The following is a 222,993-nucleotide window of genomic DNA, read 5'->3' on the forward strand; positions in this document are numbered from 1 at the left end:
GCGGTCGCCGATGGGCGGGGCGCGAAGTCATCGGCGCTGACCGGGGCCAGGGTCACAGTGATCTGCGACAGCGCCGCGCGCGACCGTTGGCCCGCGCTGTTGATGCGGTAAGGGCCGGGCAGTTCTACGACCACGCGCGACCAGCCGGGCTTGTATGGACCCCAGCGGATGGCAGGGGCCAGATCGGCGCCGAACAGATCCTGCGGCCGCGACAGGCCAAGATCGGCGCCCTTCAGATCCAGGATCAGGCGCGGCGGGCCATCCACCAGATAGGTGCGATAAGGCACCGCCTTGGTCAGCGACAAGCGCAGTTCCAGCGGCTTTGGCCCGCCCCAGCCGCGCCCGGTCGTCACAAGCGCCGACCCGCCCAGATCCAGCCGCGCCGGTTCGTTCGCGAAAGCCGGCAGCGCCAGAAGCAGCGACAGGATCAGCGCCAGCCATTTCATCGCGCGGCCATGAACTCCGTCAGACGGCGCAGGCCCTCGGCGATGTCGGCGGTGGCGCGGGCATAGGAAAAGCGCAGGGTCCGCGTCCCGCGATCAGGGTCGAAATCCAGCCCCGGGGTGACCGCGACACCTGCCTTTTCAAGAATTTCCGCCGCGAAGTTCACCGAATTTTCGGTCAGGTGCGACACGTCGGCATAGATATAGAAGGCCCCCTCCGGCGGGGCGATGCGGTCGAAGCCCGCCTTGGGCAGGCCTTCCAGCATCAGCCGGCGGTTTTCGGCATAGACGGCCAGGTTCGTGTCCGCGTCCTCTGTGCAGTCAAGTGCCGCAAGCGCCGCGACCTGGCTGGCATGGGGCGGGCAGATGAACATATTCTGGGCCAGCCGTTCGACCGTGCGGATGTGATCCTCGGGCACGACCATCCAGCCGACGCGCCAGCCGGTCATGGAAAAATACTTGCTGAAAGAGTTGATGACGAAAACGTCGTCCGTCACTTCCAAAGCGGAATGGCAGCGGTCGCCATAGGACAGCCCGTGGTAAATCTCGTCCGAGATCAGCGCCATGCCCCGCGTCCGCGCGGCATCCGACAACGCCCGCAATTCATCCGTGCGCAGCACCGTGCCAGAGGGGTTTCCGGGCGAGGCGAGGATCAGCCCCGCGCAGCCATCGGGCAGATCTTGGGGCCGCGGCTGATAGCGATCCTCGGGCCGGGTGGGAATGCCTATGGGTTCCAAAGACATAGCCCGCAGGATCTGGCGATAGCTGGGATAGCCGGGATAACCCATCGCCACCTTGTCCCCGGCATCGAACAGCGCCGAGAAAGCCAGGATGAACGCCCCGCTGCTGCCCGGCGTCACGACCACGCGGGCCGGATCCAGATCGACGCCGTACCAGCGGCGATACAGATCCGCGATCCCCTGGCGCAACGCGGGCAGGCCAAGCGCCACGGTATATCCAAGCGGCTGTTCCAGGGCCGCCGCCAAGGCACGGCGCGCGCCAAGGGGTGCGGGCGTGCTGGGCTGGCCCACCTCCATATGGATGATGTGGCGGCCTGCGGCCTCGGCCTGGGCGGCGGCTTCCATCACGTCCATGACGATGAACGGATCGACCTGACCGCGTGCGGATTTCCTCATGCTGCTCATCTTTGGGCCTTTTGTCTTTTTCCCTTGTCTTACGCCTACGGCGCGCGCGCGGAAAGCCCCCGGTCACGCAGCTTTGTCAGCGGCTTTCTTGCCAAGACCGTCTGCACGGGCCAAGGTTGCAAGAAGCCTTTTTCCCCGAGGATCCCGATGAAACGCCTGATCGCCGCCCTTCTGCTGACCGCGACCCCTGCCCTGGCCTTCGACATTTCCGCCATGACGGATGCGGAAAAGGCGGCCTTCGGAGATGCCGTGCGCGAATACCTGATGGCCAATCCCGAGGTTCTGGTCGAGTCCATCAACGTGCTGGAAGAACGCCGCGCGGCGTCCGAGGTGGAAAACGACGGCGCATTGGTCGCCGCGAACCGGGACGCGATCTTCGACGACGGGCACAGCTGGGTCGGCGGCAACCCGGACGGCGACGTGACGATCGTGGAATTCGTCGATTATCGCTGCGGTTATTGCCGCAAGTTCAACGACCAGATCCATGACATTGTCGAGGATGACGGCAATATCCGGTTCATCCTGAAAGAATTTCCGATCCTTGGCCCCGAAAGCGAAACCTCGGCCCGGTTCGCGGTTGCCGCCAAGCAGATCGGCGGGAACGAGGCCTATGTTCAGGCCCATGACGCGCTGATGGCGCTGCGCGGCGAACCCTCGCCCGAGGCCCTGCAGAAGATTGCCGCAGAAATCGGCATCGACGGAGAGGAGGTTCTGAACACCATGAACACTGAATCCGTGTCGGCGGTGCTGCGCGACAACCGGCAGCTGGCCGAACGTATGGCGATCATGGGCACGCCGACCTTCGTGATCGGCGATACGATGCTGCGCGGGATGCCTGCGGACGGACTGGAAGCAACCGTGGCCGCCGCGCGCGAAGGGAACGGCTGACGCGCCTTGTGGCACGGGCAGCAGCCTCCGGCGGGGATATTTAAGTGAAGAAGAAGCGGCTATTCGGCGGCCATGCGGTCGGTGTCTGATCGCATGGCGCGACCCAGGATGTGATCGGCAGCCTTTTCCCCCACCATGATCGAGGGGGCGTTCAGGTTCCCGTTGGTGATGCGCGGAAAGGTCGAGCTGTCGGCGACGCGCAGCCCCTCGACCCCGATGACCTTCAGGTCGGGATCGACCACCGCCATGGGGTCGGTGATTGCACCCATGCGGGCCGTTCCGCAAGGGTGATAGGCCGATTCGGCGTGATCGCGGATAAAGGCGTCGATTTGGTCGTCCGTCTGGACCCCCGCCCCCGGCTGGATTTCGTCGCCCCGGTATTCCGTGAACGCGGGCTGGTTGAAGATCTGGCGGGTCAACTGGACGCAGGCGCGGAATTCGGCCCAGTCGTCGGGATGGGACATATAGTTGAAGCGGATTTCCGGGGCGGCGGCCGGATCGCCTGACGCCAGCCGCACCGTGCCGCGCGATTTTGACCGCATCGGGCCGACATGGGCCTGGAAACCATGTCCCTGCGCGGCAGCCTTGCCGTCGTAACGGACGGCCAGCGGAAGGAAGTGATACTGGATGTCGGGATAATCCACCGCATCGGAGGACCGGACAAATCCGCAGCTTTCGAACTGGTTTGACGCGCCAAGCCCGGTCTTTTGCAGCAGCCATTCCACGCCGACCCGGCTTTTGCCCAGCAGGTTATAGTATGTATAAAGCGTGACCGGTTTCAGCGCCTTGTATTGCATATAGATTTCAAGATGGTCCTGCAGGTTCGCACCGACCCCCGGCCGGTCGGCCAAGGGCGTGATGCCGTGCTGGCGCAGGTGATCGGCAGGCCCGATGCCCGACAGCATCAGGAGTTTTGGCGTGTTGATCGAACTGGCCGAAACGATCACCTCTCGTTTGGCGCGGATTGCCTCGATCCGGCCTTGCCGTTCGATTTCAACGCCATGGGCGCGCTTGTCCTGAAACAGGATACGGCGGGCAAGGGCGCGGATCAGGGTCAGGCGGCCCGTCTTCAACGCGGGACGCAGATAGGCGTTGGCGGCGGACCAGCGGCGGCCCTTCCAGATCGTCGCCTCCATCGGGCCGAAGCCTTCCTGCTGTTCGCCGTTGTAATCGGGAGTATAGGGCCAACCGGCCTGCTGGCCGGCCTCGACAAAGGCGTTGAACAGGGGGTTCTTGCGCTTGCCCCGTGTCACGTGCAGCGGGCCGTCGGTGCCGCGAAGGGGGGACCGGCCGCCGTGCCAGGTTTCCATCCGCTTGAAATAGGGCAGCACGTCGTCGTAACCCCAGCCCGCCGCGCCGCTGTCGCGCCAATGGTCGTAATCCTTGCGGTGGCCGCGCACGAAAACCATGCCGTTGATGGACGACGACCCGCCCAGCACCTTGCCGCGCGGCGTGGCAAGCTTGCGCCCGCCCAGATGCGGCTCGGCCTGGGTTGCAAATCCCCAGTCGTATCGAGGCATATTCATCGGGTATGACAGCGCGCCGGGCATCTGGATAAAGATGCCGATATCGCTGCCGCCATATTCGATCAGGGTGACGGAATGCCCCGCCTCGGTTAGGCGATAGGCAAGCGCGCAGCCGGCGGAACCGGCGCCGACGATGACGTAATCAGCGGTCACGGCTGGTCCCCCTTAATATGGTGCCTCGACGGCGCCCATGCCGACATAGACGGTCTTGAGTTGCGAATAGTGCTCGATCGCGGCGGTGCCGTTCTCGCGGCCCAGGCCGGACATCTTGACGCCGCCGAAGGGCATTTCCACAGGCGTCAGGTTATAGGCGTTGATCCAGCAGGTGCCTGCCTCCAGCGCGGCGACGACGCGGTGCGCGCGGGTAATGTCCTGTGTGAAAACGCCTGCCGCAAGGCCAAAGCCGGTGGCGTTGGCGCGGGTCACGGCCTCGGCTTCATCCGTGAAGGTCAGGGTGGTCATCACCGGGCCGAAGATCTCATCGCTGGTGATCGCCATGGCGTCGGTGGCGTCGGCAAAGACGGTGGGCGGGATGAACGCCCCCTCTCCTGCGCCGCCGCAGACCAGCCGGGCGCCTGCGTCCCGGCCCGCCGCGATGGCCGCGCGGATCTTGCCTGCCTGCGTGGGGTTGATGATCGGGCCGAATTGCGTGTCGGGGTCCAGAGGGTCGCCGATGCGGACCTGCGCCAGCCGTTCGGCCAGCCGGTCCAGGAACCGCGCGGCGATCCCCCGTTGCAGGAACACCCGCGTGCCATTGGAACAGATCTGCCCCGAGGAATAGAAGTTCGCCAGGATCGCAGCACCCACGGCATCGTCAAGGCTGGCGTCGTCAAAGACGATCAGGGGCGACTTGCCGCCCAACTCCATGGTGACATGGCGCATCCCCTCGGCGGCGGCGGCATAAACGCGGCGGCCCGTGGGCACGGATCCGGTCAGCGACACCTTGGCGACGCGGGGATCGGTGACAAGCGCGGCGCCGACCTGCCCGCGCCCTTGGACGACGTTGAAGATGCCCGGCGGGGCACCGGCCTCGACCAGGATCTCGGCCAGTTTCAGGGCGCCCAGCGGCGTTTCCTCGGACGGCTTGAAGACCATCGCATTGCCCATCGCCAAGGCTGGCGCGGCCTTCCAGCAGGCGATCTGGCTGGGATAGTTCCAGGCGCCGATGCCCGCGCAGACGCCAAGCGCCTCGCGCCGGGTATAGGCCCAGGCCCGGCCCAGCGGGATCATCTGGCCGGTCACGGTTGCAGCCAGGCCGCCGAAATATTCCAGGGCGGCGGCACCGGATGCCCAGTCGGCCACAATCGTTTCCTGGATCGGCTTGCCGGTATCCAGCGTTTCCAGCCGGGAAAGATCCTCGTTGCGGTCGCGGATGATGGCGGCGGCGCGGGACAGCACGCGGCCCCGATCGGCGGGCGTCATCGCCGCCCATTCGGGCTGCGCGCGGGCGGCGGACTGGCAGGCCAGGGCCACCTGATTCGCCGAAGCCTCGCGCAGGGACGCGATTTCCTCGCCTGTATAGGGGTAAAGGACGGGCAGCGCCGCACCCTCTCCTTCGACGAAACGACCGTCGATGAACAGGCTGGCCGAAGGTTGGGCATTATGGGTCACGACAGGGCCTCGTCCAGGTAATCGAAGATCATCTTTTCGGCGGCCTCGGCCTCGATCCCGCCGGGAGTCAGGACCGCGCGCAGGTAAACCCCGTCGATCAGGGCGCCGACGGTGTCGGCCACCCGCGCCGGATCCTTGGTCAGAGGCCGCAGCGCCAGCACCAGATTCGACCGCAACCGGCGGTGATACACACGCAAAAGGCGCCCGGCCTCGGGGTTGATCAGGGCCAATGCATAGAAATTGATCCAGGCGCTGACGGTTTCGCGCTGGAAATTCTGGGGCGCGAAACTGGCCCCGACGATGGCGTTCAGCCGACCCCGCGCCCCATGCCCCGGCAGGCGTTCGGCGACCGACCGGCCATAGACGCGCAGGATGTAACGCATTGCGGACAGGAAGATTTGCTCCTTGGAGCCAAAGTAATGATGCGCCAGGGCGGGCGACATGCCCGCGCGCCGGGCGATCTGCGCCACGGTGACATCCAGCGACCCCGCCCGCCCGATCTCGAAGATCGTGGCGTTGATTAACGCGGCTTTTCGGATAGGCTCGGCCCCAATCTTGGGCAATGTGGCACCTGTTCAAAGAAACTGTTGCTATTCGAAGCCTGTGTAACTTTAATTGAGCGACCAATCAAGAACAGGGAGCCTCGCATGATCCGCAATAGCCTGACCCTTTCCGTGGTGATCGGCGCCGCGCTTGCCGGACCCGTCTTCGCGGCAGAGCCGGACGATTGCCGCCAGGTCGTCCTGTCCGATGTGGGCTGGACCGATATCACCGCCACGACCGCGCTTGCCTCGACCGTGTTGCAGGCCTTGGGCTATGAAACGGAAACCAAGCTGCTGTCGGTGCCCGTCACCTATACGGCGCTGTCCACCGACGATGTGGACATCTTCCTGGGCAACTGGATGCCCACGATGGAGGCCGACATCGCCCCTTATCGCGACGCGGGAACCGTGGACACGGTACGCACTAACCTGACGGGCGCGAAATACACGCTGGCCACGAACAAGGCGGGCGCCGATCTGGGCATTACCGATTTCAGCAAGATCGCGGAACACAAGGACGCCTTGTCAGGCCAGATCTATGGCATCGAACCGGGCAATGACGGCAACCGCCTGCTGCTGGAGATGGTGGCCGAGGACAAGTTCGGCCTGGGCACCTTCGAGGTGGTCGAATCCAGCGAACAGGGGATGCTGTCCCAGGTCGCGCGCGCCGATGCGGCAAGCCAGCCGGTGGTCTTTCTGGGTTGGGAACCCCATCCGATGAACGCCCAGTTCGCCATGACCTATCTGACCGGCGGGGACGAGGTTTTCGGTCCCGACCTGGGCGGGGCCGAGGTGCGCACCAACACCCGTCACGGCTATGTCGCGGAATGCCCAAATGTGGGCAAGTTCCTGCAAAACCTGGAATTCACCCTGCCCATGGAAAACGAGGTCATGGGCATGATCCTGAACGACGGGCAGGATCCGATGGACGCCGCCAAAGAATGGCTGACGGCCAATCCCGACGCCGCAATGCCCTGGCTGGACGGCGTGACGACATTCGACGGCAACGATGCGGCATCCGCCCTGACCGAGGCGCTGTCCGGCTGACCCTCCGGCGCGCCCGCTTTTCCAATTCAGCAAGGAACCGCGCATGGAGCAGTTGACGGCTTGGGTGACGGACAACAAAATTCCCGTGGGACGCACCGCCAAGGCGATCTTCGACTGGCTGAACGCCAATGCCGCGGGGCTGTTCAACACGATAGCAGGGGTGTTGGAATGGCTGATCGGCGGCATCCTTGCCGGGCTGGAGGCCCCGCATCCGCTGCTGTTCATCCTGCTGGCCGCAGCGCTGACCTGGGCCTTGCAGCGCAGTTGGAAGACCTGCCTGCTGGTCGTGGCGGGCCTGCTGTTCGTCCTGAACCAAGGATACTGGGACGAGATGATGCAGTCCCTGACCTTGGTGCTGGCAGCCTGCCTTGTCTGCATGGCGGTGGGCGTGCCGGTGGGGATTGCCGCGGCGCACCGCCCACGGCTCTATGCCTGGATGCGGCCGGTGCTGGATCTGATGCAGACGCTGCCGACCTTTGTTTACCTGATCCCCGCGATCGTCTTTTTCGGCATCGGCATGGTGCCGGGCCTGCTGGCGACCGTGATCTTCGTGCTGCCCGCGCCGATCCGGCTGACGCAGCTTGGCATCGCATCCACCCCGCCTGCCCTGGTCGAAGCCGCGACGGCCTTTGGCGCCACGCCGCGCCAGTTGTTGTGGAAGGTCGAACTGCCAAGCGCGCTGCCGCAAATCATGGCCGGGCTGAACCAGACGATCATGCTGTCGCTGTCCATGGTCGTGATCGCCGCGCTTGTCGGCGCGTCGGGACTGGGGGTGCCGGTCGTGCGGGCGCTGAACAGCGTCAACACCTCGCTGGGGTTCGAATCGGGCTTCGTGATCGTGGTCGTGGCCATCCTGCTGGACCGGATGCTGCGGATGGAGGGCCGGAAATGAACGACCACCCCAATGCCGTGGAATTCGACAGGGTCAGCATCGTCTTTGGCGACCGGCCCGAAACAGCCCTGCCCCTGATGGACCAGGGCAAGGAACGCGGCGAGATCCGCACCGCCACGGGTCAGGTCCTGGGGGTCCACGACTGTTCCCTGAACGTGCGCCAGGGCGAGATCCTGGTGCTGATGGGCCTGTCCGGTTCCGGCAAATCCACGCTGCTGCGCGCGGTCAATGCGTTGAACCATGTCTGCCGGGGCGAGGTCCGCGTGTGGGACGGCAATGGCATGATTACCGTCAGCGGGGCCGGGCGGCGGGCGCTGCGCGATATCCGCCTGCGCCATGTCGCCATGGTGTTCCAGCAATTCGGCCTACTGCCTTGGCGCAGCGTGCGTGAAAACGTGGGCCTGGGGCTGGAACTGGCTGGGATGCCTGTCGCGGAACGCCGCGCCCAGGTCGATCAGCAGCTGGAAACCGTGGGCCTGGCCGAATGGGCGGAACGCAAGGTGGGCGATCTGTCGGGCGGGATGCAGCAGCGCGTGGGCCTGGCCCGCGCCTTTGCCACCCAGGCGCCGATCCTGCTGATGGACGAACCCTTCAGCGCCCTGGACCCGCTGATTCGCGCCCGCCTGCAGGACGAGTTGCTGGAACTGCAGGCCAAGACGCGCCGCACCATCATCTTCGTCAGCCACGACCTGGACGAGGCCTTCAAGCTGGGCAACCGCATCGCCCTGATGGAGGGCGGGCGCATCGTCCAGATCGGCAAAGCACGGGAAATCATCGCCAACCCCGTCAGCGCCTATGTCGCCGATTTCGTGGCCCACATGAACCCGCTGGGGGTGCTGACGGCCGCCGACGTGGTTCAGCCGGGCGATGCGCCGGGCGATCCCGTCCCCCGCGATATGCCCGTGCGCCAGGTGATGGGGTTGCTGTCCGACCGCACCGCCCTGCCCGTCCAGGGCGGCGGCTGCATCACCCGCGACGCGGTGCTGGCCCGTCTGATCGACCCGCGGGGCTGACAGGCGGGCGATTGCGACGGTCCCGTGTCACCGCCATGGCGGCACTGGCATCCGCGAGATTGCCCCTTTAAAAGGCGCCGAAACGCGGTCCTATAAAGGCAGGTTCATGAAGATCATCGTTCTGGGCGGAGACGGTTTCTGCGGCTGGCCGACGGCGCTGCATCTTTCGGCGCGCGGCCATGACGTGGTGATCGTGGACAACCTGTCGCGCCGCAAGATCGACGTGGAACTGGAAGTCAGCAGCCTGACCCCGATCCGCCCCTTGGGCGAACGCGTCCGCGCCTGGCACGAACTGACCAACCACACCATCCGGGTCGAGAACTTTACGGTGGGCAAGCATTACCATCGCCTGCTGACCATGCTGCGCGACGAACAGCCCGACGCGGTGATCCATTTCGCCGAACAGCGCGCCGCGCCCTATTCGATGAAATCCAGCTGGCACAAGCGCTACACCGTCAACAACAACCTGAACTCTACCAATGACGTGCTGGCGGCCATTGTCGAAAGCGGCCAGGACATCCACCTGGTCCACCTGGGCACGATGGGCGTCTATGGTTACGGCACGGCCGGGATGAAGATCCCCGAAGGCTATCTGGACGTCCTGGTCGAGACCGAGAACGGTCCCCATCGGCAGGAAATCCTGTATCCCGCCAATCCGGGGTCGATCTATCACATGACCAAGACCCAGGATCAGCTGTTCTTCTTTTACTACAACAAGAACGACGGCGTGCGGATCACCGACCTGCACCAGGGCATCGTCTGGGGCACCCAGACCGAGGAAACGCGCCTGGACGACCGGCTGATCAACCGCTTCGATTACGACGGCGATTATGGCACGGTGCTGAACCGCTTCCTGATGCAGGCAGCGATCGGCTATCCGCTGACGGTGCATGGCACGGGGGGGCAAACGCGTGCCTTCATCCACATCCAGGACACCTGCCGCTGCATCGAGCTGGCGCTGACGAACCCGCCAGCGCGCGGCGACCGGGTCAATATCCTGAACCAGATGACCGAAACCCACCGCGTCCGCGACCTGGCCCGGATGATCGCCGACCAGACCGGGGTCGAGGTCGCGTTCCTCAAGAACCCCCGCAACGAGGCGGACGAAAACGACCTGCACGTCGCCAACGACCGCTTCCTGGGCCTTGGCCTCGATCCCATCAAGCTGGAGGACGGGTTGCTGGCCGAGGTGCAGGAAATCGCCCGCAAATACGCCGACCGCTGCGACCGGGAGAAGATTCCCTGCGTGTCGCAATGGCGCACGGCCTGAGGGTGGATGCCGCCGCGCCCGAACGGCGGCGCGGCGTCTGGTTCATCAATCCTGGTCAAGGCTACCCTTGAAGGCAACCGGGAAGGCGCAGGAATACGGGTTCGGCCGCGCGCCCTACTGCACCCGCGCCCAAGTCTGGCTTTTGCAGATCAGCCCGCCCGCGACGCAGCCCGACAGGCTCATCCGGTCGCCCTGGACGCTGGCCTTGCCGTTGTAGATCTTGTCGTTGGCCGGGCGCCAAACCTTGCCGGCATAATTCCCGCCGCCCTGCGGGGCCATGTCGATGACGATCTGGCGGCCGACATTGGGCGACTGGTATTCGGCCTGGTCCTTGAAAGCGCGGGTGATCGTACCGCAAAAGGCTCCGCCGCAGGGGACGATCGTGACATGGGCGAATGCGCCCTCGTCCGGCTGGGTCTGCCAGACCCCCTCGATCGGGTCGGCCGTGGCGGCGGTGCCCGCCAGGACAAGAATAGCGGCGGCGATGATGTGGCGCATGGGGTTCCCTCCTCGTGATGGCGGGATGCTGCGCAGGCGCCACAAGTCTGGCAAGCATGACGTGAGGTCGCGGCACCCTTCCGTTCCGTTCGCCCCCGTGGCAAAGGATGCGCGACCGCAATGCCCGGAGACGCGCCATGATCCTCTATCCAGCCATCGACCTGAAGGACGGCAACTGCGTCCGCCTGCTGCGCGGGGAAATGGAAGCGGCGACCGTCTTCGGCACCGCCCCGGCAGCGCAGGCACGGGCCTTTCAGGATGCGGGCGCGGAATGGCTGCACCTGGTGGACCTGAATGGTGCCTTTGCAGGCCGTCCCGTCAATGCGGCGGCGGTCGAGGCGATCCTGGCCGCCACCCAAATCCCCGCCCAGCTTGGCGGCGGGATCCGCGACATGGCGACGATCGAAAACTGGCTGTCCAAGGGCCTGTCGCGCGTGATCCTGGGAACGGTTGCGGTGGAAGACCCGGACCTTGTTCGTCAGGCTGCGACAGCCTTTCCCGGCCAGATCGCGGTCGGCATCGACGCACGCGGGGGCCGCGTCGCGACCCGTGGCTGGGCGACCGAGACAAATGTCATGGCCACCGACCTGGCGCGGCAGTTCGAGGACGCGGGCGTCGCCGCCATCATCTATACCGACATCGACCGCGACGGCGCCATGGGCGGCCCGAACATCGCCGCGACGGAAGCACTGGCCCGCGCCGTCAACATTCCGGTCATCGCATCCGGCGGAGTGTCGTCGCTGGACGACCTGCGGGCCTTGGCGCAAACGCAGGTGATCGCCGGGGCGATTTCGGGTCGGGCGCTTTACGATGGAGCGATCGACCTTGGCCAGGCCTTGGCGCTGCTGAAATAGCCGGTCAGATCTGGCGTTCGGGCATCTGCACGACCAGCCCGTCCAGGGCGTCCGTCACCTTGATCTGGCAGGTCAGGCGGGACCGTTCCGGGTCGGGCTGATAGGCAAAGTCCAGCATATCCTCCTCCATCGGGTCGCGGGGGGGAAGCTGGTCGATCCAAGCCGGATCCACGTAAACATGGCAGGTCGAACAGGCGCAGGCACCGCCGCAATCGGCGTCGATGCCTGGCACGCCATTGTCGCGCGCGCCTTCCATCACCGTCATGCCGGGCTTCACGTCAACCTCGTGGCGGGTTCCGTTATGCTCGATATAGGTGATGCGGGCCATAGCTGTGTCCTTTGCTGTGCAGGGGGCAGATAGGCTATCGCTCCTGCAATGAAAAGGGGCGTGGCCCGTCAGGCGGTGCCGAACCCATCGGCGGGGCCGTCAAACAGGAACTGGCCCGCCCTGTCCCATGGCCCGCCGCGATAATGCCACAACAGGAACCCGGTGGCCTGGAACGCAAAGGGCTGAAACCCGGCGCCCAGGTCGTCGAACAGCCTGCGGGCCTGGGGTGGGGCGACCTTGTTCTGGATCGTCACATGAGACCTGATCCGCTGGCTGTCCTGCGGGGTCAGCACATCGGCAAAGACGCCCGACAGCGCCGCCCGCATCCGTTCGAGTTCGGGGCAATCGAGGTCATAGGCCACGCCCTTGCCAAGATGGCGCAGGCCCGTCACCCGGCCTGCCAGGACTGGCGTGGTGCGGGCCACCCGGTCCAGTTCCTGCGCGATCCAGCCGATGCGTGCCCCCGGAAGGTGATGAAACAACGTCAGATGCGCGGGAATGTGGTTGCGCGCGGGTGGGAAATGCCGCTGCCGCAAAGCCTGGAAATGGGCAAAGCTGGCATCGTCGAACCGGACCGTCACGATCAGAGGCGCGTCGTCCTTCATCAGCCGATTCCCTTCGTTCCCCATTTGCAACTTCATGCGCTGCCATGAAAAGGGGCGGCCCGCGCCTGCGAACCGCCCGTTGCCGTCATGCCTGGCAGGATCGCCCCTAGGCTTGTGCCCTTAGCCTTTGTCGACCGGCAGGGCCACGAAGCGCGGCTCTCCGTCGCGGCGCACCAGGACCAGCAGCGACTTGCGGCCCGCCTCGCGCGCCTCGTCGATGCGGGCGTTCAGGTCGCCCACCGATGCAACGGGTTGCTGGCCCGCCTCGGTGATGATGTCGCCGGGGGCCAAACCCTTTTCGGCGGCTTCGCTGGCGGGATCGACCTCTTGCACAAGCAAGCCCTGCGCATCGTTCGGCAGCCCCATGTCCGCGGCCATTTCCGGCGTCAGGACAGACAGCGACATTCCCAGGACGTTCTGCTGGCGGGGACTGTTGTCCGAACTGCCAGGCGTCTCTCCGGTGCCTTCGGCGGTTTCGCGGCGACCCAGCGTCACGGACAGCGTGACCGGACCGTCGGTGCGCTGCACCACGACATCCACCGGTTCCCCGGCAGGCGCCTCGGCCACGCGGCGGACCAGGCCGCGCGTATCGGCGACCTCGGACCCGGCAAAGCTGGTGATCACGTCGCCCGCACGCATCCCGGCCTCTTTCGCGGGGCCTTCGGGAACATCCGTGACCATGGCGCCCGATTCGGCGGCCAGGCCAAGCGCCTCGGCCATGTCGGGGGTCACGTCCTGGATCTTGACACCCAGCCAACCACGGCGGGTTTCCCCGAATTCACGAAGCTGATCGACCACGGTGGACACAACGTTGGACGCCATCGAAAAGCCGATGCCGATGGAGCCGCCATTGGGCGACAGGATCGCGGTGTTCACGCCCACGACCTCGCCCTTGAGATTGAACAGCGGGCCGCCGGAATTGCCCCGGTTGATGGCCGCGTCGGTTTGCAGGTAATCGTCATAGGTTCCCGACAATTCGCGGTTGCGGGCCGACACGATCCCCGAACTGGCCGAAAAGCCCTGGCCCAGCGGGTTGCCAAGCGCCAGCACCCAGTCGCCCACGCGGGCCTCGTCCGAATCGCCGAATTCCACAAAGGGCAGCGGATCGGGGCTTTTGACCTTTAGCACGGCCACATCGGTGTTGGGATCGGTGCCGACCACTTCGGCGGGCAGGGTTTCGCCGGAATAGAACTCGATCTCGATCTCGTCCGCGCCTTCGATGACGTGGTTGTTGGTGACGATGAAACCATCAGCCGAAATCACGAACCCGGACCCGAGCGCGTTTGACCGCTGGGGCATACGGGGACCGCCCCGACCCTCCTGCCCCGGCGCTCCGGGAAAGCCGAAGTCGCGGAACAGGTCGGAAAACGGGCTGCCTTCGGGAAGCATCGGGCCGCCCTCGCCGCCGGTGGGCTGGGCCACGACGGCGGTGGTGGTGATGTTGACCACGGCAGGGGCGACCTGCTGGACCAGATCGGCAAAGCTGTCGGGCATGACCTGCGACGAGGCCGTTTCCGGCGCCGACAAAGGTTCATTGTTCTTCGCCGCCTCTTGCGCCTGCTGGCTGGCCTCGGGCGAGATATCGGGCTGCGCGTCCTGCGCGGCCGCAAAGCCAAGCCCGACGGTCAAGGCCAGTGCCGAGGCGGTCAGAAGGTGCCGAGGAGAAAGCGTCTTCATGCGGATGTCCTCATCTTTCGCGTGCTTCGGTCCTGACAGGGGCCGGGGACCGCCGGTGATATGAAGAAGAAATAGGGCGGCGTTGCAAATAAACCACGCTCTCGGACGGTGAACTGATCGTGATTTTTATTGCAGAAAGGGCGGATGGTCTGCCATCCGCCCTTTTTCGTTTCTTATTCCTGCACCGGCGCGGCCTGGTCGGCCCCGTCGCCTTGGTCAGGCGCCGGCTCGGCGGCTGTTCCTTCGGACGCCGGCTCTGCCGCCGCCTCATCTGCCGCGGGCGAAAGGTCGTCGGACTGCGGCGCAGCAGGAGCGGCGGTGTCCTCGCCTTGCGTGGCAGGGGCCACCACGCCTTCGGTTTCCTGCGGCGGCGTGGTCAGCATTTCCGGCACGGGGGTCAAGGTAACGCCTGCGCTTTCGCCAAGGCGGTTCCCGTCGCGGTCGGTCACGGTGGGCGTGACCAGGCCTTCCTCCTCCTCGGGGGCGTCGGGGGCCAGGGCCGCGCCTGCCGAATTGCCCGCAGGCACCGGCGTGGGCGAGGGGTTCGCGCGGCTGGATCCGTCGTCGCGCAGATAGCTGAAGAATTCACCATCCGGCTGCAACACCATGGTGCTGTTTTCACCCCGGATCGCGCGCTCATAGGATGTCATCGACCGCGTGAAGGCAAAGAACTCCGGGTCGCGGCCAAAGGCGTCGGCATAGATGGCGTTACGCTGCGCATCGGCCTCGCCTCGGGCGATCTCGGCCCGCTTTTGCGCCTCCGAGGTCAGTTCCGTGACGGTCCGGTCGGCGGCGGCGCGAACGCGCTGCGCGGCCTCGCCCCCCCGTGCGATCTCGTCCGCGGCTTCGCGCTGGCGTTCGGCGCGCATCCGGGCATAGGTCGCGTTCAGGTTCTGCTCGGGCAGGTCGGTGCGGGTCAGGCGCACGTCAATGATCTCGACCCCCAGCCCTTCGGAGTTTTTGCGCGCCTCGTCCCGGATCTGGTTCATCAGCGCGGTCCGGTCGTCAGACAGCACGCTGGTCGATGGCACGGTGCCCAGCACCTCGCGGATGGCATTGCGCACGATGGGTTCCAGACGGCCCTGCGCGCCTTGGATCCCGCCCGCGCCAACGGCCTGGCGGAAGCGGACCACATCGGTGATGCGCCAGCGGGCGAATGCATCCACAATCAGGCGGCGGTCATCCAGCGGCGTGACCTCCAACGGGACGGTGGGAAGGCCCAGGATGCGGCTGTCGTATTTCTCGACATTGTCCAGGAACGGCACCTTGAAGCCCAGGCCCGGGTCTTCCTTGACATCGACCACGCGGCCCAGGCGCAGGACCAGGCCTTGTTCGCGTTCATCCACGATGAACAGGGACGAGGCGACCAGCACGGCCACCGCGATCAGGGCGGGAATGGCCAGCGTCGCGGCCGTTATTCTGCGAGCGGCGGCCATCAGTTGGTCCCCCCGATATTGGTGTTGCCCTGGACCTGGTTCTGACCTTGGGACTGGTTCTGGCCTTGGCCTTGGCTTTGGCCTTGGCGCTGACCTTGGCCCTGGCCCGGGTCACTGCGGCGCAACTGGTCCAGCGGCAGATAGGGCACGACGCCCGATCCCTGCCCCTCGACCCCGTCGCCCAGGATCACCTTGTCCACGCCACCCAGAACATTCTCCATGGTTTCCAAATACATCCGGCGGCGGGTCACCTCGGGCGCCTTCACATATTCCTCGTAGATCGAATTGAACCGCGCGGCTTCACCTTGGGCGGTGTTGACGGCCTGGGCGCGGTAAGCCTCGGCCTGTTCCAGGGCTTGGGCGGCGTCACCACGGGCTTGTGCCAGCACGCGGTTGGCATAGGCGTCAGCCTCTTTTTCCAGCCGGTCGCGTTCCTGCTGGGCGGCCTGCACCTCGCGGAAGGCGTCGATCACCTCGGCGGGCGGGTCTGCGCGGTCAAGGTTGACGCGGACCACGTTAATCCCCGACTGGTAGGCGTCCAGCGTTTCCTGGACCGAGGTTTGCAGGTCGTTGGCGATGGTGCCCCGGTCGCGGTTCAGGATAGGCGCCAGTTCGCTGCGCGCGATGATGTCGCGCATCGAGGATTCGGCGACGGCGCGCATGGTGTCGGCCGGATCGGCCAGGTTGAACAGGAATTTCTCGGGGTCGGAAATGTTCCAGACGACCTGGTATTCCATGTCCACGATGTTCTGGTCGCGCGTCAGCATCAGCCCGTTGTCCATTTCGCCCTGACGCCCGGTGCCGATTTCCGTCACGCGTTCGTTGGTGACGGGAATGACCTCGGCGGTGACGACCGGCCAAGGGGCGAAGTTCAGGCCTTCGGTTCCCACAGCCACGGCGCGGCCGAACAGGAACTCGACGCTGCGTTCGTTGGTCTGCACGCGATAGAAGCTGGCGAATGCCCACAAGGCCAGCAGGATCAGCCCGCCGATGGTCAGGGTGGACCGGTTCAACTGGAATCCCGGCGCCTGAGGCCGACGCGGACCGCCGCCGTTCGGTCCAGGGCCGCTGCCGCGCCCGCCCATCAGCACGCGCAGGCGTTCCTGGCCCTTCTTCATCAGTTCCTCGATCTCGGGCATCTGCTGCGGACCGCCGGGGCGCTGCGGCCCTTTCGGCGGTTGCTGCTGTCCCCAGGGGCGGTTCGTGGGACGCTTGTCGCGATCCTCGTCATCTCCTCCGCCGTTCCCGCCGCCCCATGGGCCATGACTTGCCATCAGTGGTCCTTCTTTCTTCTTCGGAATTCCGTTGCTTGAAAACTGGTGCCATGGGGGGAAATGTCAACCCGGACAACCCCCGCCCGCGCCCATCTGTCGCAATTGTCAGGCGGTTGCAGCCCGTGCAGGAACAGCCAGCCGGTGCTGCCGCGCAGGCTGGCGCATCGTCACCAGTTCCTCGGCAGCGGTGGGATGGACCGCCATGGTCGCGTCGAAATCGGCCTTGGTCGCGCCCATGGTGATGGGGATCGCGGCAAGCTGGATCATCTCGCCCGCGTCGGGACCGAAGATGTGACATCCCAGCACAAGGTCGGTTTCGGGATCGACCAGCAGCTTCATCATGATCTTGGCATTGCTGCCCGCGAACATCGACCGCATCGGGCGGAAGGTGGTGGCATAGACATCCACGTCGCCCCGGGCGCAGGCCTGTTCCTCGGTCAGGCCAATGGATGCGGCCTCGTGGGGGCGCAGATAAACGGCGCTGGCGATATTGGAATGGGCGACCTTGCGCGCCCGGCCGCCGAAAACGGTGTCGGCAAAGGCATGGCCTTCGCGGATCGCCACGGGGGTCAGGTTCACCCGGTCGGTCACGTCGCCCACCGCAAAGATCGAGGGGACCGAGGTCTGGGACCATTCGTCCACCTGGATCGCGCCGTTGGGCCGCAGGTGGACGCCGGTCTTGTCCAGCCCCAGGCCGCCGGTATAGGCATCGCGCCCGGTGGCCCAGAACACCGCATCGAAATCGTCATGGCTGTTGTCGGTAAAGGTCACGCGGGTCCGGTCGCCTTCGCGTTCCAGCCCGGTCGGGTTGACGTTCAACCGCAGGTCGATGCCCACTCCGCTAAGCTGCAGGGTCGCCAGATCGCGCACCTGCCGGTCGAAGCCGCGCAGCACCGCATCGCCGCGATAGACCTGCACCGTTTCGCAACCCAGGCCCGCAAGAATGGTCGCGAATTCGCAGGCGATATAACCGCCGCCCACCACAAGCACCCGGCGCGGCAGGCTGTCCAGCAGGAACAGGTCGTCCGAGATCAGGCCCAGTTCCTCGCCGGGAATACCCGGCAGCGCGGGACGCCCGCCCACGGCGATCAGGATGTGCTTGGCGGTCTTTTGCGTCCCATCCGCCAGGGCGACGGTGTGGTCGTCGACGATGGTGGCCCGCTGGTGAAAGATCCGGACCCCGGCTTTTTCCAGGTTCGCGGTATAGATCAGTTCCAGCCGGGTCAGTTCGGCATCCAGCTTGTGCCTGAACACCGGCCAGTCAAATCGCCCCGCCTGGGCGCCTTCCCAGCCATAGCCGCGCATCTCCTCGGCCATCAGACCGGCCTGGGACGCGAAGATCATCAGCTTTTTCGGCACGCAACCGCGAATGACGCAGGTGCCGCCCATGCGGCTTTCCTCGGCCAGGGCCACGCGCGCGCCATGTTCCCCCGCCGCGATCCGCGCCGCCCGAACGCCGCCCGAGCCGCCGCCGATCACGAACAGGTCAAAGTCGAAAGTCACGGTTCAATCTCCTTCGCCGGCCAGCATGTCGGCGTCTATATCGGCATTGCGGTCCAGGCGGACAACCGTGCCGTCCGGCTTGCCGATGATGGCCAGGTGGCACATCCCCAGGAACAGGCCGTGTTCCACGACCCCTGGAATGGCCGACAAGGCGCGGGCTAGGGCGACCGGATCGGGGATCGCACCCAGATGCAGATCCAGGATCCAGTTGCCCTCGTCCGTAACCCAGGGATCGCTGCCCTTCAGGCGATGCAGCACGTCGCACTCGGCCAGGTCCAGATCGTCAAGGGCGCGGCGGACCAGGGTGCGGGTGGTCTCGAACCCGAACTGCACCACCTCGACCGGCAGCGGAAAGACGCCCAGTTGCTCTACCACCTTGGCGGGATCGGCGATCACCACCATCCGGTGGCTGGCCGCTGCCACGATCTTTTCGCGCAGATGCGCGCCGCCACCGCCCTTGATCAGGTGCAGGTCGGGATCGACCTCGTCGGCGCCGTCGATGGTCATGTCCAGCCAGCCTATCTGGTCCAGGCTTTCGATGGTCAGTCCCAGGCTTTCCGCCAGGTCGCAGGTCGCCTTCGAGGTGGCGGCGCAGCGCAGCGACAGCCCCTCGGCCCGTGCGCGCGCGGCCAGTTCGCGCACCATGACGCTGGCAGTCGATCCGGTGCCCAGGCCCAGCTTCATGCCGTCCCGGACCAGGGCCACCGCGGCTCGCGCGGCGGCCAGCTTGGCGGGATCGGGTTGGGGGTTCTGGGTCATGGCGGCCTCCGGTCCAAAGCGTTGCAAAGGTTATAGGCCAGCGGCGTGCTGCCCGCCACCGGCAAAACCCTCAGCCCCGGCTGGCGCTTTCGGGCAGGATCACCGTGAACGTGCTGCCCTGGCCGCGCGTGCTGTCGATGCGCAGGCGGCCGCGGTGGCGGTTGACGATATGCTTGACGATGGCCAGGCCAAGCCCGGTTCCGCCCTGCGCGCGGGACCGGTGCGTATCGACCCGGTAAAAGCGTTCGGTCAGGCGCGGCAGGTGCATCCCCTCGATCCCCTCGCCCCGGTCGCGGATCTCGACGGCCCAGGCCGGGCCGCGCAGAAGGGGTTCGTGGTCGATCCGGCGCATGAGGACGCCCAGGTATCCGCCGTAGCCCCCGTATTTCAGGGCGTTCTCGATCAGGTTCTGGAAGATCTGGACAAGCTGGTCGGGATCGCCCGGCACCATCTGGCTGCCGCCAAGGCCCTGGGTTTCCACCGTGACGCCCGCCGCCTGGGCTGCACGGTCCATGGTTGCCAAGACGCCTCGCAGCAGCAGGGGCAGGTCGACCTGGTCCGAAGGGCGGCGCCGTTCCTCGGCCTGGACGCGGCTCAAGGACAAAAGGTCGCTGACCAGGCGGTTCATGCGTGCGGCCTCGCGTTCCATGATGTCCAGGAAACGGTCTCGGGCGCGGGCATCGTCGCGGGCCGGGCCGCGCAGGGTTTCGATGAATCCGATCATCGCTGTCAGCGGCGTCTTCAATTCGTGGCTGACATTGGCGACGAAATCGCGGCGCATCTGCTCGGCTTCCTCGGTCACGGACCGATCGATCACCGCAATCGTCGCCCCCCGCCCAAGGGGCGAAGGCAGCCGCGCCACGGTGATATCGGCCGCGATGTCGCGCCCGTCGGCCACGATCGCCGCGTTCAGCCGTGCCACGCCATCGATGGGCGGGAGTGCCGAGGGGTCGGGCGCAGGGGCGGGATGGCGGTCGGGATCCAGCACCCAGTCCACCGCCGCGACGACGCCGGGATGGCGCACCACCGTGACAAAGGGCCGGTTCAGCAGATCGCCGCCGCCGAACAGGGCCACGGCCGCCCGGTTGGCACCGATGGTGCGGGCCTTGTCATCGACGGCCAGCATCGGGACCGGCACGCCCTCCAGCAGATCCGAGGCCCGGCGGTGGCCGTCCTGCATCACCCGACCTGCCGCAAGCCCGCGCGAAAGCGCGCGGCATTGGCGCGGTATCGTGCGGCGGACTGGCGAAGGCCGGCCTGCGCCGCGTCGTCCAGCACCCGCACGACCTTGCCGGGCGCGCCCATGACCAAGGCACCGGCCGGAATTTCCTTGTTCTCGGCGACCAGGGCGCCCGCGCCGATCAAAGCCCCTGCCCCGATCCGGGCGCCGTTCAGGATCGTCGCGCCCATGCCGATCAAGGCGCCCTCGCCGATGGTGCAGCCGTGCAGGATCGCGCGGTGGCCGATGGTGCAATCCGCGCCGATCACCAGCGGACAGCCGGGATCGGTGTGCAGAACGCAGAGATCCTGGATGTTGCTGCCCCGACCTACGCGGATTTCCTCGTTATCGCCGCGCAGGACCGCGCCCCACCAGACCGATGCGCCGTCCTCCAGCACGACCCGGCCTATCAATTGTGCGTCGGGCGCGACCCAGGCATCCGCCGCAAGCTGCGGGGCGATGCCGTCCAGTTCCCAGATCATGCGTGTTCCTCCATCAGATCCTTGACGAAGCGGCCCAGGCCCCCCTGCCGGTCGCGGCGCAGGCGTTCGGCGGTCAGGATGGCGCGCAGGTTGTGTTCGGTCTGGTCCAGATCGTCGTTGACCAGGACGTAATCGTATTCCGCCCAATGGCTGATCTCGGCCCGGCTTTTCGCCATCCGGCCCGCGATCACCCCGTCGCTGTCCTGCCCGCGTGCGCGAAGGCGGCGTTCCAGTTCCGGCAAGGACGGCGGCAGAACGAAGATCGACACGACATGGCCGCCCAGGGCCGATGCGCGGATCTGCTGGCCGCCCTGCCAGTCCACGTCGAACAGCGTGTCGCGCCCGTCGCGCATCGCGGCCTCGACGGGCGCGCGGGGGCTGCCGTACAGGTTCCCGAAGACCTCGGCGTATTCCAGCATCTGCCCCTGCTCGACCATTTCGTGAAAGGCCCCGGGCGAGGTGAAGACGTAATGCTGCCCGTCCACCTCGCCCGCGCGGGGGGGACGGGTGGTGGCGGATACCGAAAAGCGCAGCGAGGGATCCCAATCCATCAGCCGCCGGGCCAGCGTGGATTTCCCTGCGCCCGAAGGCGATGACAGGATGATCAGCAGGCCGGTTCTGTCCATGGGGCGTCTTTCTTTTGGCTTTGGGCGCGGGATGGACCAGCGATGCGGGACGGTCAAGACCCCGGCCCCCCTTGCCATCTTAACCATTCGTTAGGAAAACGACTCGGCATGGGGCGAAGTTATGTTTATCATGCCGTTGGAGAGTATAGCGTGTCCGCGTTCCTGGACGCGCGGCAGTGACGAGGGTTCAACAGTGTCGGAATGGCAGGACGACAAGGCGTCGCATCCGCCCCGGGCGGATGGCACGGGACAGATTTTGCAACTTGCGGATTTCAACCCGGCGCAACCTGCCCGAATTCTGGCAGATATGCGCGCCTATTGGGACAGCCTGCGGCGCGGCCGGGCCGTGCCCGCACGGTCCGACATCCAGCCCCAGGGCATTCACCGCGCCCTTGATCACGCCTTTATCCTGGAACGAATCGCCCCCGGCGCCGCGCGCTTTCGCCTTGCGGGCCAGCACCTGATCGACCTGATGGGGATGGAGGTGCGGGGCATGGCCTTTTGTTCGCTGGCCAATCCCAGTTCGCGCGGCCGCTGGTCGGACGTGCTGGAATCGGTCTTCCGCGCCCCGCAACTGGCGCAGATGACGCTGCACGCCAAGGCGGAATATGCCCGCCCCGAACTGTCTGCGCGGCTGCTGCTGCTGCCCTTGTCCTCGGACCTGGGCGACGTGACCCGCGCGCTTGGCTGCATCATCGCCGAAGGCCAGATCGGCATCGCGCCGCGCCGCTTCGACCTGGTTTCCGACGAGGTCATGCCGATTATCGAGGGGGGCAAGACCCTCGCGCCCTCGGCTTCGGATTTCGGCCGCGACTGGCGCGGGGCCGGGCCGGGCAAGGCCCTTGACCTGCAACCTTCCGAACGCCCGGCGAAACGGGCGGACAGCGCGGAATCGCGGCGGGCCAAGTTCCGGGTGATCACCCCGAACCCCGCCACGCCGTCGCTGCCCTCGGGTGCGACCAGAAGCTAGGCGGACTGGCGGGGCGGACGGCCAGGAACGCCGCCGCCCGTCCTTATCCCACCGGCACGACGCGCACTGCGCCGCCCTTGGCCGACAGCGCGATTTCCCCTGCCGCCAGGCGCAATGCATCCTGGCCGAACACCTCGGCCCGCCAGCCTTTCAGCGCGGGCAGATCGCGGTCGCCCTGGGCGATGGCGTCCAGTTCCGAGGACGAGGCGATCAGCTTGGGCGCCACGCCCGACGCGTCGGCCTTGGCCTTGAGCAGCACGCGCAAAAGGTCGGACAATGCGGCATTGCCGGGCTTGCCCGGTTCGTCGGCCTTGGGCTGGGGCAGATCCTTGGATTCGATCCCCGCCTTGACGGCGGCCAGGATGCCATTGGCGATATCGCCCTTGCGCGCTTCCCGCAGCAGCAGGCGGGACCGGCCCAGGTCGGCCTCGGTCAGGGGTTTGGTCGAGGCGACCTCGATCATCGCGTCGTCCTTCAGCACGCGGGTCCGGGGAATGTCGCGTTCCTGGGCATAGGTTTCGCGGAACCGGGCCAGTTCGCGCAGGATCGCCAGGAAGCGCGGCGAGTTGGTGCGGGTCCGAATCTTTTGCCAGGCTTCCTCGGGACGGGTGATATAGGTTTCGGGGTCTTCCAGGACCGCGATTTCCTCGGCCAGCCAGCTTTCGCGGCCGTTCTTGCGCAGCTCGGCCGACAGAAATTCATAGATGACCCGCAGATGCGTCACATCGGCCAGGGCATAGGCGGCCTGAGCGTCCGACAAGGGACGGCGCGACCAGTCGGTAAAGCGCGACGACTTGTCCAGGTTCGCCCGCGCGATCCGGCGCACCAGGGTTTCATAGCCTGCCTGTTCGCCGAACCCGCAGACCATCGCGGCCACCTGGGTGTCGAACAAGGGTTGCGGGAACAGGCCCGCGTCGTGAAAGAAGATCTCCAGATCCTGGCGGGCGGCGTGGAACACCTTGACCGTACCGGTGTGGCGGAACAGGTCATAAAGCGGCTCCAGTGACAGGCCTTCGGCCAGGGGATCGACCAGAACCGCCTCTCCTCCCGGGGTGCCGGGAGTCGATGCGGGCGGAAGCGCAAGCTGGATCAGGCACAGCTTGGACCAATAGGTCCGCTCGCGCAGGAATTCGGTATCGACCGTGACATAGGGGGCGGTTTTTGCGATCTCGCAGAAACGCGCCAGGTCTTCGGTCCGGGTGATGGTGGTGATGTCGTCGCTCATGTGGGTCTTTCGCGCGGGGCGGTTCGTCCGCCAATTGGGAACGGATAAGGCGAAGCTTCCCTGATGGAAAGCGTTTTTGGTCAGCCGGGCTGACGGATCACAGAGCGTCGATGTCGCCTTGCGCCCGGACCGCATGAAAATCGGCCACAAACGCGTCCAGCCGCCCTTCGGCAATGGCGCCGCGCAGGCCCGCCATCAGTTCCTGGAAATAATGCAGGTTGTGCCAGGTCAGCAGCATCCCACTGATCATTTCGCCTGCACGAAAGACGTGGTGCAGATAGGCGCGGCTGTATCCGGTGCAGGCCGGGCAGGTGCAGTCCGCGTCCAGCGGGCGCGGATCGTCGGCATGGCGGGCATTCTTGATGTTGACCTGGCCCCGCCGCGTCCAGGCCTGTCCGGTCCGCCCGGACCGGGACGGCAGCACGCAATCCATCATGTCAACGCCCCGCTGCACCGCACCCACGATGTCATCGGGCTTGCCCACCCCCATCAGGTATCGCGGCTTGTCGGCGGGCAGGAAACCCGGCGCGTAATCCAGGACGCCGAACATCGCCTCCTGTCCCTCGCCCACGGCAAGGCCGCCGATGGCATAGCCATCAAAGCCGATGGCCTTCAGGGCCTCGGCGGATTCCTCGCGCAGGTCAGGCGTGACGCCGCCCTGCATGATGCCGAACAGCGCATGGCCCGGCCTGTCGCCAAAGGCGTCGCGCGACCGCTGCGCCCAGCGCATCGACAGGCGCATGGACTGGGCCACGGCGTCGTCGGTCGCCGGCAGCGCGGGGCATTCGTCAAAGCACATCACGATGTCGCTGCCCAGCAGGCGCTGGATTTCCATGCTGGTTTCGGGCGACAGCATATGCTTGGACCCGTCGATATGGGATGAAAAGGTGACGCCGTTTTCGGTCAGCTTGCGAAGGGCGGCCAGCGACATGACCTGGAAGCCGCCGGAATCCGTCAGGATCGGCCGGTCCCAGTTCATGAAACGGTGCAATCCGCCCAGCCGCGCGATCCGGTCCGCGCCAGGGCGCAGCATCAGGTGATAGGTGTTGCCCAGCAGGATGTCCGCGCCCGTGGCACGCACCGATTCCGGCAGCATCGCCTTGACCGTGGCCGCGGTGCCCACCGGCATGAAGGCGGGCGTGCGGATCTCGCCCCGCGGCGTGTGGATGGTGCCGGTGCGCGCAGGGCCGTCGGTTGCGTGAAGGGTAAAGGAAAAACGCTCGCTCATCGGGGGGCCTGTCGCTGGAACCGGGCGTGTTTATCCAATGCAGAGGGGGATCGCAATGCGCCCCCTCTCTGGACCTGGGGAGACGGGGTGCCTATATGAAAGCAAATTCGACAGGAACACGCCATGACCGAACCGCAGGAAGGCGCCCCGCTGATCGCGCCCTCGACCACCGACCATCCACTGTATGACAGCATCGTCGAGGCCTGCAAGACTGTTTATGACCCGGAAATCCCGGTCAACATCTTCGATCTGGGGCTGATCTATACCATCCAGGTCAACCCGGAAAACGAGGTGCGGGTCATCATGACCCTGACCGCGCCGGGCTGCCCCGTCGCGGGCGAGATGCCGGGCTGGGTCGCGGACGCGGTGGAACCCTTGCCGGGCGTCAAGCAGGTCGATGTGGAAATGACCTTTCAACCGCAATGGGGCATGGACATGATGTCCGACGAAGCGCGGCTGGAACTGGGCTTCATGTAGGAAGACGGGGGGCTGTCTGCCCCCCCGACCCCCGAGGATATTTGGACCAAGGCAAAACAGCCACGTCTTGATGGGCGTGGGTTGCGGGATTATCTTTGGGGTGAACAGAAGGAACGCGCCATGTTTGCCATTCCCGGATCCGTGCCGGTCACGATCACGCCCGCCGCCGAACGCCAGATTGCGCGGCTGATGACGGGCAAGAACGCCTTTGGCCTGCGCATCGGGCTGAAAAAGGGCGGTTGCGCAGGCATGGAATACACCATGGACCTGGTCGAGGCGGCAGAGCCGCACGAGGAAGTCGTGCAACAGGGTGCGGCCCGCGTATTGATCGCGCCGCGGGCGCAGATGTTCCTGTTCGGCACCGAGATCGACTATGAAACCGGGCTGCTGGAATCGGGCTTCAAGTTCCGCAATCCCAATGTGACCGATGCCTGCGGGTGCGGGGAATCCGTGCGGTTCGAGCCGCTGGACGGAAGCCGCGCCGCCGGGTGACCGGCTTTCCGTCGCAGTTGCGGCGCTATCATGATTGCGAACCGGGCGTCATGGTCCTAAGCCGTTTCAAACGCTTGGAGGGATGGCATGGCACCGCGCAAACTGGCAGCCGGAAACTGGAAGATGAACGGCGATCTTGCCGCCCTGGCCGAGATCGACGCATTGACGGCAGCCCAGGCGGCGCCGGGCTGCGACGTCCTGATCTGCCCGCCTGCTGTCCTGATCCATGCGATGAAGGCGCGGATCGGCGCGGGCGCTATCGCGGTCGGCGGGCAGGATTGCCATGCGACATCCTCGGGCGCCCATACGGGCGATATCTCGGCTGCGCAGTTAAGGGATGCGGGTGCGTCCCATGTGATCCTGGGCCATTCCGAACGCCGCGCCGATCATGGCGAAACCGATGCAATGGTGGCGGCCAAGGCCGCGGCCGCCCATGCCGCCGGTTTGACCGCGATCATCTGCGTGGGCGAGACCGAGAGGCAGCGCGATGCCGGGGAAACCCTGGCGGTGATCGCCTCGCAACTGGATGGATCCATCCCCAAAGGCGCGACGGCGGCCAATACCGTCATCGCCTATGAGCCGGTCTGGGCCATCGGCACCGGACGCACGCCGACCCTTGACCAGATCGCCGAGGTTCATGCGCTGATGCGCGAGCGCCTGGAGGACCGGGTCGCAGATGCGGCGCAGGTCCGGCTGCTTTACGGCGGCAGCGTCAAGCCCGCCAATGCGGCCGCGATCTTTGCCATTCCCCATGTGGACGGCGCCCTTGTCGGCGGGGCCAGCCTCAAGGCGGCTGATTTCGGCCCGATCATCGCGGCCCTGGCGGCAGTTTAGCGGGCAGAGGCGACCTGAAGCCCATGACCGCCCGTTCCCCCTGGCTTGTGCTGGCCATCGTGTCCAGTGCGCTGTTCCTGATCGTGATCGACATGACGGCGCTTTACACCGCGTTGCCGACGCTGACGCGCGACCTGGAAGCCTCGGCCACGGAAAAGCTGTGGATCGTCAATGCCTATTCCCTGGTCGTGGCGGGGCTGCTGCCGGGCGCGGGCGCGCTTGGCGACCGTTACGGGCACCGGCGGATGTTCACGATCGGCCTGGCGATCTTTGGCGCGGCATCATTGGCGGCCGGCTTTGCGCCCACATCCGCCACCCTGATCGCGGCGCGTGCGGGCCTGGCCGTGGGCGCTGCGGCCATGATGCCCGCCACGCTGTCGATCATCCGCCACACATTCGAGGATCCGGACGACCGCGCCCTTGCCATTGGCATCTGGGCCGCCGTCGCATCGGGCGGCGCGGCGCTTGGCCCGGTGATCGGCGGCGCGCTGCTGGAACATTTCCATTGGGGCGCGGTGTTCCTGATCAACCTGCCGGTGGTGCTGGCGGCGCTTGCCCTGACGGCCGCCTTTGTGCCTCGGGGCCAAGGTCATGGACACCATCCCTTTGATCCTGTCGGATCGCTGCTGGTCCTGGTCGGGCTGGTCGGCGTGACGCTGGCCATCAAGGAAATCGCCAAGCCGGACCCGTCGCTGACGGTGCTGCTGTTGTCCGCCCTGGCGGGCCTTGCCGCCCTGGCGCTGTTCTTTCGCCGCCTGCGCCGCAGCGCCAATCCGATGATCGACCTGACGCTGTTCCACGGCCCCCGATTTGCAGGGGGCGTAATTGGCGCCCTTGTCTCGGCTGCGGCCCTGCTGGGGGTTCAGCTTGCCATCACACAGCGCCTGCAACTGGTTCAGGGGCTGTCGCCGCTGCAAGCGGGGCTTTTCGTCCTGCCGATCCCGCTGGCGTCGTTCCTAGCCGGGCCGGTCGCCGGCATGATGCTGGGCCGGGTTGGCGCAGGCCGCCTGCTGGCGGCGACGCTTGTTGTCAGCGGGGCGGGCATCCTGGTTTACTGGGCAGGCGTAGGCCACCAGGGGATCGAACTGGCAAGCTTTGCCATCATGGGCGCGGGCATCGGGGCTGCGATGACGGCGGCCTCGTCCACCATCATGCTAAGCGCGCCCGCCGACCGGGCGGGCATGGCGGCATCGGTCGAGGAAGTGTCCTATGAACTGGGCGGCGCGCTTGGCATTGCCATCCTGGGCAGCCTGATGGCCGGAATTTACAGTGCTTCGTCCAGTGCAGCAGGCTTGGGAAAAAAGGCCTCGGATTCGCTGGATGGCGCCCTGGCCCTGGCCGCGACCTTGCCCGCGCCCCAGGCTGATCGCCTGCTGTCCATCGCCAATGACGCCTTCGACCAGGCCACGGGGGCGGTGGCCCTTGCGGCAGGCCTGGCGCTCTTGGCGGCAGGCGCTTGGGTGGGCCGCATCAACCGCATGGATGGCCGCGTCCAGCAGGGCGCTTGACGCCCGACCGGGCGCGGGGCAAGCAATCGCCATGATCGACCTTCGCCCCGTGGCCCATCCGATCGGCAAGATCATCGTGACCCTGGGGGTTTCGATGCTGGCGCCCATGGGGGTGGACTGGTGGCACGGCGATCCGCACTGGGCGGTCTTTCTGCAATCCGCCGCGCTGACGATGGTCGTGGGCACGCTGGTGTCGGTCGCGACTTGGGGCAATTACCGCAACCTTTCGATCCAGCAGGCCTTCCTGCTGACTTCGGGGCTGTGGGCGGTCTTGCCGCTGTTCGGCGCCCTGCCCTTCATGCTGGGCCAGCCAGACGCCCGCTTCGTCGACGCCTATTTCGAGGCGATGTCGGGCGTCACCACCACCGGCACCACGGTCTTTCCCCAACTGGACGGCTTGCCCCGGGGCACGCATCTGTGGCGCGCGATCCTGCACTGGATCGGCGGGTTGGGGATCGTGGTGGTCGCCATGGTGTTCCTGCCGATCATGAAGGTCGGCGGAATGCAGTTCTTCCGGTCCGAGGGTTTCGACACCCTGGGCAAGATCATGCCCCGCGCAGGAGAGATCGCGGCCGAGATGACGCGCATCTATGTCATGCTGACGGGATTCTGCACGATCACCTATCTGTTGCTGGGCATGAACGGGTTCGACGCCATCGTGCAGGCCTTCGGCACGGTCTCTACCGGGGGGTTTTCCAATTACGACGCCAGCTTCGGGGCATTCCTGGGGCCGATCGAATGGGCTGCGTCGTTCTTCATGATCCTGGCCTCGATCCCGTTCATCCGGCTGGTGCAGGGGATGCGGGGGGAGTTCACGCCGATCTGGCGGGACTTGCAGATCCGCGCCTATCTTCGCTGGATCTTCTATGCCTGCGCCATCATCATCGCCTATCGCGTGGTCTTCCTGCAGCATCAGGGCAATGTCTTCGACATCACGCGGGAAACCGTGTTCAACACCGTCTCCACCTTTTCGGGAACGGGGTTCTTTTCGACCGACGTGATGACCTGGGGCCACCTGCCGCTGGCGATCCTGATCATCTGCGGGCTGATCGGCGGCTGCACCGGATCGACCGCCTGTTCGGTCAAGGTGTTCCGATACCTGGTTCTGTTCCAGGCCGTGCGCGCGCAGTTGCGCCGGATGCATTCGCCGCACCGGGTCTATGCCCTCCGCTACGAGGGCCGTCCCCTGGACAAGGACGTGATCGATTCCGTCATGGCCTTCTTCACGCTGTTCATGCTGACCTTTGGGCTGCTGATCGTGGGCCTGTCCCTGACCGGCCTGCACCCGCGCACCGCGCTGACCGGCGCCTGGACCGCCATTGCCAATATTGGCCCGATCTGGGGACCGGAAATCACCGCAAACGGTTCCATCGCCGAATTTCCCGACAGCGCCAAATGGCTGATGACGCTGGGGATGTATCTGGGCCGGCTGGAGCTGGTTTCCGTGCTGGTCCTGCTGCTGCCGCGCTTCTGGCGGGGCTAGGGGTTGCCCATGGCCGGTGCGGCGGCTTGGGCAGGCGCATCATTCGCCGCTGGCCCCTTGCGCGCAAAGCTGTCCGACATTTCTGCCGCGATCCGCGCCTGGCCCTGTGCGTCGGCGGCGGGCCAGATGAGGACAAAGCCCTCGGCCCGGCCGTCGCGGACCCAGCCTTCGGCGCGGCCGATATGGGCATCATTGGCACCCTCCAGCAGGACATGGCTGGGCTTGATGGTCCGGGTCGGCTGCGGCACCCAGCCAAGCGCCGTTACCAGCCCGGACAGATCCAGCAATTCCTGCTGACCGCCGGGCTGGCTGAACAGGATCAGCGCAGCCCCCGACCCGTCCCTGGGACCATAGATCGACAGCGCCCGTTCCGTCCGGTCAAAGGCCAGCCGGTCCATCGGCGCCATGACCGACAGACCCGTGGCCTCGTCGTCCAGCATCGTCAACCCGACCTCGGATCGCCATGCGTCGCGGCGGGCGATCAGTTCGGCCATCGCGGTGCCGGGATCGGTGGACAGGCGTTCGGCCAGGATCTCGGCCTGGATGGCGTCGCGGGTCCGGGGGCCGGACTTGCCGTCGATGTCCCCGTCGTAAACGCCCGCCCACCGCAACGCGCGCTGCACCTGGTCCAGGGGCGGCATGGTGGCGGCGGTGGCGGGCGGCGCCGGCAGGTCGGGGGACTTTCCCGCCTGAACCACCGCGCCCAGTTCGGATGCGTCCGACACAAAGGCGTCGTCCGGCACCACGTCGCCATCCTTGAAGAGCCGCAGCCATGCATCGGCAGCAGCCCGGTCGACCGGACCCAGCACCACCCCGAACCAGCCGTTCGGCAACTGCGCCAGCCCGGCATCGGGGAAGGTTTGGCGCCATTCTGTCAGGGCCGCATCGGCATCTGCCCGCGACTGCACCGATTGCAGGCGGATATAAGCGCCCGGCGCAGGCAGGTCCGGCTGCGGGGCGGGCTGCGCCGCTTGGGCCACGGGGACGGCGTCGCCCACCGAGGTCAGCACCACGTCATTGCCCGGCACGGTGACAAAGCTGTCGGGCGGGATCCGGCGCGCGTCCTTCAACTGGCCGATCCGTTCGCCCGCTTCCCGGGGTGTCAGCGGGCCTATGGCAATCGCGGTCCAGCCGCCCGGTAGCGCGAATGTCACCACCTCGCCCAGCTGGCTGGCCCAGCGGGCGGCGGCTTCTGCCACGTCGTCGCCCCGCTTGGCCTCGATGCGGATCACCGCGTCCTGCGCGAAAGCCATCACGGGCAGCCCAGCCGCCAATACCACCCATGCCAAGCGCCGCATCCCCGTTCCCCTTCGCTGGCCGTTCTTGCGGCCTTTATTGACCCTGTTCCCCGCCCCGCCTAGAAGGCGCGCAAGCTTGTGCTGATCTATGCAAAGGACGGCCCCGATGACCAGCCCCAACCGACCCCGTTGCTTTCAGGAAATCATCCTGCGGTTGCAGAATTACTGGGCGGCACAGGGCTGCGCCGTCCTGCAACCCTATGACATGGAGGTTGGCGCGGGCACCTTTCACCCGGCAACCACCCTGCGCGCGCTTGGCGGGCGGTCTTGGGCCGCGGCCTATGTCCAGCCTTCGCGCCGCCCGACGGATGGCCGCTATGGCGAGAACCCGAACCGCCTGCAGCATTATTACCAGTATCAGGTCATCATCAAGCCAAGCCCCGCGAACCTGCAGGATCTGTATCTGGGCAGCCTGCGCGCCATCGGCCTGGACCCCCTTGTCCACGATGTTCGCTTCGTGGAGGACGACTGGGAATCCCCGACCCTGGGCGCCTGGGGCTTGGGATGGGAGGTCTGGTGCGACGGGATGGAGGTCAGCCAGTTCACCTATTTCCAGCAGGTCGGCGGCCACGACTGCCGCCCGGTATCGGGCGAGCTGACCTATGGCCTGGAACGGCTGGCGATGTATGTCCTGGGCGTGGAACATGTCATGGACATGCCCTTCAACGATCCAGACGCCCCGATCCCCCTGACCTATGGCGACATCTTCCGCCAGACCGAACGCGAATATTCCCGCTGGAACTTCGATCAGGCCGACACGGATACGCTGTTCCAGCATTTCAAGGACGCCGAGACCGAATGCGCCCGGATCCTGGCCGCCGATCCGGTGGACGCTGCCGGCCGCACCATCCCCATGGCGCATCCGGCCTATGACCAGGCGATCAAGGCCAGCCATATCTTCAACCTGCTGGACGCGCGCGGCGTAATCTCGGTCACCGAACGGCAGGCCTATATCGGTCGCGTCCGTGCCTTGGCAAAAGCCTGCGCCGACCTGTTCGTCACAACCGAGGCCGCCCAGGCCCCCGCCGCATCATGAACGGCAAGATCGTCGGCATCGGGCTGCTGGCCATTGGCGCGGTCGCGGGCGGCGGGATGTGGTATTTGCAGGAATACTATTTCTACGACAGGATCCCCGCTGCCGATGCGATCACCGTGCAGACTGCCGCTGGCCCGATCGCGGTACCGGCCAGCGATTTCCAAGGCATCGACGGCGACAGCTCGCCCCTGAAATGGCGGGTCTGCGCGGTGCTGGCCGAACAGCCCGCCGACCCCGTGCCGTTCAAGGGCGCGACGCCCATCGGCGCGCCCCGCTGGTTCGACTGCTTCGACCACGGCCAGATCACGACCGACCTGGAATCCGGTGCGGCCCAGGCCGTGCTGGGCCAGGCCGAAATCCGCCCCGACGTGGACCGCGTGCTGGCGATCTATCCCGATGGCCGCGTCTATGGCTGGCACCAATACAACGACAAGACCCCGGAACGCGGAGTGATGGACTGATGCCCGACCTGTTGATCGAACTTTTTTCCGAGGAAATCCCCGCCCGGATGCAGGCCCGGGCCCGCGAGGATCTGAAGAAGCTGGTGACGGACGGACTGGTCAACGCCGGGCTGACCTATGCCAGCGCCGGTGCCTTTTCCACGCCCCGCCGCCTGACCCTGGCGGTCGAAGGCCTGACCCCCAACAGCCCAACCACGCGCGAGGAACGCAAGGGCCCCCGCACCGACGCCCCCGAGGCCGCACTTGAAGGCTTCCTCCGCTCCACCGGCCTGACCCGCGACCAACTGGTCGCGCGTGACGACAAGAAAGGCCAGGTCTGGTTCGCCACCATCGAAAAGCCCGGCCGCCCCGCATCCGAGATCGTGGCCGAGGTGCTGGACGCCACCATCCGCAACTTCCCCTGGCCCAAGTCGATGCGCTGGGGCGCGGGTTCGCTGCGGTGGGTCCGCCCGCTGCATTCGATCATCTGCCTGCTGTCCGACGAATCCGGCGCCACCATGGTCCCCCTGACGGTCGAGGGCATCACCGCTGGAAACACCACGCGCGGCCACCGCTTCCTGTCGCCCGATGCCTTCACCGTCACGGGCTTTGACGACTATGCCGCCAAACTCCGCCGCGCCCATGTGATCCTCGACAGCCATGAACGCGACGAAGCGATCCGGCAGCACGCCGCTAATCTCGCCTTCGCGCGGGGGTGGGAAATCGTGCCCGACGACGCCCTTTTGTCCGAGGTCGCGGGCCTTGTCGAATGGCCCGTTCCCCTGATGGGCGTGATCGAGGAGCGTTTCCTGGACCTGCCGCCCGAGGTTCTGCAAACCTCGATGAAGGAACACCAGAAGTTCTTCTCGGCCCGCAATCCCAAGACCGGCCGGATCGAGGGCTTTGTCACCGTCGCCAACATCGAGACTCCCGACGACGGCGCCACGATCCTGGCTGGAAACCAGCGGGTGCTGGCGGCGCGGCTGTCCGATGCGGCGTTCTTCTGGGAAAATGACCTGCGAGAGGCCAAGGCGGGGATGAGCGCCTGGGCCGAGGGGCTGAAGTCGGTCACGTTCCATAACAAGCTGGGCAGCCAGGCCGACCGCATCGACCGCATCGCCGCCCTCGCCCGCGAAATCGCCCCGCTGGTCTGCGCCGACGCGGATCAGGCCGAACAGGCAGCGCGGCTGGCAAAGTTAGACCTACGCAGCGCCATGGTCGGCGAGTTCCCCGAATTGCAAGGCACCATGGGCCGCTACTACGCTCGCGCAGCAGGTGAGCCCGATGCGGTGGCCGACGCCGCTCGCGATCACTATTCACCGCTCGGGCCGTCTGATGAGGTGCCGACTGCCCCGGTATCGGTGGCTGTGGCGCTTGCGGACAAGATGGACACGCTGGCCGGGTTCTGGGCGATTGATGGGAAGCCGACAGGTTCAAAAGATCCTTATGCGCTGCGCCGGGCAGCGTTGGGAGTGATCCGACTACTTACTTCCTCTATGCACCGAGCAAATCTGCTTCCGTTATTGAAGATTGCAGTCGAACGGCAGCCTGATCTACCGTTGCTTGAAGCCACGCTCGCGACGGATGTCGAGGCTCGCGCTGAGATCGCTCAAAGGCTCAGTGATCCCTCTTATACCGGAACTATTCTCACGGGCACGCGAGAAGAATTAGAGGCTCAACTGAACAAGCTCGATGCTGACATTGCTTCGTTTAGTCGCGTAGTAGAGAAGTATCGTGCATTGTGCAGCGGCGCTCCCTCCGACCTCCTCTCCTTCCTCCATGACCGCCTCAAGATCTATCTCCGCGACCAAGGCATCCGCCACGACATCATTGATGCCGTGCTGGCGCAGCCCGGCAACGACGACCTTGTGCTGGTGGTCAACCGCGCCACGGCGTTAAATGCGATGATGCAAACGGAAGACGGCAAGAACCTGACCCAGGGCCTCAAGCGCGCGGGCAACATCCTGGCCCAGGCCGAGGAAAAGGACGGCGTCGAATACAGCTTCGGCGCCGACGTGAAGTTCGCCGAAACCGATCAGGAACGCGCCCTCTTCGCCGCCCTCGACACCGCGGAACCGGCGATCAAGGCCGCGATCAAGGCCGAGGATTTCCCCGCCGCCATGACCGCCATCGCCGCCCTGCGCGCGCCCATCGACGCCTTCTTCGAGGCGGTGCAGGTCAATACCGATCACCAGATCGTCCGCCGCAACCGCCTGAACCTGCTGCACCGCATCCGCGCCGCAGGCCAGCAGATCGCGGATTTCACCAAGGTCGAAGGCTGACGAAATACCTCGCCGCACCATGAAAAAGGGCCGGAGGATGAACCTCTGGCCCTTTCTTCTTCACGCAAATATCCCGCGGGGGTCCGGGGGCGCGAAGCCCCCGGCTGTCGCGGGACGCGGATCACACCATCCGGTCGACCATCATGTGCTTGATCGACGCAATCGCCTTGGCGGGGTTCAGCCCCTTGGGGCAGGTATTGGTGCAGTTCATTATCGTGTGGCAGCGGTACAGCTTGAAGGGATCCTCCAGCTCGTCCAGCCGCTCGCCCGTCGCCTCGTCACGGCTGTCGATGATCCAGCGATAGGCGTGCAACAGCGCGGCCGGGCCAAGATACCGGTCGCCGTTCCACCAATAGGACGGGCAGGCGGTCGAACAGGACGCGCACAGGATGCATTCATACAACCCGTCCAGCTTCTTGCGATCCTCGATCGACTGCTTCCATTCCTTGCCGGGGGTGGGCGACTTGGTGATCAGGTAAGGGTTCACCGAGGCGTGCTGGGCATAGAAATGGGTCAGGTCGGGAACCAGATCCTTGACCACCGGCATATGCGGCAGCGGATAGATGGAAATGTCGCCCTTCACCTCGTCGATGCCATAGATGCAGGCCAGGTGGTTGCCGCCGTCGATGGTCATCGCGCAGGATCCGCAGATCCCCTCGCGGCAGGACCGGCGGAACGACAGGGTCGGGTCGATGTCGTTCTTGATCTTGATCAGCGCGTCCAGGATCATCGGCCCGCATTTGTCGGTATCGACGAAATAGGTGTCCAGCCGCGGGTTCTCGCCCGTATTGGGATCCCAGCGATAGATCGTGAACTTGCGGACATTGGTCGCGCCCTCGGGCCGGGGCCAGGTCTTGCCGACGCGGATCTGGCTGTTCTTGGGCAGGGTGAACTGGACCATTGGGTGCTCCTTTACGAAGTGCCTTGCGGCGCATCCGCCGCGAAAAGATGCTCGGTGCGCGCGACCAGATCGACGATCCGGCCATGTGCGTGGGGGTTCAGCGACAGGCCGTTCAGCCTGCGCAGGAATTCGGTGGCGCCGTCGTTCAGGCGGCTGTTGGTCGGCCCGTCCAAGGGATCAAGCGAGTCGATCAGGGCGTCGTCCAGCCCCGCATGGCACAGCAACTGGCGGCCGGGGCGCAGCAGGTCATCCTCGTCCTCCAGCTTGAAGCGGGTGACGCGCCCGCCGGTCTCGGCGTTCAGGCGACGGATCAGGTCGCCCCAGCCAGGAAGATCGGCAGTCTCGGCCTCGAATTCAACTAGGCTGCGCTCATAACCGTCGGTCCGCACCGCCTGCGCCCAGACCGAGGGCCGCCAGGTCTTCTGCTTGCGGGTATAGACCACGAAATCCACCGCGAAATCCCGCGCCTCGGCCACCAGCAGCGCGGCGATCCGCGGCAGGGCCGGGTAAAGCCGAACCTCGCCGCCATTGCCCGGCATGGCGCCTGCCAGGTTTTCATGGCTGATCAGCACCGGCACATCTGTCTGGGGAAGCCCGTCCAGCACCTCGCGGAAGGCCAGCTTCAACGCCTGTTCACGATCCTTGTCGGGGGCCAGGCTGAACCCGACCGCCGCCCGGCCCAGGGGCCGCATGGGCGACCCTTCCTCGGGCGTGCGGACCACCAAATCCCCTGCCAGCGCATCCTCGTTGCGCCGCAGGTGCCGCTGGATCGAGGTGCTACCGGTTTTCTGAACGCCCATATGGACGATCAGGCGCCGCGCCTTTCCCGCATCCTGTTTCCCTGGCATCAGGACAGCCTTTCCTGCTGCAGATCGGCTGCCACCGCACTGCGGTCCAAGGTTTTCAGGCGGACCTGCGAAAGGATCCGATGCACCTGCAAGGTGACGGCCTCGGTGGACAATCGTGAAAGGGCCGCGTCATGGGCCGCGTCCGCCATGCGGTTTCGCGCATCCGGGTCCGCGATCAGGCGGCATATCGCATCCGCCCATGTCTTGCGATCATTGCTGACGATCCCCGATCCTGCGGCAAAGAACAGATCATGGTCCGCTTCATCGCTGCAGATCACCGGCACGCGTGCGTCGATATATCCCAGGATCTTCCCGAACGACTTGCCCAGGCTGAAGTTGCGGCCCGCCAGGGGCGACAGGCCGATGGACACGTCCCGAAGGGACACAAGAAACTGGGCGTAATCCATGAAGGGCAATATTTGCAGGCGGACACCCGCCGTGGCCATTTCCCTCAGGATCGGGTGGTTCTCTTGTCCGACGCAGCGATAAAGGCGGAAATCGACCGGGCCTATCCGTGACACGACATCCAGCATGACATCGCGGCAAAACCGCATTTCATCGGGATAGCCAAGCGGGTCGGCCTGCGCCCAGGTAATGATCGGCTGGCGTGCGTGATGATCGGGCCTAGGCGCGGTCGACAAGGGCGTTCCCGTCCAGACAATCGACACGTCGTCGTTGAACTGCACCGCCCAGTCGTGCAGGAAGCGGCTTCCCGCCATGACCGCCCTGGCTTGCCTGGCAACATCTTCAAGCACGGATGACAGGGTTGGATCCAGGAAATCGGCGTCGTCAATGTCCAGGACGAGCGGCCAGTCCTTCAGGTATTCCGCCCGGCTGAACGGATTGCGGCATTTCTGCAAGACCACCACGTCCGGCCTGAATTGCCGCAGGATACGATTGTGCCGGGCAAGGCCGAGGCCTGGGTCGAGGACAATCGATGTCCACCCGTGCCCAGTCAAGCCATCTGCAATCTTATGGGCGCGAAGCAATCCCGACATCGCTTTTCCGTTGCTGGTCAGGAAAGCGACCCGGGGCCGCGAGCCTGCACGGAAAATGGCCTGATACAATCGCATTTCCCGGATGACCGGACCCAGCAACCGTTTTGTCGAAGACAGAAGACGCGCCGCCGCCATGTCTCAGCCCGTCCAGCCCGGCTGGTCGGTCAAGGGGCGGCGCGGGGGCTGGCCGGATCGCCGCTGGACGCAGCGGTCATAAACCAGCGAGGGATCGCGCCCCATCAGGTAATCGCCCGACAGATCGACCGAGACGCTGCCAAAGCCGCGCGTGTCCCCGTCAAAGCCGGTGCCGACGCCCACGGCGACATTGGTGCGCGGGCGCACAGCCAGTTCGGCGTCACGCAGGCAGGTCAGTTCGGCCTGCTCGACCGGAACCGGGCCGCAGGCGGCCATGGTTCCGACGAAAGCCAAGGCCAGATGTCCCGCCCGCGCGCCCATCAGGTCACGCCGTGCGCGCCGCCGCAGCGATGCACTGCGTGGTCGCGGGGCGCGAAACGATCGCCGCCACGCTGTCGGCCGTTCCCGTCACACCGGCGCGGGATGCCTGGGCAATGTCGATTAGTTCCGCCGTGGTGGCGTTGTTGACGACGCAATCGGTATAGGGCGCGACATTGGCGCCGGGCAGGCGCTTTTCCATTTCCGCGTTGATGACCGTGCGGGCCACCTGGCGCGAGGCCGCGTCAAGCACGGTGGGCGTGGTGATCACGGATGGCGCCGTGGTGACGGTCGTGGCGGGCGGCATCGGGGCGACGCAGCCGGCCAGCGTGGCGGCGGCAAGTCCAAGAACGGCGAAAGTCTGGAAACGCATCAGTAAACCCTCTTTTTCGGAGCAATCTTCTTCAGGTCGATCCCGCCATCTTCTTCTTTTGTCAAAGGGTCCAGATGGACGGGGCGGTAATCCAGTTTAACCGCGTTTCCATCCACCCATGCAAGCGAGTGCTTGCGCCAGTTGGCGTCGTCCCGCTCGGGCCAGTCTTCATGCGCATGGGCGCCCCGGCTTTCCTTGCGCGCCTCGGCGGCGACGATGGTCGCAAGCGCGTTGGGCATCAGGTTGGTCAGCTCCAGCGTTTCCATCAGATCCGTGTTCCAGATCAGGCCCCGGTCCGTGACGCGGATGTCGTCCATCTTGGTGGCGATGGCGGTCATCTTTTCGGCGCCCTCGGCCAGGGTCTTGTCGGTGCGGAACACCGCCGCGTCGGCCTGCATGGTGCGCTGCATCTCTAGGCGCAGGTCTGCGGTGGGCGTGCCGCCATTGGCGTGGCGCAACGCGTCAAAGCGCGCCAGAGCCTTGTCCACCTGTGCCTGGTTCGTCGCAGGGATATGACCTTCCCGGTCAACCACCTGCCCCGCGCGGATCGCAGCGGCGCGGCCAAAGACCACAAGGTCGATCAGGCTGTTCGATCCCAGGCGGTTCGCGCCATGCACGGACGCGCAGCCCGCCTCACCCACGGCCATCAAGCCGGGGAAGATGGCGTCGGGGTTGTCGGCGGTCGGGTTCAGAACCTCGCCCCAGTAATTCGTCGGGATGCCGCCCATGTTGTAATGGACTGTCGGTAGGATCGGGATCGGCTGCTTGGTGACATCGACGCCCGCGAAAATCTTGGCCGATTCACTGATGCCGGGCAGCCGTTCGGCCAGGGCCTCGGGCGGCAGGTGCATCAGGTTCAGGTGCATGTGGTCCTTGTCGGGACCGACGCCCCGGCCTTCGCGAATCTCGATGGTGATGCAGCGGGAAACCACGTCCCGCGACGCCAGATCCTTGTAGGTCGGCGCATAGCGTTCCATGAAACGCTCGCCTTCGGAGTTGGTCAGGTATCCGCCCTCGCCCCGCGCGCCTTCGGTGATGAGGCAGCCGGACCCATAGATGCCGGTCGGGTGGAACTGCACGAATTCCATGTCCTGCAAGGGCAGGCCCGCGCGCGCCACCATGCCGCCGCCGTCACCGGTGCAGGTATGGGCGGATGTCGCGCTGAAATAGGCGCGGCCATAGCCGCCGGTGGCCAGCACGACCATCTTGGCATTGAAGACGTGGATGGTGCCGTCGTCCAGCTTCCAGCAGACCACGCCCGTGCAGGCGCCGTCTGTGACGATCAGGTCGATGGCGAAATATTCGATGAAGAATTCCGCGTTGTTCTTCAGCGACTGGCCATAAAGCGTGTGCAGGATCGCGTGGCCGGTGCGGTCGGCTGCGGCACAGGTCCGCTGAACCGGGGGGCCTTCGCCGTATTCGGTGGTGTGGCCGCCGAAGGGACGCTGATAGATCTTGCCCTCCTCGGTCCTGGAAAACGGCACGCCGTAATGTTCAAGTTCATAGACGGCCTTGGGCGCCTCGCGCGCGAGGTATTCCATCGCGTCGGTGTCGCCCAGCCAGTCCGACCCCTTGACGGTGTCGTACATATGCCATTGCCAGCTGTCCGGCCCCATGTTCGACAGCGACGCGGCAATGCCGCCCTGGGCCGCGACGGTATGGGACCGCGTGGGGAAGACCTTGGTCACGCAGGCCGTGCGCAGGCCCTGTTCGGCCATGCCCAGCGTCGCGCGCAGGCCAGCCCCGCCCGCGCCCACCACGACCACGTCGTAATCATGCGTATGGATATCGTAAGCTGCCATGTTGCCCTCAGATCGCGACGGTGATCAGCGTCATCTTGGCCAGCGCAAAGACCGCCGCCGCGATGACCGCCCAGGAAAAGACCACCGAGACGATGATCGCCACCTTGCGCGCCGTGTGTTGGAAATAATCGTCGATCATGATCCGGGTGCCCTTGATGAAATGCACCATGCCCACGACGATGAACAGCGCCGTGATCAGCGCCGGATAGGGGCGGCCGAAATAGGCCACCAGTTCGGGATGTGGCAGGCCGATGGCATTGCCGATGACCAGCATGAAGGCCGGGACCAGCAGCACCAGGGCGCAGGAGGTGACGGTCATGAACCAGTGGTCGGCCGTGCCGCTGTGGGCGGAACCCAGGCCCATGGCCGCCTTGCGGGGGGTGATATAGCGCATGGTTCGCGTTCCCTCAGGCAAAGAAGAACAGGATCAGGGACAAAATCGTCAGCACGACCGATCCGATGATGATGGCCCAGCTTGCACGCTCGGCCTCCTCGATGCGCAGCAACTGGCCCGCGTCATAGAATAGGTGCCGGATGCCCGACAGCGTGTGGAACCACAGCGCCCAGGCCGACCCTGTCAGCACGATGAAACCGATCCAGGACCGCACCACCCAATCGGCGGCGGCGAATGCGCGGGGGCCGCTGACGGCGGCAGTCAGCCACCAGACCAGCAAAAGGATGCCCGCGACAAGCGCGTGCCCGGTGATCCGCGTCATGATCGAGGTGATCGCAGCCATGGGCATGCGATAAACCTGCATATGGGGGGAAAGCGGCCGGTTGCCCCGGTTCACATCGGCCATGATGCGGCGCTCCTTTAAACGGTTGACCCGTCCCGTCGCAGGCAAGGCTGGCCTCGCGGGCTGGCGATTGGCGTGTGTTTGTCGGCATTTCTGGCATCTGTCACCCGCAGATACCAGAGGCGTCTGTGATTTTCCGCGCTTTCCGGACTTTGTGATCACGACCTACGGGCGTGTGATCACAACGGATGCTGCGGATGCGAGATGACCCGAGTCGCCCGGCCGTCAAACCGGCATCAGTGCCCAGTAATCCAGGTCCAGCAGAACTTCGGGACGATAACGCCCGTCGCCATCCTTCAATGCGAATGCACCGCTGTCGCCTTTGGTCGCGACCAGCCGCAGCCGGATCGCACCGACGCCGAGCGCATCGGTTTCGGCCTTGTCCAGCACCTCGGACCATGCGCGCAGGGTATCGCCGGCGAAACAGGGGTTGGCATGGGCGCCGCCGTTCAGCGCCACGATCATCTGCGCATTGGCAAGCCCGTTGAAGGACAATGCGCGGGCCATGCTGATGACATGGCCGCCATAGACCAGCCGCTTGCCATCCTTGCGATTGGTGGCGTCGAAATGGACCTTGGCGGTGTTCTGCCACAGGCGGGTGGCCAGCATATGCTCGGCCTCCTCGATGGTGACGCCGTCCACATGGTCGATCTTTTCGCCGATGTCATAGTCACCCCAGCGATGCGGTTCGCCCGCAAGCTCGAAATCATAGCCGGTGAAGTCCAATCCTTCGGGGATCACCAGATCCTCGGGCGCCACCACCGGCGGCAGGTTGGGCGTCACCGTTTCCGGCGCGGGGGCTGCCGCGTCGCGCTTGCGCACCATCACCCAGCGGACGTATTCCAGTACGGGTTCGTCCATCTGGTTCAGGCCGCGCGTCCGCACCCAGACCACGCCCGACGTGCCGTTCGAGTTCTGCTTCAGCCCGATCACCTGCGACTCCGACCGCAGCGTGTCGCCTGGCCAGACCGGCGCCAGCCAGCGGCCCTGGGCATAGCCCAGGTTTGCCACCGCGTTCAGGCTGACATCGGGAACGGTCTTGCCAAAAACGATGTGAAAGGCCAGCAGGTCGTCCAGGGGACTGCTTTCCAACCCGCAATTCGACGCGAATTCGTCGCTGGAATACAGCGCATGGCGCGCGGGATAAAGCGCGTGGTACAGCGCCCGTTCCCCTTCCGCCACGGTGCGCGGAACGGCGTGGCGGATCACCTGGCCCAGGCGGTAATCCTCGAAGAAGCGGCCCGGATTGGTCTTGGTCATTGCTGCCCCAGCTTCATGTCGGGATGGTATTCGGCCTGGACCTGCTTGGTGACGGCCTGGCCCATGCGCATGACGCCCTTGACCGGATCAAAGGCCATCGAGGGGCTGCCATGCAGCGACCACCCCTTGGACAGCGCCTCGCTGACGCGGTGGCAGAACTGGACGGTGTCGTCCTCGGTGATGCAGCGGTAAAGGGTGGTCACGTCAGCCTCCGAATGGCCAGGGTCCGATCCAGCCGTGGATCAGGCCCACGACCAGCATGACGACGACCGCGCCCACGGCCGCCATGATTTCCTTGCGCGCGGGGAACGGCCCCGTGCGGCGCTTCCAGGCACCCGCCCGGTTCAGCAACATAATTTCGACAAGCGCCCAGACCAGCAGCCCGCCGAACAGGACAAACGAAGCCAGATCGCCGTTCACCAGCAGATGCGCGACCGCCCAGAGCGAGAAGCCCGTCAGTTGCGGATGACGGATCCAGGCGGTGACGCGCGTTCCCATCCCGTCCGCTGCGTAAAGATAAAAGGCCAGCAGCATCAGCAGGTTGTTAATGCCCGTCGTTGCAGGCGACCTGCCCCACCAGACCGGGCCCTCTGCCTGCCCATAGCCCCGCGCCATCATGAAAACCGACAGCACCAGCAGGACCGCGACCAGCCCCTTGCCTTTGTCGCCCAGGGCGGCGCGGCGTTCGGGGGCGACGCGCTTGAACAGATGCGCCGCCCACCAGAGCACAACGCCCGAAATCAGCAGAACCATCTGGCTTTCCCCTCGCTGGATATGTTGGCGGCCACCCTGCCCTTATCCGGCCACCGCCGCAATCGCCTTGGCCCGATCCAGCGTCTTGCGCGCGGTTTCCGCGTGCAGGTTTTCCACGATCTTGCCATCGACAACGGCCACGCCCTTGCCTTCGGCAGCGGCGGCGCTGAAGGCTTCGATCTGGCGCCGGGCCAGGTCGATCTCGGCATCCGTTGGGGCGAAGGATCCGTTGGCGACGGCAAGCTGGGCGGGATGGATCAGCGTCTTGCCGTCAAAGCCCATGTCCCGGCCCTGCTCGCATTCGGCGCGCAGCCCGTCCTCGTCCTTGAAGGCGTTGAAGACCCCGTCCACGATCACCTTGCCGTGGGCCTTGGCGGCCAGCAGGCATAGGCCCAAGCCCGCCTGCATCGGCAGCCGGTCGGGACGAAAGCGGCTGTTGAGTTCCTTGGCCAAATCGTTGGTGCCCATCACCATCCCCTCCAACCGGGGATGGGCGGCGATTTCCGCGGCGTTCAGCATCCCCAGCGGTGTTTCCATCATCGCCCAAAGGGGCGTGTCGGGGATAAGGGCGGCCACGCGGTCCAGATCGGCGGCGCTGTCCACCTTGGGGATCAGCACCGCATCCGCCGCAAGGGTCGCGCAGAACCGCGCGTCGTCCACACCCCATTCCGTCGCTAGCCCGTTGATCCGCACGATCCGGGCGCGGGGACCATAATCATTGCCCAAGGCCGCAGCCAGGGCATCGCGTGCGGCAGGCTTTTCACCGGGCGCCACCGCATCCTCCAGATCGAAGATGATGGCATCGGCGGGCAGCGTCTGCGCCTTTTCCATCGCCCGCGCATTGGCGGCGGGGATATACAGAACCGAACGATAGGGACGCGCCATCAGATCCTCCTCGCAACAATCTTGCGTGACGCTGCATTGCGGCGCCAGTTTTGGCAAGCGGATTTTTGCTGCGCTGCGGCGTCAGGCAAGCGCCTGCCAGACAAGCCGCAGCGACACCGCCAGCAAGCCCCAGGTGATCAGCTTGTAGAACAGCGCCTCGGGGATGATCTTGACCAGCCGCAGCCCGACCCAGACCGCCACAAGGGCCGCAGGCATCAGCACCGCAGCGGCCTTGAGGTTCGCCGTAGACAACTGTCCCAATGCGGCATAGGGGATCAGCTTGATCCAGTTGCAGACGGCAAAGAACCAGGTAGTCGTCCCTGCATAGACCAGCGCGGGCAGGCGCAACGGCTGGACATAAACCTGCCAGGGCGGCGCGCCCGCATGGCTGATGAAACTGGTATAGCCCGACAAAAGCCCCCATCCCGTGCCCCGGCCCAAGGACGGCAGGCGCGGCTTGCCCGACAGTTGGGGCCGGACCAGCGCGTTCAGCGCAAAGATCAATCCGATCGCCCCCACGATGAAGGTCACACCATCCACCGGAACCACATGGGCCCCGGCCCAGCCGATGCCGATCCCAGCAATGGCGCCGGGCAACGCGGTTGCCAGCACCCGCAGGTCGAAATTGCGGCGAAAGGCGATCAGGCCGCCGATGTCCGACACGACATAGATGGGCAGCATCAGCCCCGCCGCCTGCACCGGCGACATGACCAGCGACAGCACCGGGACCGAGATCATGCCCACCATCGCCAGCCCGCCCTTGGCCAGGCCCACCGAGATCGCGGCAATGAAGGCCAGCACCCAGCCTCCGGTCGTCAGATCCAGCATTTCCGCCCCCTTTACGTCGGCAGCCATGCGTCCAGGCGCGAGGAATGGCAAGTGTCAGCGCCAACAGTGGCTTGCGATTTCATGCGCGACCCCGTAACCACCCGGCAACATCATTCCATTGATCGGAGGTTATCCATGGCCCGACCCAAAATCGCACTGATCGGTGCGGGGCAGATCGGCGGTACGCTGGCGCATCTGGCCGCGATGAAGGAACTGGGCGACGTTGTCCTGTTCGACATCGCCGAGGGCACGCCCCAGGGCAAGGCTCTGGACATCGCGCAGTCGGGTCCGTCCGAGGGTTTCGACGCCGACATGAAGGGCGCCAACGATTACGCCGACATTGCGGGCGCCGATGTCTGCATCGTCACCGCCGGCGTGCCGCGCAAGCCGGGAATGAGCCGCGACGACCTGCTGGGCATCAACCTCAAGGTCATGAAGTCGGTGGGCGAGGGCATCGCCAAGCACGCGCCCGACGCCTTCGTGATCTGCATCACCAACCCGCTGGACGCGATGGTCTGGGCGCTGCGCGAGTTTTCGGGCCTGCCGCACGAGAAAGTCTGCGGCATGGCGGGCGTGCTGGATTCGGCGCGCTTCCGCCACTTCCTGAGCCTCGAATTTGGCGTGTCGATGCGCGACGTGACGGCTTTTGTGCTGGGCGGGCATGGCGACACGATGGTTCCACTGACCCGCTACTCGACCGTTGCAGGGATTCCGCTGCCGGATCTGGTCAAGATGGGCTGGACCACGCAGGACAAGCTGGACTCGATCGTGCAGCGCACCCGCGATGGCGGCGCCGAGATCGTCGGCCTACTCAAGACCGGCAGCGCCTTCTATGCGCCCGCAACAAGCGCGATCGAGATGGCAGAAGCTTATCTCAAGGATCAAAAGCGCGTGCTGCCCTGCGCGGCCTATGTGGACGGCGCCTACGGCCTGAACGGAATGTATGTGGGCGTGCCCACCGTGATCGGCGCGGGCGGCGTGGAAAAGGTCATCGACATCACGCTGGACGGCGATGAACAGGCGATGTTCACCAAGTCGGTCGATGCGGTGAAGGGCTTGGTTGAGGCGTGCAAGGGCATCGACGGCTCGCTGGCCTGATCGGCTCCGCACAAGTCTGGCAAGGCGCGTCCCCGGGGGCGCGCCTTTGCATTTGATGATGTTCATCTTTCCGGTTCCGATGTAGCATTCGCAGGGTAGTTGAACCGGAGGCGACAATGACCCGAACCGTCCTGCCTGCTGCCCTTCTGTCTGCCCTTCTGATCGGTGCCTGCTCGGCGCCCCCCACCAGCCCGCGCCCGACCGACCAGTTGCCCTTCATGGGCACATGGGACTGCGGAACCACGGTGATGACCTTCACCCCGGATAGTTATCAGCCGTCGAACACCACGCTGCCGATCAAGATCAGCAAGTTCTCGACCCAGAACCGGGTCACCACCATGACGCTGGCGGACGGGGCGGTGATCCAGGTGCAGTGGCAGAACGACAACCGCATCAACTGGATGTCCGAAAGCACCGGCGACAGCCTTAGCTGTTCCCGGGTCGCAGGGTAAATCGTTAAGCGAATCCTGACTTCTGGACCTTTGTGATCACGGCTTTTCCGGCTGTGATCACAATAAGCGACTTCTTGCCCCTTTCCGGGCTTTTCCTGCAAAATCGTTTCCTGACCTGCCCTTGATATGGCAAGACCCCGGCAAATCTGTCGAACCGAAAAAGGGGGTCAGGATGAATATCCACGAATACCAGGCCAAGGCGCTGCTGCGTCAATACGGCGCACCGGTCAGCGACGGCCGGATCGTGATGAAGGCCGACGAGGCCAAGACCTGCGCCAGCGAGATGGACGGCCCCCTGTGGGTCGTGAAGGCCCAGATCCACGCGGGCGGCCGCGGCAAGGGCAGCTTCAAGGAAGCCGAGGCCGGTGAAAAGGGCGGCGTCCGCCTGGCCAAGTCGGTCGAGGAAGCCGAGGAACTGACCCGCCAGATGCTGGGCCGCACCCTTGTGACCCATCAGACCGGACCGGTCGGCAAGCAGGTTAACCGCATCTATATCGAGGACGGTTCCGACATTGCGCGTGAACTGTATCTGGCGCTGCTGGTGGATCGCCAGACGTCCCGCGTCAGCTTTGTCGCATCGACCGAAGGCGGCATGGACATCGAGGAAGTGGCTGCCCACACGCCCGAAAAGATCGTCAGCTTCAGCGTCGATCCGGCGTCGGGCCTGTCGGACTTCCACGGCCGACGCGTGGCCTTTGCCCTGGGCCTGGAAGGCGCGCAGGTCAAGCAATGCGTGGCCCTGGTGAAAAACCTGTATCGCATGTTCATCGAGAAGGACATGGAGATGCTGGAGATCAACCCGTTGATCGTCACCCCCGAAGGCCAGATCAAGTGTCTGGACGCGAAGATGGGCTTCGACAACAACGCGCTGTATCGCCAGTCCGACATCATGGCGCTGCGCGACGAGACCGAGGAAGATCCCAAGGAACTGGCCGCGTCGAAATTCGACCTGAACTATATCGCCCTTGAAGGCGAGATCGGCTGCATGGTGAACGGCGCGGGCCTGGCGATGGCCACGATGGACATCATCAAGCTGTATGGCGCCGAACCCGCGAACTTCCTGGACGTGGGCGGCGGCGCGACCAAGGAGAAGGTGACGGAAGCCTTCAAGATCATCACCTCGGATCCGAACGTCAAAGGCATCCTGGTCAACATCTTCGGCGGCATCATGCGCTGCGACATCATCGCGGAAGGCATCATCGCTGCCGTGAAAGAGGTGGGCCTCCAGGTTCCGCTGGTCGTGCGGCTGGAAGGCACGAACGTCGACCTGGGCAAGGAAATCATCGCCAAGTCCGGCCTGAACGTGATCGCTGCCGACGACCTGTCGGATGCGGCCGAGAAGATCGTGAAAGCCGTCAAAGGTTGAACCGCAGGGTGCGTGGTTTCACGCACCTTCCCCTGAGCATTGGTGCGTGAAACCACGCACCCTACGTCAAGGAAAGCCTTCAATGGCCGTTCTCGTTAACAAAGACACCAAAGTCATCTGCCAGGGGATCACCGGGTCCCAGGGCACCTTCCACACCGAACAGGCGATCGCCTATGGCACGCAGATGGTCGGCGGCGTGACGCCCGGCAAGGGCGGCAGCGAACACCTGGGCTTGCCGGTCTTCAACTCGGTCCACGAGGCCGTGGCGAAAACCGGCGCCACCGCGTCGGCAATCTATGTCCCGCCCCCCTTCGCGGCGGATTCGATCCTGGAAGCCATCGACGCGGAAATCCCGCTGATCGTCTGCATCACCGAAGGCATCCCGGTGCTGGACATGATGCGCGTCAAGCGCGCCCTCCAGGGGTCGCAGTCGCGCCTGATCGGGCCGAACTGCCCCGGCATCATGACGCCGGACGAATGCAAGATCGGCATCATGCCGGGTTCCATCTTCCGCCGCGGCAGCGTCGGCGTCGTGTCGCGTTCGGGCACCCTGACCTATGAAGCCGTCAAGCAGACCTCGGACGTGGGCTTGGGCCAGTCGAGCGCGGTTGGCATCGGCGGCGATCCCATCAAGGGGATGGAACATATCGACGTGCTGCGGATGTTCCTGGACGACGACGAGACCACCTCGATCATCATGATCGGAGAGATAGGCGGTTCGGCCGAGGAAGAAGCGGCCGAGTTCCTGGCCGAGCAGAAGAAAAAGGGCCGCTGGAAGCCGACCGCAGGCTTCATCGCAGGCCGCACCGCGCCTCCGGGCCGTCGCATGGGCCATGCCGGCGCGATCGTGTCGGGCGGCAAGGGCGATGCGGAGTCCAAGATCGAGGCGATGAAGCGCGCAGGCATCGTCGTGGCCGACAGCCCGGCAGGCCTGGGCGAGGCCGTGCTGAAGGCCATCAAGGCCTGACGCAACCCCCGGCGCGGCGCGCGCGTTCCCCCCAGAGAGAGCAACCGCTCTGTAACCACAGGAGAATCAAGATGAAGATGCTTTCCGCGACCATCATCGCCTCGACTGTCGTTCTGGGGGCCTGCGCGCCCGAGCCGATCACGCGCGTCGAAACGACCGTGACGGTGGATTCGGTCCCGAGCGCCGCGCTTGGCGCGGCGACGGGCCTGCCTGCGGACGCCGTCGTCGCCGCCTCGCGCACGGGCAACCAGTACACGGTGTTCTATCGCGGGGACGCGGTGACCGCCGACCAGGTGGCCGCCGCGCCCGCGATCATCTGTTCGAACACGGCCTCGCAGGTCTTTTCCGCCGAGGCGGTGGATACCTCTGCCCCGCAGTTCGGCGGTGGCGTGCAAAGGATGACCGTCACCTGTGCGTGACGCGGTTTGAAAGCCGGTGCCTCCGACATAGGTATGGGGCACCGGAAACCAGGGGGATGATGTGGACGACCAGCCGCAGCGTGCAGCAGCCAGACCTTTGGACGGGGCACCGGCCCGGACCGGCGGCTGCATGGCGCCCTTGTCGCTGGCCGCCCTTCTGGCGCTGACCGCCTGCGGTCGCGCGCCCACCGACGACATCCTGCGCGGCGGCATCCCCGCCATGACGAACCTGCACCAGGCCAGCACCCTGCCCCTGGACTCCGTGCGCACCGTGGCACGGCGCGATTTCGGCTGGCGGCTGATCTATCACCCTGCCCGCGCGCCCGCTGGCGCCGACCAGGGCGCGGCCCGCGCGCTGTGCGGGCTGGAACGCCGCGCAGTGGCGCGGATCGAACGCATCCCGCGCGTGGATCCCTATGCCGATCCCGGCGCGGCCATCATCGACGTTTATTGTGCCTGAGGCGGTCATGACATCCAGAATTCCAGCGGCCAGTTTCCGCAACCTGCCCCGGCTTTCCGCCCTTCTTGCGGTTTGTGCCCTGACGGCCTGCATGGCACCGGCCGAGGGGCCGGCCCCGGCTCCCACCCCGGCGGCCCCCGCCGCCCCTGCCCTGCCGCGCGCCATGGCGCCCGCTGCACCCGTCGCCCCGCCTGTCGCGGCACCGGCGGCGCCCGCCGCCGTGCCCACCGGCCCCGTGGATGGCCGCACCGGGTTGCACCAGGCCTCGGTGATTGCAGTCAGCGGCGACGCGGACAGCCGCTTCACCGTGCTGTTCCGCCCCGCCCAGACAGACGTCTCCAAGGTCGAGGCCGCGCCCGCGCAGCTTTGCCGCAGCGCCGGGCGCGACCTGGACAGCAGCCGCACCAACAAGCCGGGCGCGGGCAGCGCGATGCCCGGCGTCCAGATGATGATCGTCACCTGCACTGCCGCGTGATGCGGCCCCAACCCGTTCCCCCATTGCGTCAAGGACGCGAGACACAATGACCGACCAACCCAACAACGCCGATTTCCACGATTCGTCCTTCCTTCAAGGACACAACGCGGCCTATATCGAACAGCTTTACGGCCAGTGGGCGCAGAATCCGGGTGCCTTCGACGCCGCCTGGGACGCATTCTTCCGCAGCCTGGGCGATACCGGAGAGGATGCCGCGCGCGAGGCCAGCGGCGCCAGCTGGAAGCGCGCCGACTGGCCGCCGGTGCCGTCGGATGAAACCACCGCAGCCTTGACCGGCGAATGGGCGATGGCCTCCAAGGTCGAGGCCACCGCCGCGATGAAGAAGATCGCCGCCGTGGCCGAGGAAAAGGGCGTTCGCCTGACCGAGGACCAGATGCGCCAGGCGGTGCTGGATTCGATCCGCGCCCTGATGCTGATCCGGGCCTTCCGCATCCGCGGCCACCTGCACGCCAACCTGGATCCGCTGGGCCTTCGCGACGTGCCCGACCATGGGGAACTGAACCCCGCCACCTATGGCTTCGGCCCCGGCGATCTGGACCGGCCGATCTTCATCGACAACGTGCTGGGCCTGGAAATCGCATCCATCCGCCAGATCACCGAATTGATGCAGCGGACCTATTGCGGCACCTTCGCGATCCAGTTCATGCACATTTCCAACCCCGACGAAGCCGCCTGGCTGAAGGAACGGATCGAGGGTTACGGCAAGGAAATCCAGTTCACCCAGGAAGGCCGCCGCGCCATCCTGAACAAGCTGGTCGAAGCTGAGGGCTTCGAGAAGTTCCTGCACGTGAAATACATGGGCACCAAGCGTTTCGGCCTTGACGGGGGCGAGGCGCTGATCCCGGCGATGGAACAGATCATCAAGCGCGGCGGTGCCTTGGGGATCCGGGAAATCGTCGTGGGGATGCCGCACCGGGGCCGCTTGTCGGTGCTGGCCAACGTGCTGTCGAAACCCTATCGCGCGATCTTCCACGAATTCCAGGGCGGCAGCTTCAAGCCCGAGGACGTGGACGGTTCGGGCGACGTGAAATACCACCTGGGCGCGTCCAGCGACCGGGAATTCGACGGCAATACGGTTCACCTGTCGCTGACTGCCAACCCGTCCCACCTGGAGGCCGTGAACCCCGTCGTGCTGGGCAAGGCGCGGGCCAAGGGCGACCAGCTGGGCGACACGCATGATCGCACCGCGGTCCTGCCGATCCTGCTGCATGGCGACGCGGCCTTTGCGGGCCAGGGCGTGGTGGCCGAATGCCTGCAATTGTCGGGCATCAAGGGCCACCGCACCGGGGGCTGCATCCATATCGTGGTGAACAACCAGATCGGTTTCACCACCGCGCCGCATTTCAGCCGCACCTCGCCCTATCCCACCGACATCGCCCTGATGGTCGAGGCGCCGATCTTCCACGTGAATGGCGACGACCCCGAGGCCGTGGTCCATGCCGCCAAGGTCGCGACCGAGTTCCGCCAGAAGTTCCAGAAGGACGTGGTGCTGGACATCTTCTGCTATCGCCGCTTCGGTCACAACGAAGGCGACGAGCCGATGTTCACCAACCCGGCGATGTACACCAAGATCAAGGGCCACAAGACGACGCTGCAGCTTTACACCGAACGCCTGGTCGCAGACGGCCTGATCCCCGAGGGCGAGATCGAGGACATGAAGGCCGCGTTCCAGAACCACCTGAACGAGGAGTTCGAGGTGGGCAAGGCCTTCAAGCCGAACAAGGCCGACTGGCTGGACGGCAAGTGGTCGGGCCTGGACCGCGAGGGCGCCGAATACGTTTCGGGCGAAACCGGGATCGAGCCGTCCACCATGGCCCAGATCGGCCGTGCGCTGACCACGGTTCCCGAAGGCCACAGCCTGCACAAGACGGTGGGCCGCCTTCTGGACGCCAAGCGCCAGATGTTCGAAACCGGCGAAGGTTTCGACTGGGCCACGGGCGAGGCGCTGGCCTTCGGATCGCTGCTGGTGGAAGGCAAGACCGTGCGTCTGGCCGGCCAGGACAGCACGCGCGGCACCTTCAGCCAGCGTCATTCGGCATTCATCGACCAGAAGTCCGAGGATCGTTACTATCCGCTGAACCACATCGCCGACGGCCAGGCGCATTACGAGGTCATCGATTCGATGCTGTCGGAATATGCGGTCCTGGGCTTTGAATACGGGTATTCGCTGGCCGAACCGAACGCGCTTGTGTTGTGGGAAGCCCAGTTCGGCGATTTCGCCAACGGCGCGCAGATCATGTTCGACCAGTTCATCTCGTCCGGCGAGAAGAAATGGCTGCGTATGTCCGGGCTGGTGATGTTGCTGCCCCACGGCTTCGAGGGCCAGGGACCGGAACATTCCTCCGCCCGCCTGGAACGGTTCCTGCAGATGTGCGCCGAGGATAACTGGATCGTCGCCAACTGCACGACGCCGGCCAACTATTTCCACATCCTGCGCCGCCAGATGCACCGCCGGTTCCGCAAGCCGCTGGTGCTGATGACGCCGAAATCGCTGCTGCGCCATCCCAAGGCCACCAGCCGGGCCGCGGATTTCCAGACCGGATCCACCTTCCACCGCGTGCTGTGGGACGACGCGCAGCAGGGCAGCTCCGACATCACGCTGGTGCCCGATCACCGCATCCGCCGCGTGGTGATCTGTTCGGGCAAGGTCTATTACGACCTGCTGAAGGCGCGGGACGAGGCCGGGATCGACGACATCTATCTGTTGCGCCTGGAACAGTTCTATCCCTTCCCCGCGCAGTCGATGGTCAAGGAACTGGCCCGCTTCAAGGACGCCGAGATCATCTGGTGCCAGGAAGAGCCCAAGAACCAGGGAGGGTGGAGCTTCGTGGAGCCCTACCTGGAATGGTCGCTGGACCGGCTTGGCGCGCGACACAACCGCGCGCGCTATGTCGGGCGCAACGCCGCCGCATCGGTCGCCACGGGCCTTGGGTCGCGCCACAAGGCCGAGCAAGAGGCCCTGGTGTCCGAGGCGCTGTCGCTTGAAGGATGATCTGATGCCCACTCAAGTCCGCGTGCCCGCACTGGGCGAATCCGTCACCGAGGCGACCGTCGCCACCTGGTTCAAGAAACCGGGTGACGCGGTCGCGGTGGACGAGATGCTGTGCGAGTTGGAAACCGACAAGGTGACGGTCGAGGTGCCCAGCCCGGCTGCGGGCATTCTGGCCGAAATCGTCGCGGCGGAAGGCGAAACCGTTGGTCCCGACGCGCTGCTGGCCCAGATCTCTGACGCCGGCAGCGACATCCCCCAAGAACAACCGAAGGCCGAGACGGCCCAGAAGACCCCGGAAGGACAAAAGATGAGCGGCAAATCCGTGGACGTGATGGTCCCCGCGCTTGGCGAAAGCGTGACCGAGGCGACCGTGGCCACCTGGTTCAAGAAGCCCGGCGATACTGTCGCCGTGGACGAGATGCTGTGCGAACTGGAAACCGACAAGGTCTCGGTCGAGGTGCCCAGCCCCGCCGCCGGTGTCCTGGCGGACATCCTGGCCGAGGAAGGCGCGACCGTGGACGCCAAGGCGCGCCTGGCGATCATCACCGAAGGCGCGGCGGGTGCAGCGCCCCGTCCGGCCGAACGGCCCGCCAGCGGATCCGCCGACAACAAGGGCGCCTATGGCAATGCCGCGCCCCCGGTCGGGTCCGCATCGGGCGGCGAGGACGGGACCACGGCAGGCGAGGTCGGATCGCCCGGCGCCGGCCCCGAACAGATGCAGCCCCGTTCCGATGTTGAGGACGCGCCCTCGGCCAAGAAAGCCATGGCCGAAAAGGGTGTCAGCCGCGACCAGGTGACGGGTTCGGGCCGCGATGGCCGGATCATGAAGGAAGACGTGGCCAAGGCCCAACCCGCGGCCAAACCGGCCGCCCCTGCCCCGGCGGCCCCCCGCCCGGCCGAGGATGCCGCGCGCGAGGAACGGGTGAAAATGACCCGCCTGCGCCAGACCATCGCGCGCCGCCTGAAGGACGCGCAGAACACCGCGGCGATGCTGACGACCTATAACGAGGCCGACATGAGCGGCATCATGGGGCTTCGCAACGAATACAAGGACGCCTTCGAGAAGAAGCACAAGGTCAAGCTGGGCTTCATGTCCTTCTTCGTGAAGGCCTGCTGCCACGCCCTGAAGGAAGTCCCCGAGGTCAACGCGGAAATCGACGGCACCGACGTGGTTTACAAGAACTATGTCAACATGGGCGTGGCCGTGGGCACCCCCTCGGGTCTGGTTGTCCCCGTGGTCCGCGACGCCGATCAAAAGGGCTTTGCCGCGATCGAGAAGGAAATCGCGGAACTGGGCTCCAAGGGCCGCGACGGCAAGCTGACCATGCAGGAAATGCAGGGCGGCACCTTCACCATCTCGAACGGGGGGGTTTACGGCTCGCTGATGTCCTCGCCCATCCTGAATCCGCCGCAGTCGGGGATCCTGGGAATGCACAAGATCCAGGACCGCCCGGTCGTGGTGGGCGGGCAGATCGTCATCCGTCCGATGATGTATCTGGCGCTGTCCTATGACCACCGGGTCGTGGACGGCAAGGGCGCCGTGACCTTCCTGGTGCGCGTCAAGGAAGCGCTGGAGGATCCGCGCCGCCTGCTGATGGATCTGTAACACCACAGGGCACCTCCGCACGCGCGGCGGTGCCTTTTTGCGAAAGGCCAGGCCATGCAACTGATCGCCCATTACACCCTCGTCGATTATGCGGCCTTCCGTGCCGCCTTTGACGCCGATGCCGAGGATCGCGGCCATAACGGGCTGTCGCTGCTGCAATTGTGGCGCGAGGATGGCGGCAATGCCTGGGCGTTGTATCAGGTGAACGACGCCAAGGCCGCGCGGGCCTATCTGTCCGGGGGCGCCGCTGCCTTCAATGCGCAGGCAGGCGTCAGCGCGACCGATTTCCACTTCCTGGAAACCGCCTGACATGATGACCCCCGAACTGACCGTTCTGGCCCTTGCGGGCCTCGTGCAGGCCATCCAGTTTGCCGCCTTTTCGATCACCGCGAATCTTCAGGTCGGCCCCAAGGTCGCCATGGGACCGCGCGACAATGCTCCGGCCCTGAAGGGAACGGCCGGGCGCCTGCAACGTGCGCTGAACAACCATTTCGAAGGGTTGATCCTGTTCACTTTGGCAGTGGTCGTGGTCACGCTTGGCGGGCAGTCGTCCGGCGTCACCGCAACCTGCGCATGGATTTATCTTGCCGCGCGAATCCTTTATGTCCCCGCCTATGTTCTTGGCTGGGTGCCTTGGCGCTCGGCCATCTGGGCCGTGGGGTTCGCGGCAACGATGTTGATGATATTGGCCGCGCTGTTCTAGGCAGCGGCCGTGAGGGACAAGAAGGAACAAGCCATGTCCACCTATGATCTGATCGTGATCGGCGCCGGGCCGGGCGGTTATGTCTGCGCCATCCGCGCAGCCCAGCTTGGTCTGAAGGTCGCCTGCGTCGAGGGGCGCGACACCCTGGGCGGCACCTGCCTGAACGTGGGCTGCATCCCGTCCAAGGCCCTGCTGCACGCCAGCCACATGGCGCATGAAGCCCATGAGAACTTCGAAAAGATGGGCCTGAACGTGGGCAACGTCGAGGTCGATTGGCAGAAGATGCAGGGCTACAAGGCCGACACGGTCGCGGGCAACACCAAGGGCATCGAGTTCCTGTTCAAGAAGAACAAGATCGACTGGCTGAAAGGCTGGGCAGAGATCCCGGCGCCGGGCAAGGTCAAGGTCGGCGACACCACGCACGAGGCCAGGAACATCGTGATCGCCACCGGATCGGTCCCGTCGGCGCTGAAGGGGGTGACGGTGGACAACGACGCGGGCATCGTGGTGGATTCCACCGGCGTTCTGACCTTGCCGAAGATCCCCGGGTCCATGGTCGTGATCGGCGCGGGCGTGATCGGGCTGGAACTGGGTTCGGTCTATGCCCGCTTGGGGACACAGGTGACCGTGGTCGAATACCTGGACGCCATCACCCCCGGCATGGACGCCGAGGTGCAAAAGCAGTTCCAGAAGATCCTGACCAAGCAGGGCCTAAAATTCGTCATGGGCGCTGCTGTGTCGGGGGTCGAGGCTGCCGAAGGCGGGGCCAAGGTCAACTATGCCTTGCGCAAGGACGACAGCCAGCACAGCCTGGACGCCGAGGTCGTGCTGGTCGCCACCGGCCGCCGCCCCTATGCCGACGGCTTGGGCCTTGACGCCCTGGGCATCCAGGTGACCGACCGGGGCTATGTCAAGGTGGACGGCCATTGGCAAACCTCGGTTCCCGGCATTTATGCCATCGGCGACGCGGCCCCCGGCCCGATGCTGGCCCACAAGGCCGAGGACGAGGGCATGGCCGTGGCCGAGGTGATCGCGGGCAAGCATGGCCATGTGAATTATGACGTGATCCCCGGCGTGATCTATACCATGCCCGAGGTCGCGGCAGTCGGCCTGACCGAGGAAGCCGCCAAGGCTGACGGTCGCAAGATCAAGGTGGGCAAGTTCCCCTTCATGGGCAATGCGCGCGCCAAGGCGGTGATGCAGGCGGACGGGTTCGTCAAGCTGATCGCCGATGCGGAAACCGACCGGATCCTCGGCTGTCACATCATCGGCCCGAATGCCGGAGAGATGATCCACGAGGTCTGCGTGGCGATGGAATTCGGCGCGGCCGCGCAGGATCTGGCGCTGACCTGCCATGCGCATCCGACCACCTCGGAAGCCGTACGCGAAGCGGCGCTGGCCTGCGGCGACGGCGCGATCCATGTTTGATCTTGGCCGGCGCGGGCTGATCCTGGCGACGCTTGCCCTTGCCGCCTGCGGCGGGGGCGGTGCCCCGATGCCGGGGGGCCTGGGCCGCAACGGGCTTTACCCGAACGAGACGCCGGAACTGCGCGCGCGCATCAATTACTGGTCGCGCCAGTATCAGGTGCCGTCCGCCATGGTGCAACGGATCATCCTGCGGGAATCGCAGCATCGGCCCGGTGCGCGCAACGGTTCGTATTACGGGCTGATGCAGCTGAGTCCGCAAACCGCCCGCACCATGGGCCATCGCGGATCGCCGGCCAGCCTGCTGGATGCGGATACGAACCTGCGCTATGGCGTCAAATACCTGCGCGGCGCCTGGATGGTGGCGGACGGCAACCCCGACAAGACGGTCATGTGGTATTCGCGCGGCTATTACTACGAAGCCAAGCGCAAGGGCCTGTTGAAGCAAACCGGCCTGCGGGGCTGAGGCTTCTTCTTCACGCAAATATCCTCGGGGGTGAATTGCGCCCCGGGCGCAAGAGGGGGCGCGAGCGCCCCCTTTCTTCGTCAACCGTGCCGCGCCGCCTTCAGCGCCGCGACGCCAGGCAGTTCCTTGCCCTCCATCCATTCCAGGAAGGCACCCCCTGCGGTCGAGATAAATGTAAAGTCCCCGGCCACGCCCGCCTTGTTCAGCGCAGCCACCGTATCGCCGCCCCCTGCGACCGAAATCAGCCTTCCGTCCCGCGTCAGCCCGGCCGCCGCTTGCGCCGCCGCATTGGTGGCGCGGTCGAACGGCTCGATCTCGAAGGCGCCAAGGGGGCCGTTCCAGATCAGCGTCTTGCACCGCGCCATCGCCTCGCGCAGCGCATCGACGGTCGCGGGACCGGCATCCAGGATCATCGCATCCGCCGGGCAGTCCTCGACCGGCAGCACCTGGGATTCGGCGCCCGCCTTGAACTCGCGCGCCACGACGATGTCCAGCGGCAGGTGGATCACGCAGCCCCCCTGGTCGGCCTTTTCCAGGATCTGGCGCGCGGTGTCGGCCATGTCGCGTTCGGCCAGGGACGTGCCCACCTCGACCCCCTTGGCCACCAGGAAGGTGTTCGCCATGCCGCCCCCGATCACCAGGTGGTCGACCTTGTCCACCAGGTTCATCAGCAGATCCAGCTTGGTCGAAACCTTGGCTCCGCCAACAACCGCCATCACCGGCCGCTGCGGCGTTCCAAGGGCCGCGTCAAGCGCCTTCAGCTCCGCCTCCATCAGGCGCCCCGCACCCGACGGCAACAGCCGTGCCAGCCCCTCGGTCGATCCATGTGCCCGGTGCGCGGCGGAAAAGGCGTCGTTCACGTAAGCCCCGCCTAAGGCCGCCAGCGATGCGGCAAAGGTGGGGTCGTTCGCCTCCTCGCCTTCATGAAAGCGCGTGTTTTCCAACAACGCCACGTCGCCCGGCTTCAGCCCGGCGACCACCCGCTTGGCAGGCCCCCCGATGCAATCGTCGGCAAAGACCACCGTTTGCCCAAGCGCCGCTTCCAGCGCGGGCAGGATCTGCTTCAGGCTCATGGCATCGACGCGCTTGCCCTTGGGGCGGTCGAAATGCGCCAGCAGGACCGGAATGCCGCCCCGTGCCTGGATGTCCTTGACGGTCGGCACGATCTTTTCGATCCGTGTCGCATCCGTCACCCGGCCGTCTTCCACGGGCACGTTCACGTCCACGCGGGTCAGGACGACCTTGCCGTCCATCTCCAGATCGTCAATCGTCTTGAAATCGGCCATCTGTGGTCCTTTCGGGCTTTTGGGGCGTCGAAGGCTTGTCCCGCATGGGGCCGTTCGCGTCAACTCTCGCGTAAGGGTGATCCCGCCGTGATCGGGTTTGCGCGTTGCCCTTGGGGCGCCGAAGCCCTAGACCAAGACGCAAACCTTGCAAAGGAGAGCCGCATGGCCGAGATCGCCGATCCCGAAAACACCATCATCATCGAATTGAAGGATGGTCCCGTCGTCATCGAACTGCTGGCCGATGTCGCGCCCAAGCACGCCGCGCGCATGAAGGAACTGGCCCGCGCCGGAAAATACGACAACGTGGCCTTTCACCGCGTGATCGACGGCTTCATGGCACAGACCGGCGATGTGCAGCATGCCAACATGGAAAACAACTATGCCCCGGGCCGCGCGGGCACCGGCGGTTCGGACCTGCCCGACCTTCCGGCCGAATTTTCCAAGCTGCCCCATGATCGCGGCACCTTGGGCGCGGCGCGGTCGCAGAACCCGAACAGCGCCAACAGCCAGTTCTTCATCAACTTCAAGGACAACCACTTCCTGAACGGCCAGTACACCGTTTATGGCCGGGTGATTTCCGGGATGGAGCACGTGGACAAGATCGCCAAGGGCGAACCGCCTGCAAACCCCGACCGGATGATTTCGGTCAAGGTGGCTGCCGATGCGTAAGATCCTGATCCCCGCATTCGTCCTGGCCGCGTCGGCGGCCTCTGCCCAGGCCCCTGCCCATGAAGACGGCCCCGGCCCGAACATGGTGATCGAGGTGGCCGGTGCCGACGGCACCGCCAAGGGCACCATCACCCTGGACCTGCTGGCCGACAAGGCGCCGAACCATGTCGCGCGCCTTGTGGAACTGGCAAAGGCCGGCGCCTATGACGGTGTGGTCTTCCACCGGGTCATCGACGGCTTCATGGCCCAGACCGGCGATGTCGAAAACGGCAAGCATGACGGTGCCAGCACCGCCATGGCCGGCATGGGCGGATCCGACCTGCCGGATCTGGAGGCCGAGTTCAACGATGTCTCGTTCGGGGCGGGCACCGTCGGCATGGCGCGATCGCAGGATCCGAACAGCGCCAACAGCCAGTTCTTCATCGACCTGGCGCCTGCGACCTTTCTTGACGGGCAATATACCGTGGTCGGCCAACTGGTCGACGGCTGGGACGTTCTGAACCAGATCAAGAAGGGCGATGCGAACGCCAACGGCGCGGTCGAGGCGCCGGACTATATGTCCAAGGTCACGATTGTCGAATAAGTCGGCATGAAGGGGGCCCCGCGCCCCCTTTTTCGCACTTGCAGCATCGGCTGCCACGCGCCTATCGTTTCCGCGACATGGAACCGCGAAACCTTCCTGATGTGACAGAGATCACGCCCTCGGCCGGGGTCGAACGCGCCTGCCACGGCTGGCGCGCGAAATGCCTACAACGGCTGGTCAGGATGCAGTTGCCGGTGCCGCGCAGCTTTGCGATCCCGGCAGAATCGGTGCAGTCGATCGCGACGGGCAAGCCGGTCGATCTGGGAACCTTGTCCGGGTTGTTCGCGCAAGGCGACGGGCTGGTCAGCGTCCGTCCATCCGCCTTGATGCCGGAATGGGGCGGGCCGGGCACCGTGCTGAATGTCGGCATCAACGACCAGACCCATGACCGGCTGGCCCGCCGCATCGGCCGCGCCAATGCCGACGCGCTGTATCGCAGCTTTGTCCAAGGCTATGCCATCCATATCGCGCGGCTGGACCCCGATATGTTCGCGCAGGAAGGCGACAACGCCCTGGCCGAGGCGCTGCACTGTTACCGCGACGAAACCGACGAGGATTTCCCCCAGGATCCCGCCACCCAACTGGCCGAGGTCCTGCGGTCCATGGCCCGTGCCTGGGAAGGCCCGACCGCGCGCCTGCTGCGCCAGGCCAAGGGCGCGCCCGCCAACGCGCCCCTGGGCCTGGTCGTCCAGCAGATGGCGCTTGGCATGGGGCCGGGGTTGTGCGGATCGGGCAGCATCCAGTTCGTCGATTCCGTCACCGGCGCGCCGCGCATCACCGGGCGGTTCCGCCCCCAGCATCACGGCGGCGCGTCGGGGTCGGGGGCCGAAAGCTTCTATCTGGCCCATGACGACCGCGGCCCGTCCTTGCAGGACACCGCCCCCGAGATGTTCGCCGACCTGACCCGCTTCGGCGTCGCCGCGCGCGAACGCCTGCGCGAGGAAATGCAGATCGAGTTCGTGGTGGTGGACGGCCAGATCTCGATCATCGACGCCACGCGGGTGCAGCGCACGTCGCGCGCCGGTGTCCGCATTGCCGTGGCCCTGGCCCGCGACGGCATCATCCCGGAATCCGAGGCGGTGATGCGCGTCGAACCGCGCGCCCTGGCGGATCTGCTGCACCAGCAAGTCGACCCCACAGCCCCGCGCGAGGTGATCGCGCGCGGCATCAACGCAAGCCCCGGCGCGGCGACCGGGCGGATCGTCTTTACCGCCGCCGCAGCTCAGGCCTTTGCCGCGCGGGACGAGGCCTGCATCCTGGTGCGGCGCGAAACCGTCCCCGAGGATGTGCGCGGGATGCACGCGTCGGTGGGCGTCCTGACCGAACGGGGCGGAACCACCAGCCACGCGGCGGTGATCGCGCGGGGCATGGGCCTGCCCTGCATCGTGGGGGCCAACGGCATCAGCATCGACACCCGCCAGCGGACGCTGCTGGCCGGGGGCGCCACTTTGCGCGAAGGGGACGAGATCACCATCGACGGATCCTCGGGCGAGGTTCTGGCAGGCCGCGTATCCCTGCTGGAACCGGCGCTTGACGAGAATTTCTCTCAGTTGCTGGACTGGGCCGATGCGGCGGGGGGCATCGCCGTGCGCGCCAATGCCGACACGCCCGAAGACGCGCGCACCGCGCGCCGCTTCAATGCCCAAGGTATCGGCCTGTGCCGGACCGAACATATGTTCTTCGACGCCGACCGCCTGCCCGCCATGCGCGAGATGATCTTTGCCGACAAGCCCGGCGACCGTCGCCTGGCCCTCGACCGCATCCTGCCCATGCAGCGCCAGGACTTTACCGCGCTGTTCGAGATCATGGCGGGCCTGCCCGTCACCATCCGCCTGTTCGACCCCCCCTTGCACGAATTCCTGCCCCATGACCGCGAGGGAATGCGGGAACTGGCCGATTCGCTGGACCTGCCCTTGTCCGACGTGACCCGCCGGGTCGAGGCCTTGTCGGAATTCAACCCGATGCTGGGGATGCGCGGGGTCCGGCTGGGGATCACGGTTCCAGAAATTTATGACATGCAGGCCCGTGCCATCTTCGAGGCAACGGTGGACGCCAGCCGCAAGGGCGCGCCGGTCGTGCCCGAGATCATGATCCCCCTGGTCAGCGCCATGCGCGAGGTCGAGCTGGTCAAGAACCGCATCGACGCCGTCGCCGCTGCCGTCAGGAACGACCGCCGCACCGATTTCGCCTATCGCCTGGGGGTCATGGTCGAAACGCCGCGTGCCTGCCTGCGCGCGGGCGACATCGCGGCCCATTCGGCCTTTCTGTCCTTTGGCACGAACGACCTGACGCAGATGACCTATGGCCTGTCGCGCGACGATGCGGGTCGGTTCATGGGCACCTATGTCGGCCAGGGCGTGTACGAGGAAGACCCGTTCCACTGCCTGGATCAGGAAGGCGTCGGGGAACTGCTGCTGATAGGGGCGCAGCGCGCGCGCCAGCAGCATCCGGGCATCACCATATCGGTCTGCGGCGAACATGGCGGCAATCCCGAATCTATCGGGTTCTGCCATGATGCGGGCTTCGATTACGTTTCCTGTTCGCCTTTCCGAGTGCCGGTGGCCCGCCTGGCGGCCGCACATTCGGCATTGCGCGCCCGGCTTCGGCACGAGGATTGATGCCGTTCCGGTAGAAAACGAATCACTGCGACCCGCAGACAAGCCCCTGAAATTTGGTCCGAAACGGACCTAGTCAGGGGCCGGCGTGCTGGTTTCCGCCGATTAACCTTTCCAACGTCGGCAGGATGCTGCCTGAAATGGCGGGTTTCCGGCCAATCGAGGCTTTCACATACAAGTGGCATAGTCCGGGCAATCGTTAAAACCGTAAGCATTCCGGTAACGCCGCAGGGCCATTCGGTTCGGTTTCGGCGGCACTGTTAACACCCCGTCCACCCGGCACGGTTATAGGATTGCATATGAAAACGCTGTTTCAGCGGATGGCGCCGTCTTGTCTGTGCGCCGCCGCCCTGACCCTTACGGCCACAGGCGCCATGGCGGGCAACGGATCGCTGTTCTCGTCCGATGCGGGGCTCTTTTCGGCCGCCGCCCACAAGGGTGATGCCCCCCGCCCGACGCCGCTTCTATATACGGATGCCGAGCCTGTGAAGGTGGAAAACCCCGTCGCGGAAGAAATTCCCTCGGCCCAGGTTTTCTTGGCCAGCAGCCGGGGCCGGTACAACGAAAGCGACCTCAACTGCATGGCCGAGGCCATCTATCACGAGGCCCGGGGCGAAAGCACGCGCGGCCAGGCCGCCGTGGCCGAGGTGATCCTGAACCGCGTCGAAAGCCGTCAGTTCCCCTCCTCGGTCTGTGCAGTGATCAACCAGCCCAGCCAGTTCAGCTATACCATCGGCGGGAAGAAACGGATCGGCAACAAGGCCGCCTATCTGCGCGCCCGCGACATTGCCCGCAACGCCCTCGCAGGTGCGCCGCGCGTCCTGACCGGGGGGGCCACCTATTTTCACACGCCTGCCGTGCGCCCGTCATGGTCGCACCGGTTCCAGCGGACGGTGCAAATCGGCCAGCACATCTTTTATCGTCCGGGCGGGCAACGGGTCGCCTCGAACTAAGCCGGGCTTGCCTGCCGCGCGGATTTCAGGTGAATGGCGGGCATGACCCAACCCGACCGCATCCATCTGCGCGACCATGTCGTCACCGCCGAAATAGGCGCCTTCCAGTCCGAGCGTGGCCGTGAACAGCGCCTGCGCTTCACCCTGACCGTCGATCTGCGCGATCCGGTCGGTGGGGCCGACGATCATGTCGATCATATCCTGTCCTATGACGTTCTGGTGCAGGCGGTTGACGCGGCCTTGGCCGATCAGCGCTATAACCTGGTAGAAACCCTGGCCGAGCGCATCGCCGCCGAGGTGCTGTCCGATCCCCGTGCCGCGCGGATCACCGTAACGGTCGAAAAGCTGGACCGCGGCCCCGGCGCCCTGGGCATCACCATCAGCCGCGATGCGGGACGGATGCCTGTGACGGCGCAGCATCTGCCTGTGCGGATCGTCGTGGGACAGCCCGCGACGCTGCCGCCCGGCGCGGTGGTGATCCTGCCCGACGCTCCGGTCCTGCCGCTGCCCGGGGGGGGCGATGCACGCCGCCTGGCGCTGCTGGGCTTTGACCAGGCCGCCTGGATTCTGGCACGAACCCTGGGGATCGACGTGGCCGAGACGCGCACCGAACTGGACGCCGCGATCCGTTCTGGACAGGCGGTGGTCTGGGCGCCCGTGCGGCTGGCGGTCGAAGCCCCCGCCGTCGCGGCCGAAGCCCCTTCCCTGGCCTTCTGGCTGGCCGCGCGCCTGCTGGCGACCCGCGTGGATTTCGCCACCGCCGCCCCCCTGCCTGCCGCGCCGGAGGGGCTGGCCGTGGGCCGTGTCGCGGGGGTGGGGGCATGACCCGATATTATCGTCCCCTGCCCGCTTTCCATGGCCGCCATATCCTTGCCAGCGGCTGGATCCGCTTTTCGCAGGTCGAGGTTCTGGAACGCGGCCATCCGCCCCGGATCAGCGATGACATCCCGGCGGATGTGCTGGACCGGCTGACCGCGCCGCGTGCCGACCTTGTGGGGCTGTCGCTGGACGCCCCCCGCATGATGGGCATCGTCAATGCGACGCCCGACAGCTTTTCCGATGGCGGCGCCTATGATCCCGCCCGGCACGGCGATCACCTGATCCGCGACGGCGCCGACATCCTGGACATCGGGGGGGAATCCACCCGCCCCGGCGCGGCTGAGGTGCCGGTCGCCGACGAGATTGCCCGAATCCGTCCCGCGATCCGGGCCTTGTCCCATGCGCCCATATCCGTCGATACGCGCAAGGCAGCGGTTGCGCGCGCGGCAATCGATGCCGGTGCGGCGATGGTGAACGACGTGTCGGGTCTTGATTTCGACCCCGCCCTTGCGCCGCTGATCGCTGCCGCAAAGGTGCCGGTCTGCCTGATGCACGCACAGGGCCTGCCCGCGACGATGCAGGACGATCCGCGTTATGGCGACGTGCTGCTGGATGTCTATGACGCGCTTGAGGCGCGCATCCGGCGGGCCGAGGGTGCAGGCATCCCGCGCGACCGCATCGTCGTGGATCCCGGCATCGGCTTTGGCAAGACGCAGGCGCATAATCTTGCCATCCTGCGGCGGATTTCGCTGTATCATGGGCTGGGCTGCGCGATCCTGCTGGGCGTGTCGCGCAAGCGCTTCATCGGCACGATCGGCGGGGCCGAGAATCCTGCGGACCGTGCGCCGGGAACGCTTGCGCTGACGCTGGCGGCGGTGGCCCAGGGCGTGCAGGTCCACCGCGTCCACGATATGCGCGATCTGGTACAAGGACTGCGGCTGTGGCAGGCCGCCACAATGAAAAGGCAGAGTAGATGAGCAGAGGCTTGTTCGGGACAGACGGCGTGCGCGGGCGCGCCAACTCCTACCCCATGACGGCCGAGATGGCCTTGCGCCTGGGTGCTGCGGCGGGCCGGTATTTCCGGCGCGAAGGCCAGAACAGCGCGCATCGCGTGGTGATCGGCAAGGATACCCGGCTGTCGGGCTATATGCTGGAAAACGCGCTGACGGCGGGGCTGACAAGCACCGGCATGAACGTGCTGCTGCTGGGGCCGGTCCCCACCCCCGCCGTGGGGTTCCTGACCCGCTCGATGCGGGCGGATGTGGGCATCATGATCTCGGCCAGCCACAATCCGGCCGAGGATAACGGCATCAAGTTCTTCGGCCCCGACGGCTTCAAGCTGTCCGACGACGCCGAGGCCGAGATCGAGCGCATCGTCGCAGGCGACATTACCCCCGCCCAGCCCGGCAATATCGGCCGGGCCAAGCGGATCGAAGATGGGCGCGGCCGTTACGTCGAATATGCCAAGACGACCTTTCCTGCCGGCAAGCGGCTGGACGGGCTGCGCGTGGTAATCGACTGCGCGAACGGCGCGGCCTATCGCGCCGCCCCCGATGTGCTGTGGGAACTGGGCGCCGAGGTGATCCCGATCGGGGTCGAGCCGAACGGCCGCAACATCAATGCAGGCGTGGGTTCTACCCATCCCGAAGCCTGCGCGGCGGCGGTGCTGGCGCATGGCGCGCACCTGGGCATCAGCCTGGACGGCGATGCCGACCGGGTGATCATCATCGACGAAAAGGGCCGCGTGGCCGACGGCGACCAGATCATGGCGTTGATGGCAGCCCGCTGGGCCGACCAGGGGCGTCTGCGCGGCAATGCCCTGGTGGCCACGGTGATGTCCAACCTGGGGCTGGAACATTTCCTGGACGGTCAAGGGCTGCGACTGGAACGCACCAAGGTCGGCGACCGCTATGTGGTCGAGCGGATGCGCGAGGGCGGTTTCAACCTGGGCGGCGAACAGTCGGGCCATATCGTGATGACCGACTATGCCACCACCGGCGACGGGCTGATCGCGGCCATGCAGTTCCTGGCAGCAATGGCCGAAACCGGGGACAGCGCCAGCCGGCTTTCCGCACAATTCGACCCTGTGCCGCAACTGCTGAAGAACGTCCGCTACGCCGCTGGAGCCGACCCGCTGTCCGCGGCCAAGGTCCGCGCGGTCATCGCCGATGCCGAGGCGCGGCTGGCGGGCACCGGGCGCGTGCTGATCCGCAAGTCGGGGACCGAGCCGCTGATCCGGGTCATGGCCGAGGCCGAGAACGAAGCGGTGCTGCGCGAGGTCGTGGACGGGATCGTCGCGGCGGTGGAAAAGGCCGCCTGAAGGCGGCAAGGCCGGGGGTTTCACACCCCCGGACCCCTGTGGGATATTTTTCCAAGGCAAAAAGACCGGTTAGGGTGTTTCCGCAACAGGATCGAAGTCATAGATCCAGTCGAATCGCGACAGGATCGCGTTCGGGGCGATCTTGCCGCCGATGCGCAGTGCAACATGGGCAGCCAGGCGCTTGGGTCCGGTCAGGTGATAGTTGCGCGCATTGTCATTCGCAGCGGCGACGATCCGGGCTGTGCGCGGCCTGCGCAGGTTTTCATATCGGGACAGCGCGGTTGCCTGATCGGGCGTGGCGTCCAGGCAGGCGGCAAGGGTCCAGGCATCCTCGACCGCCATGCAGGCACCCTGAGCCATGAAGGGCAGCGTGGGATGGGCCGCGTCGCCGAGGATCGCCATGCGGCCATCCTGCCAGCGGGTTGCCACCTCGTGCCGGAACAGCCCCCAGACATGAACGGCATCCACCCGCGCCAGCCAGCCAGGGACAGGGCCGCCGAAGCTGGCAAAGGCCGCACGCAGGTTGGCGGGGTCGTCGGGATGGGACCAGCCTTCGTCCTGCCAATCGCGGGTTTCCAGAACCGCCACGATGTTGCGCAGGCCGCCTGCCAGCGGATAGCTGACCAGGTGGCGCCCCGGTCCCATGAAGACCTGCGCCTCGGGGGTGGCATCCTCGTCTGCAATCACGGCGCGCCAGGCGGTCTGGCCGGTAAAGAACGGCACCTCGTGTCCATTGAGGGCGGCGCGGATGCGGCTGTGAAGGCCGTCCGCCCCGATCACGAGAGGCGCCTCGGGCGGGGTTTCGACGGGGTGGTCCAGTTCGATCTGCACACCGGCCATGCGGGCGGCCTGTTCCAGAACCTCGATTAGCCGGGCGCGGTGGACCAGGCGGAACCGGGCCTGCGGGCAGTGGCGGGCCAGATCCAGCCGCACCACCTCGCCGCCGCCGGCATCGCGCAGGCTCACCGCGCAACTGGGAAGCGACACGGCGTCAAGCGCGGGCAGCAGGCCAAGTGCATCCAGCACGCGCAACGCGTTGGGGGACAGTTGCAGGCCCGCGCCCACCTCGGCAATGGCAGGCGCGCGTTCGAGGACGGTAACATCGGCGCCCCGCTGCCGCAGCGCGATGGCTGTCGTCAACCCCGCGACCCCGCCGCCAACGACGGTGACGGGCCGGGAATGCAAGGCCCCAGTCATGGGATCAGTCGTCGCGGTGGACCCGTTCGCGCCGCTCGTGGCGCTCCTGCGCTTCCAGCGTCATGGTGGCGATGGGGCGGGCGTCCAACCGTTTCAGGCTGATCGGTTCGCCCGTCATCTCGCAATAGCCGTATTCGCCGGTCTCGATCCGGCGCAGGGCCGCGTCGATCTTGCTGACCAGCTTGCGCTGGCGGTCGCGGGTGCGCAGTTCGAGGGCACGGTCGGTTTCCTCGGACGCGCGGTCGGCCAGGTCGGGCACGGCGCGGGCGCTGTCCTGCAGACCCTCCAGCGTTTCGGCGGATTGATCCAACAGTTCCTGCTTCCAGGATTCCAGCTTGCGCCGGAAATATTCCAACTGCCGGTCGTTCATGAACGGCTCATCCTCGGCGGGACGATAGTCCTGGGGCAGGAAGGTCTGGGCTTTCATAAATCCTCTCCGGCGGCGCCGGGTTGGAACGGAAACCGACACCTTGCGCGCCCCCTTAAAGTATGACGTGCTGCTTGTCACTAGGCGAAACGTTCAAGGTTGAATGACAAGCAACACCATGCGTTGTTCACCCCCAAGTGTTTCACCTGAAAGGAGAGTTTGATGCAGTTTACCGGCACCGACCGATATGTGGCCCCGCCCGACCTGGCAATCGCGGTCAATGCCGCCGTGACGCTGGAACGCCCGCTGCTGGTCAAGGGGGAACCAGGGACGGGCAAGACCGAGCTGGCGCGGCAGGTGGCCCAAAGCCTGAACCTGCCCATCATCGAATGGCACGTCAAATCAACCACCAAGGCGCAACAGGGGTTGTATGAATACGACGCCGTTTCGCGCCTGCGTGACAGCCAGCTGGGCGATGCGCGGGTCCATGACGTCGCCAATTATATCCGCAAGGGCAAGCTGTGGCAGGCCTTCACGGCACCCGGAAAGGTGGTCCTGCTGATCGACGAGATCGACAAGGCCGACATCGAGTTTCCCAACGACCTGCTGCAGGAACTCGACCGGATGGAATTTCACGTTTACGAGACGGCCGAGACGATCCGGGCCGCGCACAGGCCGGTGGTCATCATCACCTCGAACAACGAAAAGGAACTGCCCGACGCCTTTCTGCGCCGGTGCTTTTTCCATTACATCCGCTTTCCCGATGCCGATACGCTGCGCGCCATCGTCGATGTGCATTATCCCGGCCTGAAACGCGGCCTTCTGGATCAGGCGCTGCACCAGTTCTTCGAATTACGCGAAACGCCGGGGCTGAAGAAGAAACCCTCGACCAGCGAGCTGCTGGACTGGCTGAAGCTGATCCTGGCCGAGGACCTGGCGCCCGAGGATCTGCGGCGCGATCCCCATACGATGCTGCCCCGCCTGCACGGGGCGCTGCTGAAGAACGAACAGGACGTGGCCTTGTTCGAGAAACTGGCCTTCATGGCCCGCCGCCAGCGATAAGGCCCTGGCCCCGGTCGCGGGATCGTCGGCGTGATCATGGGGCGGCACGGCGGGGACAAGCCTGATATTTCCCAATTGAAACCGTGGCGCCGCCGTGACCTTCTGCCCGCAACGCAATGCAGAGGAGAGAACCATGACCCAGGGCTTTGACACCACCGCCATTCACGCAGGCGCGGAACCCGATCCCGCCACGGGCGCGCGGCAGGTGCCGATCTATCAAACCACGTCCTATGTCTTCAGGGACGCCGACCACGCCGCCCGCCTGTTCGGGTTGCAAGAGGTCGGATACATCTATTCCCGCCTGACCAATCCCACGGTCGGCGCATTGCAGAACCGGGTGGCCGCCCTGGAGGGCGGCGCGGGGGCGGTCTGCTGTTCGTCTGGCCATGCCGCGCAGATCATGGCGCTGTTCCCGCTGATGGCGCCGGGGCGCAACATCATCGCCTCGACCCGGCTTTACGGCGGCACGGTCACGCAGTTCAGCCACACGATCAAGCGGTTCGGCTGGTCCGCGAAGTTCGTCGATTTCGACGACCTCGACGCCCTGCGTGCCGCCATCGACGACGACACACGGGCGGTGTTCTGCGAATCGATCAGCAATCCCGGCGGATATGTCACCGACATTCCGGCAGTTGCCGAAATCGCGAAGGCGGCAAGCATCCCGTTGATCGTGGACAACACGCTGGCCACGCCATACCTGTGCAAGCCCATCGAGATGGGAGCGACCTTGGTCGTCCACAGCCTGACCAAATACCTGACCGGCAACGGCACTGTCACGGGCGGCGCGGTCGTGGACAGCGGCAGCTTTGACTGGTCGGCATCCGACAAGTTCCCCAGCCTGTCGGCGCCCGAACCCGCCTATCATGGGCTGAAATTCCACGAGACCTTTGGTCCGGCGGCCTTTACCTTTCACAGCATCGCCATCGGCCTGCGCGACCTGGGCATGACGATGAACCCGCAGGGTGCGCATTATACCTTGATGGGGATCGAGACTCTGGGCCTGCGCATGGCCCGCCATGTCGAAAACGCCCAGACCGTCGCGGAGTGGCTGGAAAACGACCCGCGCGTGACGGCCGTGACCTATGCCGGGCTGGAATCCTCGCCCTGGAATGCCACGGCGAAGCGGCTTTACCCGAAGGGGGCGGGCGCGCTGTTCACCTTTTCGCTCAAGGGCGGCTATGACGCGGCCGTCAAGGTCGTGGGCGCGCTGAAACTGTTCAGCCATGTGGCGAACCTGGGCGATGCCCGGTCGCTGGTGATCCACTCGGCATCGACCACGCACCGGCAACTGACTGCCGATCAGCAGCGCGCCGCCGGTGCGGCGCCCGACCTGCTGCGCCTGTCCATCGGGATCGAGGATCCGGCGGACCTGATCGCCGATCTGGATCAGGCCCTGGCCGCGGCGGTCGCATAAGAAAAGGGGGCGCAAGGCCCCCTTTCCTGTCAGTTTGCGGGCGCGGGGGTTTCCGGCGCCTGTCCCATCGGAACCACAGGCTCGCCTGGTTCGGGCGTGCCGGTATCGGTGCCCAGCGGCGGCGGCAGGTCGCCCGGGGGCGGGGCAAGGGGGTCGCTGCCCGGAACGGCGGCGGCGGGACCGCCCTCGGGTGCCGGAGCCTCGATCCCCGGCACGGGCGGATGGCCCGGGGGCAGACCGCCCTGATCATGGTCGTGGTCAGGGGCCTGATCGGAACCGGGGCCTTCGCCGTCCCTGCCCTCAGGACCATGGCCCCCGTCATGATGACCGCCATGGCCGTGGCCCTTGCCACCGGCGTGACCGTGCCTGCCCTTTCCGCCCATCGCGCCGCAATCCTGACCGGTCAGCGCAAACTGCATCTCGACATTGGCGGTCAGCGCCACTTCGCCCGCCGCGATCGGCACCTTGGCGGAATCCGCCGCCGCGCGCGCCTCCATCATCATCGGGCGCGGGCCTTCCATCATGGGCGTGTCGCGCAGCACCAGGACCGGGCCAAGCGTCAGGTCGGCGGCCTCGGCCAGGATCTCGGCCTTGTGGCGGGCATCGGCAACGGCGGCACGCCGCGCCTCGTCCTCCGTGGCGCTGCTGTCGTCGCGGATAAAGGTGATGCCGTTGATCTCGTTCGCGCCCGCAGCGACGATGGCGTCCAGAACCTCGCCCAGCCGGGCCACGTCCTTGACCCGCACCGTGACCATGTTGCTGGCCTGATAGCCCGTCACCGTGGGCGCGCGGCCTTCAGCGTAATCCATCACCGGGTTCAGGTTCAGCCCCGAGGTCTGGACATCCGCCTGGTCGATCCCCGCCCCGGTCAGCGCCTCGATCACCGCGGCCTGCTGGGTGGAGTTCTGGCGCATGGCATCGGCGGCACTGGCCGCCTGCGTGGTCACGCCCAACTGGATCGTCGCCAGATCGGGGGCCACGCGCGCCTCTCCCTGGCCGGTCACGGTCAGGCGGGACATCCCGGGATGGCACATGGACGAACCGTCCCTGCCGGGCGCGGCCGATGCGGGGACGCCAAGCGCCAGGGCTGTCGATGCCACCAGGGCGGCCCATGCCAGCCTGCGCGAAACCTGTGTCATGTGATTGTCCTTTTTGCCGAAAATGCCATTGCCCCATCAACACCGGGGCCGGGGGCGAAGTTCAATGCAATTCCGTTCACGCCTGCGCCAGATTCGCTTTCCCCATCGGGCAATTTCCGGTAGATCTGTTTCAACCCCACCAAATCGCGGACCCATAAAACACGCGATCGCAATCGAGCAGTCCATTACATGAACAGACATATTGCGCCGCCCGAATTCGCCATGAGCTTTACGCCCGAGGCGGTCCTGCTGGAACATCGCGACGGGCCTGGCTGGCGCACCTTGGGCCAGGCTTCCTTCGCTGGCCAGGAAATGACCGCAAGGCTGGCCCAGTTGCGCGACAAGGCGGGAACGGCGCCCAGCCAGCTGGATACGGTTCTGGTCATTCCCGACGACCAGATCCTGTACAGCACCCTGACGGTCCCGATGGGATCGGACACGCCCACGGCCATTGCCCGCGCGTTGGAGGCGATGACACCCTATGCTGCGGACGAACTGGCCTTTGACTGGTGCCCCGCCGCCAATGGCGACATCGAAACCCTGCGCATCGCCGCCGTCGCCCGCCGCACGCTGGAAGAGGCCGAGGATTTCGCCCGTGCCCAGGGGTTCCGGCCATCGGGCTTCGTGGCTCGGCCCGAAGACGACCGCTTCGACGGCCAGCCCGATTTCGGTCCCAGCCGCCTAGCCGCCGAACGCTTCACCCGCCCGCCCTTCAGCCAGCCGGATCTGGCTCAGGCGCGCGTGACCGACCCGGTGGTGGCGGTTCCCGCCCCCGCCGCCCCGGCGCAGACGCCCGTCGTCGTCAGCCGCATCGTGCCCCATGTGATGGTGCCGCCCGCCCGGGAAGGGGCCGAGCCTGCGAAAGCCGCCACGCCCATGCCCGCCCCCGGCGTGATCCGCCACAAGGAAATCAAGGCCCCGGTCGCGGTTCCCCGCGCCTTGCCGCCGCGCGCCCAGGCCGTTCACGACCGTGCCCGCGAAGCCCGCGCCCTTGGGGGCGAAGCGACGCAGGAAGCGGCTGCCATGCCATCGGTCATGGCACGCCTGCGCGGGCTGGATCCGGGACGGCTGCCCGTCCTGATGGGGATGCTGGTTCTGGGCCTTGTGATCGTGCTGGCCTTTTTCGGCGCGCCATCCGGCGATGCCCCGGTACCCGTGGCCGTGACCGAACCCGTGGCGGCTCGCGCGCCGGTCGAACAGGTGGCGCAGCCTGCGCCGGTCGAAACGCCAGGTGCCCAAGCGCAAGCGCCCGTCCAGACCGTGGACCTTTCGCCCTTTGTAGATCCGGCCGCGACAATCCCCGCCCCGGAACCCCGGCAAGCAGAGGCGACGGCGGCAGATCCGCTTGCCGCCCCCCTGTCCCCTGTGGCCCCTGTGGCCCCGGAAACCGCCCCCGTGGCGGCGGTCCCGGCCCCCGCACCTGCCCCTGCCGCTGTCCCGGCCGATCCCGGGACCGCGATTGCGGCCACGCGCCCCCAGCCCGCACCCGCACAGCAGCCTGCGGCTCCTGCCGCGCAAGGCGATGACGCCTTGAGCCAAGCGTTGACGCAAGCCATGGCCACGCCGCCCGCCGCCGCCCCGCAAACGCCGATCAGCGCCGCGACCATGGGGGACGCGCCGGTGCCTGCGCCCGCCCCGGCCCCGGCCACAGCGGCACCCCCTGCGGCCACACCGGCCCCGGCAGCCGTTCCGGCAACCCCGGCGGCCCGCGTGGAACCCCCGGCACAGCAGCTGGCCAGTTCGGCACGCCCGCCGCGCGTGGCCCCCGTTCGGGCCACGGTGCCCGCCCGGACCGATGCGCGCCCCGTGGTTCCTGCCAGCCCGCCGCCTTTCGCCGAACGCACGCGTCCCGAAGCCGCACGGCTGACCGGATCGCGCCCCCCCGAACGGCCCGCCGCTGCGACGCCCGCGGTAACGCCCGCCACAGCTCCGGCTGCAGCCCCCGCCGCCCCGGCTGCCGACTCTTCTGCGCGCCCGCCTGCGCGCCCCCAGCGGCAAAGCCTGATCGAGGAAGGCAGCCGCTCCGAGGACGGCCAGCCCACCCGCCTGACCCGGGCCGAGGAACGCGCGCTGACAGACGTGCTGCGCGACCTGCGCACGGCTCAGGCGGGGGCAAGCGGTCTCAGCGCTGCGGAACGCGGCGCGGTGATCCGGCTGGCCGACGCCCGCCCGTCCCGCAAGCCGGTCGCCGTCGGCGGTCCGTCGCAACGGGCGGTGCGCGATGCGGTGGCGGCAGCCGTCGCGGACACGCCCCGCGCGCACTCGGGGCTAGGGCAATCGGCCCGGCCTGCTGCACGACCCGGCGGGACGCGATCCGTGGCCCGCAGCGACCCCGGCCCCGGCAATGCAAGCCTGTCGGGCGGCGCCATAGACCGGGCCGTCGCCGCAGCCGTTTCAGAAAGCTCTCCCTTGCCAGGCGCCGTCGCTTTGACGGCGCTTCGTTCATCTGCGCTTCCGCCACGCCGCGCGGCGGGCGCGGGGGCCGCTGCGGTGGCTGCCGCCGTTGCCGCCGCACCCCTTTCCCCCACGACCGAGGATCTGCGCGCCGCAGCCCAGGCCCAGTCCCAGGATGCGGCCCTGGCCGAACAGCGCCGCCAGGACGCCGAATTGCAGGCCCAGGCCGAGGCCCGCGCCCGCGCCCATGCCGCAGCCGATGCCCAGGCCGAGGCGCAGGCCCGCGCCCAGGCCGAAGCCCGCGCCCGCGCGCAGGCCGAGGCCGAGGCCCGCGCCGCCGCCGCCCGCCAGCAACGCTATGCCCCGCCCGAGGCCGAGGATGAACCCGAGGTTGCGGCCAACATTCCCGACGGGCGCACGTCCACTACGGCGGGTGCGGCCGCCACGGTCAAGGACGGCATCCAGATCAGCCGGACCCAGATCATCGGCACCATCGGCGCGGGCAAGGCCAGCCGTGCGCTTGTGCGGCTGTCGAACGGACGCGTTCTGACGTTGCGGCTGGGCGACAAGATCAACGGCGGCACGATCACCGATATCGGCGACAGCCGCATCACCTTCGTCAAGGGCGGCCAGGCGCAAGCCCTGGCGGTCTTGGGCGGACGCTGAGGCCTAGCCGTCCAGGCGGGTGATCGTCCAGCCGTCCTGTTCCAGCAGATGCAGCACGCCCTGTTCCCCGGGCAGATGCAGCGCGCCGAAACCCGCGACGATGCCCCTGTCCCGGGCAGCGGCGTCCTGCGCGCCCTTGGTCAGCGGTCCGATCCAGGCCTGGTTGCGCCGGTCCATCAGTTGTTCCTTGGCCAGCCGCATCTGCTGATCGACCTGGTCGCGCGTCAGACCCGAATTGCGATACGCATCGAAGCGCCCGAATTCCCAGATCGCCCAGACATCGCCCGCGAAATAGGCCTCGGTCAGCGTTACCGCATAATCGTCGGCATGGGCTGCTGCGGGAAGGGCCGCGCGGATCATCTCGATTTCCTGCTGGGGCGTGAGGTGGCTGAACAGGGTAAAGACCGTATCCCATGGCTCCAAGGCGCGGATGGGGACATCCAGGGCCTCGGCCCGGGTCACAAGGCGGCGGTCCAGACCCTCGACCCCGCCCTTGGCAACCTGCTGCATCATGCAGGGGCTGACCCCCAGCATCATGGCCACATACCAGGGCCGCAGCTTCGACGTGACAACGGCAGGCGTCCCGCGTTCCGCCATGGCCGCCGACAGCAAGGCCCAATCCCGGTCGTCCAGCCGTTCGGGCAGGGTTGGTCCGGCCGGATCGACCATCAGGGTGGGATCGGATGCCAGGGCCTCGGTCAGCCTGCGCTCCTCGGCCGGACCCGCCTCGACAAACAGGGCGGCGGCATCGGCGATCAGCGGTTCCAGCCGGGCGACGATCGCATCGTGGCGGGGATCGCCGAAATGATAGGTGCCGACCAGGGTCATGACCTGCCGGTCCTTTGCGGCCTGCCACAAGATGCCCTGGTGATGGGGAACGCCGGCAACCGCCGCGTCGATTTCGGCCCGCTGATCGGCGGGCATGGTACCGAACAGGTTCGTGCCCAGGCATTCCGATGCCGGGGCCGCCGCCGCCCAAAGCGTGAAAATTCCTGCCAAAAACACCCGCATCCGTTGGTCCCTCGCCGCCAGCCGCCGCAAGGCTGTCACAGGCGCGGACCGTTGACCAGCCGCCCCGAATACACATTTGGGCGACAGCTCGCCGTTGACAGTTCCGATCTAGTGGCCTAGATCACCGCCATTGGCACTCGCTTGCCGTGAGTGCCAACAACGCAACACTGCAACCTGAAACACGGAGTGTTCACACATGGCATTCACACCGCTTCATGACCGCGTTCTGGTCCGCCGCGTCCAGTCGGACGAGAAGACCAAGGGCGGCCTGATCATCCCCGACAGCGCCAAGGAAAAGCCCGCCGAGGGCGAGATCATCTCGACCGGCGAAGGCGCGCGCAAGGATTCGGGCGAACTGATCGCTCCTTCGGTCAAGGCGGGCGACCGGGTGCTGTTCGGCAAATGGTCGGGCACCGAGGTCACGATCGACGGCGAGGAGCTGCTGATCATGAAGGAAAGCGACATCCTGGGCGTCATCGCCTGATCCGCATCCTTCAATCATAAATCTAGGAGAGTCACATGGCTGCGAAAGAAGTCAAGTTCAGCACGGATGCTCGGGATCGGATGCTGAAAGGCGTCAACATTCTGGCGGATGCCGTCAAGGTCACGCTTGGTCCCAAAGGCCGCAACGTCGTGATCGACAAGTCCTTCGGTGCGCCCCGCATCACCAAGGACGGCGTGACGGTTGCCAAGGAAATCGAACTGTCCGACAAGTTCGAGAACATGGGCGCCCAGATGGTCCGCGAAGTGGCCAGCCGCACCAATGACGAAGCGGGCGACGGTACCACCACCGCGACCGTGCTGGCCCAGGCCATCGTCAAGGAAGGCATGAAGGCGGTTGCCGCCGGCATGAACCCGATGGATCTGAAGCGCGGCATCGATCTGGCGACCCAGAAGGTCGTCGAGGCCATCAAGGCCGCTTCGCGTCCCGTTACCGACAGCGACGAAGTGGCACAGGTCGGCACCATTTCCGCCAATGGCGAGGCCAATATCGGCCGCTTCATCGCCGATGCGATGCAGAAAGTCGGCAACGAGGGTGTGATCACCGTCGAAGAAAACAAGGGGATGGAGACCGAGGTCGAAGTCGTCGAAGGGATGCAGTTCGACCGCGGCTATCTGTCGCCCTATTTCGTCACCAATCCCGACAAGATGATCGCGGATCTGGAAGACGTCTATATCCTGCTGCATGAAAAGAAGCTGTCCTCGCTGCAGCCGATGGTTCCGCTGCTGGAAGCCGTCATCCAGTCGGGCAAGCCGCTGATCATCGTGGCCGAAGACGTCGAAGGCGAGGCCTTGGCCACGCTGGTCGTCAACAAGCTGCGCGGCGGGTTGAAGATCGCTGCCGTCAAAGCCCCGGGCTTTGGCGATCGCCGCAAGGCCATGCTGCAGGACATCGCCATTCTGACCGGTGGTCAGGTCATCAGCGAAGACCTGGGCATGAAGCTGGAAAACGTCGGCATCGACATGCTGGGCCGCGCGAAAAAGGTCACGATCAACAAGGACAACACCACCATTGTCGATGGCAACGGTGAAAAATCCGAGATCGAGGCCCGCGTGTCGCAGATCCGCCAGCAGATCGAGGAAACCACCTCGGACTATGACAAGGAGAAACTGCAGGAACGCGTGGCCAAGCTGGCCGGCGGTGTTGCCGTGATCCGCGTCGGCGGCATGAGCGAGATCGAGGTGAAAGAGCGCAAGGATCGCGTGGACGACGCGCTGAACGCCACCCGCGCGGCCGTGCAGGAAGGCGTGGTCGTCGGCGGCGGCGTGGCCCTGGTGCAGGGCGCCAAGGCGCTGGACGGCCTGAAGGGCGAAAACTCGGACCAGGAAGCAGGCGTCGCCATCGTGCGCCGCGCGCTCGAGGCTCCGATGCGCCAGATCGCCGAGAACGCCGGCGTTGACGGTGCCGTGGTTGCCGGCAAGGTCCGCGACTCCAACGACAAGTCCTTCGGCTTCAACGCGCAGACCGAAGAATATGGCGACATGTTCAAGTTCGGCGTGATCGACCCGGCCAAGGTGGTTCGCACCGCCCTGGAAGACGCGGCCTCGGTCGCGGGCCTGCTGATCACCACCGAGGCGATGATCGCCGAAAAGCCCGAGCCGAAATCGGCTGGCGGCGGTATGCCCGACATGGGCGGCATGGGCGGGATGATGTAATCATCCCTTGCCTTTGCGGCAGACACGGAAAGGGCGCCTTCGGGCGCCCTTTTTCCAACTCCGCCTCTTGCCGTAGTCGGCCGAGGTCGTGTTTCAGGAAGAACAGATCAGCGACCGGATTTCATCAAGCCGCCCGGCCATGCAGGAATATCCAGCGCCAAGTGCAGCATCGTGCGGATCGGATCGACGACGATCAGTTCTTTCAGCGCAGGCTGGATGTGCCTTCAGCGACAGTCGGCCCATGCCCCATGTGCGGTTGATGGCTGCGTTCGGTGGCAACGCGGAAAGCATAGCTGTTGGATATGCTACAAGCTGAAACCTTAAGCTGCGATCTAGAGCGCGTTGCGTCTAATCGGTTTCATATCCGGCGGCTTTGAAGAAATTGTAGCATTCCTCATCGGTGAAAAGATCGCAGACCTGCCCGACGGCGTGCCAGAGAGCCTCGTAGGTTCGCGCGGCGGCTCTCCGGATCAGGGCCTTGAGCTTTGCGAAGGCCATCTCGATCGGGTTCAGATCCGGACTGTAGGGAGGCAAGAACAAGAACCACGCGCCAACGGCGCTCATAGTCGCCGCTGCCTTGGGACTCTTGTGCGATGACAGGTTATCCAGAATGATCACATCGCCGGGTCGCAGTGTCGGGGCCAGTTGGGTTTCGACATAGAGCTCGAACAGTTCGCGGTTCATGGCACCGTCGATCACCCAGGGCGCATCCAGCCGGTCATGGCGCAGGGCGGCGATGAAGGTCTGGGTGTTCCAGTGGCCGAAGGGCGCATGGTCGACAAGGCGCGCGCCTTTTGGAGACCATCCGGTGGTCTTGGCCATGTTCGTCTTCAGCGACGTCTCGTCGATGAAACCAAGGCGCGTCAACGCGCTGCGCATGAACGGTTGGCGTCGTGTGATCCAGATATGGCGTGCCTGCCGGATCTCAGGCCGCTTCTGCTCGAGGGCTTGCAGGTCTTTTTTTGTGTGTCAGCCCGAGACCGCGCAAAAACCGCCAAACCGAGACACGGTGAATGGCGATGCCGTGATGATCCGCAAGTTCGCCGACCAGGTCGTTCAGCGTCAGATCGGGCTTCGCCTTCATGCGCGCGGTGATCCAGTCCCCCACACCAACCAATTTGCCATGACCACCACCATGGCCTTGGGCACGCGGAGCTAACCCGCCCGTCTCGCGCTTCAGGATCACCATGTCGTTGACGAACTTCACCGAAACCCGGAACCGCGCAGCGGCTGAACGGTGCGAGTTCCCTTCCTCCACAAACGCCACAACGCGCTCTCGGAGCGCCATAGGATGCGGTCTGCCCATATCATCCCTCCACCTGTCATGCAGGCAGGGAATCACAGATCAAGCCACAGGGGTATCCTGAATCGGGAAAGCCGCAATACGCTCTAAACCGTAGTCCTGCCCAGACTAAAGGGACTATTTTCAATTATAAGAATATTCAAGATTTTCGCGTAATCTGCCGGTTGAAAATCGGCAAGAAGGAAATTCCTTCAATTTTCATTAATATATTGTATTCTCTGTTATTTTTGACATCGGTATTGAAAATCTTACATTCCTACTTGACGGTCTTGCTTCCAATCGGGCCTAATCGTGCCACCTAATGACCAAGCGATATGCGGCGCAGTCAAGCCGAAACATCCTTTGGTGCCAGCTGAAGTGATGGTTTCGGAGTTATTGAGGCATGACGTCGCAGAGTTTCAGTGTTGAGACAGCCTTGGATAATGAAAAAGGCGACCCTCAATACGCGGGAACCCTGCTCTACCTGGCCTATGGCAAAGGTCAGCATATCAAGGAAGCCGTCTTTTCGCTGCTCACGGCCGCTCATTTTGAGCCGTTCGGCACCGGCCGCGTCCGCTATGTGGTCTATACCGATCATCCCGAGAATTTCGCAGCGCTGGAGGGGGTAACCGTGCTGCGGATCGACAAGGCCAAGCTGGATGCCTGGCTTGAGGGAAGTGATTACACCCACCGGCGCAAGCTGATGGTCATCATCGAGGCGCTTGAGAAATACCGGGGCAAGCTGGCATTCGTCGATACGGATACCTGTTTTCAGCGTTCGCCCATGCTGCTGTTCAATCGCATCGGCCCCGGACGCAGCTGCCTGCATGTTGCCGAGAAAAACCTCCGCCTGGCCTCGGACCGGATCACCCGGAAAATCCGGGACGGAATCCGTAACCACCCATTCACGTGGAGCGACGGCACGAAGGCGGTTCTGCGCAATCATAGCAAGATGTGGAATTCGGGCATCACCGGCTTCCACTACAGCGACATCGGCGTCCTTCATGAAAGCCTTCGCCTTTGCGACCATCTCTGGCAGCAAACCCGGGTCCATACCTGCGAACAGCTTGCGGTGGGCATGGCTGCCGAACGGACAACCAGAATCTTTTCCGCGTGGGACGTCGTCTTTCATTACTGGCACAAAACTCTCAAGCTTTCGTTCCAAGACCGCTTGGAAAGCCTGCTTCCGCCCATACTGGCATTGCAGCCGCATCTGCGTCCAAAGGCGGCATATGATGCGCGGCTGAAGGTGACGCCTGTGCAATGGCTGCGGCAAAAGGCCAAATACCTTGTGGTGCACGTCGGACAACCCGCCTATGCAAGCCTTAAATCACTCAAGCGGGATCGCGGTCGATAGGGCGCCGAAATCCGAGTGGTTATCGCATGAAGGATGCGTGAATTCCGCAAGGCGCTGAATCGCGGCAAGATCTAGACGATAGCGCCTTCCAGACCAAGTGCCCCGCACAGCGACCGGAACCGCGCCTCGGCCACTTCGCCCATCAGCTTGCGGCCGGTGGGGGTCAGGTGCAGGCGCAGTTCCCCGTTTTCGCAGGTCAGGCGCCCGGCATCGGCAGGATCGTCCAACGCCAGCATCGCGCCAAAGCGCATGGCCTTGCCCAGAACCTCGGCATCGTTGATCTGCGCGCCCGACAGCAGCTTGAACAAGGGCGCCATGAGGGAACCCGCGCGGCTGTTCTTGTATCGATGCAGCAGGGCCAGCCCCAGGAACACGCGCTCGGGATGAGACAGCGCGGCCATGTTGGCGCGGGTGACATTGTCGAAGCAGGCCTCGGCCCGGTAATCGGGATGGGCGCGCCAGCTTGTGTCGTGCAAAAGGCAGGCTGCGCGGATCAGGCGGTCTTGTTCCGGCGGCGCGTTTGCGAACAGCGGTTGCAGGAACTGATACAGCTTCTTGCCCGATCCCGGCATCCGGGCCATCTGGCGTTCCGTAAACCGTGCGGCCTCGATCAGGGGGTCGCGCTTGCGCAGGCTGTCGGGCATCTGTTCGTACAACAGGCCCTCGCGGATGCCATAGCTGCTGACGGCCAGTTCGGTGGGCGCGAACGTCTCGGCCAGTTGCAGCAGCACCTGAGAGGCCAGCGGCACCAACTCCATGCGAGAGGTCGAGATCCCCACCTGCGCGCGCAGATCGTTCAGCTCATGCGCGCCGATCCAGGCGACCGTGTCGGCCACAGCCGCGGGCGTCATGCGGTATTCGTGCAATACCGTCATGGGATAGCCCACGCGTTCCATGTCCAGCCGGGCAATGGCGCGCCAGCTGCCGCCGACCAGATAGATGCGCTCGTGATGGGTGCCCATGACCTGGGCCAGTTCCGCCATCACCTTCCTGATATGCTTGCGCAGCCCGTCCTTGCCGCCCGGCACCTGCTGCAGGCGGAAGGGGCCAAGCTGGGACGAGACGCGTCGGCCCACCTGCCCGTCCGCGACCTCGGCCAGCTCCATCGAGTTGCCGCCGATGTCGCAAACCAGCCCGCGCGCGTCCGGCCAGCCCAGCAGCACGCCTTGGGCGGACAGGCGGGCTTCCTCCTCTCCGTCGATGACCCACATCTTGATGCCGGTTTCGCGTTCGACGCGGGCCTGGAATTCGGGGCCGTCCGCCGCCTCGCGCACGGCGGCGGTGGCCACGCAGGTCAGCGGGTCGATGTCCATGCCCTTGGCAAGCGCCGCAAAGCGTTGCAAGGCGGCAAAGCCCCGCTGGACGCCTTCGGGGTTCAGGCGGCCGGTCTGGGCCATCTTGGCCCCCAACCCGGCCATGACCTTTTCGTTATAGAAATAGGCGGGCGAGCGCGCCGCGCCGTCAAAGACCACCAGCCGGATCGAGTTCGATCCCACATCGACCACCCCCACCCGCGAAAGGGCCCGCTTGGGCAAGGTCGCGAACATCTTGCCGAAAGGCTCGATCTTCTTGCCGGTCGTTGTCCGCACGCCGTTCATCGCGCCTCTCCTGCATGGGTCGCATCGCATTTGTTAATGACCCGCCGTGACGGGGGCGTCAATCATTCGAATGGGTCAGTGCCGGAACGTCGCCGGCCCCCGCCGTGCCCCGCCCCGACAGCGACGGATGGTCCATGAAGAAGCGGTGACAGTTGAACAGGTCGTCCCGCCCGTCGGGAAGATAGCGCACGAACCGGCCATCGGGTTGCAACAACCAGCTTTGCGCCTCGTCCGCCATGTTGGCGGCCATGATCTGGCTGACGATCTGCGCCTTAACGGTTTCGTTCACGCATTCGACAAGGGTTTCGACCCGGCGGTTCAGGTTGCGGTCCATCCAGTCGGCCGAACTGATGAACACCCGCGCCCGTTTCGACGGCAGGCCATGGCCGTTGCCGAAGCACACGATGCGCGAATGTTCCAGGTATCGCCCGACGATGGATTTGACGCGGATGTTTTCCGACAAGCCCCGGATGCCTGGACGGATTCCGCAAATGCCGCGCACGACAAGGCTGATCCTGACGCCCGCGCTGCTTGCGGCATACAACGCGTCGATCACGTCCTTTTCGATCAGCGAGTTCATCTTGGCCCAGATCGCCGCCGGACGGCCCTGCCGGGCCAGTTCCGCCTCTCGCCCGATCAGGGACAGCAGCCGGTCCTTGAGGTCGATGGGGGATATCGAAATGTTTTCCAGGCCCACGGGCTGAACATAGCCCGACAGGTAGTTGAACACCTTGGTGGCGTCGCGGCCCAGTGCCGGATCGCAGGTGAACAGCGACAGGTCGGTATAGATGCGCGCCGTGATCGGGTGATAGTTGCCGGTCCCGTAGTGGGTATAGGTGACAAGGTTGTCGCCTTCGCGCCGCACCACCGTGCTGATCTTGGCGTGCGTCTTGTAGTTGATGAAGCCATAGACGACATGGGCGCCCGCCCGTTCCAGACGGCGCGACTGGCGGATGTTCGCGGCCTCGTCAAAGCGAGCCTTCAGTTCGACCAGGGCCGTGACCGACTTGCCGGATTCGGCGGCCTCGCATAGGGCCTCGACGATCGTGCTGTCGCGGCTGGTGCGATACAGCGTCTGCTTGATCGCCAGCACATTGGGGTCACGTGCCGCCTGCGCCAGGAAACGGACCACCATGTCGAAGGTCTCGTAGGGGTGGTGCAGCAGCATATCCTTGTGCTTGATGGCCGCGAACATGTCGCCGTCGTGGTCCTGCACCCGTTCGGGAACGCGCGGGGTAAAGGCGGGCCACAGCAGGTCGCGGCGGGTGTCCAGCACCAGTTCGGACAGGTCGGCCACGCCCAGCAGGCCTTCGACCTCGATCACCTCGTCGGGGCCGACCTCCAGTTCCTCCATGATCAGGCGGCGCAGGCGGTCGGGGGCGCCGCGCGTGATCTTCAGCCGGATGACGCTGCCCCGGCGGCGGCGCTTCAGCGCGGTCTCGAACTCGCGGACCAGATCCTCGGCTTCCTCCTCGACTTCGAGGTCGCTGTCGCGCAGCACGCGAAAGGCGCAATGACCCGTGTCGCGATAGCCGGGAAACAGCGACGACAGGTGCATCAGCAGCAGATCCTCCAGCCGGAAGAACCGCTCGCTGCCCGGCAGGGAAATGAACCGGTTGAGCTGCGCAGGGATCGGCAGCAGCGCCTGCATCTGCCGCCCGTCGGTTTCGCGCGCCAGTTCCAGCGCCAGCGAAAAACCGGCATTGGGGATGAAGGGGAACGGATGGGCGGGGTCGATGGCCAGGGGGGACAGGACCGGAAAGACCTTGCGTTCGAAATGATCGTGCAGGAATTCCTCCTCGGCGCGCGTCAGGCGGGACCGGGACAGGATGACGATGCCCGCTTCCTCCATTTCCCGGCGGATGCGGTTCCAGACGCCTTGCTGCGCGCCCATTAGGCGGCGGGCGTCGGCGTTGATCATCGCAAGCTGTTCGGCAGGCGTCAGCCCGTCGTCCGAGGGGGTGGCATTCCCTTCCCGCACCAGTTCGCGCAGGCCCGCGACACGGACGGTATAGAATTCGTCCAGGTTGGTCGCGCTGATCGACACGAAGCGCAGCCGTTCCAGCAGCGGCACGCGGGGATTGCGCGCCTCGTCCAGGACGCGCCAGTTGAAGGACAGCCAGCTGATTTCCCGGTTGAAGAAGCGCGCGCCGTTCTGGGGGACGCCTTCGGGCAAGTCCTGCGGTTCGGGAAAGGGGGTCCGAAGAAAATCGGCTTGCGTCATGGTCCTGGCCTTCAAAGCGGATGAATCAGGTCTCGGTGTCGGATAAACCGTGCAGCAGTTCGGCGGCAATGCGCCGCGTGATCGGCCGCTTGTCGGCCATGGCGGCCTGGTCGATGGCGGCGACCAGGCGACGCGCCAGGCCCAGGTCGCGCGGCATATGCAGGACCAGCCAGTCGATCAGGTCGGCGGGCACCGCCTGCTGGCGGTCGGCGAACAGCTTGACCAGCACGGCGGCCAGCAGCGATTCATCGGGCGGCCCCAGCCGGACCTGGGGCATCGCGTCCATGCGCGAGCGCAGGTCGGGCAGCACCAGGCCCCAGTCGCGCGGCGGGGTGCGGGCCGTCAGCAGCAGCAGGCAATCGCGCGGCGCGCACAGGTTCCACAGGTGGAACAGCGCCTGTTCGGCCCCCGCCGCCCGGCCCGCACGGTCGGCATCCTCGATCACCAAGGCACCGCCCTCGGGGGCAAGCCCGTCCGCCGCGTCGGGACGCAGGGCCGAGGCCTTGATCCGCCGCGCGCCGTTTTCCGCCGCCCAGAACGCCGCCAGATGCGACTTGCCCGCGCCCTCGGGCCCGATCAGCAGCATCCGCCCCAGCGGCCAGTCCTGCGGCGCATCCAAGGCCGCAAGCGCCGCCCGGTTCGCGGGCGCGGGCAGGAAATCGGCGCGCGAATGGGCCGGCGGCGTGGTCAGGTCCAGCGTCAGTTGCCGAGAACTCGCGCCCATCTATCCCACGTCAGGATGCTTGCGGGCGATTTCCTCGCGCATGATCTCGATCTGGCCCTGGGCGCGGTTCTGGTCGGCGCGGATGCGCGCCTCGCGGATGGTGTTGGACACGGTGCCTTGGGGCACGATCTCGACCAGCATCGGCTGGCCCGGGTCGGGGGGCAGCGCCTGGCCGGTGAACAGTGCGCTTTCTTGATACCGCTGCGTCAGGAACCGCCCGACCACTCCGAGGGCCGCGGCCAGCGGAACCGCCATGACCATGCCCACGAAACCGAACAGCGCGCCAAAGACTGACAAGGCCAGCAGCAGCCAGACCGGGTGCAGGCCGACATGGTGGCCGACGATCTTGGGTTGCAGATAATTGCCCTCGACGATCTGGCCGATGGCAAAGATCGCCACCACCAGGCCGATGAACAGCGGATCGCCCCAGAAGCTGAACAAGGCGACCCCGATCGCCGTCGCCCCCCCGATCAGCACGCCCACATAGGGGATGAAGGACAACAGCGCCGCCATTACCCCGATGAAGAAGCCAAAGGGCAGGCCCACGATCATCAGCCCGATGGCATACCAGGTGCCCAGGATCAGCATCACCAGCCCCTGCCCGCGCACGAAGCCCGACAGCGCCTCGTCGATTTCCCGCGACAGGCGGCGCAGCGTCGGCGCGTGTTCGCGGGGCAACAGCGTGTCCACCCGGTCAACCAGATGGTCCCAGTCCAGCAGCAGGTAGAAGGCCACCACCGGCACGATCACCAGGATCGCGATGGCGCTGATGATGCCGCCCACGGACGACAGCAGCCTGGACGCCAGCGTGCCCATCTGTTCGCCCATGGCCGCGCCAAGGTCGGTCAATGCCGTGCCCACATCGCCATTGACGGGCAAAAGCTCGGGGAACCGGGCGGACAGGAACAGGCGCGCCTGTTCCAGCATGGTGGGCGCGGTCTCGATCAGCGAAGTCGCCTGGCGCAGCATGACCGGCACAACCAGCAGCACCACCCCTGCGAAGGCCAGGACAGCGGCCACCGTGATGACCACCACCGACATGACCCGCGACAGGCCCGACCGTTCCAGCCGGTCGGCCACCGGATCCAGCAGATAGGCCACGCCCGCGCCCAGGATAAAGGGCAGGATCGCGTTCCCCAGCAGCCACATCGCCAGCAACAGCGCAACGGCGGCCACGCCCCACCACATCAGTTGCTTGTGTATCGGTATGCGCATTGCCGGTTCCTGACGGATTGTTGGGGTGGAATGTGACCGTGCCGCGCGGCAGTTGCAAGAACCCTTGCCCGCCAGGGATCAGCGGGGATCGACCAGGGTGTATTCGTCGTCAAAGCGGCCCAGGTAATCCAGCATCCGCCCCGCGGCCCGCCATTGGCGAAACAGGCTGCGCCCCAGTTGGCGGCGCGTGGGCCAATAACAGCGGTCGGCCTGCGCGGGACGCGGCGCGGCGGGAAAATGTTCGGCCAGGAACGCGCCATAGGGCGCGCGCCACCGCATCGGGACGATTCCCGCCGAACGGTCCAGCCAGGGCTTTGTCGGGCCGATGAAATGGACCATGCAGGGTTCCGCCATCCCGGCAAGGTGGCTGGATGCCCAGGTGAACTGCCAGTTCCATTGGGGGCTGATCTCGGCCCATTCCCCGTGCAGCGTGCCGTTCAAGAGCGCTTGGTCGCGGCCCAGGCCCTTCAGATGCTGGCGGGCGAAACCTGCGCAGCGTGCGGACAGATCCTGGGCGGTCCAGGCCGCAAGGTCGATCATCACCACCCCGGAATTGAAATAAGGCGCCGCCGACCAGCCAAGCCGGCGAAAATCGGGCACGCGCTTGGCTGGGTTGCGCCACTGGCGGTTGTCGCGCACCGCCGCGACCGCCCGCCCGCCCATGTCGGCGGCCATCAGCCGCGCCGGATCGCCGCGTTCGTAAAGGATGTCGGCATCCAGCACCAGGATGCGCCGATAGACCCCGCCCAGGGCCGAGGCGAGAAACACGCTCATGTAGGCGGCAAGGCTGCGCCTGCCGTCCAGCGGCAGCGCATCCTCGACCAGCGGCAGGCGAGCGGCGACATGGCCGATATTGGCGGCGGACAGAACATGCGGCAGCTCCAACGGCTCGGGCGATCCGATCAGGATGTCGCAGGCGGGCGCGCGTGCCGCCAGTTGCAGCGCCAGGACGGACGCATAAGGCAGGTAATTGCCGTCGCAGGCGACGATGACTGCGCAATCATGGCGGGGTGTCCAGCCGGGTGCGAAGACTGGTATGGGCATCGGACATTCCCTTTCATGCGAAACCCGGTCGGGGCGGGATTGGCGCCGATCAGCCATCTTGCCCCGCCTGTCCCCTTTGCCATACACGAGACGGCAAACGAAGGAAGGTATTCTCATGCGGCTGTCGCGCTATTTCCTGCCCGTCCTCAAGGAAGATCCGAAAGAAGCGCAGATCGTCAGCCACCGGCTGATGCTGCGCGCCGGAATGATCAAGCAGCAGGCCGCGGGGATCTATTCCTGGCTGCCGCTGGGCTTTAAGGTGCTGAACCGCATCCAGCAGATCGTTCACGAGGAACAGCAGCGCGCGGGCCATATCCCGCTGCTGATGCCGACCCTGCAACCGGCGGACCTGTGGCGTGAATCCGGCCGTTACGACGATTACGGCGAGGAAATGCTGCGCCTGCAGGACCGCCACAAGCGCGACCTGCTGTATGGTCCCACGAACGAGGAGATGATCACCGACATCTTCCGGTCCCATGTGAACAGCTACAAGGATCTGCCCCTGACGCTGTATCACATCCAGTGGAAGTTCCGCGACGAGATCCGCCCCCGCTTTGGCGTGATGCGCGGGCGCGAGTTCCTGATGAAGGACGGCTACAACTTCGACCTGAACAGGGACGCGGCGCTGCACGCCTATAACCGGCATCTGGTCAGCTATCTGCGCAGCTACGAACGCATGGGCCTGCAGGCGATCCCGATGCGCGCGGACGGCGGGCCGATCGGCGGGGATTACACGCATGAATTCCTGGTCCTGGCGGAAACCGGGGAATCCGAGGTTTTCTATGACAGCCAGATCACCGACCTGACCTTTGGCGACCGGCAGATCGATTACGACAGCGTCGAGCAATGCCAAGCCGTGCTGGAGGAGTTCACCAGCCGCTATGCCCACACGGATGAAACCCATGACGAGGCGGTCTTTGCCCAGGTGCCGGAAGAACGCCGCCGCACCGCGCGCGGGATCGAGGTGGGCCAGATCTTCTATTTCGGCACCAAGTATTCCGAGGCCATGGGCGCCACCGTCGTCGGTCCCGATGGGGCCCGAGTGCCCGTCGAAATGGGCAGCCACGGCATCGGCGTGTCCCGCCTGCTGGGCGCCATCATCGAGGCCAACCACGACGACCGCGGCATCATCTGGCCCGAAGGCGTGACCCCCTTCCATGTCGGCATCGTCAACCTGAAACAGGGCGACAATTCCACCGACAGCGCCTGCAATGCGATCTATGCGGAATTGCAGGCGCGGGGGCTGGATCCGCTGTATGACGACCGCGACGACCGGGCGGGGGCGAAATTCGCCACGATGGATCTGATCGGCCTGCCCTGGCGGATCACGGTCGGCCCGCGCGGGCTGGCAGCCAACGAGGTCGAGCTGACCAACCGCCGCACGGGCGCGACCGAGGAAATCTCGCCCAAGGACGCCATCGCGCGGCTGGAACAGGTCTATGCCCCCGTGCTGGGCCTGAAGGTGCAGGACAAGTGATCGGGTTCCTGCGGCTGGCGGTGGCGGTCTGTTGCGCCATCGTCCTGTCGCAGTTCCCGGCCTTCTCGGACCAGTATGTCCAGCGGCTTGGTGGGCAGGTCGATGCCCTGTCCCGCGTTGCGGAGGAATTCGACATCAGCGCCCAGGCCGCAGGCTTGACCCGCGATCAGGCCTTGGCGGACCTGGGGGGCAGCACCTTCCGCGATGCCCATCGGGACAATATGCGCGATGTCTTTACCCGCCTGGACCGCACGCGCGGCGACCTGCAGATGCTGCGGATCGCGGGCCCGCTGGAACGGATGCTGCTTCCCCATCGCCTGCGCGATCCCGAAACGCTGGCAGCGGCCTGGGGTGATTTCAGGCCCGCCGTGCCGGTGACGGCTGCGGGGCTGTGGGCGGCGGGCATCGGGCTGGCGCTTGGCTGGCTGCTGACCGCCCTGCCCGGCCTGATCTTCCGCCGCCAGCAAGACAGGCTCGGCTGGCGCTAACCCTGCGTAACCCAACCATAAAGTCAGGCTTTGTTGACAATATCGTGCTTTTCTTTTGGGCAAGGCGCTTCTAACGTGCCCGTCAGGACATTGTTCCAACTGGGAGACAAAGTAATGAAAAAACTTCTTCTGGCCACTGCTGCCGGCGCATTGCTGGCCGGTGCCGCATCCGCCGAGGAGATCAAGCTGGGCATGTCGCTGGGCTTTACCGGCCCGCTGGAATCCATGGCCCCCGGAATGCGGTCGGGCGCCGAACTGGCCATGAAAGAGGTCAGCGATTCCGGCCTGCTTCTGGACGGATCGACTGTGATTCCGGTCCAGGGCGATTCAACCTGCACCGACGCCGCAGCCGCCACCGCGACCGTGGAACGCCTGATCACCGCCGAAGGGGTCAAGGGCATCGTCGGCGGAATGTGTTCGGGCGAGGCGATCGCGTCCTTGCAGAACGTGGCCGTTCCGAACGGCGTGGTGATGATCTCGCCTTCTGCAACCTCGCCCGCGCTGTCCACGATCGAGGATAACGGCCTGTTCTTCCGCACCTCGCCGTCCGACGCCCGCCAGGGCGAGGTGATGGCCGAGATCATGATGGAAAAGGGCATCAAGAACGCCGCCATCACCTATACCAACAACGATTACGGCAAGGGGCTGGCCGACGCCTTCGCGGCGGCCTTCCAGGAAAAGGGCGGCACCGTGACGGTGAACAGCGCCCATGACGACGGAAAGGCCGACTATTCGGCCGAGGTCGCGGCCCTTGCGGCGGCGGGCGGCGACGCGCTTGTCGTCGCGGGCTATGTCGATCAGGGCGGTTCGGGCGTGGTGCGCGCAGCACTGGATACCGGCGCCTTTGACACCTTCGTCTTCCCCGACGGCATGGTCGGCCAGGCCCTGGTCGACAACTTCGGCGACGAGATCAGCGGCAGCTTTGGCCAGAACCCCGCAGCCGAGGGCGAGGGCCGCGAGAAGTTCCTGGAACTGGCCGAGGCCGCCGGTTTCGACGGCACCAGCGCCTATTCCGCCGAAGCCTATGACGCGGCCGCGCTGATGCTGCTGTCCATGGCCGCCGCCAAGTCCAGCGATCCCAATGTCTGGAAGAACAACGTGATGGATGTCGCCAACGAACCGGGCGAAAAGATCCTGCCGGGCGAACTGGCCAAGGGTCTGGAGATCCTGAACGGCGGCGGCGACATCGACTATGTCGGCGCCTCGTCCATCGAGATGGTGGGCGCGGGCGAGACCGCTGGCGTTTACCGCGAGGTGTCTTTCGACAACGGCGAAATGACTGTTGTCGGCTATCGCTGACGTGTAAAGAATGCTCTGGCCCGGCAGCCTAACGGTTGCCGGGCCATTTTTCATGACAAAAGCCGCAGAATGCGGTCACACTTCACCAATGGCGTGAAGACGGGGTGAACGAATGATCAGGGTCGAAGACCTTCACCGGCATTTCGGGGGCTTCCGCGCCGTCGACGGCGCCAGCCTGACCATCGAGACCGGCTCGATCACCGGGCTGATCGGCCCGAACGGCGCGGGCAAGTCCACGCTGTTCAATGTGATCGCGGGCGTTCTGCCGCCGACAACGGGCCGTGTCTTCATGGATGGCGAGGATATCACCGGCCTGCCGCCGCACAAGCTGTTCCACAAGGGGCTGCTGCGCACCTTCCAACTTGCGCATGAGTTCTCGTCCATGACCGTCCGAGAGAACCTGATGATGGTGCCGGCCGCGCAGTCGGGCGAGACGATCTGGAAGACATGGTTCCAGCGCGGCCGGATCGAGCGCGAGGAAGCCGCCCTGCGCAAGCGCGCAGACGAGGTTCTGGACTTCCTGACCATCCGCCATTTGACCCACGAAAAGGCCGGCAACCTGTCGGGTGGGCAAAAGAAGCTGCTGGAACTGGGCCGCACCATGATGGTCGATGCCAAGGTGGTCTTCCTGGACGAGGTCGGCGCGGGCGTGAACCGCACCCTGCTCATGACCATCGCCGACGCGATCATCCGGCTGAACAAGGAACGCGGCTATACCTTCTGCGTGATCGAGCATGACATGGATTTCATCGGCAAGCTGTGCGACCCGGTGATCGTCATGGCCGAAGGCAAGGTGCTGGCCCGAGGCAGCGCCGCCGACATCATGAAGAACGAGGCCGTGATCGAGGCCTATCTGGGCACCGGCCTGAAAAACAAGGACATGGTGGGCGCATGAGCGATCAGGACGAAGTCTTCGGCAAGCGGGGCAACCGCGACCTGTCGATCGTGAACCCCGGCGGGCGCGGCACCATCGACGGCACCCGCCGTTCCGGCCCCGTGGGACCGGGACATTCGGGCGACCCCTTCCTGATCGGCGAAAACATGACCGGCGGCTATGGCAAGGGCGCCGATATCCTGCATGATTGCACCATCGCCGTGGAACAGGGCCAGATCGCCGTGATCGTCGGCCCCAACGGCGCGGGCAAGTCCACCGCCATGAAGGCCATCTTCGGGATGCTGAACCTGCGCAAGGGCAGCGTGCGGCTGAACGGGCGCGACATCACCGCCCTGAACCCTCAGGACCGCGTCAAGGCAGGCATGGGCTTCGTGCCGCAGGTCAACAACATCTTCCCGTCCATGACGGTCGAGGAAAACCTGGAAATGGGGGCCTATATCCGGGGCGACGACATCCGCCGCACCATGGAACAGGTGTATGAACTGTTCCCTGCCGTCGCCGCCAAGCGGCGTCAGGCTGCGGGCGAACTGTCCGGCGGGCAGCGCCAGCAGGTGGCCGTGGGCCGCGCGCTGATGACCCAGCCGTCGGTGCTGATGCTGGACGAACCGACGGCGGGCGTCAGCCCCATCGTCATGGACGAGCTGTTCGACCGCATCATTGCCATCGCCCGGGGCGGTCTTCCGGTGCTGATGGTCGAACAGAACGCCAAGCAGGCGATGATGATCGCCGACAAGGCCTATGTCCTGGTGCAGGGCGCGAACGCCCATACCGGCACCGGCCACGACTTGATGCAAAACGACGAGGTGCGGCGCACCTTCCTGGGGGGCTGAACCTTGGATATCCTCAACGCCCTTGTGGCGGTCCTGAACTTCGTCTTCATCCCCGCCGCGGCCTATGGCGCGCAGTTGGCGCTTGGTGCGCTTGGGGTGACGCTGATCTATGCGATCCTGCGGTTTTCGAACTTCGCCCATGGCGACACCATGGCCTTCGGCACCGCCGTCACGATCCTGACGACTTGGGGGCTGCAATCGCTGGGGGTGACGCTGGGTGTGCTGCCCACCGCGCTGCTGGCCCTGCCGGTGGGGATCGCGGCGACGGCCCTTCTGGTGCTGGGCACGGATCGGGCGGTCTACAGGTTCTATCGCGCGCAAAAGGCCGCGCCGATCATCTTCGTCATGGCCTCGGTGGGCGTGATGTTCGTGATGAACGGGCTGACGCGCCTGATCATCGGCGTGGACGACCAGCGCTTCGACGACGGCGCCCGCTTCATCATCAACGTCCGCGATTTCCGGGAATGGTCGGGCCTGACCGAGGGGCTGGCCCTGCGGTCCACCCAGGCGCTGACGGTGATCGTCACGGTGATCGTCTGCGCGGCGCTGTTCTGGTTCCTGAACCGCACCAAGTCCGGCAAGGCCATGCGCGCCTATTCCGACAACGAGGATCTGGCGCTGCTCTCGGGCATCGACCCCGAACGCGTGGTGCGCCTGACCTGGATCATCGGCGCCGGGCTGATGACCATCGCGGGCGTGCTGTACGGGCTGGACAAGTCCTTCCGCCCCTTCAACTATTTCCAGATCCTGCTGCCGATCTTTGCCGCAGCCATCGTGGGGGGCCTGGGTAATCCCGTGGGCGCCATCGCGGGCGGCTTCCTGGTGGCATTCTCCGAGGTTGCCGTGACCTACCCTTGGGTCAAGGTCGCGGGCTATCTGTTCCCGGACTGGCAGCCGGGCGGGCTGCTGCAACTGCTGGGCACCGAATACAAGTTCGCCGTCAGCTTCGTCATCCTGATCGTGGTCCTGCTGTTCCGCCCGACCGGGCTGTTCCGCGGCAAGTCGGTGTAAGGGGGGTCCGTCATGTCAAGCAATCGTCAAGCCGCCGCATCCAATCCCTGGCGCGCGCCCATCCTGTTCGCGGTCCTTGCCGTTCTGTTCCTGCTGGAAGGCACGGTCAGGAACGGCATGTTCTCGGGGTCGTGGAACACCTCGCTGGCGATCCTGAACATGGGCCTGATATCGGCCATCACCGCCTTGGGCGTGAATATGCAATGGGGCTATGCCGGGCTGTTCAACACCGGCGTGGTGGGCTTTCTGGCCATCGGCGGGCTAGCCCCGGTGCTGGTGTCCCTGCCCCCGGTCGAAGGCGCCTGGGCCGCCGGCGGGCCGCGCCTGATCGGGGCGCTGGCCGTGGGCCTGGGCACGCTGGCCCTGGCCAAGATCGCCTATACGCGCACCCGCCGCGCCTGGATCATGGTTCTGGTGCTGATCGGGGGCTTTGTCGCCTATCGCTGGCTGTTCGATCCCGCCGTCACCGCGATCGAGGCCAATGATTCCGCCCGCACCGGCAATATCGGCGGCCTCGGCCTGCCCGTTCTGCTGTCTTGGCTGGTAGGTGGGGCCTTTGCCGCCGCCGCCGCCTGGGCTGTGGGCAAGGTCGCGCTTGGGCTGCGTTCGGATTACCTGGCCATCGCCACGCTGGGCATCGGCGAAATCATCGTCGCCGTCCTGCGGAACGAGGATTGGCTGGCCCGCGGCGTCAAGAACGTCGCCGCGATTCCCCGGCCCGTGCCCTATGAAACCGACCTGCAGCAGAACCCCGCCTTTGTCGACTTCGCCACCAGTTGGGGCTTCAGTGCCGCCGAGGCGTCGGGCATCTGGGTCAAGCTGTGCTATATGTCGCTGTTCCTGGTGGTGCTGCTGTTGGTCATCCTGCTGGCCGAACTGGCGCTGAAGTCGCCATGGGGCCGGATGATGCGCGCCATCCGCGACAACGAGATCGCAGCCGAGGCGATGGGCAAGGACGTGACCGCCCGCCACCTGCAAGTCTTCGTGCTGGGGTCGGCGGTGATCGGCATCGCGGGGGCGATGATGATCACCCTGGACGGGCTGATGGCGCCCAACAGCTATAACCCGCTGCGATACACCTTTCTGATCTGGGTGATGGTCGTAGTCGGCGGGTCGGGCAACAACTGGGGCGCGGTGCTGGGCGCGATCCTGATCTGGTTCCTGTGGATCAAGGTCGAGGTCTGGGGCCCAAACCTGATCGGCGCCCTGGTCGCACCCCTGCCCGACGGCGACATCAAGGCGCATCTGCTTAACAGCGCGGCCCATATGCGCTTCATCGCCATGGGCCTGGTGCTGCTTCTGGTGCTGCGCTTTGCGCCCCGGGGTCTGGTGCCGGAAAAGTAACGGGGCGTGCCGCGCCTTTTGCCTTGACTTGGATATGTCCGCGGGGCCGGGGGCGTAACGCCTTCGGACCTTGCCGCGGATCACCGGCAATTATCGCCCAGAACCACGCTGTAGTAACGCGTCCCGTCCGCGCCGGTGGCATATCCGCTGCCGACCTGGCGGCTGGTCTGGCCCAGCAATTCGGTCCGCTGCGCATCCTGGCGCAGCCAGTTCGCCACCGCGTCCGCCGGGCCGCCACCCCGCCCGACAAGCTGCACCACGCCGCAGGTCGGGTATCCGACCGCCCGCGCCCGGTCCACGACGCTGGACCCGTTCGACCCTTCCACATCGACCCGGCCAAGCGCGGCCATGTCGCAGGCATGGCTTTGCGCGACCTGCTGCAGCAAGGGCGCGCTGTCCAGCAAGGTCTTGCCCTCGGCCTGGCGGGCGGCATTGATGGCCCCGTCCAGCACGGGCGCCACGGTCGCATCGCCTTGGCAGGACGCCGCCAGGGCTTGCTCGACCGGGGGTTCCGGCTGGCCCCAGGGCAGCGTCAGGGCCGGTTCCTGCCCGCAGGCAGCCAGCAGGGACAAGGCAAGGAACGGGACAAGGGGACGAATGGCGGGCATGAAAACCTCTCTGGTTGACGGCGGAACGCGGGGTTTGCAACGCCAGTTCCGGGCTGCCAAATCCCTTGCACGACGGCATGGGCACGCTTAAAGCGCATCCATGACCCAGCACCAACGCCTTCTGATCATCGACTTCGGATCCCAGGTGACGCAACTGATCGCGCGCCGCCTGCGCGAACTGAACGTCTTTTGCGAAATCCATCCCTATAACCTGCTGACCGACGACATCCTGCGCGGCTTGAACCCGCAGGCCGTGATCCTGTCGGGCGGGCCTGACAGCGTGACCCGCGCGGGCAGCCCCCGCGCGCCCCAGGCCGTGTTCGACCTGGGCGTGCCGGTCTTCGGCATCTGCTATGGCCAGCAGGTGATGATGGAACAACTGGGCGGCGCGGTCGAAGGCGGGCACCACGCGGAATACGGCCGCGCCTTCATCGGCCCGGCGGAAGGCCACAAGGGCGACGGCATCTTCGCAGGCCTGTTCGATGCGACGAACAAGGACAGGGGCCGCGAGGAGGTCTGGATGAGCCATGGCGACCGCGTCACCGCGCTTGCGCCGGGCTTCGAGGTGATCGGCACCTCCCCCAACGCCCCCTTCGCGATGATCGCCGATGAATCCCGCCGTTTCTATGGCGTGCAGTTCCACCCCGAGGTGCATCACACCCCGAACGGGCGCATCATGCTGGAAAACTTCGTCCGGCTGGCGGGATTTACCGGCGACTGGACCATGGCGGGCTATCGCGACGAGGCGATCCGCAAGATCCGCGAGCAGGTCGGCGACAAGAAGGTGATTTGCGGGCTGTCGGGCGGCGTGGACAGTTCCGTCGCCGCCGTCCTGATCCACGAGGCGATCGGCGACCAGCTGACCTGCGTCTTCGTGGACCATGGCCTTCTGCGCCTGAACGAGGCCGAGGAAGTCGTGACCATGTTCCGCGACAACTACAACATCCCCCTGATCCATGCGGATGAATCCGAACTGTTCCTGGGTGCGCTGGAAGGCGTGTCCGACCCCGAGGTCAAGCGCAAGACCATCGGCCGGCTGTTCATCGACGTGTTCCAGCGTTACGCCAGCGGCATCGAGGGGGCCGAGTTCCTGGCGCAAGGCACGCTTTACCCCGACGTGATCGAAAGCGTCAGCTTCAGCGGCGGGCCGTCGGTCACGATCAAGTCGCACCATAATGTCGGCGGCCTGCCCGAGAAGATGGGCCTGAAGCTGGTGGAACCCCTGCGCGAGCTGTTCAAGGACGAGGTTCGTGCCCTTGGCCGAGAACTGGGCCTGCCCGCGAAATTCATTGGCCGCCATCCCTTTCCCGGCCCCGGTCTTGCGATCCGCTGCCCCGGAGAGATCACCCGCGAAAAGCTGGACATCCTGCGCAAGGCCGATGCGGTCTTCATCGACCAGATCCGCAAGCACGGCCTTTACGACGAGATCTGGCAGGCCTTCGTGGCGATCCTGCCGGTCCGCACGGTTGGGGTGATGGGCGACGGGCGGACCTATGATTTTGCCTGTGCGCTGCGGGCCGTGACCTCGGTCGATGGCATGACGGCGGATTACTATCCCTTCACCCACGACTTCCTGGGCGAAACCGCGACGCGGATCATCAACGAGGTCAAGGGCATCAACCGCTGCACCTATGACATCACCTCGAAGCCGCCGGGCACGATCGAGTGGGAATGACCCTTCTGACCCCCTGAAAGGACCATCATGACCTGCCCCTGCGGCCATCATCATTCGCCCCGCCACCATCACGCGGCCACCGGCACGCCCGTCGCGCTGCGCAGGCCGATGGTGGCGCTGACCGGGCGGCTGACCTGCGCGGATGCGGGGCAGATGATGACCGCGCTGTCGCTGCTGCCGGATCACGTCGCGCTCAGCCGCGATGAACCCGGCTGCCTGCGCTTCGAGTTGTGGCAGGACGACGATCCGCTGGTGTGGCACCTGTCCGAACTGTTTGTCGATGCCGATGCCTTTGCCGCCCATGGCAAGCGCACCGCAGACAGCCCCTGGGGCCGGGAAAGCGCAAGCATCGGACGCGATTTCCAGCGCCACGAGGTGATCCCGGTCATCCGCCGCGAAACCCGGCAGGATCTGGACGCCATCGACACCCTGCTGCGCACCGCCTTTGGCGGCGATGCCGAGGCGCGGCTGGTCCGCCAGCTGCGCGAGGATGGCGACCTGTCCTTGTCCCTGGTGGCCGATGCGGCAGGCACCATTGTCGGCCATGCCGCCCTGTCCCCGCTGGGCGCCGATCGCCCCGCCTTTGCGCTTGCCCCCGTTGCGGTCGCACCCAAGGCGCGGCGCCTTGGCATCGGCGCGGCCCTGGTCCGCCAGGCCGTGGCATGGGCGGACGAGGCTTCGGTCGTGGTGCTGGGCGATCCCGGCTATTACGGGCCGCTGGGCTTTCTGCCCGCGCCCCTTGATTCGCCCCATGCAGGGCCGGGCCTGCAGATGATCGGCGATCTGCCACACGGCAGCGCCATCCGCCATGCCGCGGCTTTTGCCGGATTCTAGGATGCCCGCAGACTTGCGCATCGGCCCGGGTGGGTTACATCTGGACCAGCAAGAAAGGGATACCCATGGCAGGACAACCGACCTTTGACGCGCGCGAGCAGGTCACGGACAGTGAATTCGGCATCCTTCCGGCATGGGATCTGTCCGATCTGTATCCCGCGCCGGATTCCGCCGAACTGACCGCCGACATCGCGCAACTGGAAACCGAGGCCGCAGCCTTTGCCGCGCGCTACCAGGGCAAGCTGGCGGACCTGACACCCGCCGAAATGCTGGCCTGCATTGAAACCTATCAGCGCATCGACATCCGCGCCGGGCGGATCATGTCCTATGCCGGGCTGCGCTATTACCAGAACACCACGGATGCGGCGCGCGCCAAGATGATGGGCGACCTGCAAGGTCGGATCACCGACATCACCACGCCGCTGGTCTTCTTCGGCCTTGAATTTAACCGCATCCCGGACACGACCTATGACGCGGTCTTTGCCGCAGCCGACGGACCCGTCCGCTACAAGCCCGTCTTCGACCGGATGCGCGCCATGCGGCCGCACCAGTTGTCCGACGAGTTGGAACAGTTCCTGCACGACACCTCTGTGGTGGGCGCCTCGGCCTGGAACCGGCTGTTCGATGAAACCACCGCCGCCCTGGAATTCGACGTGAACGGCGAAACCCTGGGCCTGGAAGCCACGCTGAACCTGCTGACCGACCATGACCGCGCGAGGCGCGAGGCTGCGGCCCGCGCCCTGGCCCTTGTGTTCACGGAGAACGTCAAGCTGTTCGCGCGCATCCACAACACCCTGGCCAAGGAAAAGGCCATCGAGGACAAGTGGCGCAAGATGCCCACGCCGCAATATGGCCGTCACCTGTCGAACCATGTCGAACCCGAGGTGGTCGAGGCGCTGAGGAATGCCGTCACCGCCGCCTATCCGCGCCTGTCGCATCGTTACTATGCGCTCAAGGCCAAGTGGCTGGGGCTGGACAAGCTGCAGGTCTGGGACCGCAACGCGCCGCTGCCCACCGCCCCCGTCCGCACCATCGACTGGGACGAGGCGCGGACGACGGTGCTGGACGCCTATGCCGGATTTTCACCCCGGTTGGCGGAGCTGGCTGAACCCTTCTTCGACAAGGGCTGGATCGACGCCGCCGTGACGCCCGGCAAGGCCCCCGGCGCCTTCGCGCACCCGACCGTGACCACGGTCCATCCTTATGTGCTGCTGAACTATCTGGGCAAGCCGCGCGACGTGATGACGCTGGCGCATGAACTGGGCCACGGCGTCCACCAGCGGCTGGCCGCGGGACAGGGCGAATTGCTGGCCACAACGCCCCTGACGCTGGCCGAAACCGCCAGCGTCTTCGGCGAGATGCTGACCTTCCGCGCGCTTCTGGCCAAGACCACCGACCCGGCCGAAAAGAAGGCCCTGCTGGCCGGCAAGGTCGAGGACATGATCAACACGGTCGTCCGCCAGATCGCCTTCTATGATTTCGAATGCAAGCTGCACGCCGCCCGGGCCGAAGGGGAATTGACCCCCGACGACATCAACGCGTTGTGGATGTCGGTCCAGCATGAAAGCCTGGGTCCGGTCTTTGACTTCATGCCGGGATACGAGACTTTCTGGACCTATGTCCCGCATTTCGTCCATTCGCCGTTCTACGTCTATGCCTATGCCTTCGGCGACGGATTGGTGAACGCGCTTTATGCGGCATACGAAGACGGGCTGCCGGATTTCCAGCAAAAGTATTTCGACCTGCTGGCGGCGGGCGGATCGAAGCATCACAAGGAACTGCTGGCCCCCTTTGGGCTGGATGCCTCGGACCCTCGGTTCTGGGACAAGGGCTTGTCGATGATCGAGGGGTTCATCGACGAACTTGAAGCCCTGGAACCCTGAGAATGCGGAAAAGGCTTCTCGGGGGTGTCGCGCTGCTGGTCGTGCTGGCGGCGGCGGCATTCCTCGTTTTCGCGCCCGGCTATGTCGAACGGGGGCTGAACCCGCTGCGGATGCCGCCCGAAGGCTGGCCTGTGTCGCCCCAGGCGCAGGCGCTGCATGACCGCCTGGTGATCGGCGACTGGCATTCCGACGCGCTGCTGTGGGACCGCAATATCCTGGACCGGGCGGACCGGGGCCACACGGACGTGCCGCGCCTGCTGGAAGGCAATGTGGCGGTGCAGGTCTTTACCACCGTCACCAAAAGCCCCCGCGGGCAGAACTATGACCAGAACAGCGCCGAGGCGGGCGACAACATCACGCCTCTGTTCATGGGCCAGCTGCGCCCGCTGCGGTCGTGGTTTTCGTTGCGTGAACGCGCCCTGGTACAGGCCGAGGCCCTGGCGCGCGCCTCCGAGGCAGCGCCCGGCCAACTGCGCCTGATCCGCACGCGCGCCGACCTGCAAGCCGTGCTGGACGCGCGCGCCGGCGGGCAGCGGATCCTGGGGGCGGTCCTGGGATCCGAGGGCGCGCATCCGCTGGAAGGCGACATTGCCAACCTGGATGTGCTGCATGACGCGGGTTTCCGGCTGCTGGGATTGACGCATTTCTTTGACAACGAGCTGGGCGGCAGCCTGCACGGCGAAGGCGGCACGGGCGCCGGGCTGTCGGATTTCGGGCGCCAGGTGGTCGATGGGATGATCCAGCAGGGCATGGTGATCGACCTTGCCCATGCCTCGCCTCTGATGGTCCAAGATGTGCTGGCGATCCCCGATGCGCGGCCGATCCTGTCCCATACCGGCATCCACGGCCATTGCGGCAGCGCGCGGAACCTGGACGATGCCCTGGTCCAGGCCATTGCGGCCAAGGGCGGCGTGATCGGCATCGGCTTCTGGGCCGACGTGGTCTGCGGCGGCACCACGGCCCATATCGCCGAAAGCATCCTGGCCGCCATCGCCCTGTTGGGCGAAGATCACGTCTCGCTGGGATCCGATTATGATGGGTCGGTGGGCGTGCCCTTTGACGCGGCGCATCTATCGGCCTTGACGCAGGCGCTGATGGACGAAGGCCTGACCGAGGCGCAGATCGCCAAGGTCATGGGCGGCAACATGATCCGCCATCTGTCCGAAACCCTGCCCCAAGGCTGATCCATGAAACGCACACCCCTGCTGCATTCCGAACTGTCCGGGCTGATCGCCGCGATGGGTCATGGCGACCTGCTGGTCATCGGCGATGCCGGGCTGCCGGTCCCGCCCGGCGTGCGCTGCATAGACCTGGCCGTGACGCGCGGCGTGCCCCGGTTCTTCGACGTGCTGGATGCCGTCCAGGCGGAACTGGTGGTGGAACGTTCCGCCTGGGCCAGCGAGGCATCGGCGGACTTGGATGCCGCACTGCGCACCCGCGCCTTGGGCGAAAACCGGACCTTGGCGCATGACGCCTTCAAGGCCCTGACGCGTGATGCCCGCGCCATCGTGCGCACCGGGGAATTCACGCCCTATGCCAATGTCGCCCTGTGGTCGGGCGTGGCGTTCTGAGCGTGGCGGAACCGCCCGCGCAAAACCGCGTTCCGTCGCAGATCATGCAAAGGAGTGGACGGATGCAGAAGACGCTTATCGGCCTCGGCGCGGTTCTTGCAATGCTGACCCTGGCCGGATGCCAGACCGCGCAAGGCCTGGGCCGCGACGTATCGACCGCGGGCCAGGTGATCCAGCAGGAAAGCGCCGAGGCGATGTAGGACGGATCAAAGGCGGCCCCGCAGGGCCGCCCTTGTCATTTCGGGGGGTGGTCAGGGTTTCTGACGCGCGGCCGATCGGATCGAATTGGCGATGGGCCATGTCCAGCCAATTTCGCGTGACCGGTTGGGCCGAAGATAGACCCAGTTCAGCAGCGCAGCCGGGATGCCCAGGGCCAAGCCGATGATCGCGCCCCAGATGAAGGTGGCGACAGTGACATAGCCCATCGCCAGACCCGCGATAACCACCGGGCCTGCAATCGAGGCGACCCAGATATGGATCAGGAACAGTCGAAGATGCATGATCATGCTCCGATAAGGGTGACTGCGAAACGAACGGATGGCGGCGGCGGTTCCGGCCCCCGCGACAGGAGGTTTCGATGCGACTGACGGTCCTTGCGCTGCTGCTGCCGCTGCCCGCGGCGGCATTCACGGCGCAGAACGGCATGACGGCAGTGCAGACCGCACCGTCCGAGATCACGGTGATCCACGAGGTGCGGCGCGAGGATACCGATTATTGGTGCGCGGCGGGCGATCTGGTGCAACGCGAAATGGGCCTGCCGGGCAAGACGCGGCTTTGGCGCGCCTCGCCCAAGCCGCGCGGGGCGGGGGATGGGATCGTCTTCACGCTGGATCCAGCCAAGGCCGCCCCCGGCGCAGGCCTGTCGCAATTTGGCAGCGGGCCGCGCGACGGATCCATTCCGGTCGGCATGGCGGTGGGCACCTTCTGCCGGGTGATCGTGCCCTTTTTCGACTAAGCGGCGCTTGCGGGCAGGTCAACGGCGCCGCTGCCCAGCCTGTCAAGGCGCCTGGCCACCAGGGACGAATGCGTTTCGACCAGGTGCAGCGCGTCTTCGGTCAGGTCGGGGCGCGGCTGGCGGCTGAGAAAGCAGAACATCCCGAAGATGCTGCCATCGGGGCGGTGGACCGGCACCGAAAGATGGCTGCCGATGGGGATCATCTGGGTGATGGGCAAGTCGGTCGCGATCTTGTGGCGGCTGGTGTCGGGCATGAGGCGGGGCAGATTGCCGTCGATGATGTGCTTGCAGTAAACCTCTCGCAGATCCATGCTCTGGCTGGGCTGGATCATCGCTTCCAGACCAGGGGCGCTGACGGCGCGAAAGACCGCGCGGCTGTCGATGAATTCCGACAGATAGGCAACCTCTATCCCCAGCGTTTCGCGCACGGTTTCCAGAGATTGTTGAATGGCCGCGTGATCGGCGGTGTTTTCGGCGACCGTGGACAGGGCGGGCGAAAGGCTGGGCATGGCATCCTCGTTAAGCGACAGGATTGCAAGCTAGCATGGCAAAGGCCGCAGGCGAGACTGGAAATACCTCCGTTTTTATCCGTTGTCGTTAACCGCTTTTGAACCGGAGCGTGCGATGATGGCGTATGTCGCGCTATCTCCGCCCCCGCCTGCCCGGCGTTCCGATCTTCTTCACCGTCGCCCTGGCGCAGTGGGGCGGGCGGGTGCTGGTCGAACAGGTCGATCATCTGCGCAATGCGGTGAGGGTGACGCGGGTGGAACGGCCATTCGGGATAGACGCGTGGGTCGTGCTGCCCGATCACCTGCATTGCATCTGGCGGCTGCCCAAGGAGGATTGCGACTATTCGGTGCGGTGGCGGCTGATCAAGGCAAGGTTTTCCCGCGCCATGCCGATGGGGCCGTTGCGCGACAGCCAGAGGGCGCGACAAGAGCGCGGCATCTGGCAGCGCCGGTTTTGGGAACATCATATCCGCGATGACGAGGATCATGCGGCGCATCTGCGGTATTGTTGGCTCAATCCGGTGAAACATGGATATGTGGAACGGCCCGAGGATTGGCCGTATTCGTCATTCCACCGCGACAAGGCCGCCGGAAAGGTGGCGTAGGGTGCGTGCTTGCACGCACCGTGTGTCGGTGAAGTGGGAGGAACGGGCCATAGTGTGGGCGAGCAGACCGCCCGGATGATCGTGCAACCATAGAATGCGTGTTAACACGCACCGTTGGCCACGGCTGCGAGGAAGCGGTGCGTGCAAGCACGCACCCTACACTTGCTACGCTTGCTGCCGTTGTGTCCAACGCATATAGAATATCAAGAAAGGGTCAGTTAGATATAGAAAATCATCTGACCATTCTAATACAGGCTCTCCATCAATTTCATCCTTTGCAATAGATGCCATGTGGCCAAGGGCAGCAGAAACTTCATGTTTTTGCAAACCTGAACTATCGTCTAGAATTAATTTCAGCTTATCTCTAATCTCGTCATAATGAATCTTTTCTTTGGGCCCAGTCAATGCAACCGCTCTAAGAACTGCTTCGTACCGATCTAAAGAGCCAGAGCCGTCACGAAGCTGACGATCAATCCTCTTGGAGCGGGACTGTGGTCCTTTCGAGAGCTTCTGAAAAGTAGGAAGACCAAACTGCTCTGCTACTGACACAAATATCTTGGCAAGTGCATCATCGGATGGATTATAGCCAGTCTTTCTTGCAATCGACTCTTTTATATCGTAATGGGCGCACAGGCGCGCACAAAATCGTTGCATAATCAGAGGCGATCCGTGAGCCTCCTTAGACAGTTTGCTGATAGTGGCACTACCGACATCCATATTTAGCAAAGGAAAACCGATTTGAGCGATTTTCCTCAATTCATCTTTTGTCCAAACAGGTATTTCAATATGTGCAAATCGCCCCTCCATTTCTCGCTCCACCCCGATAGCATCGAACGCGCGGTGCGGAACAGCAATTAATACAGACGTTAATCCCTAAAATATTTCAGACTTTAGCGTTCTTATAATATCCCTCTGGATATCCTGCGCCATGTAGTGGAAATCATCCACGACAAGCGTAAGGTCGCTAGTTCGCATATATTCAAGAATGTAAGTTTTATGCGATTGCGAAAACTTTTGCTTACTTCCTTCAGAAACTTGACTTTGAGCACTAATCAACCACCTAAGCCCAACTGAGATGGTAATCCTCCCCATGGTTAAAGGGATGCGGAAGTAGAATTTTCTCGGCAAGTTGGACGAGGAGATTCAGATGAAGAAAACCCGTTTCACCGAGGCCCAGATCATGGGCGTGCTGCGTCAGGCCGAGGGTGGTTTGCCTGTGCCTGAACTGTGTCGCGAGCATGGGATCAGCAGCGCGACGTTTTACAAATGGCGTGCCAGGTATGGCGGCATGGATGCATCCATGATGGGCCAGATGAAGTTACTGGAGGACGAAAACCGGCGGCTGAAGCGCATGTTTGCCGATCTGAGCATGCAAGCCGATCTGCTCCGGGAGGCGCTTGGAAAAAAGTGACGCGGCCAGCTCAGCGTCGCGAGCTGGCCGCAAAGGCTGTGGCGACGAAGGGGATCAGCATTGCGCTGGCTTGCCGGGCATTCGGCGTCAGCGAGACCTGTTTCCGCTACAGCCCGAAGCGCGACAACGAGAACGAGCAGATCGCCGACCTGCTCATTGGGCTAACCAAGACCAGGAAGACTTGGGGCTTTGGCTTGTGTTTCCTGTATCTGCGCAACGTCCAGGGCCATGGTTGGAACCACAAACGCGTCTACCGGATCTATCGTGAGCTGGAACTGAACCTGAGGAGTGAGCCATGGAACGCCACTGGTCCGAGTGACCATGGCGAACGCCTCGCAAGCGGCTGAAGCGGGAGAAGTCCGAGGAACTGGCTGTGCCGGAAGCTCCCAACGCGGTCTGGTCCATGGACTTCATGGCAGATCGCCTTGGGGACGGGCGAGCCTTCCGTCTTCTGAACGTCCTGGACGACTTCAACCGCGAGGGCCTGGGCATCGAGGTGGACTTCTCGCTGCCGGCCGAGCGCGTCGTCCGGACCCTGAACCAAATCATCGAATGGCGGGGAGCACCAAAGGCGATCAGGGTTGATAACGGCCCGGAATATATCAGTGGCCGTCTGATGGAATGGGCCGAGGACAAGGGCATTACCCTGACCTATATCCAGCCCGGAAAGCCGCAGCAGAACGCTTACGTCGAGCGCTACAACCGGACAGTCCGGCACGAATGGCTGGACCTATACATCTTTGAAACCATCGAGGAGGTGCAGAACATCGCCACCGAGTGGCTCTGGACCTACAACAACGAACGCCCCAACATGGGCATCGGCGGGATCACCCCTGCCATGAAGCTGAGAATGGCCGCGTGAATTCTACGTCTGCGCCCCGTTAAAACGGGGAGGATTACCAGATCTTTGTCTCTCCGGTTTTTTCAGCTTCGGCTGGGAGGGACAGTTTAGACAGCAGGTCTGCCCAAAGATCAGCACTTGTTTCTACTTGCCCTCCATTAACCGTAATACTTCTCCTTGCCAAGTACATGCCTGGCGAGAACAGTTTTTCCAGACTTGGTAGGTCCAGTTATGGTTATTAATTTGTAGCCTTCATTAATCTCGGATCGAAGCGACTTTTCTAAGGTCACATCGGCCCGTCCTACATAAGTAAGGACGGGCATCCCGCCAGCAACAAAAACGTCTCTAACGCGATGCTTAGCCATTACCCATCCATCTTCAACGCCTGAATAAACGCCGTCTGAGGGATCTCGACCTTGCCGAACTGGCGCATCTTCTTCTTGCCGGCCTTCTGCTTCTCCAACAGCTTCTTCTTCCGCGTGGCATCCCCGCCATAGCACTTGGCGGTCACGTCCTTGCGCATGGCGGACAGCGTCTCGCGGGCGATCACCCGCGCCCCAATGGCCGCCTGGATGGGGATCTTGAACATGTGCCGGGGGATCAGTTCCTTGAGCTTTTCGACCATCACCCGGCCGCGGGCCTCGGCGCGGTCGCGGTGGACCATGATGGACAGGGCGTCCACGGGCTCGTCATTGACCAGGATCGACATCTTGACCAGGAAATCCTCGCGGTATTCGCTGATCTGGTAATCGAAGCTGGCATAGCCCTTGGTCACGGATTTCAGGCGGTCGTAGAAGTCGAAGACGACCTCGGCCAGGGGCAGGTCATAGACGACCATGGCGCGGCTGCCCGCATAGGTCAGGTCAAGCTGGATGCCGCGGCGGTCCTGGCACAGCTTCAGCACGTCGCCCAAATATTCGTCGGGGACCATGATCGTGGCCTTGATGCGCGGTTCCTGAATATGGTCCACATGGGTCAGGTCGGGCATGTCGGCAGGGTTGTGAAGGTCGCGCACCTCTCCGTCGCGCATATGCAGCTTGAAGACCACGCTGGGGGCGGTGGTGATCAGGTCCAGGTCGTATTCGCGTTCCAGCCGGTCGCGGATCACCTCGAGGTGCAAAAGCCCCAGGAAGCCGCAGCGGAAGCCGAAGCCAAGCGCGGCCGAGGTTTCCATCTCGTAGCTGAAGCTGGCATCGTTCAGCGCGAGCTTCTCGATCGCATCGCGCAAGGCCTCGAAGTCGTTGGCGTCCACGGGGAACAAGCCGCAGAAGACCACCGGCTGGGCGGGCTTGAAGCCCGGCAGCGCAACATCGGCACCCTTCTTTTCGTGGGTGATCGTGTCGCCCACGCGGGTGTCGCGGACCTGCTTGATGGATGCGGTGAAGACGCCGATCTCGCCCGGTCCCAGTTCGGGGATGTCCACCATCTGCGGGGTCAGGACGGCCAGCTTGTCGATGCCATAGACCGCGCCGGTCTGCATCATGCGGACCCGGTCGCCCTTGCGGATCACGCCGTCCATGACGCGGATCATCACGACGACGCCCAGATAGGCGTCGTACCACGAATCCACCAGCATCGCCTTCAAGGGCGCGTCGCGGTCGCCCTTGGGGGCGGGCAGGCGGGTGACGATGGCTTCCAGCACGTCTGGGATGCCCAGGCCGGTTTTAGCGGAAATCGGGATCGCGTCCGAGGCGTCGATGCCGATCACCTCCTCGATGTTTTCCTTGACCCGGTCCGGCTCGGCGGCGGGCAGGTCGATCTTGTTCAGGACCGGCACGATCTCGTGGCCCGCGTCGATGGCCTGATAGACATTGGCCAGCGTCTGCGCCTCGACCCCCTGGGACGCGTCCACGACCAGCAGCGATCCCTCGACCGCGCGCATGGACCGGCTGACCTCGTAGGCAAAGTCCACATGGCCCGGCGTGTCGATCAGGTTCAGCACATAGGTCTGTCCATCCTTGGCGGGATAGATGATGCGGACGGTGTTGGCCTTGATGGTGATGCCCCGTTCACGCTCGATATCCATGCTGTCCAGCATCTGGGCCTTCATGTCGCGGTCGGCGACAGTGCCCGTGGACTGGATCAGCCGGTCGGCCAGGGTGGATTTGCCGTGGTCGATATGGGCCACGATCGAAAAATTGCGGATGAGGGAAAGTTCGGTCATGGCCGGGCTATACAAGGGCTTTGGCCCTGCGGGAAGGGGATTTTACGACCTATAGCGCGGCCAGAAGCGCCCGGCGCAGCCGCGCCTCTCTCCACATGGCATAGATGCCCGCGCCCGCGATCAGCGCGGCCCCCAGAAGGGTCAGCGCATCGGGCCGTTCGCCGAAGATGGTCACCGCCAGCAGCATCGCGAACAGCAGCCGGGAATAGCGGAAGGGCGCGATGACCGAGATCTCGGCGATGCGCGTGGCGATGACCATGGTGATGTATCCCAAAAGGCCAAAGCATAGCGTCGCGGCCATCAGCGCCCCCTGCCCTGCTGTCGGCGCAACGGCCTGCTGCCCGCCGATCAGCAGCAGCACGAGCCCCGCAATGCCCATCGACCCAAAGGCGCCTGCAGACAGCAGGCCCGACCCCACTTCGGGCGGCAGGCGGCGGGTCACCAGGTCGCGGACGGCCAGGGTGATGACCGCGATGATTGCCAGGACGGAACTGAACTCGAAGGCCGCAGTGCCGGGCTTCACGATCAGCAGCACGCCCGCAAAGCCCACCGCGATGGACAGCCAGCGGCGCCAGCCGACCTGTTCGCCCAGAAACAGCGCGGCCCCAAGCGTCATCAGCAGAGGCTGCGCCTGCAGGATGGCCGAGGCGATGGACAGATCGCCGGTCGCAAGTGCAGTGACAAAGGTGATGGCGCAGATGCCCTCGCACAGGTTGCGCAGCATGACCGGGGGACGCAGCAGGTTCCGCAGCCGCAGTTCCTCGGGGCCAATGGCGATCCAGAGGGCAAAGACGACCATCCCGGCAAAGCCGATCACGGCCAGCAACTGCCCGGTGGGAATGGTTCCCGACAGCCCCTTCAGCAGCGCGTCTTCGCAGGCAAAGGCGGCCATGGCCAGGACCATCAGCAGGGCCGCGCGCAGGTTATGCATCGCCAGCCTCCAGCCGGGCGATCAGGGCGGGCAGATCGGCGATGCTGTCCAGCCGATGCAAGCGGGGGTGATCTGGCGCGTCCGCCTGTTCAATGGCCCAGGTTAGTGCGTGCGGGATGAAGACGCCGTGGCCGCCCAAGGTCACGACCGGCAGCACGTCGCTTTTCATCGAATTGCCGGCCATCAGGAAGTCCAGCGCCGCGACATCCGCGCGAAACAGCACGCGGGCATAGGATTCGGGTGTCTTGTCGGCCAGGATCTCCACCGTTTCGAACCGCTCGGCCAGTCCCGAGGCGGCGATCTTGCGTTCCTGGTCGATCAGGTCGCCCTTGGTGATCAGGATCAGCCGCCGCCCTTCCAGGGCATCCAGCATCTGCGGCACGCCGGGCAGCAGGTCGACCGGATGGGCCAGCATTTCGGCCCCCAGGTCCAGGATGCGGCCAATGGCGCGGCCGTCGATGCGCCCGTCGGTCAGTTCGATGGCCGTCTGGACCATCGACAGCATGAAGCCCTTGATGCCGAAGCCATAGCGGGCAAGGTTCGCGCGCTCCACGTCCAGCAACCGGCTGGCGATGTCGGCGCCGTCGGCATATTCGCCCAGCAGGGCCACGAATTCGCCCTCGGTCACGCGGAAGAATGTCTCGTTCTCCCACAGGGTATCGTCGGCATCCAGTCCGATGGCCTTTATCATCGCATCCCCCGCCTTGCCCTTGGCGCCATGCAGGATCATGCTGGCAACAGCTTGTCAAACCCATAGGACTGCCATGACCTTCACCGTTCCCGACATGACCTGTGGCCATTGCAAGGCCGCCGTCGAGGCCGCCATTGCCGAGGCAGGCGGCCGCGCCACCGTCGATCTGGCGCAAAAGACCGTCGCCGTCGAAGGTCTGGATGACGCCCGCGCGGCCGAGGCGATTCGCGGCGCCGGCTACGAGGTTGCCGAAGCAAGGCCTTGAAGCGGCGCATGAACCCTGCGGCACACCGCCTGATTGAGCGGGCGGGCCGTTGCTGATACCATCACTGCCGGACGGGCATCGCAGACCGGGACAACCGGCCCCCGCCAGACCCATGAGAAACCACGAGGAGACAGTTTCATGTTCAACCGCATGATCATTGCGGCCGCAGCCATCATGCTGACCGCGCCCCTGGCCGTTGCCGGTCCCATTGACAGCGCCTGCGTCCGGTCCGACCGCGCCCGCGGCAACGCGCCCTTGTGCGGCTGCATCCAGCAGGTCGCTAACCAGACCCTGTCGCGGTCCGATCAGCGCCGCGCCGCGTCGTTCTTCCGCGACCCGCACGAGGCGCAAGAAGTTCGGATGTCCAAAAGCAACGCCGACAACGCCTTCTGGGCGCGCTACAAGCGGTTCGCTTCCCAAGCCGAGGCTTACTGCCGGTAAGCCCTTGCGCATCACCGTCCTGACCGGCGCGGGCATTTCCGCCGAAAGCGGCCTTGCGACATTCCGCGCCGTCAACGGTCTGTGGGAAAACCACCGGATCGAGGATGTGGCGACGCCCGAGGGATTCGCCAGGGATCCGGCGCTTGTCCACCGCTTCTACAACATGCGCCGCGCGGAGGCTGCTGGCGCACAACCCAATGCAGCGCATCTGGCCTTGGCCGACCTGGCCCGGCGCCACGACCTGACCCTCGTCACGCAGAATGTTGACGACCTGCATGAACGCGCAGGCAGCCCGGATGTGATCCATATGCACGGAGCGCTGACCGGCGCCTTGTGCGCCGCCTGCGGGCATCGCTGGCCCGCGCCGACAGTCATGGCGCCCCAGGATCCCTGCCCCGCCTGCGCCCGTCCCGCGACCCGCCCCGACATCGTCTGGTTCGGGGAAATGCCCTATCACATGGAACGGATATGGGACGCGCTTGAAGGCGCCGACCTGTTTGCGGCCATCGGCACGTCGGGCAATGTCTATCCGGCTGCGGGCTTTGCCCAACACGCCCGGCGACGTGGGGCGGATTGCGTGGAACTGAACCTGGAGGCCGGCGTGAACGCCCGCGATTTCCATCGCCGCATCATCGGCCCCGCCAGCCGCATCGTGCCCGACTGGGTCGCCTCGCTGGGCTGATTGCGCTTGCCTGCCCCTCCCTGTCTGGGCTATGGCACCCCTGCCTCGGTTCCGGGCTTGTGCCCGGTTAAAAGGGAACGCGGTGAGATTCCGCGACTGCCCCCGCAACTGTCAGCGGAGAGCCGGGCCGGACAACGCCACTGTTCCCGCATGCGGGAATGGGAAGGCCCGGCCAAGCGATGACCCGCAAGTCAGGAGACCTGCCGAACGCGATCACCCTGACGGCGCGCGAGGGGCGCGCCGGAAACGGAAACTTCCGTCGTGGTGGTGTCGCTGTCCGGGGGTGCATTCCCATCGGATGAACCGCATCGCGTCCGGGCCATGGGTGCCCGGGTTCCTGGAAGGACGTCATTCGTGACCCCAAGACCGCTATTTTTCACCCTGACCGCCGCCTTGGCGCTGACAACCGCCCTGCCCGCTGCGGCCCAGGACGCCGCCCGGGACGCGTTTGTCCTGGACGACATCACCCTGACCGCTAACCGCGAGCCGACCGAGCTGAGCCGGTCGGGAAGTTCGGTATCCGTGCTGACCGGCGAGGATCTGCAAGGACGTGCAGGACAGCCGCTGGCGCGCAGCCTGACTAAGCTGCCGGGCGTGACGCTGCGGCAGTCCGGGCCTCAGGGGGGGACTGGTTTTCTGGAAGTCCGCGGCGCCCCAGCTCGCTATGTGCCTGTGGTCATCGATGGCATTGAGGTTTCCGATTCGACTGCTCCGACCCCTTCCTACAATATTGGCGGTCAGATCACGGCAGGCATCGGCCGTGTCGAACTGCTGCGCGGCGCGCAATCCGCGCTTTACGGTTCGCGCGCCATCGCAGGCATCCTGACTCTTGAATCCCTGCGCCCCACTGAGAATGGACTGCACCACCATTTCGGAATAGAAGCCGGCAGCTACAATACTCTGACAACGAGCTATGGCGCGACTCTGCGCCGGGACGACACCGACCTGGCCTTCCAGCTCAGCCATGTCCGTACCGACGGCTTTTCCGCACTGGACGAGAATGACGGCAACTTCGAGGAAGACGGATACGAGGCGACGCGCCTGTCCTTCTACAGCGCGCATCGGCTGGAAAACGGCGTCACCATTGGCTTCAACGGCTTCTGGGAAGACAGCACCGCCGATATCGACTATTCCAGCGATGCGACTGGTACGCCGGGTGACGACTATTCGGAAAACGAATCCTATGGCCTGCGCGGCTTTGCCCAATTCAGCACCGGAACGGTGGATCATGACATCGCCCTGACCCGCTATCGCATAAGCCGCGATAGCTATTACAACGGAATTCCAACGCGCTATACCGGCGCCCGGACCAAGCTGTCCTGGCAAGGCGCGACCGATCTGGCCCCCGGTGTCCGCGCGGTCTTTGGCGCCGATACCGAGAAGGAAGAAGCCGAGGGCAACGGCGACGCGCGTCTTACCGGCGCTTTCGTGGAAACGACGGCTACTTTGGGTGACCGGATAGACATCACCACGTCGCTGCGCCGCGACGACCACTCCCGCTTTGGCGGCTTCACTTCGGGTCGCGTGGCGGCGGTCTATCGCACGGATGGCGACCTGCTGTTCCGCGCGGCGCTGGGCAACGGCTTCCGCGCGCCATCGCTATATCAACTGTTTGACCCGTTTTATGGCACCGCAACCTTAAAGCCCGAAGAAAGCCGCACCTACGAACTAGGCATTGAAAAGCACTGGGGCGACAGTCACCTGCGCGCGACCGCCTTTTGGCTTAAAGTGGACAATCTGATCGGTTTCGATAACAACGACACGCCCTTGGATTATAACGACGACTTCTATAATCAGGTGGACGGCTTCGCCCGCCGCCGAGGGATCGAGATCGACGGACGCTATGCCTTTGGCGCGGGCCATGCGCTGACGGCCAGCTATACCTTCATTGACAACCAGACCGACGCGCCGGACTGGGCCCGCGTGCCGGAACGCGTCCTGAACCTCGGGGCCGAAACCACCTTCCCCACCGGCACCACGGCGGGCATCGACCTGCAGCACGTGGCGGGCCGGGCGGATGGCATGGACGATTTCACCACCGTCGATCTGCTGGTCAGCCATCCGGTGCGCGACAACGCGACCGCCTATCTGCGACTGGAAAATGCCCTGGACGAGGATTACCAGTGGGTCGACGGCTATGGCACTTCGGGCCGGGCGATCTATGCGGGGCTGCGTGCGTCGTTCTAGGACCATCCTGGCGGCGGCGGTCCTGATCGCCGCCGCCCTGCCCGCGCAGGCGGAACCACAGCGCGTGGTGTCGATGAACCTGTGCAGCGACCAGTTGGCGATGATGCTGGCGGCGCCGGGGCAGTTGATCTCGGTCAGCAGCCTGGCGCAGGATCCCCGCCTGTCGCCCCTGGCCCAAGAAGCCGCGGCGTATCGTCCGAACAGCGGCCGCGCCGAGGAGATCTATCTGATGCGCCCCGATCTGGTGATCGCAGGCACCTATACCCCGCCTGCAACCGTGGCGATGCTGCGCCGTCTGGGCATCCGCGTCGAAACCCCGCCCCCATCCGAGGATTTCGATGCCATCCGCGCCGACATCATTCGCATGGGCGACTGGCTGGGCCGCCGGGACGCCGCGCGCGACCTGCTGGCGCGCTTTGACGCGGACTTGGCTGCCGCGCGCAGTCCCCGAGGCCAAGGCCGCGCGGCGCTGTATTACGCCAACGGCTTCACCTCGGGGTCGGAAACGCTGGCCGGAGCGATCCTGGACGCGGCCGGTCTTGGCAACGTCGCCACCGACTATGGTATCGCCGCAACGACGCCCCTCCCCCTGGAACTGCTGGTCATGGCCCGCCCGGACCGGCTGATCACCGGAGCCAAATGGCCCGGCCAGTCCCGGGGCGAGGCGATCCTCGACCACCCCGCCCTTGCCGCCGCCTCACCCGCCCGGGCGCAGGTCACGGACCTGCACTGGACCTGCGGCACGCCCTTTGTCACCCGCGCCATCCGATCCCTGCGATGAAGGCGCTGCTTCCGGTTTTGGCGGCGCTTGTGTGCGCCTTGTTCCTGGCGTCCCTGCTGACCGGTCCGGCGGGGCTGCCCATGCTGGATTCGTTGCGCGGCCTCGCTTTGGGCGGGGACGGCCCGATCCCCATCGTGATGCGCGAAATCCGCCTGCCCCGCGCGATCCTGGGGGCGGCCGTCGGCGCGGGCTTGGGACTGAGCGGCGCGGCCTTGCAGGGATACCTGCGCAATCCCCTGGCCGAACCGGGGCTGATCGGCATATCCGGCATGGCGGCGCTTGGCGCGGTGCTGTCGATCCAGACCGGGCTGTCGCTGCTGGCGGTTCTGGCCCTGCCGCTGGCGGCCTTTGCAGGCGCGGCGGTCGGCGTGGCGATGCTGATGGCCCTGGCCGGACCGCGCGGCGGGTCGGTTACGCTGATCCTCGCAGGCGTGGCGATTTCTGCCCTCGCAGGCGCGGGAACGGCCCTGGTGCTGAACCTGTCGCCCAATCCTTATGCCGCGAGTGAGATCGTCTTCTGGCTGATGGGGTCGCTGGCCGACCGGTCCATGCTGCATCTTTGGCTGGCCCTGCCGCCCATGGCGCTTGGCGCCGCTGTGATCCTGTCCACCCGGCGCGCCCTGGATGCCCTGACCCTGGGCGAGGCTGCGGCCCAGGCGCTTGGCATGGCCGGGCCTGCTCTGCGCTGGCGGTTGGTCGCGGGCACGGCGCTGATCGTCGGCCCTGCCACCGCCGTGGCCGGGGCCATCGGCTTCGTGGGACTGGTGGTGCCGCATATTCTGCGGCCTTTCGTGGGCGCGCGGCCATCGGCGCTGCTGCCTGCCTCGGCGCTTGGCGGGGCGGCGCTGCTGCTGGCCTCTGACATTGCGGTACGGCTGGTCGTGCCCGACCGCGACTTGAAGCTGGGCGTGCTGACCGCCATCGTGGGCGCACCGCTGTTCTTGCACCTGATCTGGAAAACCCGCAGCGGGGGACGCGTCTGATGGTTCTGACGCTGACCGGCCTGTCCGTCACCCGCCGCCGCCGACCGGTGTTGCACGGGGTCCGCCTGTCCCTCGGACCCGGCGAATTCGTGGGCCTGATCGGCCCGAACGGCGCGGGAAAATCGTCCCTGATGGAGGCCGCGCTTGGCCTGATCCCCTTTACCGGCACGTCCAGCCTTGCCGCGATGCCCGCCGACCGGCGTGCCCGCCACGCCGCCTATCTGCCGCAAGCGCGCGAAATCGCCTGGCCCGTCAGTGTCGAGGATCTGGTGGCCCTTGGCCGCATCCCCTGGCCCGGGGGCGGACGCAGCGGCATGGACCGCATCGCCACCGACGCGGCCATAGACCGCATGGGGCTGGAGGCGTTCCGCAAGCGCACCGCCCTGCGCCTGTCGGGGGGTGAACAGAACCGTGCCCTGATCGCCCGGGCGCTGGCGCAGGACACGCCCCTGCTGATCGCGGACGAACCCATCGCGGGCCTGGATCCGGCGCAGCAACTGGCCTGCCTGCGCCTGTTCCGGGATCTGGCGGCCGAGGGGCGGACGGTCCTTGCCTCGATCCACGACCTGGGGCTGGCGGCACGGTTCTGTACGCGGCTGGTCTTGCTGTCGAACGGGCGCGTGCTGGCCGATGGTCCTGCCGACAGAATCCTGCACGACGACCTGCTGCGCCGCGCCTTTGGCATCACCGTGCGGCGGGTCGATACACCGGACGGTCCGGCGATCCTGCCGGTTTAGCCGATCGCCGCCAGAACCTCGTCGGTCAGCGCAGCGATCTCGTCCCGGGCCGGTCCGCTGCGGGCGCGTTCCAGGGCGCCGACGCCCTGGCCCAGGGTTTCCGCGTAAAGCACGCGGTTCGACACCTGCGTTTGCGCCACATCGGCCCCCAGGGCAGCGGCCTTGAGCGAAACCTCGGCCGACAGCCGGGTGTTCGGGCGCACGCGGTTCATCACCACCAGCACCGGCGCCTTTTCCCGACGCGCCAGATCCAGAACGCCTTCGGTCGCCCACAGATCCACATGGCTGGTCGCCACCGGCACCAGCACCAGATCGGCCACCCGCAGTGCCGGACGCAGGTCGCTGTCGATCTTGGGCGGCGTGTCGATGATGACGAAATCGAACCGCTTCTTCAGCTTTTCGGATTCGTAACTGGCACCCCAGGCAGAGGATGTGGAAAAATCCATGGCCTCGTCCTCGCCCTGGGCCTGCATCCGTTCGATGAACCAGCGGCCCAGGCTGCCTTGCGGATCGGTGTCGATCAACGCAACGGAATGGCCCCTTTCAAGCAGGCTGACGGCCAGGTTGACGGCCAGCGTCGTCTTGCCCGACCCGCCCTTTTGCTGGGCGACCGTGATGATCCTGCCTGCCATCGTCCCTCCTGCCGGTTGACGCATGGGCACGGTAGCGGGCAGGCCGCGCGATTGCACGGTCTATTTCGCGGTTGCAGCATCGTTGTTAAAGACGGCCTGCACCTCGTACATCACCGGCTCGAAGCTTTTGCACATGCTGTTGATGTCGCGGTTCCGCCGCCGCATTTCCTCGTGGCGCAGCATGGCCTGGTAATCCTTGCGGTCGCGCCACTGGGAATAGGTGGCGATCCGGGTCTGCGCGTCGTTCAGGTGAATCGCGCCCGACACGAAGCCCGGCTGGCGGCGGATCACCTGGTCCCAGGCATCGGTCAGCAGATCCAGCACGTCATGGGCGCTGCCAGGCGTCACCTCGAAGGTGGTGATGACGGTCTGGCCGTCGAAATCGCGGCGGATGTCGGGCATGGCTGGCGTCTCCTTTGCTTGCCGGGGCCAGCCTAATGCCGAATCGCGGCAGAGGCCAAGCGCAGCCATTGCCGCCCGCGCCGGGATGTGCATGGTCGGGGCACGATCCAAGGAGAAGCGGATGATTCCGGTATTCGACGGCCATAACGATTTCCTGCAACGCGTCGTGGCGGGCGGCACTGACATCTGGCTGAAAGGCGACGGCACCGGCCATCTGGACCTGCCGCGCGCCCGGGCTGGCGGCCTGGTGGGCGGCTTCTTCGCGATCTGGATCCCTGCGCCCCAGGGACCAAACGATGCCGCCGCCGCGGCATTGATGGAAAACCCGCCCTTTGCCATGCCCCTGCCGGATGAAATTCCCTTTGCCCAGGCCCTGCCCCATGCCTTCGCCCAGGCCACGGCGCTCAAGGCGCTTGAGCGGACGGGAACGCTGGACATCGTGACCTCGGCCAGCGGCCTGCGCCGGGCTGTCGCCGCAGGCCGCATTGCCGCGATCATGCATATGGAGGGGGCCGAGGCGATCCCCGACATGGACGCCCTGCACCTGTGGCACGCAGCGGGGCTGCGGTCGCTGGGGCCGGTCTGGTCGCGCCCCACCGCCTATGGCCATGGCGTGCCCTTTGCCTTTCCGTCCTTGCCCGATACCGGGAACGGGCTGACTGGTTCGGGCCGGGCCTTGGTCCGCGAATGCAACAGCCTGCGGATCATGCTGGATGTGTCGCATCTGAACGAAGCCGGGTTCAACGACGTGGCCTCCCTGTCGGATGCGCCCCTGGTCGCCAGCCACAGTTGTGTCCACGCCATCAGCGAAAGCAGCCGGAACCTGACCGACCGGCAGTTGCGCACCATTGCCGACAGCCAGGGCCTTGTGGGCCTGAACTTCGCCTCCAGCTTTCTGCGCGCCGATGGCCGCCGCCTGCCGCTGGAAGGCTTTGACACCATGCTGCGGCATCTGGATCACCTGCTGGATATCCTGGGAGAGGATGGCGTGGCGCTCGGGTCCGATTTCGACGGCGCCCTGATGCCGCGCGATCTGCCCGATGCCGCCGCCCTTCCCGCACTGATCGGCGCGATGGAGGCGCATGGCTACGGCAGCACCCTGATCCGCAAGATCGCCAGCGAAAACTGGATCGGCGTGCTGAAACGCACCTGGGGGGAATGATCCCCGTTCATCTTGGTCCAAATATCCCACAGGGGGCCTGGGGGACGTGAAGTCCCCCAGCATTCGCGCGACGCTATTCGGTCACAGTCACAGGCGCGTCGGGGGCGGGTGCCGCCTGCGCGACCGACACGATCTGCGCCAGTTCGGGATCGGCGTTCAGATCGGCCAGGGCAAAGCTGCCGGTCACGTCATCCGGGGATAGCTTGATATTCTTGACGACCTGAGGACCGGGGGCGGCAGGGCCATAAGTCTGGCCGTTCACGGCGAAATAGACTGCGCCTGAATTGCCCGTGCGCAGCAGCGGCGGTTCCTCCAGCGCCGGCAGGGTAAAGCGCTCCCCGGCGTCCATGATCTTTTCCAGAAGAACCGTTCCGTCGGCCGATGTCACGCGCACCCAGGCAGGCCGGGCGGCCAGCAGTTCCAAGGCGGGCGCGTCCGGCGCCACGGTGATCGCGGCCGCGGCCTGTTCCGGGAGGGGGGGTCCGAATTCGGCAGCCCCCGCCTCGGCCAATGCGCGCTGAATGGCGGTTCCAGCATCGGGGGGGCCCTGGTCCGCGGCCATGTCCTGGGCTGCGGGCACCTGCGTCAGGCCGGGGTCGATGGCGGCAATCGGACCATCGCGCGCGGTCAAGACCGGCGCTTCCAGAATCTGCGGGCGATACAGCCTGTCCAACCCCTCGGGTTGAGGCAGGGCCTGAGCCAGATCGGTGGTGTCGGACAGATCCAGGGCCGGTTCGGCCATGCCCGTCCCCTCGACCGGATCCAGGGCGGTGACGACGCCAGGCGCGTTTTCGCCCGGGGCCAGGGTGACACGCTGAACCTCTTGCAACAGGGACCAGCCGCCATAGCCCAAGCCGCAGACCAGGGCGATCAGCACCAGGACGGCGCCGATGGCACGGGGTTCGATGTCGGACCAGAAGCTTTCCTGCTGCGGAATGAACAGCGCCTTGGGATTGGCCAGGGCCTCGACGGGGTCGGACGGCTTGCGCGCAGGTTTTGGCCCGGCGGCGGTGGGCGCCATGCCATGCGTGGGCTGGAAACCGGATTCCAGGCAGAACCGGCGAAAGGTCCAGTCAGGGTCCATGTTCAGATAGCGCGCATAGGACCGGACATAGCCCGCCACGAAGCTGGGCGTGTCGAATGCGGTGATGTCGCAATTCTCAATCGCGGCAACATAGGATGCACGGATGCGCAATTCACGCTGCACGTCCAGCAGGGACTTGCCCAGGGTCGCCCGTTCGCCCCGCAGGATATCGCCAAGGCGCGTGTCGTCGTCGAGGAAATGGCCCACTTCCCCCACCTGCACATTCTCCTCTGCCGGGTAATCAGCCCGCAGCCTGCTCATGTCTTGCCTGCCTCATCGCCCGATGCCGGTAACGTCCGAATCAGACGTTACCTTTTGTTCTTTAACGCGAGCTTATCACGCAGGCGAGAGCAGTTCACCCGCCGAATGAATCAGGCGCTCATTTCCTGGCGGTTGAGTGCGCAATGTGACCACAACTTATCCATGGCCTTGACCAGATGGTCGATCTGGCGGGGCGCATGGACCGGCGACGGGGTAAAGCGCAACCGTTCCGTGCCGCGCGGAACGGTCGGGAAGTTGATCGGCTGGACATAGATGCCATAGTCGCGCAGCAGCATGTCCGACAGCATCTTGCAGTGGACCGGATGGCCGACATGGACCGGCACGATATGGCTGCCATGGTCGATGATGGGCATCCCCAGCGATTTCAGCCGCATCTTCAGGATCCGGGCGTGCAATTGCTGCGCATCGCGCAGATGCTGGCCTTCCGGGCCCTTCAGCAGTGCGATCGAGGCCGCGGCCCCCGCAGCCACCGCCGGCGGCAGCGAGGTGGTGAAGATGAAGCCCGGCGCATAGGACCGGATCGCGTCCATCATCTTGGCTGTGCCCGCGATATAGCCGCCGAAGACGCCAAAGGCCTTGCCCAGCGTGCCGTTGAAGATTGTGATGCGGTCCATCAGCCCGTCGCGCTCGGCCACGCCGGCGCCGCGCGGGCCATACATGCCCACCGCATGGACCTCGTCCAGATAGGTCAGGGCGTTGAACTCGTCCGCGAGATCGCAGATCGCCTTGATTGGGCCGAAGTCACCGTCCATCGAATAGATCGATTCAAAGGCGATCAGCTTGGGCGCCGTAGGATCGTCGGCGGCCAGAAGCTGGCGCAGATGGGCCACATCATTGTGCCGGAAGATCCGCTTGGCGCCGTCAAACCGCTTGATCCCCTCGATCATCGACGCGTGGTTCAACTCGTCAGAATAGATGATCAGGCCGGGGAACAGCTTGCGCAGGGTGGACAGGGTGGCGTCATTGGCGATGTAGGCGCTGGAAAAGACAAGCGCGACTTCCTTGCCATGCAGGTCGGCCAGCTCTGCCTCCAGGCGCTTGTGATAGATGGTGGTCCCGGAAATGTTGCGCGTGCCGCCGGATCCTGCGCCAACGGCATCCAGGGCCTCGTGCATCGCCTCCAGCACCGCCGGATGCTGGCCCATGCCCAAGTAATCGTTGCCGCACCAGACGGTGATGTCCTGCTTTTCCCCATCGGGGCGCGTCCACACGGCTTGGGGAAACTGGCCCTTCGTCCGCTCGATGTCGATGAAGGTGCGATAGCGGCCTTCCTCGTGCAGCCGACCGATAGCCTGGTCCAAGGCGGCATCGTAATTCATTGCGGGCGTTCCCTTGCATAGCTGGCTGGGGCAATCATTGTCAGATCGCGCGCGGTGTGACGTTGATATATGTCAAAGGGCGCGAATGACAGGTTAAAATTGTCGCAGGTCGACCAAAAGACCATCTGGAATGCTTATAAAACGACTCGGAAAACAGGGGACAGGATGTCACAGGATACCACATTGGACGCCGTTCTGCATAGGCTGGACCAGGGGCTTGATGCCGCCGTCGACCGGCTGGCAGCCTTTCTGAGCATCCCCTCGATCTCGACCGATCCGGCCCATGCAGGGGATGTGCGCAGGGCGGCAGAATGGCTGCGTGACGAACTGGCGGGGATCGGCTTTCAGGCATCGGTCCGCGACACGGCCGGGCATCCCATGGTGGTCGCCCGGTCGCAACCCGGCGGGGCGCGGCCCCTGCTGTTCTATGGCCATTACGACGTGCAGCCGGTCGATCCGCTGTCGCTGTGGGACCGCCCGCCGTTCGACCCGCAGATCGAGGATACGCCGGACGGCAAGGTGATCCGGGCGCGCGGGGCATCCGACGACAAGGGCCAGCTGATGACCTTTGTCGAGGCGTTCCGGGCCTGGCGCGAGGTCCATGGCGCCCTGCCTTCCGACCTCGTCCTGCTGTTCGAGGGCGAGGAGGAATCCGGCTCGCCTTCCCTGCGGCCCTTCCTGCGCGACAATGCCGATGAATTGCGCGCATCGCTCGCGATGATCTGCGACACCGAACTGTTCGGCGGGACGCGCCCTGCCATTGTTACGCAACTGCGCGGCCTGGTGGGCGAGGAAGTCATCATCCGTGCCGCGGATCGCGACCTGCATTCCGGCCTGTTCGGCGGACTGGCGGCCAATCCGATCATGGTCCTGACGCAGGCGCTTGCGGCGCTGAAGGATGCCGATGGCCGTGTCACCCTGCCCGGCTTCTACGACGGGGTCGAAGACCTTTCGGATGACTTGCGCCGCGACTGGGAATCGTTGGGTTTCGACGCAGGCGCCATGCTGGGCCGGGTGGGCCTGTCCCATCCCGTCGGCGAACAGGGCCGGATGCCGGTGGAAATGGCCTGGAACCGTCCCACCGCGGAAATCAACGGCATCACCGGCGGCTATACCGGCGACGGCTTCAAGACCGTGCTTCCGGCCCAGGCGCGCGCCAAGGTCAGCTTTCGCCTGACCGGGCAGCAGGATCCGGCAAAGGTGCGCGCGGCCTTTCGCGACCATGTGCAGGGCTTCCTACCGCCCGATTGCAGCGTGGAGTTCCACGAACACGGCGCCAGCCCGGCTTCCGTCATGGATACTTCGGACCCCGCCTTCGCTGCGGCACGGCAAGCCCTGGGCGAGGAATGGAGTCAGGACGCGGCCTTTATCGGCAGCGGCGGGTCGATCCCGATCGCGGGGGATTTCAAGACGATCCTGGGCATGGATTCGATGCTGATCGGATTTGCCTGCGACGACGACCGCATCCATTCCCCGAACGAGAAATACGACATCCGCAGCTTTGCCAAGGGCGCGCGATCCTGGGCGCGCATCATTGCCGCGTTGCGATAAGCGAAAAGGCAGGACACGGATCCCGCCTTCTTCTTCATCCAAATATCCTGGGGTGAGGTCCGAAGGACCGAGGGGCAAAGCCCCTTAGGCCTTTGGTTGGCAATAGCTTTGGCTGCTGGTCCAGGCCGCGATATCCGCGCGCTTGGTGGCGTTGCGCAAGGGCGCCCAGTCCCGCGCGATGCCGCGCCAGCCGCTGCCGTCATGGGCAACGGCATTGTCCCGCGCCACCTGCCGCGACATGATCTTGACCGCGCAGGACATATTGTCGCCGCCGTTCTTGATGTTGCCGTTGCAATCGTAATTCCGCCAGGTCGCCGGCGCGATCTGCATCAGGCCCAGCCACTTGCCACCGCCGCCGCTGGCCTGCGGATTATAGGTGCTTTCATGCTTGGCCACTGCCGACAGCAGCCCGGCCCAAAAGGCCTTGCGCCCTGTGGTGTTCAGTTCGGCGTAATTGGGGCAGAAGGCGTCGATATCGCCCGGAACGCGCGACAGGATCGTGACCCCTTCCCGATCCAGCGCCGACAGCGTTGCCTGTGTCCATTGGTCCGATCCGGCTGCCTGACCCCAACGCATCGGCGGCTTGCTGGCCAGCTGCATCTGCTGCGCCTCGGCTGCGGCCTTGCTTTCGGATTGCGGGGACAGGGTTGACTGGCACGCGGCCAGAAACGCCAGGGCGGCAAGGGGCACAAGCGCAGCGCGCATCAGATCCTCGTGGGATTGTTTCGTCGCCTATCCCCATAGTCCGACTGGGAAATTCTGCAAGAATGCAGCAAAATCATAGGCGGCATCACGCCAAAGGGCGGAATCCCCATGGTCGGAATTCCGCCGACAAGGCCAATTCATGCCCCGGCATTAACGATTCAAAGCCGCTTTTCTGTCAGCCTGGCGATTCGCCTGCCTCGGATGGGCGAACGATTTGCCCCCGCCGCCCCCGTGACATCACCCGCGCACTGACCTAAAAGACCCGCACCACCGAAAACCCGTCCGCCTATCCGAGGTTCCCGATGCTTGACCATCTTTCCTTCACCGCGCCCCGACCCAAGACCATCGCGGGGGCAAGGGGCGACTGGGAACTGGTCATCGGGCTGGAGGTCCACGCCCAGGTCGCGTCCAGGGCCAAGCTGTTTTCCGGCGCCTCGACGGCCTTCGGGTCCGAACCCAACAGCAACGTGGCTTTCGTCGATGCGGCCATGCCCGGGATGCTGCCGGTCATCAACGAATTCTGCGTGGCCCAGGCGGTGCGCACCGGGCTGGGGCTGAAGGCCGCGATCAACCTGCGCAGCGCCTTCGACCGCAAGAACTATTTCTATCCCGACCTGCCCCAAGGCTATCAGATCAGCCAGCTTTACCACCCCATCGTGGGCGAGGGAGAGGTGATCGTGGACATGGGACCGGGCGTCGCCCGCCGCGTGCGCATCGAACGCATCCACCTGGAACAGGACGCGGGCAAGTCGATCCACGACATGGACCCCACCATGTCCTTCGTGGACCTGAACCGCACGGGCGTGGCCCTGATGGAAATCGTGTCGCGTCCCGACATTCGTGGGCCTGAGGAAGCGGCGGCCTATGTCGCCAAGCTGCGCCAGATCATGCGCTATCTGGGCACCTGCGACGGCAATATGCAGAACGGCAACCTGCGCGCCGACGTGAACGTGTCGGTCTGCCCCCCCGGCGCCTATGAGCGTTACCAGGAAACCCAGGATTTCAGCCACCTGGGCACGCGCTGCGAGATCAAGAACATGAACTCGCTGCGCTTCATCCAAGCCGCCATCGAATACGAGGCCCGCCGCCAGATCGCCATCATCGAGGACGGCGGCACGGTCGTGCAGGAAACCCGCCTTTATGACCCCGACAAGGGCGAAACCCGGTCAATGCGGTCCAAGGAGGAAGCGCATGACTATCGCTATTTCCCCGACCCCGACCTGCTGCCCCTGGAAATCGAGCAGGCCTGGGTGGACAGTATCGCAGGCGCGATGCCGGAACTGCCGGATGAAAAGAAGGCCCGCTTCGTCCGCGACATGGGCCTGTCGGAATACGACGCGGGCGTTCTGACGGCCGAGGTCGAGAATGCCGATTACTTCGAGGCCGTGGCCCAGGGCCGCGACGGCAAGCAAGCCGCGAACTGGGTCATCAACGAATTGTTCGGCCGCCTGAACAAGGAAGGGCTGACGGTCGAAACCTCGCCCGTCACGGCCGACCAGCTGGGCGGCGTGATCGATCTGATCGCCAAGGGCGACATTTCGGGCAAGATCGCCAAGGACCTGTTCGAGATCCTGTGGTCCGAAGGCGGCGACCCGGCCCAGATCGTTGAATCGCGCGGGATGCGCCAGGTGACCGACCTGGGCGCCATCGAAAAAGCCGTGGACGACATCATCGCGGCCAACCCCGCCCAGGTCGAAAAGGCCCGCGCCAATCCCAAGCTTGCCGGCTGGTTCGTGGGCCAGGTGCTCAAGGCCACCGGCGGCAAGGCCAACCCCGCCGCCGTGAACGACCTTGTCGCCCGCAAACTGGGAATGTGACGGCCCATCCGTCGCCTGCATCAAAGGAACAGCGCCTTGAGCCATTTCGAATACCGCGTCATTCCCGCCCCCTCGCGTGGTGAAAAGGCCAAGGACGCGAAAACGCCCACGGACCGTTATTCGGTCGCTCTGACGGCTGAACTGAACCGGATGGCGCAGGACGGCTGGGAATATGTCCGTGCGGACGTGCTGCCGTCCGAGGAACGCAGCGGGCTGACCGGGCGCAGCACAGTGTATCACAACCTGTTGGTCTTCCGCCGCAATGCACCGGCCCCTGCGGCAGCGGCGCTGCCTGTCCGGCAGCCGCAGCCGGAATATGCCGCCGCCGCCTCTCCGGTGCGTGCGCCGGAACCCGTGCCGGTCCTGCCGCAAGCCGCAGCCCCGCAGCCCAGCGATCACTCCGCCGGCACCGGGGCTGGTCCTGAATCGGCCGAGGCGACGCCCCCTGCCCCGCGCCACGCGCCGTCGCAGGCCTGAGGGGTCAGGCGGCGCGGGACTGCAGGTGCGGCAGAAAAGGCTGAACCGTCACGCTGTCCCCGTCAAAGATGCAGAAACTGCCCGGCGGCACCTCGGTCCAGTCGTTCTCGTCCGTTTCCAGCGGCTCGGACACCACCGCGCGTCCGTTGCGGATCCGGGACCAGCGGTGGAACAGGCTGGGCGCGTGGTCGTCGCTGGCATGGCGGATCGCATAAAGCCGCTGGCCATCGGAAAAGGCGCAGGCCGCCCGCACGAAGGGGGCCCTGCCGCGCCGCATCGACAGATCGGTCAGCCGGGCCACCGCGCGTTCCATGGCACCCTTGGGATCACTGTCCAGCCCCTCGCCCAAGGCGATCAGGAACAGCGCCTCGCTGTCGGTGGCGCCCTTGCGATGGGGATAAAGATCGTCGGGGATCATCACGTCGGCATCGCGGCGGAACGCGTCATAGCCGCCAAATTGCCCGTTATGCATGAAGGACCAGCGGCCCGACACAAAAGGATGGCAGTTGTTGCGGCTGGTCGCCGTTCCGGTCGAGGCGCGGACATGGGCCATGAACAGCCCCGACCGGACCTGCGCCACCAGACTGTGCAGGTTCGGATCCGACCAGGCGGGCATCACGTCGCGGTAAAGCCCCGGCTCGGGCCGTTCGCCATACCAGGCCAGTCCGAAACCATCCGCATTGACCGGCGTCAGGCAGCGGCGCGCGCCCTGGCTTTGCCGGATCAGCGAATGATCCGGCAGGCTGACGATGTCTTCAAGAAAGATCGGTTGGCCCACATAGGCGGCCCAACGGCACATATCCTGTCCCTTCGTGTCTTGTTTCCGTCATGGATAGCACGAAAGGATGAAGAAAATAGCCTATTTCGCGGGCGGCGGCGTTTCCTCGACGATCACAAGGTCGCGTTCGGACGCGCCTTTGGCATGGGCCAGCGCCGCCTGGTATTCGCTGCTGTTATAGCAGGCAACGGCATCGTCAAAGCTGGGAAAGCGCGCGACCACGTTGCGCGGACGATCATGCCCTTCCATCTGCTGGTAACGCCCGCCGCGCGCCAGGAAAACCCCGCCATGTGCGGCGATGGCCGGACCCGCCGCCTGGGCATATTTCGCATAGGCTTCAGGATCCGTGACGGTCACATGGGCAATCCAAAGGGCAGTCATGCCGTTTCCTCCAGCAGTTTCTCGACCTGGGCGATGGCGTCTTCGGCAGCGGCCAGACTGGGCGCACCGCCCTGCGCGCGGTCGGGACGCCCGCCGCCGCCCTTGCCGCCAAGTGCCGCCGTCGCGGTTTGCACCAGCGTCACCGCGCTGATCCGGTCCACCAGATCAGCGGTCACGCCCGCCGCGACCGTGGCCTTGCCATCAGCCTCTGCCAGCACCAGAACCGCGCCGCTGCCCAGTTGCGACTTCATCTCGTCAACCAAGGCGCCCAGTTCCTTGCCGCCCACGCCCTCGACCCGGCGGCCGATGAACTTGACGCCGCCGATATCCTTGGCCGCCTGGGCCTGACCGCCGCCCATGGCAAGTTGGCGCTTCAGTTGCGCGACCTCGTTGGCAAGCGCCTTGCGTTCGTCCGCCAGCGCCTTGACGCGATTGACGACATCGCCCGCCTGCGCCTTGAGGAGCCCGGCAATTTCGGACAACTGGCTGTCGGAGGCGCGCAGATGCGCCAAGGCCGCCTGCCCGGTCAGCGCCTCGATCCGGCGGACGCCCGCACTGGATGCACTGTCGCCCAGCAAGGCCATGGCGCCGATATCGCCCGTTCGCGCGACATGGGTGCCGCCGCACAGTTCCAGCGAATAGGTGACGCCATCCGCGCCCTTGCCGCTGTCGGCAAGACTGCCCATCGACACGACCCGAACCTCGTCCCCGTATTTTTCGCCGAACAATGCCTGCGCACCCAGGGCGCGGGCATCGTCGGGGGTCATGATCCGGGTTTCGACCGCGCTGTTCTGGCGGATGAACTCGTTCACCTCGGCCTCGACCCGCGCCAGATCCTCGGGGGATACGGCGCTGTTGTGGCTGAAATCAAAGCGCAGCCGGTCCGGCGCGTTCAGGCTGCCGCGTTGGGCGACATGATCGCCAAGCGCGCGGCGCAGCGCCTCGTGCAGCAGATGCGTGGCTGAATGGTTGGCCCGGATGGCGCTGCGGCGGGTGTGATCCACGGACAGCGTGGCGCCCTGTCCGCGACTGATCGTGCCCAGCGTCACCTCAGCCACGTGCAGGAAGACGCCCGCGACCTTTTTCGTATCCGTCACGCGGGCCGCGCCGGTTTCCGTCTTGATCAGCCCGGTATCGCCAACCTGCCCGCCGCTTTCGGCATAGAAGGGCGACTGGTTCACGACGATCGACACGGACTGCCCTTCGGTCGCCTCGCCCCTGTCGGCACCATCAACCACGACGGCAAGGATCTGGCCCTCGGCCTCCTCGGTGTCATAGCCCAGGAATTCGGTCGCGCCGTGCTTTTCAGCCAGCTCGAACCAGATCGTGGCGTCCTTGGCTTCGCCCGAGCCGGACCATGCCGCGCGGGCCTTGGCCTTTTGCTCGGCCATGGCGGTGTCGAAACCCGCCGTATCGACCGCCCGCCCCTGCTCGCGCAGCGCGTCCTGGGTCAGGTCCAGCGGGAAGCCATAGGTATCATACAGCTTGAAGGCCGCCTCTCCGGGCAGGTTCGCCCCCTCGGGCAGGCGGGCCAGTTCGTCGTCCAGCAGCCGCAGCCCGCGATCCAGCGTTTGGCGGAAGCGGGCTTCCTCGCTGCGCAGGGTTTCCTCGATCAAGGCCTGCGCCCGGGTCAGTTCCGGGTAAGCCGTGCCCATCTGACGGACCAGGGCGGGCACCAGCTTGTGCATCACCGGATCCTGCGCGCCCAGCATATGCGCGTGCCGCATCGCCCGCCGCATGATCCGACGCAGAACGTAACCGCGCCCTTCGTTCGAAGGCATCACCCCGTCGGCGATCAGGAAGCTGGTGGACCGAAGGTGGTCGGCGATCACCCGATGATGGACCTTGCCAGGCCCGTCGGGGTCGTTGCTGGTGGCATGGGCCGATGCCTCGATCAGGCTGCGCATCAGGTCGGTGTCATAGTTGTCGTGCTTGCCCTGCAACAGCGCGCCGATCCGTTCAAGCCCCATGCCGGTGTCGATCGACTGCATGTCCAGCGCTCGCATCGAGCCGTCCTCGAACTGCTCGTTCTGCATGAAGACCAGGTTCCAGATCTCGATGAAGCGGTCACCGTCCTCATCTGCCGAACCCGGGGGGCCGCCCCAGATATGGTCGCCGTGGTCAAAGAAGATCTCGGTGCAGGGACCGCAGGGGCCGGTCGGACCCATCTGCCAGAAGTTGTCGCTGGTGGGGATGCGGATGATCCGGTCGTCGGTCAGGCCCGCGACCTTCTTCCAGATGTCCGCGGCCTCGTCATCGGTGTGATAGACAGTGACCAGCAGCTTGTCCTTAGGGATGCCGAAATCCTTGGTCAGCAATTCCCAGGCATAGGGGATCGCCTGTTCCTTGAAATAATCGCCAAAGCTGAAATTGCCCAGCATCTCGAAGAAGGTATGGTGCCGGGCGGTATAGCCCACATTGTCCAGGTCGTTGTGCTTGCCGCCCGCGCGGACGCATTTCTGGGCCGTGGTCGCACGCTTGTAATCGCGGGTTTCCACCCCGGTGAATAGGTTCTTGAACTGCACCATGCCCGAGTTGGTGAACATCAGCGTCGGATCGTTGCGCGGCACCAGGGGCGAGGAGTCGATCACGCGGTGGCCGTTGCCTTCGAAAAAGCCGAGGAACGTGGATCGGATGTCATTCAATGTGGGCATGGGGGCCTTCGCAATCTGGTGGCGGGTCGGACACGCCGGGCTGGCGAATGGTCTATAACCGGCAGGCCGCCCTGTCCAGCAATCGCCGCATGGCCTGGCGCGCCCGGCAAGGACCGGGAAAAAGAAAAACGCGCGGGCAATGCTGCCCGCGCGTCCCGTCTTGCCGGCGCCTGCCGATCACTCCTCGGTCAGGCTGTCGTCTTCGTTGCCTGCGACGGCGAATTCGAGGCCGTGGCTGGCGCGGATCTTGTCCTCGATCGCGGTGGCCTTTTCAGGGTTGTCGCGCAGGAACTGCTTGGCATTCTCGCGGCCCTGGCCGATGCGTTCGTCGCCATAGGAATACCAGGCGCCCGACTTCTCGACCACGCCGGCCTTGACGCCCAGATCGATAAGTTCGCCGACCTTGCTGATGCCTTCGCCATACATGATGTCGAATTCCACCTGCCGGAAGGGCGGCGCGACCTTGTTCTTGACGACCTTGACGCGGGTCGCGTTGCCGATCACCTCGTCCCGGTCCTTGACGGCGCCGGTGCGGCGGATGTCGAGGCGGACCGAGGCATAGAACTTCAGCGCGTTGCCGCCGGTCGTGGTTTCCGGGTTGCCGAACATCACGCCGATCTTCATGCGGATCTGGTTGATGAAGATCACCATGCAGTTCGACCGGCCGATGCTGGCGGTCAGCTTGCGCATTGCCTGGCTCATCAGGCGGGCCTGGCTGCCCATCTGCATATCGCCCATGTCGCCCTCGATTTCGGACTTGGGCGTCAGCGCCGCGACCGAATCGACCACCACCAGGCTGACCGCACCGGACCGCACCAGCGTATCCACGATCTCCAACGCCTGTTCGCCGGTATCGGGCTGGCTGATCAGCAGCTCATCCAGGTTCACGCCCAGCTTGCGGGCGTACAGCGGGTCAAGCGCATGTTCCGCGTCAACAAAGGCACAGACGCCGCCCTTCTTCTGTTCCTCGGCCACGACATGGAGCGTCAGCGTGGTCTTGCCCGAGCTTTCCGGGCCAAAGATTTCGATGATGCGACCCTTGGGCAGACCGCCGATGCCAAGCGCGATGTCCAGACCCAGAGAACCTGTCGAGGTCGCCTCGATCTCGGCCACCGGGTTGTCCTTGCCCAGCTTCATGATCGAGCCCTTGCCGAACTGCCGTTCGATCTGGGCCAGGGCGCTGTCGAGCGCCTTCTGCTTGTCCGCGCTGCGCTTGTCGTTCATGTCGAAAATGCTCGCCTGTGCCATATGGTCCTTACCGTTATTTCACAGCCAGGCCGACACAGCAATCTGCCGACCATGGGGGTTCATGTTCACTTCTTGTTCCTGGTCATAGATGCGTATCTCCCAAACGTTTTTCAAGCGTCATCCGTTGCCGGAAACCCGTTTTTTCGGGTCGGATCGCGTATTTCGGCATCATGCATCCAGCCTGGGAGGCGGGTCTTGCATCTGCCGGGCGACGATCTGGATCAACTCGTTCAAGGTAAAGGGTTTTGACAGAAAGGCCGCGTTCGGGATCGGGTCATGGCCTTCGCCGAAGATGTCCTCGGTATAACCGGACATGAAGACAACCCTGGTTCCAGGCCGGTCCTGCAAGGCGGCCCGCACCCAGCTTGGTCCGTCCATCCCCGGCATGACCACATCGGTGACGAAGATATCGACCGGCAATCCGCCGTTCAGCATGGCGAGGGCATCCTCGGCATTGGCGGCTTCGTGGACCTCGTATCCCTTCAAGCGCAGGGCGCGGGCGGCGAAGGCGCGAACCGGGGCCTCGTCCTCCACCAGAAGAACGCTGGCGCGCTGCACGGGCTGGGGCATCGCAACAGGGGCGGGCGCGGGGCGGGCGATCTGCTGCATTCCCGCCTGGGCCGGGAAATAAAGCGAAAAGCAGGTGCCCTTGCCCAGTTCGCTGTCGCAAAAGATATAGCCGCCGGTTTGCTTGACGATGCCATAGGCGGTGGAGAGGCCCAGTCCCGTTCCCTCGCCCACGCGCTTGGTGGTGAAGAACGGCTCGAAGATCTTGTCGCGAAGCGCCGGGTCGATGCCGCAGCCTTCGTCGGTGACGCGGATGCGCAGGTAATCGCCTTTCGGCAAGGATACCTTGTCGCGGGCCAGATCTCCGTTGATCGCCAAGACATCTGTCCTGATCTCGATATTGCCGCCCGCAGGCATGGCGTCGCGGGCATTCACGACAAGGTTCATGATGACCTGTTCCAATTGTCTCTTGTCGGCCCGGATCGGGCGCAGGGCGGAATCGTGGCTGATGGCCAAGGTGATCTTTTCGCCCACCAGGCGGTTCAGCAGATGGGTCAGTTCCGCCAGCACGTCGCGCGTATCCAGCGTTTCAAGCTGCAACTGCTGGCGGCGCGAAAAGGCCAGAAGCTGGCCCACCAGGGACGCCGCGCGGTTGGTGTTCTGGCCGATCTGGTCCAGATCCGCGTAATCGGGGTCGCCCTTGTCGTGACGCAGCATCAGAAGGTCGCAATGGCCCCGGATGGCGGTCAGCAGGTTGTTGAAGTCATGCGCGACGCCGCCCGCCAACTGGCCGATGGCCTGCATCTTCTGGCTTTGCACGAACTGCGCTTCCAGCGTCTTCAAGGCGCTTGCATCGTTCAGGACGGCGATAAGGCCGGGCTGTTCGACCGGATCCATGGCCAGCGTGACCTGGAAATGCTGTTCCTTGGCTGCGTCGTCGGGCGAGCGCAGGCGCAACACCTCGGCCCGGCCGTCGCTGCGCCGCGCGGCGTGGGTTTCGGCGATCCATTCCCCCGCCGGGCGGCCTGGGCCGTCCAGGATGCTGCCGATGTGAACGGGATCGGTCCCCAGGGGAAGGCTCGCCCCCAGCAGTCGCCGCGCCGCCGCATTCGCGCGGCGGATATAGCCGTTGGGCGCGATGCGCAGCAGGGCCACCGGGATCGCCTCGAAGTCGTCGGGGGTCTCGGTCTCCTCTTCGGCCAGGGGGACGGCGGCTTGGGCGCCGCGCCGGTGGTAGGACCAGACCTGCAAGGGCGCATCCTCGGCCCGGCTGAGGGTCAGCATATCGCCCGAGGCAAGCGCCAGGTCGGCGCAACCGACATAGCCTGCCCTGCGCACCAAGCCGTCCATGTCGTCCAGGGCATCGGCGCGCAATTGCGACACAAGCCGCAGGATATTCTGCCCGGCGATGTCGCCAAAGCCCGTGCGCGATGCGTCGTTCTGCATCATCACCTGGCCGTCGGCGTCGCAGATCCAGATCGGATCGGCGGCCTCGGCCACCTCGTGCCGGATGGCTGCCAGGGCGCGCCGCGCCGCCAGCCGGTCCAGCACATAGCCCAGAGAGATCACGCCCCCCAGGATATACCAGGCGACTGCGATGGTGCCGATGACAAGCGCCGCCAGTCCATAGCCGCTTTGCGGCAGGATCAGGGCAGCCACGGCCGCGACCACCACCGGCAGCATCAGCATCGGAAGCGCCACGGCCGCATTGCGAGAGACGGCGGATTGCGTTTCCCCGAATGTCATCCGTCTAGCCCCTTTCCAAGCCTCCAGGATGTTCGATACCGCCAAACCGCTTAACATAGCGTTAATGGCGCCCGCCCGATTCACACCCGTCCCATCAGCGAAAGGAAAAATCCGTCGCTGGCATCCAGGGGCGTCCACACCTGTCGCGAAACCTCGCGAAAGGCCGGATCCTGTTGCAGGAAGCCGGCAACCTGCCCGCCGTTTTCAGAATCGAAAAGCGAACAGGTCATATAGGCCAGATGCCCGCCTGGCCTGACAAGGGGCGCCACCTGACGCAGGATCCCGGCCTGCACCGCGACCAGATCGCGCAGTCCCGCCAGGGTCAGGCGCCATTTCGAATCGGGGGTGCGCCGCCAGGTTCCTGAACCGGAACAGGGCACATCGACAATGACCAGATCGAAGCTGCCCTTCGGGGCGGTCTCAACGCAGACCTTGGCCCCTGCCCGTTCCGCCCGTTGCGGCAAATCCCGCATCCGGGCCGGGTCGGCGTCATGGGCCACCAAGGTCAGCCCAGGCGCCCGCCCCGCGATGGCCAGCGTCTTGCCGCCGCCGCCCGCACAGTAATCCAGCACCCGCATTCCTGCCGCAACCGGCAAGGCGGCACAGGCCAGTTGCGGGGACAGATCCTGAAGTTCCACCAGACCGTCGCGATAAGCGCCGCTTTGCGACAGGCGGCGTTCATTGGCCGTGACCCGCAGGGCGGTAGGCAGGCGCGAATCAGGCGTCGCCAGGATGCCGTCCCGGGCAAGCGCGCCGATTGCCTGATCGGCATCGGCCTTGAGCGGGTTGACCCGCAGCCAGACGGGTGCGCGGTGGCGCATTCTGTCGGCAATGGCATCGGCCTGATCGCCCAGGGATTCGTCCCAAAGCGGACGGATCCAGCCAGGGATATCCGTGGCATCCTGCGCATCGCTCGGCTGGTCTTCGGGACGCAGGGACGCGGGTGCATGGCCTTGGCCCGTAAAGAACTCGGCCGGGTCCCGTCCTGCCGCGCGCAATCCGCCAATCATCAATCCCCGCCCGGTCAACCCTCCGCCAAGCGCCGCATGGCTGTCGCGGCAGCGCAGGGCGTCGAACACCAGGTCGCGCACCGCTGCCCGGTCCCCCGATCCCGCGAAGCGGCTGGCCCGCGACCACCGCAGCAGCGCCTGTTCCGCAGGCTGGCCCTCAAGAACCTGGTCCAGAACCCCGATCGCGGCAGAGATGCGGGCGGCTGGCGTCATATGTCGCGTTGCAAAAGATCGCGGGTGAACAGCTTGTCCGCGACATCGGCCAGATCGTCGTGGCGGCGGTTTGCGATGATCAGGTCCGATTTCGCCTTGAATGCCGCCAGATTGCGTTCGACGGGGGAATGGAAGAAGTGATCGTCCTCCAGGACGGGTTCATAGACGATGCAGGCGATACCCTTGGCCTTGATCCGCTTCATGATCCCCTGAATGGCGCTGTCACGGAAATTGTCGGACCCTTCCTTCATCACCAAACGATAGATGCCCACTGTCTGCGGGTTTCGGGCAATGATCTGGTCGGCGATGAAATCCTTGCGGGTGCGGTTCGAATCGACGATGGCCGCGATCAGGTTCTGCGGCACGGCCGAATAATTCGCCAGCAACTGCTTGGTATCCTTGGGCAGGCAGTATCCGCCATAGCCGAAGGACGGGTTGTTGTAGTAATCCCCCACGCGCGGATCCAGGCCCACCCCTTCGATGATGGAACGCGGATCCAGGCCGTTGGTCAGGGCATAGCTGTCCAGTTCGTTGAAATAAGCCACGCGCATCGCCAGGAAGGTGTTGGCGAACAGCTTGATCGCCTCGGCCTCGGTCGAGTTGGTGAGCAGCAGCGGCACGTCCCGGTCCAGCGCGCCCTGCGCCAGAAGCGCCGCAAACCGCCGTCCTGCCTCGCTCTGGTCGCCCACGACGATCCGGCTGGGATGAAGGTTGTCGTGCAGCGCCAGCCCTTCGCGCAGGAACTCGGGCGAGAAGATGATGCCCTGGAACCCGGTTTCCGCCCGCATCCGGTTGGTGAAGCCGACCGGTACCGTAGACTTGACGATGATCGGGGTGGCGGGGGCGTGCTTGCGGGCCAGGGCAATCACCGCCTCGACCGATGAGGTGTCGAAGCTGTTCGTCCGGGCGTCGTAATTCGTGGGCGTGGCGACGATCACGAAATCCGCGCCCGCCAAGGCGTGCTGCGGATCAGTGGTGGCGGACAGGTCCAGATCCCGTTCCGCGAAGAAGCGTGTGATCTCGGCGTCCTCGATGGGGCTTTTGCGGGCCTTGACGGCGGCCACACGGCTTTCGTCGATATCCAGGGCCACCACCGTCGAATGCTGCGCCAGCAGAACCGCATTCGACAAACCGACATAACCCAGGCCAACAACGGCAATCTTCATCGCATCCCTCGTTCGAAACGGGCAAAAGCCCGGTTTTCCTGGATGGATTCAAGGAAGGATGGTGCGGTCGAGAAGACTCGAACTTCCACTCCGGTTAAGGAACAGCGACCTCAACGCTGCGCGTCTACCAATTCCGCCACGACCGCATCCGGGCAGTGCGGCGGGTGATAGCCGAGGCGGGAAGGATTGAAAAGGGGGATTCTGACGGCTCGGCTTGACGCCGGGGGTGCGCCGGGCCAGACCGGCCGCATGGTGGAATGGATCACGGCGCAGGGCCTGACGAATTACGACGACACGGTCGCCTTCATGGAGGCGCGGGTCGCCGCGATTCACGAAGGCCAGGCAGAGGAGTTGATCTGGCTGGTCGAACATCCGCCGCTTTATACGGCCGGGACCAGCGCGCGGGACGGCGACCTGCTGGACGCGCGCTTTCCGGTTCATGTCGCCGGACGGGGCGGGCAATACACCTATCACGGGCCGGGACAGCGCATCGTCTATGTGATGCTGGACCTGAACCGGCGTGGGCGCGACGTGCGCGCCTTTGTCGCCCGGCTAGAGGCCTGGGTGATCGCCGCCCTGTCGGATTTCGGCGTCACGGGCGTGATCCGCGACGGGCGCGTGGGGGTCTGGGTGCCGCGCCCGGACAAGCCCCCCCTGCCCGATGGTAGCCCCCGCGACGACAAGATCGCGGCCATCGGAGTCAAGGTGCGCCGCTGGGTCAGCTTCCACGGCATCGCCATCAATGTGGAACCGGACCTGAGCCATTATTCGGGGATCGTTCCCTGCGGGATCAGCGGGCATGGCGTGACCAGCCTGGTCGATTTGGGCCTGCCCGTCGGCCTGGCCGATATGGATCTGGCGCTGCGCCGGAATTTCGATACGGTCTTCGGCTGACCGCCTGCAAACCGGATGCGACCTTCTGACGGGTGGCAATTGAACCGATCTGGCTTAAGTGAGTTGGTTGGGACTTCCAATTTCTTTGGAATAGCGAGGAACAGAATGAGATTTGCGATCATCGGCGCCCTGTTGGGTGCGACCCTAGCCATGCCCGCCCTGGCCCAGGATGCCGGCGATGCCACGGTCGGCGAAAAAGAATTCCGCAAGTGCAAGGCTTGTCACATGATCCAGTCGCCCGAGGGCGAGGATATCGTGAAGGGCGGCGCCACCGGACCGAACCTTTACGGGATCGTCGGGCGTCCGGCAGCGGCCCAGGAAGGCTACAAGTATTCCGAGGCGCTGGTCGCGCTGAAAGATGCGGGTGAAGTCTGGACGGTCGAGGATTTGGCGGCCTATGTCACCGACCCCAACAAATATGTCCAGGAAAAGACCGGGGACAGTTCGGCCCGCACGAAGATGACCTTCAAGCTGAACAAGAACCAGGCCGACATCGCGGCCTATCTGGCAAGCGCGTCGCCTGCGGCACAATAGCGCAGCCTTTCTGGAACTCGTGCCGGGCCGATCCCTTGGGTCGGCCCGTTTGATTTAAATCATACTTTCCCCGCCCTCCCTGTGGCAGCGTCCGCTGCGCAACCAGGCCCGTGCCGCTGTGGCGCGGCGCCGCGAGAGGAGGAACAACGTGTTCAAGCATATCCTGATCCCGACCGACGGGTCCGAACTGGCAACCCAAGCCGTTGACAAGGGGGTGGCCATGGCCGCCAGCGTGGGCGCGGCCGTGACGATCGTCACCGTGACCGAGCCGTTCCACATCCTCAGCGCCGACGCGATGCAGGTCGAAAGCACGCGGGCCAGCTATGACATCGACGCGGCGGCCTATGCGGACAGGATCCTGGCGGCTGCGCGGGACAAGGCTGCGGCTGCGGGCGTTCCGGTCGAAACCCATCACAAATGGCACGACAACCCCTATCAGGCGATCATCGACACCGCCCTGGAGGAAGGCTGCGACCTGATCGCCATGGCGTCCCATGGGCGGCGCGGGATGGCCGCGGTCGTGATGGGCAGCCAGGCCACCCGGATCCTGACGCATTCCAAGATCCCGGTTCTGGTTTATCGCTGAACCTTTCCTGCGGCCATTTGCCACCAAAAGCTGTCGTTCCGGCAACCTTAGGGCATTGCCGGGTCGGCACGGCTGGTCTAGAACACACCCAAAGGGAATTGCCGGTCTGCCGGACCGGATCATGATATCTGAGGGAGTTCGGGTATGGCAGACGCAGCCGTTCATGGCCACGACGACCATCACGACACACGCGGGTTCTTTACCCGCTGGTTCATGTCCACCAATCACAAGGACATTGGTGTTCTTTACCTGTTCACCGCAGGGATCGTGGGGCTGATCGCAGTCAGCTTTACGGTTTATATGCGGATGGAACTGCAAAATCCCGGCGTGCAGTTCATGTGCCTGGAAGGCGCGCGCTTCATTGCCGATGCAAGTGCCGAATGCACCCCGAACGGCCATCTCTGGAACGTGATGATCACCTATCACGGCGTTCTGATGATGTTCTTCGTGGTAATTCCCGCGCTGTTCGGCGGCTTTGGCAACTATTTCATGCCGCTGCACATCGGCGCCCCGGACATGAGCTTTCCGCGGCTGAACAACCTGTCCTACTGGATGTATGTGGCGGGCGTCGCGCTTGGCGTGGCGTCCCTGCTGTCGCCGGGCGGATCGGACCAAATGGGTTCGGGCGTGGGCTGGGTTCTGTATCCGCCGCTGTCCACGACCGAGGCCGGGTATTCGATGGATCTGGCGATCTTCGCGGTCCACGTCTCGGGCGCGTCCTCGATCCTGGGCGCGATCAACATCATCACCACCTTCCTGAATATGCGCGCGCCCGGCATGACGCTGTTCAAGGTGCCGCTGTTCGCCTGGTCGGTCTTCATCACCGCCTGGCTGATCCTGCTGGCCCTGCCGGTGCTGGCCGGTGCCATCACTATGCTGCTGATGGACCGCAACTTCGGCACCAACTTCTTCAACCCGGCTGGCGGCGGCGACCCGATCCTGTACCAGCACATCCTGTGGTTCTTCGGCCACCCCGAGGTCTACATCATCATCCTGCCGGGCTTCGGCATCATCAGCCATGTCATCGCCACCTTCGCCAAGAAGCCGATCTTCGGCTATCTGCCGATGGTGCTGGCCATGGCCGCGATCGGGGTGCTGGGCTTCGTGGTCTGGGCGCACCATATGTACACCGTGGGGATGTCGCTGACCCAGCAGTCCTATTTCATGCTGGCCACCATGACGATCGCCGTGCCCACGGGCATCAAGGTCTTCTCATGGATCGCGACCATGTGGGGCGGCTCGATCGAGTTCAAGACGCCGATGCTCTGGGCCTTCGGCTTCCTGTTCCTGTTCACCGTGGGCGGCGTGACCGGCGTGGTGCTGTCGCAGGCGCCGCTGGACCGGGTCTATCACGACACCTACTATGTCGTGGCGCACTTCCACTATGTGATGTCACTGGGCGCGGTCTTTGCGCTGTTCGCAGGCATCTATTACTGGATCGGCAAGATGTCGGGCCGCCAGTATCCCGAATGGGCGGGCAAGCTGCACTTCTGGATGATGTTCATCGGGTCCAACCTGACCTTTTTCCCGCAGCACTTCCTGGGCCGCCAGGGGATGCCGCGCCGCTATATCGACTATCCGGTCGAATTCGCCTACTGGAACTATATCAGCTCGCTGGGCGCCTATCTGTCCTTCGCGTCCTTCCTGTTCTTCATCGGCGTCGTCTTCTATACCCTGTTCGCAGGCAAGCGCGTGACCCAGAACAACTACTGGAACGAGCATGCCGATACGCTGGAATGGACCCTGCCCTCGCCCCCGCCCGAACACACGTTCGAGCAACTGCCCAAGCGCGAGGATTGGGACCACAGCCACGCCCACTGATGCCTTATGAATGGCAAGATACGGCCCCGGATCACTCCGGGGCCTTGTCATATCGGCTGCGGCTTTGGCCTTACCAGTCCTTGCCGCGAAAGGGCTTTGTCTGGTTCATCGGCGTGACGGCGGCCTTCATGGCCCTGCCCGTAGTGGCAATGCTGGGAACCGCTGTCTTGTGGGGCCTGCTGCCCTTTGCCCTTCTGGTGATCGGCGGGCTGTGGTATGCGATCCAGCGCAGCTATGCCCAGGGCGAGATGACCGAGGAACTGCTGCTGGACCGCCGCACGGCGCAGGTCATCCGCCACGATCCGGGCGGGGGGCTGCGGGAATGGACCACCAACAGCTATTGGCTGCGCGCGAACCTGCGGCGCGGACCTGTCGAGTCCTATCTGACACTGACCGACGGCCAGCGGGAAATCGAACTGGGCGCCTTCCTGACCCCCCAGGAACGCCGCCACCTGCATGACGACCTGTCGCGGCGGCTGGCTAGCCTGCGCTGATCAGCGGTCTTTGTGCCTGGACCCCGCAACGTCCTCCAGCTCGCTCTCGCTCATGCGTCGGACATATCCTTAGAGGCGCTAGTCAAATCCTTGACCCGCGCATCGCCCCGCCTGTCGGACAAGGCGGCACCTGCGCCCTGCTGGGGGCATTCGATTTGGCGGGCATGGCTGTGGCCTCCTGCCCGTCCTGGCGCCCATGAGGCGGTTCAGTTCAGCAGGCGTGCCTTGACCATCGGTCCGACCGCCCCGAAATCCATCTGCCCTGCATGACGGTCGCGCAGTTCGGCCATGACACGGCCCATGTCGCGGATGCCGGTCGCCCCAAGGGCGGCGATGGCCCCGTCGATGGCGGCGGCGGTTTCGGCCTCCGACAACTGCCGGGGCAGGAATTCCTGGATGACGCCGATCTCGGCTTCTTCCTTCTGAGCCAATTCCAGACGGCCCCCTTCCTCATAGGCCCGGGCAGATTCCTGGCGCTGCTTGACCATCTTCGACAGGATGGCAATCAGGTCATGATCGCCCAGCGTGCCGTCGCCGTCGCCTCCGCGGGCCGCAATCTCGCGGTCCTTGATGGCGGCACCGATCAGGCGCAACGTGGACAGGCGTGCGCTGTCCTTGGCCTTCATGGCATCCTTGATGGCGGCTTGCAGGGTGGCTCGCAGATCCATGTCGCTTCCTTCGGGCACGAAAGCCTGCGATCTAGGGTAATGCCCGTGTCAAAGCAAGGCGGCCTTGTTCTTGACCTTGCCCGCCCCGCCCCCTATTCACCGGCAGATTTCACACAAGGGGTGCTTGCCATGGCCAACAAACCGACCGCCTGCCTTGCGCTTGCCGACGGAACCGTCTTTTACGGCCAGGGCTTCGGCGCACCCGGCCAGGTCGTGGCGGAACTGGTCTTCAACACCGCGATGACCGGCTATCAGGAGATCATGACCGATCCGTCCTATGCCAGCCAGGTCGTCACCTTCACCTTTCCCCATATCGGCAACACCGGCATCACGCCGGAAGACGACGAGGCCCCCGACCCGGTCGCCAGCGGCATCGTCGTCCGCTGGGATCCGACCGATCCGTCGAACTGGCGCGCGGCGGGCGACCTGCCCGGCTGGATGGCCCGGCGCGGCCGTATCGGCATGGGCGGAGTCGACACCCGCCGCCTGACCCGCGCGATTCGCCAGCAGGGTGCGCCTCATGTGGTGCTGGCCCATGACCCGGACGGCAATTTCGACATCGCCGCAATGGTCGCCAAGGCCCGCGACTGGGCCGGTCTTCTGGGCCTGGATCTGGCCCGCGACGTGACCTGCCGGCAAAGCTATCGCTGGGACCAGGGCGCCTGGGAATGGGGCAAGGGCTTCGGCACCGCGCCCGAACAGAGGCCCTTCAAGGTCGTGGCGCTTGATTACGGCGCAAAGCGCAACATCCTGCGGTCCCTGGTGGCCTATGGCGCCGACGTGACCGTGCTGCCCGCCACCGCCACGGCCGAGGAGGTCATGGCCCATGAACCTGAGGGCGTGTTCCTGTCGAACGGTCCCGGCGATCCGGCGGCGACCGGCGAATACGCCGTGCCCATGATTCAGACCCTTCTGGGCCGCGACTTGCCGATCTTCGGCATCTGCCTGGGCCACCAGATGCTGGCCTTGGCCCTGGGCGCCAAGACGGTGAAGATGAGCCATGGCCACCACGGCGCGAACCATCCCGTTCGCGACACGGAAACCGGCAAGGTCGAGATCACGTCGATGAACCACGGCTTCGCGGTGGACAGCCAGTCCCTGCCGGTGGGCGTGATCGAAACCCATGTCAGCCTGTTCGACGGCAGCAATTGCGGCATCCGCGTTCAGGACAAGCCGGTGTTTTCAGTCCAATACCACCCCGAGGCCGCGCCCGGCCCGCAGGACAGCCTGTATCTGTTCCAGCGGTTCACGGATGCGATGCGCGCGCGCCGGGGGGCTTAACCGCTTCTTAACCGCTTTCGTGCCAGTCATGGGCGATCCACAAGGGAATCGCCCATGGTCAGTCCGCAAATTGTTGCCCGTCCCTTTCCCGCTGCGCCTGCGCAGCCGACGATGGCGCCGCGCAACCAGTTGCCGCTGGGCCAGATCCTGCTGGAAGACGGTGCGGTCGATCCCGGCAACCTGCTGAAGGCCAGCGTGATGCGCGGGCGGCAAAGCAGCCGCCTGGGCCAGATCCTTCTGTCGCAAGGCTGGGTCACGCCCGAGGCCTTGCTGCGCGCCCTGTGCCGCCAATGGCGCACCACCGCCCTGGATCCGGTAAAGACACCCGGCGATCCGCGGCTGATCGACGCCCTTGGGACCGAATTCTGCCTGGGCCATGCCATCCTGCCCTGGCGGCGCATCGGCGGCGTCACCTGGATCGCCACCGCCCGCCCCGAGGCCTTTGCCGACCTTGTCCCCGGCCTGCCCGAAAGCTTCGGCCAGGAGCGGATGCTGTTGTGTTCCGAAGACCAGATCCAGGCCGCGATCCTCGCCTCGCGCCGCATTGCCATGATCCGCAAGGCGGAAATGCGCGTGCCGGCCGCCGAAAGCTGCCGATCCCGGAACGAGGCGCGGACCGGCCGCGTCGCGCTTGGTGCCATGGCCGCGCTGGCGCTTGGGCTTTGGCTGGTGCCGGTGGCGGTCTTGTCGGTGCTGACCCTGTGGGCCACGCTGTCGCTGGTGGCGCAAAGCGGGCTGAAGCTGGCGGCGTTTGTCGCCACCCGCCGCATCCGAGCCGAGGAACGGTCCCATTCCGAAGACATGGCCCAAGGCCGCATTGCGCGACAGGAAATGACCGGCCCGCTGCCCGTGGTCTCGGTCATGGTGCCGCTGTTTCGCGAAAGCGATGTCGCGGGCAAGCTGGTGGGCCGCCTGTCGCGCCTGGATTATCCGCGCGAACTGACCGACATCCTGCTGGTGATCGAGGCCAGCGACCATGTGACGCAGAATGCCCTGAAGGGTGCCCGCCTGCCCGGTTGGATCCGCGTGGTCGAAGTGCCGAACGGCCCCATCCAGACCAAGCCGCGTGCGCTGAATTACGCCCTGAACCTCTGCCGGGGCGCGATCATCGGCGTCTGGGATGCCGAGGATCGGCCCGATCCCGACCAGTTGCACACCGTCGCGCGGCGCTTTCATTTTGCGCCCGCCGACGTGGCCTGCCTGCAAGGCGCGCTCGATTACTATAACCCACGCACAAACTGGCTGGCGCGCTGTTTCACCATCGAATACGCGGCCTGGTTCCGGGTGATCCTGCCCGGCGTCGCCCGCCTTGGCCTGGTCGTCCCCTTGGGCGGCACCACGCTGTTCTTTCGCCGCGACGCGCTGGAACAGGTGGGCGCCTGGGACGCCTGGAACGTGACCGAGGACGCCGACCTGGGCGTGCGCCTGGCCCGCCGCGGCTGGCGGACCGAGATCATCGACACCACCACCGACGAAGAGGCCAATTGCCGCGCCCTGCCCTGGATCAAGCAGCGGTCCCGCTGGCTCAAGGGCTATGCGATGACCTGGGGCGTCCATATGCGCGACCCGCGCGCCCTATGGCGGGAACTTGGCCCCCGGCGCTTCTTGGGCTTCCAGATCCAGTTCTTGGGCAGCCTGTCGCAATACCTGCTGGCCCCCATCCTGTGGAGCTTCTGGCTGCTGAGCCTTGGCTTGCCGCATCCGTTGCGCGAACCGCTGGCAGGGATTTGGGGCGGTTACGCGATCCCGGCGCTGTTCGGCACATTCGTGGTATCCGAACTGCTGTCCATCGGGGTGGGCATGTGGGCCGTGCGTGGCGACAAGCACCGGCATCTGATGTACTGGGTGCCCTCTTTGCACCTGTATTTCCCGCTGGGCTGCCTCGCCGGCTGGAAGGCGATCTATGAGGTGGTGGTAAAGCCTTTTTACTGGGACAAGACTGCCCATGGCATCTACGACGCGGCGGATGCGGAGGTGACGATTCCCCAGGCCACGGTGTCCATCCCCCTGTTGGGGCAGATCGGCGATCCTGTCCCTGCGAAAAGACCTGTCGCGCCCGCAGCCCCCCTGGACCTTGCCGCGTCCCAGGCTGCGCCCGTGCGGAAAACCGCCTGATCCGACGGGGCGGCTGGCCCGCCTGTCAGCCAGCCTCGACCGGCAAGGCCGCGTCGATCAGACAGGCAGCCTCGGCGCAGTCATCGCGCAGTTGCCGGGCCAGGTCGTCCACGCTGGCCACGCCGCTTTCCCGCAGCAGGAACTCCTGTCCGCCCTGGCCGATTTCGTCCATGTCCAGCGGCTTTGCAGTCAACAGCCGCCCGGAGGCGTGAAGCCTCCACAGGAACCGCCATATCGACGCCAGCCGGTCCGCATCAGCCGCCGCGATCAGCCCGGCCCGCCGTCCGGCGCGCAGTTGCGCCAGGGTGTTGCGCGCCGGATCGCCAGACCGCAGCGCCAGGGATTGCGCCAAAAGATCGATGTCCTGCAAGCGGCCTGGTCCCACCTTCGCCTCCCACACGCCATCCAAGGGGCGGGCGGCGAAGATGCGTTCGCGCATATCCGCCAGATCGGGCATCACGCGCTGATCGCAGCCCCGCTGGCGCAAGACGTCCAGGCGCAACGCCTCGACATCATGGGCCAGCCCCTCGGCACCTGTGCCCGCCATTGCCACGACACGGGCGCGGGTCAGGGCCAGGTGTTCCCATGTCCAGGCCTCGGAGAGCTGGTAATTCCGAAAGCTTTCGATCGCTGTCGCGACCGGCCCCTGCCGCCCCGAGGGACGAAGGCGCATATCCACCTCGTATATCCGCCCCTCGGCCGTGGGGGCCGAGGCTGCCGTGATCATCGCCTGCGTCAACCGCGCGTAATAAGGACGCGCGGCCAGGGGACGCGGTCCGTCCGAGGCGTCAATGCCATCGGCATCATAGATCACGATCAAGTCCAGATCGGACAAGGCGTTCAGGGTGCGTGCGCCCAGCGACCCCATCCCCAGCACCACCGCCCCCCGGCCCGGCGGGGCACCATGCTTGCGGGCGAAATCGGCGGCGGTGACGGGAAACAATGCCGCGATGCAGCCATCGGCGATGTCGCCGTATTGGCCCGCAGCCTCGTCCGCGTCGATCAGGCCCCGCAGGTGATGGACACCCACGCGGAAATGCCATTCATGCGCCCAGCGTCGGGCCGTGTCCAAGGCGGCCTCGTATCCGCCCCCCGGACCGTTCAGCGCCGCCTGCAAGACCCGGTCCAAATCCGCGCGCAGGCCGGTGGCGCCGGGCCAGGGGGAAAAGAAGCTGCCCCCCAGGACTGCATCCAGCACCGCAGAATGCCGCGTCAAATAGGCGGCAAGGCCCGGCGCGCTGCCGCAGATATCGACCAGAAGGTCAATCAGCTGGGGATTGGCCTCGAACAAGGAAAAGATCTGCACCCCGGCAGGCAGGGCGGACAGAAAGCCATCGAACCGCTGCAAGGCCTCGGCCGGGTGGCCGGTGCGGGCCATGCGCGACAGCAGTTCCGGTTCGACCCGTCGGAAAATCTGCTGCGCGCGGGCCGAACGCAGCGCCGGATAGGTTTGCCAACGGTCGATGATGGCCTGCGATTCGGCCGAGATCGAAGGGCGAGGCACCGCCTCGCCTGGTGCAAAGAAGCTCTCGGTCAGCTTGTGCACATGATCCAGCCGCGTGCGAAGCCGGGCGGACCAGGCGTCGGTATCCCCCTCGCCCATCATGGCGGCAATCACGGCCAACCCGCCCGGGTCGCGCGGCAGGCTGTGGGTCTGGGCGTCGTTGACCATCTGGATGCGATGTTCGATGTCGCGGTGCTGGCGGTAATGATCCGTCAGGTCGCGGGCCACATCGGCGGGGATCCAGCCCTTGGCGGCCAGCGCCCCCAGACCACCTGCCGTGTCCCGGCACCGCAGGCCGGGGTCGCGCCCGCCCGCGATCAACTGGCGGGTCTGGGTGAAAAACTCGATTTCCCGGATCCCGCCCCGGCCCAGCTTCATGTTGTGGCCGGGAATCTCCAGCCGCCCGCCCAGGCCCTTGTGGTCGCGGATGCGCAGCCGCATGTCGTGCGCGTCCTGGATGGCGGCGAAATCCAGGTGCTTGCGCCAGACAAAGGGGCGCAACTCGCGCAGAAAGCGTTCGCCCGCCGCGATGTCGCCCGCCGCAGCGCGTGCCTTGATAAACGCCGCGCGTTCCCAGGTGCGCCCCTCGGCCTCGTAATAGGCCAGCGCGGCAGCGGCCGAGATGCAGACCGGCGTGACCGCTGCATCGGGCCGCAGCCGCAGGTCGGTGCGAAAGACATAGCCGTGTTCCGTCACGTCCGACAGCATCAGGGCCATCTTGCGCGTGGCGCGGATCAGCGCGGCGCGCGCGTCCTGCTGGTCGCAATCCGCATAAGCGGCATCGTCGAACAGCACGATCAGGTCGATATCGGAACTGTAGTTCAATTCCCGTGCGCCGCCCTTGCCCATCGCCAGGGCGAAAACGCCGCCTGCATCCGCGTCGGCGTCAGGCAGCTTTCCCCGGCGGCGTTCCTGGGCCACTTGGGCGCGAAGGGCCAGATCGACGGCGCGATCGGCAAGGTCGGACAGCGCGCCCGTCACCTGTTCCAGCGGCCATACCCCGCCCAGGTCGGCCAATGCGGTATGAAGCGCGACCCGCCGCTTGGCCCGGCGCAGGGCCACGGCCAGTTCGTCGGTCCCAAGGTCGTCGAAGCCGGCGGTTTCCCGGGCCACCACATCGTCATGGTCAAGCGCGCCAAGCAGCCAGTCGGCTTCCTTCTGCAAGAGCCCCGCCAGATAGGGGCTGCATCCCGCGGCCCCCGCAATCAGGGCCGAAAGCGATGGATCAAGCGTCGGGAGCAGCGCAAGCGCATGGCGGGCCCGGTCGGGATCGGCGGGGAGCGGGTGGCGGGTGATGCGGGCTGCAAAATCCATGCGCGGCAGACTAGCCAAAGCCCCTGCCCCGTCAACGGCTCCGGCAGCCGGAAGCAGTCTGGGAACAGTTCAAGCTTTAACCCTTTCCCGGCTTGGCGGGTGACGCAATCATTGTTAGGCTTTCGCGCAAACAACACACGGGCATACGGATCCTTTTTGGCGCATGATCAGTTCTGGAACGACAATCCGCCGTAAGGGCCTGCGCTGATGCGTCACACCCTGCCCCATGCGCCGCAATTCTATGTGACGGCCCCGCAGCCATGCCCTTATCTGCATGGCCGGGCCGAACGCAAGCTGTTCACCGCGCTGCATGGCGACAACGCGTCTGACCTGAACAACGCGCTGTCGCGCCAGGGCTTCCGGCGGTCGCAGAACGTGCTGTATCGGCCCAGTTGCGAAAGCTGCGTGGCCTGTATGTCCGCGCGCATCCGGGTGGCGGATTTCCAGCCCTCGCGCACGCAGCGGCGGCTGATGCGGCGCAACGGCGGTCTGCGGCGCCTGGCCACCAGCGCCTGGGCTACCGAAGAACAGTTCGAATTGTTCCGTCGTTACCTGGACAGCCGCCATGCCGATGGCGGGATGGCGGACATGGATATCTTCGAATTCGCCGCCATGATCGAGGAAACGCCGGTCAAGACCCGCGTGATCGAATACCGCTGCAACGCCGACCGGCCCGAACGGCTGGCGCCCGGCGACGATTTCCTGGCCGCCGTCTGCCTGACCGACGTGCTGGATGACGGCCTCAGCCTGGTTTACAGCTTTTATCACCCGCTTTTGCAACCGGCGAGCCTGGGGACATACCTGATCCTAGACCATATCGAGATCGCACGGGCCGCCAAGCTGCCCTATATCTACCTGGGCTACTGGGTGCCGGGTAGCCGCAAGATGGATTACAAGGCGCGCTTTTCGGCGCTGGAGATCTACAAGGGCGGGGTCTGGCAGAACATCGGCGACCCCGAGGATCATTCGAACGAAGCCCATCCCCTGTCAGTGGATCCGATCGTGGAACAGGTCGCCAAGATTGCTTTGCCCCAATTCGATCGCTGACCTGCGAAAGAAAATTACAAAAATCAGTCGGAACGCGTCATTTTCTCCGCGCACCCCCATTGACCCTGCCCGGACAGGTCCATAGTTTGCGCCGACGCGCAGGCGGGATTCCCGTCGCGTTCGCTTGGTCCTGATGGAGAGAAATGATGTCCCGAATGATGACGGGTGCGAGAATGGTTGTCGAAGCCTTGCGCGATCAAGGCGTCGATACGGTATTCGGCTATCCCGGCGGGGCGGTACTACCCATCTATGACGAGATTTTCCAGCAGAACGACATCACCCATGTTCTGGTCCGTCATGAACAGGGCGCGGTCCACATGGCCGAAGGCTATGCCCGGTCCACGGGCAAGCCGGGTGTCGTGCTGGTCACGTCGGGTCCGGGGGCCACGAATGCCGTGACCGGACTGACGGATGCGCTGCTGGATTCGATCCCGCTGATCGTCCTGTCGGGCCAGGTTCCGACCTTCATGATCGGCACCGACGGCTTCCAGGAAGCCGACACTGTCGGCATCACCCGGCCCTGCACCAAGCACAACTGGCTGGTCAAGGACACCGACAAGCTGGCCGGGACGATCCACAAGGCCTTCCAGGTTGCGACTTCGGGCCGTCCGGGCCCGGTGCTGGTCGATATCCCGAAGGACGTGCAGTTCGCGACCGGCACCTATGTCGGCCCCAAGCAGATCGAGCCGGGGCGCTACCAGCCGGTCCGCAAGGGCGACATTGCCGCCATCACCCGCCTGGTCGAGCTGATCGAGGGCGCAGAACGCCCGATCCTTTATACCGGCGGCGGGGTGATCAACTCTGGCCCGGGGGCCAGCCAGCTTTTGCGCGAACTGGCCGAAGCGACGGGCTTTCCCGTGACCTCGACCCTGATGGGTCTGGGGGCCTATCCGGCATCAGGGCGGAACTGGCTGGGAATGCTGGGAATGCACGGCTTGTACGAGGCGAACCTGGCCATGCACGGCTGCGACCTGATGATCAACATCGGTGCGCGTTTCGACGACCGGATCACCGGGCGCATCGCCGATTTCAGCCCCCATTCGATCAAGGCGCATATCGACATAGACCCGTCCAGCATCAACAAGGTGGTCCGGGTGGACATCCCCATCGTTGGCGATGTGGGTCACGTTCTCGAGGATTTGCTGAAGGTCTGGAAATCGCGCGGCCGCAAGACCAACAGCTCCGCGCTGAACCAGTGGTGGCAGCAGATCGAGGGCTGGAAATCCAAGAATTGCCTGTCCTATCGCAACAGCGACACGATCATCAAACCGCAATACGCCCTGGAACGGCTGGAGGCGCTGACCAAGGGCCGCGACCGCTATATCGCGACCGAGGTCGGCCAGCACCAGATGTGGGCCGCGCAATACCTGCATTTCGACCAGCCGAATCGCTGGATGACCTCGGGCGGGCTGGGGACCATGGGGTATGGACTGCCCGCCAGCATCGGCGTGCAGATGGCACACCCGGATGCCCTGGTGATCAACGTCGCGGGCGATGCAAGCTGGCTGATGAACATGCAGGAAATGGGCACGGCGGTGCAGTTCCGCCTGCCCGTCAAGCAGTTCATCCTGAACAACGAACGCCTGGGCATGGTCCGTCAATGGCAGCAGCTGCTGCATGGCGAACGCTACAGCCAGAGCTGGTCCGACAGCCTGCCCGATTTCGTCAAGCTGGCCGAGGCTTTTGGCTGCAAGGGCGCGGTGGTCAGGGATCCCAAGGATCTGGATGATGCCATCCAGCAGATGCTGGATTACGACGGGCCGTTCATTCTGGATGTGCTGGTTGAAAAGCACGAAAACTGCTTCCCGATGATCCCGTCCGGCAAGCCGCATAACGAAATGCTGCTGGGCGAGGCCGCGACATTTGGCGTGATCGAATCCGAAGGCGCTGTGCTGGTGTGACCGTTGCGTGGGGGCGCCGCCCCCGCATCCCTGGGTATCTTATGCCAGATGAAGGCAAGACAATGAACGCTTTGAACATTCACAAGGGTGCATCCAGCCATTCGGCCTATGACTTGCGCGACCCCAATTCGCAGGTCGAGGAAAGCCATACCCTGGCCGTGCTGGTCGAGAACGAACCAGGCGTGCTGGCGCGCGTGATCGGGCTGTTTTCTGGACGCGGCTATAACATCGACAGCCTGACGGTGGCCGAGGTGGATCACACCGGCCATCGGTCGCGAATTACGCTGGTGACGCGCGGCACGCCTGCCGTGATCGCCCAGGTGAAGGCGCAACTGGGCCGGATCGTGCCGGTTCACGAGGTTCACGACCTGACGGTCGAAGGTCCGGCGGTGGAACGGGAACTGGGCCTGTTCAAGGTGCGCGGCCAGGGCGAAAAGCGGGTCGAGGCACTACGCATCGCGGAAATCTTCCGCGCCAATGTCGTCGATTCGACGCTGGAAAGCTTTGTCTTCGAACTGGTCGGAACGCCGACCAAGCTGGATGCCTTTGCCGACCTGATGCGACCCCTGGGGCTGGCCGACCTGGCCCGCACCGGCGTAGCCGCCTTGTCGCGGGGGGTCTAAGGCGGGTTAGCCGGCGGCGATCCGAAGCTCTGGCTGGGTCGCCAACTGCTCTCGCGCTTCGGGGGCCGAGGATACGATTCGCAGATGCGGCTCGGCCGGTGGGGTGGTGGCACGCAGCATGGCGGGCAGATGTGCGAATTCCTGTTCGGACAGCATCGTGACACGGCGGGCATTGCGCAAGGCGCCTATGACCTCGCTTTCCAGTTCCACCAGATCGCCGGGCTGGGGCCAGCAGGCAGGATGGGCAAGATTATCGCGTCCTTGCAGATATGCCAAGGCCGCATGATCTTCGCACCAGATCACCGCCTTTTCACGTTCCGCACTGCTCCACACAACTACGCCGATCATTCCGACACTCCAAACGGATGCCGGAGCATCGCGTCAACTTGGTCAAATACAATTGCACTTTATGTGCATGGTAATGACTGCAAAAGCAGAATTCCTCTGATCTAGCAGCTTTTTTTTCATCCACCGAGAAATATTTCTGCTACCGAACTTGGGGGCATTCGGCTTTTCCAATAACGCGCTGATATTTCGTCACGATTTTTTCGTGCTTTCGGCAAGGCAAGTTTCCCCTAGGGCAATGAGATACGTCACGCACTGCTGGCTGTGGCATTTGTGCCGCATCTTCACGAATTTATAAAATCTCAGCGTATTCGTCCGCTTTGGACATCCGCGACGGCACGACGAACCTGGGCCAAGCGAGCCGCCCGAGGGGGGTGCGTGCCGAGGATATGGTCGCCGGGATCGGGGATTCGTTCAAAGAATCGGGATCCATTGATGGGGTCGAAGCCCGCGTTCAGCGTCATGACGGCGCCCAGGTAATCTGCCTGGAGCTCCCAGTCGCGGGAATAATAGCGCGACCCGACAGAGGCCCCGATGCGCTGGGCGGTTTCGATCGCCTCTTGGTTATTGCCGTAAACCGAGGCGATGCTGCCCAGAATCACCGCCCCTGCGGCAGCGGCCCCGGCCTTTCGATCCAGATGGTTCAGGATGTGATGACTAGCCTCGTGACCCACCACAAAGGCGATCTCGTCGCCGTTGCGGGTCTGGGCGATCAGCGACAGGGTAAAGCCGATGATCGGACGGCCGCTGGCATCGATGGTCTGGAAGGCATTGGCTTCCTGCCCCGGGCGATCGTCCACGACGAACTGGAAATCGCAGTTGATGGGCTGGGTGCGCCGTTGCAGGCATTCGCGCTCTACTGCCGGTTCCATCCGCCGCATCACGGCCACGAACATACGGGCCGTGGACTGCGGGGTGCCGTCATTGGTCAGGACCGGCGCGGGTTGGGACTGGGGCGCGCCATAAGGACCGGTCGGAAGGGTCACGGGGTCCATCGGAACCGGCGCGCAGGCCGCGATGCCCAGAAGTCCCGCCCCCAAGATTGCCGTGACCCGCTTCATTGCCCGCCCTTTGCCCCGATGCTGCGCCTTGTCCCGGCGCGGTCGTTACCTCTGCTTTGCGCCGATCTTAACCGGTCGTGAAAACCCACGCAAACCCTGCCCGCTTGCCCATGGCGTCACATCACGCGAATGTCGGCAGGAAACAAGGAGGCCCGCGATGTTTACCATCGAGCATGATTTCGACGCCACCGTCATCACCCTGATCGACGAGGCAGACCCCAACACCGGCCCCCTGAACGAGGATGTGGTTATCCTGTCCTTCGACGACCGCGTGGTGCTGGAACAGGTCGGTCCCGACGACGAGGTGGTCCGCATCACCCTGTCGATGCACCAGCTGACCGAACTGCGCCTGGCGTTGAACCTGCCCGAGGGAAACTACCGGATCGAGCGGGGCTAGGTTGCGCGGCCCGTCGCTTTCGTAAAAGAACGGAAGGGAAGGAGACTGCCATGACCTATCGCAACGATGCCGCACTCGATTTCCTGGCGACGCGCCGGTCGCATCCCCCCAAGATGCTGCGCGAACCCGCCCCCGAACGGGCCGAGATCCTGCGCCTGCTTACCCTGGCCGCCCGCACCCCGGACCACGGCAAGCTGGAACCCTGGCGATTCATCGTGCTGGAACGCGCCGTGCTGGACCGCTTGGCGCCGATCTTGCGCGACCAGGTGCTGGCTGCGGGCCAGGACGAGGCGGCGGCCGACAAGGCAGCATCGGCCTTCACGTCCCCGGTGATCGTGGCGGTGGTGTCGGCGCCGGTCGCCAGCGACAAGGTGCCGGCTTGGGAACAGTTCCTGTCGGCGGGCGCGGTCTGCCTGGGGCTGGTGAATGCGGCGCTTGCCTCGGGCTGGGGGGCGGCATGGCTGACCGGGCCTGCGGTCCTGGACGAGACTTTCGGGCGCAGCCACCTGGGCCTGTCGGACAGCGAACGGATCGTGGGGCTGGTCCATCTGGGCAGCCGGGGGGACACTCCGCCCGAACGCCCCCGTCCCGATGTCGCCGCCAAGACAAGCTGGCCGGAATGATCGTTTCTCGCGCCCTGATCCTGGCCTGGATGGACCTGCTGCGGCCCCGGATCCTGCGGCTGGCCTTGATGGGGATCGCGCTGACGATCCTGCTGTTCGTGGTCTTGCAATCGGCGCTGTTCTGGGTGGTCCGCACCCTTGTTCCGGGCGACCTGGTGCTGCCCTGGATCGGCACGCTGGATGTCGGGGCGGCCCTGTCCTGGGGAACGCTGGCGCTGTTCCCGCTGATGGGGTTCTTTCTGATGGCACCGGTCGCGGCGGGCTTTGCGGGCCTTTTCGCCGAACGCGTGGCCGACGTAGTCGAGGAAGTGCATTATCCCGCCCGCCACGGCGCGTCGCTGGATTTCCTGGATGGGCTGCTGGAATCGGTGGCCGTGGTGGCCGCGATACTTGCGGTGGCGGTGGTGTCGCTGTTCCTGACGCCCGTCCTGGGTCCGCTGGCGCCGGTGCTGCTGTTCACCGCGAACGGCTGGCTGCTGGGGCGCGAGTTCTTTCAGATGGCCGCGCGCCGCCACATGGACGAACCCGGGGCGACCGCGTTACGCCGCGCCAATGCGGGGCGCGTGACGCTGGCAGGGGTGCTGATCGCCATCGCCCTGGTGATTCCCCTGGTCAACATCGCGGTGCCGCTGCTGGCGGCAGCGGCTTTTACGCATCTGTTCCATCTTATCAGCGGAACATCCGGTCCAGATTCGCGACATCCGCGCGGGTGATCAGCCCGCCCAGGATCACATAGGCAAGCACCGCCCAGATGAGTCCCGCGATCACCGTGGTCCAGATCAGCTTGCCCCGTAACCGCAGGTCGGCTGGCGCGCCCGCAGGGGTGCCGGGCACGACTTCGCCCGCGTCCTGCTGGCTGCGCTGCCCGATCAGGATGACGATGAACAGCGTCAGGAACCACAATACGGCGTACAGGACGATGCCTCCGGTCAGGTTCATCAGACTTGCTCCAATTCGATCAGGCAGCCGTTGAAGTCCTTGGGATGCAAGAACAGCACGGGCTTGCCATGGGCGCCGATCTTGGGTTCCCCGCTGCCCAAGACGCGCGCGCCTTCGGATTTCAGGCGGTCGCGGGCGGCCAGGATGTCGTCCACCTCATAGCAGATGTGATGAATGCCCCCGGACGGGTTTTTGTCCAGGAATCCCTTGATCGGGCTGTCATGCCCCAGGGGATACAGCAGTTCGATCTTGGTATTGGGCAGTTCGATGAACACGACCGTCACGCCGTGGTCTGGCTCGTCCTGGGGGGCGCCCACCGTGGCGCCCAGCGTGCCTGCGTATTGGGCTGCGGCGGCGGTCAGGTCGGGAACCGCAATGGCCACGTGATTAAGGCGTCCGATCATCATTTCCTCCGGGTTTTGCGTGGTTCTAGGGGTTTCGGGGCGGCGGCGAAAGGAAAACCCCACGGCGTTAACCGCTTCTTAGCGAATCGGCGGCTAACTGACAGGGCGACATCGGTAGGGGATATGACATGCAGAACGACATCGTGCCCGACATGATCGACGCCTTGCCCATGTGGCGGGTGTCGCTGCCCAACCGGCCTCTGACGGGCCTGACGGTGCTGGTGGTCGAGGATTCGCGCTTTGCCAGCGAGGCCGTGCGGCTGCTTTGCCTGCGGTCAGGCGCCCGGATCCGGCGGGCCGATTGCCTGCGTTCGGCCGCGCGGCACCTGCAAACCTATCGCCCGGCGGTGGTGATCGTCGATCTGGGCCTTCCCGACGGCAATGGCACCGACCTGATCCGCCAGATCGCCACGACCGAACCCCGGGTGCCGGTGTTGCTGGGCATATCCGGCGATCCCGACCTGGCTGATACCGCCCTGGCGGCGGGGGCGGACGGGTTCCTGCCCAAGCCCATCGAAAGCCTGGCCGTGTTCCAGCAGACCATCTTGTCGGCCCTGCCGGTCGAGGCGCGGGGCACCGGCCTGCGCATCCTGCCGGATGAGGTGATCCAGCCCGATCCGTCGGGGTTGCGCGACGATCTGGCCCATGTGGCCGAGATCCTGTCCACCGCCCAGGATACGGCGGCGGTCGATTACATCGCGCATTTCCTGGCGGGCATCGCACGATCCGCCCATGACCCGGTGCTGGAAGCTGCGGCCACGGCCCTGGCCCGCGACCACAATGCAGGGCATTCCCTGGCAAGTGACCTGGCACGGATCAGCGGGCTGGTGCAGGAAAGGCTGGCCCGCGTCGCCAGCATGTGACGGCTCTCAGGCCAGGATGCGCGGATTGTCCCCTAGGTCGAGGCCGGGAAAGACGCTGCGTTCCAGCACATCGCGCGGAATGTCGAACAGATCCCGCATGACCCAGGCGGCGTGGGCACGGATATCGCGCAAGGGCATCAGGTCGCGCCCGGCATACAGGTCGCCCTCGGCCAGGCCCGGCCAGCCGCCAAGCGCGCGCCCGCCCCGGATGTTGCCGCCCGCCACCAGCATCGCGCCCCCGGTGCCGTGATCGGTGCCGCCTGTGCCGTTTTCGCGCACGGTGCGGCCGAATTCCGTCATTGCCAGCACCGTCGTACGCCGCCAGTTCGCGCCAAGATCGGCGCGCAGCGTCAGGATCGCCGCACCCAGCCGCTGCAGGGCGCGGTCGATCACCGGACCTTGGCGCGCATGGCTGTCCCAGCCCGATATCGAGAAACTGGCAATGCGCGTCTCGCCATTCAGGCGGTCGGCGGTGAACCGTGCCAGTGCCTGGGCATCGCGGGTGGGGCCGTCGTCGGTATCGACCCGGACAAGATCGTCGTTGATGATCTCGATGGCCTGTTCGCCCGCTGGCCGGAACAGCGGATCGTCGTGCCAGACATGGGCCAGCAGCCTTTGACCCTGCGCCGACAGGCGAAAGCGCGTCTGGGGTGCCCAGCTTTTGGCGGGTGCGGCGCCGTCCAGGATGCGCATATCATCCAGGCCCACCGAATAGGCGGTTTCCGATTGCACCCCCGGCATGGCCTGCAACAGCCGGTTCAGCCAGCCGTCGCGCAGGCGCATGGCCTCCACGTCGGTGCCGGTCCCCGCTTCCAGCATATCTTGGCCGTCGAAATGGCTGCGCTTGTCGCGATATGGGGTGGATACGGCAGGCGCAAAGGCCAGCTCGCCCGCCTGCCACAAGGGCATCAGCGGGGCCAGCGCCGGGTGCAGGGCGAAGAACCCGTCCAGGTCATGCGCGCCCCCTTCCGGCCCCGTCGACAGGGTCTTGCGCAAGGTTCGCAGGCTGGGATCGCCATAAGGCTGGAACACGTCCAGCCCATCCATCGCGCCACGCAGGATGATGACGACCAGGCGGTTGTCGCCCGGCATGGAGGCAAAGGCGATGGGGGACAGCAGCGGATGGGCCGCGGCCGAACAGCCGATCAGGGCCGTGGATTTCAGGAACAGGCGGCGGGACAGCATCGCGTCATCTCCGGTTGAAATCGGGCGAGGCGAGGATCAGGGCCAGCCCCTCGGCCGGGCTTTCGGCGCGCGGCACGGCCTGGCGCAGCGTATCGGGCGCCGTGTCCCCAAGGGCGGTCTGAAGCACATCGCGGGGGTCGGGCAGGTCCGGGCGCAGCTTGGGCAGCCGGCGCATCGCCCAGTCGATCCGCCCGGCCAGCCCCTGCGCGGTAACCCAGGCCGCCGCATCCTCGGGCCAGCCGTCGGGACCGCGCGGGCTGCCCCATCTCATGCCCATTCCCGCCATGCCGCTCAGCAGTTGGTTCTGAAAGACGGGTTGGTCCAGTGCCATGATGTTTCCGGGCCGGATGCCACAGGCGCGCAACGCCGCCACGATGTAATCGAAGGGCTGGCGGACCTTCTGCCGGAAACAGTCTTGCAGTTCCGGTGCTTCTGCCAGGGCCAGATAAAGGGACGGCAGATCGCCCCCGCTGTCCCGGAAAACCTGGGCCAGCCGCTTGACCAGGCTGTCGGGCGGATCGTCGGACACGAAATGCACTGCCAGCTTGCGCGCGATGTGCCGGGCAGTCGCCAGATGGTCCGCAAGGTCATGGATCGCCTGCAGGATTGCCCCCTGCCCTTCGCCCCGGTGATAGGTCTTGCCCAGAACCTGAAAGGCGCCCGGCTCTGCCCAGTTCTTGTTGAAGAATGCCGTGGCGTCCCGGTTCGGCCGGAAGGTGAGGCCGGTCAACAGCAGCGCCAGTTGCCGCACGTCGCGCTGAGAATAGCCGGACCCGGCCCCCAGGCTGTGCAATTCGATCATTTCCCGAGCCAGGTTTTCATTGACGCCGCGCCCGCGCTTGCCTGCCGGGGAACTTGGCCCGACCGAAAGCGCCTGGTCCAGATAGGCGATCATCCGGGGATGGGTTTCGGCGGCAACCATCAGATCGGCGAAACGGCCCGACAGGTGCGGGCGGATCGCCTCGTCCACAAAGGCGGCGGCGGAAATGCTGTCGAACAGGTTGCCCGCCGTGACGGTGAAGTGATCGGCCCAGAACTGGACCAGCCGTTCGCCAAAGCCGCCGTCGCCCACCGCCCGCGCAACCCTGATCCGGGGCGCACGCAGGCCGATGTCGCGCATGATGTCCTTTACCGCCTGCAAGGCCGCCGGGTCTTGCTGCGCGCCCTGGCGGTTCAGGTCGGCATAGCGCGCGCGGTGGGGCAGGTAATCGCGCGCCATCGAAAAGGCATCGCCGTCCGGAGCGGCGGATGCCACCGATTCGACCCAAGCCACCGGATCGGCGGGCGGATCGGCCCAGGGCGACAGTCCATAGCCAAGCCGGATCGCGGCCAGTTCGGGATATGCCGGCATTCGCGCCCCCTTGCAGTGCGGGGGCGATCCCCCGCGCCAAGGTTATGCACGCAAAGGGCGAATGTCAGATCACTCTTTCGGCAGGGGGCGCAGGCGCAGGTCGCGCAACTGTTCGTTGGTGGGTTCGGAGGGCGCGCCCATCATCAGATCCTCGGCCCGCTGGTTCATCGGGAACATGATGACCTGACGGATGTTCGCCTCGTCCGCCAGCAGCATCACGATCCGGTCGATGCCGGCGGCACAGCCCCCGTGCGGCGGCGCGCCATAGCGGAAGGCCTTGACCATGCCGCCGAAACGTTTTTCCACCTCGGACGCCGGATAGCCCGCCAGTTCGAAGGCCTTGAACATGATTTCCGGCTTGTGGTTGCGGATCGCGCCCGAAATCAGTTCATAGCCGTTGCAGGCGAGGTCGTATTGATAGCCCTTGACCTGCAAGGGGTCGCCGTTCAGCGCATCAAGCCCACCCTGCGGCATCGAGAACGGGTTGTGGCTGAAGTCGATCCTGCCGTCGTCGGTCTTCTCGTACATCGGGAAATCGACGATCCAGGCGAACTTGAACTGGTTTTCCTGCGTCAGGCCAAGCTCTCGGCCGATCTCGTTGCGGGCGCGGCCCGCAACGGCCTCGAACTGCTCGGGCTTGCCGCCCAGGAAGAAGACGGCATCGCCCTCGCCCAAGCCAAGCTGTTGGCGGATCGCCTCGGTCGGCTCGACGCCCAAGGCCTTGGCGATGGGGCCGGCAGCCTCGGTCGAACCATCCTCGGCCTTCCGCCAGAAGATATAGCCCATCCCAGGCAATCCTTCGCGTTGTGCGAAGGCGTTCATGCGGTCGGCGAACTTGCGGCTGCCGCCGGTGGGGGCGGGAATGGCACGGACCTCGGTGCCTTCCTGCTCCAGCAGCTTGGCGAAGATGCCGAAGCCCGAGCCGCGGAAATGATCGCTGACGACCTGCATCTCGATCGGGTTACGCAGGTCGGGCTTGTCGCTGCCGTATTTCAGCAGGGCTTCCGCATACGGGATGCGCGGCCAGTCGGCATCGACCGGGCGGCCGCCCCCGAATTCCTCGAATAGCCCTTGGATGACGGGCTGGATCGCGGCGAAGACATCCTCCTGGTCCACAAAGGACATTTCCAGGTCGAGCTGGTAGAAGTCGGTGGGGCTGCGGTCTGCGCGCGGGTCTTCGTCCCGGAAGCAGGGCGCGATCTGGAAATACTTGTCGAAGCCCGCGACCATGATCAGCTGCTTGAACTGCTGGGGGGCCTGCGGCAGGGCATAGAACTTGCCCGGATGCAGGCGCGAAGGCACCAGGAAGTCGCGCGCGCCTTCGGGGGACGACGCGGTGATGATCGGCGTCTGGAATTCGGTGAAGCCCTGGTCCCACATCCGGTTGCGGATCGACCGCACCACCTGCGACCGCAGCATGATGTTGTTGTGCAGCGACTCGCGCCGCAGATCCAGGAAGCGATAGGCGAGGCGCGTTTCCTCGGGGTATTCTTGGTCGCCGAAGACCGGCAGGGGCAGTTCGTCCGAAGGCCCCAGAACCTCTAGGTCGGTGGCATAGACCTCGATCGCGCCGGTGGGCAGCTTGGGATTGACCAGCGACGCATCGCGCAGCTTCACGCGGCCGTCGATGCGGATAACGGTTTCGGCGCGCAAGCGGTCCATCGCGGCAAGGACCGGGCTGTCGCTGTCGGCCAGCACCTGGGTCATGCCGTAATGGTCGCGCAGATCGACGAACAGCACGCCGCCATGGTCGCGAACCCGATGGACCCAGCCCGACAGGCGGACGGTTTCCCCGGCATGGGCGGCGGTCAGATCGCCGCAGGTATGGCTGCGATAGGCGTGCATGGTCGTTCCCCGAATTATCCGCGCCCCGCATCAAGCGCGGCAAGGTCGGGAAGTCAACCGCCCTAGAACGGTCGCACCACGTTGCCAGAGTAGAAATAGGCGCCCATGCCGAGGGTGAACAGCAGGTTCCCGGCAAGGGCGTGCAGCAGCCAGGCCGCCGGAAAGCCGTGCCGCAGATAGGCGCGTGCAAAGATCCAGCCGCCCACAAAGGTCATCACCGCCACGACCGACGACCAATACATCAGATGCGCGAACGAAAAGATGGCCGCGTTGATGGCAATGGCGCCATGGCCGGATGGAAGCAGCGCGCCATAACGATGAAAGAACAGCGGGCGGAAGATCAGTTCCTGCGGCAGCGCCGACAGGATCGGGTAAAAGACCCAGATCAGCGGCAGCATCCCTGATCCCAGCATCGGGAACAGCCGTTCGGGATAGGTGAAATACAGGATCGCCGTACCTGCCAGAAGGGTCGCCACCGACAGGCCCAGAACCTCCAGCCAGGGCATCCTGCTCCACCCCGTGACAAGGGACCGGAACCCGAAGCCGCCGGTGCGCCACAGCAGGAACAGACCCACCAGCGAAAAGACCGCCAGGGCCTCGAACAGCAGATGGCCCGGCATGAACAGCGCAATCGCCAGCGGCGCCCCGATATAAAGCGCCGCGAACTCGATCCCCAGCCAAAGGCGGGGTCTTACCGCGTCAGGCGTGTTTGCAACCATCGCACCCAGTCCGCCCGTGTTCCGGCAAAGGCATTGAGGTCGGTATTGCCTCGAATGCCCGGCACGATGCCGGTCCCGGTATATTGCCAGAATGCCCACTGCTGGCCGGGATAAGGAACGCTGGGATGGTTCGCGACCGAACGCAGCCAGAATTCCGCCCGCATATCGCCCAGCCGGTTGTCGCGATAGAAATCGACCGTGGTATAGATGATCGGCCGCTGACCGTAGTGGCGGCCCACGATGTCCATGAAGATGGAGGCCTGCTGCTTGATCTGCGCGGGCGAAGGCCGATACGGGCAGGTCCGGGAATTGGTCCATTCCAGGTCGATGACCGGCGGCAGCGATCCGATCTCACGCGGGACCTGGCGGATGAACCATGCCGCCTGCTCTGCCCCGCTGCGGCAGAAATAGTAATAGTGATAGGCGCCGCGCGGGATCCGGGCTGCTGCGGCCTCTCTCCAGTAGCGGTGGAAGTTGGCGTCGTAATGATCGCCCCCTTCGGTTGCCTTGATAAAGGCAAAGCTGATCCCCGAGCCACGGACGCGGTTCCAGTCGATGTCCCCTTGCCAGCGCGACACGTCGATGCCGTGGACCGCATGACCATAGGGGTGGCGTCCGCCCCAGTCATGCGGGGCCGAATCGCCCAGTTGCGGAACGGCGCCGGGACCGGGCGCGGGGCGGTATCCGCCGCGTTCTGGCGTGCGCGCGCAGGCCACCGCCAATACCAACATAAAGCCAAGCAATAGCTTAGAAAAAATCCTCATCCTGCCCTCGAATGCCGTCCTGAACCGGATCTTGTTGCGCCCCGCTTATTGCAAAGGCGTAAAGCAAAGTCACCGGTTCGTGACGGTCACGAGTGCGTCAGACGGGTCTTATACCAGCGGCATGAACCATCGACTCTGAAGATGGTTTGCTTTGCGGCCGACCTCTGATTCACTCCCTTGCAAGGCGGAGGAGGATCAGGATGGCAGTGGGCATCACACGCACGGACCTTTCAGCATCGGATCTGCGGCGGGAGGCGGCTCAAGTGAAGGACGCGCGAGCGTCGCGCCGGATGCTTGCGCTGGCGCATGTGCTTGACGGGCGAAGCCGGACGGAAGCGGCACAAAGCTGCGGTATGGATCGGCAGACGCTGCGTGACTGGGTTCATCGTTACAATGCCGAAGGGCTGGCCGGCCTTGTCGATCGGCCGCTTTCCGGGCGGCCAGCGCGGCTCAGCGCCGAGCAGATGCGCGAACTTGCCGTGATCGTCGAAACGGGGCCTGACCCGTCGACGGATAAGGTCGTGCGTTGGCGTCGGATTGACCTCTGCAACGTGGTTGACCAGCGGTTTGGCATTCGCGTGGCGGAGAGGACCATGAGCGCGATCCTTCACCGGCTCGGCTTTGCGCGTCTCTCAGTCCGGCCGCGCCATCCGCAGGCCGATGGCGAAGCGCAAGCGGTATATAAAAAACTTTGCCGAACTGGCGCGCGCAGCCTTGCCTAACGAAGCGCAAGGAAAGCCCTTGGAGATTTGGTTCCAAGATGAGGCCAGGGTGGGCCAGCAGGGAACATTGACACGCGTGTGGGCGAGAAAGGGCACACGCCCGCGGGCGCCAAAAGACTGCCGCTACGCCTGGGCCTACATCTTCGGGGCGGTCTGCCCGGCCCGCAGGATCGGTGCGGCGCTCGTCATGCCCTACGCGAACACGGAGGCGATGAACGCCCACCTGGCCGAAATCAGCGGGCAGGTATCGCCCGGTGCACACGCGCTCCTTGTTCTCGATGGCGCCGGCTGGCACAGCTCCACAGACCTCATCATCCCGCCCAACATCAGCCTGCTGCCACTGCCACCTTACAGTCCGGAACTGAACCCGGTCGAGAACCTCTGGCAGTTCCTCCGTCAGAACACCCTCGCGAACCGGGTCTTCGACAGCTACGACGCCATTGTCGACGTCTGCTGCGATGCCTGGAACACCCTCCTCGCAATGCCGGAACGCGTCGCTTCAATCACCTCACGCGATTGGGCGCAGGTCAGTGGATAATGCCGTTGGTATTACTAGTCGGCAGCCTCGCCCTCGGCCGCGGGTGCGGCTTCGGTGCCGCGCACCTCGCCCTCCTCCATCTGCGGGGTTCCCTCGGGGGATACCACGGGCGGCGCCGTGCCATCTGTGCCCTCGGCATTGGTGATGGGCGTTTCAGCGGGCGGGGGCGTGGTGGCGATGCCTTCGTTCTGCTCGTTCGTGCCGGGCATGAAGACCAGAAAGGCGATAAGCGCGGCCAGCAAGGCCACGGCAATGGCGATCAGTGCGGGCCGGTGCCGGCTGGCGGATCGTTGCGGATTGTTGTCGTTATGGGACATGGGTGCATTCTCCGAATGGCTTGGAAAGGCAACGGCAGGACGCAAGGCCTAGTTCCGGTCCGGCACCAGCTTTCCGGGGTTCAGGATGTCGTGGGGATCAAGTGCCGCCTTGATCTGCCCCATCACGTCCCAGCCCTCGCCATGCTGGGCGGCCATCAGTCCCCGCTTGCCGATGCCCACGCCATGTTCGCCGCTGATCGTGCCCCACACGGCAAGGGCGCGTTCGGCCATGCGAATGGCGACGCGCTTGGCGGCGGCCATCTCGGCGGCATCGGCGGGATCGACCAGCAGCAGCGAATGGAAGTTGCCGTCGCCCACATGGCCCAGGATCGGACCGACCAGACCTTCGGCCGCAATATCGGCGGCTGCGGCATGAACGGCGGCAGGAAGGTGCGACATCGGCACGCAGACATCCGTGATCAGCCCCGAGGCGCCGGGCCGCAGCGCCAGGCAGGCATGATAGGCGCCGTGCCGCATCCGCCACAACCGGGCACGATCCTCGGCGGTGGTGGCCCAGGCGAACCCTTGGGCGCCGAATTCGGCGGCAATGTCCCCAAATCGGGCCGCATCCTCGCGGACAGAACCGGGCGATCCGTGGAATTCGATCATGAGATGCGGCTTTTCCGGCAGGCCGCTGCCCGAATGCAGGTTGAAGGCACGGGCCGAGGCCGCGTCGACGAATTCGATCCGCGCCATGGGGATGCCCGACTGGATCGTCACGCTGACGCATTCGACCGCGTGATCCAGGCTGTCAAAGGCACAGACGGCGGCCGCGACTTCCTCGGGCTGGCCATGCAGCCGCAGGGTCAGCTCGGTGATCACGCCCAGCGTGCCCTCGGACCCGACGAACAGCCCCGTCAAGTCATAGCCCGCGCTGGATTTCGCGGCCCGCGTGCCGGTGCGGATGATCCGACCGTCCGCCAGCACCACCTGCAAGGCCAGCACATTGTCGCGCATCGTGCCATACCGCACCGCCGTCGTGCCGCTGGCCCGCGTCGCGGCCATCCCGCCAAGGCTGGCATTGGCACCCGGATCCACCGGGAAGAACAGCCCGGTCGCGCGCAGTTCGGTATTCAATGCCTCGCGCGTGACGCCGGGCTGGACGCTGGCCTGCATATCCTCGGGCCGAACCTCGACCACCTTGTCCATGCGCGACAGGTCCAGGCTGATGCCGCCCCGGACCGGCAGGGCATGACCCTCGAGCGAGGTGCCGGTGCCCCAGGCGATCACCGGAACGCGGGCATCGTTGCAGGCCGCCAGGATCGCCGCCACCTCCTCGGCATTTTGGGGCCAGGCCACGGCATCGGGCGGGGGCGAGCGGTGAAAGGCTTCGGACTGCGCATGATGGTCGCGGTCTGCCGCTGCCTCGGACAGGCGCGTGCCAAGGATGCCGCGCAAGCGGTCGGAAAATTCGGCAGGCAGGCTCATGGATCATTCCCTTGGTTGTTGCCAACAGGTTAGCGCCAAGATGAAACTTGGCAAACCTTGCCGCGTTCTGTCATCAACGGTTTACAAAAACGCCATATCGTCGCATCTGCCGCCATTGCCAACGTTTCGGACTTCCCAGGATCGCCCATGGACAGAAACCGGATTTCCCCGCTTTATCCCACCCCGCCGCAGGGCAGGTACGATGCCCTGCCGGAGGGCCTGCACGCCGAAACGGCGGCCCGGTCCGACCGGGCCTATGTCACGCTTGTGACCAATTCCGACTATCTGCCGGGGGCCGAGGCGCTGTTGCGGTCGCTGAAGCTGACAGGCACGCGGGCCGAACTGGTGGTGATGCACAGGGGTCTGGGTCCCGCCCATCTGGCGCGGCTGCGCGCGCATGGCGCCCGGCTGATCGCGGCTGACCTGCTGCCCACGTCGGACAGCTTCGACCGCACCCATGCCCGCGATGCGCTGCACGCCCGCGCGGCCTTTACCCAGGGTGGCAAGCCCGATTTCCACACGCCGCTGGACAACTTCGTCAAGCTGCGGCTGTGGCAGCTTGATTATGACCGCTGCGTCTTCATCGACGCCGATGCCGTGGTGCTGCGCCCTGTGGAAAAGCTGTTCGACCTGCCGGAGTTCTGCGCCGCACCCAATGTCTATGACGGGCTGGACGGGTTCCACCGCATGAACTCGGGCGTGTTCACCGCGCGTCCCGACGCCCGCACCTTTCAGGCGATGATGGCGCATCTGGACCGGCCGGGGGTTTTCTGGCGGCGGACGGACCAGACCTTCCTGCAGGACTATTTCCCGGACTGGCACGGCCTGTCGATCCATCACAACATGCTGCAATATGTCTGGATGAACATGCCCGAGCTGTGGAGCTGGGAGGACATCCGCATCCTGCATTTCCAATATGAGAAACCCTGGCAGGATCACGACAAAACCCATCTGCTGCGTCCCTTGATCGAGTTGTGGCGCGCCATTGCCGAAGGCCAGCCCGTGCCCGACCTGGCCGCCCAGGTCCGCCCGGCCGCCTGATGCGCATCGCGCTGACCGGCGCATCGGGTATCGTCGGCGACTTTGTCCTGCGCGCAGCCCAGCGGGCAGGACACAGGGTCACGCGGCTGGATCGCAGCAACGGCTTTCGCCTGGGCGATGCCCCCGACCTGATGGGCCATGATGCGCTAATCCATTGCGCCTTTGCCCACGCCCCCGGCCGGTATCGCGGCGGCGAAGGGGAGGATCCCGATGGTTTCCTGCGCCTGAACCGGGACGGTACCTGTCGCCTTTTCGATGCGGCTGTTCGCGGCCGCGTGGGACGCATCGTCTTTCTGTCCTCGCGTGCGATCCATGACGGCCATCCCCCCGGCACCCTCCTGCACGACGACCTGCCCGCCCGACCCGCCAACCTGTATGGCCAGGTCAAGGCGGATGCCGAGGATTACCTCGCCGGCCTTCCCCTTTCGGGCACAGCGATCCGCGCAACCGGCGTTTATGGCCATTCCGGCAAATGGCGCGGCCTGTTCACCGACTATCTGGCAGGCCGCCCCATCCAGCCCCGCGTCGCCACCGAGGTTCACGGCGACGACCTTGCCGCCGCGATCCTGCTGCTCCTGGGCCAGCCGGACCCTCCCCCGCAGGTGAATTGCAGCGACCTAGTCCTGGATCGCCACGACCTGCTGGCCGAAGTCCGGGCCTTGACCGGCTGCCCGCATCCCTTGCCTTCCCGTGTGGATCCGGCAGCCCTGCGCATCCAGACCTGTGACCGGCTGGAGGCGCTTGGCTGGCGGCCCGGCGGGGTGGCGAAACTGCGCGCCACCCTGCCCCTGCTGCTGTCTTCTTCAGAAAAATATCCTTGGGGGTAGGACGCCATCAGGCGTCCGCAGGGGGCAGACGGCCCCCTGCCACCGCGGGACGCATCAGGCGCGACGAGCCATTCCCAACACCCGCGCCCGCTTGCGCGGATCGGCGTCGAACAGCGCCGCCAGTTGCTCGGTGATTGCGCCCGCCAACTGGTCGGCATCGGTGATCGTAACCGCGCGTTCGTAATAACGCGTCACATCGTGGCCGATGCCGATCGCCAACAGTTCGACCATGCGCCGCTTTTCCACCATGGCGATCACGTCGCGCAGGTGCTTTTCCAGATAGTTCGCCGGATTGACCGAAAGGGTCGAATCGTCGACCGGCGCGCCGTCGGAAATCACCATCAGGATCTTGCGCACTTCGGATCTCCGCACCAACCGCCTGTGCGCCCATTCCAGGGCCTCGCCGTCGATGTTTTCCTTGAGCAACCCTTCCTTCATCATCAGCCCCAGATTCGGCCGCACCCGCCGCCAAGGCGCATCGGCGGGCTTGTAGATGATGTGGCGCAGATCATTCAGGCGCCCCGGCTGGGCGGGACGGCCTGCCTGCAACCAGGCTTCGCGCGATTGGCCGCCCTTCCAGGCACGGGTGGTAAAGCCCAGGATTTCCACCTTGACGCTGCACCGCTCCAGGGTGCGGGCCAGAACGTCAGCGCAGATGGCGGCGATACTGATGGGACGCCCGCGCATGGACCCGGAATTGTCGATCAGAAGTGTCACCACCGTATCGCGGAACTCGGTATCCTTTTCGACCTTGAAGGACAGCGGCGTGGTCGGGTTCGCCACAACCCGCGCCAGGCGCCCGGCGTCCAGCACGCCTTCTTCCTTGTCGAATTCCCAACTGCGGTTCTGCTGGGCCTGCAGGCGGCGCTGCAGCTTGTTGGCCAGCCGCGACACGGCGCCCCGCAAGGGTTCAAGCTGCTTGTCCAGATAGGCGCGCAACCTTTCCAGTTCGGCAGGATCGGCCAGATCCTCGGCCCTGATTTCCTCGTCCCAAGCCTGGGCAAAGACCTTGTAATCCGCACTTGCGTCGCTGACCGGAGGCGGCAGGTCAGGCGGGGTTTCCGACTCGGGTATCTCTGCCTCGTCGGTCAACTGGTCGTCGGACTGGTCGTCCATGCTGACCTGGGCCTGCCGTTCGTCCTGCTGCTGCTCCTGGGATTGCTCGGGCGAGGCTTCGGCATCCTCGCTGTCGTCCTGGTCGCGGGACTGGTTGTCGCCCGCTTCCTCGTCCTGTTCGGCACTCTCGTCGGCGTCGTCGTCTTCGGGCTGGTCGGGATCGTCGCCCAACTGGTCCGCATAGCCCAGATCGCTGATCACCTGCCGGGACAGGCGTGAAAATGCCGCCTGGTCGGCCAGCACCTCGTTCACATGGGCCAGCGATCCACCCGCCTGCTGTTCGACGAACGGGCGCCACAGATCTGCGACGTGCTGCGCACTGGAAGGCAGGACGCGGCCTGTCGCCGCCTGGCGCACGATATAGCCTGCCGCCACCGCCAGGGGCGCATCGGCGGGGGCCTTGATCTGGCCATAGCCCTTCTTGTCGGCATCCGCGCCAAGGCGGGCGTCGATGTTGGACAAGGCGCCCGGCATATCGCGCGCGCCAAGCGCCTCGCAGCGGGCGGTTTCCATGGCCTCGTAAAGCTCTCTCGCCATCGGCCCGGCCGGGGCAAAGCGCGAATGGGTCGCCGCATCGTGGTGGCGCATCCGCATCGCCAGGGCATCGGCGGTGCCGCGCGCCTGCAAGACCTCGTCCCGGCCCATGCGGCGGCTGACCTGCGGCAGGCGCATCGTATCGCCCGCCACGCCGGACGGATCGGCGCTGAAGGTGACGTTCAGTTCCCGGTCGTCGGCCAGGGCGCGGGTCGCCTCGGACAAGGCCTTCTTGAAGGGATCGGCAGGGTTGTCGGACTTTTTCATAAGGATTGATAGACCACCGCCGCGCGTCCCGATCAAGAGAGTTGTGCGCGAATGCAGGACAGGCTGTGCGGACCGGCTTGCGGAAAAGGCTGACCACCGGCCCTGAAATGACGTTAGTCTGGCCATGCCATCCACTGAAAGGACGACGGATATGACCAAACCCCGCATCGGCGTGATTATCAGCTCTACCCGCGACACGCGTTTTGCCGACAAGCCTGCGGCCTGGCTGATGGACAAGGTCAAGGATCACCCCGACCTGGAGTTTGACCTGATCGACCTGCGCGACCAGAACCTGCCCTTCTTCAACGAGCCTGCATCGAACCTGTGGATGCCGTCGAGCGATCCGAATGCGGTGGCATGGCAGGAAAAGCTGGCGGGCTTCGACGGCTTCGTCTTTGTTGTCGCCGAATATAACCGGTCCATCACGGGGGCGCTGAAGAATGCGCTGGACCAGGCTTACAAGGAATGGAACCGCAAGCCGTTCGCGGCGCTCGCCTATGGCAGCCTGGGCGGGGCGCGGGCGCTGGAGCATCTGCGCCTGATCGGGATCGAGCTTCAGATGGTGCCCCTGCGCAACGCCGTCCATATCGGCGGGGGCGATTTCTTCAAAGTATCTCCCTTGGGGTCGGACGCCCCGATGAGCGAGATAGAAGCCCATCTGGAAGGCTCGCTGAACGCCATGCTGGACGAACTCGCCTGGTGGGCCAAGACCCTGCAGACCGCCCGGGGCTGAACCATCGCCGGGCAGCATCCGCGAGGGACGCTGCCCGGATGGGATCAGAAGCGATCCAAGTGGGCGTCGATGGCGGCTGCGATCTCTCGGCGGATCACCGCGCGCAGATTGGCCGAGAAGCGTTCGCCCAATTCGCCATTCAGTTCTTCCTGCACCATCTCGCGGAGCAGATCGCGGATGCCTTGTTCTTCGTCGATCCCTGCGGCCTGGGCCTGCTGTTCGGCGGCAAAGGCGTCAGCCTCGGCGGCAAGGCGGGCGACGGTATCGACCGAAGCCGGTTCAGGCGGCAAGGTCCAGCCGGACAGGCGTTGTTCGACCGGTTTCGCCTCGGCCGAGGCGGCCGGTTCCTCCAGTTCGGGACGCATCCGGGCCTTCCAGTCGAAAGCCTCCGCGAAATCATCGGCATCGTCGGCGAAATCCTGGACCGGCCCGGCAAGGTTTGCGGCCGCAGGAACAGGATCGGGTTCGACCTGCGGCAGGGCTTCGCGCGCCTCGGGGCGCAACCAGGCCCGCCAGCCGGATGCCTTTGGCGCCTCGGGTTCATCGACCCGCCGTTCGGCCCCAAGCCGCAGCGGAGAAACATTGGCCGCAGGCGCCGCCTCGGGTCTGGCCCGAAGGATGAATTGCGGAATGGGAGGGGCCGGTTCGGGTTCAGGGGCAGCCGCCGCCGGAACCGGCCGGGCTGCCGTTTCGACCATTTGCCGTGCCAGGGCGGCATTGCCGCCGTAACGGCGGGCCAGGAATTCCCCGGCATCGTCCTGGACCAAACCGTTGCGTTCGGCCCGGATGCTGTCGCGCGCCGAGGAAAGCGCGTCATCGTCGGCGATCATGCGGCGGATGGCGGTCAGGACATCGCCGATATCCTCGGACAGGCGGGCGGCGTTCTGTGAAAAGCGGGGGTCAGCCATGGTGCCCCCCGCCGTTCAGGGCATCAATCGCGCCCGATCGCGCGCAACACGCGGTCAAGGCTTTCGCCCTGTTTGCTGGTATAAGGCGCATCGCGCACGGCGTTGTAGTATTGCGAAGGGTCATAGGTCGGAATCCCCAGGTTCAGGTGTTCTACCGTAAGACGACCCATAGCAGCCAGAAGTTGATAATGTGCTAATTGGAGGTTGGCTTCCGCCGTAATCTTGTCCGCCCGCGCCTCCAGCAGCGACTGTTCCGCATCCAGCACGTCCAATGTGGTCCGCGCGCCAAGCGCGGCTTCCTCGCGCACGCCATTATAGGCCTGCTGGGCGGCAGAGATCTGTTCGTCGATGGCGCCGATCTGCGCCCGGGCTACGGTGATATTGGCCCAGGATTCGCCAACCTGCTGGCTGATCTGGCGCGACACGTTCAGCAATGCCGACCGTACCTGATCGCGTTCGGCCATGGCCCTGCGATGCTGGGCAGGCAGCCGCCCGCCGGAATAGATGGTCTGGTTCAGTTCCAGCCCGACCGAGGCGCTGTTCCGGTTGTTATATTCGCCGCCGAATTGGGTTTGCGGGCTGCGCGTGACGCCCGCGCCCAAATTGCCCGTCAGCCGGGGATTGCGCTCTGCCGCAGCAATGGCGACGCCCAGTTCAGCCGCCGCGGCGCGGCGTTGCGCCTGCGCGATCAGCGGATGGTTGCGCTGCCCGATAGCCCGTGCCTCGTCAACCGAGGCCGGCAGCTGGGGCAGCGGCGGGGGCGCATCCAGCCGTTCGGGGAACCGCCCGGTCGCAGCCAGATAGCCCTCGCGCGCGATTTCCAGGTCACCCTGCGCCGAGGCAAGTCCTGCCTGCGTCTGGGCAAGCTGCGCATCCGCCAAGGCCACATCGGTCACGGTGATCTCGCCCACGTCAAAGCGGTCCTGCGCAGCCTGGCGTTCGCGGCTGAGAACCTCGACCGAGTTCTGCTGCAAGGCCACGCGTTCGGTCGCCTGCTTGATCTCGAAGAACGCGACCGTTGCCCCCAGAAGGATATCCTGTTCCACCGCGACCAGCCCCTGGCGCGTCGCCAGCACCTGTTCCTTGGCGGCGTCGATGGCCAGTTGCGACCGGCCCCAGTCATACAGCGTCATCTGCGCCCCGATCTGGAGCGAGGTCGAGCGCGCCGTCGTATAGCCCGTCAATCCCTCGACCCGCTGGACCGTATGGCTTGCGGTCCACTGAACCACGGGGCGCAGCGCGGCAATGGCTGCTGCGACATCCTCGTCGGCGGCGCGCAGCACCGCGCGGTTCTGTTCGATCAGCGCGGAATGGCGATAGGCCGCGACCATCGTGTCAGCCAGCGATTCGGCGACCGCCGCCTGTCCGCCAAGGCCCATCAGCCCGACGGCGGCGATTGCGGCAAGTGAACGAAGCCCCCTCACAGCGAAAAGCTCCGCACCCGTTCAAAGCCGGGCAGCAACGGCGCGCCCGCATTGAAGGCATAACGCCAGATGATACGGCCGTTCAGGAAATGTCCAATCCTGACAACGCCAAGGGCGCCTTCGACGAAAAGCGCAGCGATGCGGCCGCCTTCCTTCAACTGGGACAGGATCGCCTCGGGCACGTCCTCGACGCCGCCGTTGATCAGGATGGCGTCGTAGGGGGCTTGCCTGGGCGCCCCTTCGTTCAGGGGCGCGTTCAGGACGGCGACGTTGAAAACGCCCGCCTCGGACAAACGGCGCTCGGCCTCGGCGGCCATGTCGGCGTTATCCTCGATCGCGACGACAGTCTGGACCAGCCGCGCCAGAACCGCCGCGGAATAGCCAAAGCCGCAGCCCAGATCCAGGACCAGGTCACCCGGCTGCAGATCCAGCATGTCGATCATCTTGCCCAGGGTGCGCGGTTCCAGCAGCACACGGTTCCCGCCCAGGTCCAGATTCTCGCCCGAATAGGCAACGGCTCGGCGCGAAGGGGGCACGAAATCTTCCATCGGGACCGCCAGCATGGCCTCGATTACGGGGAACTTGGTGACATCACTGGGGCGAACCTGCGTATCCACCATCGTGGTGCGCCGCGCGGCGAAATCGCTCATCTTTGGGAACCTCTGCGAGCTGCTTTGAGGCTTATTGCCACGATTCCGGGACTCCCGCAACGCCGCACGTTCCCGTCTTGCAAGCGCCCCGCCGATCCATTATTGCATGCAAACCTTGTCAGCGGCGGGTTGGCGGAGAGGTTACGCAGCGGATTGCAAATCCGTGAAGACCGGTTCGATTCCGGTACCCGCCTCCAAGGCTCCTCTTCCTTTGCAGCGACCGTGCTTCAGCCCTTGGCTTCGCGCTTGAAACGCACGGACAATTGCCAGGGCGTGCCATAGGTCAGCCACAGGGCGGAAATCCACCACAGCGCGACCATCGCCCAGACATCGACCGCCATGCGCCGAAGGATGCCCTGGTCCAAGGGGTTCATCTGGAAGGCATCGCCCAAAACCGACAGCAGCACGCAGGCCAGGAAGGAAAACAGCCCGCCCCGGCCGATCTGTTGCAGTGCGACGCCCAGGCGGCTGGCGGCCAGACGTTGCATCATGCGGGCCAGGGGCACGGCGACCAGCCAGCTTGCACCCATGATCGCCATGAACCGGGTGCCGTCCAGATCCCATTTGCCGATCTCTCCGCCATAGATCAGGCGCAGCGCGTCGCGGATGGGCAATGCGGGTTCGCCGAACTTGGCGGCGATGACGATGGCGCTGCCAAAGGCGAACATCCCCGCCGACAGGATCGTCAGCAGCCGGCGATGCGGCATCAGGACGGGAATGACCTGCTTGCGGAACAGGCCCATGGCGATGCCGGAAAAGAACAGCATCTGCCAGCCGAAAGGGTTGAACAGCAGCCCGCCCAGGCGGTGGTTAGGCACAAAGGCGTTCAGCACCGGGGCAAAGCACCACAGGACGAAGGATCCGGCGGCAAAGCTGATCGGATAGCGCAGCAACACCGGCACCAAGAATGGAACCGAGGCCAGCAGGATCACATAAACGGCCAGTACGTCCAGCAGGTTAGGCTGCAACCACATGCTTGCCAGCACGCCAAAGAATCCGATCGGGTTTTCCAGAACCCAGACGGCATACTGGTGCCAGATTGCGGTGTGGTCCATGTCGAGCGCCAGCAAGCCGGCCGAGACCACGGCCATCAGCATCCCCCCAAAGACCAGGGCACGCCAAACCTCGAAGGCGCGGCGGGCGAAACGCCATTGCGCCGCGCGGCGGCCTTGTTTCGTTTCCACCGACAGCCACACCATGCCGACCAGGAAGCCCGACAACAGGACGAACAGTTCCGCCGCGTCGAAGATCGCGAAATTGGCCAGGGTGAACCACCGCAGTTCCGAAAGGGGCATATGGTCCAGCATGATGCAGACCAACGCGTAACCGCGCAGCATATCCAGGGCGATCAGCCGCTTCATGAGGAAAGGACGCTCCACTGTCGCAACAGGTCCGGGTCCGATACCAGGGCATCGGTTTCGTCGCGGGTCAGGTATTCCAGCGCCTGCGCCCGGGTCCGGGCATGGGCGATCTTGGCCCCGGCGGTGATCCGGGCAAGGCGCTTGTCTTCTGGCAGGTCGGCGTTTTTGGGCAGCAGCGCGATATGGCGGTCGATCTGGTCGGGCTGGGCACCGAAATGCAGCAGCCCTGCCGCGTCCCCCAGGGGGCGGGGCATCGCGCGCACGACGGCACTGGCGTCCGACAGGATGGCGGGAGGATCGCGTTCCTCGGGCGTGACCAGCAACCCCCGCATCCGCGCCCAGCGGCCAAATATCGGGCTTGCGGAATAACGCGAGGTGACGGGCGACAGGATCAGTCCCGCAAGGATCGGCGACAGCCAGATCAGTTGGGCGGGCGAAAACTGCGCCAGGACGATCAGCGTGCCGAGGCCCAGTCCCACATGGACCCAATGCCGCGCGATCACCACGTTCCAGTCGGGCATGGATCCGGCGCGGACCTGCGCGTTCCAGCCGCTGTCGCGACCTCGCAGGATTTCATAAATTTGCCGTGTCTGGATCAGCATCTGCACGGGGGCGATCAGGGCGGACAACAGGATCTCGAACAGGGAACTGGCGAAGATGCGCACCGGCCCGCCCGAATTGCGCGCCAGGGGCCGCGACCATGCGCGAAAGGTGGCGATCAGCCTGGGCAGCAGCAGCAGCGCCATGGCGGCCACGAACAGCCACAGCATCCGCTGCGCGTCGAAGACCGGCCAGTCGGGGAACAACTGATAAGCGGTTGGGAAATATTCCGGCGTGGACAAAAGCACCGTGGCCGACAGGACCAGGCCCACCAGGATCAGGGCCAGCCACAGGGGGCTCATGGCGAATCCCAGGATGCCGATGGCGAAATGCGCCAGCGTGACGGCACGGGCGCCGCGCATCCCGAACAGGCGGGAATGTTGCAGGTTGCCCTGCGCCCAGCGGCGTTCGCGCGCGGCCATGTCCAGCAGCGTGGGAGGGCAACCCTCGAAGCTGCCGCGCAGGTCATGGTCCAGCCGGACCTTCCAGCCTGCCCGGCACAGGGCGGCGGCTTCCACGAAATCATGGGACAGGATGGTCCCCCCGAAGGGTGGCTTGCCCGGCAGGCGGGGCAGACCGCAGGCCCCCGCAAAGGCCGTCATGCGGATAATGGCGTTGTGGCCCCAGAAATTGCCGGTATCGCCCGACCAGGCCGATACGCCGCGCGCGATCATCGGACCGTAAACACGGCCCGCGAATTGCGTCAGGCGGGCAAAGATCGTCTCGCCCCCGACCAGGATCGGCATGGTCTGGATCAGCGCCAGCCGGGGATCGGCATTCATGCGGGCGGACAGTTCGCGGATCGTGGCGCCCGTCATGATGCTGTCGGCGTCCAGGACGACCATCTGGTCGTAGCGCCCGCCCCAGCGGCGCACAAAGTCACCGATATTGCCGGTCTTGCGATCCTCGTTGGTGATGCGGCGGCGATACCAGATCGGCAAGGGCGACATCTTGCGCGCCGCGTCGATCACCAGCGTTTCGTTCACGGCGATCACCGGATCGCGGCTGTCGGACAGCACGAAGATCTCGGTCCGGTCGGCCATTCCTTCCCGGTCCAGTTCTCGGGCCAGGGCGGTCAGCAGGCCGATGCTTTTCTGCGCATCCTCGTGATAGATGGGCATCACGACAGCAACGCGTGCGCCGTTCGGTCCCTGGGGCGTCACCAGCCGGGATGCGAACAGCCCGGCCAGCACGTTGCAGAACGAGAAACCGACCCAGGCGAATGTCGGCACGAACAACACCAGCAGCGCCCATTGCATGGGCGTCGGGTCGTCCCCGAAGCTGCGCAGCATCTGCTGAAACCCGACAACGGCCGCTGCCGCCGCGCCGCCAAAGGCCACCAGCCGCGCCATCCAGACGTGCCAGCCGTTACGCAGGCGGGGAAAGGCCGGACGGGGTCGTGCGCCGAAATCCTGCACCGGCATGGCCAGCGGCGATTCGGGCGGGGTTGCGGGCCTTTGCGCCAGGTCTGCGGAACGCGGATCGGCCAGGCTCATGCGGTCCAGCGCGCCAGCCAAGTTTCGCTTTGGACCACCCCTTCGGGGCTGGTCAGCACCGCCTGCAAATCGGCCAGCGTGGCGTCTCCGGGTTCGAACTCGAAGGCCAGGCGCAGCACGCCCTGGTCGACCAGGGGCTTCAGATAGGCGTGGACAATGGTCCCGGCCGAGGTGGTGACCTGGGATTCCGGCATGGCATCGGAAAACAGCGACAGATCGAAATCCACGATGACGCTGCGCAAGGACGGCGAATTGATCGACCGCCCGCTGCGGACCTGGCGCACCTTGGCCAGGGGCAGGTCGTTTGCCGGCAGGGGCGCGAAGATCAGGCGATACTGGAATTCGTGGCGCTTGTCCTTTTCCAGCGGCTCCTTGGGCACCCAGCAACTGACGATGTTGTCGTTGAACTCGTTCTCGACCGGGATTTCGACCAGCCGCACCTCGCCCTCGCCCCAGTTGCCCTCGGGTTCGATCCAGGCCGAGGGGCGCAGATGATACAGCGCCTCGGGATCCTGGTAGTCATCGAAATCGCGGCTGCGCTGCACAAGGCCAAAGCCGCGCGGATTGTTGTCCACAAAGGACGAAATCTGCAAGGTTTTATGGGCACCAAGGGTTCGCCACAATGCCTGGCCCGCACCGGTATGCATCTGCAAGCCGTCGCTGTCATGAACGGCGGGGCGGTAATCGTCCACCTCGCGACGGCTGGCCGGTCCGAACCAGAACATCGAGGTCAAGGGCGCCAGCCCGGTGTTTTGCAGATCAACGCGCGGGAACAGCGCCGCCCGGGTACGCACGGAGGTCACTGCGCCCGGATTGACGTCGAACTGAAAGGCCCCGGCCACGGACTTGCTGTCCAGGGCCGCATAGATGCGCACCCAGCCCGACCCGTCGGTCGGTTCCTGGATCCAGAAATCGGTGAACAGCGGAAATTCCTCGCCGTCCGGGCTGCCGGTCTTGATGGCCAGCCCGCGCGCCGACAGGCCATAGATCGTGCCGCGTGCCACGGCGCGGAAATAGGTCGCGCCCTGGAAGACCAGGAATTCGTCCATCACGCCGGGCCGGTTCAGGATCGTGCGCAGTCGAAAGCCGGACCATCCCATCTGCCCCTTGTTCTGCAGGTCCGCGCCATCGGGAAACTGCGACGGGTCGAATTCCAGCATCGAGGGATCGAAGTCCAGCCGGTGCGGCACGCCATCGCGCACGACGCTGATATTGACCGGCTCATAGAAGATCGCGCCCGGCGGCAGCAAATCCATGCCAAACTGCGGATTGCCAGCGAACGGATCGCGGTCACGGCGAAAGCGGATGGCGCGATACTGGTCATAGGTCAGGTTGGCGAAGCTGCCCACCTGCTCGGCTACCGGCTGTTCGTAAACGCGCGTGGCGCGTTCCGCCGCCAGCGACGCGACTTCCTCGAATCCAAAGGTTGTGGGCGGTGCGGGCGGGGGGGTGTCGGTCCCCGTCCCGGCTGGCGCCGCCTCGTCCGTTGCTGTCTGCGCCCCCGCAGGACCGGCGACAAGCACCCCTCCTGCCGCCAGGGCGGTCGCTGCGTTGAGAAAATGACGGCGTTTCATATCGGGTGATGGTTGCCAAAAACCGTTTCATCATAAGGGTGTTGCACCGCCACAGCAAGGCACAAGCCGAACATGGGGCGCCCAGGCCGGGTTGCCCGAATGGGCCAGGCATTGCCTGATTTCGCGGCTTTCCGCCTATTGCTGCGCCAGCCAGGCGGTAATGGGACCGCGCAGGTTCGCCTGGCCCGAATCCAGTCGGTCGTCGATCAGCTTGCGCAGGTCGGTCAGCGACACCCGGCGGATCAGATGCTTGACCGGACCAATGGAGGCCGGGCGCATGGACAGGCGCGGGATGCCCAGGGCGGCAAAGGTCAACGCCTCGACCGGGCGGCCCGCGTCTTCGCCGCAAAAGGACAAGGGCACGCGCGCATCCTCGCAGCGCGCGATGATCTGGCGCAAAAGCAGCAGGAACGACGAGCTGAGGGTATCGTAACGCCGCCGCACCCGTTCGTTTTCCCGGTCGGCCGCAAAGAAGAACTGCTTCAGGTCGTTCCCGCCGACCGAGATGAAGTCGCACATCTCGAAGAATTTCTTCGGCGCAAAGGCCAGCGACGGCGTTTCAAGCATGGCGCCCACGCGAATGTCGGTGGGCATCGGATGGCCGACACGCTGTTCGCGCGACAGTTCCTGCATCAGGATCTTATACGCCGCCTCGTATTCGCCGATATCGGCGACGAACGGGAACATGACATGAAGGGGCCGCCCCACCGATGCGCGGATCAGGGCCTGCAACTGCATCCGCAGCACGCCGCGCTTGTCCAGACCCACGCGGATCGCGCGCCAGCCCATCGCCGGGTTCGGTTCGTCCTGCGGCTTCATATAGGGCAGAACCTTGTCAGACCCGATGTCCAGGGTGCGGAACATCACCGGCTTGCCCTGGGCGTTGTCCATGACGCGGCGATACAGTTCCGCCAGCTCGCCCCTGCGGGGGACGTGGTTGCGGATCAGGAACTGCAATTCGGTGCGGAACAGGCCCACGCCCTCGGCCCCCGACCCGGCGAGGGACGGCAGGTCGGCCATCAGGCCCGCGTTCATGTAAAGCTGGACGGTGGTGCCGCAGGTGCCTGTCGCGGGCAGGCCGCGCAGGCTGGCATAGCGGTTCTGCGCCTCGGCCTGCATGGCGATCTTGTCGAGGAACGCCTTGTAGACGCTTTCCTCGGGGCGCAGGTGGACAATCCCCTGGTCGCCGTCGATCATGATCGTGTCGCCGTTCAGCGCCTCGGTCGTGATGCGGGGGGCGTGGATGACCAGCGGAATGGCCAGGGCGCGGGCGACGATGGCCGCATGGCTGCCGACCGAGCCTTCTTCCAGCACAACGCCCTTCAGGCGCCGGCCGTATTCCAGCAGTTCCGCGGGGCCGATGTTGCGGGCGACCAGGATCGGGTTGTCGGGCATCTCGGCCCCGGTATTGGTCCCCTGCCCCGTCAGGATCCGCAAAAGGCGGTTGGACAGGTCATCCAGATCGTGCAGGCGGTCGCGCAGGTAAGGATCGGCGGACATTTCCAGCCTGGCGCGGGCGGCGGATTGTTCCTTTTCCACCGCAGCCTCGGCGGACAGGCCAAGCTGGATGTCCTCCTCCATCCGCTTGAGCCAGCTGCGCGAATGGGCAAACATCCGATAGGTTTCCAGCACGGCGGCGTGTTCACCCTCGCCCCCCATGTCGGCGGCGGCGACCATCGTATCGACAGTGCTGCGTAGCATGGCCACGCCTTCGTGCAGGCGCGCGCTTTCGCGGTCGGGATCGTCGCCCACGGGATTGGTCACCACCACGCGCGCCTCGTGCAGCCAGACACGGCCCTCGGCGGCGCCTTCCTGCCCGGTGGCCCCCCGGATCATCAGCGGAAAGCGGTGCTTGGAGGGCAGGCTGTCGGCTTGGCTGCCCTGGAAGGCGCCCAGTTCGGTCATCTCGGCCAAGACCATGGCCACGACTTCCAGGCCATAGATTTCGTCTTCGGAAAAGAGCCGCGCTTCGCGGCACTGGACGATCAGCACGCCCAGCCGTTCACCCACCCGCTGGATCGGCACGCCCAGAAAACTGGGAAACACTTCCTCGCCGGTTTCGGGCATGAAGCGGAAACCGGGTTCAGAGGGCGCATCGGCAGTATTGATGTAACGCCCGGTGCGGGCCACGCGCCCCACCAGTCCCTCGCCCAGGCGCAGGCGGGTGCGGTGGACAGATTCGGGGCGCAGCCCTTCGGTCGCGCACAGTTCCAGGGTGTTCGGATCGCGGAACAGATAAATCGAGCAGACCTGCGTTCCCATCGAATCGGCGATGTGATGGGTGATCTGGTCAAGCCGGTCCTGGCCGCCGCCGGGGGCGCCCAGGATCCCCTTCAACCGTTGCAACAGCTTGCGTGAATCGCTGTCCTTGCGGTCTTGCATTGCCTGCCTTGCCCTGCCTTGCTTTTGCCCGCAGATGCCATCCGGCACGCCATGGGAAGATATCAGGCCGCTTCCAGGCCAAAGGCATCATGCAGCGCCTGCACGGCCAATTCCATATATTTGCGGTCGATCAGCACCGAAATCTTGATCTCGCTGGTGGAGATGACCTTGATGTTGACGTTTTCATCGGCAAGCGCCTTGAACATCCGCGCCGCGACGCCCGCATGGCTGCGCATCCCGATGCCGACGACGCTGACCTTGGCGACCTCGGTATCGACGACCAGTTCGTCATAGGCGATGGTGCCCGCCGACTTGGCGTCTTCCATGGCGCGCTTGGCGCGTTCCACCTGGTTGATGGGAACGGAAAAGGTCATGTCCGTGACCGAACCGGGGTGATCGTCGTAATCCTTTTCGGAAATGTTCTGGACGATCATGTCCACGTTTACGCCCGCATCGGCCAGAGGCGCGAAGATGGCGGCGGAAATGCCGGGGCGATCCTCGACCGTGACCAGGGTGATCTTTGCCTCGTCGCGCGAATAGGCGACGCCGCTGACGACTTTCGATTCCATGATTTCTCCCTCATCGCAGACCAGGGTGCCCGATGTCTCGTCCGTGTCCTCGAACGAGGATAACACGCGCAGCCGCACCTTGAAGCGCATCGCCAGTTCGACCGAACGGGTCTGCAGAACCTTTGCGCCCAGGGACGCCAGTTCCAGCATCTCCTCGAAGGCGATCTTTTCCAGCTTGCGGGCTTTCGAGGTGATGCGGGGGTCGGTCGTATAAACCCCGTCCACGTCGGTATAGATGTCGCAACGCTCGGCGGCGAAGGCTGCGGCAAAGGCCACGGCGGTCGTGTCCGACCCGCCCCGGCCCAGCGTGGTGATGCGTCCGTCGGGACCAAGCCCCTGGAAGCCCGCGACCACCGCGACCTTGAATCCTTCGGCAAACTTTGCGTCGATGTTGGCGCGCGGGATGTCCACGAAGCGCGCGGCCGAATGGGCGGCTGTGGTGTTGATCGGCACCTGCCAGCCCTGCCAGCTGCGCGCGGGCACGCCCATTTCCTGAAGCGTCAGCGCCATCAGCCCGGCCGTCACATTCTCGCCCGAGCTGACCACCGCGTCGTATTCGCGCGCATCGAACAGGGGCGAGGTTTGTTCGACCCAGCCCACCAGTTCGTTGGTCTTGCCGGACATGGCGCTGACGATGACGATCACGTCATAGCCGCGCTCGACCTCTCGCTGGACCTTGGTGGCGGCGTTCTTGATCCGGTCAAGATCGGCCACGGATGTTCCGCCAAATTTCATCACCAGAAGCGGCATCGCGGGCCTCCGACCTGGGGGTTGCCTGTTCGGCGCGGCTTTTATGGGCCGGGGGCCGAAACCGCAAGGGCGGAAAGGGGATAACGGCGATCGTTGTGGCGGTCAGTTGGCCTTCTGGCGCGGGATAAAGGGCAAGGGTGCCACCGGCACGCCGTCCTCGACCAGCTTGCGGGCATCCTCGATCCTCGCCTCGCCGTAGATGGCGCGGACGGGGGTGCGGCCTTCGTGCATGGCGCGAGCCTCGTCGGCAAATTTCAGGCCGACATAATCGCTGTTCGCCTCGACCTGCTGGCGGAGGGCGTGCAGCGCGGCCTCGGCCGGGGTCATGGCGGGCGCGGCCTTTTCGGGCGCCGGGACCGAGGGGGCCATCAGCGACTTTTCGACCTTTGCCGATCCGCAAAGCGTGCAGGCGACATGACCCGCCGCCCGCGTCGTCTCGAACGCGTCGGAGGAACGGAACCAGCCGTCGAAATTATGGCCCTGGTCACAGCGCAAAGCATAGCGGATCATCGATACGAACCTTTCCCTTCCCTGCCTATATCGGATCAGCTCGGCGTCCCCGCAAGTTCCCGCAGATGCGCAATCAAGGCTGCCGGGTCGCCCGCGCGATCGTCCAGCACGGTGCGGGCCGCCTGGCCCATCCGCCGGGCCTGCGCCGGATCGCCTGCCAGCCGGATCACCTGACCGGCCAGGGCTGCTGCATCGACGCACAAGGCGCCCCCCGATCCTTCCAGGGCGGCATAGGCATCGCGGAAATTGCCGACATGGGGGCCGTGCAAAATGGCACAGCCATGGGCCGCAGGCTCCCACGGTGTATGGCCGCCCCGGTCGGTCAGCGAGCCGCCGACAAGACACAGGGCCGACGCCGCATACCAGCGATCCATCTCTCCAAGCGTATCGGCCAGCAGCACGTCGCCACCCGCGCCGCCCTGCGAGCGACGATCAAAGGCGATGCCATGCCGCGCCAGCAGACCTGCCACCTCGTCCCCGCGCGATGGGTGGCGAATGGCCAGGATCAGCCGCAGGTCGGGACAATGCCGCCGCGCTTGCAACCAGGCATCCACCGCCGCCGCCTCCTCTCCTTCATGGGTCGAGGCGGCAAGCCAGGTCCGGTCGCGTGCGGGGCTGGGCGCGGGTGCCACGACGCCGGCCGGGGTCAGCAGCTTCAAATCCAGACGCGGCAGGATGGCCCGGTCAGGCAGGCCAAGCGAGCGCAGCCGCGATTCGCTGCCCGCGTCCTGTGCCGACAGGGCCGCAAGCCGCCCCAGGACCGGCCCAATCAGGCGCGGAACCCGCGCCCAACGTCCGGCCGACCGTTGCGACAAGCGTGCGCCAATCATTGCCTGCGGAATCCCCCGGGCCGCCAAGGCCTGCGACCGCAGGGGCCAGAATTCGGATTCGACCGTGATCTGCAAGCTCGGCCGCAACCCATCCAGGAACCGCTCCAACGCCCCCGGCACGTCCAGCGGGGCCAGATGCGCCTCCATCCCCCAGCCTGCCGCCATGTCCCGCCCGGTGATGCTGTTGGCCGTCACCAGAACCCGATGTGTTTGCGCCAGGGCCGCGATCACCGGACGGGCCGAGGTCAATTCCCCGACCGACGCGCCGTGGATCCAGATGTCAGCCTGTCCCGGCGGTTCCAGGGCCAACCGCTGCCGCAATGCCGCGGACGCGCCGACCAAGGCGCGCAGGCGCAGCGAGGCTTCGAGGACATGGGCAGTGGCACGATGGATCATGGAAAACCGCTGGCAACTCTGCGGCTGCTATAGCGGACAGGCTACGGGTCATGAAGCCTGCACTTTCCTGCGGAACCCAGGGTAAGGCGCGACGTTGGCATTGCAAGTGAGCAAATTCAGGAGGTTTCCATGAAAGGACTTGTCGCCTGGTGGCTGGGCGTCCCGGTCGTCGTGATCGTGATCCTGTATCTTACGGGGATTTTCTAAGGATCAGGGATAACCTATTTCGGTCCCGGGACAGGTGGTTGGACAAGCGGTTCAACCACCTTTTCTTCTGGTTACAGCACTTGAATTTCGAATTAATCAGTTACCAACCATTTTCTATTAAAGATAGAAACATAACTATTTTCTACACCTGCTGATTTAAAATTGTCGCCATGTTATTAATAAGCATATGTTTTTTAACATATAAACTCAGAAGTACTAGAATTAGCAGGGTTCAATTCTAACTAATCGACAACTAGGAAAAATCTTAACAATTTGTTAACATTTGCCAGACGCCTGTCGGTGTCAGGCGTCGACAAATGTAAGGATTGTGTCGATGTTTACCAAGGTCCGACTTCCTTTTTCTGGTTTTGTCGTGGCTACCTGTCTTGCGTCCCCTTCCTGGGCCGCAACTGTCAGCATATTGTCCGAGGCTCCGACAGAAGGCACGGCCATCGACCTGTTTGTCGAGGATTTCGAACGCGTCGGAAATTGCGGCGGCGGTGCCTCGGTCATAAACGGCGGCTGTTCGGTTGTTGTGAAGGACGATCCCGATGCCCCCCATGCCTACGGGCGCTTCGATCCGCTGGGCGATTACTGGATCGACAGCCAGGACATCAACGAGCTGAAATGGACGGTCGCTTCACCCCAGGCTTTCACCTCGATGACCTTCGCCCTGACCGATGCGCATGATCAATTGAACAGCTTCTTTACCATGGCGATGCAGGACGGCAATTCCTTGACCCAGATCTGGAGCATTCCGGCCAAGAAGAACAACGCCAACCTGTATTGGCTTTCGGTTGATTTCGGAGAAGCGCGCAACGAGGCGGTGTTTCAATTCTCGACCAAGGTCATTCCGGGTTTTGACGGCTATGGAATATCATCCCTTTCCGTCCAGTCCCCCGCGCCAGTCCCCGCCCCGCCCGCAGCCATCCTGCTGGGCAGCGGAGCGATGCTGATAGCCAGCCTTCGCCGCCGGAAAAAACTAGTCCGTTAAGGCATTGGTTACCCCAAGTCGCAAAGGCATGGTCTTGCGCAACGCCAGTCCACCGGAATTTTGCCGGTCTGCAAGTCATGTCAATCAGGGATCAAATGGCCCTGGAGTTTCTCGAACGCCAAGCCTTAGATTTGAGGTCTGATGAAATTCCGCAAAATCGGGGTGTGCTGAACTGGCTGGAACCGCAATCAAGCAATTCGGGTCACATTCATGCCCTGCCGGGAGTCGCATGGTTCAATTGAACCGATGAAAGGCGTAGATTTCAGACAGTTCGCGCTGGTTATCTTTCTCGCTCCCTGCTTCGATCGGCTTTGGCACGTCATCGCGGAGCGCAAGATCCATCCAGCCTTACACCTTGCCCTTGATGCTGCCGTGCTGCAGCGCAGCCGTGTTGAGCTTGGGGTGGTACGCGTCCTGCTCGCGATCACTCAGGAGGCCGTACCAAATTCCTAATCCCAGGCCTCAAACCATAGGTTGAGGCGGCCGTCCATCCGGACATGGGCGGCGAAAGCGCGGCGGCCTGGAGCCGGTTCCGCACCGATCTCGATGCACCGGGCCTGCGGCGACCCGAGTTCGTTATCGTCGGCGGTACCTTGGGCCTTGAGGCCGCGCTTGTGGCGCTCTGGGGGGAAGAGTTGCCCATCCAGCGCTGCACGGTTCGGCAGCCACCGCAACCTGCTCGGCCATGCGCCCAATCGCCTGCAGGACAAACTGAGCGAAGACGACCGCGCCATGATCTATGCTGATACGGCCACCCAGATCGAGACACGCCGCAAGGCCTTTCGCCGCAATGGAAGCGCAAGTGCCGGGCCGTGGCCGAGAGCCTGGAGCAAGTCGGCGGCCGCATCTTCAGCTTCACCCGCCTTGATCCCAAGCAATGAAAATCGGCAGCGACCGCCAAAGCCATCGAGCGCCTGAACGAGGAGTTCCGCCGCCGGATCAAGACCCAGACCGTGCTGCGCCGAGACCGTGCCGATGCGGCTCTGGGTGCTCTTAGCTTCCGGCCAGATCCAGATGCGAAAGGTCGACGGCTGGAAAACCGTTTCTCAGTCGCTCCTGTCGATGTCCCTTGACCTCGCGGCCTGACCGGAGCCAACGTCCCATGCTAGGAGCCCGCTGATCGGCAATTTCCACAGCATTCGCAATACGACCGCGATCACGACGCTGGTGCGCTCATAGAGCTTGCTCAGCAGATGGAAGAGTAGCGCACCACCTGATGCGCTGAACGGCAGATATCCCAGCTCATCGAGGATAACGAGATCAAGGCGGGTCAGGCTTTCGGCAATCTGCCCGGCCTTGCCCTTGGCCTTTTCCTGCTCCAGGGCGTTGACCAGTTCGATGGTGGAGAAGAAGCGGACCTTGCGGCGGTAATGCTCGATGGCTTGGATGCCGAGGCGGTCGCGATGTGATCTTGTACCGATAGCGCAAGGCTTTTTTCGGCTATGCCGCAATGGAAACTCGATTGACGCGCCGTGTGGCACGGATGCTTTCGGATACGGTGTAGCGCTCGGTGATCAGGGCCTTTGCCTCGGCAAGAGAGATCTCGCGCCCGTCTCGGTCACGCAAGATATATGGCTTCCCAGTTCGCAAAACGTGGAAGATGCGGCTGACGAGCCGATTGGCGACGGCGCAGAGGGCTTGCTTGTGGTGGTGGCTCCGGTGGGTCATCATCTTGCAGTAGACCTCGGCAAGATCAGGATCGATCTTTCGGGCGGCGTCGGCTGCCAGCATAAGAGCACGCTTGATCCGATCATTGCCGCCTTGGGTGATCTTCTGGCCTGGCCTTTCGGTGCCGCCGCTGTCCGAACGGCGCGGAAACAGACCGCAGAAGCCGCGAATGTGTCGCTCAGATTGGAAGCGGTCGGCACAATGGAGCACCCCCAGCAGCACGGGTGCCAGATGGCGACCGATGCCGGGGATGGTGCGCAGGACATCTTCGGGCTGCAATTCGCAGTAAATTGCCTCGATCTTGAGCGTCAACTGGTCCCGAGCGAGCATGTTGACCTTCATGACATCAATCTCGATGCAGATCTCGGCCTGCAGTTCAGTAAAGTCGAGATGATCGCGATGAAGGGCAAGGGCTTCCCGGGCGGCCTGGCGGAGCCCTTCGATAAGCGCATCAACAAAGGCACCGCTATGAGGATGATTTCCGCTGGCATGCAGGGCAATGAAGCGTGCGATCGTAGACCTTCGCGCCTTGAGGACTACCTCCGGATCGACCCAATGCTGCAGAAGCGCCATGGCGAGCCGGGTGCCGAAGTCTGGCAGCACGCGCTCGAGAAGCGGGGATGCCCATCGAACGAGATCGAGAAGCCGACGCTTGGCTGAGGCAACGGCATCCTGGAAGCGGCTGCGCTGCTTGGTAAGACGCTGCAAGGCATGGCTCTTCGGGGCTGGGATATGAACCGGATCGAGCCTCGGCCCTCCGAAGCTCGGAATGGCAGCCAAGACATGCGCATCCGCCAGATCGGTCTTGGCGTGTTCAGACAGGTAGCGGCGCAGGGCCTTCACCCGCTTGCCTTTGACGCGCGCGACTGCGACGCCGACATCGGCGAGCCGGTGGGCAACCGGAAACCAGCTCATGCCGGTGGGTTCCATGATCGCCTGCACGCAGTCATCCGGGCCTATATCGGAGATTGCGCGCGCAACGAAAGCGTCTAGGGAGCAAGGGTTGTGACGGAACCGTATGGGCCGGCCGACAGGCTGGCCATTGTCGTAGATCTGGGCGACATGATCACCTCGGATGGCGAGGTCTATTCCAATCGTTCTGTTGATCATTGCTAGGATCCTTGTTGGTGAAGAACCACGCGTCGCCAGCACAGTCAGGTATGTCATTCGTGGCCTATGCTTCCGGCGGGAAGCGACACCACAATCGTGTTACACTTGCCTCGTCGACGCGGCCGGATCGGGATTATGATTTCACGGTCACGAGACGATCTTCGGATCTCTCAGGGTCTTCGACCCGAACCGGCCCGGTTCGCGTCGACACATTGACCCGGTTCCAGAATATCGGGAACCGGATCTGATCCGCGATCACCTCGTCGAAGCAAGATCAGCACTGTCTTCCCCGTGGCATCAGACCCGGCCCGCTATGGATACCTGGGTCTTGCCGGTGCCCGGGCGGCCGATCAGGACGATGTTCTGGACCACGTCCATGAACTCGCAGCGGTGGAGTTGCCGGACTGTGGCTTCGTTGATCTCGCTGGCCGAGAAGTCGAAGCCCGAGAGGTCCTTGCAGGCCGGAAAGCGTGCGGCCTTCATGTGATAGGCGATGGAGCGGACCTCGCGCTCGGCCAACTCGGCCTTCAGCAGTTGGGACAGGATCGGCACGGTCGCTTCGAAAGCCGGCGGAGCCTGTTCGATCAGGTCCGTCACAGCCTGCGCCATGCCATGCATCTTGAGGCTGCGGAGCATGATGACGATGGCGCCGCTGGCAGGATCATGACGCATGATGGCCTCCGGTGATGTGAGCCCGCAGGCCGTCGTAGCGTTCGACATTGGCCTTTGGCTCGCGGCGCAGGGCCAGGGCCTGCGGAGTATCGAGGGGCGGCCCTCCGATGACCCTGCTGTCGACCAGCCGGTGCAGGAGGTTCAGCACATGGGTCTTGGTCGCCACGCCCTCGGCCAGGGCCAATTCCACTGCGGTCAGCACGGCTTGTTCATCGTGCTGGAGAACCAGGGCAAGGATATCAACCATCTCGCGATCACCGCCGGGCTTGCGCAGCATCTGGTCCTGCAACTGCCGGAAGGCAGGCGGGAACTCGGCAAAGGGCGCGCCATTGCGCAACGCACCGGGCTTGCGCTGAAGAACGGCGAGATAATGCCGCCAGTCATGGATCGTTTGTGGCGGCAAGGTGTGGCTGCGCTGGATGATGCGGCCATGCTCGCACAGGATGTTGCCCTCGGCCGCCACGACCAGCCGGTCCGGATAGATCCGCAGACTGACAGGTCGGTTCGCAAAGGACGCGGGAACGCTGTAGCGATTGCACTCGAAGCTGATCAGGCAGGTGGGCGTGACGCGCTTGCTCAGCTCGATGAAGCCGTCAAAAGCTGATGGCAACGGCATCAAGGCGGCCCTCTCCCCCTGTCACGGATGTCGCGCCCGGGCATGCCGCCAAAGACGCGCAGCGCGTGCCAGTGGGCATCGAACAGTATTCGTGGGTCTGCCAGCCGGGCAGGCGCGCAACAAGAAGGCGCGGCTATGCGACAGCTTGATATGCGCCATCCGAAGCTTGGTTCGCTCCTTGATCAGATGCCCGGTCGGCATTGAACAACCGTGTCAGGCGGTCATTGCTTCGCGTTGACGGGGCGTTTTGGGGCCGGAGCCACGCCGGCATCAGGGAAGGGAACAAAGCCCAAAAAGCCCTGAGATGGGCGAAGATCCTCCAGACATTGTGGCCGCAGGCGCAGAGGACGGCGAAGATCGCGTCGCCGATGCGGCCCTTCAGCGGAGATCTGGCCAGGCGACCGTCGCTTTCATGTGCCCGATCTCCGGCGCGATGGCGCTTCGTCGCCTGAGGAGCTTTGCCAGGAGCAGGGTGATGCCACGTCTTGTGCCCGCTGATCAGGACCTTGGTGGTCTCCACGCCATGGCCGCGATAGCCGCGATCAACCACAGCCAAAGCCGGCACGTGGTTGGTGAGGAGGGCGACCTGCTCCAGTGCGGCGCCAGGGTATGGCCGTCGTATGGGTTTCCGGGGAAGCTGCGGGCGCCGACCACGAAGCCGCCGTCAAGGGTGGTGGCGAGGCTGACCTTGGTGCCAAACTCGCAACGGATGCGGGCCTTGCCCTTGGAGATGCAGTCGACCTCGGGCTCGTGCAGGGCGTGGCGTGGCGTGGCGTGGCGTAGATCTTGTTCTTGCTCTTCGCGCCTGCTCAAGCAGGCGACCGACCAGCCAGAGCGCCTCCAGCACCTTCCCGCGCAGCGCACCTTCAGGGGTGTCCTGCAAGTGGCGCCGCAGATCCCCGGCAGATCCTTCCAGTAAAGCCCCTGAGTTGGCGCAGGGCCTTGCCCATGCGCGTGAACTGCCGGGCGTGAGCATACCGCCCGACCTGGGCAGCCAAATCGCGACGCAAGGCGGGCGTAGCTCTGGCGCAGATCGACCCCGGCCTCTTTCGCCAAGCTCACCAGCAGCACGCGTGCCCGCTCGTAAAGCCGCGTATCCGTTGGATGAGCGATAGCCTTCTCCATCACGGTTGTATCGAACGCGACCCGCTTCAGGCTCTTGTCTGTGACCGCTCCGGAAGCCCGACCTGCCTCGATGGTCTTGGTCAGCAGCCACTCCACTCGTTCGGCGCCGATGCGCTTGCGCCAGCGGGTCAGGGATGACGGGTCGATTGGCGGGCGGTGCTGAAAGAACGTCTTGCCGGTGAGGTGCTGGTAATACGGGTTCACGACCCACCGGGCGACGACTGCCTCGTCAGAGAGCTTGAAAGCGTGCTGGAGATACACGAGCCCTGCCACCAGGCGTGGCGATGTCGCCGGGCGACCCTCGTGCGGCGGGAAGAAGGTTGCCCATTCCCGTTCGAAAAACTCTCAGTCGATCAGGGCCGCAAGCCTCACCAGTTCGTGGCGCGCGTCGATCATGTCGACCAGTCGGGGCGGAGCAGGTCATCCTGCTCAGGGGCGCGGGAATGGGGCTTCATCCGCGACCGGAAATTGCAGGGTTCCTCGCCAAAGCATACGAAACCCTGTAATTCAAGGCGAACAAAACCGAAGCTTCAGCAGGCAAAATCAATGTAGTAGAGGGTGTTTAGGGCGGGCTAACTAGTTAAAGTAGATGAGGGCGCTGACGAGAATCGCGGAAGCCTCTTGAGCTGTTGATTTCCACCCAGAACTGAGCCGGACAGGCGCGTAATTTCCACTGAAATTTGAGCTACTTGACTCTTCCCCGACGCGAAGAGCGGAGGGGGTTTACGGAGTGATCTACATGGGACTTTTGAACGTGATCCGGAAGCTGCGGCTGCGTGAGAAGTTGCCGATCCGCGAGATCACGCGTCGCACCGGCCTGTCGCGCAATACGATCAAGAAGTATCTGAACTCAGGAGCGATCGATCCGTCCTTTGCCACGCCGGACCGCCCGAGCAAGCTTGATCCTTTCGCCGAGAAGCTGGCCGGCTGGTTGAGGACGGAAGCCGGCAAGTCGCGCAAGCAGCGGCGGACACTGAAGCAGATGCATGCCGATCTCGTCACGCTCGGCTTCACCGGCTCCTACAACCGGGTTGCGGCCTTTGCGCGGAACTGGCGGACAGACCGGCAGCGCGAGCAACAGACCACGGGCCGCGGCACCTTCGTGCCATCGGCTTTCCGCCCGGGAGAGGCCTTCCAGTTCGACTGGAGCGAAGACTACGGGCTTCTGGGCGACGAGCGCACCAAGCTTCAGATGGCGCATATCAAGCTGTCGCATAGCCGGGCCTTCCTGTTGCGGGCCTACCCCCTGCAGACCCACGAGATGCTGTTCGATGCCCACTGGCACGCGTTCCGCGTCTTTGGCGGCGTGCTCGAGCGCGGCATCTACGACAGTGAGGCGTGAGCCGCCACCGTTCCGAGGCCACGCCGAACGAAGACGGCAGTGGACCGTGTCGGTCGCGGCAAGGAGCGGCAGGTCAACCTCCGCTTCCTGACCATGACCAACCACGATGTCTTCGAGCCGCAGTCCATGGGGCTCGGACCCATGGCGCCGCAATGAACGGCTTCTGCAATCCGGCAGCGGGTTGGGAGAAGGGACAGGTCGAGAAGAACGTTCAGGACTCCCGCCATCAGGTCTTGCAGGGGATGCCGGGCTTTCCCGACTTGGCCACGATGAACGCCTGGCTGGAGCAGCGTTGCGTGGAGCTGTGGCAGGAGACCCCGCACGGCACGTTGCCGGGCACGATCGCCGATGTCTGGGCTGAGAAGCGGGGCGCACTGATGCCGTTGCCATCAGCCTTTGACGGCTTTATCGAGTTGAGCAAGCGCGTCTCGCCCACCTGCCTGATCAGCTTTGGGCGCAATCGTGACACGCGTGCCGGCATCCTTTGCCAATCGCCCCGTCAGCTTGCGGATCTATCCGGACCGGCTGGCCCTCGCGGCCGAGGGCAACATCCTGTGCGAGCATGGCCGCATCATCCAGCGCAACCACCAGGTGCCGCCACAAACGATCCATGACTGGCGGCATTATCTCGCCGTTCTTCAGCGCAAGCCCGGTGCGTTGCGCAATGGCGCGCCCTTTGCCGAGTTCCCGCCTGTCTTCCGGCAACTGCCGGACCGGACCGGCCAAGCGGCTTTATCTGCCATTCGCGTGATGCGAGTTGCTTTAGCCGGGTCACACTATGTCCTTGGGCTGGGGCACGGTTTCTTGAGACAGCGTCGAGCGCTACTTTTCCGTAGGAACGGGGGGTAGAACATGGACGACAAGAACGAGTTGAAGCCTGGCGCGACGGAGGCCTCGGCCCCGACGACGTGCGCTCCACACGCTGACGGCGGCGGGGCCGAGGCCGGTCGAGGCAAGCGCTTCTCCGCGAAGAGGAAGCTGGTCGCGGTGCAGCGGCTGATGCGGGGCGAGAGCCTCGAGACATTGTCGCGGGAGTTGAACGTGCCGGCGCATCGGTTGTCGGAATGGCGCGACCGCGTCCTTTTTGCGGCCGAGACCGCGCTGAAGGAGCGCGAGCGCGACGCGCGCGATGACGAGATCGCGCGGCTGAAGACGAAGGTGGGCGACATCACCATGGCGAACGAACTTCTTTATGCGAAGATCGAAAAGCTGGAGGCGGGCCGCCCTTTGGCCGGGCGGAGGTCGAGGAGATGACCGGCATCCTCTCGCCCTCCGTTGGCCGCCGCTACCCGCTGGCCACCGTCTGCCGGCTCTGGGGCCTGTCACGAGCGAGCCTGTATCGGCGGCGCTTTGCGATGGCGGCGAACGAGCCGCACCCTCCCCGCCGTCGCCGGGGCCCACAAGGCGCCGCCAGCGACGCCGACCTTCTGGCGGCGATCCGGGGGATCATCGAGGCTTCCCCCTTCACGGGCGAGGGTTATCGCAAGATCTGGGCGCGGCTGCGCTTGCGGGGCTTGCGGACTGCTGCACGTCGGGTGCGGCGGATCATGAAGGAGCACGGCCTGCTTGCGCCTCACCGGCCGGCACCTCGGGCGGCGCATCCGCATGACGGAACAATCGTGACCGAGCGCGTGGATCAGGTCTGGGGCACGGATATGACGGAGACCTTCACGACCGCCGAGGGTCGAGCCTATGTCTTCGTCGCCGTGGATCACTGCTCGGGTGAGTTCGTCGGCATCCACGCCGCCTCCGGCGCCAGCCGTTGGGAAGCGCTGGAGCCGGTCAAGCAGGGGATCGCGAAGCATTTCGGTGCGCTTGACAGGGCCGGAGTGGCGACGGGTCTCACCCTGCGGCACGACCATGGTTCCAACTACATGTCGGGAGACTTCCAGCGCGAGATCCGCTTCCTCGGCGTGGCCAGCTCGCCCGCCTTCGTCCGCCAGCCCGAGGGCAACGGCGTGGCCGAGCGGGCGATCCGGACGCTGAAAGAGCAACTCCTCTGGGTCCGGCACTTCGTCACGGTGGAGCAACTGCGGCAGGCGCTGGCCAGCTTCGCCGCACTCTACAACGCCAGCTGGCTACGGGAACGGCACGGGCACAAGACGCCCGATCAGATCCGTGCCGAGCAGAAGGCTCTTGAAACCAAAGCCGCCACAAGGTTCAAACTGGCGGCATGACCGGCGCAAAGCGCTGTCTCAAAACCGGGCCGCGGTACAGTCACACTATGTCCTCAAGGTTGCATAAAAAAGACAACGCTCTCCTTTTGATAGTAAATTCCTAACCTTTTCAACAGGCTATCAGACTGAAACCATTACGCGATATATACGTTTTGTACGGGATGTAAGGGCATCTGTATTTGTAACGAGGCTAGGTTTGATGTTGACGAGTATACGCATGGCCTTTGGTGCGGCTTCGATTTGCGCTGTTTCCATGATCGCCCCCGCTTGGGGGGCCACCGTGACCGAGGTTTCTGGCCCTCCGACAGGGGGGACGATCATTGACCTGCACACGGACGACTTCGAGCGTCTCGGGAACTGCGGAGGTGGTGGCTCTGTCGTCAACGACGGCTGCTCGGTCGTGATGAAGGACAATCCGACGGCGCCCCATGCCTATGGGCGTTTCGATCCGCCGCCTGCGTCTTACTGGATCGACAGCCAGGATATCGACGAACTGAAGTGGACGATCAACGCGCCTGTGTCGTTCACATCCCTTACCTTCGCCCTTACCGATGCCCATGACCAGGCCAACAGCCACTTCGACCTGTACTACAACCAGGCGGGCACCTGGACATTGATCTGGAACATCGCGACCCGGCAGGCGAACGGCAATCTGTACTGGCTGACGGTCGATTTCGCCGATGCCGTCGCCTCGGCCGAGTTCCGGTTCTCGACCAAGGTGGGCGCGGGCTATGACGGTTTCGGGCTGTCGCAGCTGACCGTATCTCCAAGCCCGATCCCTGCCCCACCCGCAGCCGTGCTTCTCCTGACGGGCGGCGTGGCTTTCGCAGGCCTGCGCCGTCGGCGCAAATCTCGCCGATCTCTTTCTGCGGACCTTCCCTCTGCTTGACTGCCAGGCCTGCCCCCTCGGGGTGCAGGCCTGTTCACAGGCAGGGCGCGGCAGCATCCCCCGGTATGTCAGATATCCGATTTTTTCTATTAACCTGTACAAAAAGGCTAATTGGTCAATAAACAACCCCAAGGTATCAAAGCGTTATTCAATGCTGTTTTAGGTGGTTGCCATGTCCCGAACTGAAAGTAATTCAGCCTTTCGTCCTGCCGTGTCCCCTGACGATTGGAACATGATCCTCTTGGCGATAAGCGCCTATGCGCACAATTCCGATTACCGCGACCTTTTGGGCCGCCTGGAACGTCAGGCCGTTATCAACGGTATCGCGGCGCCATTACGCCGCCCGTCCTGAGCCTTGGTCCTTTTTCCGTGTCACGACCGTTGTCCCCTCTGGATATCCAATGGAGGACCAAGGACATGATGAAAGCGAACCTCACCCTCGAAGGCATGGAACAGATCAAGGGCACCGTCGAGATCGGCGGCGACTATGCCCGTTTCCGCACGGACGTGGCGGTCGACGACAGCAAGATCGTTGGACCCGTTGGGGGGGAACTGACCATCGACGGCAAGCCAGAGCGCGTGGTTCTTGAGAATTGCCGCACCACCGACGGGGAAGGCTGCGAGATAACCCTGCGCCGGATCACACCGGAACCACGCTAAAGGAAGCGCCTGCAAGGGCCTCTGGCCCTTCGGGCGCAGTTCGATGTGACATCAACAATCACATATCTGCGTGCCGGAAAGAGGCCGGGTTGGCGCGGAGGTCAGCAGAAGAACGGTATACCTTGTCCTCAGCCTCGATAGCCGGGAGTTTTTCCACGGTCACGCGGGGCAGCAGACGTGCCCGGGCTCGGACAGCGGCGTTGCGGCCATCAATTGTGCCAAATGTCCTGAAATTCGCTGCATATGAAAGGGATGGAGAACGGATGGATCAACCGCGTCCTCACCTCCGCAGGGGGAACTTGCACAAGTGTCTGGAAATATGGCGGACCCGGAGCGATTCGAACGCCCGACCCCCAGATTCGTAGTCTGGTGCTCTATCCAGCTGAGCTACGGGTCCGTCGTAGGGCGGTCATGTAGCCGCCTCGTCCGGAGGACGCAAGGGGGGATGGCGCAAAAAACGCCGCCACCTCGATTTTATCGCGCCCCCGCCATTTGCCGTGCGGGCATGGTCGCCATGTCGCGGGGAATGTGGATCATGAATTCGCTGCCCTCGGCGTCGCTGCGCACCAGATCCAGCCGCCCGCCATGACCGCGCACCAGATCGGCGGCAATGGTCAGGCCCAGGCCGGTGCCGCCCTTGCGCGCGCTGCCTGAAAACGGCTTGAACAGGTATTCGCGCGCCTTTTCCGGCAGGCCAGGCCCGGTGTCGCCCACGCGGATCCACCAGTCGCCGTCGCTTTCGCCCGCGCCGATCTCGACCGTGCCGGGTTGGCCGGTGCCTTCGATGGCCTGACGCGCGTTGCGGGCAAGGTTCGCCAGGACGCGATACAGCTGGTCGCGGTCCGCGCGGATGGTCAGGCTGGGCGGGATGTCGCACAGGAATTCGACCTTGGGGCCATCGCCGCTGGCCAGGGTCTCGGCCTCGACCACCTCGGTGGTCAGTTGCGCCAGGTTGAAGCGCGACAGGGTGGGTGCAGGCTCCTCGGCCTTGCCGAAGGCCAGGGTCGTCTCGCACAGATTCACCGCGCGGCTGATCGACTTGACCAGCTTGGGGGCAGCACGCTTGACCTTGGGGTCGCCGCTGTCCTCCAGCCGGTCGGCAAAGATCTGCGCGGTGGTCAGGATGTTGCGCAGGTCGTGGCTGATCTTGGCTACCGCCTCGCCCAGTTGGGCCATTCGCTCGCGTTGCTTCAGCGATGACGTGACCGTCTTTTGCAAGGTTTCCAACGCGGTTTCGGCATCGCGCAATTCGGCCAGCCGGGCATCCGGCCTGATGATGTGGCGCGAATCCTCGGGCGCCTGCGCATAGGACACCATGTGGCTGATCACCCGCCGGATCGGCACCAGAACCAGCCGCTGCACCGCAAGGTTCAACAGGATCGCCGTAAGGATCGAGAAAGCGGCCGACAGCAGCAGCAGCCTGATGCCATAGTCGATCATCCCCGCACGAAGCGGCGCAGTTTCCATGGTGATCTCGATCAACTGGCCCGCCTGGTTGACCGGGGATCCAATCACGCGGATCACCTCGTTGCGGCGGTTCAGCAGCGCGCCAAGCGCGTCGTCGATGGTCTGGGGAACGCCATCCTCGCGCAGGTCGTAAGTCTGGGCGACAGGACCGGGGATGCGCGATGACAGGACCAACTGTCGGATGTCGTTGCGGCGCAGGACGACGTTCAAGACCCCGGCATTCTGCAACAGTTCCGCCTCCAAGTCGTCGGCCAATGATTCGTCAGACGCCAGCACCGCCAAACTGGCGATCTGCCCGCGTTCCAGACGCGACTCCAGATAGTCGAGCCTGTAGCTGGCCAGGGCCGGAAGCAGGATCAGCACTTCGGCCAGCATGACGAAGATGATTGTCAGCGCGGCGAATCGGCCAGTGATCGTGTTCAGTTGCATGTAATCTTGATTGTCATCGCGCGGGTTGCGTGTGTTTCAGCCCGAGCCGATCCGGGTTTGCACATCAAACGAATGTGATATGTCGCAGGTTCCGGCACCGGAATAAAGCCGGTTGCGCGAATGACCGCCTTAATGGTTGACGGGACCGGCCCCTTGATCTATCCAGCGGGCTTCGAACAACCGGTGCGTTCGCGCGAAGGGTGGCTTTTGCCATCCCGCTCTGCCGCCCGCCCCCCGCAGATACGACCTCGGAGACTGACGATGAAGCGCACCTTTCAACCCTCGAATCTCGTTCGTGCGCGCCGCCACGGCTTTCGCGCCCGCATGGCCACCAGCGGTGGCCGTCGCGTGCTGAACGCCCGCCGCGCCAAGGGCCGCAAGCGTTTGTCGGCCTGATCCTTTGCGGCGGGCACGTCCCGCCGAACTAAGGCTTTTGCATATGCCGCCCCTGCCCCATCCCGTTGCCGATGCGCGACCCCCGGATGACGGCACGGCGGCATTTCGCATGTCCATGCCTTCCGTGATCGCCAAGCGCGCGGATTTCCTGGCGGCGGCGCGGGCCTTGCGCCAGGGAACGCCCGGCTTTCTGCTGCAGGCGCGGGACCGGGGCGATGGCGCCGCGTTTCGGGTGGGCTTCACCTGTTCCAAGAAGATCGGCAATGCGGTGATGCGCAACCGCGCCAAGCGGCGGCTGAGAGAGGTTGCCCGGCTGCATCTGCCCCGCGATGCCCGGCCGGGCTGGGATTATGTGCTGGTGGGCCGCCCCGACGCGACCGTCAGCCGCGATTTCGCCGACCTGTGCCGCGACCTGGCGAACGCGCTGCGAAAGATCCACCCGTGACGCCCCTGGCCCATCTGGTCGCTCTGCCGGTGCGGGCCTATCGGCTGGTGGCCTCGCCCTGGGTCGGGCATGGCTGCCGCTTCCAGCCGACCTGCTCCGCCTATGCGCTTGACGCGCTGTCTCGCCACGGCGGGTTGCGCGGGGGCTGGTTGGCGGCACGGCGCATCGGGCGCTGTCACCCTTGGGGCGGATCGGGCTATGACCCAGTGCCGGGCAGCGACCCTGACCACGAAAGGCAGTCCGATGCTGGACGACACTGACGACCTGACCGAGATCCATCCGCTGTTCGCGGGCGCGCCGTCCTCGACCGAATTTCGCAAGCTGCGCAAGCGGCTGGTCCGCGAAACCCGCCAGGCGATCGAGGATTACGGCATGGTCCGCCCCGGCGACCGCTGGCTGGTCTGCCTGTCGGGCGGCAAGGACAGCTATACCCTGCTGGCGGTGCTGCACGAGTTGAAATGGCGCGGGCTGCTGCCGGTGGATCTGCTGGCCTGCAACCTGGACCAAGGCCAGCCGAACTTCCCGGCGACCGTGCTGCCGCAATTCCTGACGGAACGGGGCGTTGCGCACCGGATCGAATACAAGGACACCTATTCCATCGTCACCGACAAGATCGCGCCCGGCGGCACGATGTGTTCGCTGTGCTCGCGCCTGCGGCGCGGCAACCTGTACCGGGTCGCGCGCGAGGAAGGCTGTTCCGCCGTCGTGCTGGGCCACCACCGCGACGACATCCTTGAGACGTTCTTCATGAACCTGTTCCATGGCGGCAGGCTGGCGGCCATGCCGCCCAAGCTGCTCAATGAGGATGGCGACCTGACTGTGCTGCGCCCGCTGGCCTATGTGGCCGAGGCGGATTGCGAGCGGTTTTCGCGGGCGATGAACTATCCCATCATTCCCTGCGACCTGTGCGGCAGCCAGGAAGGGCTGCAACGCGTGCAGGTCAAGCGACTGCTGGACGAATGGGAATCCCGCACGCCGGGCCGCCGCCAGGTGATGTTCCGCGCCTTGTCGAATGTGCGCCCCTCGCACCTGCTGGATCCCAAGCTGTTCGACTTTGCGTCCCTGTTTCCGGCGGCCGAGGCCGCAGGAAACGGCGACGTTCCACGGCTGCGAGACTAAGATCGGACGCCGCGGATGCAGGGCCGCCCGGCCAAATCCGCTTGACTGTTAACCGCCCCTTCTGTTGAAGCGGCGCGACGGACGCGAGAAGGCTGGAAAGCGCATGGAAGACAATAACCGCAATCTGATCCTGGCGACGGTCCTGTCGTTCCTGGTGATCCTGGTTTGGTACACGGTCTTTGCGCCCGAACCGCCCGCGTCCATGGAACAGCCGGTCGCGGTGGAAAGCCAGACCCAGGACGTGCCGCTGGCCAACCCCGAAAGCAGCACCCTGCCCGCCGACCTGGGCGCGCCTGCCGACGCCGCGCCGCAGGCTGGACGGGTCGAGATCCAGACGCCGTCGCTGTCCGGCTCGATCTCTCTGGCCGGTGGCCGGATCGACGATCTGCTGCTGGTGAAATACCGCGAAACGCTGGACGACAATTCGCCCAACGTCCGCCTGCTGTCGCCGTCATCCGCAACGGCCACGGATGCCATCCAGACCGGCGCCGCGAAACCCTATTACGCCGTTTATGGCTGGACCCCGGGTCCGGGCGTCGATCCGGCGCTTGTGCCCGGCCCCTCGACCATCTGGACCGTTGAATCGGGCGACACGCTGGCCCCCGGTCAACCTGTCACGCTGGCCTGGGACAATGGCGCAGGCCAGATTTTCCGTCGCACCTTCGCGGTCGATGAAGACTATCTGTTCACCGTCAGCCACGCCCTGCAGAACATCGGTGACGCGGCCTTCACCGCCGCGCCCTATGGCATCATCGCCCGCCACGGCCATCCCGACACACAGAACTTCTTCGTGCTGCACGAAGGCGCGGTGGGGATGTCCGACGGCACGCTGACCGAACTGAAATACGACAATATCGCCGAACTGGACCCCGTGGAACGCGAGGGTCGCGCCGAAGTGACGCAGGTCAACAGCAACGGCTGGATCGGCTTTACCGACAAGTACTGGATGACCACGCTGGCCCCCGCGCCGGGCCAGGCCTTCACCTCGGTCGTGAAATACGCCCAGGGCGCGGACATCTATCAGACCGAAGCCCGTTATCCGATGCAGACGGTCGCGCCGGGAACCCAGGTTTCCGCCGACAGCTATCTTTTCGCGGGCGCCAAGGTCTGGGAAACCATCAACGCCTATCAGGAAACCCCGGGTATCCAGGGCTTTGTCGACTCGATCGACTGGGGCTGGTTCTATTTCCTGACCAAGCCCATCTTCCGCCTGCTGCACTGGCTGCACGGCATGATCGGCAACATGGGCTGGTCCATCATCGCCCTGACCTTCATCCTGAAGACGCTGGTCTTTCCGCTGGCGCGCAAATCCTACATCTCGATGGCGAAGATGAAGGAATTGCAGCCCCAGATGGAGGCCTTGAAGGAACGCACCGGCGACGACCGCATGAAGTTCCAGAAAGAGATGATGGAGCTTTACAAGCGCGAGAAGGTGAACCCCGCTGCCGGCTGCCTGCCGGTGCTGCTGCAAATCCCGATCTTCTTCGCGCTCTACAAGGTGATCTTCGTCACCATCGAACTGCGCCACGCCCCCTGGATCGGCTGGATTCAGGACTTGGCCGCGCCCGATCCCTCGTCGCTGCTGAACCTGTTCGGGCTGCTGCCCTTTGCGCCCCCCGCCCAGGGCACGCTTCTGCACTCGCTATCGCTGCCCGCGCTTGCCATCGTCCTGGGGATCAGCATGTGGATCCAGCAACGGCTGAACCCGGCCCCCGCGGATCCGGCGCAGAAGATGATCTTTGCCTGGATGCCCTGGATCTTCATGTTCATGCTGGGCGGTTTCGCCTCGGGCCTGGTGCTTTACTGGATCACCAACAACCTGATCACCTGTGTGCAACAGTACACGATCATGTCCATGCACGGCCACCGGCCCGACCTGTTCGGCAACATCAAGGCGGCGATCCCGTCGCGGCCCAAGAAGGACAGCAAGTGACCGCGACCCTGGCCCATATCCGCCGCCATCCGATCAAGTCGGTCGGCGGAGAAGGGCTGGACCGCGTCGCCCTGTCTGCGGCGCGCCGCCTGCCCGGCGACCGTGAATGGGCTGTGCTGACGGATGCGGGTGAACGCAACGCTCAGGCCAGCCAGACGGCAGGCGAGCCTGACCGCTGGCTGCCAAAGTCCTGCTTCCTGCGCGGCGTGTCCTCGCCGCAGGTGCAGGCGATCAGCGGGGGGTGGAATGGTGACGCCCTGGTCCTGCGCCAGCCTTCGCAGGCCGACCTGACCATCAACCCGGAAACCGAAGGTGATCGCCTGGTTGAATGGCTGCGCCCGCTGTGGCCCGCGAATGCCCCCGCCCCCACCCGGCTGGTGCGGGGTGCGGCCATCTGGACCGACCAGAAATGGCCCTGGATCTCCATCCTGTCGCTGGCAAGCCTTGCAGACCTGGAAGCACGCACGGAACAGACCCTGGGCATCCACCGCTGGCGCGGCAACCTGTGGGTGGATGGCTGGCACCCCTGGACCGAGCGCGATCTGATCGGCCACATCATCAGCATCGGCGATGTGGAACTGCGCGTGACGGCCCAGATCGGTCGCTGCGAGGCCACCAGCGCCGATACGGACACCGGAGAACGCGACATCGACATGCTGGCCACGCTGGAACAACTTCACGGCCATACCGATTTCGGCATCTTCGCCGAGGTCGTGACCGGCGGCACCATTGCCCTGGGTGACGAGGTGACGGCATGAAGGTCGCCTTTCCCGTCGCCCCCGAACCCGATGCCGACAGCGCCGAGGCCGCGCGCCTGCTGTTCGCCGGCCCGGTAGATTTCCTCAAGGGCGTGGTCGCCATGGACGGCCTGCCCCCTGCCGACCGCCCCGAGGTCTGCTTTGCCGGCCGCAGCAACGTGGGCAAGTCCAGCCTGATCAACGCCCTGACCGGCCGCAAGGGCATTGCGCGGGCGTCCAACACGCCGGGCCGCACGCAGGAAATCAACTATTTCACCTTGGGTGAACACAGCTATCTGGTGGACTTGCCCGGTTATGGCTTTGCCAAAGCGCCGGTGGCGGTTGTCGCCAAATGGCAGGCGCTGCTGAAGAACTACCTCGCCGGACGCCCGACATTGCGCCGCGCCTTCTGCCTGATCGATTCGCGCCACGGCGTAAAGCCCGTGGACCACGAGATCATGACCCTGCTGGACCGGTCCGCCGTTCCTTTCCAGGCGGTCCTGACCAAGATCGATAAGCTGGGGCCGAACGCCCTCCAGCCGGTGATCGACCAGGTCGAGGCAGAGTTGCAGAAACATCCTGCCGCCTTCCCCCAGATCGTCGTCACCTCATCCGACAAGGGCCAGGGCATCACGACCCTGCGCGCGATCATAGCCGGTCTGGACTGATCCGCTGATGCGTCCTAGGGTCCGCCCGTCACACAGGGGCCAAGGATGAGAAAGCAGAACATGAACCGCGACTGGACCGCCACCGCCAGAACCCTGTCCGAGGCCCTGCCCTATCTGCAACGCTATTCCGGCGCTGTCGTCGTCGTGAAGTTCGGCGGCAATGCCATGGGCGACGACGACGCCATGGCCGAATTCGCCCGCGACATCGTATTGATGAAGCAGGTCGGCATGAACCCGGTCGTCTGCCACGGCGGCGGCCCGATGATCAATGAATTGCTGGCCCGGCTGGGCATTGAAAGCACCTTCGTGCGCGGCAAGCGCGTCACCACCAAGGAAACGGTGGAAGTGGTGGAGATGGTCCTGTCGGGCCTTGTCAACAAACGCATCGTCCAGGCCATCAACGACGCGGGCGGCCGCGCGGTCGGCATCAGCGGCAAGGACGACGACCTGATGGTCTGCGAGGTGGACGATCCCGAACTGGGCTTTGTCGGACGCCCGATCGAGATGAATGTCCAGATCATCCGCGACCTTTACAAGGCGGGCCTGATCCCTGTCATCGCCCCCGTCGCCACCGGCATGGCCGACAACGAAACCTTCAATGTCAACGGCGACACCGCGGCGGGCGCGATCGCGGGTGCCCTGCGCGCTGACCGGCTGCTGCTGCTGACCGACGTGGCAGGCGTCAAGGATGCCAATGGCGAGGTTCTGACCCAGATCCACCCCGACCAGGTGCGCCAGATGATCGCGGACGGCACCATTGCGGGCGGCATGATCCCCAAGACCGAAACCGCCCTGAAGGCATTGGAGGAAGGCGTGCGCGCCGTGGTGATCCTGGATGGACGGGTGCCGAACGCCAGCCTTCTGGAACTGTTCACCGAACATGGGGCGGGCAGCCTGATCCGGTCCACGCCGCCTTCCACCCGTCCGCGCGGGCTGCGCCAGGGCGAAGCGTCCCTGTAAAGACCACGCCTTGCCGAACGCGCGGGGTAATGGCAGGCTGCGCTCAGCTTGGCAAGAAACAGGGACAGATCGCATATGACACCGCTTGGACATCGACGGCTGATCCTGACGCGCCACGCCAAATCGGCCTGGGATGATCCGAACCTGGCCGATCATGACCGCCCGCTGAACGACCGAGGCCGCCGGTCCGCGCTCGCGCTTGGCGACTGGATGGCGTCGCGCGGCTATGAACCCGAGGAAGTTTTGTGTTCGTCTGCGGCCCGTACCCAGGAAACCTGGGCCACCATCGCCAGCGCCCCCCTGGAGGTTCGCCCCCTGCTGCGGATCGAGGCCGGGCTTTACCAGGCTGGCCCCGAAAAAATGCTGTCGATCCTGAAGACCGCGATGCATCCAACGGTGATGATGCTGGGCCACAACCCCGGCATTTCCGAATTGGCGGCACTGCTGCCCGCGCGCCTGCCGCTGGATCCCGATTTCCGCCGTTATCCCACCGGCGCGACCCTGGTCGTGGATTTCCAGGTGGACAGCTGGTCCCAGGTCGAGCCTGGCCAGGGCAGCGTCATGGATTTCGTGCGCCTCGACGGACGCAACTGAACCCTTCCACTTTGGCTTGAATATCCCACAGGGGGTCCGGGGGACGTGAAGTCCCCCGGGCTGCCGTCAGTGTCCCAGGATCTGTGACAGGAACAGCTTGGTCCGTTCCGACTTGGGATTGTTGAAGAACTCGTAAGGCTCGTTCTGTTCGACGATCTGGCCCTGGTCCATGAAGATCACCCGGTTGGCGACCGCCTGGGCAAAGCCCATCTCATGCGTGACGCAGATCATCGTCATCCCCTCCTCGGCCAGCGCGATCATCGTGTCCAGAACTTCCTTGATCATCTCGGGGTCGAGGGCGGATGTCGGTTCGTCGAACAGCATGATCTTGGGCTGCATGCACAGCGACCGTGCGATGGCCACGCGCTGTTGTTGGCCGCCCGACAACTGGCCCGGGTATTTATGCGCCTGTTCCGGGATCTTGACCTTCTCCAGAAAGCGCATGGCCGTTTCCTCGGCCTGGCGGCGGGGCACCTTGCGCACCCAGATCGGCGCCAGGGTGCAATTCTCCAGCACCGTCAGATGCGGGAACAGGTTGAAGTGCTGGAACACCATCCCGACCTCGGACCGCACCTTGTCGATGTTCTTGATGTCGTTGGTCAGTTCGATCCCGTCCACGACGATATGACCGGACTGATGTTCCTCCAGCCGGTTGATGCAGCGGATCAGGGTCGATTTGCCCGACCCCGACGGCCCGGCGATGACGATCCGTTCGCCCCGGTGGACGGTCAGGTCGATGTCGCGCAGCACATGGAACGACCCATACCATTTGTTCATGTTGCGGATGTCGATCGCGACTTCGTCGCTGATCTGCATATGGCTGCGGTCGATGGGCCGGGTGGTGTGGTCGCTCATGGCGGTGTCCTTACCTGTGGTCGCGGGCCAGACGGCGTTCGAGATACATCGAATAGCGCGACATGCCGAAGCAGATCAGAAAGAAGATGCAGCCGACAAAGATATACGGCTCCCAATAGATGCCCTTCCACGAGGTGCTGGCGCGCACCGCGTCGGACATGGATTTCAGCGGATCGTAAAGACCCACGAAGGTCACCAGCGTGGTGTCCTTGAACATTCCGATAAAGGTGGAGACGATGCCGGGGATGGAAATCTTCAGCGCCTGCGGCAGCACGATCAGCCGCTGTGCCTTCCAGTAATCCAGGCCCAGGGCATCGGCGGCCTCGTATTGTCCCTTAGGCAGGGCTGCCAGACCGCCCCGGATCACCTCGGCCATGTAGGCGGCGGCGAACAGCGTCACCATGATGATCACGCGCAGGATGATGTCGAAATTCGTGCCGGGCGGCAGGAAATAGTTCAGCAGCAGGGAGGCCACGAACAGCAGCGCGATCAGCGGCACGCCCCGGATGAATTCGATGAAGATCACCGCAAGCGATTTCACCAGGAACATGTCCGACCGCCGCGCCAAGGCCAGAACGATGCCCAAGGGCAGCGACATGGCAATGCCCGCCACCCCGATGGTGATCGACAGCAGGAAACCACCGAACCGGTCGGAGGCAACGGCGGGAATGGCGAAGGACAGGATCCCCTGGGCATCGCGCGCGGCCTCTCCGGCATAGCCGGTCCACCAGATCAGGGGAATGACCAGGGCCGCGACAACGGCGGCGATGCCGGAAAAGGGGTTCAACACCCGCCAGGCGATCCAGCCCAGGATCGGACCGACCAGAACCATGATCGGTCCCCAGGCCGACCCGCCCCACAGGAACCAGACCCCCATCAGCGGATAAAGGATCGAGAAGACCAGCAGCCAGGTCACATTCCGTTCCGAAATCGCCAAGCCGCCGACCAGCATGACGGCGGCAAAGACCAGCCATGCGGCGGGCGCCCCAAGCGTGATCATCAGCCACAGCGTAACCACCGTAGCCACGCCCAGCACGATGCGGCGGATCCCCGGCGCTTCCGAAAACAGCACCGGCGCCAAGGCCAGGAACAGCAGGCCAAAGGTCATGGTCGGGCGCCAATAGAGTTCGGGCGGATAAAAGCCATAGACATACTGGTTCCAGCGTTCGCGGATCACCGCCCAGCAGGCGCCGCGCGCGCCCTCGCCCCAAGTTTCGGCGATGATCTGGCGGCATTCCGACAGGCTGCCCGCGTTCCAGACGGAATGGGCGAACCAATCCCAGAAATGGCTGAACAGGAACCAGACGATCAGGATGCCCAGGATCGTCAGGACCGTGTTGACCGGACCCGAAAACAGGTTCATCCGCAGCCAGCGAACCGCCCCTGCCTCTCGGATCGGGGGTTCGGCGGGGGGCAGCATGGTGTCGCGGACAAAGGGGACGGTTTGGGCGTGGGTATCGCTCATCTCACCGTTCCTTCAGCTTGACGCGTGCATTGAACAGGTTCATCCCCGACGAGATGATCAGGCTGAGCGTCAGATAGACCCCCATCATCAGCACGATGGCCTCCAGCTCTCGTCCCGTCTGGTTCAGCGTGGTGCCGCCCAGCGTGCCCTTGATGTCCATATAGCCCACGGCGATGGCCAGCGAACTGTTCTTCATCAGGTTCAGGTATTGCGAGATCAGCGGCGGGATGATCACCCGCAGCGCCTGGGGCAGGATCACCAGGTTCATGGTCCGGCCCGGGCGCAGGCCCAGGGCAAAGGCGGCCTCGGATTGGCCCCGGCTGACGGCCAGGATCCCGGCGCGGACGATTTCCGCGATAAAGGCCCCGGTATAGAGCGTCAGGGCCAGCCACAATGCGACAAGGCCGTTGGCGACGTTCAGGCCGCCCGTGAAGTTGAAGCCGCGCAGTTCCGGGGGGATCATGTGCAGGCCGAAATACCAGATCAGCAGCAGGGACGGCACCGTCATGACGGCCAGGCTTATCCACCAGGTCGTGGGACGGCTGCCGGTCCGGTCCTGGACCTGCTGCGCCCAGGCGCCGATCATGCGCCGGACGATCCAGCCCCCGACCAGCGCCACCACAAAGGCAATGGTCGCCCAGCTAAAGGTGATCCGCGCGCCCAGATCCAGGCTGCCCGGATCGTTGGTCATTCCCAGCGTCGGAATGGCGGTATAGCGGTTGGTCAGCGCCACATGGTCGAACAGGATCATGCCGGCGGCCGGATCGTCGCCGCGAAAGGCGTTGGGCGGCGGCATCACCTCGGTAAAGATCGCAAAGACGATCAGGATCCACAGCAGCAGGGGCACGTTGCGGAACGCCTCGACATAGACGGTCATCAACCGTGCGATCAGCCAGTTGTTCGACAACCGCGCCACGCCCGCGACGATGCCCAGAAAGGTGGCGGCGATGCAGCCCAGGATCGACACGATCAGCGTGTTCAGCAGGCCGACAAAGGCCGCGCGCAGATGCGTGTCGTCCGAGGTATAGGGGATCGGCGTTTGCGGGATGTCGTAACCCGCGCGCTGCCACAGGAAGCCGAAGTTGAAATCCTTTCCCAGGGCCGCAAGGTTGCGGATCGTGTTGTTGACCAGCCACCAGGCCAAGGCCATCACCAGAATGAACACGATCACCTGGAAGGTCATCGACCGATAGCGCCGATCATAGATCAGCATACTGGGCCGGAACGGCGGAGTCGCCGGCACTGAGATGTCGGTCATTCGATCTTACCCCTGTAGCCGGTGATGCCTTTGGTGGCAGCGTTTGTCGCAACCGGTCTTTTGCTTATGTGAAGGGGGCGCATCTGCGCCCCCTTCGGTCTTGGTCATGGCTCAGCGGAAGGGCATCGCATACATCAGGCCGCCCTGCGTCCACTGGGCGTTCAGGCCGCGGGCCAGGCCGATCGGAGTTTGCTCGCCGATGTTGGCCGCGAAGATTTCGCCATAGTTGCCGCTGGCCATGATGGCGCGCTTGGCCCATTCCTTGTCCAGGCCGATCATCGCACCCAGGTCATCGGTCACGCCCAGAAGGCGCTGGACCTCGGGGTTCTGCGAGGAGCTGGTCAGTTCCTCGACATTGGCCGAGGTGATGCCGTATTCCTCGGCCGCGATCAGCGCGTAAAGGGTCCAACGGACAATGTCGCCCCAGTTGCTGTCGCCATGGCGCACCGCAGGCCCCAAGGGTTCCTTTGAAATGATTTCGGGAAGGATGATGTGGTTTTCGGGGTCGGCGAAGGCCGCGCGGGTAGCAGCAAGGCCCGACGCATCGGTCGTGTAGGCATCGCAGGCCCCGGCCATGTACTGCTGCTCGCCCTCGGCATTGCTGTCGATGTTGACGGGCGAATAGGTCATGTTGTTGGCCTTGAAGTAATCGGCCAGGTTCAGTTCCGTGGTGGTCCCGGTCTGGATGCAGACAGTTGCGCCTTCCAGTTCCTTGGCCGAGGTCACGCCCAGATCCTTGCGGACCATGAAGCCCTGGCCGTCATAGTAATTGACCCCGACGAAATCCAGCTTCAGGTCGGTATCGCGCGAGAATGTCCAGGTCGAGTTCCGGGCCAGCAGGTCTACCTCGCCCGAGGACAGGGCGGTGAACCGCGTCTGGCCGGTCGTGGGGACGTATTTCACCTTGGTCGCATCGCCCAGCACGGCAGCCGCGACGGCCTTGCAGATATCGACATCAAAGCCTGTCCAGTTTCCGTTCGCGTCCGGCGCGGCAAAGCCGACAAGTCCGGTGTTCACGCCGCAGTTCAGTTCACCGCGCGCCTTCACATCGGCCAGCGTGTCGGCCATGCCCACCCCGGCCATCAGCGTGGCGGCGGCGACAGAACCCAGAAATACCGAAATCTTCATTTCTACCCCTTTGTTGGTTGCTGTCCCTGCCGGGCAGGGGCAGCGCCCGAACCTTGGCGGCCGGGCTTTTTTCGTGGAAGCCCGCTCAAGAGGCGTCCCATAGGCAACATAGTGCCTGATCCTTCCCGATGCGTCAAGCGTGACGCCCTGTCGGAGGGCATATTCAACTGAGGCGTGACAGATGCCAAAGCCGTTCTGCAATCAGCATCGCGGCCTTGCGGCTTTCGGCGGCCTCCCGTGCCTCGTCGTCCTGGCCCCATTGTTCCGCCTGGAAATCCTCGTCGATGCGAGAGATGCGGAACGCTTCGGCCGCGTCGATCCGGCTGCGGACGACCGCCAGCCCCAGGACCAGCGATCCGGGCAGCGTCACAAGATCGTGCAAGGCGGTCAGGCCGAAGCTGTCCAACCCTGCGACATAGCCATGCAACCGCGCCAACGCCTGCGGATCCTGCGCGATGGGGATCACGCCATGGGTGATGCGCAACGGCGCGCGCAGATCCGTGGCCGCCCAGTCGATTAAAGGATCCCAGGCCTCGGCCTGGCGGCGCGCCAGTTCCGCGGGCTGGTCGGCGCGATAGGACAACAGGTCGGTGCCGCCATATTCGGCCAGCATGGCCGCAACACCGGCAAATTGGGGCGTGACCTTTTCGATGGCGGAATTCGCAGCCCGGGTCAGCGGCATGGTGTTGGGATCGATCACATCGGCCTGCGCGTCCCATTCCTGCGCCACGGCCCAGGCCAGGGCCTCGACCGGCAGCAGCAGCGGCAGCTTGCCGGGGGTGCGCAGGGGGCGATCATCCAAGGCAACCTCGAATCCCTGCCCGACCGGCCGGACCGACGCCGCCTTCCAGAACCGCCGCGCTTTCCATTCGCTCATGCCGATTGCCCTATTCGTTATCCGCGAAGGGATCATCGGGCACGTCGTTTTCGTGCCAGCCCAGCGTTTTCCAGGTGCGCGCCATGTGGTCGGGCAAGGGCGCGGTCAGGGTGACGCGCTTTTTGGTGATGGGATGGTCGAATGTCAGGCTGCGGGCATGAAGATGCAGCTTCTTGCTGATTTCCCCGCCCAGTTGCGCGCCCCAGCCGTCGCCCAGGTTCTCCTGCCCCGAACCGCCGTATTTTCCATCCCCCACGATGGGGTGGCCCAGTTCCGCCATATGCGCGCGCAACTGATGGGTCCGCCCGGTGATCGGCACAAGCGCGCACCAGCTGGCCCGCGTGCCAAGCGCGTCCAGCACGGCATAATCGGTCGTGGCGCGCTTGGCGCCCTCGGTCGCGTCGATGTCGCGGGGATGGACGGCGATCATCTTTTCGCCCTCGCCCCCGCGGCCATGGCCCGGCGCCTTGACCAGCCCATATCGCACCGTTCCCATGCGCGGATGGGGAACGCCCGCGACAACGGCCCAGTATATCTTGCGCGTGGTGCGGGACCGGAACGCCTCGGACAGGGCGCGGGCGACGCGGTCGGTGCGCGCCAGCAGCAGCACGCCGGACGTATCCTTGTCCAGCCGATGCACCAGCTTGGGCCGGTCCTTGTATCCGAACATCAGCGCTGTGGTCAGCCCGTCCACATGACGGTCACCCTGGCCGCTGCCGCCCTGGGACGGAAGGCCCGGCGGCTTGTTCAGCGCGATGATGTGTTCGTCCTTCCACAGGACCGCCGCCTGGATCATCTGCTGGTCGCTGTCGGACACGCGCGGACCTAGAGGCCGGTCCTTGGCGCGGGCGGGCATTGGGGCTGCGTCTGGCAAGGGCGGGATGCGAACCTCTTGTCCGGTCTCGATCCGGGTGGCCGGCTTTACCCGTCCCCCATCGACGCGGATCTGGCCGGTGCGGCACAGCTTTTCGATGGCGACCTGGCCCAACTGCGGAAACTTCTTCTTCAGCCAGCGGTCGAGGCGCTGTTCGCCCTCGTCCCCGCCCACGCTGATGGTCTGAACGCCGCTCATGCGAAGATCCCCCGGCCCATGGCCATGCCGGCAAGGACCGCCAGCAGCGACAACAGAACCGATCCCGCGACATAGGTTGCCGCAAGCGCGCCCTGCCCCCGTTCCCACAGGGTCACCGCGTCCAGCGAAAATGCCGAAAAGGTGGTGAAGCCGCCCAGGATGCCGGTCAGCAGCAAGGGCGCCCAGGCCCCGCCGCGCTGCGCCAGCAGGGCCGACAACAGGCCCATGACAAGGCTGCCGGCGACATTGACGGCGAATGTCGCCCACGGAAGCCCCTGCGCGGGGATTGCACGATATATGCCAAGGCGCGCCACCGATCCGATGGCACCGCCAACGGCGACCTGAAGATATGGATTCATCATGGGGTGGTCCTGTTCCGACTGTTGCGCAAAGTCAACCGCCGCGCTTCAACCGCTGCGACACGAACCAGTCCAGCCGCTTTTTCAGTTCCCGCTCAAAGCCGCGCTCGACTGGGACATACAGCACCGGGCGCTTCATGCCGTCAGGGAAATAGTTCTGGCCCGAAAACCCGTCCTCGGCGTCGTGGTCATAGGCATAGCCCGCGCCGTAACCCTGGTCCTTCATCATCTTGGTGGGCGCGTTCAGGATATGGGCGGGCGGCATCAGGCTGCCGGTTCGCTTTGCCTCGGCCCGCGCAGCCTTGTAGGCCGCGTATCCGGCGTTCGATTTCGGCGCGAGCGCGAGATAGATCACCGCCTGCGCCAAGGCCAACTCGCCCTCGGGACTGCCCAGGCGTTCATAAAGCGCCCAGGCGTCCAGGCAATGGCGCTGCGCCGCCGGATCGGCCAGGCCGATATCCTCGACCGCCATGCGGGTGATGCGGCGGGCGAGGTAACGGGGATCCTCGCCCCCTTCCAGCATCCGGCCCAGCCAGTACAGGGCCGCATCGGGGTCGGACCCGCGCACCGATTTATGCAGGGCAGAGATGAGGTTGAAATGCTCGTCCCCCGACTTGTCGTATTTCGCGGCACGCCGCATCAGCCGCTGGGCCATGGCAGGCTGGTCCATCGGCTTGTCGGTCTTCCAGGCCGCCACCTGCTCGATCAGGTTGAGGGCGGCGCGCCCGTCGCCATCAGACATCTCCAGCAGCGATTCCCGTGCCTCGGCCGTCAAGGGCAGCTTGCGGCCCAGCTCGCGTTCTGCCCGCTGCGCCAGCAGTTCCAGGTCGCGCAGGGACAGGCGTTCCAGCACGATCACCACCGCCCGCGACATCAGGGCGGCGTTCAGTTCAAAGGAGGGATTCTCGGTCGTCGCACCGACTAGAAGGATCGTCCCGTCCTCCATATAGGGCAGGAAACTATCCTGCTGCGCCTTGTTGAAGCGGTGGATTTCGTCCACGAACAACAGCGTCCCGCGACCCTGCTGGCGGCGCAGCCTGGCCGTGTCGAACACCTTGCGCAGTTCCGGCACGCCGGAAAAGATGGCGCTGATCTGCACGAATGCTAGGTCGGTTTCATCCGCCAGAAGCCGCGCGATGGTCGTCTTTCCGACGCCCGGCGGCCCCCAGAGGATCAGCGAGGACAAGCTTTTCGAGGCCAGCATCGATCCCAGCGGCCCGTCCGGGCCAAGCACCTTGTCCTGGCCGATCACATCGCCCATGCGCACGGGGCGGATGCGGTCAGCCAGGGGTCGCACCGCCGGGGTGGGCGGTGGATCGGAAAAGGTGCTGGCGTCGAACAGGTCTGGCATGATGCAGCCAATGTAGGACGGCCGGGCCGCTGCGAACAGCCCCGCCGTCAATGCATCTTCGGCGCCAGATTGATGGCGACGCACTGGAAGTTGGCGTCGTCGATCCACATGACGCGGCCGATCGCCTCGGCATCAAGGCCGCAACGGCCATACCACCGGGGCCAGCTGGCGCCCGTCAGCGCGATCAACCGCGTGGCGCCCAGTTCGCGGGCCGATCCGGTCATCGCCTCGACCATCTTGAAGTGGACCTTGCGGCGGTACATCTGCGGAATGTCGTGGCTGACGAACACGCGCGAGCATTCCCAGACCTGGTCGTCCACCGGTGCCTCGGCGTCCAGCAGATCCTGCGGGATCGACCCACCCAGGATGCCCTTTTGCGCATCGCGGATCATATAGCTGTAGATCCCGCAGCGTGCGGTGGTGGGCGTCAGGCGGAAGCCGGCAAGAACCTCGCCCTTGTCATGGACGGCGATCCAGCGGCTTTGCGGCGTGTCGTACTGGTCGAATTCCATGTCCTCGGCTTCGGGCAGATCCCAGTTCTTCTGGATGATGAAGCTCTGCTTGCGGGCGCGAAACAGCTTGGCGAACAACTCGCCATGGTTGTGGAGATTCGAAAAGGAAAGCGTGGTCGTCTGCATTGTCATTCTCCTGGGGTGTAAGGACAGCCCCTCCTCGCGTCCCGGATCCCCTGGGCGAACGCCTTATAGCAGGCGGTATTCCTTGGCCCTTTGCAGCGCCTCGGCGGTTGTGCGTGCCTTCAGTCTTTCGCGGACCGAGATCAGCCTTGCCTTGAACGCGCTTTCGGTAATGCCAAGTTTGGCTGCCGCTGCCGCATGACGATCACCCTCCGCGACGCAACGAAGGGCTTCTTTCTGAGCCTTGGTCAGGCTCGCCGGCGGCTCCGTCGAATCGTGGAGCCGACGTACCGTGGTCGAGATCTCGGCGATCTCGGCATCCGTGAATTCGCGGTCATCGCGGGCAAAGCTGGCGATGGTGCGTGAATTGATGGGACCATAGGAAACCGTCAGCCCGAAGGTCAGGCCATGGTTCGCCGCGTCCTTGAGAATGCTGAACGGATCCGGGATCGGCAGGCTGGACCAGCGGCAGGCCCCCGTTGTCGAAAAGCCCCAGGCAATCGTCGGATCGCGCAGCGCATAGCCATTCTGGGAATAAAAGTCCGACCATTCCTGGGGATAGGTCTGGAACTGCATCAGAGGGGCGGCAAACCGAATATGCAGCCCGACAAAATAACCCGCCGGGGCCAGCTTCCCCAGTTTGTGCAGGCCAGCATTGATATCGGCGCGTGATGACATGACTTTTTAGACAAATTGTGTTTGAAGGCGTCAACGTACAAAGTAGTAGTGACCGATAATAGTTGCCATATCCTTAATGGGATAGGAGAACCCGCCTATGCGGCCATCCAGCGACATTTCCGCGCTGCCCGACGAACTTCGCCAGCAGTTGCTGGCGATGCCCCTGACAGGGGATGAGCGACAGGACGCCGCCCGTGCGCTTTTGCGGATGATCGATCCGACGAAATCCGGTCAATTTTGCCGCAACGTCATGAAAAACGCCCCGCAACCCGGATGGCTGCGAGGCGTCTGATTCCATCGCTCGATGAACGATGCCTTATTCGGCGTCGGCAGCCTCGGCCTCGACACGGGCACGGTCGGCCGCACCCTTGGCAGAAGGATCGCGGTCAACGAATTCGATGATCGCCATCGGCGCCATGTCGCCATACCGGAAACCGGCCTTCAGGACACGGACATAGCCGCCTTGGCGGTCCTTGTAGCGCGCGCCCAGCACCTCGAACAGCTTGGCGACATACTGATCCTGCTTCAGTTGCGACGCAGCCTGACGGCGGGCGTGCAGATCGCCGCGCTTGGCCAGCGTGATCAGCTTTTCGATGATCGGGCGCAGTTCCTTGGCCTTGGGCAGGGTCGTCTTGATCTGCTCGTGCTCGATCAGCGAGCCGGCCATGTTGGCGAACAGCGCCTTGCGGTGTTCGTGGGTGCGGTTGAGGCGGCGATAGCCACGGGCGTGACGCATGATGATTCTCCGTTTACGTCTTTTGCTTTGTCCGGCAGCCCATGCGTGCGGGCCGCTCTCCTTGGGGCAGGAAGCCCATATGTCGCAAGGTGCGTGCAAGCACGCACCCTACGGTATCTTTCAGAACTGGTCGTCGAACCGCTTGGCCAGGTCCTCGATGTTCTCTGGCGGCCAATCGACAACGTCCATGCCCAGGTGCAGGCCCATGCCCGACAGCACTTCCTTGATCTCGTTCAGGGACTTGCGGCCAAAGTTCGGGGTGCGCAGCATCTCGGCTTCGGTTTTCTGGATCAGATCGCCGATATAGACGATGTTGTCGTTCTTCAGGCAGTTGGCCGAACGGACAGACAGTTCCAGTTCGTCCACCTTCTTCAGAAGGCGCGGGTCGAATTCCAGGCCATCTTCCGCATCCTGGCGGTTGGCCGATTCCGGCTCGTCGAAGTTCACGAAAACCGACAACTGGTCCTGGACGATGCGCGCGGCATAGGCCACGGCGTCTTCCGGGGTCAGCGAACCGTCGGTTTCGATCTTCATGGTCAGCTTATCATAGTCCAGCACCTGACCTTCGCGGGTCGGCGTGACTTCATAGCTGACGCGCTTGACGGGCGAGAAGATCGCGTCGATCGGGATCAGCCCGATGGGCGCATCCTCGGGCCGGTTCTTGTCGGCCGCGACATAGCCCTTGCCCGTCTGCACGGTCAGTTCCATGTTCAGGTCGGCGCCGTCGTCCAGGTGGCAGATGACGTGGTCGCGGTTCAGAACCGTGATCCCGGCAGTCTCCTGGATGGCGCTGGCCTTGACCTCGCCCGGACCCTTTGCGGACAGGGTCAGGCGCTTCGGCCCTTCGACATCCATCTTCAGCGTGACGCCCTTGAGGTTCAGGACGATGTCCGTCACGTCCTCGCGGACGCCGGCGACGCTGCTGAATTCATGCAGCACGTTGTCGATCTGGACCGAGGTGATGGCCCCGCCTTGCAGCGACGACAGCAGCACGCGACGCAGCGCGTTGCCCAGCGTCAGGCCAAAGCCGCGCTCCAGCGGTTCGGCGACCAGCGTGGCGGTGCGGGTGGCATCCGCGCCTTGCTTGACGACCAGCTGAGTCGGCTTGATCAGCTCGGCCCAATTCTTGTGGATCATGCGTTTGCCTCCATTCTTGTTTCCGTCCCATGTCCGTGGTCGGAAACGCCCGAGGTTGAAAACGGAAAGACCGAACCGCGCGAGCGACGCGCAGTCCGGGTTGTGTGTGGTCCGAAGATCAGACGCGGCGGCGCTTCGGCGGACGGCAGCCGTTATGCGCAATCGGCGTCACGTCGCGGATCGCGGTGATGTTGAAGCCAACCGAAGCCAGCGCGCGCAGCGCCGATTCGCGGCCCGAACCGGGGCCTTGCACTTCGACTTCCAGCGTGCGGACGCCGTGTTCCTGCGCTTTCTTGCCCGCGTCCTCGGCGGCCATCTGGGCGGCGTAGGGGGTCGATTTGCGCGAACCCTTGAAGCCCATGGTGCCGGCGGACGACCACGAGATCGCGTTGCCCTGAACGTCGGAAATCAGGATCTTGGTGTTGTTGAAGCTGGAATTCACATGAGCAACGCCGGTGGCGATGTTCTTGCGTTCCTTGCGCTTCATGCGGGTTTTATCACGTGCCATAACCGTTACCCCTTATTTCTTCTTGCCAGCGATGGGCTTCGCCGGGCCCTTGCGGGTGCGGGCATTGGTATGCGTGCGCTGACCGCGGACCGGCAGGCCGCGGCGGTGACGCAGACCGCGGTAGGAACCCAAGTCCATCATGCGCTTGATGTTCATCTGGCGTTCGCGGCGCAGATCGCCCTCGACCGTCAGGTTCGCATCGATGTATTCGCGGATTTGCAGGACTTCGGCATCCGACAGATCGTTCACGCGCCGCGACTGGTCGATGCCGACGGCTTCGCAGATTTGTCCGGCATACATCGGGCCGATGCCGTGGATATAGGTCAGGGCGATCGGGACACGTTTCCCGGTCGGAATGTTGACGCCAGCAATACGAGCCACGCGTTTTCCTTTATCGGTTGCGGTTCCGTAGCACCGGAACCTTTTTTCACAACGTAAGGCCCGAAAGCCATGCCTTCGGGCCGCTGATGGTCCACCCATGAAAGGGTGATTCTCGTGCGAGATGCCGTGAGTTAAAGGGTGTTTCCCATGACGTCAAGTGGCTGCGTGGATTTCGCTTGACACAGGCAGCACGGCGGCAATCTGGGCTGAAACCTCGTCCATGGCCGCCAGTCCGTCCACAGGCGCCAGCTTGCCCTTGGCATAGTAGTAACCGATCAAGGGCGAGGTCTTCTTGTAATATTCCAGAAGCCGGGTCTTGAGGCTGTCCTCGTTGTCGTCGGCCCGGCGCCGCAGGTCGGTCGAACCGCAGACATCGCAAACACCATGCCTTGCGGCCGGCTTTGTCTCGTCGTGATAAACCTCGCCGCAATTGCCGCAGGTATATCGGCCGGTGATGCGGCGGACCAGGGCCTCGTCATCGACCTGCATCTCGACCACGGCATCCAGCACCATGCCGGTTTCGTCCAGCAGCTTGCCCAGGGCATCGGCCTGGGCCAGCGTCCGGGGGAAGCCGTCGAAGATGAAGCCATTGCCCCCCTCGGACAGCTTTTCGCGGATCAAGCCGATGACGATCTCATCGGTGACAAGTTGGCCGCGGTCCATGACGTCGGCCACGCGCTTGCCCATCTCGGTCCCCGAGGAACGTGCGGCGCGCAGCATATCGCCCGTGGACAGTTGGACCAGACCGCGATCCTCGACCAGCTTGCGGGCTTGCGTTCCCTTGCCGGCACCGGGCGGCCCCAACAGAATGATATTGATCGTCATAAACGGTCTATCCCCCTCGTCAGCCCTTTGGGCCGTTAGCGGCGCGACGGTGCGCGACGCGGCTTTGCGCTTCCTTCTTTGCGTTTACCACGCAACTGGGATTTCTCAATCAACCCTTCGTACTGGTGGGCAAGAAGATGGCTTTGCACCTGGTTGATGGTGTCCATCGTCACCGACACCACGATCAGGACCGATGTGCCGCCGAAATAGAACGGCACCGACCACTGATGGCGCAGGATTTCCGGCAAGAGGCAGACCGCCGCCAGATAGGCCGCGCCGATGACCAGCACGCGGTTGACGACATAATCCAGGTATTCCTCGGTCCGCTTGCCGGGGCGAATGCCGGGAATGAAGCCGCCCTGGTTCTTCAGGTTCTCGGCCACGTCGTCGGATTTGAAGCTGACGTTGTGGGTATAGAAATAGGCGAAGAAGACGATCATGCCCGCAAAGAACAGCAGGTACAGCGGCTGCCCCGGCCCGAAATAGGCCAGGATCGTGGACATGATCGGGCCGGTCTGGTTGCCCGAAAAGGTCGAGATCGTGATCGGCAGCAAAAGCAGCGAGGACGCGAAGATCGCCGGGATGACGCCCGCGGGGTTCACCTTGATCGGCAGGTGGGACGACTGGCCGTCATAGATCTTCATGCCGACCTGTCGCCGGGGATATTGGATGCGGATCTTCCGCAGCGCACGCTCCATGAACACCACAAAGGCGATCACGGCCACCACCATTACGATCACGCCCAGGATCACCGGGGTGGAAATCGCGCCCGACCGGCCTTGGGCAAAGAAGTTCGCCAGCGCCGCCGGGATTTCCGCGACGATCCCCACGAAGATGATCAAAGAGATGCCGTTGCCGATGCCGCGCGCGGTGATCTGTTCGCCCAGCCACATCAGGAACATCGTGCCGCCGACCAGGGTGATCACCACGGACGCCTGGAAGAACAGGCCCGGATCATGCGCCAGACCGCCCGCCTCCAGCGATTTCGCCAGGCCAAAGGCCTGGAACAGCGCCAGGGCAACGGTGCCATAGCGGGTGTACTGGTTGATCTTCTTGCGCCCCTGCTCGCCTTCCTTCTTCAACTGTTCCAGCGAGGGAACCATCGACGTCAAAAGCTGCACGATGATCGAGGCAGAGATATAGGGCATGATGCCCAACGCAAAGACGCCCATGCGGCCCAAGGCGCCACCGGTGAACATCGACAGGATGCCGCCAATGCCGGATTGCGCCTGGTCCATGAAGTTGCGCAGCGCGGCGCCGTCAATGCCCGGCACCGGGATATAGGTGCCCAGCCGATAGATGATCAGCAGGCCGATCGTGAACCAGATACGCTGGCGAAGTTCCGTGGCCTTGCCGAATGCGCTCCATGAAAGGTTCGCGGCCATCTGTTCTGCGGCTGACGCCATGTGTTTTACGTCCCGTGTCATGACAGCGCCGCCGACCCGTTTCCGGGGACCGGCGGCGCCAGGAAAACCTGTTCGCTATCTATGGGGCGCGCACGCCCCGATCAACAGCTTATTCCGCCGCCTCGGTCACGACCGGCAGCGACACCTTGCCGCCTGCCTTCTCGACCGCTTCCACAGCCGATTTCGAGGCGCCGGTCACGACAATGGTCAGGGCAGCGGTCACTTCGCCCTTGGCCAGCAGACGGATACCGTCTAGCTTGCGCCGCACCAGACCCGACGCGACCAGGGCGTCCTCGGTCAGCTCGGCGGTGGCGTCGATCTTGCCCGCGTCGATGAAGGACTGGATCTGGCCCAGGTTCACCACCGCAAAGGATTTCGCATTCGGCTTGGTGAAGCCGCGCTTGGGCAGGCGGCGATACAGCGGCATCTGGCCGCCTTCGTACCCGTTCAGCGCCACGCCCGACCGAGAGCTTTGGCCCTTGATCCCGCGTCCTGCGGTCTTGCCCTTGCCGGAACCCGGACCACGCGCCACGCGCTTTTTCTTGCGGTTCGCGCCATCGTTGTCGCGGATTTCATGCAGTTTCATGTCGCTTCTCCTCAACCGGACGCATCCCCGAAGCGATGATGGGACGGACACGGCATGTCTTGTTTCGTGAATCGGTGCGCAATCGCACCCGGGGCATATAAACGGAACACCCTCCTGCGGCAAGTCCCGCCTTGCGGCCTTGGACAAGCGGATGTGAGTTGCCGTCGCCGTTCCCCGGCTTATCAGGGCAGGATCAGCCCCTGGACCTTTTCCCATGACCCGCATTGCCCTTGTCCTTGCCGCCCTGCTTGCCGCGCCCCTTGCCGCACAGGCCGAGCCGACCTTTTGCACCGCCCGCATCGACGCCCAGGACGTGCCGCTGGCCTATGACCGGGACGAGCCGGGATTGCGCGATCATTTCAGCCGGCGCGAGATCCTGTTCACCTCCTGGGGCCGCGATACCTGTCCCAGCTATGTGGTCCTGCGCAGCCTGACGCCAGACCTGACGGACGAGGAACGCGGCCCCTTTTGCCTGCGTCACGACAAGGCCAGCGATTCGATCATCGGATACGACCTGGGCCGCCGCGACGCCTATGGCCGCTGCGAAAAGCCCGCGAAGTCGGTCTGCCAGCGGGTGAACCAGACCCGGAACGCCGCTGTCGCCATCACCGGGGCGGCGGCACGCGGCGCGGTCAACGGCGCCCGCGCCCTGCCCGACGGTTCGGGGGCGGTGATCCTCAGCGGATCGCAGGGCTATATCTCGGGTGCCCTGTCCTCCATCGGCGGGGCGGCGGCGGCAATGGCGGCCTCCCCTGCCATCGTGGCGGGCGCCGCCGTTTCGGTAGTGGCGGTCGGCGGGGCGGTCTATGCCTGCCGGGAATAGGATCAGAACTCCAGCCAGGTGCCGATCTTGATCGCCGGCTCACTGGGCCCGGTCAGCGGCGCAACAAGACCGATTTCCAGCCGCGCAGGTCCGGTCAGATCATAAACGACGGAACTGGCGATCTTGGTCGAAAAGTCACTGTCCTTGCGCGATTCAAGGCGCAACTGGTTCACCAAGGCCCAGGACGGCGCCGTGCGGATGCCGATGGTCAGATCCAGCTTGCTGACGACTTCCGGCGTTAGATAGGCATACTGGACCTGGGTCAACCCATCCTGGACTGTGACCTCCTCGATCTTGCCCGCGACTTTCACGCGGGCCTCGGCGGTCAGCCAGCCGCCGTCCCAGAGACCCGAAAAACCCCGTCCCCACATCAGGGCCACTTGGCTCAGCGGCGTCAGTTGCCCGTCTCGGCGGAGGGCACCGAAGCCCATGGAATAGGACAACTTGTTCGGCCCCTCACCGTCATCCAGGGATTTCTGGTACCAGACCATCGCGCTTGTCTCTCCGACGTCAGTATGGCTGATCTCCAGTCCCAAGGTCCGGCGGCGCACAAGCCCGTATTCACCATAGAATCCATCATGGGAATTGCCTGCGCGGTCGTATTCTCCCGTCAGGGCGATAAAGGAATGCCCCGCGTCGCGGGGCCAGGGACCGGCCTGAGCCGGAAAGGACAGCGCCCCCAGCATGGCCCAGGCAGACAGGACAGGAACAAGACACGGGCAAAGGGACATGGAACGCTCCAGGGCGAAAACCTGACAGCAGATTAGATACAACTTTGCGTTGTGACGATGCCCGTTTGAAACGCGTGCTTTGCGCGTGTTTCCCCGGTCACACCCCCGGGGCGCACCTGCCTAAAAGAACAGCCCGATTTCCCCGCGCTGATAACGGCATCGTGTTATCTTTGCCCCGTCACTGGTCTGGAGGTTTCCCATGAAGCAATACGTCCTTGCGGCGCTTGCCTGCACTGCATTCGCCACGGCGGGCCAAGCCGCAACCCTGATCGACGGCACAACGGCCGGTTACTATAATGACGGCATCGGCACGGTTCTGGACGGCAGCAATCCGTTCGAAGGCAGCTTTATGTTCCCGGGGGCGAACATTTCCCAGGGCGATCCTTCGCTGGACATCCCGGCTGGCAATGAGCCCGACCTGTCGGCGGCGGCGTCTGCCCTCGGATCATGGTTGACGACCCCGGCATCACCGGGCGGCAGCTGGTCCGCCTCGCCGGTAGCCATCCCCGCAAGCTGGTGGGTCAACAGCGAAACGGCAATCATCTATGAACTGGATGGGGGCGCGGGCGGTCTGAGCAATGTCATGGCCTCGTTTGGCGTGGACAATGGCTTGTTCGTCTGGCTGAACGGAAACTTCCTTGGCGGCCATCTGCGTCCGGGCGGCGTCGTGCCGGGGGAATTCACGCTGTCATTAGGCAATCTGGGCGCCGGACTGAACTATCTGCAAATCCTGCGCGAGGATCATGGCGGTTTGGCCGGATACAGTGTCGAGGTGACAGGCGACATCAGCCCTGCCCCGGTGCCCCTGCCCGCCTCGGGTCTGCTGCTCGCAGCGGGCGCAGCCGGACTTGCCGCTTTCCGGCGGCGGACGCGCCGCGCCTGAGCAAGCATGGCAAACAAAACCGCCCCGGATCATTCCGGGGCGTTTTCGTTCAGCGATCCTTGTGGATCAGGCTTTTTCTTCGATGATCGTCACCAGATGCGGGATCTTGGCGACCATGCCGCGGATCGAGGGGGTATCCTCCAGTTCGCGGGTGCGGTTCATCTTGTTCAGACCCAGACCTTTCAGCGTTTCGCGCTGAATGGCGGGGCGACGGATCGGCGAACCGATCTGCTTGACGACGATAGTTGCCATTCGCCTGTCTCCTTACGCTTCAACGGTTTCGGCGGGGGCTTCGGCGGCAGGCTTGTTGTCCTGCGGCAGGATGTCGGCCACCTTCTTGCCGCGACGCTGCGCGACCGAACGGGGGCTGGCTTCCTTTTTCAGGCCGTCCAGCGTCGCGCGGATCATGTTGTAGGGGTTTTGCGACCCCTGCGACTTGGCAACGACGTCCTGGACGCCCAGCATCTCGAACACGGCGCGCATCGGACCGCCGGCGATGATGCCGGTGCCCGGAACGGCGGTGCGCATGATCACCTTGCCCGCGCCGTGGCGGCCTTCGATGTCATGGTGCAGGGTGCGGCCATCGCGCAGCGGCACGCGAACCAGGCCGCGTTTTGCCTGTTCCGTCGCCTTACGGATCGCCTCGGGCACTTCTTTCGCCTTGCCCTTGCCGAATCCGACACGGCCACGCTGGTCACCGACGACGACGAGGGCTGCGAAACCAAAGCGCTTGCCGCCCTTGACGGTTTTCGACACGCGGTTGATCGCGACCAGACGATCCTGAAATTCCGGGTTTTCCTCGCGTTCTTCGCGGCGGCCGCCCCGGCGGTTGTCACGTTCTGCCATATGGCATTCCTTGCATTCTGGCGCGCGATCCGCGCCGTTGATGTCAATCCAGGTGGGCGCCCCGAAAAGGCACCCCCGGATCATCGGGGCGGCGAAGACGCCGCCCGCATGATCAGAACTTCAGGCCGCCTTCGCGGGCGGCGTCGGCCAAAGCCTTCACCTTGCCGTGGAAGATGAAGCCGCCACGGTCGAAAACGACTTCCTCGATGCCGGCGGCTTTCGCACGCTCGGCAATCGCGGCGCCGATCTTGGCGGCAGCCTCGACATTGTTCTTGCCGACCAGGCCAAAGTCCTTCTCCAGCGTGCTGGCCGCAGCCAGGGTCACGCCGTTCAGGTCGTCGATGACCTGAACCGAGATGTTCTTCGACGATCGGTGAACCGACAGCCGCGGACGGCCGTTCGACATCGCCCGCAACTTGTTCCGCACGCGCAGGCGGCGCTTCTGGAACAGCTCTTGCTTTTTCAGTGCCATTTCATGCGCCCCTTACTTCTTCTTGCCTTCCTTGCGGAAGATGAACTCGCCCTTGTAGCGGATGCCTTTGCCCTTGTAGGGCTCGGGCTTGCGCCATTCGCGGATGTTCGCGGCCACCTGACCAACAAGCTGCTGGTCGATGCCTTCCACAACGATTTCGGTCTGCTTCGGCGCCGTGATCGTCACGCCTTCCGGCGTTTCGAAGTTCACGTCGTGCGAATAACCCAAAGCCAGTTTCAGGGTCTTGCCCTGCATCGAGGCGCGGTAACCCACACCCTGGATTTCCAGCTCTTTCTTGAAGCCTTCCGACACGCCGACGGTCAGGTTCTGGATCATCGAGCGGGACAAGCCCCACTGCTGGCGGGCGCGCTTCGACGTTCCGCGCGGCTTGACCGCGACGGAACCTTCGTCCAACACCAGATCCACATCATCGGTCGCCGTGAAGCTGCGGGTGCCTTTCGGACCCTTCACCTCGATGGTCTGACCCTTGATCTCGGCCGTCACGCCCTTGGGCAGCGCGACCGGCTTTTTACCAATCCGAGACATTGCGCCCTCCTCAGAACACGGTGCAGAGGACTTCGCCGCCAACATTGGCGTTGCGAGCCGCTGCATCCGACATGACGCCCTTGGGGGTCGAGACGATGGAGACGCCCAAACCCTGACGGACCTGCGGGATTTCCCGGGCACCCGCGTAAACGCGGCGGCCGGGCTTCGAAACACGCGACAGTTCCCGGATGACCGGGGTGCCGTCGTGGTACTTGAGACCGATTTCCAGCTCTTTATGGCCGGCATCGGTGGTCAGTTCGTCATAGCCGCGGATGTAACCTTCGGCTTTCAGCACGTCCAGAACCCAAGCGCGCAGCTTGGAGGCCGGGGTGCGCACGGTCGATTTGCCACGCATCTGCGCATTGCGGATGCGGGTCAGCATATCGCCGAGAGGATCGTTCATCGACATAATGCCCCCTTACCAGCTGGACTTGACAAGACCGGGGATCTGACCTTGCGAGCCAAGCTCGCGCAGCATGATCCGCGACAGTTTCAATTTGCGGTAATACGCGTGCGGACGCCCGGTCAGTTGGCACCGGTTGTGCAGACGCGTTTCCGACGAATTGCGCGGCAGTTCGGCCAGTTTGAGGCTTGCCTTGAACCGTTCTTCCATCGGGAGGGACTGGTTGTTGATGACCTCCTTGAGGGAGGCGCGCTTGGTGGCGAACTTCGCAACCAGACGCTCGCGCTTTTTCTCGCGCTCGACCATGGATTTCTTTGCCATATCTCTTACCTCCGCGATCAGCTGTTGAAGGGCATGTTGAAATGCTTCAACAGCGCTTTCGCTTCGGCGTCGGTCGGCGCCGTGGTGCAGATGATGATGTCCATTCCCAGAACTTCGTCGACCTTGTCGAAGTTGATTTCCGGGAACACGATGTGTTCCTTGAGGCCCATGGCATAGTTGCCGCGGCCGTCGAACGAGGTGCCCTTCACGCCGCGAAAGTCGCGGACGCGCGGCAGGGCCACGTTGATCAGCCGGTCCAGGAATTCGTACATCCGGTCGCCGCGCAGCGTGACCTTGGCACCCAGGGGCATATCCTCGCGCAGGCGGAAGCCCGCGATCGAGGTCTTCGCCTTGGTGATGACGGCCTTCTGGCCGGCGATCAGCGACAATTCCTCGGCGCCTTGCTTGACCTTCTTGGTGTCCTTCACGGCCTCGCCGATGCCCATGTTCAGGACGATCTTGTCCAGGCGCGGGATCTGCAGGTCGTTCTTGTAGCCGAACTCTTCCTTCATCGCGGAACGGATCGTTTCGCGGTAAACGGCCTTGAGGCGCGGCGTGTATTTGCTTGTGTCCAGCATCAGATCACGTCTCCCGTGGTCTTGGCGAAACGGACCTTCTTGTCGCCTTCCATGCGGAAGCCGACGCGGGTCGCCTTGCCATTGGCATCCATCAGCGCCAGGTTCGACAAGTCGATCGGCACGGCCATCGGGATGCGGCCGCCCTGGGTCGTCTGGGTCTGGCGGGTATGGCGGATCGCGATGTTCACGCCGTCAACGATGGCCTTGTTGACCTTGGGCATGACGGCGGTGATTTCGCCCTGCTTGCCCTTGTTCTTGCCGGCCAGCACGACGACCTTGTCGCCCTTTTTCAGCTTGGCAGCCATTACAGCACCTCCGGCGCAAGCGAGATGATCTTCATGAAGTTCTTCGCGCGCAATTCACGAACGACCGGCCCGAAGATACGGGTGCCGACCGGTTCGCCCTGGTTGTTCAGGATGACGGCGGCATTGCGGTCGAAACGGATCGAGGTTCCGTCTTCGCGCTTCACTTCTTTCGCGGTGCGGACGACAACGGCCTTGCGGACGTCGCCCTTCTTCACCCGGCCCCGCGGGATGGCTTCCTTGACGGACACGACAATGATGTCGCCCACCGACGCATAGCGACGGTGCGAACCACCCAGGACCTTGATGCACTGAACCCGGCGAGCGCCGGAGTTGTCAGCAACATCCAGATTGGTCTGCATCTGGATCATTTGGTTTCTCCCGACCTTTGGGGACCGCGTCTTGCGGCCCCAGGGTTTCGATCATTTCTGATCTGTGATGATGGACTTACGCGGAAACCGCTTCGTCCGTCAGGACAGTCCAGCGTTTCGTCTTCGAGATGGGGGCGCATTCAACGATGCGAACCTCGTCGCCCACCTTGAACTGGTTCAATGCGTCATGCGCCCGGTATTTCTTGGACGAACGAACGATCTTGTGCAGCACGGGGTGCTTAAAACGGCGCTCGACTAGGACAGTAACGGTTTGTTCGTTCTTGTCGCTGGTGACGCGGCCTTGCAGGATGCGTTTGGGCATGGGCCGGTCTCCTTAGATCGAGGCCGCGGCTTCCGCCGCTTTCTGGTTCAGGATGGTCTTCACGCGCGCCACGTCGCGGCGCACCGAACGCA

The 222,993-nt window shown here is 64.9% G+C and carries 220 protein-coding genes, 3 tRNA genes, 8 pseudogenes and 1 riboswitch (2 of these 232 running past the window's edge); of the genes and pseudogenes, 107 read left to right on the forward strand and 124 right to left on the reverse strand.

Annotated features, from left to right (window positions below):
• Both LZ585_RS11175 and LZ585_RS11180 read right to left on the reverse strand, forming a co-directional pair.
• Positions 1–446, reverse strand: the beginning of a protein-coding gene (locus LZ585_RS11175; RefSeq protein WP_234853641.1) for an N-acetylmuramoyl-L-alanine amidase. 754 nt of this gene lie to the left of the window's left edge; 446 of the gene's 1,200 nt are visible here — the first part of the coding sequence; the start codon lies at positions 444–446; its stop codon lies off the left edge, out of view.
• Positions 443–1,579, reverse strand: a complete 1,137-nt coding sequence (locus LZ585_RS11180; protein ID WP_234855816.1) for a pyridoxal phosphate-dependent aminotransferase — start codon at positions 1,577–1,579, stop codon at positions 443–445. Before LZ585_RS11180 ends, LZ585_RS11175 begins: the two co-directional genes overlap by 4 nt.
• Positions 1,580–1,735: 156 nt before the next feature.
• On the opposite strand from LZ585_RS11180, the gene LZ585_RS11185 reads away from it, so the two are divergent.
• Positions 1,736–2,476: a DsbA family protein gene (locus LZ585_RS11185; protein WP_234853642.1), complete on the forward strand. Its 741-nt coding sequence runs from the start codon at positions 1,736–1,738 to the stop codon at positions 2,474–2,476.
• A 59-nt stretch (positions 2,477–2,535) separates the two neighbouring features.
• Here the strand turns inward: LZ585_RS11185 and betA are convergent, their stop codons facing one another.
• Genes betA through betI form a run of 3 tightly spaced genes read right to left on the reverse strand, consistent with a single transcriptional unit; the run spans position 2,536 to position 6,176 of the window.
• On the reverse strand, positions 2,536–4,155 hold the full coding sequence (gene betA / locus LZ585_RS11190; RefSeq protein ID WP_234853643.1) for a choline dehydrogenase: 1,620 nt from the start codon (positions 4,153–4,155) through the stop codon (positions 2,536–2,538).
• 12 nt (positions 4,156–4,167) lie between these two features.
• Positions 4,168–5,613, reverse strand: coding sequence for a betaine-aldehyde dehydrogenase (gene betB / locus LZ585_RS11195; protein ID WP_234853644.1), 1,446 nt, complete (start codon positions 5,611–5,613; stop codon positions 4,168–4,170).
• Positions 5,610–6,176, reverse strand: a complete 567-nt coding sequence (gene betI, locus LZ585_RS11200; RefSeq protein ID WP_234853645.1) for a choline-binding transcriptional repressor BetI — start codon at positions 6,174–6,176, stop codon at positions 5,610–5,612. The genes betB and betI overlap by 4 nt, the downstream gene beginning before the upstream one ends.
• Positions 6,177–6,260: 84 nt before the next feature.
• Between betI and choX the strand changes: the two genes are divergently transcribed.
• The 4 genes from choX to LZ585_RS11220 all read left to right on the forward strand — a co-directional run bounded on the left by choX (position 6,261) and on the right by LZ585_RS11220 (position 10,377).
• Positions 6,261–7,202 carry a choline ABC transporter substrate-binding protein gene (gene choX / locus LZ585_RS11205; RefSeq protein ID WP_234853646.1) on the forward strand — a complete coding sequence of 314 codons (942 nt, stop codon included), beginning with the start codon at positions 6,261–6,263 and terminating at the stop codon, positions 7,200–7,202.
• Positions 7,203–7,245: 43 nt separating this feature from the next.
• A complete protein-coding gene (gene choW, locus LZ585_RS11210; RefSeq protein ID WP_234853647.1) occupies positions 7,246–8,094 on the forward strand; it encodes a choline ABC transporter permease subunit in 849 nt (282 codons plus the stop codon).
• Positions 8,091–9,107 (forward strand): choline ABC transporter ATP-binding protein, encoded by a 1,017-nt coding sequence (gene choV / locus LZ585_RS11215; RefSeq protein WP_234853648.1) that lies wholly within the window; start codon positions 8,091–8,093, stop codon positions 9,105–9,107. The genes choW and choV overlap by 4 nt, the downstream gene beginning before the upstream one ends.
• A 106-nt stretch (positions 9,108–9,213) precedes the next feature.
• Positions 9,214–10,377, forward strand: a complete 1,164-nt coding sequence (locus LZ585_RS11220; protein ID WP_234853649.1) for an NAD-dependent epimerase/dehydratase family protein — start codon at positions 9,214–9,216, stop codon at positions 10,375–10,377.
• A 114-nt stretch (positions 10,378–10,491) separates the two neighbouring features.
• Here the strand turns inward: LZ585_RS11220 and LZ585_RS11225 are convergent, their stop codons facing one another.
• The gene (locus tag LZ585_RS11225) at positions 10,492–10,875 is read right to left on the reverse strand and encodes a DUF2147 domain-containing protein (RefSeq protein WP_234853650.1); all 384 of its coding nucleotides are present in this window, start codon (positions 10,873–10,875) and stop codon (positions 10,492–10,494) included.
• A gap of 137 nt (positions 10,876–11,012) precedes the next feature.
• Between LZ585_RS11225 and hisA the strand changes: the two genes are divergently transcribed.
• Positions 11,013–11,729, forward strand: coding sequence for a 1-(5-phosphoribosyl)-5-[(5-phosphoribosylamino)methylideneamino]imidazole-4-carboxamide isomerase (gene hisA / locus LZ585_RS11230; RefSeq protein ID WP_234853651.1), 717 nt, complete (start codon positions 11,013–11,015; stop codon positions 11,727–11,729).
• 4 nt (positions 11,730–11,733) lie between these two features.
• On the opposite strand, the gene LZ585_RS11235 is transcribed toward hisA, so the two are convergent.
• From LZ585_RS11235 to gmk, 10 genes are all read right to left on the reverse strand, one after another.
• Positions 11,734–12,057 (reverse strand): 2Fe-2S iron-sulfur cluster-binding protein, encoded by a 324-nt coding sequence (locus LZ585_RS11235; protein WP_234853652.1) that lies wholly within the window; start codon positions 12,055–12,057, stop codon positions 11,734–11,736.
• Positions 12,058–12,125: 68 nt separating this feature from the next.
• Positions 12,126–12,662 carry a 2'-5' RNA ligase family protein gene (locus LZ585_RS11240; RefSeq protein ID WP_234853653.1) on the reverse strand — a complete coding sequence of 179 codons (537 nt, stop codon included), beginning with the start codon at positions 12,660–12,662 and terminating at the stop codon, positions 12,126–12,128.
• A 120-nt stretch (positions 12,663–12,782) separates the two neighbouring features.
• A complete protein-coding gene (locus LZ585_RS11245; protein ID WP_234853654.1) occupies positions 12,783–14,339 on the reverse strand; it encodes a Do family serine endopeptidase in 1,557 nt (518 codons plus the stop codon).
• Between the two features lie 173 nt (positions 14,340–14,512).
• Positions 14,513–15,775, reverse strand: a complete 1,263-nt coding sequence (locus tag LZ585_RS11250) for an SPFH domain-containing protein (RefSeq protein ID WP_390625066.1) — start codon at positions 15,773–15,775, stop codon at positions 14,513–14,515.
• The gene (hflK, locus tag LZ585_RS11255; protein WP_234853655.1) at positions 15,775–17,049 is read right to left on the reverse strand and encodes an FtsH protease activity modulator HflK; all 1,275 of its coding nucleotides are present in this window, start codon (positions 17,047–17,049) and stop codon (positions 15,775–15,777) included. The genes LZ585_RS11250 and hflK overlap by 1 nt, the downstream gene beginning before the upstream one ends.
• A 105-nt stretch (positions 17,050–17,154) precedes the next feature.
• Entirely contained in the window at positions 17,155–18,552 is a 1,398-nt protein-coding gene (gene gorA, locus LZ585_RS11260) for a glutathione-disulfide reductase (RefSeq protein WP_234853656.1), read from the reverse strand.
• A 3-nt stretch (positions 18,553–18,555) separates the two neighbouring features.
• Positions 18,556–19,311: a ribose-5-phosphate isomerase RpiA gene (gene rpiA, locus LZ585_RS11265; protein ID WP_234853657.1), complete on the reverse strand. Its 756-nt coding sequence runs from the start codon at positions 19,309–19,311 to the stop codon at positions 18,556–18,558.
• A 70-nt stretch (positions 19,312–19,381) separates the two neighbouring features.
• Positions 19,382–20,491, reverse strand: coding sequence for a sensor histidine kinase (locus tag LZ585_RS11270; protein ID WP_234853658.1), 1,110 nt, complete (start codon positions 20,489–20,491; stop codon positions 19,382–19,384).
• Positions 20,491–21,012 carry a gamma carbonic anhydrase family protein gene (locus LZ585_RS11275; protein ID WP_234853659.1) on the reverse strand — a complete coding sequence of 174 codons (522 nt, stop codon included), beginning with the start codon at positions 21,010–21,012 and terminating at the stop codon, positions 20,491–20,493. The genes LZ585_RS11270 and LZ585_RS11275 overlap by 1 nt, the downstream gene beginning before the upstream one ends.
• On the reverse strand, positions 21,009–21,638 hold the full coding sequence (gene gmk / locus LZ585_RS11280; RefSeq protein ID WP_234853660.1) for a guanylate kinase: 630 nt from the start codon (positions 21,636–21,638) through the stop codon (positions 21,009–21,011). Before gmk ends, LZ585_RS11275 begins: the two co-directional genes overlap by 4 nt.
• A 193-nt stretch (positions 21,639–21,831) precedes the next feature.
• On the opposite strand from gmk, the gene LZ585_RS11285 reads away from it, so the two are divergent.
• Positions 21,832–22,608 carry a PAS domain-containing protein gene (locus LZ585_RS11285; protein ID WP_234853661.1) on the forward strand — a complete coding sequence of 259 codons (777 nt, stop codon included), beginning with the start codon at positions 21,832–21,834 and terminating at the stop codon, positions 22,606–22,608.
• Positions 22,609–22,651: 43 nt separating this feature from the next.
• On the opposite strand, the gene rnd is transcribed toward LZ585_RS11285, so the two are convergent.
• Positions 22,652–23,821, reverse strand: a complete 1,170-nt coding sequence (gene rnd, locus LZ585_RS11290; RefSeq protein WP_234855818.1) for a ribonuclease D — start codon at positions 23,819–23,821, stop codon at positions 22,652–22,654.
• A gap of 109 nt (positions 23,822–23,930) precedes the next feature.
• Complete coding sequence (gene tgt / locus LZ585_RS11295; RefSeq protein ID WP_234853662.1) at positions 23,931–25,061, reverse strand: tRNA guanosine(34) transglycosylase Tgt; 1,131 nt, start codon at positions 25,059–25,061, stop codon at positions 23,931–23,933.
• 123 nt (positions 25,062–25,184) lie between these two features.
• Here tgt and LZ585_RS11300 point away from each other — a divergent pair, with 123 nt between their 5' ends.
• The 5 genes from LZ585_RS11300 to LZ585_RS11320 all read left to right on the forward strand — a co-directional run bounded on the left by LZ585_RS11300 (position 25,185) and on the right by LZ585_RS11320 (position 29,855).
• Complete coding sequence (locus LZ585_RS11300) at positions 25,185–25,538, forward strand: SUF system Fe-S cluster assembly protein (RefSeq protein ID WP_234853663.1); 354 nt, start codon at positions 25,185–25,187, stop codon at positions 25,536–25,538.
• Between the two features lie 120 nt (positions 25,539–25,658).
• Positions 25,659–26,030 (forward strand): HesB/IscA family protein, encoded by a 372-nt coding sequence (locus LZ585_RS11305; RefSeq protein ID WP_234853664.1) that lies wholly within the window; start codon positions 25,659–25,661, stop codon positions 26,028–26,030.
• 87 nt (positions 26,031–26,117) lie between these two features.
• Positions 26,118–26,864 carry a triose-phosphate isomerase gene (gene tpiA / locus LZ585_RS11310; protein ID WP_234853665.1) on the forward strand — a complete coding sequence of 249 codons (747 nt, stop codon included), beginning with the start codon at positions 26,118–26,120 and terminating at the stop codon, positions 26,862–26,864.
• A 23-nt stretch (positions 26,865–26,887) separates the two neighbouring features.
• The gene (locus tag LZ585_RS11315; protein WP_234853666.1) at positions 26,888–28,372 is read left to right on the forward strand and encodes an MFS transporter; all 1,485 of its coding nucleotides are present in this window, start codon (positions 26,888–26,890) and stop codon (positions 28,370–28,372) included.
• Positions 28,373–28,403: 31 nt separating this feature from the next.
• Positions 28,404–29,855, forward strand: a complete 1,452-nt coding sequence (locus LZ585_RS11320) for a TrkH family potassium uptake protein (RefSeq protein ID WP_234853667.1) — start codon at positions 28,404–28,406, stop codon at positions 29,853–29,855.
• On the opposite strand, the gene LZ585_RS11325 is transcribed toward LZ585_RS11320, so the two are convergent.
• Positions 29,852–31,153, reverse strand: a complete 1,302-nt coding sequence (locus tag LZ585_RS11325; RefSeq protein ID WP_234853668.1) for a peptidoglycan-binding domain-containing protein — start codon at positions 31,151–31,153, stop codon at positions 29,852–29,854. The genes LZ585_RS11320 and LZ585_RS11325 overlap by 4 nt on opposite strands.
• 106 nt (positions 31,154–31,259) lie before the next feature.
• Between LZ585_RS11325 and LZ585_RS11330 the strand changes: the two genes are divergently transcribed.
• From LZ585_RS11330 to glyS, 3 genes are read left to right on the forward strand one after another with little or no spacing between them, the layout of a single operon-like run.
• Entirely contained in the window at positions 31,260–32,189 is a 930-nt protein-coding gene (locus tag LZ585_RS11330) for a glycine--tRNA ligase subunit alpha (RefSeq protein ID WP_234853669.1), read from the forward strand.
• Positions 32,186–32,650: a DUF6446 family protein gene (locus tag LZ585_RS11335; protein WP_234853670.1), complete on the forward strand. Its 465-nt coding sequence runs from the start codon at positions 32,186–32,188 to the stop codon at positions 32,648–32,650. The genes LZ585_RS11330 and LZ585_RS11335 overlap by 4 nt, the downstream gene beginning before the upstream one ends.
• Positions 32,650–34,911 carry a glycine--tRNA ligase subunit beta gene (gene glyS, locus LZ585_RS11340; protein WP_234853671.1) on the forward strand — a complete coding sequence of 754 codons (2,262 nt, stop codon included), beginning with the start codon at positions 32,650–32,652 and terminating at the stop codon, positions 34,909–34,911. Before LZ585_RS11335 ends, glyS begins: the two co-directional genes overlap by 1 nt.
• Before the next feature lie 121 nt (positions 34,912–35,032).
• Here glyS and LZ585_RS11345 read toward each other — a convergent pair whose 3' ends face one another.
• The 13 genes from LZ585_RS11345 to LZ585_RS11405 form a co-directional block, all read right to left on the reverse strand.
• Positions 35,033–35,812, reverse strand: a complete 780-nt coding sequence (locus LZ585_RS11345; RefSeq protein WP_234853672.1) for a succinate dehydrogenase iron-sulfur subunit — start codon at positions 35,810–35,812, stop codon at positions 35,033–35,035.
• A gap of 11 nt (positions 35,813–35,823) precedes the next feature.
• On the reverse strand, positions 35,824–36,660 hold the full coding sequence (locus tag LZ585_RS11350; RefSeq protein WP_234853673.1) for a hypothetical protein: 837 nt from the start codon (positions 36,658–36,660) through the stop codon (positions 35,824–35,826).
• Complete coding sequence (locus LZ585_RS11355; RefSeq protein ID WP_234853674.1) at positions 36,660–37,529, reverse strand: glycosyltransferase family protein; 870 nt, start codon at positions 37,527–37,529, stop codon at positions 36,660–36,662. Before LZ585_RS11355 ends, LZ585_RS11350 begins: the two co-directional genes overlap by 1 nt.
• 267 nt (positions 37,530–37,796) lie before the next feature.
• The gene (locus LZ585_RS11360) at positions 37,797–38,114 is read right to left on the reverse strand and encodes a hypothetical protein (protein WP_234853675.1); all 318 of its coding nucleotides are present in this window, start codon (positions 38,112–38,114) and stop codon (positions 37,797–37,799) included.
• 4 nt (positions 38,115–38,118) lie between these two features.
• Entirely contained in the window at positions 38,119–38,484 is a 366-nt protein-coding gene (locus LZ585_RS11365) for a hypothetical protein (RefSeq protein ID WP_234853676.1), read from the reverse strand.
• Complete coding sequence (sdhA, locus tag LZ585_RS11370; RefSeq protein WP_234853677.1) at positions 38,484–40,286, reverse strand: succinate dehydrogenase flavoprotein subunit; 1,803 nt, start codon at positions 40,284–40,286, stop codon at positions 38,484–38,486. The genes LZ585_RS11365 and sdhA overlap by 1 nt, the downstream gene beginning before the upstream one ends.
• 7 nt (positions 40,287–40,293) lie before the next feature.
• Entirely contained in the window at positions 40,294–40,680 is a 387-nt protein-coding gene (locus tag LZ585_RS11375) for a succinate dehydrogenase, hydrophobic membrane anchor protein (protein WP_234853678.1), read from the reverse strand.
• Positions 40,681–40,693: 13 nt separating this feature from the next.
• Complete coding sequence (gene sdhC / locus LZ585_RS11380) at positions 40,694–41,086, reverse strand: succinate dehydrogenase, cytochrome b556 subunit (protein WP_234853679.1); 393 nt, start codon at positions 41,084–41,086, stop codon at positions 40,694–40,696.
• Positions 41,087–41,308: 222 nt separating this feature from the next.
• Positions 41,309–42,343: a MaoC family dehydratase gene (locus LZ585_RS11385; protein WP_234853680.1), complete on the reverse strand. Its 1,035-nt coding sequence runs from the start codon at positions 42,341–42,343 to the stop codon at positions 41,309–41,311.
• Positions 42,340–42,546, reverse strand: a complete 207-nt coding sequence (locus tag LZ585_RS11390; RefSeq protein WP_234853681.1) for a DUF1737 domain-containing protein — start codon at positions 42,544–42,546, stop codon at positions 42,340–42,342. The genes LZ585_RS11385 and LZ585_RS11390 overlap by 4 nt, the downstream gene beginning before the upstream one ends.
• A 1-nt stretch (position 42,547) precedes the next feature.
• On the reverse strand, positions 42,548–43,096 hold the full coding sequence (locus LZ585_RS11395; protein ID WP_234853682.1) for an NnrU family protein: 549 nt from the start codon (positions 43,094–43,096) through the stop codon (positions 42,548–42,550).
• Between the two features lie 42 nt (positions 43,097–43,138).
• Positions 43,139–43,981, reverse strand: coding sequence for an HpcH/HpaI aldolase/citrate lyase family protein (locus LZ585_RS11400; protein ID WP_234853683.1), 843 nt, complete (start codon positions 43,979–43,981; stop codon positions 43,139–43,141).
• A gap of 81 nt (positions 43,982–44,062) precedes the next feature.
• Positions 44,063–44,836 carry a sulfite exporter TauE/SafE family protein gene (locus tag LZ585_RS11405; RefSeq protein ID WP_234853684.1) on the reverse strand — a complete coding sequence of 258 codons (774 nt, stop codon included), beginning with the start codon at positions 44,834–44,836 and terminating at the stop codon, positions 44,063–44,065.
• Positions 44,837–44,944: 108 nt separating this feature from the next.
• On the opposite strand from LZ585_RS11405, the gene mdh reads away from it, so the two are divergent.
• The 13 genes from mdh (at position 44,945) to LZ585_RS11470 (ending at position 57,259) form a co-directional block, all read left to right on the forward strand.
• A complete protein-coding gene (gene mdh / locus LZ585_RS11410) occupies positions 44,945–45,907 on the forward strand; it encodes a malate dehydrogenase (RefSeq protein ID WP_234853685.1) in 963 nt (320 codons plus the stop codon).
• A gap of 116 nt (positions 45,908–46,023) precedes the next feature.
• Positions 46,024–46,359: a hypothetical protein gene (locus LZ585_RS11415; RefSeq protein WP_234853686.1), complete on the forward strand. Its 336-nt coding sequence runs from the start codon at positions 46,024–46,026 to the stop codon at positions 46,357–46,359.
• A 172-nt stretch (positions 46,360–46,531) separates the two neighbouring features.
• On the forward strand, positions 46,532–47,725 hold the full coding sequence (gene sucC / locus LZ585_RS11420; protein WP_234853687.1) for an ADP-forming succinate--CoA ligase subunit beta: 1,194 nt from the start codon (positions 46,532–46,534) through the stop codon (positions 47,723–47,725).
• 82 nt (positions 47,726–47,807) lie between these two features.
• The gene (gene sucD, locus LZ585_RS11425; RefSeq protein WP_234853688.1) at positions 47,808–48,692 is read left to right on the forward strand and encodes a succinate--CoA ligase subunit alpha; all 885 of its coding nucleotides are present in this window, start codon (positions 47,808–47,810) and stop codon (positions 48,690–48,692) included.
• A 71-nt stretch (positions 48,693–48,763) separates the two neighbouring features.
• On the forward strand, positions 48,764–49,111 hold the full coding sequence (locus LZ585_RS11430) for a hypothetical protein (RefSeq protein WP_234853689.1): 348 nt from the start codon (positions 48,764–48,766) through the stop codon (positions 49,109–49,111).
• Between the two features lie 97 nt (positions 49,112–49,208).
• On the forward strand, positions 49,209–49,571 hold the full coding sequence (locus LZ585_RS11435; protein WP_234853690.1) for a hypothetical protein: 363 nt from the start codon (positions 49,209–49,211) through the stop codon (positions 49,569–49,571).
• Positions 49,572–49,578: 7 nt separating this feature from the next.
• Positions 49,579–50,046, forward strand: a complete 468-nt coding sequence (locus tag LZ585_RS11440; protein WP_234853691.1) for a hypothetical protein — start codon at positions 49,579–49,581, stop codon at positions 50,044–50,046.
• 46 nt (positions 50,047–50,092) lie between these two features.
• Positions 50,093–53,059: a 2-oxoglutarate dehydrogenase E1 component gene (locus tag LZ585_RS11445; RefSeq protein WP_234853692.1), complete on the forward strand. Its 2,967-nt coding sequence runs from the start codon at positions 50,093–50,095 to the stop codon at positions 53,057–53,059.
• 4 nt (positions 53,060–53,063) lie between these two features.
• Positions 53,064–54,665 (forward strand): 2-oxoglutarate dehydrogenase complex dihydrolipoyllysine-residue succinyltransferase, encoded by a 1,602-nt coding sequence (odhB, locus tag LZ585_RS11450; protein ID WP_234853693.1) that lies wholly within the window; start codon positions 53,064–53,066, stop codon positions 54,663–54,665.
• Positions 54,666–54,719: 54 nt separating this feature from the next.
• Complete coding sequence (locus tag LZ585_RS11455) at positions 54,720–54,974, forward strand: hypothetical protein (protein ID WP_234853694.1); 255 nt, start codon at positions 54,720–54,722, stop codon at positions 54,972–54,974.
• A 4-nt stretch (positions 54,975–54,978) separates the two neighbouring features.
• Positions 54,979–55,368 carry an MAPEG family protein gene (locus tag LZ585_RS11460; protein ID WP_234855819.1) on the forward strand — a complete coding sequence of 130 codons (390 nt, stop codon included), beginning with the start codon at positions 54,979–54,981 and terminating at the stop codon, positions 55,366–55,368.
• Between the two features lie 33 nt (positions 55,369–55,401).
• The gene (gene lpdA, locus LZ585_RS11465; RefSeq protein ID WP_234853695.1) at positions 55,402–56,796 is read left to right on the forward strand and encodes a dihydrolipoyl dehydrogenase; all 1,395 of its coding nucleotides are present in this window, start codon (positions 55,402–55,404) and stop codon (positions 56,794–56,796) included.
• Positions 56,789–57,259 carry a transglycosylase SLT domain-containing protein gene (locus LZ585_RS11470; protein WP_234853696.1) on the forward strand — a complete coding sequence of 157 codons (471 nt, stop codon included), beginning with the start codon at positions 56,789–56,791 and terminating at the stop codon, positions 57,257–57,259. The genes lpdA and LZ585_RS11470 overlap by 8 nt, the downstream gene beginning before the upstream one ends.
• 80 nt (positions 57,260–57,339) lie before the next feature.
• On the opposite strand, the gene LZ585_RS11475 is transcribed toward LZ585_RS11470, so the two are convergent.
• A complete protein-coding gene (locus tag LZ585_RS11475; protein WP_234853697.1) occupies positions 57,340–58,545 on the reverse strand; it encodes a phosphoglycerate kinase in 1,206 nt (401 codons plus the stop codon).
• A 162-nt stretch (positions 58,546–58,707) separates the two neighbouring features.
• Here LZ585_RS11475 and LZ585_RS11480 point away from each other — a divergent pair, with 162 nt between their 5' ends.
• The 7 genes from LZ585_RS11480 (at position 58,708) to glmM (ending at position 66,504) form a co-directional block, all read left to right on the forward strand.
• On the forward strand, positions 58,708–59,214 hold the full coding sequence (locus tag LZ585_RS11480; RefSeq protein ID WP_234853698.1) for a peptidylprolyl isomerase: 507 nt from the start codon (positions 58,708–58,710) through the stop codon (positions 59,212–59,214).
• Positions 59,207–59,797 (forward strand): peptidylprolyl isomerase, encoded by a 591-nt coding sequence (locus tag LZ585_RS11485; RefSeq protein ID WP_234853699.1) that lies wholly within the window; start codon positions 59,207–59,209, stop codon positions 59,795–59,797. The genes LZ585_RS11480 and LZ585_RS11485 overlap by 8 nt, the downstream gene beginning before the upstream one ends.
• 77 nt (positions 59,798–59,874) lie before the next feature.
• Positions 59,875–62,415, forward strand: coding sequence for a putative PEP-binding protein (locus LZ585_RS11490; protein WP_234855820.1), 2,541 nt, complete (start codon positions 59,875–59,877; stop codon positions 62,413–62,415).
• A gap of 296 nt (positions 62,416–62,711) precedes the next feature.
• Complete coding sequence (locus LZ585_RS11495) at positions 62,712–63,365, forward strand: cell wall hydrolase (RefSeq protein WP_234853700.1); 654 nt, start codon at positions 62,712–62,714, stop codon at positions 63,363–63,365.
• 42 nt (positions 63,366–63,407) lie between these two features.
• Positions 63,408–64,190, forward strand: a complete 783-nt coding sequence (locus LZ585_RS11500) for a dihydroneopterin aldolase (protein WP_234853701.1) — start codon at positions 63,408–63,410, stop codon at positions 64,188–64,190.
• Entirely contained in the window at positions 64,187–65,161 is a 975-nt protein-coding gene (folP, locus tag LZ585_RS11505) for a dihydropteroate synthase (RefSeq protein ID WP_234853702.1), read from the forward strand. Before LZ585_RS11500 ends, folP begins: the two co-directional genes overlap by 4 nt.
• Entirely contained in the window at positions 65,158–66,504 is a 1,347-nt protein-coding gene (gene glmM / locus LZ585_RS11510) for a phosphoglucosamine mutase (protein WP_234853703.1), read from the forward strand. Before folP ends, glmM begins: the two co-directional genes overlap by 4 nt.
• A 69-nt stretch (positions 66,505–66,573) precedes the next feature.
• Here glmM and LZ585_RS11515 read toward each other — a convergent pair whose 3' ends face one another.
• Together LZ585_RS11515 and dksA are read right to left on the reverse strand one after the other, a co-directional pair.
• On the reverse strand, positions 66,574–67,701 hold the full coding sequence (locus tag LZ585_RS11515) for an FAD-dependent oxidoreductase (RefSeq protein WP_234853704.1): 1,128 nt from the start codon (positions 67,699–67,701) through the stop codon (positions 66,574–66,576).
• Between the two features lie 4 nt (positions 67,702–67,705).
• Positions 67,706–68,128 carry an RNA polymerase-binding protein DksA gene (gene dksA / locus LZ585_RS11520; RefSeq protein ID WP_234853705.1) on the reverse strand — a complete coding sequence of 141 codons (423 nt, stop codon included), beginning with the start codon at positions 68,126–68,128 and terminating at the stop codon, positions 67,706–67,708.
• Between the two features lie 162 nt (positions 68,129–68,290).
• Between dksA and LZ585_RS11525 the strand changes: the two genes are divergently transcribed.
• Together LZ585_RS11525 and LZ585_RS11530 are read left to right on the forward strand one after the other, a co-directional pair.
• On the forward strand, positions 68,291–69,130 hold the full coding sequence (locus LZ585_RS11525) for an AAA family ATPase (RefSeq protein WP_234853706.1): 840 nt from the start codon (positions 68,291–68,293) through the stop codon (positions 69,128–69,130).
• Positions 69,131–69,263: 133 nt separating this feature from the next.
• Complete coding sequence (locus LZ585_RS11530; protein ID WP_234853707.1) at positions 69,264–70,544, forward strand: O-acetylhomoserine aminocarboxypropyltransferase/cysteine synthase family protein; 1,281 nt, start codon at positions 69,264–69,266, stop codon at positions 70,542–70,544.
• Between the two features lie 29 nt (positions 70,545–70,573).
• Here the strand turns inward: LZ585_RS11530 and LZ585_RS11535 are convergent, their stop codons facing one another.
• Positions 70,574–71,683: an SIMPL domain-containing protein gene (locus LZ585_RS11535; protein WP_234853708.1), complete on the reverse strand. Its 1,110-nt coding sequence runs from the start codon at positions 71,681–71,683 to the stop codon at positions 70,574–70,576.
• 189 nt (positions 71,684–71,872) lie between these two features.
• Between LZ585_RS11535 and LZ585_RS11540 the strand changes: the two genes are divergently transcribed.
• The gene (locus LZ585_RS11540) at positions 71,873–74,743 is read left to right on the forward strand and encodes a hypothetical protein (RefSeq protein WP_234853709.1); all 2,871 of its coding nucleotides are present in this window, start codon (positions 71,873–71,875) and stop codon (positions 74,741–74,743) included.
• Positions 74,744–74,746: 3 nt separating this feature from the next.
• On the opposite strand, the gene LZ585_RS11545 is transcribed toward LZ585_RS11540, so the two are convergent.
• Positions 74,747–75,754, reverse strand: a complete 1,008-nt coding sequence (locus tag LZ585_RS11545; protein ID WP_234853710.1) for a TraB/GumN family protein — start codon at positions 75,752–75,754, stop codon at positions 74,747–74,749.
• A gap of 196 nt (positions 75,755–75,950) precedes the next feature.
• On the opposite strand from LZ585_RS11545, the gene LZ585_RS11550 reads away from it, so the two are divergent.
• Positions 75,951–76,238 (forward strand): co-chaperone GroES, encoded by a 288-nt coding sequence (locus tag LZ585_RS11550; protein ID WP_234853711.1) that lies wholly within the window; start codon positions 75,951–75,953, stop codon positions 76,236–76,238.
• Between the two features lie 35 nt (positions 76,239–76,273).
• Positions 76,274–77,911: a chaperonin GroEL gene (gene groL / locus LZ585_RS11555; protein ID WP_234853712.1), complete on the forward strand. Its 1,638-nt coding sequence runs from the start codon at positions 76,274–76,276 to the stop codon at positions 77,909–77,911.
• 348 nt (positions 77,912–78,259) lie between these two features.
• On the opposite strand, the gene LZ585_RS11560 is transcribed toward groL, so the two are convergent.
• Positions 78,260–79,217 (reverse strand): IS630 family transposase gene (locus tag LZ585_RS11560; RefSeq protein ID WP_139086627.1). Its coding sequence is split into 2 segments (ribosomal slippage): positions 78,260–78,874 and positions 78,876–79,217, totalling 957 coding nucleotides; the frame shifts between segments, so codons are not numbered across the junction.
• 379 nt (positions 79,218–79,596) lie between these two features.
• Here LZ585_RS11560 and LZ585_RS11565 point away from each other — a divergent pair.
• Complete coding sequence (locus LZ585_RS11565; protein ID WP_234853713.1) at positions 79,597–80,550, forward strand: hypothetical protein; 954 nt, start codon at positions 79,597–79,599, stop codon at positions 80,548–80,550.
• Positions 80,551–80,621: 71 nt separating this feature from the next.
• Here LZ585_RS11565 and LZ585_RS11570 read toward each other — a convergent pair whose 3' ends face one another.
• The 5 genes from LZ585_RS11570 to LZ585_RS11590 form a co-directional block, all read right to left on the reverse strand.
• Complete coding sequence (locus LZ585_RS11570) at positions 80,622–82,148, reverse strand: Ppx/GppA family phosphatase (RefSeq protein WP_390625067.1); 1,527 nt, start codon at positions 82,146–82,148, stop codon at positions 80,622–80,624.
• Between the two features lie 58 nt (positions 82,149–82,206).
• Positions 82,207–84,372 (reverse strand): RNA degradosome polyphosphate kinase, encoded by a 2,166-nt coding sequence (locus LZ585_RS11575; protein ID WP_234853714.1) that lies wholly within the window; start codon positions 84,370–84,372, stop codon positions 82,207–82,209.
• A gap of 25 nt (positions 84,373–84,397) precedes the next feature.
• A complete protein-coding gene (locus LZ585_RS11580) occupies positions 84,398–85,096 on the reverse strand; it encodes a P-loop NTPase family protein (protein WP_234853715.1) in 699 nt (232 codons plus the stop codon).
• Complete coding sequence (locus LZ585_RS11585; RefSeq protein ID WP_234853716.1) at positions 85,097–86,311, reverse strand: AI-2E family transporter; 1,215 nt, start codon at positions 86,309–86,311, stop codon at positions 85,097–85,099. It abuts the gene before it with no gap.
• A gap of 78 nt (positions 86,312–86,389) precedes the next feature.
• Positions 86,390–87,355 (reverse strand): glycosyltransferase family 8 protein, encoded by a 966-nt coding sequence (locus LZ585_RS11590; protein WP_234853717.1) that lies wholly within the window; start codon positions 87,353–87,355, stop codon positions 86,390–86,392.
• Positions 87,356–87,470: 115 nt separating this feature from the next.
• Between LZ585_RS11590 and proS the strand changes: the two genes are divergently transcribed.
• From proS to LZ585_RS11625, 7 genes are all read left to right on the forward strand, one after another.
• Positions 87,471–88,832: a proline--tRNA ligase gene (gene proS / locus LZ585_RS11595; RefSeq protein ID WP_234853718.1), complete on the forward strand. Its 1,362-nt coding sequence runs from the start codon at positions 87,471–87,473 to the stop codon at positions 88,830–88,832.
• Entirely contained in the window at positions 88,829–89,320 is a 492-nt protein-coding gene (locus LZ585_RS11600) for a DUF2937 family protein (protein WP_234853719.1), read from the forward strand. The genes proS and LZ585_RS11600 overlap by 4 nt, the downstream gene beginning before the upstream one ends.
• Before the next feature lie 114 nt (positions 89,321–89,434).
• Positions 89,435–90,619 carry an ABC transporter substrate-binding protein gene (locus tag LZ585_RS11605; RefSeq protein ID WP_234853720.1) on the forward strand — a complete coding sequence of 395 codons (1,185 nt, stop codon included), beginning with the start codon at positions 89,435–89,437 and terminating at the stop codon, positions 90,617–90,619.
• A gap of 112 nt (positions 90,620–90,731) precedes the next feature.
• Positions 90,732–91,514, forward strand: coding sequence for an ABC transporter ATP-binding protein (locus tag LZ585_RS11610; protein ID WP_234853721.1), 783 nt, complete (start codon positions 90,732–90,734; stop codon positions 91,512–91,514).
• The gene (locus tag LZ585_RS11615) at positions 91,511–92,344 is read left to right on the forward strand and encodes an ABC transporter ATP-binding protein (RefSeq protein WP_234853722.1); all 834 of its coding nucleotides are present in this window, start codon (positions 91,511–91,513) and stop codon (positions 92,342–92,344) included. Before LZ585_RS11610 ends, LZ585_RS11615 begins: the two co-directional genes overlap by 4 nt.
• Positions 92,345–92,347: 3 nt before the next feature.
• A complete protein-coding gene (locus LZ585_RS11620; RefSeq protein ID WP_234853723.1) occupies positions 92,348–93,355 on the forward strand; it encodes a branched-chain amino acid ABC transporter permease in 1,008 nt (335 codons plus the stop codon).
• Positions 93,356–93,367: 12 nt separating this feature from the next.
• Positions 93,368–94,699 carry a branched-chain amino acid ABC transporter permease gene (locus LZ585_RS11625; RefSeq protein WP_234853724.1) on the forward strand — a complete coding sequence of 444 codons (1,332 nt, stop codon included), beginning with the start codon at positions 93,368–93,370 and terminating at the stop codon, positions 94,697–94,699.
• An 80-nt stretch (positions 94,700–94,779) separates the two neighbouring features.
• Here the strand turns inward: LZ585_RS11625 and LZ585_RS11630 are convergent, their stop codons facing one another.
• Complete coding sequence (locus tag LZ585_RS11630) at positions 94,780–95,307, reverse strand: CAP domain-containing protein (protein ID WP_234853725.1); 528 nt, start codon at positions 95,305–95,307, stop codon at positions 94,780–94,782.
• A 100-nt stretch (positions 95,308–95,407) separates the two neighbouring features.
• Here LZ585_RS11630 and guaA point away from each other — a divergent pair, with 100 nt between their 5' ends.
• The 6 genes from guaA to LZ585_RS11660 all read left to right on the forward strand — a co-directional run bounded on the left by guaA (position 95,408) and on the right by LZ585_RS11660 (position 101,470).
• Positions 95,408–96,982, forward strand: a complete 1,575-nt coding sequence (gene guaA, locus LZ585_RS11635) for a glutamine-hydrolyzing GMP synthase (protein WP_234853726.1) — start codon at positions 95,408–95,410, stop codon at positions 96,980–96,982.
• Positions 96,983–97,009: 27 nt separating this feature from the next.
• Positions 97,010–97,816 carry a GNAT family N-acetyltransferase gene (locus tag LZ585_RS11640; protein WP_234853727.1) on the forward strand — a complete coding sequence of 269 codons (807 nt, stop codon included), beginning with the start codon at positions 97,010–97,012 and terminating at the stop codon, positions 97,814–97,816.
• 65 nt (positions 97,817–97,881) lie between these two features.
• The gene (locus tag LZ585_RS11645) at positions 97,882–99,699 is read left to right on the forward strand and encodes a M3 family oligoendopeptidase (RefSeq protein ID WP_234853728.1); all 1,818 of its coding nucleotides are present in this window, start codon (positions 97,882–97,884) and stop codon (positions 99,697–99,699) included.
• Positions 99,700–99,701: 2 nt separating this feature from the next.
• Positions 99,702–100,883, forward strand: coding sequence for a dipeptidase (locus LZ585_RS11650; protein ID WP_234853729.1), 1,182 nt, complete (start codon positions 99,702–99,704; stop codon positions 100,881–100,883).
• Positions 100,884–100,886: 3 nt separating this feature from the next.
• Positions 100,887–101,270 (forward strand): D-ribose pyranase, encoded by a 384-nt coding sequence (gene rbsD, locus LZ585_RS11655; protein ID WP_234853730.1) that lies wholly within the window; start codon positions 100,887–100,889, stop codon positions 101,268–101,270.
• A 62-nt stretch (positions 101,271–101,332) separates the two neighbouring features.
• On the forward strand, positions 101,333–101,470 hold the full coding sequence (locus LZ585_RS11660) for an entericidin EcnAB (protein WP_234853731.1): 138 nt from the start codon (positions 101,333–101,335) through the stop codon (positions 101,468–101,470).
• Between the two features lie 51 nt (positions 101,471–101,521).
• Here the strand turns inward: LZ585_RS11660 and LZ585_RS11665 are convergent, their stop codons facing one another.
• A complete protein-coding gene (locus LZ585_RS11665; protein WP_234853732.1) occupies positions 101,522–101,776 on the reverse strand; it encodes a hypothetical protein in 255 nt (84 codons plus the stop codon).
• Between the two features lie 71 nt (positions 101,777–101,847).
• Here LZ585_RS11665 and LZ585_RS11670 point away from each other — a divergent pair, with 71 nt between their 5' ends.
• On the forward strand, positions 101,848–102,225 hold the full coding sequence (locus LZ585_RS11670; protein WP_234853733.1) for a hypothetical protein: 378 nt from the start codon (positions 101,848–101,850) through the stop codon (positions 102,223–102,225).
• Here LZ585_RS11670 and LZ585_RS11675 read toward each other — a convergent pair.
• Positions 102,222–102,734 carry a GAF domain-containing protein gene (locus tag LZ585_RS11675; RefSeq protein ID WP_234853734.1) on the reverse strand — a complete coding sequence of 171 codons (513 nt, stop codon included), beginning with the start codon at positions 102,732–102,734 and terminating at the stop codon, positions 102,222–102,224. The genes LZ585_RS11670 and LZ585_RS11675 overlap by 4 nt on opposite strands.
• A 125-nt stretch (positions 102,735–102,859) precedes the next feature.
• Here LZ585_RS11675 and LZ585_RS11680 point away from each other — a divergent pair, with 125 nt between their 5' ends.
• Positions 102,860–103,339 carry an REP-associated tyrosine transposase gene (locus tag LZ585_RS11680; protein ID WP_234853735.1) on the forward strand — a complete coding sequence of 160 codons (480 nt, stop codon included), beginning with the start codon at positions 102,860–102,862 and terminating at the stop codon, positions 103,337–103,339.
• 165 nt (positions 103,340–103,504) lie between these two features.
• On the opposite strand, the gene LZ585_RS11685 is transcribed toward LZ585_RS11680, so the two are convergent.
• Positions 103,505–104,158 (reverse strand): hypothetical protein, encoded by a 654-nt coding sequence (locus LZ585_RS11685; protein ID WP_234853736.1) that lies wholly within the window; start codon positions 104,156–104,158, stop codon positions 103,505–103,507.
• 328 nt (positions 104,159–104,486) lie between these two features.
• Here LZ585_RS11685 and LZ585_RS11690 point away from each other — a divergent pair.
• Positions 104,487–105,612, forward strand: a pseudogene (locus LZ585_RS11690) (IS3 family transposase).
• 343 nt (positions 105,613–105,955) lie between these two features.
• Here the strand turns inward: LZ585_RS11690 and lepA are convergent.
• From lepA to LZ585_RS11705, 3 genes are read right to left on the reverse strand one after another with little or no spacing between them, the layout of a single operon-like run.
• Entirely contained in the window at positions 105,956–107,755 is a 1,800-nt protein-coding gene (gene lepA, locus LZ585_RS11695) for a translation elongation factor 4 (protein WP_234853737.1), read from the reverse strand.
• A gap of 49 nt (positions 107,756–107,804) precedes the next feature.
• Positions 107,805–108,686 carry a DMT family transporter gene (locus LZ585_RS11700; protein WP_234853738.1) on the reverse strand — a complete coding sequence of 294 codons (882 nt, stop codon included), beginning with the start codon at positions 108,684–108,686 and terminating at the stop codon, positions 107,805–107,807.
• Positions 108,679–109,416, reverse strand: coding sequence for an HAD family hydrolase (locus tag LZ585_RS11705; protein ID WP_234853739.1), 738 nt, complete (start codon positions 109,414–109,416; stop codon positions 108,679–108,681). The genes LZ585_RS11700 and LZ585_RS11705 overlap by 8 nt, the downstream gene beginning before the upstream one ends.
• Before the next feature lie 34 nt (positions 109,417–109,450).
• Between LZ585_RS11705 and LZ585_RS11710 the strand changes: the two genes are divergently transcribed.
• The 7 genes from LZ585_RS11710 (at position 109,451) to LZ585_RS11740 (ending at position 115,453) form a co-directional block, all read left to right on the forward strand.
• On the forward strand, positions 109,451–109,642 hold the full coding sequence (locus tag LZ585_RS11710) for a heavy-metal-associated domain-containing protein (protein ID WP_234853740.1): 192 nt from the start codon (positions 109,451–109,453) through the stop codon (positions 109,640–109,642).
• A gap of 138 nt (positions 109,643–109,780) precedes the next feature.
• The gene (locus tag LZ585_RS11715) at positions 109,781–110,083 is read left to right on the forward strand and encodes a hypothetical protein (RefSeq protein WP_234853741.1); all 303 of its coding nucleotides are present in this window, start codon (positions 109,781–109,783) and stop codon (positions 110,081–110,083) included.
• 4 nt (positions 110,084–110,087) lie between these two features.
• A complete protein-coding gene (locus LZ585_RS11720) occupies positions 110,088–110,765 on the forward strand; it encodes an NAD-dependent deacylase (protein WP_234853742.1) in 678 nt (225 codons plus the stop codon).
• 29 nt (positions 110,766–110,794) lie between these two features.
• A riboswitch (cobalamin riboswitch) is annotated at positions 110,795–110,987 on the forward strand.
• A 132-nt stretch (positions 110,988–111,119) separates the two neighbouring features.
• Positions 111,120–112,952: a TonB-dependent receptor plug domain-containing protein gene (locus LZ585_RS11725; protein ID WP_234853743.1), complete on the forward strand. Its 1,833-nt coding sequence runs from the start codon at positions 111,120–111,122 to the stop codon at positions 112,950–112,952.
• Positions 112,939–113,733 carry an ABC transporter substrate-binding protein gene (locus LZ585_RS11730; protein WP_234853744.1) on the forward strand — a complete coding sequence of 265 codons (795 nt, stop codon included), beginning with the start codon at positions 112,939–112,941 and terminating at the stop codon, positions 113,731–113,733. The genes LZ585_RS11725 and LZ585_RS11730 overlap by 14 nt, the downstream gene beginning before the upstream one ends.
• Complete coding sequence (locus tag LZ585_RS11735) at positions 113,730–114,716, forward strand: FecCD family ABC transporter permease (RefSeq protein WP_234853745.1); 987 nt, start codon at positions 113,730–113,732, stop codon at positions 114,714–114,716. Before LZ585_RS11730 ends, LZ585_RS11735 begins: the two co-directional genes overlap by 4 nt.
• Positions 114,713–115,453, forward strand: coding sequence for an ABC transporter ATP-binding protein (locus LZ585_RS11740; RefSeq protein ID WP_234855822.1), 741 nt, complete (start codon positions 114,713–114,715; stop codon positions 115,451–115,453). The genes LZ585_RS11735 and LZ585_RS11740 overlap by 4 nt, the downstream gene beginning before the upstream one ends.
• On the opposite strand, the gene parA is transcribed toward LZ585_RS11740, so the two are convergent.
• Together parA and LZ585_RS11750 are read right to left on the reverse strand one after the other, a co-directional pair.
• Complete coding sequence (gene parA, locus LZ585_RS11745) at positions 115,450–116,085, reverse strand: ParA family partition ATPase (protein ID WP_234853746.1); 636 nt, start codon at positions 116,083–116,085, stop codon at positions 115,450–115,452. The genes LZ585_RS11740 and parA overlap by 4 nt on opposite strands.
• Positions 116,086–116,145: 60 nt before the next feature.
• The gene (locus LZ585_RS11750; RefSeq protein WP_234853747.1) at positions 116,146–116,487 is read right to left on the reverse strand and encodes an antibiotic biosynthesis monooxygenase family protein; all 342 of its coding nucleotides are present in this window, start codon (positions 116,485–116,487) and stop codon (positions 116,146–116,148) included.
• 121 nt (positions 116,488–116,608) lie between these two features.
• Here LZ585_RS11750 and LZ585_RS11755 point away from each other — a divergent pair, with 121 nt between their 5' ends.
• On the forward strand, positions 116,609–117,649 hold the full coding sequence (locus LZ585_RS11755; RefSeq protein ID WP_234853748.1) for a dipeptidase: 1,041 nt from the start codon (positions 116,609–116,611) through the stop codon (positions 117,647–117,649).
• A 73-nt stretch (positions 117,650–117,722) separates the two neighbouring features.
• Here the strand turns inward: LZ585_RS11755 and LZ585_RS11760 are convergent, their stop codons facing one another.
• Both LZ585_RS11760 and hemA read right to left on the reverse strand, forming a co-directional pair.
• Positions 117,723–118,994, reverse strand: coding sequence for a helix-turn-helix domain-containing protein (locus LZ585_RS11760; RefSeq protein WP_234853749.1), 1,272 nt, complete (start codon positions 118,992–118,994; stop codon positions 117,723–117,725).
• Positions 118,995–119,104: 110 nt separating this feature from the next.
• Positions 119,105–120,334, reverse strand: coding sequence for a 5-aminolevulinate synthase (hemA, locus tag LZ585_RS11765; protein ID WP_234853750.1), 1,230 nt, complete (start codon positions 120,332–120,334; stop codon positions 119,105–119,107).
• A gap of 165 nt (positions 120,335–120,499) precedes the next feature.
• Between hemA and LZ585_RS11770 the strand changes: the two genes are divergently transcribed.
• Positions 120,500–121,885, forward strand: a complete 1,386-nt coding sequence (locus LZ585_RS11770; protein WP_234853751.1) for a M20/M25/M40 family metallo-hydrolase — start codon at positions 120,500–120,502, stop codon at positions 121,883–121,885.
• A gap of 84 nt (positions 121,886–121,969) precedes the next feature.
• On the opposite strand, the gene LZ585_RS11775 is transcribed toward LZ585_RS11770, so the two are convergent.
• Entirely contained in the window at positions 121,970–122,590 is a 621-nt protein-coding gene (locus LZ585_RS11775; RefSeq protein ID WP_234853752.1) for a transglycosylase SLT domain-containing protein, read from the reverse strand.
• Positions 122,591–122,892: 302 nt separating this feature from the next.
• Here LZ585_RS11775 and gatB point away from each other — a divergent pair, with 302 nt between their 5' ends.
• Together gatB and LZ585_RS11785 are read left to right on the forward strand one after the other, a co-directional pair.
• Positions 122,893–124,407: an Asp-tRNA(Asn)/Glu-tRNA(Gln) amidotransferase subunit GatB gene (gene gatB, locus LZ585_RS11780; RefSeq protein ID WP_234853753.1), complete on the forward strand. Its 1,515-nt coding sequence runs from the start codon at positions 122,893–122,895 to the stop codon at positions 124,405–124,407.
• 36 nt (positions 124,408–124,443) lie between these two features.
• A complete protein-coding gene (locus tag LZ585_RS11785) occupies positions 124,444–124,884 on the forward strand; it encodes a DUF4177 domain-containing protein (RefSeq protein ID WP_234853754.1) in 441 nt (146 codons plus the stop codon).
• 4 nt (positions 124,885–124,888) lie between these two features.
• Here the strand turns inward: LZ585_RS11785 and LZ585_RS11790 are convergent, their stop codons facing one another.
• From LZ585_RS11790 to LZ585_RS11825, 8 genes are all read right to left on the reverse strand, one after another.
• Positions 124,889–125,683 carry a class II glutamine amidotransferase gene (locus LZ585_RS11790; protein WP_234853755.1) on the reverse strand — a complete coding sequence of 265 codons (795 nt, stop codon included), beginning with the start codon at positions 125,681–125,683 and terminating at the stop codon, positions 124,889–124,891.
• Between the two features lie 60 nt (positions 125,684–125,743).
• On the reverse strand, positions 125,744–126,043 hold the full coding sequence (locus LZ585_RS11795) for a DUF1330 domain-containing protein (RefSeq protein WP_234853756.1): 300 nt from the start codon (positions 126,041–126,043) through the stop codon (positions 125,744–125,746).
• Complete coding sequence (gene alaS, locus LZ585_RS11800) at positions 126,040–128,697, reverse strand: alanine--tRNA ligase (protein ID WP_234853757.1); 2,658 nt, start codon at positions 128,695–128,697, stop codon at positions 126,040–126,042. The genes LZ585_RS11795 and alaS overlap by 4 nt, the downstream gene beginning before the upstream one ends.
• 177 nt (positions 128,698–128,874) lie before the next feature.
• Positions 128,875–129,945 (reverse strand): recombinase RecA, encoded by a 1,071-nt coding sequence (recA, locus tag LZ585_RS11805; protein ID WP_234853758.1) that lies wholly within the window; start codon positions 129,943–129,945, stop codon positions 128,875–128,877.
• A gap of 168 nt (positions 129,946–130,113) precedes the next feature.
• Positions 130,114–132,198: a hybrid sensor histidine kinase/response regulator gene (locus LZ585_RS11810; RefSeq protein ID WP_234853759.1), complete on the reverse strand. Its 2,085-nt coding sequence runs from the start codon at positions 132,196–132,198 to the stop codon at positions 130,114–130,116.
• Positions 132,199–132,278: 80 nt separating this feature from the next.
• On the reverse strand, positions 132,279–133,421 hold the full coding sequence (locus LZ585_RS11815; RefSeq protein ID WP_234853760.1) for an RsmB/NOP family class I SAM-dependent RNA methyltransferase: 1,143 nt from the start codon (positions 133,419–133,421) through the stop codon (positions 132,279–132,281).
• Positions 133,418–134,587, reverse strand: coding sequence for a nucleotide sugar dehydrogenase (locus LZ585_RS11820; protein WP_234853761.1), 1,170 nt, complete (start codon positions 134,585–134,587; stop codon positions 133,418–133,420). Before LZ585_RS11820 ends, LZ585_RS11815 begins: the two co-directional genes overlap by 4 nt.
• A 59-nt stretch (positions 134,588–134,646) precedes the next feature.
• A tRNA-Leu gene (locus LZ585_RS11825) sits at positions 134,647–134,733 on the reverse strand.
• Between the two features lie 103 nt (positions 134,734–134,836).
• Between LZ585_RS11825 and lipB the strand changes: the two genes are divergently transcribed.
• The 5 genes from lipB to LZ585_RS11850 all read left to right on the forward strand — a co-directional run bounded on the left by lipB (position 134,837) and on the right by LZ585_RS11850 (position 138,916).
• Positions 134,837–135,481: a lipoyl(octanoyl) transferase LipB gene (lipB, locus tag LZ585_RS11830; protein ID WP_234853762.1), complete on the forward strand. Its 645-nt coding sequence runs from the start codon at positions 134,837–134,839 to the stop codon at positions 135,479–135,481.
• A gap of 105 nt (positions 135,482–135,586) precedes the next feature.
• Entirely contained in the window at positions 135,587–136,015 is a 429-nt protein-coding gene (locus LZ585_RS11835; protein WP_234853763.1) for a c-type cytochrome, read from the forward strand.
• Between the two features lie 148 nt (positions 136,016–136,163).
• The gene (locus LZ585_RS11840) at positions 136,164–136,601 is read left to right on the forward strand and encodes a universal stress protein (RefSeq protein ID WP_234853764.1); all 438 of its coding nucleotides are present in this window, start codon (positions 136,164–136,166) and stop codon (positions 136,599–136,601) included.
• Positions 136,602–136,745: 144 nt separating this feature from the next.
• Positions 136,746–138,422, forward strand: a complete 1,677-nt coding sequence (gene ctaD / locus LZ585_RS11845; protein WP_234853765.1) for a cytochrome c oxidase subunit I — start codon at positions 136,746–136,748, stop codon at positions 138,420–138,422.
• Between the two features lie 44 nt (positions 138,423–138,466).
• Positions 138,467–138,916 carry a DUF2244 domain-containing protein gene (locus tag LZ585_RS11850; RefSeq protein ID WP_390625068.1) on the forward strand — a complete coding sequence of 150 codons (450 nt, stop codon included), beginning with the start codon at positions 138,467–138,469 and terminating at the stop codon, positions 138,914–138,916.
• Positions 138,917–138,966: 50 nt separating this feature from the next.
• On the opposite strand, the gene LZ585_RS14970 is transcribed toward LZ585_RS11850, so the two are convergent.
• Both LZ585_RS14970 and LZ585_RS11855 read right to left on the reverse strand, forming a co-directional pair.
• Positions 138,967–139,038: a hypothetical protein gene (locus LZ585_RS14970; protein ID WP_390625119.1), complete on the reverse strand. Its 72-nt coding sequence runs from the start codon at positions 139,036–139,038 to the stop codon at positions 138,967–138,969.
• Between the two features lie 84 nt (positions 139,039–139,122).
• On the reverse strand, positions 139,123–139,584 hold the full coding sequence (locus LZ585_RS11855; protein WP_234853767.1) for a GatB/YqeY domain-containing protein: 462 nt from the start codon (positions 139,582–139,584) through the stop codon (positions 139,123–139,125).
• A 129-nt stretch (positions 139,585–139,713) separates the two neighbouring features.
• On the opposite strand from LZ585_RS11855, the gene carA reads away from it, so the two are divergent.
• Both carA and LZ585_RS11865 read left to right on the forward strand, forming a co-directional pair.
• A complete protein-coding gene (gene carA, locus LZ585_RS11860) occupies positions 139,714–140,865 on the forward strand; it encodes a glutamine-hydrolyzing carbamoyl-phosphate synthase small subunit (protein ID WP_234853768.1) in 1,152 nt (383 codons plus the stop codon).
• Positions 140,866–140,919: 54 nt separating this feature from the next.
• Complete coding sequence (locus tag LZ585_RS11865; protein WP_234853769.1) at positions 140,920–142,980, forward strand: glycosyltransferase family 2 protein; 2,061 nt, start codon at positions 140,920–140,922, stop codon at positions 142,978–142,980.
• A 25-nt stretch (positions 142,981–143,005) separates the two neighbouring features.
• On the opposite strand, the gene LZ585_RS11870 is transcribed toward LZ585_RS11865, so the two are convergent.
• On the reverse strand, positions 143,006–145,798 hold the full coding sequence (locus LZ585_RS11870) for a [protein-PII] uridylyltransferase family protein (protein WP_234853770.1): 2,793 nt from the start codon (positions 145,796–145,798) through the stop codon (positions 143,006–143,008).
• Between the two features lie 207 nt (positions 145,799–146,005).
• Here LZ585_RS11870 and LZ585_RS11875 point away from each other — a divergent pair, with 207 nt between their 5' ends.
• From LZ585_RS11875 to ilvN, 3 genes are all read left to right on the forward strand, one after another.
• Positions 146,006–146,845, forward strand: a complete 840-nt coding sequence (locus LZ585_RS11875; protein ID WP_234853771.1) for an arginyltransferase — start codon at positions 146,006–146,008, stop codon at positions 146,843–146,845.
• Between the two features lie 146 nt (positions 146,846–146,991).
• Positions 146,992–148,746: an acetolactate synthase 3 large subunit gene (locus LZ585_RS11880; RefSeq protein WP_234855823.1), complete on the forward strand. Its 1,755-nt coding sequence runs from the start codon at positions 146,992–146,994 to the stop codon at positions 148,744–148,746.
• 62 nt (positions 148,747–148,808) lie between these two features.
• Complete coding sequence (ilvN, locus tag LZ585_RS11885) at positions 148,809–149,369, forward strand: acetolactate synthase small subunit (protein ID WP_234853772.1); 561 nt, start codon at positions 148,809–148,811, stop codon at positions 149,367–149,369.
• Positions 149,370–149,375: 6 nt separating this feature from the next.
• Here ilvN and LZ585_RS11890 read toward each other — a convergent pair whose 3' ends face one another.
• Both LZ585_RS11890 and LZ585_RS11895 read right to left on the reverse strand, forming a co-directional pair.
• Positions 149,376–149,717 (reverse strand): fumarylacetoacetate hydrolase family protein, encoded by a 342-nt coding sequence (locus LZ585_RS11890; RefSeq protein ID WP_234853773.1) that lies wholly within the window; start codon positions 149,715–149,717, stop codon positions 149,376–149,378.
• Positions 149,718–150,016: 299 nt separating this feature from the next.
• Positions 150,017–150,775 carry a M48 family metallopeptidase gene (locus LZ585_RS11895; RefSeq protein ID WP_234853774.1) on the reverse strand — a complete coding sequence of 253 codons (759 nt, stop codon included), beginning with the start codon at positions 150,773–150,775 and terminating at the stop codon, positions 150,017–150,019.
• Between the two features lie 157 nt (positions 150,776–150,932).
• Here LZ585_RS11895 and LZ585_RS11900 point away from each other — a divergent pair, with 157 nt between their 5' ends.
• The 3 genes from LZ585_RS11900 to LZ585_RS11910 are packed head-to-tail and all read left to right on the forward strand — an operon-like array spanning position 150,933 to position 152,508.
• Entirely contained in the window at positions 150,933–151,172 is a 240-nt protein-coding gene (locus LZ585_RS11900; RefSeq protein ID WP_234853775.1) for a hypothetical protein, read from the forward strand.
• Positions 151,173–151,222: 50 nt separating this feature from the next.
• Positions 151,223–151,795 carry a nitroreductase family protein gene (locus LZ585_RS11905; RefSeq protein ID WP_234853776.1) on the forward strand — a complete coding sequence of 191 codons (573 nt, stop codon included), beginning with the start codon at positions 151,223–151,225 and terminating at the stop codon, positions 151,793–151,795.
• Positions 151,792–152,508, forward strand: a complete 717-nt coding sequence (locus tag LZ585_RS11910) for an EI24 domain-containing protein (protein ID WP_234853777.1) — start codon at positions 151,792–151,794, stop codon at positions 152,506–152,508. Before LZ585_RS11905 ends, LZ585_RS11910 begins: the two co-directional genes overlap by 4 nt.
• Here LZ585_RS11910 and LZ585_RS11915 read toward each other — a convergent pair.
• Both LZ585_RS11915 and mce read right to left on the reverse strand, forming a co-directional pair.
• Positions 152,465–152,734 carry a DUF1467 family protein gene (locus LZ585_RS11915; protein ID WP_234853778.1) on the reverse strand — a complete coding sequence of 90 codons (270 nt, stop codon included), beginning with the start codon at positions 152,732–152,734 and terminating at the stop codon, positions 152,465–152,467. The genes LZ585_RS11910 and LZ585_RS11915 overlap by 44 nt on opposite strands.
• Entirely contained in the window at positions 152,734–153,138 is a 405-nt protein-coding gene (gene mce, locus LZ585_RS11920; protein WP_234853779.1) for a methylmalonyl-CoA epimerase, read from the reverse strand. Before mce ends, LZ585_RS11915 begins: the two co-directional genes overlap by 1 nt.
• Before the next feature lie 152 nt (positions 153,139–153,290).
• Here mce and LZ585_RS11925 point away from each other — a divergent pair, with 152 nt between their 5' ends.
• Complete coding sequence (locus LZ585_RS11925; RefSeq protein ID WP_234855824.1) at positions 153,291–154,001, forward strand: response regulator; 711 nt, start codon at positions 153,291–153,293, stop codon at positions 153,999–154,001.
• A 6-nt stretch (positions 154,002–154,007) separates the two neighbouring features.
• Here the strand turns inward: LZ585_RS11925 and LZ585_RS11930 are convergent, their stop codons facing one another.
• The 5 genes from LZ585_RS11930 to LZ585_RS11950 all read right to left on the reverse strand — a co-directional run bounded on the left by LZ585_RS11930 (position 154,008) and on the right by LZ585_RS11950 (position 159,832).
• Positions 154,008–155,186, reverse strand: a complete 1,179-nt coding sequence (locus tag LZ585_RS11930; protein WP_234853780.1) for a DUF1501 domain-containing protein — start codon at positions 155,184–155,186, stop codon at positions 154,008–154,010.
• 4 nt (positions 155,187–155,190) lie between these two features.
• Positions 155,191–156,537: a DUF1800 domain-containing protein gene (locus tag LZ585_RS11935; protein WP_234853781.1), complete on the reverse strand. Its 1,347-nt coding sequence runs from the start codon at positions 156,535–156,537 to the stop codon at positions 155,191–155,193.
• 69 nt (positions 156,538–156,606) lie between these two features.
• A complete protein-coding gene (gene aspS / locus LZ585_RS11940; protein WP_234853782.1) occupies positions 156,607–158,382 on the reverse strand; it encodes an aspartate--tRNA ligase in 1,776 nt (591 codons plus the stop codon).
• A gap of 62 nt (positions 158,383–158,444) precedes the next feature.
• Complete coding sequence (locus LZ585_RS11945; protein ID WP_234853783.1) at positions 158,445–159,101, reverse strand: CPBP family glutamic-type intramembrane protease; 657 nt, start codon at positions 159,099–159,101, stop codon at positions 158,445–158,447.
• Positions 159,074–159,832, reverse strand: a complete 759-nt coding sequence (locus tag LZ585_RS11950; RefSeq protein ID WP_234853784.1) for a glycoside hydrolase family 25 protein — start codon at positions 159,830–159,832, stop codon at positions 159,074–159,076. The genes LZ585_RS11945 and LZ585_RS11950 overlap by 28 nt, the downstream gene beginning before the upstream one ends.
• Before the next feature lie 233 nt (positions 159,833–160,065).
• On the opposite strand from LZ585_RS11950, the gene LZ585_RS11955 reads away from it, so the two are divergent.
• Positions 160,066–161,125, forward strand: a protein-coding gene (locus LZ585_RS11955) for an IS630 family transposase (RefSeq protein WP_234853224.1) whose coding sequence is annotated in 2 segments (ribosomal slippage) — positions 160,066–160,538 and positions 160,537–161,125 — 1,062 coding nt in all. Because the reading frame shifts where the segments join, the coding sequence is not laid out codon by codon here.
• Between the two features lie 14 nt (positions 161,126–161,139).
• Here LZ585_RS11955 and LZ585_RS11960 read toward each other — a convergent pair.
• Positions 161,140–161,442 (reverse strand): hypothetical protein, encoded by a 303-nt coding sequence (locus tag LZ585_RS11960; RefSeq protein WP_234853785.1) that lies wholly within the window; start codon positions 161,440–161,442, stop codon positions 161,140–161,142.
• A 48-nt stretch (positions 161,443–161,490) separates the two neighbouring features.
• Positions 161,491–162,870 (reverse strand): FAD-binding oxidoreductase, encoded by a 1,380-nt coding sequence (locus LZ585_RS11965; RefSeq protein WP_234853786.1) that lies wholly within the window; start codon positions 162,868–162,870, stop codon positions 161,491–161,493.
• A gap of 147 nt (positions 162,871–163,017) precedes the next feature.
• Between LZ585_RS11965 and LZ585_RS11970 the strand changes: the two genes are divergently transcribed.
• Both LZ585_RS11970 and LZ585_RS11975 read left to right on the forward strand, forming a co-directional pair.
• On the forward strand, positions 163,018–163,911 hold the full coding sequence (locus tag LZ585_RS11970; RefSeq protein ID WP_234853787.1) for a glycosyltransferase: 894 nt from the start codon (positions 163,018–163,020) through the stop codon (positions 163,909–163,911).
• Entirely contained in the window at positions 163,911–164,738 is an 828-nt protein-coding gene (locus LZ585_RS11975) for an NAD-dependent epimerase/dehydratase family protein (RefSeq protein ID WP_234853788.1), read from the forward strand. The genes LZ585_RS11970 and LZ585_RS11975 overlap by 1 nt, the downstream gene beginning before the upstream one ends.
• Before the next feature lie 54 nt (positions 164,739–164,792).
• On the opposite strand, the gene cobT is transcribed toward LZ585_RS11975, so the two are convergent.
• Positions 164,793–166,655, reverse strand: coding sequence for a cobaltochelatase subunit CobT (cobT, locus tag LZ585_RS11980; RefSeq protein ID WP_234853789.1), 1,863 nt, complete (start codon positions 166,653–166,655; stop codon positions 164,793–164,795).
• A gap of 151 nt (positions 166,656–166,806) precedes the next feature.
• Between cobT and LZ585_RS11985 the strand changes: the two genes are divergently transcribed.
• Positions 166,807–167,388: an NADPH-dependent FMN reductase gene (locus LZ585_RS11985; protein WP_234853790.1), complete on the forward strand. Its 582-nt coding sequence runs from the start codon at positions 166,807–166,809 to the stop codon at positions 167,386–167,388.
• A 44-nt stretch (positions 167,389–167,432) separates the two neighbouring features.
• Here LZ585_RS11985 and LZ585_RS11990 read toward each other — a convergent pair whose 3' ends face one another.
• From LZ585_RS11990 to LZ585_RS12000, 3 genes are read right to left on the reverse strand one after another with little or no spacing between them, the layout of a single operon-like run.
• Complete coding sequence (locus LZ585_RS11990; protein WP_234853791.1) at positions 167,433–168,296, reverse strand: hypothetical protein; 864 nt, start codon at positions 168,294–168,296, stop codon at positions 167,433–167,435.
• Positions 168,297–168,319: 23 nt separating this feature from the next.
• Positions 168,320–169,720, reverse strand: a complete 1,401-nt coding sequence (locus tag LZ585_RS11995) for a TolC family outer membrane protein (RefSeq protein ID WP_315857602.1) — start codon at positions 169,718–169,720, stop codon at positions 168,320–168,322.
• Positions 169,717–170,370, reverse strand: a complete 654-nt coding sequence (locus tag LZ585_RS12000) for a protein-L-isoaspartate O-methyltransferase family protein (protein WP_234853792.1) — start codon at positions 170,368–170,370, stop codon at positions 169,717–169,719. The genes LZ585_RS11995 and LZ585_RS12000 overlap by 4 nt, the downstream gene beginning before the upstream one ends.
• Positions 170,371–170,493: 123 nt before the next feature.
• On the opposite strand from LZ585_RS12000, the gene LZ585_RS12005 reads away from it, so the two are divergent.
• Positions 170,494–170,567 (forward strand) — tRNA-Cys (locus LZ585_RS12005).
• A gap of 30 nt (positions 170,568–170,597) precedes the next feature.
• On the opposite strand, the gene opgC is transcribed toward LZ585_RS12005, so the two are convergent.
• The 7 genes from opgC to LZ585_RS12040 all read right to left on the reverse strand — a co-directional run bounded on the left by opgC (position 170,598) and on the right by LZ585_RS12040 (position 180,838).
• Entirely contained in the window at positions 170,598–171,731 is a 1,134-nt protein-coding gene (gene opgC / locus LZ585_RS12010) for an OpgC domain-containing protein (RefSeq protein ID WP_234853793.1), read from the reverse strand.
• On the reverse strand, positions 171,728–173,848 hold the full coding sequence (mdoH, locus tag LZ585_RS12015) for a glucans biosynthesis glucosyltransferase MdoH (protein WP_234853794.1): 2,121 nt from the start codon (positions 173,846–173,848) through the stop codon (positions 171,728–171,730). Before mdoH ends, opgC begins: the two co-directional genes overlap by 4 nt.
• Positions 173,824–175,401, reverse strand: a complete 1,578-nt coding sequence (locus LZ585_RS12020; RefSeq protein WP_234853795.1) for a glucan biosynthesis protein — start codon at positions 175,399–175,401, stop codon at positions 173,824–173,826. The genes mdoH and LZ585_RS12020 overlap by 25 nt, the downstream gene beginning before the upstream one ends.
• 135 nt (positions 175,402–175,536) lie before the next feature.
• Positions 175,537–177,783, reverse strand: a complete 2,247-nt coding sequence (ptsP, locus tag LZ585_RS12025; RefSeq protein WP_234853796.1) for a phosphoenolpyruvate--protein phosphotransferase — start codon at positions 177,781–177,783, stop codon at positions 175,537–175,539.
• A gap of 62 nt (positions 177,784–177,845) precedes the next feature.
• A complete protein-coding gene (locus LZ585_RS12030) occupies positions 177,846–179,102 on the reverse strand; it encodes an aspartate kinase (RefSeq protein ID WP_234853797.1) in 1,257 nt (418 codons plus the stop codon).
• 102 nt (positions 179,103–179,204) lie between these two features.
• Positions 179,205–179,612, reverse strand: a complete 408-nt coding sequence (locus LZ585_RS12035; protein ID WP_234853798.1) for a DUF1178 family protein — start codon at positions 179,610–179,612, stop codon at positions 179,205–179,207.
• Between the two features lie 35 nt (positions 179,613–179,647).
• The gene (locus LZ585_RS12040) at positions 179,648–180,838 is read right to left on the reverse strand and encodes a 3-deoxy-D-manno-octulosonic acid transferase (RefSeq protein WP_234853799.1); all 1,191 of its coding nucleotides are present in this window, start codon (positions 180,836–180,838) and stop codon (positions 179,648–179,650) included.
• Between the two features lie 628 nt (positions 180,839–181,466).
• On the opposite strand from LZ585_RS12040, the gene LZ585_RS12045 reads away from it, so the two are divergent.
• The 4 genes and pseudogenes from LZ585_RS12045 to LZ585_RS12060 form a co-directional block, all read left to right on the forward strand.
• The gene (locus tag LZ585_RS12045; RefSeq protein ID WP_234853800.1) at positions 181,467–182,039 is read left to right on the forward strand and encodes a hypothetical protein; all 573 of its coding nucleotides are present in this window, start codon (positions 181,467–181,469) and stop codon (positions 182,037–182,039) included.
• Positions 182,040–182,134: 95 nt separating this feature from the next.
• Positions 182,135–182,281, forward strand: a complete 147-nt coding sequence (locus LZ585_RS12050; RefSeq protein ID WP_234853801.1) for a hypothetical protein — start codon at positions 182,135–182,137, stop codon at positions 182,279–182,281.
• A 4-nt stretch (positions 182,282–182,285) separates the two neighbouring features.
• Positions 182,286–182,492: a hypothetical protein gene (locus LZ585_RS12055; RefSeq protein ID WP_234853802.1), complete on the forward strand. Its 207-nt coding sequence runs from the start codon at positions 182,286–182,288 to the stop codon at positions 182,490–182,492.
• A 41-nt stretch (positions 182,493–182,533) separates the two neighbouring features.
• A pseudogene (locus tag LZ585_RS12060) lies at positions 182,534–183,125 on the forward strand (transposase); the annotation flags it as partial.
• A 56-nt stretch (positions 183,126–183,181) separates the two neighbouring features.
• On the opposite strand, the pseudogene LZ585_RS12065 reads toward LZ585_RS12060, so the two are convergent.
• The 5 genes and pseudogenes from LZ585_RS12065 to LZ585_RS12085 all read right to left on the reverse strand — a co-directional run.
• A pseudogene (locus LZ585_RS12065) lies at positions 183,182–183,433 on the reverse strand (ATP-binding protein); the annotation flags it as partial.
• Positions 183,434–183,479: 46 nt separating this feature from the next.
• The gene (locus LZ585_RS12070) at positions 183,480–184,817 is read right to left on the reverse strand and encodes an IS110 family RNA-guided transposase (RefSeq protein ID WP_234853177.1); all 1,338 of its coding nucleotides are present in this window, start codon (positions 184,815–184,817) and stop codon (positions 183,480–183,482) included.
• A gap of 309 nt (positions 184,818–185,126) precedes the next feature.
• Positions 185,127–185,489 (reverse strand): annotated as a pseudogene (locus LZ585_RS12075) (ATP-binding protein); the annotation flags it as partial.
• A pseudogene (locus tag LZ585_RS12080) lies at positions 185,479–186,120 on the reverse strand (Mu transposase domain-containing protein); the annotation flags it as partial. The pseudogenes LZ585_RS12080 and LZ585_RS12075, both read right to left, overlap by 11 nt.
• A 238-nt stretch (positions 186,121–186,358) precedes the next feature.
• A pseudogene (locus LZ585_RS12085) lies at positions 186,359–187,685 on the reverse strand (IS5 family transposase); the annotation flags it as partial.
• Positions 187,686–187,969: 284 nt separating this feature from the next.
• Between LZ585_RS12085 and istA the strand changes: the two are divergent.
• The 4 genes and pseudogenes from istA to LZ585_RS12105 form a co-directional block, all read left to right on the forward strand.
• Positions 187,970–189,280: pseudogene (gene istA, locus LZ585_RS12090) on the forward strand (IS21 family transposase); the annotation flags it as partial.
• 225 nt (positions 189,281–189,505) lie between these two features.
• Positions 189,506–190,749: pseudogene (locus LZ585_RS12095) on the forward strand (IS3 family transposase); the annotation flags it as partial.
• A 217-nt stretch (positions 190,750–190,966) separates the two neighbouring features.
• Positions 190,967–191,638 (forward strand): PEP-CTERM sorting domain-containing protein, encoded by a 672-nt coding sequence (locus LZ585_RS12100; protein ID WP_234853803.1) that lies wholly within the window; start codon positions 190,967–190,969, stop codon positions 191,636–191,638.
• 417 nt (positions 191,639–192,055) lie between these two features.
• Positions 192,056–192,298, forward strand: a complete 243-nt coding sequence (locus LZ585_RS12105; protein WP_234853804.1) for a hypothetical protein — start codon at positions 192,056–192,058, stop codon at positions 192,296–192,298.
• Between the two features lie 320 nt (positions 192,299–192,618).
• Here the strand turns inward: LZ585_RS12105 and LZ585_RS12110 are convergent.
• Positions 192,619–192,695: transfer RNA gene (locus LZ585_RS12110), tRNA-Arg, on the reverse strand.
• A 77-nt stretch (positions 192,696–192,772) separates the two neighbouring features.
• Entirely contained in the window at positions 192,773–194,194 is a 1,422-nt protein-coding gene (locus tag LZ585_RS12115; RefSeq protein ID WP_234853805.1) for a sensor histidine kinase, read from the reverse strand.
• A gap of 261 nt (positions 194,195–194,455) precedes the next feature.
• Between LZ585_RS12115 and rpmH the strand changes: the two genes are divergently transcribed.
• From rpmH to LZ585_RS12160, 9 genes are all read left to right on the forward strand, one after another.
• Complete coding sequence (rpmH, locus tag LZ585_RS12120) at positions 194,456–194,590, forward strand: 50S ribosomal protein L34 (RefSeq protein ID WP_126156037.1); 135 nt, start codon at positions 194,456–194,458, stop codon at positions 194,588–194,590.
• A gap of 43 nt (positions 194,591–194,633) precedes the next feature.
• Positions 194,634–195,035: a ribonuclease P protein component gene (gene rnpA, locus LZ585_RS12125; protein WP_390625069.1), complete on the forward strand. Its 402-nt coding sequence runs from the start codon at positions 194,634–194,636 to the stop codon at positions 195,033–195,035.
• Positions 195,032–195,295 (forward strand): membrane protein insertion efficiency factor YidD, encoded by a 264-nt coding sequence (yidD, locus tag LZ585_RS12130; RefSeq protein WP_234853807.1) that lies wholly within the window; start codon positions 195,032–195,034, stop codon positions 195,293–195,295. Before rnpA ends, yidD begins: the two co-directional genes overlap by 4 nt.
• Positions 195,279–196,154, forward strand: a complete 876-nt coding sequence (gene ttcA / locus LZ585_RS12135; protein WP_234853808.1) for a tRNA 2-thiocytidine(32) synthetase TtcA — start codon at positions 195,279–195,281, stop codon at positions 196,152–196,154. The genes yidD and ttcA overlap by 17 nt, the downstream gene beginning before the upstream one ends.
• A 103-nt stretch (positions 196,155–196,257) precedes the next feature.
• Positions 196,258–198,087, forward strand: coding sequence for a membrane protein insertase YidC (gene yidC, locus LZ585_RS12140; RefSeq protein ID WP_234853809.1), 1,830 nt, complete (start codon positions 196,258–196,260; stop codon positions 198,085–198,087).
• Positions 198,084–198,845: an MOSC domain-containing protein gene (locus tag LZ585_RS12145; protein WP_234853810.1), complete on the forward strand. Its 762-nt coding sequence runs from the start codon at positions 198,084–198,086 to the stop codon at positions 198,843–198,845. Before yidC ends, LZ585_RS12145 begins: the two co-directional genes overlap by 4 nt.
• Positions 198,842–199,492 carry a ribosome biogenesis GTP-binding protein YihA/YsxC gene (gene yihA, locus LZ585_RS12150; RefSeq protein WP_234853811.1) on the forward strand — a complete coding sequence of 217 codons (651 nt, stop codon included), beginning with the start codon at positions 198,842–198,844 and terminating at the stop codon, positions 199,490–199,492. The genes LZ585_RS12145 and yihA overlap by 4 nt, the downstream gene beginning before the upstream one ends.
• 60 nt (positions 199,493–199,552) lie before the next feature.
• Positions 199,553–200,452: an acetylglutamate kinase gene (gene argB / locus LZ585_RS12155; RefSeq protein WP_234855826.1), complete on the forward strand. Its 900-nt coding sequence runs from the start codon at positions 199,553–199,555 to the stop codon at positions 200,450–200,452.
• A gap of 75 nt (positions 200,453–200,527) precedes the next feature.
• Positions 200,528–201,046 (forward strand): SixA phosphatase family protein, encoded by a 519-nt coding sequence (locus tag LZ585_RS12160; RefSeq protein WP_234853812.1) that lies wholly within the window; start codon positions 200,528–200,530, stop codon positions 201,044–201,046.
• 66 nt (positions 201,047–201,112) lie between these two features.
• Here LZ585_RS12160 and LZ585_RS12165 read toward each other — a convergent pair whose 3' ends face one another.
• The 10 genes from LZ585_RS12165 to LZ585_RS12210 all read right to left on the reverse strand — a co-directional run bounded on the left by LZ585_RS12165 (position 201,113) and on the right by LZ585_RS12210 (position 210,724).
• A complete protein-coding gene (locus LZ585_RS12165; RefSeq protein WP_315857603.1) occupies positions 201,113–201,901 on the reverse strand; it encodes an amino acid ABC transporter ATP-binding protein in 789 nt (262 codons plus the stop codon).
• Positions 201,902–201,911: 10 nt separating this feature from the next.
• Entirely contained in the window at positions 201,912–203,366 is a 1,455-nt protein-coding gene (locus LZ585_RS12170) for an amino acid ABC transporter permease (protein ID WP_234853813.1), read from the reverse strand.
• A gap of 1 nt (position 203,367) precedes the next feature.
• Positions 203,368–204,624 carry an amino acid ABC transporter permease gene (locus tag LZ585_RS12175; RefSeq protein WP_234853814.1) on the reverse strand — a complete coding sequence of 419 codons (1,257 nt, stop codon included), beginning with the start codon at positions 204,622–204,624 and terminating at the stop codon, positions 203,368–203,370.
• A gap of 111 nt (positions 204,625–204,735) precedes the next feature.
• Positions 204,736–205,752: an amino acid ABC transporter substrate-binding protein gene (locus tag LZ585_RS12180; RefSeq protein ID WP_234853815.1), complete on the reverse strand. Its 1,017-nt coding sequence runs from the start codon at positions 205,750–205,752 to the stop codon at positions 204,736–204,738.
• Positions 205,753–205,915: 163 nt separating this feature from the next.
• Positions 205,916–206,629 (reverse strand): ATP12 family chaperone protein, encoded by a 714-nt coding sequence (locus tag LZ585_RS12185; RefSeq protein ID WP_234853816.1) that lies wholly within the window; start codon positions 206,627–206,629, stop codon positions 205,916–205,918.
• 10 nt (positions 206,630–206,639) lie between these two features.
• Positions 206,640–207,701, reverse strand: coding sequence for an RluA family pseudouridine synthase (locus tag LZ585_RS12190; protein ID WP_234853817.1), 1,062 nt, complete (start codon positions 207,699–207,701; stop codon positions 206,640–206,642).
• Complete coding sequence (locus tag LZ585_RS12195) at positions 207,698–208,063, reverse strand: fluoride efflux transporter FluC (RefSeq protein WP_234853818.1); 366 nt, start codon at positions 208,061–208,063, stop codon at positions 207,698–207,700. Before LZ585_RS12195 ends, LZ585_RS12190 begins: the two co-directional genes overlap by 4 nt.
• Before the next feature lie 31 nt (positions 208,064–208,094).
• The gene (locus LZ585_RS12200) at positions 208,095–209,411 is read right to left on the reverse strand and encodes a replication-associated recombination protein A (RefSeq protein WP_234853819.1); all 1,317 of its coding nucleotides are present in this window, start codon (positions 209,409–209,411) and stop codon (positions 208,095–208,097) included.
• A 47-nt stretch (positions 209,412–209,458) separates the two neighbouring features.
• Positions 209,459–210,049: an acyl-homoserine-lactone synthase gene (locus tag LZ585_RS12205; protein ID WP_234853820.1), complete on the reverse strand. Its 591-nt coding sequence runs from the start codon at positions 210,047–210,049 to the stop codon at positions 209,459–209,461.
• A 63-nt stretch (positions 210,050–210,112) separates the two neighbouring features.
• Positions 210,113–210,724: a helix-turn-helix transcriptional regulator gene (locus LZ585_RS12210; protein WP_234853821.1), complete on the reverse strand. Its 612-nt coding sequence runs from the start codon at positions 210,722–210,724 to the stop codon at positions 210,113–210,115.
• A gap of 97 nt (positions 210,725–210,821) precedes the next feature.
• Between LZ585_RS12210 and LZ585_RS12215 the strand changes: the two genes are divergently transcribed.
• The gene (locus LZ585_RS12215; RefSeq protein WP_234853822.1) at positions 210,822–211,016 is read left to right on the forward strand and encodes a hypothetical protein; all 195 of its coding nucleotides are present in this window, start codon (positions 210,822–210,824) and stop codon (positions 211,014–211,016) included.
• Between the two features lie 24 nt (positions 211,017–211,040).
• Here the strand turns inward: LZ585_RS12215 and rplQ are convergent, their stop codons facing one another.
• The 7 genes from rplQ to rplO form a co-directional block, all read right to left on the reverse strand.
• The gene (gene rplQ / locus LZ585_RS12220) at positions 211,041–211,460 is read right to left on the reverse strand and encodes a 50S ribosomal protein L17 (RefSeq protein ID WP_234853823.1); all 420 of its coding nucleotides are present in this window, start codon (positions 211,458–211,460) and stop codon (positions 211,041–211,043) included.
• A 120-nt stretch (positions 211,461–211,580) separates the two neighbouring features.
• Positions 211,581–212,597 carry a DNA-directed RNA polymerase subunit alpha gene (locus LZ585_RS12225; protein ID WP_234853824.1) on the reverse strand — a complete coding sequence of 339 codons (1,017 nt, stop codon included), beginning with the start codon at positions 212,595–212,597 and terminating at the stop codon, positions 211,581–211,583.
• Between the two features lie 118 nt (positions 212,598–212,715).
• Positions 212,716–213,105, reverse strand: coding sequence for a 30S ribosomal protein S11 (rpsK, locus tag LZ585_RS12230; RefSeq protein ID WP_234853825.1), 390 nt, complete (start codon positions 213,103–213,105; stop codon positions 212,716–212,718).
• A gap of 12 nt (positions 213,106–213,117) precedes the next feature.
• On the reverse strand, positions 213,118–213,486 hold the full coding sequence (gene rpsM / locus LZ585_RS12235; protein WP_234853826.1) for a 30S ribosomal protein S13: 369 nt from the start codon (positions 213,484–213,486) through the stop codon (positions 213,118–213,120).
• 153 nt (positions 213,487–213,639) lie between these two features.
• Positions 213,640–214,311, reverse strand: a complete 672-nt coding sequence (locus tag LZ585_RS12240) for an adenylate kinase (protein ID WP_234853827.1) — start codon at positions 214,309–214,311, stop codon at positions 213,640–213,642.
• A 35-nt stretch (positions 214,312–214,346) separates the two neighbouring features.
• Positions 214,347–215,717, reverse strand: a complete 1,371-nt coding sequence (gene secY, locus LZ585_RS12245; RefSeq protein ID WP_234853828.1) for a preprotein translocase subunit SecY — start codon at positions 215,715–215,717, stop codon at positions 214,347–214,349.
• A 109-nt stretch (positions 215,718–215,826) separates the two neighbouring features.
• Positions 215,827–216,303: a 50S ribosomal protein L15 gene (rplO, locus tag LZ585_RS12250; protein ID WP_234853829.1), complete on the reverse strand. Its 477-nt coding sequence runs from the start codon at positions 216,301–216,303 to the stop codon at positions 215,827–215,829.
• A 214-nt stretch (positions 216,304–216,517) separates the two neighbouring features.
• Between rplO and LZ585_RS12255 the strand changes: the two genes are divergently transcribed.
• Positions 216,518–217,126, forward strand: a complete 609-nt coding sequence (locus tag LZ585_RS12255; RefSeq protein ID WP_234853830.1) for a hypothetical protein — start codon at positions 216,518–216,520, stop codon at positions 217,124–217,126.
• Positions 217,127–217,128: 2 nt separating this feature from the next.
• Here the strand turns inward: LZ585_RS12255 and LZ585_RS12260 are convergent, their stop codons facing one another.
• Positions 217,129–217,857, reverse strand: a complete 729-nt coding sequence (locus LZ585_RS12260) for a hypothetical protein (RefSeq protein ID WP_234853831.1) — start codon at positions 217,855–217,857, stop codon at positions 217,129–217,131.
• A 199-nt stretch (positions 217,858–218,056) separates the two neighbouring features.
• Here LZ585_RS12260 and LZ585_RS12265 point away from each other — a divergent pair, with 199 nt between their 5' ends.
• Positions 218,057–218,740: a VPLPA-CTERM sorting domain-containing protein gene (locus tag LZ585_RS12265; protein ID WP_234853832.1), complete on the forward strand. Its 684-nt coding sequence runs from the start codon at positions 218,057–218,059 to the stop codon at positions 218,738–218,740.
• A gap of 66 nt (positions 218,741–218,806) precedes the next feature.
• On the opposite strand, the gene rpmD is transcribed toward LZ585_RS12265, so the two are convergent.
• The 11 genes from rpmD to rpmC all read right to left on the reverse strand — a co-directional run.
• A complete protein-coding gene (rpmD, locus tag LZ585_RS12270) occupies positions 218,807–218,992 on the reverse strand; it encodes a 50S ribosomal protein L30 (RefSeq protein WP_103173018.1) in 186 nt (61 codons plus the stop codon).
• 12 nt (positions 218,993–219,004) lie between these two features.
• Positions 219,005–219,586, reverse strand: a complete 582-nt coding sequence (gene rpsE / locus LZ585_RS12275; protein ID WP_234853833.1) for a 30S ribosomal protein S5 — start codon at positions 219,584–219,586, stop codon at positions 219,005–219,007.
• A gap of 112 nt (positions 219,587–219,698) precedes the next feature.
• The gene (gene rplR / locus LZ585_RS12280) at positions 219,699–220,058 is read right to left on the reverse strand and encodes a 50S ribosomal protein L18 (RefSeq protein ID WP_234853834.1); all 360 of its coding nucleotides are present in this window, start codon (positions 220,056–220,058) and stop codon (positions 219,699–219,701) included.
• A 12-nt stretch (positions 220,059–220,070) separates the two neighbouring features.
• The gene (rplF, locus tag LZ585_RS12285; RefSeq protein ID WP_234855828.1) at positions 220,071–220,604 is read right to left on the reverse strand and encodes a 50S ribosomal protein L6; all 534 of its coding nucleotides are present in this window, start codon (positions 220,602–220,604) and stop codon (positions 220,071–220,073) included.
• Between the two features lie 10 nt (positions 220,605–220,614).
• Positions 220,615–221,013 carry a 30S ribosomal protein S8 gene (rpsH, locus tag LZ585_RS12290; protein WP_234853835.1) on the reverse strand — a complete coding sequence of 133 codons (399 nt, stop codon included), beginning with the start codon at positions 221,011–221,013 and terminating at the stop codon, positions 220,615–220,617.
• Positions 221,014–221,022: 9 nt separating this feature from the next.
• On the reverse strand, positions 221,023–221,328 hold the full coding sequence (gene rpsN, locus LZ585_RS12295) for a 30S ribosomal protein S14 (protein ID WP_234853836.1): 306 nt from the start codon (positions 221,326–221,328) through the stop codon (positions 221,023–221,025).
• A 17-nt stretch (positions 221,329–221,345) separates the two neighbouring features.
• Positions 221,346–221,906 (reverse strand): 50S ribosomal protein L5, encoded by a 561-nt coding sequence (gene rplE / locus LZ585_RS12300; protein WP_234853837.1) that lies wholly within the window; start codon positions 221,904–221,906, stop codon positions 221,346–221,348.
• Entirely contained in the window at positions 221,906–222,211 is a 306-nt protein-coding gene (gene rplX / locus LZ585_RS12305; RefSeq protein ID WP_234853838.1) for a 50S ribosomal protein L24, read from the reverse strand. Before rplX ends, rplE begins: the two co-directional genes overlap by 1 nt.
• Positions 222,211–222,579, reverse strand: a complete 369-nt coding sequence (gene rplN / locus LZ585_RS12310; RefSeq protein ID WP_010400243.1) for a 50S ribosomal protein L14 — start codon at positions 222,577–222,579, stop codon at positions 222,211–222,213. Before rplN ends, rplX begins: the two co-directional genes overlap by 1 nt.
• Positions 222,580–222,655: 76 nt before the next feature.
• Positions 222,656–222,901, reverse strand: coding sequence for a 30S ribosomal protein S17 (gene rpsQ / locus LZ585_RS12315; RefSeq protein ID WP_234853839.1), 246 nt, complete (start codon positions 222,899–222,901; stop codon positions 222,656–222,658).
• 12 nt (positions 222,902–222,913) lie between these two features.
• Positions 222,914–222,993: the end of a 50S ribosomal protein L29 gene (gene rpmC / locus LZ585_RS12320; protein WP_234853840.1), read on the reverse strand. Its footprint extends 127 nt past the window's final position; 80 of the gene's 207 nt are visible here — the last part of the coding sequence; its start codon lies off the right edge, out of view — the gene reads right to left on this strand; its stop codon occupies positions 222,914–222,916.

This window comes from Paracoccus everestensis, assembly GCF_021491915.1.
In the GTDB taxonomy this organism is placed as follows: Bacteria; Pseudomonadota; Alphaproteobacteria; order Rhodobacterales; family Rhodobacteraceae; genus Paracoccus; species Paracoccus everestensis.

Bases quoted from the DNA above. Each gene is read 5' to 3' on its own strand.
- LZ585_RS11180 (WP_234855816.1), bottom strand. From the start codon at position 1,579: ATGAGGAAATCCGCACGCGGTCAGGTCGATCCGTTCATCGTCATGGAC.
- LZ585_RS11185 (WP_234853642.1), top strand. From the start codon at position 1,736: ATGAAACGCCTGATCGCCGCCCTTCTGCTGACCGCGACCCCTGCCCTG.
- choX (WP_234853646.1), top strand. From the start codon at position 6,261: ATGATCCGCAATAGCCTGACCCTTTCCGTGGTGATCGGCGCCGCGCTT.
- choW (WP_234853647.1), top strand. From the start codon at position 7,246: ATGGAGCAGTTGACGGCTTGGGTGACGGACAACAAAATTCCCGTGGGA.
- choV (WP_234853648.1), top strand. From the start codon at position 8,091: ATGAACGACCACCCCAATGCCGTGGAATTCGACAGGGTCAGCATCGTC.
- LZ585_RS11220 (WP_234853649.1), top strand. From the start codon at position 9,214: ATGAAGATCATCGTTCTGGGCGGAGACGGTTTCTGCGGCTGGCCGACG.
- LZ585_RS11225 (WP_234853650.1), bottom strand. From the start codon at position 10,875: ATGCGCCACATCATCGCCGCCGCTATTCTTGTCCTGGCGGGCACCGCC.
- hisA (WP_234853651.1), top strand. From the start codon at position 11,013: ATGATCCTCTATCCAGCCATCGACCTGAAGGACGGCAACTGCGTCCGC.
- LZ585_RS11235 (WP_234853652.1), bottom strand. From the start codon at position 12,057: ATGGCCCGCATCACCTATATCGAGCATAACGGAACCCGCCACGAGGTT.
- LZ585_RS11240 (WP_234853653.1), bottom strand. From the start codon at position 12,662: ATGAAGGACGACGCGCCTCTGATCGTGACGGTCCGGTTCGACGATGCC.
- LZ585_RS11245 (WP_234853654.1), bottom strand. From the start codon at position 14,339: ATGAAGACGCTTTCTCCTCGGCACCTTCTGACCGCCTCGGCACTGGCC.
- LZ585_RS11250 (WP_390625066.1), bottom strand. From the start codon at position 15,775: ATGGCCGCCGCTCGCAGAATAACGGCCGCGACGCTGGCCATTCCCGCC.
- hflK (WP_234853655.1), bottom strand. From the start codon at position 17,049: ATGGCAAGTCATGGCCCATGGGGCGGCGGGAACGGCGGAGGAGATGAC.
- rpiA (WP_234853657.1), bottom strand. From the start codon at position 19,311: ATGACCCAGAACCCCCAACCCGATCCCGCCAAGCTGGCCGCCGCGCGA.
- LZ585_RS11270 (WP_234853658.1), bottom strand. From the start codon at position 20,491: ATGCAGGACGGCCACCGCCGGGCCTCGGATCTGCTGGAGGGCGTGCCG.
- LZ585_RS11275 (WP_234853659.1), bottom strand. From the start codon at position 21,012: ATGATCTGGGAACTGGACGGCATCGCCCCGCAGCTTGCGGCGGATGCC.
- gmk (WP_234853660.1), bottom strand. From the start codon at position 21,638: ATGGACAGAACCGGCCTGCTGATCATCCTGTCATCGCCTTCGGGCGCA.
- tgt (WP_234853662.1), bottom strand. From the start codon at position 25,061: ATGAGCGAGCGTTTTTCCTTTACCCTTCACGCAACCGACGGCCCTGCG.
- LZ585_RS11300 (WP_234853663.1), top strand. From the start codon at position 25,185: ATGACCGAACCGCAGGAAGGCGCCCCGCTGATCGCGCCCTCGACCACC.
- LZ585_RS11305 (WP_234853664.1), top strand. From the start codon at position 25,659: ATGTTTGCCATTCCCGGATCCGTGCCGGTCACGATCACGCCCGCCGCC.
- tpiA (WP_234853665.1), top strand. From the start codon at position 26,118: ATGGCACCGCGCAAACTGGCAGCCGGAAACTGGAAGATGAACGGCGAT.
- LZ585_RS11315 (WP_234853666.1), top strand. From the start codon at position 26,888: ATGACCGCCCGTTCCCCCTGGCTTGTGCTGGCCATCGTGTCCAGTGCG.
- LZ585_RS11320 (WP_234853667.1), top strand. From the start codon at position 28,404: ATGATCGACCTTCGCCCCGTGGCCCATCCGATCGGCAAGATCATCGTG.
- LZ585_RS11325 (WP_234853668.1), bottom strand. From the start codon at position 31,153: ATGCGGCGCTTGGCATGGGTGGTATTGGCGGCTGGGCTGCCCGTGATG.
- LZ585_RS11330 (WP_234853669.1), top strand. From the start codon at position 31,260: ATGACCAGCCCCAACCGACCCCGTTGCTTTCAGGAAATCATCCTGCGG.
- LZ585_RS11335 (WP_234853670.1), top strand. From the start codon at position 32,186: ATGAACGGCAAGATCGTCGGCATCGGGCTGCTGGCCATTGGCGCGGTC.
- glyS (WP_234853671.1), top strand. From the start codon at position 32,650: ATGCCCGACCTGTTGATCGAACTTTTTTCCGAGGAAATCCCCGCCCGG.
- LZ585_RS11345 (WP_234853672.1), bottom strand. From the start codon at position 35,812: ATGGTCCAGTTCACCCTGCCCAAGAACAGCCAGATCCGCGTCGGCAAG.
- LZ585_RS11350 (WP_234853673.1), bottom strand. From the start codon at position 36,660: ATGCCAGGGAAACAGGATGCGGGAAAGGCGCGGCGCCTGATCGTCCAT.
- LZ585_RS11360 (WP_234853675.1), bottom strand. From the start codon at position 38,114: ATGGGCGCGCGGGCGGGACATCTGGCCTTGGCTTTCGTCGGAACCATG.
- LZ585_RS11365 (WP_234853676.1), bottom strand. From the start codon at position 38,484: ATGCGTTTCCAGACTTTCGCCGTTCTTGGACTTGCCGCCGCCACGCTG.
- sdhA (WP_234853677.1), bottom strand. From the start codon at position 40,286: ATGGCAGCTTACGATATCCATACGCATGATTACGACGTGGTCGTGGTG.
- LZ585_RS11375 (WP_234853678.1), bottom strand. From the start codon at position 40,680: ATGCGCTATATCACCCCCCGCAAGGCGGCCATGGGCCTGGGTTCCGCC.
- sdhC (WP_234853679.1), bottom strand. From the start codon at position 41,086: ATGGCCGATGTGAACCGGGGCAACCGGCCGCTTTCCCCCCATATGCAG.
- LZ585_RS11385 (WP_234853680.1), bottom strand. From the start codon at position 42,343: ATGACCAAGACCAATCCGGGCCGCTTCTTCGAGGATTACCGCCTGGGC.
- LZ585_RS11395 (WP_234853682.1), bottom strand. From the start codon at position 43,096: ATGGTTCTGCTGATTTCGGGCGTTGTGCTCTGGTGGGCGGCGCATCTG.
- LZ585_RS11400 (WP_234853683.1), bottom strand. From the start codon at position 43,981: ATGGCGCGTCCCTATCGTTCGGTTCTGTATATCCCCGCCGCCAATGCG.
- LZ585_RS11405 (WP_234853684.1), bottom strand. From the start codon at position 44,836: ATGGCTGCCGACGTAAAGGGGGCGGAAATGCTGGATCTGACGACCGGA.
- mdh (WP_234853685.1), top strand. From the start codon at position 44,945: ATGGCCCGACCCAAAATCGCACTGATCGGTGCGGGGCAGATCGGCGGT.
- LZ585_RS11415 (WP_234853686.1), top strand. From the start codon at position 46,024: ATGACCCGAACCGTCCTGCCTGCTGCCCTTCTGTCTGCCCTTCTGATC.
- sucC (WP_234853687.1), top strand. From the start codon at position 46,532: ATGAATATCCACGAATACCAGGCCAAGGCGCTGCTGCGTCAATACGGC.
- sucD (WP_234853688.1), top strand. From the start codon at position 47,808: ATGGCCGTTCTCGTTAACAAAGACACCAAAGTCATCTGCCAGGGGATC.
- LZ585_RS11430 (WP_234853689.1), top strand. From the start codon at position 48,764: ATGAAGATGCTTTCCGCGACCATCATCGCCTCGACTGTCGTTCTGGGG.
- LZ585_RS11440 (WP_234853691.1), top strand. From the start codon at position 49,579: ATGACATCCAGAATTCCAGCGGCCAGTTTCCGCAACCTGCCCCGGCTT.
- LZ585_RS11445 (WP_234853692.1), top strand. From the start codon at position 50,093: ATGACCGACCAACCCAACAACGCCGATTTCCACGATTCGTCCTTCCTT.
- odhB (WP_234853693.1), top strand. From the start codon at position 53,064: ATGCCCACTCAAGTCCGCGTGCCCGCACTGGGCGAATCCGTCACCGAG.
- LZ585_RS11455 (WP_234853694.1), top strand. From the start codon at position 54,720: ATGCAACTGATCGCCCATTACACCCTCGTCGATTATGCGGCCTTCCGT.
- LZ585_RS11460 (WP_234855819.1), top strand. From the start codon at position 54,979: ATGACCCCCGAACTGACCGTTCTGGCCCTTGCGGGCCTCGTGCAGGCC.
- lpdA (WP_234853695.1), top strand. From the start codon at position 55,402: ATGTCCACCTATGATCTGATCGTGATCGGCGCCGGGCCGGGCGGTTAT.
- LZ585_RS11470 (WP_234853696.1), top strand. From the start codon at position 56,789: ATGTTTGATCTTGGCCGGCGCGGGCTGATCCTGGCGACGCTTGCCCTT.
- LZ585_RS11475 (WP_234853697.1), bottom strand. From the start codon at position 58,545: ATGGCCGATTTCAAGACGATTGACGATCTGGAGATGGACGGCAAGGTC.
- LZ585_RS11480 (WP_234853698.1), top strand. From the start codon at position 58,708: ATGGCCGAGATCGCCGATCCCGAAAACACCATCATCATCGAATTGAAG.
- LZ585_RS11485 (WP_234853699.1), top strand. From the start codon at position 59,207: ATGCGTAAGATCCTGATCCCCGCATTCGTCCTGGCCGCGTCGGCGGCC.
- LZ585_RS11490 (WP_234855820.1), top strand. From the start codon at position 59,875: ATGGAACCGCGAAACCTTCCTGATGTGACAGAGATCACGCCCTCGGCC.
- LZ585_RS11495 (WP_234853700.1), top strand. From the start codon at position 62,712: ATGAAAACGCTGTTTCAGCGGATGGCGCCGTCTTGTCTGTGCGCCGCC.
- LZ585_RS11500 (WP_234853701.1), top strand. From the start codon at position 63,408: ATGACCCAACCCGACCGCATCCATCTGCGCGACCATGTCGTCACCGCC.
- folP (WP_234853702.1), top strand. From the start codon at position 64,187: ATGACCCGATATTATCGTCCCCTGCCCGCTTTCCATGGCCGCCATATC.
- glmM (WP_234853703.1), top strand. From the start codon at position 65,158: ATGAGCAGAGGCTTGTTCGGGACAGACGGCGTGCGCGGGCGCGCCAAC.
- LZ585_RS11515 (WP_234853704.1), bottom strand. From the start codon at position 67,701: ATGACTGGGGCCTTGCATTCCCGGCCCGTCACCGTCGTTGGCGGCGGG.
- dksA (WP_234853705.1), bottom strand. From the start codon at position 68,128: ATGAAAGCCCAGACCTTCCTGCCCCAGGACTATCGTCCCGCCGAGGAT.
- LZ585_RS11525 (WP_234853706.1), top strand. From the start codon at position 68,291: ATGCAGTTTACCGGCACCGACCGATATGTGGCCCCGCCCGACCTGGCA.
- LZ585_RS11530 (WP_234853707.1), top strand. From the start codon at position 69,264: ATGACCCAGGGCTTTGACACCACCGCCATTCACGCAGGCGCGGAACCC.
- LZ585_RS11535 (WP_234853708.1), bottom strand. From the start codon at position 71,683: ATGACACAGGTTTCGCGCAGGCTGGCATGGGCCGCCCTGGTGGCATCG.
- LZ585_RS11540 (WP_234853709.1), top strand. From the start codon at position 71,873: ATGAACAGACATATTGCGCCGCCCGAATTCGCCATGAGCTTTACGCCC.
- LZ585_RS11545 (WP_234853710.1), bottom strand. From the start codon at position 75,754: ATGCGGGTGTTTTTGGCAGGAATTTTCACGCTTTGGGCGGCGGCGGCC.
- LZ585_RS11550 (WP_234853711.1), top strand. From the start codon at position 75,951: ATGGCATTCACACCGCTTCATGACCGCGTTCTGGTCCGCCGCGTCCAG.
- groL (WP_234853712.1), top strand. From the start codon at position 76,274: ATGGCTGCGAAAGAAGTCAAGTTCAGCACGGATGCTCGGGATCGGATG.
- LZ585_RS11565 (WP_234853713.1), top strand. From the start codon at position 79,597: ATGACGTCGCAGAGTTTCAGTGTTGAGACAGCCTTGGATAATGAAAAA.
- LZ585_RS11570 (WP_390625067.1), bottom strand. From the start codon at position 82,148: ATGAACGGCGTGCGGACAACGACCGGCAAGAAGATCGAGCCTTTCGGC.
- LZ585_RS11575 (WP_234853714.1), bottom strand. From the start codon at position 84,372: ATGACGCAAGCCGATTTTCTTCGGACCCCCTTTCCCGAACCGCAGGAC.
- LZ585_RS11580 (WP_234853715.1), bottom strand. From the start codon at position 85,096: ATGGGCGCGAGTTCTCGGCAACTGACGCTGGACCTGACCACGCCGCCG.
- LZ585_RS11585 (WP_234853716.1), bottom strand. From the start codon at position 86,311: ATGCGCATACCGATACACAAGCAACTGATGTGGTGGGGCGTGGCCGCC.
- LZ585_RS11590 (WP_234853717.1), bottom strand. From the start codon at position 87,355: ATGCCCATACCAGTCTTCGCACCCGGCTGGACACCCCGCCATGATTGC.
- proS (WP_234853718.1), top strand. From the start codon at position 87,471: ATGCGGCTGTCGCGCTATTTCCTGCCCGTCCTCAAGGAAGATCCGAAA.
- LZ585_RS11605 (WP_234853720.1), top strand. From the start codon at position 89,435: ATGAAAAAACTTCTTCTGGCCACTGCTGCCGGCGCATTGCTGGCCGGT.
- LZ585_RS11610 (WP_234853721.1), top strand. From the start codon at position 90,732: ATGATCAGGGTCGAAGACCTTCACCGGCATTTCGGGGGCTTCCGCGCC.
- LZ585_RS11615 (WP_234853722.1), top strand. From the start codon at position 91,511: ATGAGCGATCAGGACGAAGTCTTCGGCAAGCGGGGCAACCGCGACCTG.
- LZ585_RS11625 (WP_234853724.1), top strand. From the start codon at position 93,368: ATGTCAAGCAATCGTCAAGCCGCCGCATCCAATCCCTGGCGCGCGCCC.
- LZ585_RS11630 (WP_234853725.1), bottom strand. From the start codon at position 95,307: ATGCCCGCCATTCGTCCCCTTGTCCCGTTCCTTGCCTTGTCCCTGCTG.
- guaA (WP_234853726.1), top strand. From the start codon at position 95,408: ATGACCCAGCACCAACGCCTTCTGATCATCGACTTCGGATCCCAGGTG.
- LZ585_RS11640 (WP_234853727.1), top strand. From the start codon at position 97,010: ATGACCTGCCCCTGCGGCCATCATCATTCGCCCCGCCACCATCACGCG.
- LZ585_RS11645 (WP_234853728.1), top strand. From the start codon at position 97,882: ATGGCAGGACAACCGACCTTTGACGCGCGCGAGCAGGTCACGGACAGT.
- LZ585_RS11650 (WP_234853729.1), top strand. From the start codon at position 99,702: ATGCGGAAAAGGCTTCTCGGGGGTGTCGCGCTGCTGGTCGTGCTGGCG.
- rbsD (WP_234853730.1), top strand. From the start codon at position 100,887: ATGAAACGCACACCCCTGCTGCATTCCGAACTGTCCGGGCTGATCGCC.
- LZ585_RS11660 (WP_234853731.1), top strand. From the start codon at position 101,333: ATGCAGAAGACGCTTATCGGCCTCGGCGCGGTTCTTGCAATGCTGACC.
- LZ585_RS11665 (WP_234853732.1), bottom strand. From the start codon at position 101,776: ATGATCATGCATCTTCGACTGTTCCTGATCCATATCTGGGTCGCCTCG.
- LZ585_RS11670 (WP_234853733.1), top strand. From the start codon at position 101,848: ATGCGACTGACGGTCCTTGCGCTGCTGCTGCCGCTGCCCGCGGCGGCA.
- LZ585_RS11675 (WP_234853734.1), bottom strand. From the start codon at position 102,734: ATGCCCAGCCTTTCGCCCGCCCTGTCCACGGTCGCCGAAAACACCGCC.
- LZ585_RS11680 (WP_234853735.1), top strand. From the start codon at position 102,860: ATGTCGCGCTATCTCCGCCCCCGCCTGCCCGGCGTTCCGATCTTCTTC.
- lepA (WP_234853737.1), bottom strand. From the start codon at position 107,755: ATGACCGAACTTTCCCTCATCCGCAATTTTTCGATCGTGGCCCATATC.
- LZ585_RS11700 (WP_234853738.1), bottom strand. From the start codon at position 108,686: ATGCATAACCTGCGCGCGGCCCTGCTGATGGTCCTGGCCATGGCCGCC.
- LZ585_RS11705 (WP_234853739.1), bottom strand. From the start codon at position 109,416: ATGATCCTGCATGGCGCCAAGGGCAAGGCGGGGGATGCGATGATAAAG.
- LZ585_RS11710 (WP_234853740.1), top strand. From the start codon at position 109,451: ATGACCTTCACCGTTCCCGACATGACCTGTGGCCATTGCAAGGCCGCC.
- LZ585_RS11715 (WP_234853741.1), top strand. From the start codon at position 109,781: ATGTTCAACCGCATGATCATTGCGGCCGCAGCCATCATGCTGACCGCG.
- LZ585_RS11735 (WP_234853745.1), top strand. From the start codon at position 113,730: ATGAAGGCGCTGCTTCCGGTTTTGGCGGCGCTTGTGTGCGCCTTGTTC.
- parA (WP_234853746.1), bottom strand. From the start codon at position 116,085: ATGGCAGGCAGGATCATCACGGTCGCCCAGCAAAAGGGCGGGTCGGGC.
- LZ585_RS11750 (WP_234853747.1), bottom strand. From the start codon at position 116,487: ATGCCCGACATCCGCCGCGATTTCGACGGCCAGACCGTCATCACCACC.
- LZ585_RS11755 (WP_234853748.1), top strand. From the start codon at position 116,609: ATGATTCCGGTATTCGACGGCCATAACGATTTCCTGCAACGCGTCGTG.
- LZ585_RS11760 (WP_234853749.1), bottom strand. From the start codon at position 118,994: ATGAGCAGGCTGCGGGCTGATTACCCGGCAGAGGAGAATGTGCAGGTG.
- hemA (WP_234853750.1), bottom strand. From the start codon at position 120,334: ATGAATTACGATGCCGCCTTGGACCAGGCTATCGGTCGGCTGCACGAG.
- LZ585_RS11770 (WP_234853751.1), top strand. From the start codon at position 120,500: ATGTCACAGGATACCACATTGGACGCCGTTCTGCATAGGCTGGACCAG.
- LZ585_RS11775 (WP_234853752.1), bottom strand. From the start codon at position 122,590: ATGCGCGCTGCGCTTGTGCCCCTTGCCGCCCTGGCGTTTCTGGCCGCG.
- gatB (WP_234853753.1), top strand. From the start codon at position 122,893: ATGCTTGACCATCTTTCCTTCACCGCGCCCCGACCCAAGACCATCGCG.
- LZ585_RS11790 (WP_234853755.1), bottom strand. From the start codon at position 125,683: ATGTGCCGTTGGGCCGCCTATGTGGGCCAACCGATCTTTCTTGAAGAC.
- LZ585_RS11795 (WP_234853756.1), bottom strand. From the start codon at position 126,043: ATGACTGCCCTTTGGATTGCCCATGTGACCGTCACGGATCCTGAAGCC.
- alaS (WP_234853757.1), bottom strand. From the start codon at position 128,697: ATGCCCACATTGAATGACATCCGATCCACGTTCCTCGGCTTTTTCGAA.
- recA (WP_234853758.1), bottom strand. From the start codon at position 129,945: ATGGCACAGGCGAGCATTTTCGACATGAACGACAAGCGCAGCGCGGAC.
- LZ585_RS11810 (WP_234853759.1), bottom strand. From the start codon at position 132,198: ATGACATTCGGGGAAACGCAATCCGCCGTCTCTCGCAATGCGGCCGTG.
- LZ585_RS11815 (WP_234853760.1), bottom strand. From the start codon at position 133,421: ATGACGCCAGCCGCCCGCATCTCTGCCGCGATCGGGGTTCTGGACCAG.
- LZ585_RS11820 (WP_234853761.1), bottom strand. From the start codon at position 134,587: ATGAAGATTGCCGTTGTTGGCCTGGGTTATGTCGGTTTGTCGAATGCG.
- lipB (WP_234853762.1), top strand. From the start codon at position 134,837: ATGGTGGAATGGATCACGGCGCAGGGCCTGACGAATTACGACGACACG.
- LZ585_RS11835 (WP_234853763.1), top strand. From the start codon at position 135,587: ATGAGATTTGCGATCATCGGCGCCCTGTTGGGTGCGACCCTAGCCATG.
- ctaD (WP_234853765.1), top strand. From the start codon at position 136,746: ATGGCAGACGCAGCCGTTCATGGCCACGACGACCATCACGACACACGC.
- LZ585_RS11855 (WP_234853767.1), bottom strand. From the start codon at position 139,584: ATGGATCTGCGAGCCACCCTGCAAGCCGCCATCAAGGATGCCATGAAG.
- carA (WP_234853768.1), top strand. From the start codon at position 139,714: ATGGCCAACAAACCGACCGCCTGCCTTGCGCTTGCCGACGGAACCGTC.
- LZ585_RS11865 (WP_234853769.1), top strand. From the start codon at position 140,920: ATGGTCAGTCCGCAAATTGTTGCCCGTCCCTTTCCCGCTGCGCCTGCG.
- LZ585_RS11870 (WP_234853770.1), bottom strand. From the start codon at position 145,798: ATGGATTTTGCAGCCCGCATCACCCGCCACCCGCTCCCCGCCGATCCC.
- LZ585_RS11875 (WP_234853771.1), top strand. From the start codon at position 146,006: ATGCGTCACACCCTGCCCCATGCGCCGCAATTCTATGTGACGGCCCCG.
- LZ585_RS11880 (WP_234855823.1), top strand. From the start codon at position 146,992: ATGTCCCGAATGATGACGGGTGCGAGAATGGTTGTCGAAGCCTTGCGC.
- ilvN (WP_234853772.1), top strand. From the start codon at position 148,809: ATGAACGCTTTGAACATTCACAAGGGTGCATCCAGCCATTCGGCCTAT.
- LZ585_RS11890 (WP_234853773.1), bottom strand. From the start codon at position 149,717: ATGATCGGCGTAGTTGTGTGGAGCAGTGCGGAACGTGAAAAGGCGGTG.
- LZ585_RS11895 (WP_234853774.1), bottom strand. From the start codon at position 150,775: ATGAAGCGGGTCACGGCAATCTTGGGGGCGGGACTTCTGGGCATCGCG.
- LZ585_RS11900 (WP_234853775.1), top strand. From the start codon at position 150,933: ATGTTTACCATCGAGCATGATTTCGACGCCACCGTCATCACCCTGATC.
- LZ585_RS11905 (WP_234853776.1), top strand. From the start codon at position 151,223: ATGACCTATCGCAACGATGCCGCACTCGATTTCCTGGCGACGCGCCGG.
- LZ585_RS11910 (WP_234853777.1), top strand. From the start codon at position 151,792: ATGATCGTTTCTCGCGCCCTGATCCTGGCCTGGATGGACCTGCTGCGG.
- LZ585_RS11915 (WP_234853778.1), bottom strand. From the start codon at position 152,734: ATGAACCTGACCGGAGGCATCGTCCTGTACGCCGTATTGTGGTTCCTG.
- mce (WP_234853779.1), bottom strand. From the start codon at position 153,138: ATGATCGGACGCCTTAATCACGTGGCCATTGCGGTTCCCGACCTGACC.
- LZ585_RS11925 (WP_234855824.1), top strand. From the start codon at position 153,291: ATGATCGACGCCTTGCCCATGTGGCGGGTGTCGCTGCCCAACCGGCCT.
- LZ585_RS11930 (WP_234853780.1), bottom strand. From the start codon at position 155,186: ATGCTGTCCCGCCGCCTGTTCCTGAAATCCACGGCCCTGATCGGCTGT.
- LZ585_RS11935 (WP_234853781.1), bottom strand. From the start codon at position 156,537: ATGCCGGCATATCCCGAACTGGCCGCGATCCGGCTTGGCTATGGACTG.
- aspS (WP_234853782.1), bottom strand. From the start codon at position 158,382: ATGCACGCCTATCGCAGCCATACCTGCGGCGATCTGACCGCCGCCCAT.
- LZ585_RS11945 (WP_234853783.1), bottom strand. From the start codon at position 159,101: ATGGTTGCAAACACGCCTGACGCGGTAAGACCCCGCCTTTGGCTGGGG.
- LZ585_RS11950 (WP_234853784.1), bottom strand. From the start codon at position 159,832: ATGTTGGTATTGGCGGTGGCCTGCGCGCGCACGCCAGAACGCGGCGGA.
- LZ585_RS11960 (WP_234853785.1), bottom strand. From the start codon at position 161,442: ATGTCCCATAACGACAACAATCCGCAACGATCCGCCAGCCGGCACCGG.
- LZ585_RS11965 (WP_234853786.1), bottom strand. From the start codon at position 162,870: ATGAGCCTGCCTGCCGAATTTTCCGACCGCTTGCGCGGCATCCTTGGC.
- LZ585_RS11970 (WP_234853787.1), top strand. From the start codon at position 163,018: ATGGACAGAAACCGGATTTCCCCGCTTTATCCCACCCCGCCGCAGGGC.
- LZ585_RS11975 (WP_234853788.1), top strand. From the start codon at position 163,911: ATGCGCATCGCGCTGACCGGCGCATCGGGTATCGTCGGCGACTTTGTC.
- cobT (WP_234853789.1), bottom strand. From the start codon at position 166,655: ATGAAAAAGTCCGACAACCCTGCCGATCCCTTCAAGAAGGCCTTGTCC.
- LZ585_RS11985 (WP_234853790.1), top strand. From the start codon at position 166,807: ATGACCAAACCCCGCATCGGCGTGATTATCAGCTCTACCCGCGACACG.
- LZ585_RS11990 (WP_234853791.1), bottom strand. From the start codon at position 168,296: ATGGCTGACCCCCGCTTTTCACAGAACGCCGCCCGCCTGTCCGAGGAT.
- LZ585_RS12000 (WP_234853792.1), bottom strand. From the start codon at position 170,370: ATGAGCGATTTCGCCGCGCGGCGCACCACGATGGTGGATACGCAGGTT.
- opgC (WP_234853793.1), bottom strand. From the start codon at position 171,731: ATGAAGCGGCTGATCGCCCTGGATATGCTGCGCGGTTACGCGTTGGTC.
- LZ585_RS12020 (WP_234853795.1), bottom strand. From the start codon at position 175,401: ATGAAACGCCGTCATTTTCTCAACGCAGCGACCGCCCTGGCGGCAGGA.
- ptsP (WP_234853796.1), bottom strand. From the start codon at position 177,783: ATGCAAGACCGCAAGGACAGCGATTCACGCAAGCTGTTGCAACGGTTG.
- LZ585_RS12030 (WP_234853797.1), bottom strand. From the start codon at position 179,102: ATGCCGCTTCTGGTGATGAAATTTGGCGGAACATCCGTGGCCGATCTT.
- LZ585_RS12035 (WP_234853798.1), bottom strand. From the start codon at position 179,612: ATGATCCGCTATGCTTTGCGCTGTGACCAGGGCCATAATTTCGACGGC.
- LZ585_RS12040 (WP_234853799.1), bottom strand. From the start codon at position 180,838: ATGATCCATCGTGCCACTGCCCATGTCCTCGAAGCCTCGCTGCGCCTG.
- LZ585_RS12050 (WP_234853801.1), top strand. From the start codon at position 182,135: ATGGCCCTGGAGTTTCTCGAACGCCAAGCCTTAGATTTGAGGTCTGAT.
- LZ585_RS12055 (WP_234853802.1), top strand. From the start codon at position 182,286: ATGAAAGGCGTAGATTTCAGACAGTTCGCGCTGGTTATCTTTCTCGCT.
- LZ585_RS12070 (WP_234853177.1), bottom strand. From the start codon at position 184,817: ATGATCAACAGAACGATTGGAATAGACCTCGCCATCCGAGGTGATCAT.
- LZ585_RS12100 (WP_234853803.1), top strand. From the start codon at position 190,967: ATGGCCTTTGGTGCGGCTTCGATTTGCGCTGTTTCCATGATCGCCCCC.
- LZ585_RS12105 (WP_234853804.1), top strand. From the start codon at position 192,056: ATGATGAAAGCGAACCTCACCCTCGAAGGCATGGAACAGATCAAGGGC.
- LZ585_RS12115 (WP_234853805.1), bottom strand. From the start codon at position 194,194: ATGCAACTGAACACGATCACTGGCCGATTCGCCGCGCTGACAATCATC.
- rpmH (WP_126156037.1), top strand. From the start codon at position 194,456: ATGAAGCGCACCTTTCAACCCTCGAATCTCGTTCGTGCGCGCCGCCAC.
- rnpA (WP_390625069.1), top strand. From the start codon at position 194,634: ATGCCGCCCCTGCCCCATCCCGTTGCCGATGCGCGACCCCCGGATGAC.
- ttcA (WP_234853808.1), top strand. From the start codon at position 195,279: ATGCTGGACGACACTGACGACCTGACCGAGATCCATCCGCTGTTCGCG.
- yidC (WP_234853809.1), top strand. From the start codon at position 196,258: ATGGAAGACAATAACCGCAATCTGATCCTGGCGACGGTCCTGTCGTTC.
- yihA (WP_234853811.1), top strand. From the start codon at position 198,842: ATGAAGGTCGCCTTTCCCGTCGCCCCCGAACCCGATGCCGACAGCGCC.
- argB (WP_234855826.1), top strand. From the start codon at position 199,553: ATGAACCGCGACTGGACCGCCACCGCCAGAACCCTGTCCGAGGCCCTG.
- LZ585_RS12160 (WP_234853812.1), top strand. From the start codon at position 200,528: ATGACACCGCTTGGACATCGACGGCTGATCCTGACGCGCCACGCCAAA.
- LZ585_RS12165 (WP_315857603.1), bottom strand. From the start codon at position 201,901: ATGAGCGACCACACCACCCGGCCCATCGACCGCAGCCATATGCAGATC.
- LZ585_RS12170 (WP_234853813.1), bottom strand. From the start codon at position 203,366: ATGAGCGATACCCACGCCCAAACCGTCCCCTTTGTCCGCGACACCATG.
- LZ585_RS12175 (WP_234853814.1), bottom strand. From the start codon at position 204,624: ATGACCGACATCTCAGTGCCGGCGACTCCGCCGTTCCGGCCCAGTATG.
- LZ585_RS12180 (WP_234853815.1), bottom strand. From the start codon at position 205,752: ATGAAGATTTCGGTATTTCTGGGTTCTGTCGCCGCCGCCACGCTGATG.
- LZ585_RS12185 (WP_234853816.1), bottom strand. From the start codon at position 206,629: ATGAGCGAATGGAAAGCGCGGCGGTTCTGGAAGGCGGCGTCGGTCCGG.
- LZ585_RS12190 (WP_234853817.1), bottom strand. From the start codon at position 207,701: ATGAGCGGCGTTCAGACCATCAGCGTGGGCGGGGACGAGGGCGAACAG.
- LZ585_RS12195 (WP_234853818.1), bottom strand. From the start codon at position 208,063: ATGATGAATCCATATCTTCAGGTCGCCGTTGGCGGTGCCATCGGATCG.
- LZ585_RS12200 (WP_234853819.1), bottom strand. From the start codon at position 209,411: ATGCCAGACCTGTTCGACGCCAGCACCTTTTCCGATCCACCGCCCACC.
- LZ585_RS12205 (WP_234853820.1), bottom strand. From the start codon at position 210,049: ATGCAGACGACCACGCTTTCCTTTTCGAATCTCCACAACCATGGCGAG.
- LZ585_RS12210 (WP_234853821.1), bottom strand. From the start codon at position 210,724: ATGTCATCACGCGCCGATATCAATGCTGGCCTGCACAAACTGGGGAAG.
- LZ585_RS12215 (WP_234853822.1), top strand. From the start codon at position 210,822: ATGCGGCCATCCAGCGACATTTCCGCGCTGCCCGACGAACTTCGCCAG.
- rplQ (WP_234853823.1), bottom strand. From the start codon at position 211,460: ATGCGTCACGCCCGTGGCTATCGCCGCCTCAACCGCACCCACGAACAC.
- LZ585_RS12225 (WP_234853824.1), bottom strand. From the start codon at position 212,597: ATGATCCACAAGAATTGGGCCGAGCTGATCAAGCCGACTCAGCTGGTC.
- rpsK (WP_234853825.1), bottom strand. From the start codon at position 213,105: ATGGCACGTGATAAAACCCGCATGAAGCGCAAGGAACGCAAGAACATC.
- LZ585_RS12240 (WP_234853827.1), bottom strand. From the start codon at position 214,311: ATGACGATCAATATCATTCTGTTGGGGCCGCCCGGTGCCGGCAAGGGA.
- secY (WP_234853828.1), bottom strand. From the start codon at position 215,717: ATGGCGTCAGCCGCAGAACAGATGGCCGCGAACCTTTCATGGAGCGCA.
- rplO (WP_234853829.1), bottom strand. From the start codon at position 216,303: ATGAAACTGCATGAAATCCGCGACAACGATGGCGCGAACCGCAAGAAA.
- LZ585_RS12255 (WP_234853830.1), top strand. From the start codon at position 216,518: ATGACCCGCATTGCCCTTGTCCTTGCCGCCCTGCTTGCCGCGCCCCTT.
- LZ585_RS12260 (WP_234853831.1), bottom strand. From the start codon at position 217,857: ATGTCCCTTTGCCCGTGTCTTGTTCCTGTCCTGTCTGCCTGGGCCATG.
- LZ585_RS12265 (WP_234853832.1), top strand. From the start codon at position 218,057: ATGAAGCAATACGTCCTTGCGGCGCTTGCCTGCACTGCATTCGCCACG.
- rpmD (WP_103173018.1), bottom strand. From the start codon at position 218,992: ATGGCAACTATCGTCGTCAAGCAGATCGGTTCGCCGATCCGTCGCCCC.
- rpsE (WP_234853833.1), bottom strand. From the start codon at position 219,586: ATGGCAGAACGTGACAACCGCCGGGGCGGCCGCCGCGAAGAACGCGAG.
- rplR (WP_234853834.1), bottom strand. From the start codon at position 220,058: ATGGCACTGAAAAAGCAAGAGCTGTTCCAGAAGCGCCGCCTGCGCGTG.
- rplF (WP_234855828.1), bottom strand. From the start codon at position 220,604: ATGTCTCGGATTGGTAAAAAGCCGGTCGCGCTGCCCAAGGGCGTGACG.
- rpsH (WP_234853835.1), bottom strand. From the start codon at position 221,013: ATGTCGATGAACGATCCTCTCGGCGATATGCTGACCCGCATCCGCAAT.
- rpsN (WP_234853836.1), bottom strand. From the start codon at position 221,328: ATGGCAAAGAAATCCATGGTCGAGCGCGAGAAAAAGCGCGAGCGTCTG.
- rplE (WP_234853837.1), bottom strand. From the start codon at position 221,906: ATGCTGGACACAAGCAAATACACGCCGCGCCTCAAGGCCGTTTACCGC.
- rplX (WP_234853838.1), bottom strand. From the start codon at position 222,211: ATGGCTGCCAAGCTGAAAAAGGGCGACAAGGTCGTCGTGCTGGCCGGC.
- rplN (WP_010400243.1), bottom strand. From the start codon at position 222,579: ATGATCCAGATGCAGACCAATCTGGATGTTGCTGACAACTCCGGCGCT.
- rpsQ (WP_234853839.1), bottom strand. From the start codon at position 222,901: ATGCCCAAACGCATCCTGCAAGGCCGCGTCACCAGCGACAAGAACGAA.